This is a genomic window from Pseudomonas sp. MBLB4123, assembly GCF_051904775.1.
GTDB classification, from domain to species: domain Bacteria; phylum Pseudomonadota; class Gammaproteobacteria; order Pseudomonadales; family Pseudomonadaceae; genus Aquipseudomonas; species Aquipseudomonas benzenivorans_B.
Map to the genome: position 1 here is coordinate 2,272,774 of NZ_CP196711.1, position 222,143 is coordinate 2,494,916.

Here is a 222,143-nt window from a genome sequence, read left to right on the forward strand (position 1 = left end):
CACGCAGATTCAGCGCCTGCAGTGCCACCTGGCACCGGACACCTATCCGGCGCTGCTGGGCAACCGCTGGCCGGGCAACGTGCGCCAGCTGCAGAACGTGATCTTCCGCGCCGCGGCCATCTGCGAGAGCAACATGGTGCAGATCGACGATCTGGACATCGCCGGCACCGCCGTGGCCCCGCAAGCGGTCGAGGGCGAGATCGGCAGCCTGGAGTCGGCGGTCTCGGGCTTCGAGAAGGCCCTGCTCGAGAAGCTCTACGCCAGTCACCCGTCCAGCCGGCAACTGGCCGCCCGCCTGCAGACCTCGCACAGCGCCATCGCCATGCGCCTGCGCAAGTACGGCATACCGGGCAAGGGCTAAACTCGCCCGGCTGCCGCCCCCACGACCGCCCCAGGCGGCCGACGTTTGTGCCGTTTAGAGGGCGAAGCGCTGCAGGTTGGCCATCATCTCCTTGAGCGCCTCGATGTTGTCGGCCGGGTGCGCTGCCCCTTCGAAGTCGCAGATCTGCTGCCAGTGGGCGGCCACATCGTCGGGGCCGAAGCCGCCGCGCGGGTCGAAGCCGACGCCCAGGCTGCGCTCCCAGCGCACCTTGCCGATCCAGCCGCCGCCCACCTCGAACAGCCCGGAGGTGTCCGTGCACGCGGCGCTGCCCAGGTACACCACCAGCGGGCTGACCAGCTCGGGCTTGAGCTGCTCGAACACCTGCGGCGGGATCAGCCCCTCGGTCATGCGCGTGCCGCCGGTAGGGGCGATGGCGTTGACCAGGATATTGCTCTTGCGCCCCTCGATGGCCAGGGTGCGGGTCAGGCCGTACAGGCCGAGCTTGGCCATGCCGTAGTTGGACTGGCCGAAGTTGCCGTAGATGCCCGAGGTCGAGGCGGTGAAGACCACCCGCCCGTAGCCCTGCTCGCGCAGGTGCGGCCAGGCGGCGCGGGTGACCTTGTAGGCACCCTCGACGTGGACCTTGTAGACCAGATCCCAGTCGGCGTCCTCCATCTTGTGGAAGCTCTTGTCGCGCAGGATGCCGGCGTTGTTGACCAGCACGTCGACGCGGCCGAAGGCGTCCAGGGCGTGCTGGACGATCTTCTCGCCGTCCGTCACCGAGTCGTGGTTGGCCACCGCCGTGCCGCCGGCGGCGCGGATCTCCTCGACCACCCGGTCCGCCGCCGAGGCGTTGGCGCCTTCGCCATGGGTGCTGCCGCCCAGGTCGTTGACCACCACGCGGGCGCCATGCTTGGCGAACAGCAGGGCATGGGCACGCCCCAACCCCCCGCCGGCGCCGGTGACTATGACGACCCGGTCGGCGAATCGAACGGCTTCAGGCATGACAGGAACTCCTCGGCAGTTGTGCGATGCCTGGAGTGTCATGCAGGCGCTTGCCGGTCACAACCAAGACGATCGAGGGTGAATGGTGCGCGATAAGGGGCCGGGATAGTCGCACTCCGGCACCCGGGGCGCGCCCCTCCCCAGCGCTCAACCCCGGGCGTCGCTGGCGGCGCGACTCGCCAGCGCCTGACAAAACGCTAGATAGTGCTCCAGCACCAGCTCCGGCGCCTCGCACTGCGGGTAGTGGCCGATGCCCTCGAGCGACACGGTATCGGCCGCCGGGATCAACTGCCGATAGCGCGCCAGCATGTGCGCGCCAGAGATCGGGTCGAACGCCCCGTCGATCAGCCGCAGCGGCACCCCGCCGCGCTGCATCGCCGCCAGCCAGCGCTGCCGCAGCCGCCGGCGCTCGGGCATGTAGCGGATCAGCCGGTGCATCACCCGCGGCCCCTGGTTATGGGCGATCAGTTGCCAGAAGGCGTCCAGCTCGGCGGCATCCGGCTGGGTCTGCGGGCCGAACAGCCTGGCGAAGTTGGTCGCCAGCTGCCGGCGCCCGAACAGCCGGCCGAGCAGCGGCCCCAGGGGGCCGAGCAGCAGCTTCTGCACCAGCACGGGCCGATGGGTCTCGGGAAACAGGCCGCCGTTGAGAAACACGCAGCCGGCCAGGCGGATACGCCCTTCGTGGTGCCGCGCCAGCAGTTCCTGGGCGACGCTGTCGCCGTAGTCGTGGGCCAGCACATGGACGGCGCCGTCGACGCCCAGGTGCTGCAGCAGGGCCTGCTGCAGATCGGCCTGCTCCAGCAGGCTGTAGGCATGGCCGCGCGGCTTGGCCGAATAGCCGAAGCCGAGCATGTCGCAGGCGATCAGCCGGTACTTTTGCGCCAGTGGCCGCCACAGGCGGTGCCAATCCCAGCTGGCTGTGGGAAAGCCGTGGATCAGCAGCAGTGGCTCGGCATCCTGGGCACCCGCCGCCCAGTAACGGATGGCGTGGCCGCGAAAGGCGAAGCTCTGCGCCCGCGCGCCCCAGTCGTCCAGGGCGATGCCCGGTAGCGCAGTCACTCGGCGTAGCCCGGCAGCTGCGCATCCAACTTGCGCAGCAGCGCCGGCCAGGGCAGCGCGCCGCCCATGCCCTGGGGCGACTTCATCACCCCGGCGACCATCGCCTGGGCGCCGTCGAGAATCTGCTGGGGGATGTGGACCAGCTCGGCGCCGCCGCTCTGCGCCATGACCTGGATCTCGCAGGCGCGCTGCAGGGTGAACATCATCAGGAAGGCATCGGCGATGCTGCCGGCGGCGGTGAGCAGGCCGTGGTTGGGCAGGATCATGAAGTGCTTGTCGCCCAGATCGGCCTGCAGCCGGGCCTTCTCCTCGTGGTGCAAGGCCACACCCTCATAGCCGTGATAGGCCAGGCTCGACAGCACGAACAGCGACTGCTGCGACAGCGGCAGCAGGCCCTGCTTCTGCGCCGACACGGCGATGCCGGCGGCGGTGTGAATATGCAGCACGCAGGCGACCTCGTGGCGCACTTCGTGCACCGCGCTGTGGATGGTGTAGCCGGCCGGGTTGATGTCGAAGGGGCTGTCCATCAGCTTGTTGCCGGCCAGGTCGATCTTCACCAGGCTCGAGGCGGTGATCTCGTGGAACATCAGGCCGTAGGGGTTGATCAGGAACTCGTCGGCGCCCGGCACCTTGGCCGAGATGTGGGTGAAGATCAGATCGTCCCAGCCATACAGGGCGATCAGGCGGTAGCAGGCGGCCAGGTCGACGCGGGTCTGCCACTCGGCGGCAGACACCCGCTCCTTGAGGTTCACGGCGGGCAGGGCTTGGGCTGCGGTCATGGCGAGCTCCTCGGCAGTCATTCGGATGGACTGCCCGGGAGTCTAGCGAGGCTTGCGGCGGCGGGGAGTCGCCCTGCCAGCCAGCTTAGTGGCCCTGCGGGTCAAGGCGGCCAGCGCGACTCGGCCGGCCGCGGACTCAGGCGCGCTGCAGCGCGGCGCAGAAGTCGGCCAGCCAGGGCTCGGCGTCGCTCTCCGGGGTGACGCTCTCACTGGCATCCAGGCGCAGCATCTCGCTGACCTCGCGAATGCCTAGCTCGGCATAGAGCTCGCGCACCAGTTCGCCGCCGCCGCAGAAGGTGTCGCCGTAGCTGGCGTCGCCCAGGGCGATCACCCCGCCGGGCAGCCCGCCCCAGGCCGGCAGGTGGTCGCGAATGGTGAAATACAGCGGCTGCAGGTTATCCGGCAGCTCGCCCATGCCGGTGGTGGAGGTCACCACCAGAAAGGCCTGGGGGGCGAACGCCTGGACGTCGGCCAGGCTCGCGCGCGGGTCATGCCAGGCTTCCAGGCCGGCGGCCTGCAACAGGCGCTCGGCGTGCCGGGCGACTTCCTCGGCGGTGCCGTAAACCGACCCGGACAGGATGGCGACTTTCATAGAACAGCTCCATAACAGGCGGAAATCGCCGGGCATTATGCCGCAAGTGGACAGCCCATCCGGATGTTTTAGAATGCAACGATCAGCTTCTGGAATACGCCCCATGATCAACGCCAAACTGCTGCAACTGGTGATCGACGCCTCGGACGACGGCATAGTGGTGGCCGAGCAGGAAGGCGACGACCATATCCTCATCTACGCCAACCCCGCCTTCGAGCGGCTCACCGGCTACTGCAGCGATGAGATTCTCTACCGGGACTGCCGTTTCCTCCAGGGCGACGACCGCGAGCAACCCGGCCTGGCCATCATCCGCCAGGCGGTCAAGGACCGCCGCCCCTGCCGCCAGATCATCCGCAACTACCGCAAGGATGGCAGCCTGTTTTGGAACGAGCTGTCGATCACCCCGCTATTCAACGACGCCGACCAGCTGACCTATTACATCGGCATCCAGAAGGACGTCACCGAGCAGGTCCACGCGCAACAGCGCGTCGAGCAACTGGAGGTGCAACTGGCCGGCCTGCAGGCCGAACTGGCACTGTTGCGGGCACAGCCGTAACAAAAGGCGAATTTCATTGTCAGAGGAGGTCTAGACCCTTTGCGTAGTAAGCCTCCATGCAAAACCAACCTCTGCTGACCAAGGCAGAAAGGGACTTCATCCAGCAACTGCAACTCCAACCGACAACGGCCAAGCGCAAGAACACGCCCAACCTGCAGGTCGACGCCGGCGAGCAGCTCATGGCGTTACTGGCCAACTGCGCCGCCAACCAGCCGCTGACCATCGAGGCGTACTTCGCCAACCAGCGCCTGACCTTCACCGCGCAGTTGAGCGAGAACGACCACCACGAACAACACTTGGAACTCGGCACCCCGCAGATCTTCGACGAGGGTCCGGCCAGCCGAGCCTGGCGCCTGCCCCTGGAACCCGCCGTGGCGCTGCGCCATCGCAACGGCAGAAGCAGCGAGCTGTGGGTCCACGAACTGTCGATGAATGGGCTGCTGATCGACTATCGTGGCAAGCACAAGGCGCCCAGCCACTTCAGCCTGATCCTGCCGCTGGCCGGACACAAGCCGATCGCCATCCAGGGCGTGCTGGTGCGCCGCACGGGCGATGGCTTGCTGGCGTATCGGCTCGAGGCCTTGGACCAACGCGGCAGCGATCGCCTGTTGCAGTTCATCTACAACCAGCATCGCACGCTCTACCCGGATGCCCATCGCAGCTAGTCGAGCACTCGCCCGAGCGAGCACGCCGGCGGCGGTATAGGGCGCGGACGACGCCCCGGCTTCAGGTATCCAGGTGACCGGCGAGGAACTGCTGCAGACGCCGCTGCATCAGGCGCCCCTCGTTGCCCAGGCAGGCGACCGGCGAGCCGCGCAGGTTCTCTTCGGCCAGGTCCGCGCCGTCGCCGGCCAACAGCAACGGACAATCCAGCGCCAAGGCCAGGCGCGACAGCTGACGCGGCAGGTCGCTGCTCGGCGGCTGGTTGCTGAACAGCACCAGCGCCTGCGGCTGCATCTTGTCGCAGACCAGTGTCAGCTCCTCCAGCGGCTGCCCCAGCCCCAGCACGATCACCGCCACCTCCGGGCCGCTCAGCAGCAGGCCGGCCACCAGCAGCTCGAGCTCCCGGCAGTGACCGGGCAACGCCGCCAGCAGCACCCGCTCCCCGGCCAGGCAACGAAGATTCTGCAGGCGCTGCAGGACGCGGCCGCGCAGGAAGGTGTCGAGGAACAACCACTCGCTGGTCTGGCCGTAATCGTCCTGGCGGATCAACAGCTCCTGCCACAGCGGCAGCAGCACGTCCTGGAACACCACCGGCGGCGGATAGCAGGAAAACACCTGGCCATACAGACGATCGAGGCCGGGCTCGTCGAAGGCGGCGACCGCCCGGCGCAACTGCACCTGCCAGTCCGCCCACTCCCCCGAGCCGGCCTGCGGGTAGTCCGGCGCGGCGGCCTTCGACGCGCCGCTCTTGGCGAGTATCTTGCCGACCTTGCTGACCGCCACGCCGCGTTCGATCCATGCCAGGATGCTGCGCACCGACTCGATATCCGCCTGCGAATACAGGCGATGGCCGCTCTCGGTGCGGGTCGGCTGGATCAAGCCGTAGCGCCGTTCCCAGGCGCGCAACGTCACCGGGTTGACCCCGGTCAGGCGCGCGACTTCGCGAATGGGGAACAACTCTTCCTGCTTGAGGCCACTGGACGCGAGGGACGAAGCACCGGCGAGATCGGACATAAGAGCTATCGCGACGAAAGGATTGCCTGCATTGTAACCCAGCTCCCGGCACGCAACCCTGGACAAAATCTATACAGAACCGGGACGCGGGTCAGGATGAGCCCGCTCCATTCGGCACCGGCCCTCGCGGACCGGAGAGCCGGCCGAGCATCGGCCAGGGCAGCAGGCGCATCCCACGGCCCTAAAACCTATACACAAAGAGCATTTCGTACAATATAAGGACAAGTACTCACGACTCAGGGCTCGCCAAAAATGTCACGCCACTCAATGAAATAGCCATTCCTCAGGCCATGACGCCCCACGCAAGCCATCCGCCAGGCTTGTACAGGACCGGTCACTGGTATAACTTCGTTTCAGATCCAGTCGACGCACGCCTCCACCGCCCAGGTGCCCAGGCCCCCGTCACCAGCCCGAGCCGAGCATGAGCCCGAGTCAAGCCCCCATTCTGATCACCGGCGCCAGCCAACGTGTCGGCCTCTACTGCGCCGAGCGCCTGCTCGACGAGGGCCACGCCGTGATCGTCAGCTACCGCAGCGAACGGGAGGGCCTGCAGCGCCTGCGCGCCCGCGGTGCCCTGACGCTAGCGGCGGACTTCGCCGACGAGGCCGGCATCCTCGCCTTCATCGAGCGGCTGAAACAGCACACCGACAGCCTGCGCGCCATCGTGCACAACGCCTCGGCCTGGCTGAGCGCCCCCCCGGGACAGGAAGCCGCGGTATTCCAGAAGATGTTCAGCGTACACATGCTGGCGCCCTACCTGATCAACCTGCACTGCGCCGAACTGCTGCGCCGCTCGACGCCGGCGGACATCGTCCACATCAGCGACGATGTGGCGCGCAAGGGCAGCGCCAAGCGCCCGGCCTACTGCGCCAGCAAGGCCGGGTTGGACAGCCTGACCCTGTCCTTCGCCGCCCAGTTCGCCCCGGCGATCAAGGTCAACGGCATCGCCCCGGCGCTGATCCTGTTCAACCCCGGGGACGACGCCGAGTATCGCGCCAAGACCCTGGCCAAATCCGCCCTGGGCATCGAACCCGGACCGCAGGTGATCTATCAGAGCCTGCGTTACCTGCTGGACAACCCCTACGTGACCGGCACCACCCTCACCGTCAACGGCGGCCGCCACCTCAAGTGAGGCGCGCCGCGAGGACCCTACGATGAAGCGAGAAATGCCCGATCACTACCGCGAGATCCTCATCGGTGTCGGCGAGAACCCCGACCGCGAAGGCCTGCTGGACACGCCCAAGCGCGCGGCCAAGGCCATGCAGTACCTCTGTCACGGCTACCAGACCAGCCTCGAGGAGGTGGTCAACGGCGCCCTGTTCGCCTCCGACAACGACGAGATGGTGATGGTCAAGGACGTCGAGCTGTATTCGCTGTGCGAGCACCATCTGCTGCCGTTCATCGGCAAGGCCCATGTCGCCTACATCCCCACCGGCAAGGTGCTGGGCCTGTCCAAGGTGGCGCGGATCGTCGACATGTTCGCCCGCCGCCTGCAGATCCAGGAGAACCTCACCCGGCAGATCGCCGAGGCGGTGCAGCAGGTCACCAATGCCGCCGGCGTGGCGGTGGTGATCGAAGCCCAGCACATGTGCATGATGATGCGCGGAGTGGAGAAGCAGAACTCGCTGATGAGTACCTCGATGATGCTCGGCGCCTTCCGCGACTCGAGCAACACCCGCCAGGAATTCCTGCAACTGATTGGACGGAGCAAATGACCATGCCGCGACTGGAACCGGGAATGGCGCGCATTCGGGTCAAGGACCTGCGCCTGCGCACCTATATCGGCATCAAGGAGGAGGAGATCAACAACAAGCAGGACGTGCTGATCAACCTGACCATCCTCTACCCGGCGGTGGATGCGGTGCAGGGCAACGACATCGACCACGCGCTGAACTACCGCACCATCACCAAGGCGATCATCCGCCACGTCGAGGACAACCGCTTCGCCCTGCTCGAACGCCTGACCCAGGAGATTCTCGACCTGGTGATGGAACACGCCGCCGTGCGCTATGCCGAGGTGGAGGTCGACAAGCCCCACGCCCTGCGCTTCGCCGAGTCGGTGTCGATCACCCTGGCCGGGCACCGCTGAGGCCCGGCAGACCGCCCGGCCTTGCACGCAAGCGGGCCATTGCCGGGCGGCCGGTGGACTCTTATCATCGGCGGCGTCCCTCTCCAGCCAGTCCCCGAGAGCATTGCCATGACCGAACAAGAACGCCTCGAACTCGAGGCTGCGGCCTTCCGCAGCCTGGTCCAGCACCTGCGCAGCCGCCCAGACGTGCAGAACATCGACCTGATGAACCTGGCCGGCTTCTGCCGCAACTGCCTGTCCAAGTGGTACAAGGCCGCCGCCGACGACCTCGGCCTGCCGCTCAGTCCGGACCAGGCCCGCGAAGAGATCTACGGCATGCCCTATGCCGAGTGGAAGGCCAAGCACCAGAAGGAAGCCAGCGCCGAGCAGCAGGCGGCCTTCGACAAGGGCCAGCAGAAATGAGCGCGCTGAACGACTTCCGCGCCCGCCTGCGCGGCGAACACTTCGCCTTCGCCGAGACCCTGGCCTTCATCGAGGCGCACTACCACTACCAGCCCAGCGCCTTCCGTAACGGCACACTGGAGAACGCCGCGGGGCAGAACGAGGGCTCGTGCAAGACCCTGGGCCTGGCCCTGCTCGAAGGCCTGAGCCTGGAAGAGACCCTGCTGGGCTTCGGCGAGCACTACCGCAGCGTGCTGGCCACCCCGGACGGCAACGACCACGGCAATATCCGCGCGCTGATGGACAGCGGCCTGGCCGGCGTGCGTTTCGAGCGTGAGCCCCTCCGGCGCAAGGACTGAGCCCCCGGACCAGCTCCTACGCGCAGAAAACGCGCAGAAAAAAGCCCCGCCGCATGCGGGGCTTTTTCGTCACGCTCGCCTCACTGGCCGTCGAGGAAGCGCTCGACATCCAGGGCCGCCATGCAGCCGGCGCCGGCCGAGGTGATGGCCTGACGATAGACCTGGTCGGCCACATCGCCGGCGGCGAATACGCCGGGCACATTGGTCGCGGTGGCATTGCCGTCGCGCCCGCCGCCCACCACCAGATAGCCGTCCTTCAGCGCCAGCTGGCCCTCGAACAGCGAGGTATTGGGCGTGTGGCCGATGGCGACGAACAGGCCGTCGACCTTCAGCTCGCTACTGGCGCCGGCGGCGTGCTTCAGGCGCACGCCGGTGACGCCCAGGTTGTCGCCCAGCACCTCGTCGACCTCGGCGTTGAGCCTCAGCTCGATCTTGCCCTCGGCAATCCGCGCCTTGAGCTTGTCCTGCAGGATCTTCTCGGCGCGGAAGGTCTCACGGCGGTGCACCAGGGTCACCTTGCTGGCGATGTTGGCCAGGTACAAAGCCTCCTCCACCGCGGTGTTGCCGCCGCCGACCACCGCCACCTCGCGGTTGCGGTAGAAGAAGCCGTCGCAGGTGGCGCAGGCCGACACGCCCTTGCCCATGAAGGCTTCCTCGCTCGGCAGGCCCAGATAGCGGGCGCTGGCGCCGGTGGCGATGATCAGCGCGTCGCAGCTGTAGCTGGCGTTGTCGCCGACCAGGGTGAAGGGCTTGCCGGCCAGGTCCACCGCGTTGATATGGTCGTAGACGATCTCGGTCTCGAAGCGCTCGGCGTGCTCCTGCATGCGCTGCATCAGCGCCGGGCCGGTGAGGCCATGCACGTCCCCCGGCCAGTTGTCGACCTCGGTGGTGGTGGTCAGCTGGCCGCCGGCCTGCAGGCCGGTGATCAGCAGCGGCTTGAGGTTGGCGCGCGCGGCATAGACGGCGGCGCTGTAACCGGCCGGACCGGAGCCGAGGATGATCACCCGGGCGTGACGTGCTGCAGACATGGCGGACTCCTCCCGGCCAAGGGCCGGTGCGAATAAAAAAGGGCTAGCCGAGCACTTGGGGAAGGCTGGATAGAGGCGCTAGCCCGACAAAGGGGAACTGCCGCGCAGGCTACCCAAGCCAAGCAGACCTGGGAAATGCACTTTGCCAATGCCCCGGATAGAGAGCGGCAATAAAGACCGGGCCCCGGCTTTCCCCTGCCCGGCAAAGCCGGTAAGGTCGGCGCGACTTTCACCTGGCGGAGAATCCCATGCCTGCTCCCGTGCTATCCGGCCCGCAGTACCTCGGCGAAGGCCTGAAACTGGTGCTCAGCCCCGGCCTGCGACTGTTCGTGCTGTTGCCTCTGACGATCAACCTGCTGCTGTTCGCCGCCCTGGTCGGCTTCGCCGTGCAGCAGTTCGGCGGCTGGGTCGACACCTTCATGCCGAACCTGCCGGACTGGTTGAGCTTCCTCGAATACCTGCTCTGGCCGCTGTTCGTGGTGCTGGTGCTGCTGATGGTGTTCTTCAGCTTCACCATGCTGGCCAATGTGATCGCCGCGCCTTTCAACGGCTTCCTCGCCGAGAAGGTCGAGGTGGTGGTGCGCGGCCAGGACAACTTCCCGCCCTTCAGCTGGGCCGAACTGCTGGCCATGGTGCCGCGCACCCTCGGCCGCGAGGCGCGCAAGCTGGCCTACTTCCTGCCACGGGCCATCGGCCTGCTGATCCTCACCTTCATCCCGGTGGTCAACCTGGTGGCCGCTCCGTTGTGGCTGCTGTTCGGCGTGTGGATGATGGCCATCCAATATATCGACTACCCGGCGGACAACAACAAGATGAGCTGGCAGGACATGCTCGCCTGGCTGCGCGAGAAGCGCTGGCAGAGCCTGGGCTTCGGCGGCATCACCTACGCCGCACTGTTGGTGCCGGGGCTGAACATCCTGATGATGCCGGCGGCGGTGGCCGGCGCCACGCTGTTCTGGGTGCGCGAGCGCGGCGAAGGCGCTGTCACACCGGTGCAACGCTAACGTCATAGTCACTACATGACGGCGGCCGACACTGCCGTCATGAGCACACTCCCCCTGTAGATCGCCCTGATCAGCGAAACCTTCCCGCCGGAAATCAACGGTGTGGCCAACACCCTCGGCCGCCTGACCGAGGGCCTGCGCGCCCGCGGCCATCGTCTGCAGCTGGTGCGCCCGCGCCAGGCCAGCGACCAGGACCGGAAGAGCGACGCGCAGCTGCTGCTGACCCGTGGCTGGCCGCTGCCAGGCTACCCGGGCTTGCAGTGGGGCCAGTCGGCCCTGCGCAAGCTGCTGCACCACTGGCGGCAACGCCGGCCGGACGTGCTCTATATCGCCACCGAAGGCCCGCTGGGCCTGTCCGCCTTGCGCGCCGCCAGGCGCCTGCGGATTCCGGTGGTCAGCGGCTTTCACACCAATTTCCAGCAGTACAGCGGCCACTACGGCGTCGGCCTGCTGACCCGCGCCCTGACCGCCTATCTGCGCTGGTTCCACAACCGTACGCGCCTGACCCTGGTGCCCAGCCCCTGCCAGCAACTCGAATTGCAGCGACGCGGCTTCCAGCGTCTGGAGCTGCTGGCCCGCGGCGTCGACGGCCGGCTGTTCCACCCGGCCAAGCGCTCGGCCGAGCTGCGGCGCAGCTGGGGCCTGGCCGAGGAGGATATCGCCGTGCTGCACGTCGGCCGCCTGGCCGCGGAGAAGAACCTAGGGTTGCTGGTGCAGAGCTTTCGCGCCTTGCAGGCGGCCCAACCGCAGCGGCGCCTGAAACTGATTCTGGTGGGCGACGGCCCGCAGCGTGTCGGCCTCCAGCAGCAGCTGCCGGACGCCCGGTTCTGCGGCCTGCAGCGCGGCGAGGCGCTGGCCGCCCACTACGCCTCGGGCGACCTGTTCCTGTTTCCCAGTCTCTCGGAAACCTTCGGCAACGTGGTGCTCGAAGCCCTGGCCTCCGGCCTCGGCGTGGTGGCCTTCGACCAGGCCGCAGCCGCCCAGCATATCCGTCACGGGCATAACGGCGCGCTGGCCAACGCGGCAGACGAGCAGGGGTTTATCGACGCGACGCAGTGGTTGCTGGATGAACCGGAGAGCCTGCGCCGGGTACGCCTGAACGCCCGCCAGCATGCGGCGCGTCAGGGCTGGGAGGCGATAGTCGCCCGGTTCGAACGGTACCTGCACGGCGTCGCGACCCAGGCCACGCACGGCAGGGCGAACACGTCCCCGGTCCCCCATGCCGCTTCGAATAAAAAAAGCCCCGATATGTCGGGGCTTGAGGAGCCCTGCGCCGTGGTCCGGCGCAGTCGCTGAACCCGTCTTACACCAGGCTCATCAACGCCTGGCGGCTGAACGGCAGGATGTCCGCCTCGCGGCCGTCGCGCACCTTCACCGCCCAGTCCGGGTCGACCAGCAGCGCGCGGCCGACGGCCACCAGGTCGAACTCCTGCTGGTGCAGGCGCTCGAGCAGGCCCTCGAGTTTGGCCGGCTGGGCCACCTTGTCGGTGTTGACCATGAACTGCAGGAACTCGCCATCCAGGCCGACGCTGCCCACCGTGATGGTCGGCTTGCCGGTCAGCTGGCGGGTCCAGCCGGCCAGGTTGAGCGCGGAACCCTCGAATTCCGGCTCCCAGAAACGCCGGGTCGAACAGTGGAAGATGTCCACCCCGGCCGCGGAAAGCGGCTCGAGGAAGGCCGCCAGGGCCTCGGGGGTCTGTACCAGGCGCGCGCCGTAGTCCTGCTGCTTCCACTGCGAGAAGCGGAAGATGATCGGGAAGTCCGGACCGACCGCGGCGCGCACCGCCTGGATCAGCTCGATGGCGAAGCGCGAGCGCCCGGCCAGGTCGCCGCCGTACTCGTCGCTGCGCTGGTTGCTGCCCTCCCAGAAGAACTGGTCGATCAGGTAGCCGTGGGCACCGTGGATCTCCACCCCGTCCATGCCGATGCGCTGGGCATCCCGGGCGGCCTGGGCGAAGGCGGCGATCACCTCCCGGATGTCGGCCTTGCTCATGCCATGGACGATGAGCTTGCCGTCCTTGAGCTTCTCGCTCGGGCCATAGCCCGGCACCTCGGCGTCCGGCTCGGTGCCGAGCTTGCGCACGTTGCCCACATGCCACAGCTGCGGGACTATCTTGCCGCCCTCGGCGTGCACCGCCTCGACCACCTGCCGCCAGCCGGCCAGGGCGTCCTCGCCGTAGAAGCGCGGCACGTTGGGGTAGCCGTTGGCGGCCTTGTGGCCGACCGTGGTGCCCTCGGTGACGATCAGGCCGACCCCGGCGGCGGCGCGGCGCCGGTAGTACTCGACGACCTTGGCGTTGGGCACCCCGCCCGGCGAGAAGGAGCGGGTCATCGGCGCCATCACCACGCGGGTCGGCAGCTCCAGGGCGCCGAGGCTGAAGGGTTGGAACAGGGCTTGTACCGGGGCGTTCATGGTTGCTCCTCTGGGCCGGCCAGGCGACCGGTCGTCTCGTTCGAAGGGGTAAGGGATCAGGCCGCGAGCAGTCGCTCGAGGCGCCGCAGGAAGTCGTCCAGCACGCGGGTATTGCTGGCCACCTTGAGGCGGGTCAACGCGCCCTGCCAGGCATGGCCGATGAAGCCGGCGAGATTGCCGCAGTCCTCGTCCGCCGCCAGCTCGCCGGCGGCCTGGGCCTGCTCCAGACAGGCCTGCAGGATATCCGCCGAGCGCTGCAGGATGGCGTCGACTTCGGCACCGATGGCCGGCGACAGCTCGGCCATCTCGAAACTCAGGCTGCCGATGAAGCAGTGGTACTCGAGGCGCTCCTGGCGGGCGAAATGCGCCACCAGTTCGGCGTAATAATCGAGGATGCGCTGGCGCGGGCTCAGCGCCGGATTCGCCAGGGCCTCGGCGTAGCGCGCAAGGCGCGGCGCGTAGACCTGCTGCAGGGCCTGCAGGGCGAAGTCCTCCTTGCTGGCGAAGTAGTGGTAGAAGCTGCCCTTGGGCACACCGGCGGCCTGGACGATCTCCTGCACGCCGGCGCCGTGATAGCCGCGCCGGGTCATCACCTCGGCGCCCTTGGCGAGGATCAGGTCACGCTTGTCGAGTCGGATGCTACTGGTCATGGCGGCGAGCATATGACCGGTCGTCTCGCCCGCCCAGCACTATTGATGGCCGTGATTAACGACGAAAAGCGCCAAGCCTGTGCAGGCCGGATAGCTGAGGATCAGTCGAGAAGCCGCGCCCGTGGGCACGAGAAAAAGCGGGGGAGCGGCTGATAGCCGAAATTGCAGAGCGGCGCTCGCGTCGGCGCGGCGCAGGTGCCGACGCGAGCGGCGCCAGTCAGCTCAGGGCGTTTTCGATGGCCTGGACCAGGGCCGGGTCGTCCGGGGCGGTACGCGGCGAGAAACGCGCCAACACCCGACCATCCTGGCCCACCAAAAACTTCTCGAAGTTCCAGGTGATGTCGCCGGGAAACTCCGCGCCCTCGCCCGCCAGCAGGCGATACAGCGGATGACGCTCGGGGCCGTTGACCTCCAGCTTGCTGCCCAGGGGAAAACTCACCCCGTAGTTCAGGCTGCAGAACTCACGAATGGCCGTCTCGCTCTCCGGCTCCTGGCCGGCGAACTGATTGCACGGAAGCCCCAGCACACTGAAACCGCGCGAGCGGTACTGCTGATAGAGCTTCTCCAGACCGGCGTACTGCGGGGTCAGGCCACACTTGGAGGCGACGTTGACCACCAACACCACCTGCCCCTTGAAAGGAGCCAGCGGCAACTCCTCGCCATCCAGTGCACGCAGATTGAGGTCGTGAAAGGCACTCATGACTAACTCCTTGAAACTGCAGCGGAAAAGGTACCTGGGACAGAAAAGGCGCCGTTGTCGGGCGCCTTTTCGTTGTACTCAGCGTAGCAGGCGCCGGGGCAGTCGGGACAACCGAAAGTCGTCTCGCCTCGGCACCGGGCGCGGCCAGAATCAGTGGTGGTGACCACCCTCGCCATGGATGTGACCGTGGGCCAGTTCCTCTTCGCTGGCGTCACGCACCGCCACCACCTTGACCTGGAAGTTCAGGCGCTGGCCGGCCAGCGGGTGGTTGCCGTCGACGATCACGTCGTCGCCGTCCAGTTCGCGGATGGTGACGATCTGCATGCTGCCGTCCGGGCCGGAGGCGTGGAACTGCATGCCGACTTCCAGCTCGTCGACGCCCTCGAACATCGAGCGGTTGAGGGTCGCGACCAGCTCGGCGCTGTACTCGCCGTAGGCATCTTCCGGCTCGACGGCCACCTTCAGCTCGTCACCGGCCTGCTTGCCGAGCAGGGCCTTTTCCAGGCCGACGATGATATTGCCGGCGCCATGGAGGTAGACCAGCGGCGCGCCGCCAGCGGAACTATCGATCACCTCACCGGCATCGTTGGTCAGGGTATAGTCGATGGAGACGGCCTTGTTGGCGGCGATCAGCATGGGGCGAGACCTTTTGCATAAGAAGAATGAACGCACGAGTGTAACCAAGGGCTCGCGCGAAAGCGACCCGAGGCCGGCCCTTTGCCAGACGGGCGGCGCCGTGCGCCTGCTGGATCTGCGCCAGGACGAGGAGGGTCATTGGGTGGCCGTGTTGTCCTGCGGTCACACCCAGCACCTGCGCCATCAGCCACCGTGGCAAAATCGCGCCTGGGTGCTCGATCCCGTCCTGCGCGACGCCCGGCGCGGCCAGCGGTTCATCTGCGGCTGGTGCCGCAACGCCAGTGCGGACGAAAGCGGCGAAGCGCACTAGCCCCGGCACGCTCCGTCCCGAGCGGGTCGAGCAGACCGACACAAGACTCAACAGTGGTTAACGGCGCCGACGAGCGCCTCCTGCCAGGAACCCTTCATGCATTGCTTCTTCATCGCGCCGACCGGCTTCGGCGTCGGCCTCACCTCCACCAGCCTCGGCCTGGTCGGTGCCCTGGAACGCGCCGGCCTCAGGGTCGGCTTCTTCAAGCCCGTCGCCCAGCCGCACCCGGGCGACACCGGCCCGGAACGCTCCAGCGCGCTGATCGCCCGCACCCACGGCCTGCACTCGCCCGAGCCCCTGGCGCTGAGCCGGGTGGAGCAGATGCTCGGCGACGGCCGGCTGGACGAGCTATTGGAGGACATGCTCGAGCGCTATCGGCAGGCCGCGGCGGGCAAGGACGTGGTCATAGTCGAAGCCATGGTGCCGACCCGCCACACCAGCTACGCGGCGCGGGTCAACTTCCACCTGGCCAAGAGCCTGGATGCCGAGGTGATCCTGGTTTCGGCGCCCGAGCAGGAGAGCCTGGGCGAGCTGTGCGACCGCCTGGAGATCCAGGCGCAGCAGTTCGGCGGCACCCAGGACCCCAAGGTGCTCGGCGTGATCCTCAACAAGGTGCGTAGCGAAGACGGGAGCGCGGCCTACGCCCAGCGCCTGCGGGAATGCTCGGCGCTGCTGCGCGGCGAGCACTTCCGCCTGCTCGGCTGCATTCCCTGGCAGGACGAACTGAACGCCCCGCGCAGCCGCGACATCGCCGAACTGCTCGGCGCGCGGATGCTCAACGCCGGCGACTACGAGCAGCGCCGGGTGCTACAGATCGTGCTCTGCGCCCGCGCCGTGGCCAACACGGTGCAGCTGCTCAAACCCGGCACCTTGGTGGTCACCCCGGGCGACCGCGACGACATCATCCTCGCCGCCAGCCTGGCCGCGATGAACGGTGTGCCGCTGGCCGGGCTGCTGCTGTGCAGCGACTTCAACCCCGACCCGCGGATCATGCAGCTGTGCCGCGGCGCACTGGCCAGCGGCCTGCCGGTGATGACCGTGAGCAGCGGCTCCTACGACACCGCCACTCACCTGAACCGGCTGAACAAGGAAATTCCCCTGGACGACCGCGAACGCGCCGAGAAGGTCGCCGAATTCGTCGCCGCTCACGTCGACCACGACTGGCTGCGCAGCCGTTGCGGCGACTCGCAGGCATTGCACCTGTCGCCCGCGGCGTTCCGCTACCAGCTGCTGCAACGGGCCATGGCGGCGAACCGGCGCATCGTCCTGCCGGAAGGCAGCGAACCGCGCATCGTACAGGCCGCCGCCCTGTGCCAGGCCCGCGGCATCGCCCGCTGCGTGCTGCTGGCCAAGCCCGAGGAGGTCCAGGCCGTTGCCCAGGCCCAGGGAGTCGAGCTGCCGCCGGGACTGGAGATTCTCGACCCGGACCTGATCCGCGCCCGCTACGTCGCGCCCATGGTCGAGCTGCGCCAGGGCAAGGGCCTCAACGCGCCGATGGCCACCGCGCAACTGGAAGACAACGTGGTGCTCGGCACCATGATGCTGGCCCTGGACGAGGTCGACGGCCTGGTCTCCGGCGCCGTGCACACCACGGCCAACACCATTCGCCCGGCCTTGCAGCTGATCAAGACCGCACCGGGCTACCAACTGGTGTCCTCGGTGGTCTTCCTGCTGCTGCCGGACCAGGTGCTGGTGTATGGCGATTGCGCGGTCAACCCACAGCCGACTGCCGAGCAACTGGCGGAGATCGCCCTGCAGAGCGCCGACTCGGCCAAGGCCCTGGGCATCGAGCCGCGGGTGGCAATGCTCAGCGGCGCCAGTGACGCCACGGACACCCCCGACGACCTCGACAAGGTCCGCGAAGCGGCCCGCCTGGCACGGCTCCAGCGGCCCGATCTGGCCCTCGACGGCCCCCTGCCCTACGCTCCCCAGTGGCCGCAGGAGCCGCACAGCCCACCGGTCGAGCGGGCCACCGTCCTGGTGTTTCCCGACCTGGACAGCGGCAACAGCGCCTACAAGGCGCTCCAGCGCAGCGCCGACTGCGTCAGCTTCGGACCGATGCTGCAGGGCCTGCGCAAGCCGGTGAACGACCTGGCGCGCGGCGCCCTGGTCGACGACATCCTCTACACCATCGCCCTGACCGCAGTGCAAGCGGCCAGCTTGCCCAACTGACCCCCTGGCCCGGCGGCAAGCCGGGCCTCGAGACACGCCATCGAGCCCTGCGCTGCAAGCAGCGCTCACGGCACCGCCGCCCTGGCAGACGACCCAGGCGCCGAGGCGCGTCATCCCAGGGCCCGGCCGTCGCGCAGCCGATGAAATCCCTCCGCCCGCCCCTGCACCTTTCACAAAACTTGACTACGCTGATAAACGTCTCGCGGCAGCGCGGCAGATTGCCATCAGTGCCGAGCAGTCTGGCGGCCGGCCCCTTCGCCTCGTCGTGGAAACGCCGGAGCTTGGGCCAAGAGCTGCAACAGTGTCCGGGAAACGCCTCTATCGACATAGCCGCATCAGCGGTGCTGATCAGATCAAGGACGATTAGATGCCTGCCGATGCCATCACGCACAGCACCACTCCGGGCCGGGACCATCCCCTTGTTCTGACCTGGCCGGCCCTGGCGACCGCCATGCTGGGCAGCGCCCTGTTCCTGGCCACTGCCGGCTTCAACACGACCTCAATGCTCGCCACCCTCGTCCTGCTCGCCTGCGGCGCCGGTGCCTGCGCCTGGATGGTCCGTTGTCACCGTAGCCAGCTCGAGCAGGCGTTGAGCCAGGCGCTTGACGACCGTCAGTCGTCACGCCAGGCCGCCAAAGCCGATGCGCTAGCCCGTGGCCTGGAAGCCGTCTGCCTGGAGGCGATGCCGATCTGGACCAAGCAGGTGGAAAGCTCCCGCAGCCAAACCGAGCAGGCCATAGTCGCCCTGAGCAACCGCTTCTCCGGCATCTACAGCAAGCTGGAGGACACCATACAGGCGTCGCAGCAGACGGCCGGCGACCTGGCGGGCGACGGTCAAGGTTCGGCATTGGCCACGCTGGCGCAGAGCGAGCGAGACCTCACTCGGGTGATCGACTCGCTCAAGGCCACCCAGCAGAGCCGCGACGAAATGCTCGCCCAGGTTCGCGGCCTGACCGACTACACCGGCGAACTGCAGACCATGGCCGCACAGGTCGCCACCATTGCCGCACAAACCAACCTGTTGGCACTCAATGCCGCGATCGAGGCGGCTCGCGCCGGCGAAGCCGGCCGCGGCTTCGCCGTGGTGGCCGATGCCGTACGCACCCTGTCGACGCTCTCCAGCCAGACCGGAGAGAAAATGTCGGCCACCGTGGACATCGTCAACAACGCCATCAATCACCTGGTCGAGGTGGCCACCAGCACGGCAGAGCACGACAGTCATTCCGTGGCGAGTTCCGAGGCCGGTATTCGCCAGGTACTCGATAGCTTCCACGGCATTACCCAACGCTTGTCGAATTCGACCGAACTGCTCCAGAGCGAAAGCGCCGGCATTCGCGACGAGATCAGCGAAGTCCTGGTGGCCCTGCAGTTCCAGGACCGGGTCAGCCAGATCCTGAGCCATGTGCGCGACAACATGGATGCTCTGCACCGACAGCTGCAGCAATGCCAGCGCGACCCGGAGTTGCGCGAGCAGATCGATGCCCAGGCCTGGCTGGCAGACATGGAGTTGACCTATGCCACCGACGAACAGCGGCAAATCCATCATGGCCAAAGCGCCAGCTCGGCCAAGGAACAGGAAATCACCTTCTTCTAGGAGTGCCCCATGGCTAAAACCGTAATGGTCGTCGACGACTCCAGCAGTGTTCGCCAGGTGGTCAGCATCGCCCTGAAGGGCGCCGGCTACGAAGTGATCGAAGCCAGTGACGGCAAGGATGCACTGGCCAAGCTGACCGGGCAGAAGATTCACCTAATGATCAGCGACGTGAACATGCCCAACATGGATGGCATCACCCTGGTCAAGGAGGTGAAGAAGATGGCCAACTACCGGTTCACCCCGATCATCATGCTCACGACCGAATCCCAGGAGGCGAAGAAGCTGGAGGGCCAGGCGGCCGGGGCCAAGGCCTGGGTGGTCAAACCCTTCCAGCCGGCGCAGATGCTGGCCGCCGTTTCCAAACTGGTTCTGCCTTGAGCCGCCGAGCCGGGAGCCCCCATGAGCATCCATGTGCAAAGCGACAGCGGCCTTTGCCTGCTGCACATCGAAGGTGAGATGAGCATCTACACCGCAGCTGAGCTCGGGGCGCAGCTGTTGCCACACCTGCAGCACCAAGCGCAGCTGGAAATCGACCTGTCCCAGGTCAGCGAACTGGACAGCGCCGGCCTGCAGTTGCTGATCCTGGCCAAGCGCGAAGCGGCCCACAACGGCGCCTCCTTGCGGCTGACCGGCCACAGCCGCGCGGTCCTGGAGGTCTTCGACCTCTGCAATCTCGCCGCGTTCTTTGGCGACCCCCTGGTGATTTCCGACTCGACCCACTAGCTGTCCTCACCTAGAAAGAGGAGTCCGGTGTGAGCATAGATCTCGAGCAGGCCCTGCAGACTTTCATCCAGGAAGCCCGCGAGCTGCTGCAGGACATGGAGCAATCGCTGCTGCGCCTGGAAAGCGCCCCGGGCGACCGCGACATCCTCGGGGCGATATTCCGCGCCGCGCACACCATCAAGGGCTCCGCCGGCTTGTTCGGCCTGGATGCGATCGTCGGCTTCACCCATCTAGTCGAAGACCTGCTGGACCAGGTGCGTGACGGCACCCTTGCCATCAGCGACGAGCTGGTCGAACTGCTGCTCGAGTGCGGCGACCATATGCAGACGCTGATCGAAGTCGTCGCCGAGCGGGGGGAACAGCCGGACGCCTCGACGCTGAGCCGCGAGAACCTCCTGCGCCAACGCCTGCACGCCTATCAGGGTGCCCTGCCGGCTACAGCCGACGCGGCCATTGCCTCCTACGATTCGGATCGGCTGACCCAGGTTTGTGGCGACGACAACGCGGCCTCCGACCTCTGGCACATCTCCCTGCGCTTTGGCCAGGAAGTGCTGCGCAATGGCATGGACCCCCTGTCGTTCCTGCGCTATCTCAACAGCCAGGGCGATATCGTCCACATCACCACCCTGGCCGACGGCATGCCCCGGGCCGATGCAATGGACGCCGAGGCCTGCTACCTCGGTTTCGAGATCGACTATCGGTCTTCTGCCGATAAAGCGACCATCGCCGAGGCCTTCGACTTCGTTCGCGACGACTGCCTGATCCACATACTGCCGCCGCACAGCAAGATCGCCGAATACATCGAACTCATCCACAACCTGCCCGAAGACGCCACGCGCCTAGGCGAACTGCTAGTCGGCAGCGGCGCCCTCACGCCCCAAGAGCTGGAAAACGGCTTGCGCCAGCAGCGCGCCAACAGCGCACCAAGCGGCCCCGCCTCCCCCCTCGGGGAAATCCTCGTCGAGCAACGCGCGGTGGAGCCGGCCCTGGTCCAGGCCGCACTGCACAAGCAAGGCCAGATTCAGGAACACAGGAGCAAGGAAAACCGCTATATCCGCGTCCAGGCCGACAAACTGGACCAACTGATCAACCTGGTCGGCGAACTGGTGATCGCCGGCGCCGGCGCCAGCCTGATCGCCCGCAGCTGCCAGAACGATGCCCTGCAAGAATCGACCGCGATCGTCTCCGGGTTGGTTGAAGAGATCCGCGACAGCGCCCTGAACCTGCGCATGATCCCCATAGGCGACACCTTCAATCGCTTTCAACGGGTCGTACGCGACGTCACTCACGAACTGAACAAGGACATCGAACTGCTGATCACCGGCGGCGATACCGAGCTCGACAAGACGGTCGTGGAGAAGATCGGCGATCCGCTGATGCACCTGCTGCGCAACGCCATGGATCATGGCATCGAATCGCCCCAGGAACGCCAGGCCGCCGGCAAGCCGGCGAAAGGACGGCTGAGCCTGAATGCCTACCATGACTCCGGCAGCATCGTCATCGAAATCAGCGACGATGGCCGTGGCCTCGACCGCCAGCGCATCCAGCAGAAAGCCGTGGAGCGGGGCCTGCTCGCCGCGACGGCGAGCCCCTCGGAGCAGGAGGTCTACAACCTGATCTTCGAGCCGGGCTTCTCCACCGCGACGACGGTCACCAACCTGTCCGGACGCGGGGTCGGCATGGACGTGGTCAAGCGCAATATCACCGCGCTCCGAGGCAACCTGGACCTCGACAGCCAACCCGGCCAAGGCATGACCGTGCGCATCCGCCTGCCCCTCACCCTGGCGATCATCGATGGCTTCCTGGTTGGCGTCGGCCAGGCCAGCTATGTGGTGCCGCTGGAACGGGTGCAGGAATGCGTCGAGCTGTCCGGTGAGGACCGCCGCACGACCCGCGAACGCGGCTACCTCGACCTGCGCGGCGAAGTGCTGCCGCTGGTGTTCCTGCGCGACTACTTCAACACGGGCGGTCGGCCAGAGCGCCGCGAGAACGTCGTGGTGGTGCATTGCGGCGAGCACAAGGCCGGCGTGGTCGTGGACGAACTGCAGGGCGAATTCCAGACCGTGATCAAGCCGCTGGGCAAGCTGTTCAGCGCCCTGCGCGGCATCAGCGGCTCGACCATTCTGGGAAACGGCGCGGTGGCCCTGATTCTCGATGTACCGGTATTGGTTCAGCAGATTGCCCAGCAGGAAAGCCGACGTTCATCGGCACGGGCCTCTTTGCCTGTGCCGGCTCGCTGATGTGTTTCATACCCTTCCAGGAGTCACACCATGTTGAAGAATCTAAGCATCAAGCTGCGGTTGTTGGCGCTCCTCGGCGTGATGGGCGTGTTGCTGGTCACTGTGGGGGTGATCGGGCTGTATGGCATGCACAGCAGCAATGCCGGGCTGCTGACCGTGTACAACGATAGGGTCGTGCCCCTGCAACAGCTCAAGAGCATCGCCGACGACTATGCCGTCGCCGTGGTCGATGCGGTCAACAAAAGCAATGCCGGCATCATGACCGCCGAGCAGGCCTTGGACAGCGTCAATGCCGCCAGCGAACAGATCGACACCCTGTGGCAAGCCTACATGGCCACGGCCCTGACCGAGGAGGAGGCGCAGCTGGCCGCCGAAGCACAGCAGCTCTTCACGCTGGCCAATCAGGACGTGGCGAGCCTCACCCGCTTTCTCGAGGCGAACGCGGGGGACATGAAGGGCCGCCTGGACCAGTTCGACGGCGGGCTCTACCGCTCCATCGACCCGATCAGCAACAAGATCACCGAACTGATCACCCTCCAACTGGAAATCGCCAAGGCGGAATACGACAAGGCCCAGAGCACCTACGAAAACATCCGCCTCCTGACAACAGTCGCGACCCTGCTGGCGCTGGCACTGGCCGCGCTGTTCGGCACCCTGCTGGTGCGCAAGATCACCCGCTCGCTCAACCAGGCGCAGGATGTGGCCCATCAACTGTCCGCCGGCAACCTGGCCGTGCGCATAGAGATCGACTCGGATGACGAGGTTGGCCGCCTGCTGGCGGCCATGCAGAGCATGGTCGGCAAACTGGCGCAGATCATCGGCGAAGTGCGCGGCGCCGCCGACAACCTGGCCAGCGCCTCGGAGGAGGTCAGCGCCACGGCCCAGGCCATGAGTCAGGCCACCAGCGAGCAGGCCGCCAGCGTCGAAGAAACCAGCGCCTCGATCGAACAGATGAGCGCCAGCATCAACCAGAACACCGACAACGCCAAGGTCACCGACGGCATGGCCAGCAAGGCCGCCAAGGAAGCCAGCGATGGCGGCGAGTCCGTGCAGCAGACCGTCAGTGCCATGAAGCAGATCGCCCAGCGCATCGGAATCATCGACGATATCGCCTATCAGACCAACCTGCTGGCACTCAACGCCGCCATCGAGGCCGCACGTGCCGGCGAGCATGGCAAGGGCTTCGCCGTGGTGGCGGCCGAGGTGCGCAAGCTGGCCGAACGTAGCCAGGTCGCCGCCCAGGAGATCGGCGAACTGTCCTCCAGCAGCGTGGAGCTGGCCGAGAAAGCCGGCAAGCTGCTGGACGCCATGCTGCCCTCGATCAACAAGACCTCCGACCTGGTGCAGGAAATCAGCGCCGCGTCCGAAGAACAGGCCTCCGGGGTCGCCCAGATCAATACGGCGATGATTCAGCTGAACCAGGTCACCCAGCAGAACGCCTCCAGCAGCGAGGAGCTGGCCGCCACCGCCGAGGAGATGAGCAGCCAGGCCGAGCAGCTGCAGCAGGCCATGAGCTTCTTTACCGTAGAAACGCCAGGCGCGAGCCTGCAGAAAGAAGCCGCGCCCCGCCGAGCCGTGGCCTCAGGCAAGCAGCCGGCTCACCGGCCTGCATACCCATCCTCGGCGAACAGCCAGCCGATGGCGAGCAGTCCGGCAGAAGCCGAATTCACCCGGTTCTAAGTGGAGGTCGATATGGGCGCACTGGTTACGACGGATCGACCCGAAGCCATCCTTCAAGAGGATGAGGCGCAATACCTGACCTTCTCGCTCGGCGGCGAGATGTTCGCCATGGGCATTCTCGGGATCAAGGAAATCCTCGAGTACGGCAACATCACCACGGTACCGCTGATGCCCCCCTTCGTTCGCGGCGTGATCAACCTGCGCGGCGCAGTGGTGCCCGTGGTGGACCTGTCGGCGCGTTTCGGCCGGCCCCATTCCGAAGTCACTCGCCGCAGCTGCATCGTCATTATCGAGGCGCACGCGGAGGGCGAAACCCAGGATGTGGGCTTGATGGTCGATACCGTTTCGGCCGTGCTGGAAATCCCTCGCCGGGAGATCGAGCCTGCCCCCAGCTTCGGCGCCAAGATCCGCGCGGACTTCATCAGCGGCATGGCCAAGATGAATGACAGGTTCGTCATCATCCTCAACGCCGACCGGGTGCTGTCGCTCGAGGAGATGGCCATGCTGGCCGAGGGCAGTACCCCGGAACTCTCCCCAGCAGCTGACGACCCGGAAAACTGAGCGAGACCAGGCCGTTGCCGGGGGAGCCGGGCGAAGCGCAGTTGCGTCTTGCCCGGGAGAGGGTTTCGCTGCTGCGCCGCTCGCCTACGGGCAAGGATGTCTTATCGTGAACGCTACAGCGCTGAAGGATGGCGAATTCCAGCAGTTCCAGGCCTGGCTCTATCGCGTTGCCGGCATCAGCCTGAGCCCGGCCAAAAAGGCGCTGGTGGCCGGACGCCTGGCCAAACGCCTGAAGCACCATCGACTATGCAGTTACGGCGATTATTTCCAGCTGATCATGGGCCATGAGGCCCCTGCAGAGCTGCAGATCGCCCTGGATCTGCTCACGACCAACGAAACCTATTTCTTCCGCGAGCCCAGGCACTTCGACTTCCTGCGCGAGCAGATTCTGCCCACGGCGGCCACAGGCAGGACCTTCCGCCTCTGGAGCGCCGCCAGCTCTTCCGGCGAAGAGCCCTACAGCCTGGCCATGACCCTGGCCGATGGCCTGGGTGCAACCCCCTGGGAAATCATCGGCTCGGACATCAGCAGCCAGGTGCTGGCGAGGGCCCGCACGGGTCACTACCCGATCGAGCGTGCCAGCAACATCCCGCAACCGCTGCTGGTCAGGCATTGCCTCAAGGGCACGGGCCGTCAGGAGGGCACATTCCTGATCGAGCGCAGCCTGCGCGAGCGGGTGCATTTCATGTCGATCAATCTCAACGAAACCCTGCCCAATGTCGGCGAGTTCGACGTGATCTTTCTGCGCAACGTGATGATCTATTTCGATCAGGACACCAAGCGCAGGGTGGTGGCGCGCATGCTGCCGCACCTCAAACCGGGTGGTTTTTTCGTCGTCAGCCATTCGGAAAGCCTGAACGGCATCAGCGATGCCTTAACCCTGATCACCCCCTCGATATACCGAAAACCATGAAGCAGCCGGTCAAGATCGTCGAAGTTTCTCTTCAGCCCGGTGATTTCCACTTTGGCGATGCAGACACGCGCATTCGTACCCTGCTGGGTTCCTGCGTGGCCATTACCATGTGGCACCCTACCCGCCGGATCGGCGGCATGTGCCACTACATGCTGCCGGGCAGCCTGCCCCCTAGCGACCGACTCGACGGCAGGTATGCGGACGAGGCCATGGACCTTTTCTGCCGGGCCGCCCAACGCCACCACACTCGACTCCAGGACTACCAGATCAAGCTGTTCGGCGGCGGCAACATGTTCCCTGAGTTGAGCGAAAAGCCCTCTGTCGCCGAGCGCAATGTCGCCGCGGCCTACCAGCTGATGGCGCGCTACAACCTGCACCTATGCGCCCAGGACCTGGGCCGTAACGGCTACCGCACGGTCATCTTCGACATTGCCAGCGGCCATGTCTGGGTCCGATATCAATGCTTGACGGGGTAAGGACACCAATGAAGAAAATCAAGGTCCTGCTGGTCGATGATTCCGCCGTGGTACGCCAGGTCGTACTGGCATTGCTCGAACGTGAGCCTGACATCCATGTCCTGGGTGCCGCCTCCGACCCCATCTTTGCCCTGAACAAGATGGCTCGGGAGTGGCCGGACGTTCTGGTACTGGACGTCGAGATGCCACGCATGGATGGCATCACCTTCCTGAGAAAGATCATGGCCGAGCGGCCGACACCCGTGGTGATCTGCTCCTCGCTCACGGAAAAAGGGGCGGAAACCACGCTTCAGGCGCTTGCCGCCGGCGCAGTGGAAATCATCACCAAGCCCAAGGTCGGCCTCAAAAGCTTTCTGCAAGAATCCTCTGCCGAGCTGGTGGCTGCGGTCAGGGCTGCCGCTCAAGCCGATGTCCGGCAAGTGCTCAGGCCGGCTACGGCGCTCCCGCCTGTGGCCGTCAAGCTCAATGCCGATGCCATCCTGCCCGCGCTCAACGGCCATGCCATGGCGCAAACCACCGAGCGCATCGTCGCGATAGGTACCTCCACGGGGGGGACCCAGGCCCTTGAAACCGTACTGACCGCTCTACCACGGGTCTCCCCCGGCATCGTGATAGTGCAGCACATGCCGGAGAAGTTCACCGCATCCTTCGCCGAGCGCCTGAACAGGCTGTCGCAGATAGAGGTACGCGAGGCCAAACACAATGACCGCGTGACTCCTGGCCTGGCCCTCATCGCCCCGGGTGGCAAACACATGCTGCTCAAGCGCAGCGGCGCGTTTTACCACGTGGAGGTGATAGAGGGCCCCCAGGTCAACCGCCACCGGCCGTCCGTGGACGTGCTCTTTCGTTCGGTGGCCAAGTTCGCCGGCAAGAATGCAACCGGCATCATCATGACCGGCATGGGCGATGACGGCGCCCGCGGCCTCAAGGAGCTGCATGAGTCAGGCGCACGGACCTACGCCCAGGATGAGGCCAGCTGTGTGGTCTTCGGCATGCCTAAAGAAGCCATCAAGCTGGGCGGCGTGGATCAGGTGATCGCCCTGGGCGAAATACCCGGGGTGGTTATGAGCGTGAGCTAGAGCAGAAGATCACTATGAGCGCAGTCAAGCTGCCCCAACAGGTGCTGATCGTCGACGACAGCGAACTGCAGCGCCGGTTCATCGCCGAGCAGTGCCGCACCCTGGGCATCGCCGACATTGTTGAGGCGGTAGACGGCTTCGATGCGATTGCCCAGTTGCGCAGCAATCCGAGGATCGAGGCGGTTATCCTCGATCTGGAAATGCCGGGCATGGACGGCGTGCAAGTTCTCCATGAGATGGCGAAGCTGGGCCTGGCGCCGCCGGTAGTGCTGGCCACCGCCCGGGAAAGCGAGCTGCTCAACGTGGTAGAGAGCATGGGCAAGACCTTGGGCCTGCGCCTGCTCGGTGGCCTGCAGAAGCCGATTGTCCAAGAGCAATTGCTCTCCTGTCTGGGTCGAGTTGTCGCCACGCCAAGCGGTCCCGGCCCCGTCGAGCGCGGGATACCCGAGCTGAAGCTGACGGAACAAGACGTGTTGCGGGCGCTGCAAGAGAAGGCCTTCGTGGCGCACTTCCAGCCGAAGGTACGGCTCATCGATGGCGGCCTGCAGGGGGTGGAAGCCCTGGTACGCTGGCAGCACCCCGAACATGGCGTGCTGGCACCTGGACACTTCATCGGTTTTATCGAAGCCAGCCAATACATATCCGCCCTGACCCTGCACATGCTCGACACCTCCCTGCGGCATTGCCGGCGCTGGCATGCGGCGGGCCTTCCGTTGGGTTTTTCGCTCAACCTCTCGGCGCTTTCCCTGGCCGACACCAGGCTAGCCGACGCGATAGTCGATCGAGTCAGGGTCAGCGGAATAGCCCCAGGGTTTGTCACCCTGGAAATCACCGAAAGCGCACTCATGACCGATCTCGGCATCACCCTGGGCACGCTGGCGCGCCTGCGCCTGAAAGGCTTCGGCCTGTCGATAGATGACTACGGCACCGGCTTTTCCTGCATGCTGCAGTTGTCACGCATGCCTTGTACCGAACTGAAGGTGGATCGCGCCTTCGTCAATGGCGCCAGCCAGACTCGGCACCTGCGCATCCTGCTGGAAAGCACATTGGACATTGCCCGCAAACTCAACCTGAACGTGGTGGCCGAGGGCGTGGAGAGCCTCGAAGACTGGCAGTTGCTGCGCGAGCTGGGCTGCGCCGAGGCACAAGGCTACTTCGTGGCCAAGCCCATGCTCGGCGATACGCTGCCGGCATGGTGGGAGGCAAACAAGGCACGCCTGCAAAGACTGGCCTACGGGGAGCCACCATTTCAGGAGATGGCGGCCCCGTCCGATACTGGCGCCTGCTAGGTGTCGTGCCGGTACTTGCCCCTGCACTTGATTGCGTGTCGGACTCGACTGTTCGTCAGGCGCGGCAAGCCCCCTCGCCCGAGCTTCGACCAGCCAGTCACACTCAGCACTTGCCGTCCGATCCCCAGAGGCTAACCTTGACGCCGACCGACCCGCAGTGGCAAGCCGCGGGCACACGACGACCCGGGGCCTGCGCCCCCTTGGCCGAGGCACACGCCACCATGCTGCACTTCCTGCCCGCCGCCCTGCGCGGACTGCTCGGCGCCAGCCTGCTGGCGCTCAATACCCTGTTCTGGTGCTGGCCGCTGTTCGCCGTGACCCTGTTGAAGGTCTGCCTGCCGTTCGCCGGCGCGCAACGCCTGTGCAACGCCTCGATGAACTTCATCCACGAGGCCTGGATCAGCTGCAACAAGACCTGGATGAAGCTACTGGGCCAGACGCGCTGGCAGGTGGAGGGCCTGCAGAGCCTGGATTACCGTCACTCCTATCTGGTCACCAGCAATCACCAGAGCTGGGTCGATATCCTGGTCCTGCAGTACCTGCTCAACCGACGCATCCGCCCGCTGAAGTTCTTTCTCAAACAGGAACTGATCTGGGTGCCGGTGATCGGTCTGTGCTGGTGGGCCCTGGGCTTCCCCTTTATGAAGCGTTACTCCAAGGCCTATCTGGCCAAGCACCCGGAGAAGAAGGGCAAGGACCTGCAGACCACCCGCCGCACCTGCGCCAAGTTCCGTGACAACCCGGTCGGCATCTTCAACTTCCTCGAGGGCACCCGCTTCACCCCGGCCAAGCACGCCGCCCAGGACTCACCCTTCCGCTATCTGCTCAGACCCAAAGCCGGCGGCATTGCCTTCGTGCTGGACGCCATGGGCGAGCAGTTGCACGCGATCGTCAACGTCACCATCCACTACCCCCAGGGCAGTCCGAGCTTCTGGGCGCTGCTCAGCGGCGAGGTTGGAGAGATAGTGGTCAACTTCCGTCAGCTACCGATCGACCCGGCCTTCATCGGCCGCAACTACGACCAGGACGACGGCTACCGCCTGGCGTTCCAGCAGTGGGTCAACCAGCTGTGGCAAGCCAAGGATGCCGAACTGGCCGAGTTGCACCGCCGCTCCCCCGCCCGCTGACCCGCACGGCCGCAGCGCCTAGCTGTCCTTGGGCCCGGCGCTGCGCGGCAGGGCGTTCCAATCCAGCTGCGCCGGGAAGGCCTGCGCATCGTCCGCCGCCAGCCCCGGCGCGACCAAAAAGCCCTGCATGATCGGGCACTGGTGCTCGACCAGCCACTCGCGCTGGGCCGCCGTCTCCACGCCCTCGGCGATCACCTCCAGGCCCAGGTTGCGACCCAGGTCGATGATGGTGCTGACCACCGCCGCATCCCGTGGCGAATCGAGCATATTGGCGATGAACAGGCGGTCGATCTTCAGGGTGTCCAGCTCGAAGTGCCGCAGATAGGCCAGGGAGGAGTAGCCGGTGCCGAAATCGTCGATGGCGATCTTCACCCCCAGCAGGCGCAATTGGCGCAGCTGCTCCTGGGTGTTTTCCAGGTTCTGCATCAGCGCACTCTCGGTCACCTCGACTTCCAGCTGCGCCGGATTCAGCTGGTGGTCGTCCAACACCCGCCCCAGGTCTTCCACCAGCTGCGGCATGCTGAACTGCACCGGACTGACGTTGATACTGAGCACCAGTTCGTCTGCAGGCGGCCGCCGCATGCCGCAGAACTGCCGCGCCCCCTGGCGGAATATCCAGTCGCCCAGGCGGTTGATCAGCCGGGTCTCCTCGAGCAGGGGGATAAACACGCTGGGGGCCACGGTTCCGGCAACCCGATGCTGCCAGCGTAACAGGGCCTCGAAGCCGCGCAGCCGGCCGCTGTCCAGGTAGACCTGGGGCTGGTAGACCAGGACGAAGTCGTCCTGGTCGATGGCCGTGCGCAGGCTTTCCTCGAGCATCAGCCGCGAACGCGCGCGGCCGTTCATTTCCGGCAGGAAGAAGCGGTACTGCTGGCGCCCGGCTCGCTTGGCCTCGTACATCGCCATGTCTGCCGCGCGCAGCAGGCTCTCCACGCTCTGCCCGCACTCGGGAAAACAGGCGATGCCGACACTGGCGCCGATCGTGAAGTCGACGCCGTTGAGGCTGTGACGCACCGACACCTGCTCGATCAGCTTCTCCGCCACGCGCGCCGCGTCTTCCGTGTGACCGAGGCCGTCTATCACTGCCGTGAACTCGTCGCCGCCGACCCGGGCCAGGGTGTCGTAGGGGCGCAGGCTGCTCTTCAACTGCTCGCCGACTCGGCGCAGCAACTGATCGCCGACGCCGTGGCCGAGGGAGTCGTTGATCCGCTTGAAGCCGTCCAGGTCGAGGTAGAGCAGGGCCAGGCGCTGGCCGCTGCGTCCCGAGCGCGAGAGCGCCGCCTCCAGGGCCTTGTGGAAGCCCCGCCGGTTGAGCAGGCCGGTCAAAGGATCGGTCACCGCCAGGGACTCCAGCTGAGTGTGCAAACTGCGCACTACCGACATGTCCAGGGCGAGTACCACCATGGCCCGCTGCAACTTGGGCAGCGGCGAGCACGACAGCGTCACCGGTACGCTGTCGCCATCCCCGGTACGCAGGCTCGCCTCATGCACGCGATAGGTCTTGCCCTGCTGCCAGTTCCGGTAGAACTTCGACGAGTGCCACTCACACTCGACCTCCGGACTGCGCAGATGGGACAGCAGCGCGCTGCCCTGCAGCTCCGCCACCGAACAACGCAGCATCTGCGCCATGGCCGGGTTGGCGAAGCGCACCAGGCCGTCCTCGCCGACCACCATGATGCCTTCGGCGGCGTTATCCAGTACCGAGGCGTTGAAGGCCCGAGCGCTGTCCAGCTGCTGGGTCAGCTGTTGCAGTTCGCTGCGGTTGCGCTCATGGTCGAGCAACGAGTGGATCTTGTGGCGCAACACCTTGGGATCGAAGGGCTTGAGCATGAAGTCCACCGCCCCGGTGGCATAGCCCTGGAGCACGGCATCCTCGGTCTGGGCGATGGCCGAGATGAAGATGATCGGAATGAAGCGGGTGCGCGGGTTGCCGCGCATCAGCCGCGCCACCTCGAATCCATCCATGTGCGGCATCTGCACGTCCAGCAGGACCAGCCCGACCTCCTCGTTCAGCAGGCAGTGCAGGGCGGCCTCACCGGAGCTGACGCAGCGCAGCTGCCAGTCACCGTCCTCCAGCAACGCCTGCATGACTTCGAGATTTTCCGACCGGTCGTCCACCACCAGAAGCGTCTGCGTCCGCTCCACTTGTCGCTTCTTCTGCAGCGTTGCCATGCCTGCCTCCTGTATCGATGACGCCATGCTCTGGCCTGACCCGTCGATCAGGCCCGATCGACGGGCAGCGCCCGCGCCTCGTCCAACTCTCGCGGCGGCTCGCTCAACCAGCGTCTCAGCATGTCGAGCAACTCATCCTGGCTGACCGGCTTGGCCAGGTAGTCGTCGGCGCCGGCCGCCAGGCACTTCTCCTGATCACCCTTCATCGCATGGGCGGTCAGAGCGATGATCGGCACGCGGCAGGCGTGCTCCTGCTTGAGCACCCGAGTCGCGCTGTAACCGTCCATGCGCGGCATGGCCATGTCCATCAAGATCAGGTCACAGCCCAGCTGCAGGTAGCTCTCGATGGCTTCCAGTCCGTCCCCGGCCACGCTTACCTCGAGGCCGGCCTCGTCGAGCAAGGCGCTGAGCGCATAGACGTTGCGCACATCGTCGTCCACCAGCAATACGCGGCGGCCGACCAGCCCCCCCGTCATCCGCCGGTCTGGCACCGCCAGCGGTTGCTCCACGGCCCCCACACTGCCGAGAAAGCCCTGGACCGCCAGGCTCAAGGCCTGCAGGTCCTCGCCCTGCTTGCGCACCACCACCGCGCTGTAGCGCCGCAACCGCTGCAGGCTCAGTTGGGTGATGTCCACTCCGGTATTGATCACCACCCGTGCGCCATTCAAGGGGGTGTGCCGGTCGAGGGTCTCGAGCAGATCGAAACCGTCCCGGTCGGGCAGGTCGAGGTCGATCACCAACGCCGCGAAGTTGCGCTCGGCATAGGCGTCGAGCGCCTCGGCGGCGTTGACGCAGCTGACCACCTCGAAGCCCAGCTGTTGCAGGTGCTCGCGGTAGTGCTCACGCTCGACCTCGACATCCTCAACCAGCAACAGCGCCGGCGCGGGGATCTGGCCGTCGCGCCGCAGCTCGACGAAGACCCGTTCGAGATCGGCTCGGTTGATCGGCTTGACCAGGTAGCGCGGGCCATCCTCGCTCCAGTCGGCCGGCTGCGGCACGCAGGAGATGATGTGCACCGGCGTCTCACGATGCTCGGCCTGCCCGCGCAGCTGGCGATACAGCTGCCAGCCGCTGATATCCGGCAGCAGGATGTCCAGGATCACCGCGCTGAAGCGCTCGTATTGCAACAGCTCGAGCGCCTGCTGACCCGTGCGGCAGTGCACGCTGGCAAAACCATGGGCATAGGCTTCCTCGGCCAGTACCGAGGCGAAGCTGGCATTGTCCTCGACTATCAGCACAGCGGGGCCCACACCTTGTCGCTGCGGCCGGTCCTCGGGGCCGGCTGCCGCCGACTCGGGCAGTTGCCGCAACGGCAGATTCAGGGTGAAGCAAGCGCCCTGCCCCAGCTCGCTCTTCACTCCCACCTCGCCGCCGAGGGCCAATGCCAACTGACGGGTGATGGCCAGCCCCAGGCCGGTGCCGCCGAAACGGCGACTGGTGGAGCCGTCGATCTGCTGGAACGCCTGGAAGATCAGTTCGTGCTGGTCGGCGGCGATGCCGATGCCACTGTCGCACACGCAGAAGCTCAGGCGCTGCCCAGCCCCCTCCTCGCACTCCGGCTCGAGGGTCACGCTCAGGCGCACCTCGCCCCGCTCGGTGAACTTCACGGCGTTGGACAGCAGGTTGCGCAATATCTGCTGCAAGCGGGCACGGTCGCTACGGATCAGCCTGGGCACCTCCGGCTGCACCTGCGTCTGCAGCTGCAACCCCTTGAGCTCGGCCATCGGGCGAATGCTCGCATCCATCTCCACCAGCATCTCGTGGACATCCAACGGCTCCAGCTTGAGCTGAATACGACCGGATTCGACCTTGGCCAGGTCGAGCACACTGTTGATCAACTGCAGCAGGTCGCTGCCGGCCCGGTGCACGATATCGGCGTGCTGGGTCTGCTTCTTCGTGAGATTACCGGTGCCGTTCTGGCGCAATTGATCGCTGAGGATCAGGATGCTGTTGAGCGGGGTACGCAGCTCATGGGACATGTTGGCGAGGAACTCGGACTTGTAGCGGTTGGCCAGCACCAGCTGCTCGGCCTGTTCGTGCAGGCGCCGCTCCGCCGCCTTGCGCTCGCTGATGTCGATGATCACCGCCTGCACCAGGATGTTCTCGCCGCTGCGCAGGGGCGACAAGCCAACCTCCAGGGGAATCAGCCGACCGTCGCGGTGCTGGCCGAACAGCTCGCGGTTGCTGCCCATGCGTCGGGGCTCCGGGTGCTTCTGGTAGGCGCGGCGGGACGGTACGTGGCCTTCGCGCTTGTCCTCGGGCAGCAGCATCTCCACCGACTGGCCAAGCAATTCCTGACGTGGGTAGCCGAACAGCAGCTCGGCCTGCTGGTTGACCATGGCTATCTGCCCGTCGCCGTCGATCAGGACGATGGCGTTGGGCGAGGCCTCCACCACCAGGCGAAAACGCTCCTCGCGCTCGCGCAGCTGTTCGGTCGCCCGCTGGCTGGCGTGCAACTGACGCTCGCGCTGATACAGGCAGCCGCCCGTCAGCAGGGCCAGCAGGGTCGCCGCAGTCAGCCCCATCCCAAGGCTGAAGGTCATGCTCCGCCGCGCCAGCGACTCCTCGTAGGCGGCCGAACTGCTGACCGTCAGGGCCCAGGTTCGGCCATACAGGGGCAACTCCGTGGTCTGGGTGAAGAGCGCCGGCCTGTCCCCCGCCGCCGCGGCCTCGCCCAGCAACGTACTGCCCGCCTGCCGATCCACGACGTGGATATCGAACAAACGCGCCTGTGGACCGAGAATACCTGCCATCAGGTCATGACTGCGGAAGGCGCCATAGACGTAACCGAACAGGGCCTCGCGCCGCTGCTGCGCACTGCCCAGCGGCATGCCGGGACGGAACACCGGCAGGTACAGCAGCATTCCGGACTGCACGTTCAACTCGGTTTCCTGCTTCAGGATCACCGGTGCGCTGAGGGCCGCATCGGCACTGTGCAACGCCAGTTCGATCGCCTCACGGCGCAGAGGCTCGCTGAACATGTCGTAGCCCTGGGCGCGCCGGTTACGCCAATCGAACGGACTGATGTAGTCGATCAGCACGTACTCCTCGCGCTGGCCGGCCGGAAAGGCCCGGTAGCCCTCGCGACCGGCGGCCTCGATCGCACCGAGGAAGTCCTCGAGCTGCCCCCGGCGCAGATAGCGCGCCCAGCCCAGCGCCTGGATGCCGGGATAGCGGTCCTGCAGATACAGCTGCCCGACCGCCCGCTCCCACTCGGCCAGGGACACCTCGTCGCTGCCGATGATCAGCCCGGACATGCCGCGCAGCACCATCTCGTAGGCGCGCATGCGGTGAACGACGCGCTGACCGACGTCCTGCGCCTCGAGCTCGAAGCGCTGCCGCGCCTCCTCCCGACTCGTCGCCTCGAGGGCTTGCCATTGCCAGACGATCAGGCCGCCCAAACCGAGCAACAGGGTCAGGGTGACCCCTATCGCCAGCCCGGGCCTGGGGGAAAAGGAACGCGACCTGCCGTCCATGACTTCTCCTGAATCCGTTCACTACCTGCCACGCCCGACCACAGAGGATGAGCGCGCTACAGAACTCAAGGAAGCAGTCTAGTCAGGAATCCGGCAGAGGGCCCTGCCCTGACCAGCAACGGGCCCCAGAAAAAAGCCCCGCACGTGCGGGGCTTTTCGTCTACACCCGGTTTTAGAGCGGGCGCAGATTGATTTCGACGCGGCGATTCTGTGCCCGCCCCGACTCGTTGGCATTGCTGGCGATCGGCTGGTTGGGCCCGGCACCGTAGGCGGAAATCCGCGCCGGCGCCACGCCGTTGCCCGACAGGTAAGCCGCGACGCTCTGCGCACGGCGATTCGACAGGTTCTGGTTCAGCGCCAGCGAGCCGGTGCTATCGGTGTGCCCGACGATGTCGATGCCGTTCTTGTCGAACTCCTTGAACACCAGCACCAGGGAATTGAGCGTCGGGTAGAAGCCGCTGGAAATATCCGCCGAATTGCTGGCGAAGGTGATGTTGCCCGGCATGATCAGCTTCAGGTCATCGCCATTGCGCTGCACCTGTACACCCGTGCCCTGTAGGGTCTGGCGCAGCTTGGCCTCCTGGGTGTCGACATAGTAGCCGTAACCGCCGCCTGCGGCGCCGCCCACAGCGGCACCGATCAAGGCGCCCTTGGCGCGGTCCTTCTTGCTCGAGGTGGCCGCCCCGATCACCGCTCCGGTGACCGCGCCGATACCGCCATAGACCCCTGCCTTGCCGGCCTCGCGTTCGCCGGTATAGGGGTTGGTCGTACAGCCGGCCAGCAGGGCCAGGCCGGCGGCCAAAGCGGTCAGGTTACGCCAGTTCTTCATAGATACGTCCTTATCTGGGTTGTTCAGCAGGTTGGCTATCGCGCAGGGGTGTTCGAGGCGCCAGGCGCCTCGAAGTTCCGTTCCAGCTTAGCAGGCGGTGTTGACGGGCAGGGCGACACGCAGCAAGGAGGGTACGCGTCGCACCAGATACTACTGCGCGCCGGGCAATGGCCGCAGGTTCACCTCGACCCGGCGATTCTGGGCCCGCCCATCGGCCGAGGCATTGCTCGCCAGAGGCTGGTCGGGCCCCATGCCGCGGGTGCTCAGACGCGTCTGATCGACCCCCTGGGCGATCAGGTAGTTGGCCACGCTCTGCGCACGGCGCTGCGACAACCCCATGTTGTAGGCATGGGAGCCGACACTGTCGGTATGACCGACGATCTCGATGCTGTTCTGCGGATATTGGCGGAAGGAGGTGGCCAGGTTGTTCAGCGGCGCATGGAAACTGCCGGCGATCTCCGCCGAATCGGTGGCGAAGGTGATGTTGCCGGGCATGATCAGCTGGATCACATCGCCCTGGCGCGCCACCTGCACGCCTGTACCCTCCATGCTGCGCCGCAGTTCCGCCTCCTGCTTGTCGGCGTAGTAGCCGTAACCGGCTCCCGCCGCCCCGCCCACGGCGGCGCCGATCAGCGCCCCCTTGCCGCGGTTGTCGTGGCTGATCGCCGCGCCGGCCACCGCACCCGCCAGGGCGCCGAGGCCGCCGTAGGTCGCAGTCTTGTTGCTGCTGGGCTGGCCGTCATAGGGGTTCTGCGAGGCACAACCGAGCAGCAGGCCGGCACAGCAGCAGGTCAGGATCAGACGCGAACTAGGCATGGCGAACCCTCCAGGGCATTGGCTAGTGTTCAGTCTAGCCAGCGGGTCGCCCATCGCCCTCAGGCGCGGACAAACGGATTCTCGCGCATTTCATCGCCCAGCCGGGTATCGGCACCATGCCCCGTAACCACGGTGGCGTCCTCGTCGAGCCGGTACAGGCGCTGCTTGATCGAGCGTTCGATGGTCGCGTAGTCGCCGCCCCACAGGTCGGTCCGGCCGATGCCACGCTTGAACAGCGTGTCGCCGGCAATCAGCAGCTTGTCCTGGGGGAACCAGAAACTCATGGAACCGGGCGTGTGCCCGGGCGTGTGCAGCGCCACACCACAGCCGCAGGGCAATGCCTCGTCGTCGGCCAGCCACTGGTCCGGAGCCGGCACCGGCGTGTAGGGCACCCCGAACATGCGGCACTGCATCTCCAGGTTGTCCCAGAGGAACCGATCTTCCTTGTGCAGATGCAGCGTGGCACCGGTCTTCTCCTTCATCTGCCCGGAGGCAAGGAAGTGGTCCAGGTGGGCGTGGGTGTGAATGATGCTGACCACCTTGAGCCCATGGCCCTCGAGGCGCGCCATGATCAGCTCGGGGTCGCCGCCCGGATCGACCACTATCGCCTGCTTGGTGACGGGGTCGCCAATGATCGTGCAGTTGCACTGCAGAGGCCCGACAGGGAAGGTTTCGCGGATCAGGGCGGGGGACGCGGCAGAACTCATCGGTGACTCCTCGATACGGTGAACGCCGGCTAGCTTACCCATCCACTCGGTGAATGCACGACGAAAATAGCCGCCTCCAAAACTACCGCGCCGGCGAAAACGAGCCGGGCGCATCCCCGGACGAAGCGGTCGGGCCTGAGCCTGCCGGCAGCGGGCGGCTCAAGTCAGCAGGCCGAGGCTCTTGGCCCGCGCCACCGCTTGGGTACGGCGCTCGACGCCAAGCTTGCCGTTGATATGGCGGGCATGGGTTTTCACCGTATGCAGGGAGATGAACAGACACTCGCTGATCTGCTGGTTCGAATAGCCTTGGGCAATCAGCTTCAACACCGCCAGTTCACGGCTGCTCAAACTGCCCACCATCATGTCCGGCCCAACACTCGCCACAGCCGGCGCCTTGGGCAGTTCGGCCAACAGCGCCTCGCGCTGGGAGCCCTCGGGTTGCGCCAGCAATTGCTCCCGAGCCCAATCCGGGTGTGCCTTCAACAGATCCTGGAAGGGTGACAGAGCGCCTCCAAGGGCCGCTTGCAGGGCGTCACTCAGCTGTTGCCGGGCCTCACGTTCCTGGCCACTGGCGCGCAGCAACAGAACCAGCTGCACCCGGGCGATCACCGCCAGCAACTCCCCCCCCATCGCCTGTGCCCGTTGCACCAGGGCACGCAGACGCCTCTCGGCCTTACTCCGCTCACCTTGCTGCCGTTCCAGCACCGCCTGGTGGAGTTCGATGTACAGCGGCAGTTGCGGGTGGAACTCCGGCGCCGCGGCGGCCTGCTCCCCGTTGTAAGCCTCGGCCAGGCGCACCAGCCAGGCATCCGCCACTTCGAACTGGCCTTGGCGCAGCCACAACTCGCACTTGGCCAGGGTGATCATCGCCAGGTAGTAGATAGGCGGCACATCCCAGACATGCATGAGCCGCTCGGCCTCGGCGAGTCGAGCGAACGCTTCGGCCAGAGCGCCTTCACGTCCCTCCAGGCCGGCCAGCACGCACTGGCCGATGAGCAGGCTGACGTCACGGCAGGCACGCGCCTCGGCGATCCCCGTTGTTAACCGTTGACGCGCCAACTGCGGCTGCAGACGCAGGCTCAGCAGATAACCCTCATACAGGGTCAGGCGTGCGCGCAACGCATACAAACGCTGTTGCGGCAGCCCGCGCAAGCGCTCCAGGCCTTGGCGCACCTCGTCGAGGGCCCGCTGCACTTCGCCCCGGGCCTGCAGCACGCGCGCGCGGTCATAGTGCGCCAGCGCTTCGAACAGGGGGTTGCCCACCCGCTGCGCCAGCTCCAAAGCCTCGCGATTGAGGCCCCGGGCACGCCACAGATCGCCCTGGACGATGGCCAGATTAGCCAGGGTCGACAGGCACATCAGCCGCTGGCCATAGCGCTCCATCGGCAACCCCGCCAGTGCTTCGGTACAGTGGCGTTGCGCGCTCAGGCTTTCGCCACGGCCGCGGGCGATCACCCCGCAGAGGGCTTGCCACTGGGCCAGCAGGCTCTGCTGCTGGGCTGCCGAAGGTGCGGGAAGGAAGCGGCTCATCTGCCCTACCAACTCCTCGGCCGCATCCAGCTGACAGGCCAGGGCCAGGGCCCAGCTGTACAGGACGATCAGGCGTGGCGTGCTGGCCAGCAGGCTGTCCGGCAAGTCCATCTTCCAACGCAACAACGTGGCCACGTTTTGTTCGGCCAGCAGTTGCTCCTCGGACAGGTTCTGCACCAGGTTGGCGGCCACATCCGGCTGACCGGCCCGCAGCGCCTGCTCGATCGCCTCGTCCAACAGCCCTTGGCCGCTGAACCAGCGGCAGGCACGCAGGTGCGCACTGGTCGGGGCGGGACGCAAGGCGGCCGCTGGTCGAGCGCGGAGCAGGTCGGAAAACAGATGGTGATAACGAAACCAGCGGCCTTGCTCATCCAGCGGCACCAGAAACACCTGATGCGCCTGCAGATGCTCGAGAATGGCGGCGCTGTCATGGGCCTCGCGCACGGCATCGCACAGCTCGGCACAGAAGCGCTCCTGGCAGGCGGTGTCGTAGAGAAAGGCCTGCACTTCCGGCGGCTGCCGCTCGATCACCTCCTCCAGTAGATACTCGCGGATCAGCCCTTCGGCGCCGTGAGGCCTGGTCATCTCGCCGTCGACAACCGCCTCGGCGGCGGCGAGCAACCACAGGCGCAGCCCGGCCACCCAACCTTCGCTGTGCTGCAGCAAATCGGCCAGCGCCTCCTCGCTCAAGGTGGCACCGTGCCTAGACAACAGCTCGCCGGTCTCCTCCTCTGTCAGGCGCAGATCCTGTTCCTGCAACTCGAGCAATTGCCTCGACAGGCGCAGACGGGCCAGGTGCCAATCCGGACGCTGGCGGCTGGTCACCAGCAAGAGCAGGCCAGCCGGCAAGTGGTTGAGGAAAAACTGCAGGCAGCGATCGAGCACCGCCCCCTGGGCCAGATGGTAATCGTCCAGCACCAGCAACACCGGACTGTCCGATTTCAAGCGTAGCGTCAGCTCGTCGAGCAGACCATCCAGCCATTCCTCGAAGGCGAAGGGCTGATGCCTCTGGCGCAGTCGCAACAACCCCAGCGCATCATCCCCCAGCCCCGGGAAAAACTGTTGCAGCCCAGCCAACAGTCGCTCGAGAAAGCGCCCGGGATCGCTGTCGCGGCGGCTCAGGCCGAACCAGAGGCTCTGCCACTGCGGCGGCAGCCGTTCGCAAAACTCGATGGCCAGTGAGCTCTTGCCGAAGCCCGCCGGCGCGCTGACCAGTATCAGGCGGCCGGACAGACCGCTCGCCAATCGCTCGCACAGGCGCGGGCGCAGGACATGGCCCGGCGGCAGCGGAGGACGGAAGAAATGTCCATCGGTGCTCTGCGGACTCGGACTGACGAATCGATGGGAACTGGACAGCTCGGTCATTACCCGGTTCTTGGCGCAGTAGGTCTGTGGTTTGACCAGCAGCCTAGCCCCTCGGGCCACGCATTTGAAGTGTGTCCCGGCCGCCTTAACAATTCTTTGCAATAGCTGCGTCGGGTCTCACCCGGCACGTCCGCACTTGCCACCCCCTCGTCGAATGGCCAGCCCCGCCTATATCCCAAATAAAAATGCCCGTATCCAAGGATACGGGCATCCAATGCTTCGGCACCTCGAGCCAGCCGGACATCGTCCTGCTGGCTCGAGACCGGCACTACGCGGTCAGGCTGCTGTGCTTAACGCACGCCGGCCTGACGCAAGGCCGCCGGGGTGTAGTCGCTTTCCTTGGAGCCGATATCGAACTGATAGGACTGCTTCTCCTCGTTCTTCATGCCCAGCGCCAGGTAGCGCCCGGACTGCAGGTCATACAGGGCCTCCAGGGTGTACCACGGCACTTTCTTGTCGTAGTAGTACTGGGCATGCGCCTCGGCCACGCGCCACAGGGTACCGCGACCGTCGTAGTGGTCGATGGCAGCGGCCTGCCAGGTGTCCTCGTCGATGAAGAAGTCGCGCTTGGCATAGATATGCCGCTCGCCCGACTTCAGGGTCGCGGTCACATGCCAGACGCGGTGCAGCTCGTAACGGCTCAGTTCCTGGTTGATATGCCCGGGCTTGATGATCTGCTCGTACTTGAGCTTCGGCGAGTCCAGGCCATAGGTGTTGTAGGCGATGTAGACTTCCTTCTTGCCGTTGAGCGTCCAGTCGTAACGATCCGGCGCGCCGTTGTACAGGTCGAAGTTGTCCGAGGTGCGCAGGCCGTCGGCTGCGGTGCCCGGACCGTCGTAAGACACCTGCGGCGCCCGGCGCACGCGGCGCTGGCCGGCGTTGTACAGCCACGCCAGACGCGGCTCCTTGACTTGGTTCAGGGTCTCGTGCACCAACAGCACGTTGCCCGCCAGACGCGACGGTGCGGTCACCCGCTGCTTGAAGTAGAACAGGATGTTGTCCGCCTTGCTGCTGCCGGCATCCTTCAGGGCATCGCGGAAGGTGAACTCGTCCTCGAAATACACCAGGCTGTAGGAACCATTGGCCTGCGGGGTCGCCTGGGTCACCAGGCGCTTGGCGCTGCCACCGCGATAGCGGGTGATGTGGTTCCAGATCACTTCCAGACCGTTCTTGGGGATCGGGAAGGGGTTGGCCGTGGCGAAGTTCTCCAGACCGTTGCCGCCTTCTACCAACTTGGTATTGACCGCGTTGGCCTTGGCCGCGGCCAGGACTGCGTCCGGCAGGGTGGCGCTGCGATGGGTCGGATACACCGGCATCTTGTAGCTGTCGGGGTAGCGCTTGAACATCGCCAGCTGACCGGGGGTCAGCTTGTCTTTGTACTGATCCACGTTCTGCGCGGTGATGGTGAACAGCGGCTGCTCGTTGGCGAAGGGATTCGACAGGAAACCGCGATCATCGACGGTGCCGGCATTGCTCGGCAGACCGCCGGTCCAGGCCGGGATCGAACCATCGGCATTGCCCGCCATCTCTGCGCCGATCGGCGTCAGGCTGGCGCCCAGCTGGGCGGCTTCTTCCGGCGAGACGGCCGCCATCACGCTGCTGGCGAGCAGCGACAGGGTCAGGGCGCCGGTTTGCAACAGACCTTTTGTTGTTTTCATGTACATAGTCTTCCTCAAATTTCCTGACCGTTAGAAGTTCATACCGAAGCTGAGCGCGACGAAGTCACGGTCGATCGACGTGTTGTACTTGCCGCCGAAGAAGTCGGTATAGGACAGGCCCGCGGTGTAGGTGTTCTGGTATTCGGCGTCCAGGCCCAGGCTCACGGCCTTGTTGCCTTCGTTGAACACACCATTGGCGCCATAGCCGTCGACGTCATGGGACCAGGAGATGCTGGGTTTCAGGTTGATGCCGGCAATGGCGTCGTTGTAGTCCCAGATCGCCCGAGCACGGTAGCCCCAAGAAGTGGAGGTCACGAAGCCATCATCTTCGCAGTACTTGGATACGTTCTCAGCAGTCGTGCTGCCCAGGGTGCCAGCATTCGTGCTTTCACAAGTACCACCTGGCAACGGACCGGGGCCGAACACCGGGTCACGGCCGTAGCGGGCTTGAGAGGTGCTCTCCAGCCCACCGACATGGCTCACGCCGATCTCCCCGACCAAAGTGAGACGCGAGGCACCCATGACCTGATCGAAGAAATGGGTAAAGGTCGTTTGTATCTGGGTAATTTCCTTACGGCGGTAGCCGTTCAGGTCGGCCCCCGGAGTACCCTGCAATACCGAAAGGTTCGGGTTCAGCGGGGTCAGACCAGCGAACAGGATATCGGTGGTGTTCAACTGAACCGGCGCATTCGGCCGATAGCTAAGCTCGCCACTCCAAGCGGTTCCAGTGGGGAGGGTAGTGGAGAAACTCAAACCGTAGAGCCGGATGTCTTCAGGATACTCAATGAAATACTGCGATTGCCCGGCGACCAGCAGTGGTGCCAACGAACCTACAAGAGGAGCCAGATCGAAGGTACTCTGTGGGGCAGCCGTGGCGCTGAAAACCGGAGCACGGCTGTGGTAGTTCATGAAATATGCGCCGAACTCGGTATCTAGCTCTTCGGCGAAGTAGCGGAAAGCCACACCATACTGACCATCATCATCTGCATCGCGATCTGGACCTCGACGAATCAGAACTCCCTCCTCGTTGATATTCACACCGAACAGCGATTCGGCAAGTTCGGGGATGCCCGCTGGCAAGCTTGAACGCTTACGCAGTACGCGAAGGTTGTCGTCGCAACCATCGGCTATCACATCCGGCTGGGCGAAAAAAGTACCGCAGTTGTCGGCTACCGTCTGATCCCATTCCAGTTGATAAAACGCCTCCATCGACAGGCTGTCGGTCAGGCTCTGAGAGATGTAGAACATGTTTACCGGAATCAAGCCTTCCTTGATCTCTGCACCAGGGCGACGGAATGCGGCGGCATCCACCGGGTTGATCGAGTTGATCGAGTTCTGGATGAAGGTGCTTTCACCCCAGCTGACCACCTGCTTACCCAGGCGTACCGAACCAGGCTGATCGGCGATGTCATAGTTGTGATAAACGAAGGCATCGAGGATCTGTGCACCAGATGCCTGGGCAGCCTCTTTACGATTGCTGTCGTCGATGTCCTTGAACAGACGATGCTCGTCCTTCAGCTCGAAGTCATACCAATACTTGCCGCGAATGAAAGCACCAGTATCGCCGTACTTCAGCTCCAGATCGTGGATACCCTTGAAGATCTTCGAAAAGGTCTCACCTTTTTTAAAGTTCAGATGAGAGTCGTCCGAGGTCTGCGAAAGGCCATCGCCACCGTTGTTTGAACCGATCAGGTCCTTATCTGCACCACGCACCGACCAGCTGGCGCCCACGGACAACGACGAATCGAACTGACCTTCGATCTCGCCGATGTTGAAGGTAACGCCGAATGCCGGTGCGGCGAGGGTGGATGCGAGGCTGACGGCCAGCGGCAGCTTTGCCAGGCGCCAGAACGGTTGGGTCTTTGTCATCGACGCTACTCCATGTGTTTTTTGTTATGGATGATGCGGACTATAGCCAGCGGGTCGTACTGCTTGATCCCTCGAAAGTGTGATTTGCAGCCCCAGGCACTCTGGCTCGCCGCTTGTGACCGAATAGTCAGCTTTGCGAAGAGCCAAGAATGGACTGAAAACAGCAATTAGCAAGCCAAACGCTTGTTTGACTGTGTAGTCACTTTTCCGAAGTAGCAATAGCGGGACCTAGAGGGTGGAAAGAAATTCGCTTCCGGCCGCCTGCCACCGGGCGATATCCAGGCGAATGCGTTTCTTATCCAGCTTGCCGACGCTGGTCTTGGGAATTTCGGTAACAAGGGCGATCTGCGTGGGTATTGCCCACTTGTTGATGTGCCCTTGCTCGACATAGGGCTTGAGGTGTTCCTTCAGACCCTTGGCATCCAGCGCCTGCCCCTCGGCCAGCACCAGCAGGGCAAAGGGCCGCTCGCCCCATTGCGGATCGGGAACGCCCACTACCGCCACCTCACGAACGGCCGAATGGCGGCTGATCAGGTCTTCCAGCTCCAGCGAGGAGAGCCACTCTCCGCCGGTCTTGATCACATCCTTGATACGGTCGCGAATGTCGACGAATCCCATGCCATCGAGCGTGGCGACATCGCCGGTATGCAGCCAGCCATGCTCCCACAACTCCTCGCCCTTTTCCGCCTCGCGGAAGTAACCCTGGGTCAGCCAGGGCGAACGCAGCACCAACTCGCCCTGGGCTTCGCCATCGGCCGGCAGCAACCTGCCATCCGCACTCATGATGGCCGCATCGACCAGCGGCACCGGCACCCCGGCCTTGATCCGGTAGGTGATACGCTCATCCTCGCTACCGGCCAGCAACTCCTCATTGATGTAGGCACAGGAAACCAGCGGACAGGTTTCCGACATGCCATAGGCCGCGGTCAGCTGGATGCCACGGGCCTTGGCGGCGTCATACAGGGTACGGTTCAGCGCACTGCCGCCGATGATCATCTTCAATCCCCCGAAATCGTGCCCTTGAGCGCTTGGGGTGTTGAGCAGCATCTGCAGGATGGTCGGCACGCAGTGGGAAAAGCTGACCTGCTCGTCCTTGATCAGGCGGCACAGCATCTCCGGCTCGTAGCGCCCCGGATAGACCTGTTTTACCCCCAGCATGGTGGCCACGTAGGGCACGCCCCAGGCGTGCACGTGGAACATCGGAGTGATCGGCATATAGACGTCAGCGGTCCCCATCAGGCGAATGCTGTCCAGGCTACCCAGAATGGTGGCCATGGACAGGGTGTGCAGCACCAGTTGCCGATGCGTGAAGTACACACCCTTGGGGTTGCCGGTGGTACCGGTGGTGTAGAAGGTAGTAGCCACCGAGTTCTCGTCGAAATCGGCGAACTCGTAGCTCGGGCCGGCCGCCGCCAGCAACTGCTCGTACTCCCCCACCAGTCCTGGCAAGTCGGCGGTTTTCTCCTCCGCGTCGGTCAGCAGCAGGGTCTTCTCGACCGTGGTCAGCTGGCTGGCGATGCCATTGTAGAGCGGCACGAACTCGCTGTTGACCAGTACGAAGCGGTCCTCGGCATGATTCATGGTGTAGAGGATCTGTTCCGGCGAGAGGCGGATGTTGATGGTGTGCAACACCGCACCGAGCATGGGGATGGCGAACATGCATTCCAGATAACGATGGCTGTCCCAGTCCATCACCGCGACGGTATCGCCGGCCTTCACCCCGGCGTCGCTCAGCACGTTGGCCAGGCGCGCGACCCGCTCGTTGAAGGTCGCGTAGCTGTAGCGCACGCTGTCGCGGTAGACGATCTCCCGGGTCTTCTCGTAGCGCCCCCCGGACAGCAGCAGACGCTTGATCAGCAGGGGATATTGATAGGCGTTGGTCGCGGGCGAAATGATGCGGGTTTGCAACATGGGAAGGCACCTTAGTCTGCGGTCGTATCGGTTTCGGATGAATATGACTCTAGGGCGACAGCCTGACGTACAAATCAGTCAAAAGAATGAATTTGCGCATGACCACAATAGCCTCGATGGCCGCACGACGAGGACCTGCCGTGTGAGCGCGGCTCCGAGTTCCATGCAGGCTGGGCCTAAGCACGCACAACTCATCGTCGCTGTCTGCCCCGCGTAGGGAGGCTTGCCCGGACGGGGCGCGACGCATCCTGCCCCTGATCGTTTTCCCGCATAGCGGCCGTGACAAACATGACATGGCTGCAGTGCTCGTGGGGAGGACGAAGCCGCGGAGAAGGCGATCGAGTGACTGTGAAGGGTGCGGACCGTCCAAGAAGCAACGAGCGCCCAACTACCCATTCGCCGAAGCCGGCGACAGGCCAACGGATTACAAAAAGCTACAAAACTCCTATCGCACTCCAATAAGTTTCCTTTGATATTGACCAAAGCCAACCCAAGTGCCCGTCACACTTAACGCGCACTCATGCACAAACACAACAGCCAGGATGGCCTGCCATGAAACGGATTATTCAAGCCTACGACGCGACTACGCCCCCGCTCTCGCCTCCCGATTATTCTCGATCGGTCATCGCCAACTTCCCAGGCAGTTGATAACCCCGGCCGTCGCCTCACTTGATAAGCATCACAGATGCCAAGCCAACCGTTTTACGGTCATGTGGCGCCTGAGTCTTATCGCCAATGGAGTTGTATTAACAGAAGGAATCTGTTCTATGCAGCAACAATCTGCCCTCAATGACTGTGGCGCCCTGCCTCACCTGATCGCCGACCCACTGCAGCGCGAGCGCACCTACAGTTTTTTCGACGCCATCCTCCAGGCCCGCTGCGAGTCGCCGCACATCAGAGTTCGCCAATTGGTCACACCGGCCGAACTGGAAGTACTTTCCCAGGCACGTCTGCGGCTCTATGCCCAGCGCAAGAAGTACTATGAACTGCTGTTTGGCAGTACCCGTGCAGTGGACGAGATCGACAGCCGCTCATATGTTTTCGCCTGCTACTACGACGATCAGATCATCGGCACCCAACGTGTCACGCCATTCCCCCATGAGGCCGGCCGTTATATCGACGCCGCAGCCCTAAACGATTTCCTCGGTACCGATTACGCTCAGGACCATGTCGAGTTCTCCAGGCTGATTGTCGACAAGACCGCTCCGGTCAAGCGGGTAGTCGATGCCCTTGCCTGCACCGCTGGCTCGTTGGTTGCCCTGAACACGCCCTGCCGCAACTACATCACCTATGTGAAGCCGCGCCTGCAGGAGCGCTTCAGTCAATTCAGCTTCGACCGCGAAGCCCTGCTGTTTCAAATCGAGGAACGTGGCGACCACCGCTACGCCCTGTTCAAGGGCAACCTGCTGAGTGCCGTCATCGACTTCTTCAAGCTCGACTGCCACCCCCAGGACCTCACCGACATGGACAGTCTCATTGCCCTCATTGAAGGCTCTCCTTTTGCGACCACCGCCTTCTCCTGACCCTACAGCAGGTTTAACCATGCACGAACACAATAAACAGACCGTCATCGAGTTCTATCAGCGTGTTTTCGCCGAACGCGACCTGTCCGCCGCCGACGAGTTGATCTGCGAGGATTACAAACAGCACAACAATGTATTTATTCCTCCGACCCGTGACGGCTTCAAGGGGTATTTCCAACAGTACTTCAAGATGTTCCCCAAGTCGGGCACCCAGATCGAGAAAGTCTGCGCCGAGGGCGATCATGTATTCCTCTACGCCACGCACTGGGCCGCCAACAAGCTATTCAAGGTCAACTACAAGGTCATCGACATCTACCGAGTCGAGAATGGCGTTCTACTCGAACACTGGGACACCATCGAGGGCATCGGTTTGTTTTCCCGGTTTATGTACATGATCAAACCCTTGCTCAGACTCTAAGGAGGCCCGGCTCAAATAACCAACTGCGACTTACAGCCCCCAGGGGCATCGATATCTAATCAGGGAGATGACATGAGCGACTTCATAGACGAACTCAAGGATGTATGTGACGCGGAATGGGCCAAAATTAAGGCCGGACGTTTTTTCCGCCTGGTGCAAGACTCCGAACTGCAACGCGAACTCTATATTCGCGCCATGGTCGAGGTGTTTCACTACACCAAGAACAACGCCATCAACCAGGCCGCCGCCACCTTCGGAGAAGACCACAAGCGGGTCGGCCTGCTGCGCTTCGCCATGAAGCATGCCCTGGAAGAGCTGGGGCACGAGAACATGGTAGTCAACGACCTCGCCTCAATCGGCGTAGACCCCAGTGTTTTCGAGCGCAAACCGCTGCCCGCCACCGAAGCCCTCAACGGATACCTGTTCAGCCTGGCCATCCGCGGCGGGGTCATTCCTCGGCTGGGCTACAGCTTCTGGGCCGAGGACTCCTATGAACACCTCGCTCCGCTGCTGGACGTGTGCAAGAACCAGCTGGGCCTCAGCGACAAGCAACTGACGTTCTTCATTGCCCACTCGGTCATCGATGCCAAACATGCCGAAGACGTCAACAACGCCATCATCCGCTGGGTCGAGAGCGACGAGGACAAGGAAGCGGTGAAGCAGGTGGCGCGCACCACCCTATTCCTCACCGGACAGATTCTCGAATCGGTCGCCAACGAGTTCTAGACCGAGCGCCACGGCGCGGCCCCTGGGAAAGGGCTGCGCCGGGTACCTCCACATACCGCCATGACTCCCCCATAGAAGTCGATACAAGGGACCTGCCATGCACACGACAAGCAGCGACATGATCACCTGGGGCAAGATGGCCAGAAAGGCCCCCCGCATCCTGCAGAGTCTGCCCCGGGCCATCAGGGGCCTGAGGCTCTCCAAGGTGTCCTCGCCGACCCAGGCCTGCGGCCTGGGCTGGAGCGTCGAGCAGGCCACCCAACGCAACCCAGACGGCACCGCTCTGCTCTACGAGAACAGCCGCTTCAGCTATCTGGAGATGAACCAACGGGCCAATCGCATCGCCCACTATCTGGCCCTGCAGGGCATCGGCAAAGGCGACGTGATCGGCATCTTCCTCGAGAACCGCCCGGAGCTGCTGTTCACCGTGCTGGGAGCGGCCAAGCTCGGCGCCATATGCGCCATGCTCAACACCTCGCAGACCCGCGACGTGCTGGCCCACAGCCTCAAGCTGGTCAACCCAGCCGCGGTTGTGGTCGGCGAGGAGCTGCTGGGAGCCTATGCCGAGGTGCGCGAGCAGATCGCTCTGCCGCCCGACCGGACCTTCTTCGTCGCCGAACACGGTGCCCAGACACCTGCTCCCGACGGCTACCTGAGCCTGCTGGAGGAGTCCCGCAACCAGCCCGTCCACAACCCGGCCAGCACCCAGCAGGTATTCGCCGACGACCCCTGCTTCTACATCTACACCTCGGGCACCACCGGCCTGCCCAAGGCCGGCATCTTCAAGCACGGGCGCTGGATGAAGACCCATGCCGGCTTCGGCATCATCGCCTTGGATATGCGCCCCCAGGACGTTCTCTACTGCACCCTGCCGCTCTACCACGGCACTGGCCTGTGCGTCTGCTGGGGCTCGGCCGTCGCCGGCGCCGGCGCCCTGGCCATCCGGCGCAAGTTCAGCGCCAGTGCGTTCTGGGCGGATGTGCGCAAGTTCCGCGCCACCACCATCGGCTATGTCGGCGAACTCTGTCGCTACCTGCTGGATCAGCCGCCACGCCCGGACGACGCGGACAACCCGGTGGTGAAGATGGTCGGCAACGGCCTGCGCCCAGGCGTCGGCACCCCATTCAAGGCGCGCTTCGGCATCGACCATGTCTGCGAATTCTATGCTGCCAGCGAAGGCAACATCGGCTTCAGCAACGTGCTCAACTTCGACAACACCATAGGGTTTTCCCTGATGTCCTGGGCCCTGGTCGAATACGATCAGGAGAAAGGCGAGCCGGTGCGCGACAGCCGCGGCTTCCTCAAACGGGTAGCCAAGGGCGGCCAGGGCCTGCTACTGGCGAAGGTCGACGACAAGGCCCCGCTGGACGGCTACACCGACCCGGAGAAGACGCGCCAGGTCATTCTGCAGGACGTGTTCGAGAAGGGCGATCGCTACTTCAACACCGGCGACATGCTGCGCGACATCGGCTGGGGCCATGCCCAGTTCGTCGACCGCCTGGGCGACACCTTCCGCTGGAAGGGCGAGAACGTGTCGACCACCGAAGTGGAGAACCTGCTGCTCCAGCACCCGCGGATCGCCGAGGCAGTGGTCTACGGTGTCGAGGTCCCCAACACCAACGGGCGCGCCGGCATGGCCGCGCTGACCCTGGCCGATGCCGATCGCCCCCTGGACCTGGACGACCTGCTGCGCTTCGCCCAGGGCAAGCTGCCGCACTATGCCGTACCGCTGTTCATTCGCCTGCGACCGGACATGGAAACCACCGGGACCTTCAAGTACCAGAAGAAGGCCCTCAAACAACAGGCCTTCGACCCCGGGCAAAGCAACGGCGAGCCGATCTATGCCTGGCTACCCGGCACCAGCGGCTACCGCCTGGTGGACGCGGAGCTATTCCAGGCCATAGGTGCAGGCCAGCACCGCTACTGAGAGGAGCACCCCGAACTGGCGTTCAGCGCATCTCGCTGAACGCCAGCTTCACCCCCAGCCCCACCAGCACCGCGCCGGTCAGGCGGTCGAACCAATGGCCGAGCCGGGCGAACCCGGCGCGCACCCGCGCCTGGCTGAACAGCAGCGACACCAGGCAGAACCACAGCGCCGTGGCCGCCGCCAGGTAGAGGCCATAGCCGGCCTGCACGATCAGCGGGGTATGCGGGTCGATCACCACGGTGAACAGGGACAGGAAGAACAGCGTGGCCTTGGGGTTCAAGCCATTGGTGACGAAGCCGGTGACGAAGGCCGCGCGAGCCGTCCGTCCGCTCGCTCCCGCCCCTGGCTCGGTGCTGGCCGGAGCGGCGGCCTTGGCCCGGAGCGCGCGAATGCCGATGTACAGCAGGTAAGCCGCCGCCGCCCACTTCAGCGCGTTGAACAGCACGATCGACTGCGACACGATCAAACCGATGCCGAGCAACGAATAGGCCACGTGTACGAAGATGCCGCTGCCCACGCCCAGCGCGGTGAAGATGCCGGCGCGCCGTCCATAGGCCACGCTTTCGCGCACGACAATGGCGAAGTCGGGGCCGGGACTGGCCACGGCCAGCAGATGGATCAGCGCCACAGTGAGAAATTCGGTCCAGTACATGCCACCTCCGCGACGTCCGTTGTGTCTGTTAGGCTCGCCACATTACCCCTCGTCAGGACCGTAAGGAAAGGTACAGCGATGAGCAACGACAACCGCGCGGTATTTCTCGACCACCGCTCACTGGACCTCGGCGACCTCGACCTGTCCCCTCTCGAGCAGTGCTTCACCACCCTGCAGCTGCATGAACAAAGCACGCCGGAACAGGTCATCGAGCGCCTGCAGGGCAGCCAGGTGGCCATCAGCAACAAGGTACCGCTCGATGCCGCCACCTTCGCCGCCTGCCCCGACCTGAAGCTGGTGCTGATCGCCGCCACCGGCACCAACAACGTCGATCTGGCCGCGGCGCGCACCCGGGGCGTCACCGTGAGCAACTGCCAGGGCTATGGCACGCCCTCGGTGGCCCAGCACACCCTGATGCTGTTGCTGGCCCTGGCCACGCGCCTGCCGGATTACCAGCAGGACATCCGCGCCGGCCGCTGGCAGCAGGCGCAGCAGTTCTGCCTGCTGGACCACCCCATAGTCGAGCTGGAGGGCAAGAGCCTCGGCCTGCTCGGCCATGGCGAACTGGGCGGCGCGGTGGCCCGCCTGGCCGAGGCCTTCGGCATGCGGGTACTGCTCGGCCAGCTGCCGGGGCGTCCGCCCCGCCAGGACCGCCTGCCCCTGGACGAGCTACTGCCCCAGGTCGACGCCCTGAGTCTGCATTGCCCGCTGAACGCGGCGACGACCAATCTGATCGGCGAGTACGAACTGAGCCTGATGAAACCGGGCGCCTTCCTGATCAACACCGCCCGCGGCGGCCTGGTCGACGAACAGGCCCTGGCCGACGCCCTGCGCCGCGGCCACCTGGGCGGCGCCGCCACCGACGTGCTGACCCAGGAGCCACCACGGGACGGCAATCCCCTGCTGGCCGCCGACATCCCGCGCCTGATCGTCACGCCCCACAGCGCCTGGGGCAGCCGCGAGGCACGCCAGCGCATCGTCATGCAGATGATGGAGAACGCCCGGGCCTTCTTCGCCGGTGCGCCGCGCCGGGTAGTCGGCTAAGCTTCGCGGCTTTTGCGAGGAGAGCATATGGACCCGCGAAGCGAAGTGCTGCTGCGCCAGGCCGAACTCTTTGCCGGCCAGACCCTGCTGGCCGGCCTGCCGGCCGACGACCTGCTCGGCCACCTGCCCGAAGCCCGCGGCTGGAGCTGGCACGCCGGCGAGCAGGGCGCCCTGGAGAGTCGCTTCGCCGGACGCAGCCAGTTCGGCGTCAGCCCGCCGGAGCAGGCGTGGGAAGCCGCGGTGCTGTTCCTGCCGAAATCCCGCGAACTGACCGGCTACCTGCTGACCGCCCTGGCCGCCCGGCTACCCGGCCGGTTGCTGTTCCTGGTCGGCGAGAAACGCGCCGGCATCGAGCGCGCGGCCAAGCAGCTGGCGGCCTTCGGCACGCCGCGCAAGCTCGACAGCGCCCGCCACTGTCAACTGTGGCAGGTGCAGGTGAAGCAGGTGCCTGCCACCCCCGACCTGCAGGCCCTGGCCCGACACTACAGCCTGCAGCTGGAGGACGGCCCGCTGCAGGTGGTCAGCCTGCCCGGGGTATTCAGCCACGGCCGCCTGGACCTTGGCAGCGCCCTGCTGCTGCAGCACCTGGAACAGCTGCCGAGCGGCGATCTGCTGGACTTCGGCTGCGGCGCCGGCGTGCTCGGCGCGGCCCTGAAACGGCGCTACCCCGAGAGCCGGGTGACGCTGCTGGATGTCGACGCCTTCGCCGTGGCCAGCAGCCGCCTGACCCTGGCGGCGAACGGCCTGGAGGCCGAGGTCATCAGCGGCGACGGCATCGCGGCCGCGCCCAGGGCGCTGAGCGCCATTCTCAGCAACCCGCCCTTCCACCAGGGCGTACACACCCACTACCAGGCGACCGAACAGCTGTTGCGCCAGGCGGCCCAACACCTGCAGCCGCACGGCCAGTTGCGTCTGGTGGCCAACAGCTTCCTCAAATACCCACCGCTGATCGAACAGCACCTGGGCCCCTGCCAGACCCTGGCCGAGGCCGACGGCTTTCGCGTCTATCGCGCCAGCCCGCGCTGAGCCGGCAGATCGGCCTTGCCCGAAACCGGTCGACTGGGCACAATGCGCCCGTCCTAGGGGAGTAGTCTCCCGCGAGCGCCGCAGCAATGCCCGCTCGCCCGGCGCGCGTCAACATACTTGGTCAACCGGCCATGGCGCGCGCGACCCGAGGTCCGCCCAGCGGATCGGCGGCTTGCCCACAGCAGTACGCGGCAAGCGCCAGGGTTTGACAAGACCTATGACACGCACACCTCACCCGGGGCGGGAAGGTCGTACGTGTCATAGCCGAGTCGACCCGCCCCTCTGGAACTTCGATGCTGGAATCCCTGTTCGTCCCGACCCTGATCGTCGCCCTGGCCGAAATCGGCGACAAGACGCAGCTGCTCGCCTTGCTGCTGGCTGCACGCTTTCGCCGCCCCTGGCCGATCATCGCCGGCATCCTCGCCGCCACCCTGGCCAACCATTTCGCCGCCGGAGCCCTCGGCACCTGGGTCGCCGGCCTGCTCGCCCCCGCCCAGATCGGCTGGCTGCTTGCCGCCAGCTTCGCCGCGGTGGCGCTGTGGACGCTGATCCCCGATCGCCTGGACGAGGACGAGGGCACCCGGTTCAGGCAGCATGGCGCCTTCCTCACCACCCTGGTCGCCTTCTTCCTCGCCGAGATGGGCGACAAGACCCAGGTCGCCACCGTGATGCTGGCCGCGCAATACCCGCACTTCGTTCTGGTGGTGATCGGCACCACTCTGGGCATGCTGCTCGCCAACGTGCCGGTGGTACTGGCCGGCAACTTCGCCGCCGAGCGCCTGCCGCTGGTCCTGATCCGTCGCCTGGCGGCCTGCGCCTTCGCCACGCTGGCGCTCTACAGCGGTTACCAGGCGCTCAAGCTCGGCGGCGCGGCCTGATGCTGGCCCACGGCCCTGGGCAGCAGTTGGTGCCAATACCCCAGCCGAACGACTGCTGATATCCTGCGCAAGATCTTGCTCAGTCTCGTTGGCCGTCATGGAGGGCGTCATGTCATTGGAAGAGCGTAAAAAACTGGTTCGTCGGCATATCGACCTGTCCTGGAACAAGGGCCACCTGGCCCTGGTCGAGCAGCTGCACAGCCAGGACTTCCTGTACAAGAGTTCCTTCGCCGGGCGACCGCTGAACAGCCCGTCTTTCGCCCAGCTGGTGCGGGAAATCCGCCGCGCCATGCCGGACCTGGAGGTGGTGGTCGAGGAATGCGTCGCCGAGGGCAACAAGGTGGTCACCTGGAGCACCCTGATCGGCACCATCGAACAGCCGGCCCTGGGCTACCCACCCAGCGACAAGGTGCTGAGCATCTCGGCCATGGCCTTCTGGACCTTGACGCCCGCCAACGAGGTCCAGGAGATCTGCACCATGTTCGACATGGAAAGCTTCCGCGCCCAGCTCGGCCTGGATGCCCGCCCCTACGCGGAGAAGGCCCTGCCCTGAGGCCAGCCTCACCCCTCGATATAACCGTTCTCGCGAAACCACTGGATGGCCCGGCCCAGGGTGTCATCCAGGGTTTGCTCGGCAACGAATCCCAGTTCCTCGCGCGCCTTACTGCCGTCGAGGTATTGCCCCCCCGCCATCACCGCCAGCGCCGTGTCGTCCAGCAAAGGCGCCTGCCCGGTCAGCCGATAGCGTAACCGGCCCAGTGCCGCCACACCCCGGGCCAGCGCCAGGGGCATCGGCCGCGGCGCCGGCACGCCCACCAGCGCAGCGATGCGGGCGGTGAGTTCGGCCAGCTGGATATTCTGCCCGGTGAGCAGATAGCGTTCGCCAACCCGGCCCCGCTCCAGGGCCAGCAACAGCCCGCGCCCGGCCTCCGCCGCATCGATCAGGTTGCGCCGGCCCGGCACGAAGTAGCGCATCGCGCCGTTGGCGATCGCGGTGATCAGCCGCCCGGTGCTCGGGCCGGCATCGAAGGCGCCCAGGGCCATGCCCGGAATCGCGATCACCACCGGTAAACCACAGCGGGCCTGCTCGCGGGCCTGCTCGTCCAGGGCCCATTTGCACAGCAGATAAGGATTGCGCCAGCGTGGCATGCCCTCGTAGAACAGCCCCTCGTGCCCTGCCACCCCCTGCGGATGCCGTGGCAGCGCGATAGCCGCACCGACATAGAGGATGCGCGGCACCTCGGCGGCCAGGCAGGCGGCGTAGAAATGATTGCTCTGGTCCAGGGCACAGGCCACCTCATCCTGCCAGCGCCGAGGCTGGCTCGGGTAGTGGCCGGCGCAGAACAGCACGCCGTCGACGCCGTCCAGCGCCCGGCACAACTCGGCATGGTCGAACAACTCGGCGGCCCGGCACTCGCCCCCCAGATAGGCGAGGCGCTCGATACGCGAAGACGGGCGGTGAATCAGCCGCAACTGATGGCCCGCCGCCTTGATGGCGCGGGCGGCATGATGGCCCAGCAGGCCGGTGGCACCGAGCACGGCAAGCTTCACGGCCGCTCCTTGTGCAGGGAAACGAAAACGCCCAGCGCCGGAGACCGGGCACTGGGCGAATGGGCTGCCCGCCGCGATCAGCGCGCGGCTTTGGCCTGTTCGTAGAGCGGCATGACCTTGGGAATGGCCGCCTGCAGCGCGGCGATCCGGCTGCTCGAAGAGGGGTGCGTGCTCATGAACTCCGGCGGCGCGCCATTGCTGGCCTGGGCCATCTTCTGCCACAGGCTGATGGCGGCATTGGGGTTGTAGCCGGCCCGGGCGGCCAACTCCAGACCGATCAGGTCGGCCTCGTTCTCGTTGCCGCGGCTGTTGGGCAGCGTCATGCCGTATTCCACCGCCGCGTCGGCGATGGCCATGGTGCCCTCGCCCAGGCCGAGCAAGGCGCCCGCCCCCTGCTTGGCGAGCCCCAGGCCGTAGGCCTTGGACATGGCCTCGCGGCTGTGCTCGCGCAGGGCATGGGCCATCTCATGGCCCATGATCGCGGCGACCTCGTCGTCGGTGAGATTCAGTCGCTCCATCAGGCCACTGTAGAAGAAGATCTTGCCGCCGGGCCCGCAGTTGGCATTGAGCTCGTCGCTCTTGATCAGGTTGACCTCCCACTGCCACTGCGCGGCATCGGGACGGAAGATCGGCGCCTTGGCGATCAGGCGGTCGGTGATCGCCTGCAGGCGCTTGGCGTTGGCGCTGCTTCTATCCAACTTGCCCTTGCTCGCCGCCTCCCCCAGGGTCTGCTGGTAGGACTGGGCGTACATCTGGTTGACCTCCTGGCTCGAGAGCATGCTGAACATGTACTGCTTGCGCTCGACCCCCACCGCGCCGCCACTGGTGGTGTTCACGGCCTGGCATCCTGCCAGCAGCAGGGCCGCGGTCAACGCGGTGAATGACGACAACTGCTTCATGCTGAATCTCCATCGGAATAAGCCCCGTATGCTAGGCCGCCGACCTGTCGCGGGCAACAGTCGACGCAATGGCCAGCACCTCCGCTGCCGGGTTCCGGCGCGACTACAGCGGAGTCAGGCACTCGGGGCCATCGAGCCTGGGATCGTTGACCAGGTTGGCCAGCACCCGCTCGCGCAAGGGCTGCTGTGCCGCGCTCAGCAGGGCCAGCAGCTCCGCCTGGGGCGTGTCCTCGGCCAGCCAGGCCGCCTGCCCCGCCTCGTCGAGAATCAATGGCCGCCGCTGGTTCGCCGCCGCCTGGGTCACCAGTGCGGTGCTGAGGTAGACATGGCCCTCGACCGGATAGGCCTCCCACAGCGCGGCGAAATACAGCAGCGAACCCTCGCCGGTCATCCAGTACGGGTGCTTGCGCACACTGCCGCGCCACTCATAGAAGCCGTTGGCCGGCAACAGACCGCGGCGCTGGCGAAAGGCCTGGCGAAACATCGGCTGCTCGGCCAGGGTCTCGGCACGCGCCTGGGCCGGGGTCTTCGACAGGTCGGTCAGCCAGGGCGGGGTCAACCCCCAGCGGGCACGGCTCAGTTGGCGCTCGCCGGCGACCTGGCGCAGCAGCAGCACCTGGGCATTGGGGGCGATATTCCAGTGGGGCAGCTGGTCGGCGGGAAAGCCGGGCAGCGCCGCGAACGTTGGCGACCAGCGGAACAGGGCATAACGTCCACTCATGGGGCAACTCGATGTCAGGCGGGCAGCCCCATGCCGATCAACAGATGAGGACGCCCTGTGTGTTCTCCGGCTCATCGCCGGGCAGCGGTTGCGCGGCATTGTACGCGGCGATCAGCTGCTGCGCGCGCTCGGCCTGAGGGTCCTCGACCATCAGGCCGAGCAGGCCGCAGGTCGGCAACTCGCCGACGGCGCCGAGCAGGTCGCGGCCGGTGAGATGGGCCTCGATACCCTCGCTGGCCAGCATGCCCAGCAGCAGCTCGCCCTCCATCAGGTCCAGCGGCTCGTAGACGCGTTGCATCAGTCGTTTTCCCCACGGACATCCAGGATCCAGTCTACGCCATCGCTGCGCAGATCGAAGAGGATCGGCCGGCAGCACACCGGGCAGTCCTCGATGTATTGCTGATCGCCGGCGGACAGGTCGAGCAACGCCTCGACCGTCTCGCCGCAGTAGGGGCATCGATACGCCTGGGTTTCCAGCATCGCGGTCTCCGTGTGACTTGCGCGTATAATCGCCGGTCTATTGCTGGCCCCGAACACCGGGCACTCCCCCACAACAGGCCTGTTAACCGCAGCCGAACTACGACAAGAGAGCATGATGGGCGAATTCGATGCCATCCGACCCTACGCCGACGCCGAAGTCCCTGCCGTACTGGCACGCCTGCTGGCCGACGATGCGTTCCTCGACATCCTCACCCGGTTCCGCTTTCCGCGCCTGGCCGACTCCCTGGGCTGGCTGCTCAAACCCCTTATAGCCTATCGGCTGCGCCGTGAGTTCCGCCCGGTCGCCTCGGTGCGGGCGCTGCAGGACAAGATCGAACACTACGTCGACCGCACCATCGAGCGCGCCACCGACGGCGTCACCTACTCCGGCGTCGAGCGGCTCAAGCCGGGCAGCGCCTACCTGTTCCTGGCCAACCACCGCGACATCGTCATGGACCCGGCCTTCGTCAACTATGCGGTGTATCACGCCGGCCTGCCGACGCCGCGCATCGCCATCGGCGACAACCTGCTGCAGAAGCCCTTCGTCAGCGACCTGATGCGCCTGAACAAGAGCTTCATCGTGCACCGCTCGCTCAGCGGCCGCCGCGAGAAACTCGCCGCCTACCAGCTGCTGTCGGCCTACATCAATCACTCGATCCGCCAGGACGGCGAGTCGGTCTGGATCGCCCAGGCCGAAGGGCGCGCCAAGGACGGCGACGACCGCACCGATTCGGCGATCCTCAAGATGTTCCACATGAGCCGCAAGGACGAGGCCTTCGCCGAGGTCATCGCCTCGCTCAAGCTGACCCCGGTGTCGATCAGCTACGAATACGACCCCTGCGACCAGGCCAAGGCCCGCGAACTGTTCGTGCGCGCCAGCACCGGCCGCTACGACAAGGCCCCCGGCGAGGACGACCAGAGCATCGCCCTGGGTATCACCGGTTACAAGGGGCGCGTGCACGTGCACTTCGGCGAGCCGCTGAGCCGCGGCCCGGAGGACAGCAAGCAGCTGGCCGCCGAGATGGACAAGCAGATACTCGGCGGCTATCGCCTGTTCCCGGTGCATTACCTGGCCTATGCCATGTGGAGCGAGCGCGATCCCGAGCTGCAGGTACCCGACGCCGCCCAGCTGTTCCCGGCCGAGGAGCTGGCCGCCGCCCAGGCGCAGTGGCAGCAGCGGCTGGCCGCCTGCCCGGCCGAGCAGCAGCCCTACCTGGTGCTGCAGTACGCCAATCCGGTACGCAACCAGTACCGGGTCAAAGCCGGCTTGCCGCTCTAGGTGCAGCCAGCAATGCAAAAAGGCAGCCCGCAGGCTGCCTTTTTTCTGACTCCACCGCGCCGCTCACAACCTGGTGCTGATTCCGGAAAGCGCCAGCGCCAGCCCCAGGCAGCTATAGCCGAAGCGGTAGAAGAAGCGGTTCATCCGTAGCGTCGCCTCGCTCAGCAGGCTGGCCTGGGCGCCGCCTTCGAGCTCGTTCTCGGCCGCCAGACGGGCCAGGCCGCGCTGCTCACGCAGGCGCGTGGCCAGCAGCAGCCAGGCCCCCGCCACGGCGAAGAACAGCGCCAGGGAGTTGGCCAACTGGGCCGGGTGGGCGAGAAACAGCGACCAGAGCGCCTGCAGGGACATCGACAACCTCCACATCACGACGGTGCACGGTCGGGCCAGGCGCACCACAATAGGGACGATCTCGGCTCGCACGGGCAACCGGCGAGGTGCGAGCCGGACAAAAATACGCCGGGCAGTTTACCGGAGCCCCGTGGTTATAAGTTTTGCTCCCGACGAACGCGGCCGCTATCCCGAAATCGTCTGAATACGCCCCATAATCGTCACAATGCTGGCCTAGGGTTTGAATTCTATTCAGTTACGCCACCGTGATCGCCGTACGGCAGCGTATTCAATCCGTCACGGAGACCCTGCCATGCTCAATCCACAACCCCTAGACCGCGACTACCTGATCGACTCGCCGGACGAGGTGCAAGACCTGATCGACGGCCTGTCCTTCAACGTGCACGACCACCAATGGCTGATCTATTGCGCCCTCGGCGGCCACGAGCACTACGACCTGCCGGACATCGACCGGCGCACCGGCCTGAGCCTGCCGGAGCTGTACGCCGAAGCGGCCTGAAACCGCGCAACGCCCAAGAAAAAGGCTATGTCCCAACGATGTGTTGCAAGAACTAATCTGAAAGGCAGGCATCCGCTCGGGAGGTTTGCCCATCATGGATACTCAAGCCTTTCACCACTGGCTGGCTCAACTGGGCCAGCTCAGCCCCCAGCAGAAATCCGCGCTTCATCAAGCCCTGCAGAGCCCGCCCACAACAGCGGTGCTTGATGACCTGCCGGCGCTGCAGAGTTGCCCGCATTGCCAGGCCGCTGCGAGATACCTCGCGCCCTGGGGATGGTCGCGTGGTCTGCGTCGCTATCGCTGCCGTAGCTGCCGACGGACGTGTACCGCGTTGTCGGCAACCGGCCTTGCCCGCCTGCACTACCCCGAGCGCTGGAAAGACTATGCCCAGGCACTGATTAATGGGCTGAGCGTGCGCAAGGCTGCCAAGGCGTGCGGCATCAGTAAGAACACCGCGCTTCTCTGGAGGCACCGCTTCCTGGCGGCAGCCGCCGAGCATCACGCCACCCATGAGAGCGGGATTGTCGAAGTGGACGAGACGTTCTTTCTGGAGTCATTCAAAGGTCAGTGACGCTTACCGCGGCCGCCGCGTAAACGGGGCGGTTCAGCGTGACCCGCGGCACGGGGAAAGACCAAATCCCGGTGATGGTGGTGCGCGACCGGGAGGGGCACACCGCTGACTTCACACTGGCCAAGCTCGATGCTGTGCATGTACGCAAAGCGCTGGCGCCACTGATCGATCAGGAGTCCGTGCTGTGCACTGACGGAGCGGCGGTCTATGCCAGTTTCGCCCGGGTGCAGGGCATCACCCATCAGGTCGTGCATGCTCGCCCCGGCCAGCGCGTACGCCAGGGCGCCTTCCATATCCAGAACGTCAATGCCTACCACAGTCGACTGAAGAACTGGATGACCCGCTTTCATGGCGTGGCCACCCGCTACCTCCCGAACTATCTGGGCTGGCGCCGTATGCTGGAGCGCTATCAGCACGGCATTCGGCCGGTTCACTGCATCCAGGAGGCGGTAGGACGAACCATGCAACACGCTATTGGCTATGTCCCAACGATGTGTTGCAAGAACTAATCTGAAAGGCAGGCATCCGCTCGGGAGGTCTGCCCATCATGGACACTCAAGCCTTTCACCACTGGCTGGCTCAACTGGGCCAGCTCAGCCCCCAGCAGAAATCCACGCTTCATCAAGCCCTGCAGAGCCCGCCCACAACAGCGGTGCTTGATGACCTGCCGGCGCTGCAGAGCTGCCCGCATTGCCAGGCCGCTGCGAGATACCTCGCGCCCTGGGGGTGGTCGCGTGGTCTGCGTCGCTATCGCTGCCGTAGCTGCCGACGGACGTGTACCGCGTTGTCGGCAACCGGCCTTGCCCGCCTGCACTACCCCGAGCGCTGGAAAGACTATGCCCAGGCACTGATTAATGGGCTGAGCGTGCGCAAGGCTGCCAAGGCGTGCGGCATCAGTAAGAACACCGCGTTTCTCTGGAGGCACCGCTTCCTGGCGGCAGCCGCCGAGCATCACGCCACCCATGAGAGCGGGATTGTCGAAGTGGACGAGACGTTCTCTCTGGAGTCATTCAAAGGTCAGCGACGCTTACCGCGGCCGCCGCGTAAACGGGGCGGGGTCAGCGTGACCCGCGGCACGGGGAAAGATCAAATCCCGGTGATGGTGGTGCGCGACCGGGAGGGCCATACCGCCGACTTCAAGTTGGCCAAGCTCGATGCCCATCATGTCCGCGAGGCGCTGATGCCGCTGATCGACCAGGAGTCCGTGCTGTGCACTGACGGAGCGGCGGTCTATGCCAGTTTCGCCCGGGTGCAGGGCATCACCCATCAGGTCGTGCATGCTCGCCCCGGCCAGCGCGTACGCCAGGGCGCCTTCCATCTCCAGAACGTCAATGCCTACCACAGTCGACTGAAGAACTGGATGACCCGCTTTCATGGCGTGGCCACCCGCTACCTCCCGAACTATCTGGGCTGGCGCCGTATGCTGGAGCGCTATCAGCACGGCATTCGGCCGGTTCACTGCATCCAGGAGGCGGTAGGACGAACCATGCAACACGCTATTGGGACATAGCCTTTTTATTTACGGCTGCCTGCTCACTGGAGCAACAGCTGGCCGATGGTCGGGTCCTTGAAGGCGCGGGTCAGCGCGTCGCTCAGCACGTCGCTGACCAGCTTGGTGTTGGTTTCCTGGTTCGGCGCCATGCCGAAACGCTGGTTCAGCGAGGCACCGTAGCGGCCGCTGTAGCGGCGCGAGCTGTTCTGCACATCGGCGCGGAAGGTAGCGGTGATGTCGGACTCGGTGACGTACAGCCCCTCTTTCGGCGACTGGTACTTGAGCTCGGCCAGGGTCAGGGTCAGTTGCGGCGCGTTGTAGGCGTTCGGCGTCGGGGTGAAGCCGAGCAGGCGCACCGCGGCCTCGGCCTGGGCCTGCAGCTTGGGCAGGATGTCCTGGCCGCGGACGCTGATGGCGCTGGTTTCCGGATACAGGCCGCCGCGAGTGCCGAGTACCGGCGACGGGCGTCCGTCCACCACGCGCACCACCACCGGCTGGCCCTGGCCGACGGCGGCCAGGGGGCTGTTGATCTTCGGTTGCGGGCTGAGTTGTTGCGGGCTGTGGGCACAACCGACCAGGGTCAGGCTGGCGACGGCCATCAGTCCAAACAGCAGGCGATGCAGCATGCTCATCTCTCCATAGCGGGGTGCGAAGTGGCCGGCAGTATAACCAGCGGCTCGATGCGCTAACAGCGTCGCTTTTATGACCGGGCATCCCCCTCGACGGTTCCTGTCACCGGCCTGTCATGGCGCTCTGGCATAAGACTTTAGTCGTCATCGCCCGAGGCCCGCCCCATGTTTTCCATTCGTTCGCTGTTCGCTCCTCGCCGGCCGCTGCGGACCTTCGTCCTGCTGGATGAACGGGGGCTGTGCCGCGCCTTCCGCCAATCGCTCCAGGCCCCGCGGGGCGCGGGATGGACCGAAGTCAAGGAACAGCGCCTGAGCTGGCTGAATCAGCCACTCCCGGCCAGCGCACGCCTACTGCCAGTCGCCGCGCATCCGTCTCTCGGCAAGGCGTTGGCAGCCTGACCGGCGGAAGAAGAAAAGTCACACAGGACGATCAATTTTCCTGCTTTCGCCTTATAATCGCGCCCCGATTATAAGGACGCCTCCTGATCGGGCCTCGCCGTCCCGCTGATGCACTAGCCATCGGCATCGCCCCAGAGAGTCGCCCACTTCGCGCTGCCCTTAGGGTTGCCGCCTTTCGCCCAGCTGAAACATGCCGCGTCGTACTGCCACGGCAGCTTCGCGCTGATGGAAAGGCCGGCCCTGGCAGACGCGTATCTTTGAGGTTCACCGCTCCAAAAGAGCGTGAAAAAACGGTTTCAACAACTTCACAAGAGTGTGGCGAGTAATGAACGATCTTGCGGCTGGCATACGCGCTGGCATCACCTCCACATCCCTGGGACTGCTCTGCGACCTCTAACCGCGTGTTCGCACGCGCAGGTCTCTTGCCGTCAACTGGGTGCTGATTTTTGGGAGAAGTGGTAATGGCGCACAACGATTACGAAACACTGGATGTGGTGCTGGTCGGGGCCGGCATCATGAGCGCGACCCTGGCCGTGCTGCTGAAGGAGCTCGATCCGGGCATCAAACTGGAAATCATCGAGCTGATGGAGTCCGGGGCGATCGAAAGCTCCAACCCCTGGAACAACGCCGGCACCGGTCATGCCGGGCTGTGCGAGCTGAACTACACGCCGGAATCGGCGGACGGCTCGATCGACATCAAGAAGTCGGTGACCATCAACACCCAGTTCGAGGAATCCAAGCAGTTCTGGGCCTACCTGATCGAGAAGGGCAGCTTCGGCGCGCCCAAGTCCTTCATCACCTCGGTGCCGCATCTGAGCTTCGTCCGCGGCCATGAGGGCATCGCCTACCTGAAGAAGCGCTTCCAGGCGCTGACCCAGCACCATGCCTTCGCCGAGATGGAGTACAGCGAAGACCGCGCCACCCTGGCCAAGTGGATGCCGCTGATGATGCCGGGCCGCGATCCCAACGAACCGATCGCGGCCACCCGGGTGTTGGGCGGCACCGACGTCAACTTCGGCGCGGTGACCAAGCACCTGCTCGACCACCTGGCCAAGCAGCCGGACGCCAGGGTCAAGTGCAGCCAGAAGGTCACCGGCCTGCAGCGCAACCCGCAGGGCTGGCGCGTCAGCATCAAGAACCAGGCCGATGGCAGCCATCGCGAGATCCAGGCCAAGTTCGTCTTCCTCGGTGCCGGTGGCGCCGCCCTGCCGCTGCTGCAACTGTCCGGCATCCCGGAGGGCAAGGGCTACGGCGGCTTCCCGGTCAGCGGCCAGTGGCTGCGCTGCGACAACCCGGAGGTGGTCAAGCAGCACCAGGCCAAGGTCTACAGCCAGGCGGCCGTCGGTTCGCCACCCATGTCGGTGCCGCACCTCGACACCCGCGTGGTGGACGGCAAGACCTCGCTGCTGTTCGGGCCCTATGCGGGCTTCTCCACCAAGTTCCTGCGTCACGGCTCCTACCTCGACCTGCCGCTGTCGGTGCGTCCGGGCAATATCGGGCCGATGCTGGCGGTGGCCCGCGACAACTTCGACCTGACCCGCTACCTGATCAAGGAAGTGTTGCAGTCCGAGGAGCAGCGCCTGGAAACCCTGCGCGGCTTCTACCCCGAGGCCAAGGCCGAGGACTGGCGCCTGGAGGTGGCCGGCCAGCGCGTGCAGATCATCAAGAAGGACCCCAAGCGCGGCGGCATCCTGCAGTTCGGCACCGAGCTGGTGGCCGCCGAGGACGGCTCCATCGCCGCCCTGCTCGGCGCCTCGCCGGGCGCCTCGGTGACCGTGTCGATCATGCTCGAGCTGATCCGGCGCTGCTTCCCCGAGCAGTCCAAGTCCCAGCAGTGGGTCGACAAGCTGAACGAGATCTTCCCCGCCATGGGCAAGGTATTGGCCAGCGATGCCGAGCGCTACCGCGAAGTGCAGGCCCGTTCGGATGAGCTGCTGCAACTGACCGAGAAGGAAGCGGCGCTGGCCTGAGCCTGCGCCCTCGAATGAAAAAACCGCCCTCCTGGGCGGTTTTTTCATGGTCCCGGATCAAGCCCTCAGACACCGCTAGGCGGAGGCGGCCAGACGAAAGCTGAAGTAGCGACGCAGCGCATCGACCATCTCCACGTACTCGGCCGGCGGCGCCACCAGGGCGAAACCCGAGTCGAAATAACCGGGCGTGACATCCTCCCGGCACCACTGGCAGGTGGCGGAGAAATCGACGAAACGTGGCCCCTCGACCCCGGGGATCTTCAAGCGCAGCTCGAAACGCGCCCCGACCAGCATCGGCAACTGGCTGATCAGCATCAACCCGTCCAACGACACGTTGCCGATATAGCCCATCGGCTTGTCGGTGACACGGTTGAACACCTTCAGGTAGCTGGGCAGCTGGTGGCGTTCGATGTGGCGCTGGGCATGCATAGTGGCGCATCGCATTGGATGGCCCTTGAGTAGGACCGCACTACTGCCGTTAAACCCGCTTCAGGCACAGCGATCGGTCAGGCTCTGGCGGAGCCGACGGCGAACGGCGTCGAGTTCCTCATCACTGTAGTACGTCCGCTCGCCGCTCGCCTCTTCCCGGTAGTAGCGCCGCCCCTCCGGGAGCTGCGCCAGGCGATGGCGCAGTTCGCTGCATTCCTGGTCACGCTTGGCTCGGCGCTGGGCCGAGGTTGCGTCGGCCTCGGCCTGCTCCTGGCGGCGGGCATCGTAGAAGCGCTCGGTCCGCTCCAGCCGCTCGCGCGTAGCCGCATCGCGCTCGATCACCTGCGGTCTGACCTCGACCGGCTCGGCCCCCGCAGCGGCCGGGCGCTGGCCGAAGTGTACCTGTCCCTGGTCATCGACCCAGCGATAGATCTCCGCCGCCGCCAACCCCGGCAGCAGCAGCAGGCAAAGCCATGCGCGCATGTTTTCCTCCCTGAACGGTTTTTCGGCGCGGGCCGCGGCCGGCTAGAGCCCGGCAGGCGAGACCTTCGCCGCCTCCGCCTGGCCATAATGACCGAGCTGACGCAAGGTTTCCAGGCGGGCCTTGGCACGGAAGCCATACTCGCTGCCGGGGTAATGAGCGATGATGAACTGGTAGGTCTGCGCCGCATCGACGAACAGGCTCTGCCGCTCCAGACACTGCCCGCGCAGCAGGGAGATCTCCGGCTGCAGGTAGCTGCGCGAGCGACTCTTGCGCTCGGCCTGGGACAGCTCGAGGATGGCCTCGTCGCAGTCGCCCCGTTCGTAGGCCCGGTAGGCACTGTTCAGGTGGTGGTCGAGTGACCAACGGGTACAGCCGGCGGCGCTCAGCGCCAGAGTCAGGATCAACAGGGTTCGCATGGGACTCTCCTCGTGTTGCCCAGTGTATCGACCGGTCGCGGCTAATCTGCAGGTCCAGGCGCCCGCACGCTGCACAGGCACCGGCGTGCGGACAGCTATGCTGATAGACATAGGTACCGATGGGCTGCCGAAGCCGTCTCCACCCTGCGAGGTTCAGAACCATGCGTCTGCGCCAGCTACTGGTCGTCATCGATCCCCAGGAAACCCGCCAGCCGGCCCTGGAGCGCGCCGTTTGGCTGGCACGCAGGAGCCAGGCGCAGCTGTACCTGCTGCTGGTCGAGTACAGCGCCGCCCTGGATGCCAGCCGCTTCTTCGACAGCGCCCTGCAGACCAGGGCCCGCGCCGCCCTGCTCGAGCAGCGCGGCACCTGGCTGGAGGAGCTGGTCGCGCCGCTGCGCGCCGAGGGCCTGGAGCTGCACCTGGACGTGCGCTGGGGCAAGCCCCCCCATGGGCTGGTCCTGGAGAAAGTGGCCGAGATGAGCCCGGACCTGGTGCTCAAGTCCATCGCCCACCGCGATAACCTGCTGCAGCGCCTGCTGCACAGCAACAGCGGCTGGCAGCTGGTACGCCACTGCCCCGTGCCGTTGTGGCTGGTGCAACACGGCCAATGGCAGGGGCGCACGCTGTGCGCCGCCCTCGACCCGCTGCACAGCGCCGACAAGCCGGCGGCCCTCGACCACCAGCTGATCAGCGCGGCCATGGACCTCGGCGAGCAGTTCGGTCTGCAGCCCCACTACCTGCACTGCCACGCCCCCCTGCCGCGCAGCCTGGTATTCGACGCCGAGCTGGTGACCAATTACGAGGACTACGTGACGCGCAGCACCGCACAACATCGCGAGGCCTTCGAGCAGCTGCTCGGCCACTACCCCATCGCCCTGCCCGACACCCACCTGGTCGAGGGTTTCGCCGAGGAAGTCCTGCCGAACTTCGTCGGCGAGCGGCAGATCGACCTGCTGCTGATGGGCGCCATCGCCCGCGGCCACCTGGACACGGCACTGATCGGCCATACCGCCGAGCGCATCCTGGACAACGTGACCTGCGACCTGCTGATCCTGAAAGCCGAGGCGCAAGGTAGTGCAGAGGAACGATGACTACAGGGGGGCGCCGTAGTAGCCTCCCGGCCAGCTTCAATTCAGGAGTCTGCGCATGACCTTTCGTCGTACCAAAATCGTCGCCACCCTCGGCCCGTCCAGCAACTCGCCCGAAGTCCTCGAAAAACTCATCCTCGCCGGCCTGGATGTGGCCCGCCTGAACTTCTCCCATGGCACGCCGGACGAGCACAAGGCCCGCGCCCAGCTGGTGCGCGAGCTGGCCGCCAAGCACGGTCGCCACGTCGCCCTGCTCGGCGACCTGCAGGGCCCGAAGATCCGCATCGCCAAGTTCGCCGGCAAACGCATCGAGCTCAAGGTCGGCGACCGTTTCACCTTCTCCACCAGCCACCCGCTGACCGAGGGCACCCAGGAAATCGTCGGCATCGACTATCCGGACCTGGTCAAGGACTGCGGCGTGGGCGACGAACTGCTGCTCGACGACGGCCGCGTGGTCATGCGCGTGGCAAGCGCCACCGCCGACGCATTGCACTGCGAGGTGCTGATCGGCGGCCCGCTGTCCGATCACAAGGGCATCAACCGTCGCGGCGGCGGCCTGACCGCCCCGGCCCTGACCGACAAGGACAAGGCCGACATCAAGCTGGCCGCGGAGATGGAGCTGGACTACCTGGCGGTGTCCTTCCCGCGCGACGCCGCGGACATGGAATATGCCCGCCAACTGCGCGACGAGGCCGGCGGCAGCGCCTGGCTGGTGGCGAAGATCGAGCGTGCCGAGGCGGTGGCCGACGACGAGACCCTCGACGGCCTGATCCGCGCCAGCGATGCGGTGATGGTCGCCCGCGGCGATCTCGGGGTGGAGATCGGCGACGCCGAACTGGTCGGCATCCAGAAGAAGATCATCCTGCACGCCCGCCGCCACAACAAGGCGGTGATCACCGCCACGCAGATGATGGAGTCGATGATCCACAACCCCATGCCGACCCGGGCCGAGGTCTCCGACGTGGCCAACGCCGTGCTCGACTACACCGACGCGGTGATGCTCTCGGCGGAAAGCGCCGCCGGCGCCTACCCGCTGGAGGCGGTGCAGGCCATGGCGCGCATCTGCGCCGGCGCGGAGAAGCACCCGACCAGCCAGCAGTCCAGCCACCGCATCGGCAAGACCTTCAACCGCTGCGACGAGAGCATCGCCCTGGCGGCCATGTACACCGCCAACCACTTCCCCGGGGTCAAGGCGATCATCGCCCTGACCGAAAGCGGTTACACGCCGCTGATCATGTCGCGCATCCGTTCCGGTGTGCCGATCTTCGCCTTCTCCCCGCACCGCGCCACCCAGGCCCGGGCGGCACTGTTCCGCGGCGTCTACACCGTGCCCTTCGACCCGGCCGCGCTGCCCCCGGAGCAGGTCAGCCAGGCGGCGGTCGACGAGCTGCTGAGGCGCGGCGTGGTCGAGCCCGGCGACTGGGTGATACTGACCAAGGGCGACAGCTACCACACCATCGGCGGCACCAACGGCATGAAGATGCTGCATGTCGGCGAGAAGCTGGTGTAGCGCCCGCCGATACCGGAGAAAGGCCGCTCGATGAGCGGCCTTTCTCGTCTGCTGCCAGGCCTCAGGCGAACCGGCTGAAATCCGCCGGGCGCCGCTGCATGAAGGCGCTCAGCGCCTCGATGGCCTCTGGCGAGCGCAGGCGCTGGCCGAACAGGGCACCTTCCTCCTCGATCACCCGGCGCAGTTCCTCGCGTCCCGGTGCACGCATCAGACGCTTGCCGTCCAGCACCGCCGTGGGCGCCAGGCGCTGGAAACCCAGGGCCATCTCGCGGGCCTTGGCCAGGGTCGCCGCACCGTCGTCCAGCACCTGGTTGGCGATGCCCCAGGCCACCGCCTGCTCGCCGCCGAAGGCCTCGCCCAGCAGCAACAGCTCGGCGGCCCGGGCATGGCCCAGCAGGCGCGGCAGGATCAGGCTGGAACCGAATTCGGGACAGAGCCCCAGACTGACGAAGGGCATCTTCAACCGGGCGTCGCGGCTGACATAGACCAGATCGCAATGCAGCAGCAGGGTGGTGCCGATGCCCACCGCCGGACCGCTGACCGCGGCCACTACCGGCTTGGCGAAGTCGAACAGCGTCCGCATGAAACGAAACACCTCGCTGTCCGGCCCGGTCGGCGGCGCCTGGATGAAATCGGCCACGTCGTTGCCGCCGGTGAAGCACTCCGTGCCTCCGGTAAGCAGCACGGCGCGGACGTCACTGTCCCGCTCGGCCTGGCTCAGCGCCTCGGCCAGGTCGGCGTACATGGCCCGGGTCAGGGCATTCTTCTTGTCCGGACGGTTGAGGCGCAGGGTCAGCAGCCCCTGCTCGCGCTCGACCAGCACATGCTCACTCATCGATATTCCTCGGGCAGCGCCGCCGGCGCCTTCACGCATGCGGCAGGAACAGGTCGGCGAATACCTGGTTGCGCGGGATACCGGCCAGATACAGACGCCGCGCAAAGGTTTCGACGCTGTGGGGGTGGCCGCAGAGTAAGGCGAGGGTTTTACGCGAGACAAGGCGCAGTTCGGCCAAAGCCGCGGGCAACTGCGCCGCGCTGATGAGCTCGACCCGCAGCTGCGGGTGGCCGGCAGCCAGGGCGGCGAGGCTGTCGGCGAGGTAGTGCTCGGCGGCGGCATGGGCCAGGTGAATGACCCGGACGGGACCCTGATGTTCCTGCCGTAGCGCCTCGCGCAGGATGCCGTAGAGCGGCGCCAGGCCGGTGCCGGCCCCCAGCAGCCAGAGTGGCCGGGCCTGCCAGTCCGGATCGTAGTGCAGCGCACCGCCCCGCAGCTCGCCCAGGCGCAGGCTGTCGCCGGGACGCATGGCCCGCGCCGCGTCGCTGAAGGCCCCGCTCTGCCGGCAGTCCAGGTGGAACTCCAGCCAGGGGTCTTCGCCGGGCAGGCTGGCCAGCGAATAGGGGCGGGCCACCCCGGCCTCGGTCCACAGCACCAGATGCTGGCCGGCGCGGTAGCGCAGCGCGTCTTGCGGGATCAGGCGCAGGCGCAGCACGCTGGGGCTGAGCCAGTCGCAGCTGTGGATACGCGCGGGGCGACCATCGCGCAGGGGGTCGAACACCTCGACCTGCAGGTCGTCGACGATGCGACACTGACAGGCCAGGCGCCAGCCCTGCTCCCGGCGGGCGTCATCGAGGGCGCCGGGCTTGGCATCCAGCGGCTCGCCTTGCAGACAACGCACCAGGCAGGCATGACAGCTCCCCGCCCGGCAGCTGTAGGGCACGGCGACCCCGCCGGCGAGCAAGGCATCCAGCAGATTACAAGAGGGGGCGACGGTGAGGCGGTGCGCGCCGACCCGCAGCTCAGGCATCGGCTTCCTCCCAGGCCGCCATACAGCGGTTGCGCCCGCTGCGCTTGGCCTGGTAGAGCGCCTGGTCGGCGCGGTGCAGGGCTTCATCCAGATCGTCGTGCATGGTCAACAGGGTCATTCCGACAGACAGACTCAGGTCGCTCACCTTAACACCCAAGGGCTCGGCCCGGCTGAAGGCCTCGCGCAGCCGCTCGCAGCAGGCGGCGAATTGCTCGCAGTCGGTGTCGGGCAACAGCAACACGAATTCCTCGCCGCCATAGCGGGCCAGCACATCGCCGTCGCGCAGACAGGCCCGGGCGACGGCGGCGAAGGTCTGCAACACCCGGTCGCCGGCAGCATGGCCGTGAACATCGTTGATGCGCTTGAAATGATCCAGGTCGATCAGGGCCAGGCCGTGCTGGCGTCCAGCCCTCAGGTCATCCAGCGCACGGCTGGCCAGGCGCAGGAAGTGTCGACGATTGAACAGGCCGGTCAGCTCGTCCGTCGCCGCCAGATCCTCCAGCTGGCGCATCATGCCGCGCAGGGTGTCCTGATGCGCCTGCAGGGCGAAGCGCCGCTGGCGCATGCGCCGACGCAGGGTCTGCACGTAACTGGCGAACAGGCTCAGCCAGATCAGGACGGCGGCCAACACACAGACCTGCAAGGTCGCCGCGGCCGGGTCGTCCAGGCGCAGGGTGGAGGCCTCGTAGAGGCTCAAACCGGCGAAACCGAAGAAGGCCAGCAGCGCGCAACGGACGAAGACCCTGGGCTGCAGCTCGAACACGCCGAACAGCATGATCAGCGGGTAGATCACCAGCAGACTGCCGCGCCCCTCGTCGAACGAGGACAGCAACAGCGTCAGCCAGCCGAGGGCCACCACCATCTGCGGTTCGGTCAGGCTGGGGTCGCGAAAGCGCAGGTTCTGGCCGGCGCGAAACACCGCGAAGAAGCCCAGCTGGCTCAGTGTCACCAGCAGGGTGAACAGCAGTGCGGTGGGCCAGGATGCCTGCAACAGGCCGTTGCACATGGCGACCGCACACACCAGGCCGGTCAAGGCGTAGGTCGCTGCCGCCATGCCAAAGCGCTTGAGCAGCAAGCCTTTTAGCCTACGCTGAGTGACCCGCTGGCTACTCGAGCTCATGGGTTGATGGGCTCCGTCCCATACTGGCATCTGGCCGCCACTCTACCCCCGTCCGCCACAAATGCCTAGCGCCGGCGACCGCCTTCGACCCTGGTCGGGTGTCCCCTGCGGGCGCTGCGCGCTATACTGCCGCGCCTTTTTTAAGCGCGGCTATTCACCTTGAAAGCCTGCGCCGGATCCTGGTCCGGCGCCCCGCAGTGCCTGCCCTACAGAGGAGCGCCCAGCATGACCGTGATCAAGCAAGACGACCTGATCCAGAGCGTCGCCGATGCCCTGCAGTTCATCTCCTACTACCATCCCGTGGACTTCATCCAGGCCATGCACGAGGCCTACCTCAAGGAGGAGTCGCCGGCCGCCAAGGACTCCATGGCGCAGATCCTGATCAACTCGCGCATGTGCGCCACCGGCCACCGGCCGATCTGCCAGGACACCGGCATCGTCACCGTGTTCGTCAAGGTCGGCATGGGCGTGCGCTGGGACGGCGCCAGCATGAGCGTCGACGACATGATCAACGAGGGCGTGCGCCGCGCCTACAACCTGCCGGAGAACGTGCTGCGCGCCTCGATCCTGGCCGACCCGGCAGGTAGCCGCAAGAACACCAAGGACAACACCCCGGCGGTGATCCACTACTCCCTCGTCCCGGGCGACAAGGTGGAAGTGGACGTCGCGGCCAAGGGCGGCGGCTCCGAGAACAAGTCGAAGATGGCCATGCTCAACCCGTCCGACTCCATCGTCGACTGGGTGCTGAAGACCGTGCCGACCATGGGCGCCGGCTGGTGTCCGCCGGGCATGCTCGGCATCGGCATCGGCGGCACCGCCGAGAAGGCCGCGGTGATGGCCAAGGAAGTGCTGATGGAGCACATCGACATCCACGAGCTGCAGGCCCGCGGCCCGCAGAACCGCATCGAGGAACTGCGCCTGGAGCTGTTCGAGAAGGTCAACCAGCTGGGCATCGGTGCCCAGGGCCTGGGCGGCCTGACCACGGTGCTCGACGTGAAGATCATGGACTACCCAACCCACGCCGCCTCCTTGCCGGTGTGCATGATCCCCAACTGCGCCGCCACCCGCCACGCCCACTTCGTGCTGGACGGCTCGGGACCTGCCGAACTGGAGGCGCCGGACCTGGATGCCTACCCGGAAATCGTCTGGGAAGCCGGCCCGAGCGCGCGCCGCGTCAACCTCGACGAAATCACTCCGGAAGAGGTGCAGAGCTGGAAACCGGGCGAAACCATCCTGCTCAACGGCAAGATGCTCACCGGCCGCGACGCCGCGCACAAGCGCATGGTCGAGATGCTCAACAAGGGTGAGCATCTTCCTGTCGACTTGAAAGGCCGCTTTATCTACTACGTCGGCCCGGTCGACCCGGTCGGCGACGAGGTGGTCGGCCCGGCCGGCCCGACCACCGCCACCCGCATGGACAAGTTCACCCGGCAGATCCTCGAGCAGACCGGCCTGCTGGGCATGATCGGCAAGTCCGAGCGCGGCCCGATCGCCATCGAGGCGATCAAGGACAACAAGGCGGTGTACCTGATGGCCGTCGGCGGCGCCGCCTACCTGGTGGCCCAGGCAATCAAGAAGTCCAAGGTGCTGGCCTTCGCCGAGTTGGGCATGGAAGCGATCTACGAGTTCGAAGTGAAGGACATGCCGGTCACCGTGGCGGTCGACACCAACGGCGAGTCGGTGCACATCACCGGCCCGGCGATCTGGAACCAGAAGATCGCCGAGAGCCTGGCGCTGGAAGTGAAGTAAGCGGCAACCCTGCCCAGAAGACGAGCCCGGCCCCGCGCCGGGCTCGTCGTTTCTGGCTGCTCTATCCCGCTATCCGACAGGCGCCCACCTACTCCTGTGCATACTCCTGCTCCACCACTTCGAGGAAGGCGTCCACCACCCGCGGGTCGAACTGCTTGCCGCTGCGTGCGCGCAGGTAGTCCAGCGAATCGGCCAGGGACCAGGGTTCCTTGTAGGGCCGCCGATGCATCAGGGCGTCGAATACGTCGACCACCGCGACGATGCGTGCCGAGAGGGGGATCTCCTCGCCGCGCAGGCCCTGGGGATAACCGTTGCCATCGAAGTGCTCGTGGTGGCCACCGGCGATCTCCGCGCCGATCGACAGGTAACTCTGACCCTCAACCATGCGTGCCGAGCGCTGCAGGATGGCCGCACCGATGCTGGCATGGCGGCGCATCACCTCGCGCTGCTCAGCGTCATGCACACCGGGCTTGAACAGCACCAGATCGGGGGTGGCGACCTTGCCGACGTCGTGCAGGATGCTGGCCATGCCGATCAGCTCGAGAAAGCGCGGCGTCAGCTGCTCGGGGTAGTCGCCACGCTCGGCCATCCGCTGCGCCGTGCGCGCGGTCCAGCGCTCGACACGCAGCACGTGCTCGCCGGTATCACTGTCGCGGTATTCGGCCAGATCGGCCAGGGCCACCACCGTGGCCTCCTGCGCGCGGGTCATCTGCAGGTGATGGTGGAGGTTGTCGAAGGCCGAGGCGATGCGGCTGCAGAACACCTCCAGCAGGTCCTTGTCCACCTCGGTCAGCGGCCAGGGCGGGGTGAAATACAGCAGGAATTCGTGGCGGGTCTGGGTCGGGATGTAGAGCACCTCGTTGGGATAGGCGTAGAGGCTCTGCTGCCGTTCGACCGCCTGCAGCATCAGCGCATAGGCCGGGTGCGCCGAGTCGAGTTCGTCATGCCGGGCCGCCTCGGCGAAGCTGCCGGTGGCGCCGAGGACCTGTAGGGCCACCGAACCGCTGCCGGCACCACGGCGTACGCAGAGGATGCCGTGAGTGCCGACGTCGAGGATGGCGCCGATCTGCGCCAGCACGCCGGAGGCGAATTCGCGCAGCGAGTGCATCTGGTAGAGGTTGGCCGAGCCCTCGAGGATCTTGCTCAGGCCCTGGCGGCTGCGCTCGATGGCCACCAGGCTCTCGTAGGCGCGCAGGGAAGAGATGACCGTGGTGTAGAGCTTCTGCAGGGTCAGCTCGGTCTTGGCCTTGTAGTCGTTGATGTCGTAGGCGACTATCACCTCCTGCTCCGGCGCCTGCCCCGGCTGACCGGTGCGCAGCACGATGCGCACCAGGGGGTTGCCCAGTTCCTCGCGGACCCGATGCACCAGACGCAAGCCGGCATCCTCGGTCTCCATCACCACATCGAGCAGGGTCAGGGCGATATCCGGCTGGTCGCGCAACAGGGCGAAACCCTCCTCCCCGGAATAGGCACTGAGCAACTCCAGCCTGCGTCCCTTGTACTCGACGTCGCGCAGCGCCAGTTGGGTGACCCGGTGCACATCCGGTTCATCGTCGACGATCAGCAGCCGCCACGGCATTTCACAGTGCAATACCGGCGGCTCGGCGCTGTCGTCGATCAGCCAGTCGTCCTCTTCGTGGGCCTGTTCTTTGCTCACATTGCCTCCTCGGGCGGCTGCGGGACGATGCGCGGAATGCGCAGGGTGAAGCAGGTGCCCTGCCCCGCCGTGCTCGCCACCTGGATCTGGCCGCCCAGGCGCCGGGTCACAAGGTTATAGACCACATGCAGGCCCAAACCGCTGCCACCGACGCCACGTTTCGTCGTGAAAAAAGGCTCGAAGATGTGCGGCAGATGCTCGGCGGCGATGCCCTGCCCATCGTCCTCGAAGCGCACCACCACCCAGTCGCCTTCATCCTGGGCGCCGAGCCGGATCTGCCCTGCCGCCCCATCCGGGAAGGCGTGGGTCACCGCGTTGACCAGCAGATTGGTCACCACCTGGGCCAGGGCCCCCGGGTAGCCGTCCAGCTGGATGTCCGCCGGACAGTCGATGCGCACCTGGATCGGCAGGCGCTTGTAGGTCGGCCGCAGGCTCTCGACCACCTCGCCCAGGTAGCGGGCGAGGTTGAATTCACGGCGCGCCTCGCTGGTCTGGTCCACCGCCACCTGCTTGAAGCTGTGCACCAGGTGCGCCGCCCGGTTGGCGTTGGCCAGGATCAGTTCGACGCTCTCTTCGGCGGCCTGTAGGTAGCCCTCGACCTCCGACTTCTTCAGGCGCCCGGCCTGCAGCTGGCCGGCGAAGCGCCGGGTCTGTTCGGCCAGCACGCTGGCCCCGGTCAGGGTAATGCCCAGGGGCGTGTTGATTTCGTGGGCCACACCCGCCACCAGCCCGCCGAGGGCCGCCAGCTTTTCCGCCTGGATCAGGGTCGCCTGGGTGCGCTGCAGTTCCTCGTAGGCGCCGCGGATGTCGCTCTCGGCCTGGCGCCGGGCCTCCAGGTCCTCGGCCAGGCGCCGGGCGATGCGCTTGAAGCCGCCGAGCACCTCGCCGAACTCGTCGAGGCTGGTGCCCGGCAGCACCAGCGATTCCGGCGGGCCACGGTGCTCGGCCGCCTGGTGCAGGGCGTCGCGCAACGCCGCCAGGGGCTTGAGCACCTGCAGGCGCAGGCTCAGCGACAGCGCCGTCACCAGCAGCACGTCGAGGGCGAGGATCTCCAGGAAGCGTCGCCACACCTGCTCGTTCAGCGTGCCCTGCATCGCCTGGCGCGACAGCAGCACCCGTACCCGGCCGAGCACCTGCTGCTCGTTCCGCCCGCGGTTGCGCAGGGGAAACTCCAGGTGATCGTAGCGCGCGCTTTGCCGCCGCGTCGGCTCCTGCATCCCGGCCGACGCCAGCAGCTCGCCATGCTCGCTGTACACCACGATGCCCAGCACCGGCGGCTTGACCTCGGCGGCCAGGTTCTCCTGCAGGGTCGCGGTGTCGAAGTTCCACAGCGGATTGACCAGATTGGTCTGCAGGCGCTGCTGCACGCTGTCGCGGTCGCGCTGGTACTGCTCGAGCAACTGATTGCGCATGCTCCAGTACGCCAGCGCCCCGGAACAACTGAGCAGCGCCGTGACCAGAACCACGAACAGGGCATTGAGGCGGAAGCCTATACTGTTTCTCATCACCTACCCCGGCCGAGCGCCGGCGAGATCGACTCGCACCGGGATTGGGGGCGCGAGATGGACGAGGCGCAAGCCTTACCTACCACGATAGTCCACCGGAGCCGCACCCGGTCCGGGCATCAGCGTAGTGAGGATCAATCGCTGGCTGTCGGCAAGGCCGCCGCGAACAACCCGGGCCGAGTCCAGGCCTCAAACGGCATACGCGAATGAAGCCGATGATCGAACGCCTGAAGTGCCATATGACCGGCCTTCTGGTCCTGGCCCTGCTGACCCTGGCTCCGGCGCTGGCGGCCCAGGCCGACACCCGCGTCACCCTGCTGATCGACGAGGCCTACCCGCCCTTCACCTACCGCACGGCCGAGGGCCAGGCCGCCGGCATCTATGTCGATGTCCTACGGGCGGCCGAACCGCTGCTGCGCGGCTACCGCCTCGAACTGCAGCCCACGCCCTGGCTGCGCGCCATGGTCGAGATCGAGGCCGGGCGGGCACTGGCGGTGGTCCCGCCCTACTACCGCCCGCAGCAACGGCCGTGGATCAAGCCCTACTCGGTGCCCATCCTGCAGGAGCAGGTGGTGGTGTTCTGCCACCGCGAGGTGTTCGCCGACGGCCCGCCGCCCGGCTGGCCGCAGGACTATCAGGGCCTGCGCTTCGGCAATAACCCCGGCTACCTGTCGGCGAACCAGCCCTTCTGGCGCGCGGTACGCCGCGGCCTGATCCGGATCGAGGACGCCCCCGGCAACCGCGCCAACCTGCAGAAACTGCTGCACCGCCGCATCGACTGTTACTTCAACGAGCGCCTGTCGATCCTCGCCGAACTGGCGCAGATGCGCCGCGATGGTCTGTACGACACGGCAAACGCCGAGGCGATAGTCGAAGGCCCGATCATCTCGGTGGAAAACAGCTACGTCGGCTTCAGCGACCGCACCGGCCCGCGCTTCCCCTTCAAGGAAGACTTCGCCCGCCAGTTGGACGAGGCGCTGCAACACCTGCACAGCTCCGGCGAAATCGAGCGCATCGTTCAGCGCCACACGCAATGATGCCCCGGCTGCCACCCTAGGCCTTTGCAGGGCGCCTGCGGCTACAGTACACTGCGCCACCACTGTATAAATAAACAGCTTATAGCAACCCTGTCAGCATGAAGGCGTAGAGGTGATGAATGGCCGTCGAAGTGGTGTACCGCAGCAGTCGAGATCTGGAGCGTTTGTTTATGGATAAGGCCGAAGCCGATCGTCACGACAAGATGCTGGAATTGGCCGAACTGCTCACCGAGGTGCTGCAGAAAGCCGTGCCCTCGCTCAACGAGCAACAGGGCGAGGAACTGGGCATCTACATGGCGAAGAACCGCGAGATCTTCGCCAAGGCCTTCAAGAACCAGCCCGATGCCCTGAGCGAGCTGGGCAAGGACGAGGCCGAGCAGTAGCCGCCACTCTCTAATAGACGGCCAGCAGGCCGGGCAAGGCATCGACGATCAGGCCGACGCCGGCCAGCGCCATCAGCGCGAAGACCAGCCAGCGTACGCCCCGCAGGGACAGGCGCGGCGGATAGCGGCGCAGCAGCCAGCTGAGCAGCAATACCAGCGGCAAGGCCTGGGCGCTCAGCCACAGGGTGGCGGCATGCAACTGCCCCTGCGCCAGGACCAGCCCCAGGCGCGCCGCCGCATTGGCGGCGAACAGCGTGATCAGGGTGTTGCGGATCACCTCGTAGGCCAGCGGCTGGCGATAGAGGTGATAGACGATCGGCGGCCCGCCGCTGGAGAACAGGCCGTTGAGCAGCCCGCACAGGCCGCCGGCCAGCCAGAACGAGGGCTGCCCCGACAGCTTCGCCCGGGGTCTGCTCTGCACCACCAGCATCAGGCTGGCGACGACGATCAGCACGCCGAGCAAGAGGCGCAGCCAGACGATCTGCTGGTCGCCCAGGGCGCCCAGGCCCCAGATACCCAGGCTGACCCCGAGCAGGCTGCTGAGCAACACCGGCATCAGCACGCCGCGATCCAGTTGCGGCTTGCCCCCGCCCAGGGTGCCCATGGCATTGCCCAGGGTCAGGATGCTGATCACCACCGCCACCTCGCCGAGCGGCAGCACCTGCAGGTGGGCGACCAGGCCGAGCAGGATCAGGCCGAAGGCGAAGCCGGTGAGGCCCTGCGCCAGGGTCGCCAGGGCGACGCAGCCGAGGAACAACAGATGCACCTGCACACTCATCCCGCCTCCCTGGCCGGCCACCTCGGCCGGCCCGCCTATGGGCCCGCGCCAGCCACAGCCGGCACATGGGCACGCAGCTGGACATGCCGGCCGGTGGCCGGCCTCATCCCAGCCAGTTCACCGCGCCGAGGATCAGCAGCGCGAGGAACAGCGTCTCGCTGACCAGCAGGGTCGCCGGGCGCCAGCCGACCTCCAGCAGCGATTTGAGCGAGGTCTTCATGCCCAGGGCGGCGATGGCGGTGATCAGGCACCAGCGCGACACGTCGCCGGCGAATTCCTGCACCTGCGCCGAGGCCAGGCCGCTGCTGTTGAGGGCCACGAAGAGCACGAAGAAGATGATGAACAGCGGCAGCGGCAAGGCCGGGCGCGGGCCCTCGCTGCGCTTGCGCAGCAGCAGCGACAGGCTGAAGACGATGGGCACCAGCATGGCCACGCGCAGCAGCTTGATCACCGTGGCGCTGTCGCCGGTCTCGTCCGACATGCTGTAGCCGGCGCCGACCACCTGGGCCACGTCGTGGATGGTGGCGCCGAGGAACACCCCGGCCTGCTGGGCGTCCAGGCCCAGCCACTGGGCGATCGGCGGGTAGGCGATCATGGCGATGGTGCTCAGCGCGGTGACGCTGATCACGGTGAAGATGGTGTTGCGCTCGCTGTCCTTGTTCGGCGGCAGCACCGCGGAGATGGCCAGGGCCGCCGAGGCGCCGCAGATGCCCACGCTGCCGCCGCTGAGAATGCCGAAATCGCGCGACTGGCCGAGCAGGCGGGCGAGGAGGATGCCGAAGCTGATGGTCAGGAACACCGCGCCTATCACCACCGCCATCAGCGTGCTGCCCAGGGAGAGGATCTGCTCCAGGGTGATGCGCATGCCGAGCAGGGCCACGCCGATGCGCAGTATGGTGCTGGAGGTGAAGCGGATGCCGGCGACCGCGCGGCCTTCCTCGGAGAGGAAGCCCAGGGCCATGCCCAGCAGCAGCGCCATCAGCATCACCGGCGCGCCGTAGTGCTCGGAGAGGAAGGCGGCGCTGGCGGCGACCACCGCCGAGGCGATCACCCCCGGCAACAGCAGGGCCAGGCGCTGCCTGCGGCCCATCAGCCAGGAGCTCGGCGCCGGTTCGTGCGGGTTCTGGCAGTGGCTGGGCGGGATCGTGTGGTGTTGTTTTATTGTCATGTCGGCACCTACACCCTTAGAGGCTAAGACTCGGAATCTCGATGCTAGAGAAAGCCTCCGCCCCCCATTAGGGCCACGCCGCGGGCGTCGTAGGGGCCAGCCGCCGGGGCCGCGCTTGGCCCAGCCGAATGGCCGCAGCTGGCGCTACCTGGGGCCCCGCACGGCCCCTAGAGTGGTGCGCGCACGCCCCGCGACCGGCCCCCGCGAGGGGAAACGGCCGGCCCCGCTCCACCATCCGAAGAGGCCCCCATGACCCTGGATAACCTGCAGCTCGTCCAGCTCGGCGAGCGCCTGCGCCAGGCCTGGCAGCAGCCGCACCCGGGGTTCGCCTCGGGCCAGGATGCGCGCAGCAGCGACAACGGCCTGCTGCTGCAGTGCTACGGCAACCTGGCCCGGGCCGCCGGCGCCGCCTGGCAGAACGCCGGGCGCACGCTGATCGACAAGACCTACCTGCGCATGCTCAAGGACTGTGCCGATCTGGATTTCCTCGGCCTGAGCGCCGACGAGCTGGCCGCGCGCCTGGACGGCTTCATCCGCCGCGAACTGGCGCCGCGCTGGGCGCAGCTGGACGAGTGGCGCGGCGGCGAGGGCCTGGAGCCGGCCCTGGCGCTGCTGGAGACCGGCAACCGGGCCCTGTTCGACGACGCCGACGGACACCCGGCAACCAGCTGGCTGCTGTTCTACCTCTGCCCGCAGCTGCCCCTGCTGCCGGTGCCTGCCGGCACCGCGCCGCGCCCCTGGCTGCTGCGTGCGCTGGAGCTACAGTCCCAGTTGCCGGTGCTGCCGCGGCCACGGCTGTTCGCCGGCGATGCCCGCGAACAGGCCCTGATCCGGCAGCTGGTCGAAGGCAGCGACTGGTGGCGCCGGCGGGTGCTGGCGGCCTGGCTGGCCGCCGGCACGGCCTGAAGCCGGCCGCGCCGGCTCAGGCGAACGCCTGCTGCAGGCGCTCGCGCTCCGCGGCGCTGTACTGCACGGCGCCCACCGGAATGCGGTCGCCGAGGGCGCTGCGCACCTGCTCGACCTCCGCGGCGCTGAAGGCGCCGCACAGCTCGATCAGCTGCACGTGGCGGGTCAGCAGCTCCTGGGCCACCAGCACCGCCTGCTCGACGTCCGCCACGCCGCACAGGGTGGCGGCGAAGGACTCGGATTCCAGGCAGCCGTTGTGGGTGAGAAAGTCCATGCCGGGCGCCTTGAAGATGAAGGCATAACGTTGCAGGGCCATGCTGCTGTTCCTCGTTAGTGGGCCAGGGCGCGAGGCTGCGCCTGCTGGCGGTGGTCGATGAAGATGGAAGCCAGGGCACAGGAGGCCAGACGCGCCTCCAGCGGGTCGGCGCGCGAAGTCAGCACGATCGGCACCCGCGCGCCCAGCACCAGGCCGGCGGCGGTGGCGCTCATGAAGTACACCATCTGCTTGAACAGCATGTTGCCGGCCTCCAGGTTCGGCACCAGCAGGATATCGGCATTGCCCGCCACCTGCCCGCCTATGCCCTTGATCCGCGCCGCCTCCAGGGATACCGCGTTGTCGAAGGCCAGCGGCCCCTCGACGCAGGCGCCGCGCAAAGCGCCGATGGCCGCCAGCTTGACCAGCTCCGCGGCGTCCTGGCTGGAGGGCATGCTGCGGGTCACCTCCTCGGTGCCGGAGAGCACCGCCATGCGCGGCATCTGGTAGCCCAGGGCGTGCATCAGCTCGATGGCATTCTGGGCGATGTGGATCTTGTCGACTATGCTCGGCTGCACGTTGATCACCGCGTCGGTGATCGACAGCGCCTTGTCGCTGCCCGGCAGGGTCATGTGGAACACGTGGCTGAGGCGGCTGGCGGTGCGCAGCCCGGCCTCGCGCTTGAGTACCGCGCGCAGCAGGGCGTCGGTGTGCAGGTGGCCCTTCATCAGCGCCGCCGCCTCCCCCGCGCCGGCCAGGGCGCAGGCCAGCTCGGCGCTCTGGCCTTCGTCGGCGGCGGCCAGGATGCGCAGGTCGTGCAGGTCCCAGTCGATGGCCTCGGCCAGGGCGCGGATCTGCGCCGGGTCGCCGACCAGCACCGGCTCGATCAGGCCCTGGTCGCTGGCCTGCCTGGCGCTCTCCAGGCTCAACTGGTTGACCGGGTTGACCACCGCCGTGACCACCCGCGGCAGGGCCTTGGCCCGCTCGAGGAGAAACGCCGGACATTCCCGTGGAATAGTGCTCAACATGATTGCTTTCCCGATTGATCGCGGTCGAAGCCGCAGCGGCGCCCTAAGGCGCCGCTGCGGTGTTACCTAGGGACTCGTGCCCTTCATCGCGAAGCGCGTTGCCGCGGCGACTCAGACGTAGTCCTTGTACTTCTCCAGGAAACGCACCGGCTTGGACAGCGCATCGCGGCGGAACGGATCGCCCAGCTCGCGGGTGCACATGATCTCGATCACCGTGGTCTTGCCGGCCTTCTGCGCCTCGCAGGCGGCCTTGAGCGCAGGGCCGACGTCCTCCAGGCGGTCGACGGTGACGCCTTCGGCGCCCATGGAGCGGGCGATACCGGCGAAGCTCTGGTTCTCCAGGTCGCCGGCGACGAAGCGGCGGTTGTAGAAGTCCACCTGGTTCTTCTTCTCCGCACCCCACTGGCGGTTGTGGAAGACGATGGAGGTGACCGGGATGTTCTCGCGCACGCAGGTCATGATCTCCATCATCGACATGCCCCAGGCGCCGTCACCGGCGTAGGAGATGGCGGTGCGGTGCGGCGCGGCGACCTTGGCGCCGATGATGGTCGGCAGCGCGTAACCGCAGTTGCCGAAGCTCATGGCGGCGAAGAAGGAGCGCGGCTGCTCGAAGCGCAGGTAGCTGTTGGACACCGAGTTGATGTTGCCGATGTCGGTGGAGACCATGGCGTCGGCCGGCATGGCCTTCTCCAGCTCGCGCAGCACCTGGCGCGGGTGCAGGTAGCTGCCCTCCTCGCCGGCCTGCTCCTTGATCATGTCCAAGGAGTACTCGTCCTTCTCGTGGATCCAGGCGTTCAACTCGGCTTCCCAGTTGGCCTTCTCCAGGGCGATTTCCTCGGCCCGCGCGCCCTTGTTCTCCAGGCAGCGCACCGCCAGGTTCTCCAGACGGCCGAGCAGGTCGGCGGCGGCGGCCTTGGCGTCGCCGCAGATGCCCACGGTGATCTTCTTCACCAGGCCGAGCATCTTCGGATCGCAGTCGATCTGGATCACCTTGGCCTGCTTCGGCCAGTAGTCCAGGCCGTGCTGCGGCAGGGTGCCGAACGGGCCCAGGCGGGTGCCCAGGGCGACCACCACGTCGGCCCGCGACAGCAGCTTCATCGCCGCCTTGGAGCCCTGGTAGCCGAGCGGGCCGCACCACAGCGGGTGGCTGGCCGGGAAGGAGTCGTTGTGCAGGTAGCTGTTGACCACCGGCGCGCCGAGGTACTCGGCCAGGGCCTGGCACTCGGCCACCGCGTCGCCCATGACCACGCCGCCGCCGGAGATGATCACCGGGTTCTGCGCCTCGGCCAGCAGCGCCGCCGCCTCGGCCAGGCTCTGCGCGCCGCCGGCGCTGCGCTCGATGCGGATCGGCGCGGGGATCTCGACGTTGATGTCGCCGTAGAAGAAGTCACGCGGGATGTTCAGCTGGGTCGGGCCGTTCTCCAGCATGGCGCGGTCGAAGCAGCGGGCGGTCAGCTCGGCCATGCGCGCCGGGTTGGCGACGTGGCCCTGGTACTTGGTGATGGTCTCGAAGAACGGCAGCTGCTGGGCTTCCTGGAAGCCGCCCAGGCCCTGGCTCATGGAGCCGGTTTCCGGGGTGATCACCACCACCGGGCTGTGCGCCCAGTAAGCGGCGGCCACGGCGGTGACGAAGTTGGTGATGCCCGGGCCGTTCTGCGCGATGCACACGCCGTGGCGGCCGCTGACCCGCGAGTAGCCGTCGGCCATGTGCCCGGCGCCCTGCTCGTGGACCACGGGGATGAAGCGGATGCCGGCCGGGGCGAAGATATCCATCGCATCCATGAAGGCCGAGCCCATGATGCCGAAGATGTCGGTCACGCCGTTGGCGACCAGGGTTTCTACCAGGGCTTCGCTGGGAGTCATGCGTGGCATGTCGGTATTCCTCTCATTGCTTAAGGGACGGCGACGGAGCCGCCGTTTTATCGGGGCTCAGCCGCGCAGCGGCATGGGCGCACAGGGATAGCCGAGGGCCTCGGCGACCTCCGGACAGGTGACCTGCCCGGCATGGATATTCAGGCCATTGGCCAGGTGCGGATCGCGGCGCAGCGCCTCCTCCCAGCCCAGGTCGGCCAGGGCCACTATGTGCGGCAGGGTGGCGTTGTTCAGCGCCAGGGTGGAGGTGCGCGCCACCGCGCCGGGCATGTTGGCCACGCAGTAGTGCACCACGCCGTCGACCAGGTAGGTCGGGTCCTGGTGGGTGGTGGCGCGGGAAGTCTCGAAGCAGCCGCCCTGGTCGATGGCCACGTCGACCACCGCCGAGCCCGGCTTCATGGCCCGCACCATCTCGGCGCTGACCAGCTTGGGCGCGGCGGCGCCGGGGATCAGCACGCCGCCGATCACCAGGTCGGCCGACAGCACCTGCTCCTCCAGCTCGGCGCGGTTGGACAGCACCGTCTGCAGCTGGGTGCCGAACTCGCCGACCAGGCGGCGCAGCACCTCGATGCTGCGGTCCAGCACCACCACCTGGGCGCCCAGGCCCAGGGCCATGCGCGCGGCATTGGAACCGACCACGCCGCCGCCGAGGATCACCACCTTGGCCGGCTCCACCCCCGGCACGCCGCCGAGCAGCACGCCGCGGCCGCCGCGGGACTTCTCCAGGCAGGCGGCGCCGGCCTGGATCGACATGCGCCCGGCCACTTCCGACATCGGCGCCAGCAGCGGCAGGCCGCCGCGGCTGGAGGTGACGGTCTCGTAGGCGATGCAGGTGGCGCCGCTCTCCAGCAGGTCGACGGTCTGCTCGCGGTCCGGCGCCAGGTGCAGGTAGGTGAACAGCAGTTGATCGCGGCGCAGCTGCTTGCGCTCGCTGGCCTGGGGCTCCTTGACCTTGACGATCATCTCGGCCCGGGCGAACACCTCCTCGGCGCTGTCGGCGATGCAGGCGCCGGCGGCGCGGTAGGCGTCGTCGCTGAAGCCGATGCTGGCGCCGGCCTGGCTCTGCACCAGCACGGCATGGCCGCGGCTGGTCAGCTCCTGGACGCTGGCCGGCACCATGCCGACGCGGTACTCGTGGTTCTTGATCTCTTGCGGAACTCCGATAAGCATGCCGATCTCTCCCGTTGTTGTTGTGTGGAGTCAGTGAGGCAAGTCGTGCGAGCCGCCGCGCGGCGCCTAGGGCGGGGGCGGCGGGCTTGGGGCTAGAGTAGGAGGCGGGCGAAGGAGCCAGATAGAACCAGTTGCGGGGCAGCTGTTGCGCCAGGACGGCGCGAATTGGCGGGCGGCGCGGGGACGTTCGGTGCCGCCCGGCAGGGCCGTGATCCCCGGGCCGGGCCGGGCAGCGAGCGCCCCGCGGTGCCGATAATCAATGCGAGCACGGCCGAGAGGTCGCCATAACCCGGACGATGACAGCGCGCAATCCTCGACAGCACAGACGAATATCCACGCAATAAAACACCAACAAACCAATCACAAAGACAACTAATTCCAATTTTTCAGCAACACTTGCCATCTTTAACCTCTATGGATAGGGTTAACGCCATGAAGGCTACCCATACCCTCTTCCTCCTGCGGCAACACGCCAACCTCTGCCTGGTCAGCCAGCGACTGCGTGGCTAGCACCCCTTCGCCTGTTTCCGCCGATTCTGCCTGGCCCCTCCGTGGCCGCCGCCAACAAGGACTTCCCCATGAGCATGCTCAAAGACCCCTCCGGCAAGTACCGTGCTTTCGCCCCGATCGACCTGCCCGACCGCACCTGGCCGTCGAAGACCATCACCGAAGTGCCGGTCTGGTGCAGTTCGGATCTGCGCGACGGCAACCAGTCGCTGATCGAGCCGATGGACGCGGCCAAGAAGCTGCGCTTCTTCAAGACCCTGGTACAGGTCGGCATCAAGCAGATCGAGGTGGGCTTCCCCTCCGCCTCGCAGACCGATTTCGACTTCGTCCGCGAGCTGATCGAGGGCGGCCACATCCCCGAGGACACCACCATCCAGGTGCTGACCCAGGCCCGCGAAGACCTGATCAGCCGCACCTTCGAGTCGCTCAAGGGCGCGAAGCAGGCCATCGTCCATGTCTACAACGCCACCGCGCCCTCCTTCCGCCGCATCGTCTTCAACCAGGACAAGGCCGGGGTGGTGGCCATCGCGGTCAATGCCGCGCGCATCATCAAGGACCTGGCCGCCCGACAACCGCAGACCCGCTGGACCTTCCAGTACTCGCCGGAGATCTTCACCTCCACCGAGCTGGAGTTCGCCGTGGAGGTCTGCGATGCCGTGCTCGACGTGTGGCAACCGACGCCGGAGAACAAGGCCATCCTCAACCTGCCGGCCACAGTCGAAGTGTCCACGCCGAACATCTACGCCGACCAGATCGAGTGGTTCTGCCGCCACGTCAGCCGCCGCGACAGCGTGCTGATCAGCCTGCACACCCACAACGACCGCGGCACTGGGGTGGCGGCCAGCGAGCTGGGTCTGCTGGCCGGCGCCGATCGCGTCGAGGGCTGCCTGTTCGGCAACGGCGAGCGCACCGGCAACGTCGACCTGGTCAACCTGGCGCTGAACCTCTACACCCAGGGCATCCACCCGGGCCTGGACTTCTCCGACATCGACGCGGTGCGCAAGGTGGTCGAGGAGTGCAACCAGCTCCCGGTGCACCCGCGCCACCCCTATGTCGGCGACCTGGTGCACACCGCCTTCTCCGGCTCGCACCAGGACGCCATCCGCAAGGGCTTCGCCCTGCAGGACCCGGACGGCGTCTGGGAAGTGCCCTACCTGCCAATCGACCCGGCCGACATCGGCCGCAGCTACGAGGCGGTGATCCGGGTCAACAGCCAGTCCGGCAAGGGCGGCATCACCTACCTGCTGGAGCAGGAATACGGCATCAGCCTGCCGCGGCGCATGCAGATCGAGTTCAGCCAGGTGGTGCAGAAGGAGACCGACCGCCTGGGCCTGGAGATGAGCGCCGCGCAGATCTACCAGCTGTTCGACCGCGAATACCTGCAGGCCAACGCCCCCTATGCCCTCAAGGGCCATCGCCTGCAGGAAGAGAACGGCACCAGCGCGGTGGACGTGGAGGTCCTCGCAGGCGGCGACAGCCAGCACTGGCGCGGCATCGGCAAGGGCCCGCTGGAGGCCCTGGTGGCCGGCCTGCCGGTGGCCGTGGAGATCATGGACTACTGCGAGCACGCCATAGGCGCCGGCACCAATGCCAAGGCCGCGGCCTATATCGAGCTGCGCGTGGACGGCGGCCGCGCGCTGCACGGCGTAGGCATCGACGAGAACCTGACCACCGCCAGCTTCCGCGCCCTGTTCAGCGCCCTGAACCGCGCCCTGAAGCAGGTCGAGGCCCAGGCCGCCTGAGGCGCGACTCGGCCAGAGAGAACAACGCCGGGCACAGCCCGGCGTTGTCGTTTCTGCAGGATGGGGCGTGCGCAGCGATTCTCATCGCCCCCCCTGGGTATCGTTGCGTTCGATCCAGACTACGGCTTCAGTTCGAAGGCATCGGCATCCAGGTAGGCGGGAAAGCGCTCCCGGTACGCGGCCAGGTCGGTGCCGGACAGCGTGACACGGAACACCCCGCCGGCCGTCCCGGCCTCGAGCAAGGCTTCGCCCTGGAAATCCAGCACCTGGCTATCGCCGCTGTAGGGGTGGCCCTTGCCGTCCGTGCCGATGCGGTTGACCGCCGCCACGTAGCACAGGTTCTCGATCGCCCGCGCCGGCAACAGCCGGTTCCAGTGGTGACGGCGTGCGGCCGGCCAGTTGGCGGTGTACAGCAGCAGGTCGGTGTCGTGCGGGTCGCGACTCCACACCGGGAAGCGCAGGTCGTAGCAGATCAGCGGGCGGATGCGCCAGCCCTTGAGCTCCAGCAGCAGCTGCTCCTCGCCGGCGGCGTAGTGCTTGTGCTCGCCGGCCATGCGGAACAGGTGGCGCTTGTCGTAGTGCGCCAGGCTGCCGTCCGGGCGCGCCCAGAGCAGGCGGTTGCGGTAGCTGCCATCGGCCGCCCGGATGATCAGGCTGCCGGTCACCACCGCCTGCAGGCGCACGGCCTGGGCCAGCAGCCACTGGCTGCTCGGCCCACCCTCCGGCTCGGCCAGGCCGGCCGAGTCCATGGAGAAACCGGTCGTGAACATCTCCGGCAGCACCACCAGGTCGGCGCCCCGGGCCTGCTCCAGCAGGGATGCGAAGTGCATGTGGTTGGCCGCCGTGTCGTGCCAGACCAGCTCGGTCTGCACCAGCGCCAGCTGCAGGTCGGGTAACGCCGTCAGATCGCGCATAGCTTCTCCGCGGCCTGGCGCAGGGTGTCCTCGCGCTTGGCGAAACAGAAGCGCACCAGGCGCAGGTCCTTGGGCGGCTGCTGGTAGAACACCGACACGGGGATGGTCGCCACGCCGTGCTCGCGGGTCAGCCACTCGGCCATGGCCACGTCGTCCAGGTCGTCGCGGATCGCCGAATAATCGGCCAGCTGGAAGTAGGTGCCGGGTGCGCGCTGGAAGCTGAAGCGCGAGTCGGCGAGCAGGTCGCAGAACAGGTCGCGCTTGGCCTGGTAGAAGGCCGGCAGCTCCTCGACATGCTCGGGGTGCTCGGCCATGTAGTCGGCCAGGGCCCACTGCAACGGCGTGACGCCGCAGAAGCTGACGTACTGGTGCACCTTGCGCAGCTCGGCGGTGAGCGCCGGCGGCGCCACCACGTAGCCGGTCTTCCAGCCGGTGACGTGGTAGGTCTTGCCGAACGAGCTGACCACGAAGGCCCGCGCGTACAGTTCCTCGTGGGCCAGCACGCTGGCGTGCCGCGCGCCGTCGAACACCAGGTGCTCGTAGACCTCGTCGCTGATCAGGTAGATGTCGCGGTCGCGAATCAACGCCGCCAGCCGGTCCAGATCGGCGCGGGAGATCAGCCCGCCGCTGGGGTTGTGCGGGCTGTTGAGGACGATCAGCCGGGTCCTGGGGCTCAGGGCGTCGGCCAAGCGCTGCCAGTCGATGGCGAAATCCGGCAGGGCCAGGGGCACGTGCACGCAGCGGCCGCCGGCCAGCTCCACCGAGGGCTCGTAGCTGTCGTAGCAGGGGTCGAAGACGATCGCCTCGTCGCCCGGGCGGATCAGCGTCTGGATGGCGCAGAAGATGCCCTGGGTGGCACCCGGAGCGATGGTCACCTCACCGTCCATGTCGACCGTGCGGCCGTAGCTGCGGGCGATCTTCGCCGCCACCTGCTGGCGCAGCGCCGGCAACCCGGCCAGCGGCGCGTACTGGTTGTGGCCGGCGGCGATGTGCCGGGCGACCGCGTCGCGCAGCGCCTGCGGCCCGTCGAAATCGGGGAAGCCCTGGGACAGGTTGAGCGCGCCGGTCTCGGCGGCGAGCTGGGACATGCGGGTGAAGATGGTGGTGCCGACATTCGGCAGCTTGCTGGTGATCATGACGTCTTCCTGCGGCTCAGCGCGCCTGGCGGGCGCTGTCGAGGGCGCAGGATAGCCGATCGTCCGGGCACGAAAAAGGCGCCCGCGGGCGCCTTCCGTGTGTGGCGGACGACCGGGATCAGCGCTTCTTGTCCTTGCGCTTCTTCTCGGCCTTCTTGTGGTGGCTCATCAGGCGGCGCTTCTTGTTCACCTGGCGGTCGGTGAGGGTGTTCTTCTTGTCCTCGTAGGGGTTCTCGCCGCCCTTGTATTCGATGCGGATCGGCGTGCCGACCAGCTTGAGCACGCGCCGGTAGGTGTTCTCCAGGTAACGCGAGTAGGCGCGCGGCACCGACTCGACCTGGTTGCCGTGGATCACGATCAGCGGCGGGTTGGCGCCGCCGAGGTGGGCGTAGCGCAGCTTGATGCGCCGGCCGTTGACCAGCGGCGGCTGGTGCTCGCGCACGGCATCCTCGAGGATCTGCGTCAGGCGACTGGTGGGCCAGCGGGTGATCGCCGACTGGAACGAGGCCTGCACCGACTTGTACAGGTGGCCGACGCCGGTGCCGTGCAGCGCCGAGATGAAGTGGATGTCGGCGAAATCGACGAAGAACAGCCGGCGCTGCAGCTCGGTCTTCACGTAGTCGCGCTCGCTCGGCTCCATGCCGTCCCACTTGTTCAGGGCGATGACCAGGGCGCGGCCGCTCTCCAGGACGAAGCCGAGCAGATTGAGGTCGTGATCGACCACCCCTTCGCGGGCGTCCATGACGAACACCACCACGTTGGAATCCTGAATGGCCTGCAGGGTCTTGACCACCGAGAACTTCTCCACCGCCTCGAAGATCTTGCCGCGGCGACGCACGCCGGCGGTGTCGATCAGGGTGTACTTCTCATCGTCGCGCTCGAAGGGGATGTAGATGCTGTCGCGGGTCGTCCCCGCCTGGTCGTAGACGATCACCCGGTCCTCGCCGAGCATGCGGTTGACCAGGGTCGACTTGCCGACGTTGGGCCGGCCGATGATCGCCAGCTTGATGCCGTCCTTCTCGCTGGGCCCGGGGATGCGCTTGGCTTCCTCGCCCTCGGCCACCTCTTCGGCCTCCTCGCCCTCCTCCGGCTCGCCGGCGTCCTTGGGAAAGCCGCCCAGCACCGCCTCGAGCATCTGGGTGATGCCGCGGCCGTGAGCACCGGCGATGGCCAGGGCCTCGCCCATGCCCAGGGGGCTGAACTCGGCGCGGGCCAGGTCGGGGTCGAGGTTGTCGACCTTGTTGATCACCAGGAAGCTGTGCTTGTTACGCTTGCGCAGGTGCTCGCCGATCATCTGGTCGGAGGCCGACAGCCCGGCCCGGGCATCGACCAGGAACAGCACGGCATCGGCCTCTTCGATGGCCTGCAGCGACTGCTCGGCCATCTTCGCATCGATGCCCTCCTCGTCGCCGGAGATACCCCCGGTGTCGATGACGATATAGGTCCGCCCCTGCCACTTGGCCTCGCCGTACTGGCGGTCGCGGGTCAAGCCGGAGAGGTCGCCGACTATCGCGTCGCGGGTCTTGGTCAGGCGGTTGAAGAGGGTCGACTTGCCGACGTTCGGGCGGCCCACCAGGGCAATTACGGGAACCATAAGGCTCTCCACTACGTTATTTCAGAAAATACAAAGGCCGCTGCCAGGGCAGCGGCCGAATTCACAGCTGGGGCCGGGCCGCCGCACGGCCTCGCCGTGCAGTCTAGCCTGGCCCTCTAGCGCCGGGTCACTTGATGGTCAAGGCCACCAGCTTGCCGCCGTTGCCAAAGGCGTACAGCCACTCGCCGACCACCAGCGGACGGGCGCGCAGGCCGTCGCTGTCGATGCGCTCGCGGCCGACGAAGCGGCCGTCCACCTGGCTGATCAGGTGCAGGTAACCCTCCAGGTCGCCGAAGGCCACATAGCTGGAGAACACCTCCGGCGCCGACAGCTGACGACGCGCCAGGGCGTCGTTGCTCCACAGCGCCGAGGCGCTGCGCTCATCGATGCCTTCCACCGTGCCGCTGGCCAGACTGACGTAGACGTTGCCGTAGCCCTGGGCCACTCCCACCGAGCTGGAGGCCTCGCGCTGCCAGAGGATGCGCCCGCTCTCCAGTTCCAGCGCCGCGACACGGCCCTGGTAGCTGACCGCATAGAGGGTACCGCCGGACAGCAGCAGGCCGCCGTCGATGTCCACCACGCGGTCCAGCTCGGAACGGCCCTGGGGCACCGCCACGCGCTGCTCCCAGACCGGCAGGCCGCGCTGGGCGTCCAGGGCGATGACCTTGCCGCTGGACAGGCCGGCGATGGCCAGGCGATTGGTCAGCACCGGACTGCCGGTGCCGCGCAGGGTCAGTACCGCCGGGGTGTTCTCGAAGATCCAGCGCTGGCTGCCGGTGTCGGCATCCAGGGCGATCAGGCGGTCGTCCTGGGTCTGCACCAGCACCACGTCGCCGTTGGTCGCCGGTGCCGCCAGCACTTCGCTGGTCACCCGCGCACGCCACTTTTCCTCGCCGGAGGCGGTGTCCAGGGCGATGATCTCGCCCTTCAGGGTGCCCAGCAGGACCAGGCCGTAACCGGCACCGACCGCACCGGACACCGGCGCCTCGAGCTCCTGCTTCCAGCGCACATCGCCGCTCTTGCGGTCCAGCGCCATGACCAGGCCCTCGACATCGGCGGCATAGATGGTCTCGCCATCGACCGCCGGGACCAGCATGTTGAAGGTCTCGCCCTGGCCCTCGCCGATCGAGCGGCTCCACTCCTTCTGCAGCTGCACCTCTTCTTCGAAGTCGGTCAGCTCGGCAGGCGGCAGTTCCTTCTTACTGTTGCTGCTGCAGCCCACGGCCAGTACGGCCAGGGCCAACAGCGCGGCATTCTTCCAACGCTTCACGTCACGCATCCCCTTTTGCCAGGTCGTCGAGCTTCATTTGCAGGCCACCCACCGCGGCGTCTTCGGCCAGTGCGGCCTTGGCCTTGAGGTAGGCGGCGTGGGCCTCATCATCGCGGCCCAGGGTCGCCAGCAGGTCGCCCTTGAGCTCTTCGCGGCTGGCCAGATAGGCCTGATCGGCATCGCCCTCGAGCAACTGCAGCGCGGCCTCGGCCTTGTCCTGAGCCGCCAGAACGCGGGCCAGACGCTGACGCGCCAGCTCTTCCAGGGTCGCGTCCGCCGGCTGATCGACTATCGCCTGCAATTCGCTCGCCGCATCCTCCAGCTTGCCGGACTCGACCGCCACCTTGGCGATGAACAGGCTGCCGTACTGGGCGTAATGGCTGCCGCCGAACTCGTCCTTGAGCTGCTTGCCCAACTCGGCGACCTTGGCCGCATCCGGCTCGCCGCTCGGGTCGAGGGCGGTCTCCAGCAGCTGCTGATAGAGCACCGAGGCACTCTGTGCCTGGCTGCTCTGGTACTTCTGCCAGCCCTGCCAGCCGAACACCGCCACCAGCGCCAACAGCGCGCCGGTGAGCAACGGCATGCCGTTGCGCTGCCACCACTCCTTGATCATCGCCAGCTGTTCTTCTTCGGTACGCGACTCCACCCCAATACTCCTATTTCGCTAAATCGGCGTGTGCTGTTAAGCCTGCTCGAGGCAGGGCGCCAGACGCTCGGCCAGATCGGCCCAGGCGATGCTCTGTTGCTCGCCCTGGTCCCGCAGCGGCTTGCAACCTACCACTTGCCGGGCCAGTTCGTCTTCTCCCAGGACCAGCGCGTAGAGCGCGCCGCTCTTGTCCGCCTTCTTCAACTGGCTCTTGAAGCTGCCGGCGCCGGCATTGACCTGCAGGCGCAGCCCCGGCAGCTGGTCGCGCAGGCGCTCGGCCAGGGCCAGGGCCGCCAGCTCCGCCGGCTCGCCGAAGGCGCAGAGGTAGACGTGCGGCGCGGGACTCAGCTCCGCCGGCAGCAACTGCAGGGTCTCCAGCAGCAGCACCAGGCGCTCCACGCCCATGGCGAAGCCGACCCCCGGCGTCGGCTTACCGCCGAACTGGCTCACCAGCCCATCGTAGCGGCCACCGGCGCAGACGGTGCCCTGGGCACCGAGCTTGTCGGTGACCCACTCGAAGACAGTGCGGCCGTAGTAGTCCAGACCGCGCACCAGCCTGGGATTGATCTCGTAACGGATCCCGACGGCATCCAGGCGTGCCTTGAGGCCGTCGAAGTGGGCGCGGGACTCTTCATCGAGATAGTCGTGCAGGGTCGGCGCATCGGCCAGCAGGGCCTGGGTCTGCGCGTTCTTGCTGTCGAGGATGCGCAACGGGTTGCTGGTCAGCCGGCGCTGGCTGTCCTCATCGAGCAGCTCGTAGCGCTCCTTGAGATAGGCCACTAGGGCCTCGCGATAGGCCGCGCGGGCCTCGCTTGAGCCTAGGCTGTTGAGCTGCAGGGACACTGCATCAGCCAGGCCGAGGGCCTGCCACAGACGCCAGGTGAGGGCGATCAGCTCGGCGTCGATGTCCGGCCCCGGCAGGTTGAACACCTCCACGCCGATCTGGTGGAACTGACGGTAGCGCCCTTTCTGCGGCTTCTCATAGCGGAACATGGGGCCGGCGTACCAGAGCTTCTGCACCTGACCGCCGCCGGCTAGGCCGTGCTCGAGCACCGCTCGCACGGTGCCGGCGGTACCTTCCGGACGCAGGGTCAGGGACTCTCCGTTGCGGTCGAGGAAGGTGTACATTTCCTTGTCAACCACATCGGTGCCTTCGCCGATACCACGGGCGAACAGCTCAGTGAACTCCAGCACGGGTACCCGGATTTCCTTGTAGCCGTATCCTTTGAGCAGGTGCGCGAAGGTGTTCTCCAAGTAGCGCCAAGCCGGAGTCTGCTCGGGCAGGATGTCGTTCATGCCACGGATGGCTTGCAGGGACTTGCTCAATTCGATTCCTTAACAGTTCGGGGTCGCAGTCAGCCGCGCACGATCAGGGCGGCGTCGGCGGCGAGCTTCTCGGCCGCTTTCTGGCGGATCAGGCGCTCCAGGTCGTCCACCAGGTTGTCGTTGTTCAGTTTCTGCGCCGGCTTGCCGTCGATGTACACCAGGTTGTTCGGCGAGCCGCCGGTGAGGCCGACATGGGCCTCCTTGGCCTCGCCCGGGCCATTGACCACGCAGCCGATCACCGCCACGTCCAGCGGCACCAGCAGGTCCTCGACCCGCGCCTCCAGCTCGTTCATGGTCTTGACCACATCGAAGTTCTGCCGCGAGCAGCTCGGGCAGGCGATGAAGTTGATGCCGCGCGAACGCAGGCGCAGCGACTTGAGGATGTCGAAGCCGACCTTGATCTCCTCGACCGGATCGGCCGCCAGGGAGATGCGGATGGTATCGCCGATGCCCTCGGCCAGCAGCATGCCCAGGCCCACCGCCGACTTCACCGTGCCGGAGCGCAGGCCGCCGGCCTCGGTGATGCCCAGGTGCAGCGGCTGCTCGATCTGCTTGGCCAGCAGCCTGTAGGCCTCCACCGCCATGAACACGTCGGAGGCCTTCACGCTGACCTTGAAGTCGGGAAAGTTCAGCCGGTCAAGGTGCTCGACATGGCGCAGTGCCGACTCGACCAGCGCGGCCGGCGTCGGCTCGCCGTATTTCTTCTGCAGGTCCTTCTCCAGGGAGCCGGCGTTGACCCCGATGCGGATCGGGATGCCCTTGTCCCGCGCGGCCTCGACCACCGCCCGCACCCGGTCCTCGCGACCGATGTTGCCCGGGTTGATGCGCAGGCAGTCGACGCCCAGCTCGGCCACGCGCAGGGCGATCTGGTAGTCGAAGTGAATGTCGGCCACCAGCGGCAGATTGACCTGCTGCTTGATCTTGCCGAAGGCCTCGGCGGCGTCCATGTCCGGCACCGAGACGCGCACGATATCGGCGCCGGCCTCTTCCAGGCGACGGATCTGCGCCACGGTGGCGGCCACGTCATTGGTGTCGGTGTTGGTCATGCTCTGCACCGAGATGGGCGCATCGCCGCCCACCGGTACCGAACCTACCCAGATTTTCCGCGATTGGCGGCGCTTGATCGGCGATTCGCAATGCATCTTATTGCCCACCCAGTTTCACGCGAGCGGTCTCGCCGGTGACGAAGGGCGCGACATCCACCGGCTTGCCGTTGTAACTCACCTGCGCGCCGCGGGCAAAACCCAGGCGCAATTCCAGGGGGGCCTTGCCGGTCAGCGCCAGGCTATCGCCGCCCCGCTTCAGCGCGCTGATCAGAATCTTGCCGTTGGCGTCGGTCACCTGGGTCCAGCAATCGGCGGTGAACGTCACCTGCACCCTGCCCTCGCCAGCGGCCAGCATCGGGGGCTGGGGGGCCTCTTCGGCTACCGCGCCAGTTGCTTCGGCCTGCTCCACGGTGGCGGCCTCGGCCACAGGCTCTGCCGGCATCGCGGGCTGGAGCGCCACAGGGCTGGCGGACTCCAGGGCAGCTGGGGCCTCGGTCGGCTCAGGGGGCGACTGAGTGTCTGCGGGCTCGTCCTGCTCGGGCGACGCCTCGGCGAGGCTCAGCTGGGCCGACTCCTGGGCCGCCTCCACCGCCTGATCCTCCGGCTCGTCGAGCACGTGCAGCTGGGTGGTGCCATCGACGCCTTCGACTTCGACGTGCTCGAGGCTGGTCACGGCCGACTCCTCGAGCGGCCGCTGGGCCTGCTCCTGCCACCAGTAGAAGCCCACGCCGACCAAGGCCACCAGCAAGGCCAGGCTGGCGAAACGCAGGGCCTGCTGCGAATAGCTCAGCGGCTGCTCGATGCGGCCGAGACTGTGCACGCTGCTGCCGGCGGCGTTGCTGCCGGTGAATTGATCGAACTCCAGCACCAGGCGCGCCTGGTCCATGCCCAGCAGCTTGCCATAGGCACGGATATAGCCCCTGGCGAAGGTATGGCCCGGCAGCTGGTCGAAGGCACCGGCCTCGATCTGCCCCAGGCGCTGGGGCGTCAGGTTGAGCTGGGTCGCCACTTCGGCGATGGTCCAGCCCTTGCTTTCGCGGGTTACACGCAAGGACTCGCCGGGGTTGACCTGCTGGGCCACTGCTTCTTCGGAATGCGCCGCTTTCATCATTGCTCCGACAGGTATTGCTGATATTCCGGGGTACCGGGATAAAGACGCTTCAACTGCAAGCCGAGGCTGGCCGCGGTGTCGCGGTCCTCGAAGATCTTCGCCAGGCGCGCACCGAGCAGCAGGCTGCGGGCATTCTGCTCGGTCAATGCGCTGTAGCTGTCGTAGTAACGGCGGGCCGGCACGTACTGGCGGTCATCGAAGTGCATCTGGGCCATCTCCAGCAACGCCCGCGGTTGGCGGCTGTTGAGGCGCAGCGAACGCTCGAAATAGGTCTTGGCCTGTTCGCGCTGGCCGAGCATCTGGGCGGTCATCCCGAGGTTCTCGAATACCCGCGAGCGCTCCGGGTAGAGGTTGTCCCGGGCCGCCTGCTGGTAGCGCTCGAACGCCTCCTGATAGCGCTTCTGCTCGTACAGGAAACTGCCGTAGTTGTTCAGCAGGCGGGCATCGTCGCCGCGCTGCGCCAGCGCCTTGCGGTAGTGTTCGTCGGCCAGCTTGGGCTCCATCTCGATCTGGAACACCAGAGCCAGGGCCGCATGGGCATCGGCATCGGAAGGGTCGAGCTCCAGGGCCTTCTTCAACGGCACCTTGGCCCGCTCGCTGGCACCGTTCTGCAGATAGCCAAGCCCCAGTTGCACATAGGCCTCGCGGGCCTCGTCGCGCCCCTTGTCGGTTCTCATCGGATCGGTGTCGCCGGTCGAAACGCATCCGGCCAACAGGCTGGCGATGAACAAGAACAGCGCTGGGCGCAAGGTCATGGGTTTCCTCTCTTCAGGTTCGATTGGCGGCGGAACGCGGCGTTTCGGCCTCGCTGCTCAATTCACGCACGGCGATATAGCGGGCGCTGCGGCGGGTGCGATCCATGACCTGGCCGACCAGCTGGCCGCAGGCGGCATCGATGTCCTCGCCACGGGTCGTGCGCACGGTGACGTTGTGCCCGGCCTTGTGCAGCAGGTCCTGGAAGCGGCGGATGGCGTTGTTGCTCGGCCGCTCGTAGCCGGAGTGAGGGAAGGGATTAAACGGGATCAGGTTGATCTTGCAAGGCACTTCCTTGAGAAGTGCGATCATTTCCTCAGCATGCTCCGGTTTATCGTTGACATCCTTGAGCAGGGTGTACTCGATGGTCAGCACGCGCTTCTCGCCGAGACGCGAGACATAGCGCTTGCAGGCCGCCAGCAGCATGTCCAGGGGGTACTTCTTGTTGATCGGCACCAGCTGGTTGCGCAGCTCGTCGTTGGGCGCGTGCAGCGACAGCGCCAGCGACACGTCGATGACCTCGCCCAGCTTGTCGATCATCGGCACCACGCCCGAGGTGGACAGGGTCACCTTGCGCTTGGAGATGCCATAACCGAGGTCGTCCATCATGATCTTCATGGCGGCGACCACGTTGTCGAAATTCAGCAGCGGCTCGCCCATGCCCATCATCACCACGTTGGTGATGGCGCGATCGATCTTCGCCGGCACGGTGCCGAATGACTTGTTGGCGATCCACACCTGGCCGATCACCTCGGCGGCGGAGAGGTCGCTGTTGAAACCTTGCTTGCCGGTGGAGCAGAAACTGCAGTCCAGGGCACAACCGGCCTGGGACGAGACGCACAGGGTGCCACGCCCGCCTTGGGGGATGTACACCGTCTCGACGCAACTGCCGGACGCCACCCGCACCACCCACTTGCGGGTGCCGTCGGTGGAAATGTCTTCGCTGACCACTTCCGGGCCGCGAATCTCGGCACAGGCCTTGAGCTTCTCGCGCAAGGCCTTGCCGACATTGCTCATGGCGTCGAAGTCGTCGACGCCAAAGTGGTGAATCCATTTCATCACCTGGCCGGCACGGAAGCGCTTTTCCCCGATGCTCTCGAAGAACTGTTCCATTTCTGGCTGGGTCAGACCCAGCAGGTTGATCTTGCCGGTAGCTTCAGTCATGGCTTCACCCTCGCGTGGTTCGCCTTAGCGAATGCGCGCGCACACCTCGGTGGAGGCGAAGAAGTAGGCGATTTCGCGAGCAGCGGACGCCTCGGAGTCGGAGCCGTGCACGGCGTTCTCGTCGATGGACACGGCGAAGTCGGCGCGGATGGTGCCGGCAGCGGCTTCCTTCGGGTTGGTGGCGCCCATCAGCTCGCGGTTCTTGGCGATGGCGTCTTCACCTTCCAGGACCTGGACGATGACCGGACCGGAGGTCATGAAGGCGACCAGGTCCTTGAAGAAACCGCGCTCGCTGTGTTCGGCGTAGAAGCCGGCGGCCTCGCGCTCGGACAGCTGGACCATCTTCGAGGCGACGACGCGCAGGCCGGCCTTTTCGAAGCGAGTGGTGATCTCGCCGATCACGTTCTTGGCGACGGCGTCGGGCTTGATGATGGAGAAGGTACGTTGAACAGCCATGGAAAACTCCAGAAACAGGGATTAAAGCGAAAAATTAAACCCGCGAATTATACGCGGGTTCCGGTTAAATGCGTAGGGTGGCGCCATGCCGGCGCCCGGCTCAGTCGAGCTCTTCGATCCAGGCCGCCTGAATCGCCTCGAGCACCTTCTCGCCGCCGCGCTGGGGGTCGTCGGCGAACTCCGGCAAGTCCAGCACCCAGCGATGGAGATCGACGAAGTTGACGTAGCGCGGATCGACTTCCGGCTTGCTCTCGGCGAGCTGGATGGCGATCTCCAGCACATCGGTCCATTTCAGACTCATGAACTGCTCCTTCACTCGGGGGAATCAGTGGCCTTCGGAGACCTGGTTGATGGTGTACTTGGGAATCTCCACCACCAGGTCCTGATCCGCCACCACCGCCTGACAGGACAGGCGCGAGTTCGGCTCCAGCCCCCAGGCCTTGTCGAGCATGTCGTCCTCCAGCTCGTCGGAAGGCTCCAAAGAGCCGAAGCCCTCGCGGATCACCACGTGACAGGTGGTACAGGCGCAGGACTTCTCGCAGGCATGCTCGATGTCGATGCCGTGAGCCAGCGCCGCATTGAGCACGGTTTCACCCGCCTCCACCTCGATAACCGCGCCCTCGGGACAGTGCTCGGCGTGGGGCAGAAAAATCACCTGCGGCATGCTTATTCCTCGATTTCGTTAAGACTACGGCCGGCCAGGGCGGCCTTGACCGTGGCATCCAGACGCCGCGCCGCGAAGGCATCGGTCAGCTGGGTCAGACGCTTGGTCTGCTGTTCGATGGCCAGGCCATCGGAACCGCCCATCAGTTCGCGCAACTCATCCATCTGCGACTCGATCGCCAGGCGCTCGTCGCCGCTGAGCAGGCGCTCGCCATCGGCCTGCAGGGCGGCCTCGACGGCCTCGAGCAGACGCTGGGCGTCGACCTGCTGCTCGCGCAGCACGCGAGCCGCCTTGTCGTCGCCGGCATGCTGGAAGGAATCCTGCAGCATACGGGCGATCTCGCCATCGGTCAGGCCGTAGGACGGCTTGACCTGAATGCTCGCCTCCACCCCCGAGGCCAGCTCGCGGGCCGCCACGTTGAGCAGGCCGTCGGCATCGACCTGGAAGGTCACGCGAATCTTCGCCGCACCGGCCACCATGGGCGGAATGCCGCGCAGCTCGAAACGTGCCAGGGAGCGGCAGTCGCTGATCAGCTCGCGCTCGCCCTGCAGCACGTGAATCATCATGGCCGTCTGGCCATCCTTGTAGGTGGTGAAGTCCTGGGCCCGCGCCACCGGAATGGTGGTATTGCGCGGAATCAGCTTCTCCATCAGCCCACCCATGGTTTCCAGGCCGAGGGACAGCGGGATCACATCCAGCAACAGCAGCTCTTCGCCCTCGCCGCGCTGGTTGCCGGCCAGGGTATCGGCCTGGATGGCCGCACCGATGGCGACCACCTGATCCGGATCGATATCGGTCAAGGGCTCGCGACCGAACAGCTCGCTGACCGCCTGACGCACCCGCGGCACCCGGGTCGAGCCGCCGACCATGACCACCGCCTCGACCTGCTCCAGCTCGATCTCGGCATCGCGCACGGCGCGGCGGCAGGCCTTGAGGCTGCGCGCCACCATCGGCTCGATCAGCGCGTCGAAACACTCGCGGGTCAGCACGCCACGCCAGTCGCCATGGCTCACCTCCACCGAGGCATGGCCGCTGAGCGCCTCCTTCGCCGCGCAGGCCTCGCTCAGCAGGCTGCGCTGGGCGCCGGGGTCCAGGTCGGCGGACAGGCCGGCCTGTTCGACCATCCAGCCGGCGATGGCATGGTCGAAGTCGTCACCGCCCAGGGCGCTGTCGCCGCCGGTGGCCAACACCTCGAACACGCCACGGGTCAGGCGCAGGATGGAGATATCGAAGGTGCCGCCGCCCAGGTCGTAGATCGCCACCACGCCTTCGGCCTGCTGATCCAGGCCATAGGCCACGGCCGCCGCGGTGGGCTCGTTGAGCAGGCGCAGCACATTCAGCCCGGCCAGGCGCGCGGCATCCTTGGTGGCCTGACGCTGCGCCTCGTCGAAGTAGGCCGGCACGGTGATCACCGCACCGACGAGCTCGCCGCCCAGGGTGCTCTCGGCGCGCTCGCGCAGCACCTTGAGGATGTCGGCCGAGACCTCGACCGGGCTCTTCGGCCCCTGCACCGTCTCGATGAAGGGCATATGCGACTGGCCGCCGACGAAGCGGTAGGGCAGCTGCTCGCCCAGCTGCTTGACGTCTTCCAGGCCGCGGCCCATCAGGCGCTTGACCGACTGCACGGTATTCAGCGGGTCGCCGGGGGCGGCGGCCTTGGCAGCCTCGCCCACCTCGATCCGGTCGGGGTGATAGCGCACCACCGAGGGCAGGATCACCCGCCCCTCGGCATCCGGCAGCGGCTCGGACAGGCCGCTGCGCAGGGCGGCGACCAGCGAATTGGTGGTACCCAGATCTATCCCCACAGCCAAGCGACGCTGGTGTGGCTGGGGGCTCTGTCCGGGCTCAGCGATCTGCAGTAAGGCCATGATTAATAAGTGCTTATCTGGATTTCAGGTACGCAGGCTGACTGCGAGCGTTAATCGTCGAGGCGCTCTTCCAGCTGGCGCACCTCGTGGGCGAGCTTGTCGAGGAATTGCATCCGCCGCATCAAGCGCTCGGCCTCCTCGCGCCGCGCCGGGTCGTCCCAGCAGCTGGCGAAGCTCTCGTTCAGCTCATCCTGAGCCACTTTCAGGCGACGCTTGAAGGCGTCCACGCCGGCCAGGTCGGCGCTGTCCTGCAGCTCCTCCAGCTCTTCGCGCCAGTGCATCTGCTGCATCAGGAAACCCGGATCCTGCACCGTGACCTCCAGCGGCAACTCGGGGCCACTCAGGGCCAGCAGGTAACGCGCACGCTGCGGCGCATGCCGCAGGGTCTGGTAGGCCTCGTTGAGGCCGGCCGAGCGCTCCAGGGCAATGCGCTGCTCACGCTCGGAGGCGTCGGCGAAGCGATCCGGATGAACGCTACGGGCCAACTCGCGATAACGCGCGGCCAAGTCGTCGATATCCAGGCGGAAGCTCGGCTGCAGGTCGAACAGGGCGAAATGACAAGGACTTCCCACAAGCGCCTCAGATGTTGAAGCTCTCGCCGCAGCCGCATTCGCCGCGCACGTTGGGATTGTTGAACTTGAAGCCTTCGTTCAACCCTTCCTTGACGAAGTCCAGCTCGGTGCCGTCGAGGTACACCAGGCTCTTCGGATCGATGATCACCTTGACCCCGTGACTCTCGAACACCTGGTCCTCGCTGGCCGGCTCATCGACGAACTCCAGCACATAAGCCAGGCCGGAACAGCCGGTGGTGCGCACGCCCAGGCGAATGCCTTCGCCCTTGCCGCGCCCCTCGAGGGAGCGACGCACGTGCTGCGCGGCAGCTTCGGTCATGCTGATAGCCATCGACAGTCCTCCTTAGAGCAAGCCTTTCTTCTGCTTGTAGTCGCGCACGGCCGCCTTGATGGCGTCCTCGGCGAGCACCGAGCAGTGGATCTTCACCGGCGGCAGCGCCAGTTCCTCGGCCAGCTGGGTGTTCTTGATGGTCTCGGCCTCGTCCAGGGTCTTGCCCTTCATCCACTCGGTGGCGAGGGAGCTGGAGGCGATGGCCGAACCGCAGCCGTAGGTCTTGAACTTGGCGTCTTCGATCACGCCCTGCTCGTTGACCTTGATCTGCAGGCGCATCACGTCGCCGCAGGCCGGCGCGCCGACCATGCCGGTGCCGACGCTGGGGTCTTCGGCGTCCATCTTGCCGACGTTGCGCGGGTTTTCGTAATGGTCGATGACCTTGTCACTGTATGCCATGCTGCTATTCCTCTCTCATCAGGTGCCGCTCTTCGGCAGCTCGCTTGTTAGTGTGCTGCCCACTCGATCTTCGACAGATCGACACCGTCCTTGTACATGTCCCACAGCGGCGACAACTCGCGCAGCTTGGTGACCGCCTCGCGAACCTTCTGCGCGGCGTAGTCGACTTCTTCCTCGGTGGTGAAGCGGCCGAAGGTGAAACGGATGGAGCTGTGCGCCAGCTCGTCGTTACGCCCCAGGGCGCGCAGCACGTAGGAGGGCTCCAGGGAGGCCGAGGTGCAGGCCGAACCGGAGGAGACCGCCAGGTCCTTGAGCGCCATGATCAGCGACTCGCCCTCGACGTAGTTGAAGCTCAGGTTGAGGTTGTGTGGCACGCGGGCCGTGAGGCTGCCGTTGACGTACAGCTCTTCCAGGCCGTCGACCTGGGCGAAGAAGCGGTCGCGCAGGGCCAGCACGCGCTGGTTCTCCTGGGCCATCTCCTCCTTGGCGATGCGGAAGGCCTCGCCCATGCCGACGCACTGGTGGGTGGCCAGGGTCCCGGAACGCATGCCGCGCTCGTGGCCGCCGCCATGGGTCTGGGCCTCCAGGCGCACGCGCGGCTTGCGCCGCACGTACAGGGCACCGACACCCTTGGGGCCGTAGGTCTTGTGTGCCGAGAAGGACATCAGGTCGACCTTGAGCTTCTCCAGGTCGATTGCCACCTTGCCGGTGGACTGGGCGGCGTCGACGTGGAACAGCACGCCGCGGGAGCGGGTCAACTCGCCGATGGCGGCGATGTCGTTGATCGTGCCGATCTCGTTGTTCACATGCATGATCGACACCAGGGTGGTGTCATCGCGCAGCGCCGCCTCGACCATGGCCGGGGTGATCAGGCCGTCTTCGCCCGGCTCGAGGTAGGTGACCTCGAAACCCTCGCGCTCCAGCTGGCGCATGGTGTCGAGGACCGCCTTGTGCTCGATCTTCGAGGTGACCAGGTGCTTGCCCTTGCTGCTGTAGAAGTTGGCCACGCCCTTGATCGCCAGGTTGTCGGACTCGGTGGCGCCGGAGGTCCAGACGATCTCGCGCGGATCGGCCCCCACCAGCTCGGCGACCTGACGGCGGGCATTCTCCACCGCCTCCTCGGCCTTCCAGCCGAACACGTGGGAACGCGACGCCGGGTTACCGAAGTTGCCATCGACCAGCAGGCACTCACTCATCTTCTGGGCGACACGCGGGTCGACCGGCGTGGTGGCGGAATAATCGAGGTAAATCGGCAATTTCATTGACTCTCTCCTATCAGGTCACAGGCCTCGCAGCCCGGCGCCCTTGCATTCAATCGACGGTGGACGCTTCAATCTTGTCCAGATGCGGCATCAAGCCACTGCTGCAGCGACGCTGGTCCTGACGCTGAGCGACTTCCTGCACCTCGCGGCGCGTCACCAGGTCGGCGAGGCTGATGCCACTGAGGAATTCGTGAATTTGCTGACTGAGGTCGCACCACAGGTGATGGGTCAGACAGGTGTCGCCGCTGTGGCAATCGCCCTGCCCCTGGCAGCGAGTGGCATCGACCGACTCGTTGACCGCGTCGATCACCTCGGCCACCTGGATGCCACGCATGTCACGCGACAACTGATAACCGCCGCCCGGGCCACGCACGCTGGACACCAGGTTGCCGCGTCGCAACTTGGCGAACAGCTGCTCCAGATAGGACAGGGAAATGCCCTGACGCTCGGAAATATCGGCGAGAGACACCGGACCCTGCTGCGCGTGAAGCGCCAGGTCGAGCATCGCCGTGACGGCGTAGCGGCCTTTGGTGGTCAGTCGCATGGAGGGTTACCACGGGATCACTATTCGCCGCGAGTATGCAATTCCCGAGTATTTAAGTCAACTATAAGACCTATGGATTCACTCGGGATTAGGCGACACGAAGGGCGCGCAGCATAGCAGAATGCCGCGCACCACGCATCAGGCGGCCGGCTTGCCGTCCTGATCCTTGCAGACGTCGGCGAAATCCTCGTCGCGCAGCGCCGGCAACTCCTTCGCGCAATAGTCGCTGCCCAAGGCGGTGAGCGCACCGCACATGCCTTCCAGGCGGCCGTCGACGGCCTGCAGATGATCGAGCAGCTGACCGATGGCGCGCGCCACCGGGTCGGGCATGTCCTGGCCGACACCATAGGCATCGAAGCCGAGCTTCTCCGCCATGGCCTGGCGCTTGGCTTCCTGCTCGCCATCGACCTTGACGATGATCCGCCCGGGAATCCCCACGGCCGTAGCGCCGGCCGGCACCGCCTTGGTGACCACGGCGTTGGAGCCGATCTTCGCCCCCGCACCGACCGTAAAGGGCCCGAGCACCTTGGCCCCCGCACCGACCACCACGCCATCCTCCAGGGTCGGGTGACGCTTACCCGCGTTCCAGCTGGTACCCCCCAGGGTCACCCCCTGGTAGAGGGTGACATCGTTACCGATCTCGGCCGTCTCGCCGATGACGATGCCCATGCCGTGATCGATGAAGAAGCGCCGACCTATCTTGGCCCCCGGATGAATCTCGATGCCGGTCAACCAGCGACCGAAGTTCGACACCATGCGCGCCAGCCACTTCCAGCCGCCAAGCCACAAGGCATGCGCCACGCGATGCAGCCACACCGCATGCAGGCCCGGGTAGCAGGTCACCACCTCGAGCGCATTGCGCGCCGCCGGATCGCGATGGAATACGCTCTGGATATCTTCCCGCATGCGCTCAAACATCAGATTTCCCCTGCCTATGGTGCTCACCACGCGCGGCCTTGACCGTCTCGGTCAGAATGCCGCGCAAGATATTCATTTCCAGCTTGCTGATGCCGCTGCGCCCGTACAACCGACGCAGGCGACTCATCAGATGCCGCGGCTTGGCCGGATCGAGAAAACCGATTTCCACCAAGGACAGCTCCAGGTGCGCATAGAAGGACTCCAGCTCGTCCGCCGTCACCGGCTGCATGTCGAGCATGGCCGTGGTTTCCACCTTGGCGACCTTGGTCGGCCGGTCCTGCGCCACTAACCAGGCCATGCGCACCTCGTAGGCCAGCACCTGCACCGCCGCCGCCAGATTCAGCGAGCTGAACTGCGGATCGGAGGGAATGTGCACATGAAACTGGCAACGCTGCAGCTCCTCGTTGGTCAGGCCGGCGTATTCGCGCCCGAACACCAGGGCCACCTCGCCGCCCTGCGCCGCCTGCTCGCAGCTTGCCACCCCGCACTCGCGCGGGTCCAGCAGCGGCCAGGGAATGCGTCGATCCCGCGCACTGGTGCCGAGCACCAGGCTGCACCCGACCAATGCCTCTTCGAGGGTGCCGACCACCTGCGCCGCATCGAGGATATCCGTAGCGCCGGAGGCCCGCGCCACCGCGTCGCCACTGGGAAAGTCAACCGGGTCGACCAGCACCAGGCGCGACAACCCCATGTTCTTCATGGCGCGCGCAGCCCCGCCGATGTTGCCCGGATGACTGGTATTGACCAAAACCACGCGAATGTTCTGCAGCAACTCGAGGGCTCACATTGCAAATACAAGGGGAGGAAATCTTACAGAACCCCCCCCATTAATGCCATGCGCGGCGCAGGCGGCACTTCAACCAACGGGCTTTTCTGCTAGAATGGCCGGCTTTCTTTAACGACCCAGGTGAACATCCATGCAGCCCATGCTGAATATCGCGCTGCGCGCAGCCCGTAGCGCCGGTGAAATGATCTTCCGCTCGATCGAACGCTTGGACGTCATCTCGGTCGACGAGAAGGATGCCAAAGATTACGTGACGGAGATCGATCGCTCCGCCGAACAACTGATCATCCAGGCCCTGCGCAAGGCCTACCCGAACCACGGCTTCCGCGGCGAGGAAGGCGCAGCGATCGAAGGGACAGGCGAAGGCGCCGACTACCAGTGGATCATCGACCCGCTGGACGGCACCACCAACTTCATCCGCGGCGTCCCGCACTTCGCCGTCAGCGTGGCCTGCAAGTACCGCGGTCGCCTCGAGCACGCGGTGATCATCGACCCGGTACGCCAGGAAGAATTCACCGCCAGCCGCGGCCGCGGCGCCGCCCTCAACGGCCGCCGCCTGCGCGTCAGCACACGTAAGAGCCTGGAAGGCGCCCTGCTCGGCACCGGCTTCCCGTTCCGCGACAGCCAGCTCGACAACCTGGAAAACTACCTGGGCATGTTCCGCAGCCTGGTCGGCCAGACCGCAGGCGTACGCCGCGCCGGCGCCGCCAGCCTGGACCTGGCCTACGTCGCCGCCGGGCGCTTCGACGCCTTCTGGGAGTTCGGCCTGTCCGAGTGGGACATGGCCGCCGGCGCCCTGCTGATCCAGGAGGCGGGCGGCCTGGTCAGCGACTTCAGCGGCGGCCACGAATTCCTCGAGAAGGGCCAGATAGTCGCCGGCAACACCAAGTGCTTCAAGGCCGTGCTGACCGCAATCCAGCCGCACCTTTCGGCGAGTCTGAAGCGCTAAGCCGCGTCAGCGAACATAAAAAACCGGCCTAGCGCCGGTTTTTTTATCGCCCACGAAAAAGCGCCCCGCGGGGCGCTTCCTAGTATTCGGCACAGCGCGTGTCACTGCACAGACTGCGCCAGCACCAGCCGACCATCATCGCCGACCGGAATCTGCCGGCCCGGATCATGATCCATGCGCACCCGACCGACCTTGCCGTCGAGCTGGTACTTCACGTCGTAGCCGACCAGCTCCTCGCTGGTATCGGTCACCGTATTACAACGCCGCTCGGTGGTGGTGTAGGTGTCGCCGGCCTGCATGTTCTCCTGCACCTTGTTGCCGGCATAACCGCCGCCGACTGCACCGGCGACCGTGGCAATCTTCTTGCCGGTACCGCCGCCCACCTGATTGCCGAGCAAGCCCCCGACCACCGCGCCGATGGCCGTGCCGGCGATGCGGTGCTGGTCCTGCACAGGCTTCTGCCGGGTCACCGTCACGTCCTGGCACACCTCGCGCGGCGTCTTGATGGTTTCCTTGACCGGTTGCACGGCAAGCACCTCCGCGTACTCCGGCGCACTGACCAGCTTGTAGGTCGCCACCGCGCCACCGGCGGTGACACCCACGGCACCCAATACCGCCCCCACGAGCATCGACTTGTTCATGGCTTTCTCCTGAATCCCAGTCCATCCGGCGTATCCCGCCTCATTCGCAGGGTTGGACCCGAGGGTCTCGCGGCAAGTTCCACGACGACCGCATCCAACCACCGCGAGCGCGACGGAGTTCTCGAACTCAGGGGCGCTCGTCGACCTCTTCGGTCACCACCGGCGGGATCAGGTCCTCGACCGTCAGGTCGAGCCATACCAGCACCACGTTGGCGATATAGACCGACGAGTAGGTACCGGCGAACACCCCGATGAACAGCGCGATGGCGAAGCCGAACAGGTTGTCGCCGGCGAACAGCAGCAGAGCGCCGATTGCCAGCAGCGTGGAAATCGAGGTCGCCAGGGTGCGCAGCAGCGTCTGGGTGGTGGAGATGTTGATGTTGTCGATCAGGCTGGTCTTGCGCAGCACGCGGAAGTTCTCGCGCACCCGGTCGAACACCACGATGGTGTCGTTCAACGAGTAACCGATGATCGCCAGCAAGGCCGCCAACACCGTCAGGTCGAAGGTGATCTGGAAGAACGACAGGAAGCCCAGGGTGACGATGACGTCATGCACCAGGGAGACGATGGCGCCCAGGGAGAACTTCCACTGAAAGCGGAAGGCCAGGTACAGCATGATCCCGCCCAGCGCCAGGAGCATGCCGAGCCCCCCCTGATCGCGCAGCTCCTCGCCCACCTGCGGCCCGACGAACTCGACCTTCTTCACCTCCAGCGTATCGCCGGACTGGCGTAGGGCCGTGGCGACCTTGTTGCCCAGGTCGGGATCGTCGCCCTGCATGCGCACCACCACATCGGTGGTCGCACCGAAGCTCTGCACCACGGCATCGACGAAGCCGGCCGCGGCCAGCTGCTGACGCACCTTGCCGAGGTCGGCCGGCTGCTCGTAGCCCAGCTCGATCTGGGTGCCGCCGGTGAAATCCAGCCCCAGGTTCAGGCCCTTGATGAACAGGCTGCCCAACGACAGGAGCGTCAGGACCACCGTGAGGGCGAACGCGATATTGCGCACGCCCATGAAGTTGATCGTACGATTCATCTCAGCCCCTTAGATCCACAGCTTCTTGAAGTCACGCCCACCGACACTCAGGTTGACCATGGCGCGGGTCACCAGAATCGCCGTGAACATCGAGGTGAGAATCCCCAGCGACAGGGTCACGGCAAAGCCCTTGACCGGACCGGTGCCCATGGCGAAGAGAATGCCGCCGACCAGCAGAGTGGTCAGGTTGGCGTCGACGATGGCCGTGAAGGCACGATCGAAGCCTTCGTGGACGGCGCGCTGAATCGACATGCCATTGGCGATTTCCTCGCGGATGCGCGAGAAAATCAGCACGTTGGCATCCACCGCCATGCCCATGGTCAGCACGATACCGGCGATGCCCGGCAGGGTCAGGGTGGCGCTGAGCAGCGACATCAACGCCAGCAGCAGGACCATGTTCAGCCCCAGCGCCAGGGTCGCCAGCACGCCGAAGTAGCGGTAGATGGCGATGATGAACAGCGAGACGAACAGCATGCCCCAGAGCGAGGCCTCGACACCCTTGGCGATGTTGTCGGCACCCAGGCTCGGGCCGATGGTGCGCTCCTCGGCGAAGTACATCGGCGCCGCCAGGCCGCCGGCGCGCAGCAGCAGGGCCAGTTCGGAGGACTCGCCCTGGCCGTCCAGGCCGGTGATGCGGAACTGGCTGCCGAGCGGCGACTGGATGGTCGCCAGGCTGATGATCTTCTTCTCCTCGACGAAGCCCGGGATCGCCACCTCCTGCTCGACGCCGTCGACCGTCTGCCGCGCGTAGCGGGTCACCGGCTTCTGCTCGATGAAGATCACCGCCATGCTGCGACCCACGTTGTTACGCGTGGCGCGGTTCATCAGGTCGCCGCCATGGCCGTCCAGACGGATGTTCACCTGCGGACGACCGTTCTCGTCGAAGCTGGCCTGAGCGTCGGTGACCTGGTCGCCGGTGATGATCAGCTCGCGTTCGAGCTGCACCGGTGGCCGCCCCTCCTCGCGAAACTCGAAGGTTTCGGTGGCGGCCCGCGGCGCATCCAGCTCGGCCTGCAGGCGGAACTCGAGGTTGGCGGTCTTGCCGAGAATGCGCTTGGCCTCGGCGGTGTCCTGCACGCCCGGCAGCTCCACCACGATACGGTTGGCGCCCTGACGCTGGACCAGCGGCTCGGCCACACCGAGCTCGTTGACCCGGTTACGCACCGTGGTCAGGTTCTGCTTGATCGAATATTCACGAATTTCCGCGAGCTTGGCCGGGGTCAGGCTCAGACGCAGCACCTGCATCTCGCTGCGCTCGACGGCAACCAGCTCGAAGTCGTTGAACTCCTTGCGGATCAGGCGCTCGGCCTGCTCCAGGGTCGCTTCGTCGGCGAAGCCCAGCTGAATCGCGCCCCCTGCCTCGGGCAGACTGCGATAGCGCACCCGCTCCTTGCGCAGCAGGCTCTTGACCTCGCCCTCGTAGACCTTGCGCCGGGCATCCAGGGCCTTGTCCATGTCCACCTCCAGCAGGAAGTGCACACCACCGGACAGGTCCAGGCCCAGCTTCATCGGGCCGGCGCCCAGGTTGCGCAGCCAGTCCGGCGTGGTCTGCGCCAGGTTCAGGGCCACCACGAAGTCGCCGCCCAGAGCCCTGCGCACCACATCCTTGGCCGGCAGCTGATCTTCCTGACTGACCAGACGCAGCAGACCGCCGCGCCCCTGCACGGCCAGGCTCATCGCCTTGACCTCGATGCCAGCCTCGCTCAGGGCACGAGCGGCGCGCTCCAGATCGGCCTGCTCGACGCGCATCGCCGTGCTGTTGCCACTGATCTGGATGGCCGGATCGTCCGGGTAGAGGTTGGGTGCCGAATAGACGAAGCCGATCGCCAGCACAGCCACGATCAGCAGGTACTTCCACAGAGGAAACTTATTGAGCATGACGCCGCCCGTTATGACGCGGGGCGCATTTAGCGCCCCGTCGAATGGTGATGATGTGGAGCTCAGATGGCTTTCAGCGTGCCCTTGGGCAGGGTGGCGGCGATGGCCACCTTCTGGATCTTCAGCTCCACCGTGTCGGACGCCTCGATGACCACGAAGTCGTCGCTGACCTTGGTGACCTTGCCGGCGATGCCGCCGCTGGTCACCACTTCGTCACCCTTCTGCAGGTTGCCGATCAGGTTCTTGTGTTCCTTGGCACGCTTGGCCTGGGGACGCCAGATCATCAGATAGAAGATGACCAGGAAACCGACCAGGAACACCCACTCGAAACCGGTGCCGGCAGGACCGGCGGCCGGGGCAGCCGCATCGGCATAAGCAGCGGGGATCAAAAAGCTCATGTAACACTCCTGTTGGAAAGGTCTTTGAGAACAGCGATAGATCAGGCGAGGGGCGGCGTTGGCAGACCGCGTCGCGCATAGAAGGCATCGACGAAGGCGGCCAATGTACCCTGTTGAATTGCCTCGCGCAAACCAGCCATGAGGCGCTGATAGTGCCGCAAGTTGTGTACTGTATTGAGCATGCTTCCCAGCATTTCGCCGCACTTATCCAGATGATGCAGATAGGCCCGGGAGAAATGCTGGCAGGTGTAGCAGTCGCACGCGGGGTCCAGCGGCGAGTCGTCGTGCTTGTGCACCGCATTGCGGATCTTCAACACCCCGGTCTCGACGAACAGGTGGCCGTTGCGCGCATTGCGGGTCGGCATCACGCAGTCGAACATGTCCACGCCGCGGCGCACGCCCTCGACCAGGTCCGCAGGCGTCCCGACGCCCATCAGGTAGCGCGGCTTGTCCGCCGGCAACTGCGCCGGCAGGTAGTCCAGCACCCGGATCATCTCCTCCTTGGGCTCACCGACCGACAGCCCGCCGATGGCCAGGCCGTCGAAGCCGATCTCGCTCAGTCCCTCCAGCGAACGCAGGCGCAGCTCTTCATGCATGCCGCCCTGGACGATGCCGAACAGCGCCGCACTGCTGTCGCCATGGGCCTCCTTGGAGCGCTTGGCCCAGCGCAGCGACAGCTCCATGGAGCGTTTGGCCACGTCGAACTCGGCCGGATAGGGCGTGCACTCGTCGAAGATCATCACGATGTCCGAGCCGAGGTCGCGCTGCACCTGCATCGACTCCTCCGGCCCCATGAACACCTTGGAGCCATCGACCGGCGAGGCGAAGTACACCCCCTCCTCCTTGATCTTGCGCATGGCGCCCAGGCTGAACACCTGGAAACCACCGGAGTCGGTGAGGATCGGCCCCTGCCACTGCATGAAGTCGTGCAGGTCGCCGTGACGCTTGATCACCTCGGTGCCCGGGCGCAGCCACAGGTGGAAGGTATTGCCGAGGATGATTTGCGCGCCTATGGCCTCGATGTCCCGCGGCAACATGCCCTTGACCGTGCCATAGGTGCCCACCGGCATGAACGCCGGCGTCTCGACCACGCCCCGGGGAAAGGTCAAACGCCCCCGGCGCGCCTTGCCATCGGTCGCCAACAACTCGAAAGACATGCGACAGGTGCGCGTCATACAGTTTCCTCGGGCCCGCGCGGCGCGGGATTGCGGGTGACGAACATGGCGTCACCGTAACTAAAGAAGCGATAACCCTCGGCGACCGCACTCTTGTAAGCCGCCATGGTTTCCGGATAGCCGGCGAAGGCCGACACCAGCATCAGCAGGGTCGACTCCGGCAAATGGAAGTTGGTGACCAGGGCGTCGACCACGTGCAACGGCCGCCCCGGATAGATGAAGATGTCGGTGTCGCCGCTGAATGCCCTGAGCACACCATCGCGCGCCGCGCTCTCCAGCGAGCGCACACTGGTGGTGCCGACCGCGATCACCCGCCCGCCACGGGCGCGACAGGCGGCCACGGCATCGACCACCGCCTGGCCGACCTCCAGCCACTCGCTGTGCATGTGGTGATCCTCGATGCGCTCGACCCGCACCGGCTGAAAGGTCCCGGCGCCCACATGCAGGGTGACGAAGGCGGTCTCGACGCCCTTCTCGGCGATCGCCGCGAGCATCGCCTGATCGAAGTGCAGGCCGGCAGTCGGCGCCGCCACCGCACCGGCACGCGCGGCATACACGGTCTGATAGCGCTCGCGATCCGCGCTATCGTCCGGGCGATCGATATAGGGCGGCAACGGCATGTGACCGATGCGCTCGAGCAGCGGCAGCACCTCTTCGGTGAACTGCAGCTCGAACAGCGCCTCATGGCGCGCCAGCATCTGCGCCTCGCCGCCACCGTCGAGCAGGATGGTCGAGCCCGGCTTGGGCGACTTGCTCGCACGCACATGGGCCAGCACCCGGTGGCTGTCCAATACCCGCTCGACCAGCACCTCCAACTTGCCGCCGCTGGCCTTCTGACCGAACAGGCGCGCCGGAATCACCCGGGTGTCGTTGAACACCATCAGGTCGCCGGGGCGCAGGTAACCCAGCAGATCGCCGAACTGGCGGTGGGCGAGCTGCCCGCTCGGCCCATCCAGCACCAGCAGGCGACTGGCCCGGCGCTCGGCCAGGGGGTAGCGGGCAATCAGGGAATCGGGTAGCTCGAAGTGGAAGTCGGCAACGCGCATGGCGGGAGGGAGTCGTATTTCAGGGCGGCAAAGCTTACCGGAAATCCCCCAAGCTGACCACGCAAGTGGATTGACCGGGCGCAACCGCCTCCCTATACTGCGCCGCCATTGTGCCCCGGTGGCGGAACCGGTAGACGCGGCGGATTCAAAATCCGTTTTCGAAAGAAGTGGGAGTTCGAGTCTCCCCCGGGGCACCATAGATCCTTCAGTCGCTTTATCCAGCACAAAGCGACGCCTGGCAGTCATAGCGAACTGCGCCCTCAGCACCTACAAAATGCTTCTTGCACAGCTATCCTCGATAGTCAGCAAACAACCTCGATCCGCCGCGATTCTCGCGCTGCGCCGGGGTTGGCATTTGTCCAAAAGTTAGCGTAGAGTGATTGAACTGTGTTTGCATGGGTCGCCGTGAATCGTGACCTGATGCAGTAGATCCTCCAGATCCGCTACATCCCGCTCGACTTCTATTACTCTTTGCAACCAGTCTCAGTCCTCTATCATTTAGGGGCTGTCATCAACTCTAGTTTCAAGGAAATAAGACATGTCGAATCGTCAGAACGGTACCGTCAAGTGGTTTAACGACGAGAAAGGTTTTGGTTTTATCACTCCCGAGAGCGGTCCGGATCTGTTCGTGCACTTCCGCGCGATCGAAGGCAACGGCTTCAAGAGCCTGAAAGAAGGCCAGAAGGTCAGCTTCGTCGCCGTGCAAGGTCAAAAAGGCATGCAGGCCGACCAGGTTCAGATCCTGGGCTAATCGCCGCCGCTTTGAAGAACCCCTGATGCTGCATCAGGGGTTTTTTTATGCCTGAACGTAAGTAAAACCGTACCTTTAAGACAATACCGCACCATTGCCCGACGAGTCCGCCATGCCCAAACACCTGCTGCGCCCGCAGGGTGACTTCCCCGCCGCCGGCCTGCCCCGCCGCCTCGCGGCCCTGCTCTACGACTTCCTGCTGTGCATCGCCCTGCTGATAGTCGTGACCTTCGCCTACAAGCTCGCGCTCATGGGCTTCTACGGCGAGGCGCAGCTCAAGCGGCTCTCCGACGCCGGCGCCCTGGATGGCGACCCGCTGCTGTCGACCCTGCTGCTGCTCAGCCTGTTCGGCTTCTTCGCCAAGTTCTGGACCCACAACGGCCAGACCCTGGGCATGCAGGTCTGGGGCATCCGCATCCAGAATGCCGACGGCAGCGCCATCGACCTGTGGCAGGCGCTGCTGCGTTTTCTGGTCGCCATCGTTTCATGGCTGTGCCTCGGCCTGGGCTTCCTGTGGGTCCTCTGGGATAAGGAAAGGCGCAGCTGGCACGACATCTATTCCGCCAGCCGCACCGTGCAGCTGCCGAAGAACATCCACAAGAAGTAGCCCCACAGAAAAAAGCCGGCGCAAAGCCGGCTTTTTCGACGGCGTCCGGCTAGCCGGCGCGCCGCAGCAAGCCCAGCCCCGCCAGGGCGCAGACGCCCGCAGGCGCCAGCACGGCCAGCAGCGGCGAGAAGCCGAACACCAGACTCGACGGCCCCAGCAGATCCTGGGCGATGCTGAAGACGAAGCCCACCAGCACCCCGGTGAACACCCGCTGCCCCAGGGTCACCGAACGCAGCGGACCGAAGATGAAGGAAATCGCCATCAGCACCAGGGCCGCGGTCACCACCGGCTGCAACACCTTGGTCCAGAACGCCAGCCAGTACTGACCATTGTTCAGACCCTGCTCGGCCAGGTACTGGATGTAGCGCCACAGGCCGGTCACCGACAGCGCCTCGGGCTCCAGCACCACGGTGCCGAGCAGCTGCGGATTGAGCTCGACCTCCCAGCGCTCGCTCGGCGCCTCGACTACTTCCGTACTGCGCTCGCGGAAGTGCGTGGTGGCGACGTCGTCCAGCTGCCAGTGATCGCCCTGATACTGCGCGCGCCGGGCGAAGCTGGAGGACAGCAGGTGGCGCTGCTCGTCGAAGCGGTAACGGGTCACGCCGTACAGCACGCCGTTGGGCTGCACCGCATTGATATGCACGAACTCCTGGCCCTGGCGGTGCCACAGGCCGCGCTTGGCGCTCTGCGCCTCGCCGCCGCCCTGGGCCATGGCGCGATTGGCCTGGGCCAGGTTCTCGCTCCAGGGCGCCAGGTACTCGCCGATCAGGATGCCGACCAGCATCAGCACCAGCATCGGCTTCATCACCGCCCAGACAATGCGCCCGATCGACACGCCGGCGGCGCGCATCACGGTCAGCTCGCTGCTGCTGGCCAGGCTGCCCAGGCCGATCAGGCAGCCGATCAAGGCCGCCATCGGCAGCATCTCGTACACCCGCCGCGGCACGGTCAGGAAGACATACCAGGCCGCCTCGCCCAGACCGTAGCTGCCCTCCACATCGCCCAGCTCGTCGATGAAGGCGAACAGCAAGGCCAGGCCGACTATGATCCCCAGCACCGCCAGGATCGCGAACAACACCTGGATGCCGATGTACCTGTCCAGCTTAGCCACGGGCCACCTCCAACACGGCACGACGGCTCGCCCACTTCAGACGCAGCGGCTCCCAATAGAGCAACAGCAGACCTATCAACACGAATACCCCATGCACCCACCACAGCCCCAGTTCCAGGGGAATCTTGCCCTTGTCCAAAGCCCCGCGCGCGGCGATCAGCAGCGCCAGGTAGGCCATGTACAGCAGCACCGCCGGCAACAGCTTGAGGAATCGCCCCTGCCGCGGATTGACCCGGGACAGCGGCACCGCCAGCAGGGTGACCACGAACACCAGCAGCGGAATGGACAGGCGCCACTGCAACTCGGACTGCAGGCGCGCATTGTCGCTGCCGAACAGCTCCCGGGTCGGCACGGCCTCGCGCTCACTGACCTCGCCGCTGACCGAGGGTTTGGGCAGCAGCACGCCATAGGTGTCGTACTGGATCGCCCGATAGTCGGCCTGACCGGGATTGCCGTCGTAGCGATAGCCGTTCTCCAGAATCAGGTAGCGACTGCCGTCGGCCTGCAGTTCCTGGCGCCCGCTCTCCGCCACCAGCACGGTGATGCCGCGCTCCTTGCCGCCATCGCGGGAGAAGCGCTTCTCGGAGATGAAGATACCGCCCAGCTGACCGCGATCCTCGGACAGCTCCTGGGTGTAGGTCACCCGCGAACCGTCCTTCATGGCCTGAAAGCGCCCCGGCACCAGGGTATCGAACTCGGTCAGGGCCTCCTGCTCGTTGAGGATGCGCATCTGCCCGGCCACGCCCTGGGGCGCCAGCCCCAGGCTCAGCCAGGCCACCAGCAGCGCTACCAGCAGCGCCGGCGCCAGGCTGTAGACCAGCAGGCGCTGCTGACTCATGCCGGTGGCCGACAGCACGGTCATCTCGCTGTCCAGGTAGAGCCGTCCGTAGGCCAGCAGGATGCCGAGGAACAGCCCCAGCGGCAGGATCAGCTGGAGGAAACCCGGCAGGCGAAAGCCCATGATCAGGAACAGCACCCCCGGGTCCAGCAGGCCTTGCGCCGCCTGCGCCAGGTACTTGATAAAACGGCCACTCATGATGATCACCAGCAGCACGGCACTTACCGCACTCAGGGTGACCAAGACCTCACGGGATAGATAACGGAAGACGATCAAACCAGACACTCCAGGGTTGTCAGGCTCAGGCGGCTACGCTCAAACTAGCCGCACTGCATGCCGGCTCGCCCACGGACGAACCACCGAAAAAATAGCCGGCATTATCCTGCAATACCGACTTCTTGTCTTGGGGACACTTACGCCATGGAATTTCTCGCCAAAAGCGCTCGCCCGGAAACCCTGAAAACCGCCACCCTGGTTATCGCCGTCGGCGAGGGACGCAAGCTCGGTGAAACGGCGACCGCTGTCGACAACGCCTGCTCCGGTGCGATCAGCGCCCTGCTCAAGCGCGGCGACCTGGCCGGCAAACTCGGCCAGACCCTGCTGGCACACAACCTGGCCGGCCTCAAGGCCGAGCGCGTGCTGCTGGTCGGCAGCGGCAAGGACGCCGAGCTGTCCGACCGCCAACTGCGCAAATTGATCGGCGCCGCCCACGCCGTGCTCAAGGGCCTCGGCGGCGGCGACGCGGTGCTAGCGCTGCAGGACCTGGGCGTCAAGGGCCGCGACGCCTACGGCAAGACCCGTTTAATCGTAGAGACCCTGGCCGACGGCGACTACCAGTTCGATCGTTTCAAGAGCCAGAAGGCCGAACCCCGCGCCCTGAAGAAGCTGACCCTGAGCTGCGACAAGGCCGACCTGGCGGATGTCGAGCGTGCCGCCCGGCATGCCCAGGCCATCGCCGCCGGCATGGCCTTCACCAAGGACCTGGGCAACCTGCCACCGAACCTGTGCCACCCCAGCTACCTGGCCGAGGAGGCCAAGGGCCTGGCCAAGGCGTACAAGAACCTCAAGGTCGAGGTTCTCGACGAGAAGAAGCTCAAGGAGCTCGGCGCCGGGGCCTTCCTCGCCGTGGCCCAGGGCAGCGAGCAACCGCCGCGGATGATCGTGCTCAACTACCAGGGCGGCAAGAAGACCGACAAACCCTTCGCCCTGGTCGGCAAGGGTATCACCTTCGACACCGGCGGCATCAGCATCAAGCCGGCGGCCGGCATGGACGAGATGAAGTACGACATGTGCGGCGCCGCCAGCGTGTTCGGCACCCTCAAGGCCGTGCTCGAGCTGCAGCTGCCGATCAACCTGGTGTGCCTGCTGGCCTGCGCCGAGAACATGCCCAGCGGTCGCGCCACCCGCCCCGGCGACATCGTCACCAGCATGAGCGGACAGACCGTGGAGATCCTCAACACCGACGCCGAAGGCCGCCTGGTGCTGTGCGACACCCTGACCTACGCCGAACGCTTCAAGCCCCAGGCGGTGATCGACATCGCCACCCTCACCGGCGCCTGCATCGTCGCCCTGGGCAGCAACGCCTCGGGCCTGATGGGCAACGACGACGAGCTGATCCAGCAACTGCTGGCCGCCGGCCAGAACGCCGACGACCGCGCCTGGCAGCTGCCGCTGTTCGATGAGTACCAGGAGCAGCTGGACAGCCCCTTCGCCGACATCGCCAACATCGGCGGCCCCAAGGCCGGCACCATCACCGCCGGCTGCTTCCTCTCGCGCTTCGCCAAGAAGTACCACTGGGCCCACCTGGACATCGCCGGCACCGCCTGGATCAGCGGCGGCAAGGAAAAAGGCGCCACCGGTCGCCCGGTGCCGCTGCTGACCCAGTACCTGCTCGATCGTAGCCAGGCGTAACCTGTGCCGGGGTGCCCCCTCACCCCGGCCACTCCAGCACCTCGTCGAAGTCGCCATGCCCCGAATAGAGTTCTACGTCCTCTCCTCCGCCACCCCGGGCGAGCGCCTGCGCGCCGCCTGCCAGCTGGCGATGAAGGCCTGGCGCGCCGGCCTGCCGGTGTTCCTGCGCGCCACCGACTCGGCGCAGTGCGCCGAGTTGGACGAGCTGCTGTGGCGCTTCAAGGCGGAGACCTTCGTCCCCCACGACCTGCACCAGGACGACCCGCACGCCCCGGTGGTGATCGGCCTGGACGAGCAACCGGCCGCCGAGCAGGGCGTGCTGATCAACCTGAGCCCGAGCCTGTCGCCCTTCATCGAGCGTTTCAGCCGGATCATCGAGATCGTCAACCAGGAGCCGGACCTGTTGACCGCCTGCCGGGAGAATTTCCGCAGCTACCGCCAGCGCGGCTATGATCCGCAACGAGTCGAGCTCTAAGCGCCGCACGCCATGGACAAACCCAAACCACCGCAGAAACCCACGCAACTGCTGAACGACCTGGAGTCGATCCGCGAACTGCTGGACGAGCAGGACCTCGAGCCGCCATTGCTGGTCGACGCCCTCGACCCCGACGCCATTCCCGTGCTCTCCGATATCGTCAGCGCACCGCCCACCCCCGCACCGGCGCCCGCCCCCAGCTACCGTCCCGCGGTTGCCGAGCCGGCCCCCACAGCCGGACTGCGCAACATCCTGGAGCAAGCAGTACAGCGTGACAGCGGCGCCGAGCTGAAGAAGCTCGACAACGAACTGCGTGCCGCCGCCCAGCTGATCCTGCAGGATGTCATCGACGACTTCGTGCCGCAGATCGAGGCCGAACTGAAACGCCGCCTGGAGGCGCGCCTGACCCGCCTGCTGCCGCCGCGCCGCAACTAGGGCGCAACCAGCCACCCCACCAGTCAGCTTCCCGGCGCCCGACCTTACGCCTGGCGCGGCTTCCCCGTTATACTTGTCGGCTTTTCCGATCAGCCGTCATAAGGGTCCCGCCGCGCATGGACAAGACCTACCAGCCGCACGCCATTGAAACCGCCCTGTACCGGAACTGGGAGGCGAACAACTACTTCGCCCCCCAGGGCTCGGGCGAGCCCTACACCATCATGATCCCGCCGCCGAACGTCACCGGCAGCCTGCACATGGGCCATGGTTTCAACAACTCGATCATGGACGCGCTGATCCGTTTCCGTCGCATGCAGGGGCGCAACACCCTGTGGCAACCGGGCACCGACCACGCCGGCATCGCCACCCAGATGGTGGTCGAGCGCCAGCTGGCCGCCGACGGCATCAGCCGCCACGACCTGGGCCGGGAGAAGTTCCTGGAGAAGGTCTGGGAGTGGAAGGAACAGTCCGGCGGCACCATCACCCGGCAGATCCGCCGCCTGGGCAGCTCGGTGGACTGGTCGCGCGAGCGCTTCACCATGGACGAGGGCCTGTCGGAGGCGGTCAAGGAAGCCTTCGTGCGCCTGCACGAGGACGGCCTGATCTACCGCGGCAAGCGCCTGGTCAACTGGGACACCAAGTTCCACACCGCCATCTCCGACCTGGAGGTGGAGAACCACGACGAGAAGGGCTCGCTGTGGAATTTGCGCTATCCCCTGGCCGACGGCCACAGCACCGCCGACGGCAAGAACTACCTGATCGTCGCCACCACTCGCCCGGAGACCATGCTGGGTGACGCCGCGGTGGCCGTGCACCCCGAGGACAAGCGCTACAAGGCGCTGATCGGCACCTACGTCGAGCTGCCCCTGGTCGGCCGGCGCATCCCCATCATCGCCGACGACTACTGCGACCCCGAGTTCGGCACCGGCTGCGTGAAGATCACCCCGGCCCACGACTTCAACGACTACGAAGTGGGCAAGCGCCACAACCTGCCGCTGATCAACATCTTCGACAAGAACGCCGCGGTGCTGGCCAGCGCCCAGGTGTTCAACCTGGACGGCAGCGTCAACGCCGAGCTCGACACCGCCCTGCCGGCGGACTACGCCGGCCTCGACCGCTTCGAGGCGCGCCAGCGCATCGTCGCCGCCTTCGAGGCCGCGGGCCTGTTGGAGAAGATCGACGAGCACGCGCTGAAGGTGCCCAAGGGCGACCGTTCCGGCACCGTGATCGAGCCCTGGCTCACCGACCAGTGGTACGTCTCCACCAAGCCCCTGGCCGAGCCGGCGATCAAGGCCGTGGAAGACGGCTCGATCCAGTTCGTGCCCAAGCAGTACGAGAACATGTACTTCAGCTGGATGCGCGACATCCAGGACTGGTGCATCAGCCGCCAGCTGTGGTGGGGCCACCGCATTCCGGCCTGGTACGACGAGGCCGGCAACGTCTTTGTGGGCCGCGACGAGGCCGAGGTGCGGGCCAAGCACAACCTGGGCGAGCGACCGCTGCGCCAGGACGAGGACGTGCTCGACACCTGGTTCAGCTCCGGCCTGTGGACCTTCTCCACCCTCGGCTGGCCGCAGCAGACCGAGGCGCTGAAGACCTTCCACCCCACCGATGTGCTGGTCACCGGCTTCGACATCATCTTCTTCTGGGTCGCGCGCATGATCATGCTGACCCTGCACCTGGTGAAGAACGCCGACGGCAGCGCCCAGGTGCCGTTCAAGACCGTCTACGTCCATGGCCTGGTGCGCGACAGCCAGGGCCACAAGATGTCCAAGTCCAAGGGCAACGTCCTCGACCCGCTGGACATAGTCGACGGCATCGACCTGGAGGCCCTGGTGGCCAAGCGCACCAGCGGCATGATGCAGCCCAAGCTGGCGGAGAAGATCGCCAAGCAGACCCGCGCCGAGTTCCCCGAGGGCATCGCCGCCTACGGCACCGACGCCCTGCGCTTCACCAACCTGGCGCTGGCCTCCACCGGCCGCGACATCAAGTTCGACATGGGCCGGGTCGAGGGCTACCGCAACTTCTGCAACAAGATCTGGAACGCCGCCAACTTCGTCATCGAGAACACCGACGGCCAGGACACCGGGGTGAACGACGAGCCGGTGGAACTGTCCTCCGTGGACCGCTGGATCATCTCCGCCCTGCAGCGCACCGAGGCCGAGGTCACCCGCCACCTGGACGCCTTCCGCTTCGACATGGCCGCCCAGGCCCTGTACGAGTTCATCTGGGACGAGTACTGCGCCTGGTACCTGGAGCTGGTCAAGCCGGTGCTGTGGGACGAGCAGGCGCCGATCGAGCGCCAGCGCGGCACCCGCCGCACCCTGATCCGCGTGCTGGAAGTGGCGCTGCGCCTGGCCCACCCCTTCATGCCCTTCATCACCGAGGAAATCTGGCAGCGCATCAAGGCCCAGGCCGGCGCCAGCGGCGCCACCCTGATGCTGCAACCCTGGCCGGTGGCCAACGAGAGCCGTATCGACGCCGCCGCCGAAGGCGACATCGAGTGGGTCAAGGCGCTGATGCTGGGCCTGCGCCAGATCCGCGGCGAGATGAAGATCTCCATGGCCAAGCGCATCGACGTGGTGCTGAACAACGCCAGCGAGCTGGACCAGCGTCGCCTGGCCGACAACCTGCCGCTGCTCAACAAGCTGGCCAAGCTGGAGTCGGTGCGGGTGCTGGCGGCCGGCGAGGAAGCGCCGATGTCCGCCACCGCCCTGGTCGGCGAGATGGAAGTGCTGGTGCCGATGGCCGGGCTGATCGACAAGGCCGCCGAACTGGCGCGCCTGGACAAGGAGATCGCCCGCCTGGACGGCGAGGTCAAGCGGGTCGGCGGCAAGCTGAGCAATGCCGGCTTCGTCGCCAAGGCCCCGGCCGAGGTGCTGGACAAGGAGCGCGCCAAGCTGGCCGAGGCCGAGCAGGCCCTGGCCAAGCTGGCCGAACAGCGCGCCCGCATCGCCAGCCTCTAACAGGCCGTTGAGAAACGTAGGCGAGGCAGGCAAGACAAGGCAAAAGCGGCCGAAAAGCGGAGTTTACGTGCTGTAAATGAGCATTTTGAGGCCGTTTTTAACGCAGTATTGCCAACGTAGGTAGTTTTTCAACGGCCTGCTAACCCTTCCGCAAGCCCCCCCACGGGGCCCGCTGCCAGCACCGGCACGGGCCCCGTGCTTTTACCGGTACCCGTCATGACCACCCCACGCTCCCCCTCCCTGCTCGATGCCCTGCTGCCGATTGGCGTGCTGGTGGTATTGCTGAGCCTGTCCGTCTACCTCTATGGCGACGCCTCCTCCAGCGGGCCGAACCAGATCGCCCTGATGTGCGCCGCCTTCGTCGCCGGCCTGGTCGGCCTGAAGAACGGTCTGCGCTGGGCGCAGATCGAGGACGGCATCCTCGCCGGCATCCAGATGGCGATGAAGGCCAACCTGATCCTCCTGGCGGTCGGCGCCCTGATCGGCACCTGGATTCTCGCCGGCACCGTGCCGACCATGATCTGGCTCGGCCTCAAGCTGATCTCGGCCGAGTATTTCTACGCCACCAGTTGCCTGATCTGCGCCTTCACCGCCCTGTCGATCGGCAGCTCCTGGACGGTGGCCGGGACCCTCGGCATCGGCCTGATGGGGGTCGCCGCCGGCCTCGGCCTGGACCCGGCGATCACCGCCGGGGCGATCATCTCCGGCGCCTATTTCGGCGACAAGCTGTCGCCCCTGTCGGACACCACCAACCTGGCACCGGCCGCGGCCGGCGCGGAGCTGTTCGCCCACATCCGCCTGATGGCGCGCACCTCGGTGCCGGCCCTGTTGCTGGCCCTGGCGCTGTTCTTCGGCCTCGGCCAGCAGGCCGGCGGCGAGCAGGACACCGCGCGCATCGCCGCGGTGCTGCCGGCGCTGGAAGGCCAGTTCGAACTGGGCTGGCACCTGCTGCTGCCGGTGGCCCTGCTGCTGTTCCTGGCGGTGCGCCAATGGGCGGCCTTCCCCTCGGTGTTTCTCGGCGCCCTGGTCGGCGCGCTGTTCGCGCTGCTGTTCCAGCCGGAGGTGATGAGCCGCCTGGCCGACCCTGCCGCCGGCGCCCTGGCGCCGCTGAAGACGGTGTGGAGTGCACTGTTCGCCGGCTACCAGTCCAGCAGCGGCAACGAGGCCCTGGACGGCCTGCTGTCCAAGGGCGGCATGGCCAGCATGCTCACCACCATCTGGCTGATCATCTGCGCCATGTGCTTCGGCGGCGTGCTGGAGCGCCTCGGCCTGCTGCAGCGCCTGCTGCACAGCACCCTGCACCTGGCCAGGAGCACCAGCAGCCTGATCGCCTGTACCATCACCACCACCATCGGCACCAACGTCATCACCGCCGACCAGTACATCGCCCTGGTCCTGCCCGGGCGCATGTACCGGGCGGAGTACGAGAAGCGCGGCCTGGCCCCCGTGACCCTGTCGCGGGCCCTGGAAGACGGCGGTACCCTGACCTCGGTGCTGATCCCCTGGAACACCTGCGGCGCCTATATGGCGGCGACGCTCGGGGTGGCGACCCTCAGCTACCTGCCCTTCTGCTTCTTCAACCTGATCATGCCGCTGCTGGCCCTGAGCCTGGCCTTCATCGCGCCGCCGCAACCACTCTCCGGCGAGGCGCAGCCAGCCGGCGCCTGATCGCCCGCGCAGCCCCCGGAAAACCCGCACGCCACGGGGGCTGCATGCGGACTCGCAAGTCAGAATTCGTCTAGAAAGAGCGAGCGAAAGCAGCTTTAGCCCGTAATTACCCTCCCAATTCCCGGCCAAATCAGGCATCTTCTCCGGCGCATCAAGAGCCTCTGGCACTTTTCCGCCCGGAAAAAGCACTCCCAATAAGAAAAGCCCTGAACTGGAATTCTGATCATGTATGCGTTAATGGCGTTGATTTTCGTCCTCGGTTACCTCTGTATCGCCCTCGAACACCCGCTGAAGATCGACAAGGCCGCCTCGGCCATCCTCACCGCGGTGCTCTGCTGGACGCTTCTGGTGCTCGGCGCCGATGCCATCCTGCCGCTGATCGGCCACGGCACCTCGGGGGCGGCGGACAACGGCCAGCACGTGGTCGAGGAACTGCGCCACCATCTCGGCGAAATCTCCGAGATCCTGTTCTTCCTCATGGGCGCCATGACCATAGTCGAGCTGATCGACGCCCACGAGGGCTTCAAGGTCATCACCGACCGCATCCGCACCAACAAGCGTGTGACCCTGCTGTGGATGGTGGCGCTGATCACCTTCTTCCTCTCCGCCGCCCTGGACAACCTGACCACCACCATCGTCATGGTCTCGCTGCTGCGCAAGCTGGTGGCCGAGCAGAAGGAGCGCTGGTTCTACGCCGGCATCGTGGTGATCGCCGCCAACGCCGGCGGCGCCTGGTCGCCGATCGGCGACGTCACCACCACCATGCTGTGGATCGGCAACCAGATCACCGCCAGCGGCATCGTGGTCAAGCTGATCGTGCCGAGCCTGGTGTGCCTTCTGGTGCCGCTGCTGATCCTCACCTTCACCATGAAGGGCGAGATCCACCGCCCACAGCTGACGGTACTGGAGGAAGAACGCCGCGACCCGACCACCCCGTTCGAACGCAACCTGGTGTTCATCCTCGGCATCGCCGCCCTGGTGTTCGTGCCGATCTTCAAGACCGTCACCCACCTGCCGCCCTACATGGGCATCCTCCTCGGCCTGGGCGTGCTCTGGGTGGTCACCGAGGTGATCCACCGCGGCAAGAACGACGAGGACAAGCACCCGCTCTCGGTGGTCGGCGTGTTGCGCCGCATCGACACCACCAGCGTGCTGTTCTTCCTCGGCATCCTGCTGGCGGTCTCCAGCCTGGCCAGCGCCGGCCACCTGACCCAGGTCGCGCTGCTGCTGCGCGAGGGCTTCGGCGACATCTACGCGATCAACATCGCCATCGGCCTGCTCTCGGCGGTGGTGGACAACGTGCCACTGGTGGCCGGCGCCATGAAGATGTACCCACTGATCAGCCCCGCGGAACTGGCCGTCGCCACCACCGAAGCCGAGTGGCTGAGCAACTTCCAGGTCGATGGCACCTTCTGGGAAATGCTCGCCTACTGCGCCGGCACCGGCGGCAGCTGCCTGATCATCGGCTCCGCCGCCGGCGTGGCGGCCATGGGCATGGAAAAGATCAACTTCGTCTGGTACCTGAAGAAGATCAGCTGGCTGGCCTTCATCGGCTACATGGCCGGCGCAGCCACCTATATCGGCATCGTCAGCCTGGGCTGAGGCCGGTTTGCGCTGCGCCGCAGGGCGTAGCGCCCCCCCTGACAGCAGGAGCACGACGGGATGGACGTGAGCAAGACCAAGACCAGCTTCTACCGCCGCCTCTATGTGGCCTGGCTGATCGACAGCGGCGCCGCCCGCAGCGTGCCGGCGCTGATGGCCGCCACCGGCATGCCGCGGCGCACCGCCCAGGACACCCTGGCCGCCCTGGCCGACCTGGACATCGACTGCGCCTTCGTCCAGCAGCCGGGCGAACGCAACAACGCCGGGCACTACGAAATCCGCGGCTGGGGCGCCATCGACCCGGGCTGGATCGCCCGCCACCAGTCGCGGATCAAGGCCATACTGGGCTACCCCTGAAGCGGAGGCCTCGATGCGCAGCTCCCACCGTCTGCTGCTGGTGATCCTGTTCCTGCTGGCGCTGTTCCTGCTGTTCGAACTGCTCGGCATCCGTGCCCAGTTCAGCCTGGAGTGGCTGCAGGACCTGATCCTGATGCACCCGGTCGCCGGCCTGCTGCTGTTCGTCCTGCTGTTCGCCCTGGGCAATCTGATCCAGATTCCCGGCTGGCTGTTCCTCGCCGCCGCGGTGCTGGCCCTGGGCCGCCTGTACGGCGGCCTGGCCACCTACCTGGCCGCCTGCCTCTCCTGCATCTTCACCTTCTTCACCATCCGCTACCTGGGCGGCAACGCCCTGCGCGAACTGGACAGTCGCCTGGCCAGACGCCTGCTGGCCGGCCTCGACCGTCACCCGCTGGCCAGCATCGTCACCCTGCGCATGCTGTTCCAGACCGTGCCGGCACTGAACTACAGCCTCGCCCTGTCCGGCGTGCGCTTTCGCCACTACCTGCTCGGCACCCTGCTCGGCCTGCCACTGCCCATCGCCCTGTATTGCCTGTTCTTCGATTACCTGGCGATGTGGCTGAATATCGCTAACGGCTAGGCGCATGGCCGTGGCGATGCGCAACGCAGTCGAAGCCGGCAGGCCCAGCCTGTCGTAGTTGTGAACGCGTCCCTGCCACGAGTGGAAATCACCGCCCCCATAAACACCTCGCAGCCCATGGCCGCGACGACGCAAAAGTTCTTCCCGGCCTGCGGCAATCGCAAGCCACTCTTGGAGTGAATGTTGTCGGCATGGCGGTTGCCGATGGGCTGGAGAACGACGACCGTCTTCAATGATGCGGACGGTGAGCGACGACCTGTAGGCCGTTAGGTCCCCTCGGGAGGGGCCGATCATGCCCAGCTTGCCGGCACACCGAGATTGCCCGGAGTTCGGGTCGATCACCGCCGGCACATCGCCCTGCTCATGCTTGGGGTGCCAGTAGAGCCTCCAGTCATCGGACTTGCCGTTTTGCAGTTCATGCTCGATCGCGCCAAGTCACGTCAGCCAGGCGGCCAGCGCAAAAAAAGACGGGCCCGAAGGCCCGTTCCGTTCAATTCTTCAGCAGTTCTGACCCGTTGCTCACACCTTGTGATAGAGCTGCGCGCCCTGCGCCTTGAACTCCTCGGCCTTGGCCTGCATGCCCTGCTCGACCTCTAGGTCGACCGCGGCGATGCGTTGCTCCTCAGCATAGACCCGCACCTCCTGGGTGATCTTCATCGAGCAGAACTTCGGCCCGCACATGGAGCAGAAGTGCGCCACCTTGGCCGAGTCCTTCGGCAGCGTCTCGTCGTGGTAGCTGCGCGCCGTGTCCGGGTCCAGGCCCAGGTTGAACTGGTCCTCCCAGCGGAACTCGAAACGCGCCTTGCTCAAGGCATTATCGCGAATCTGCGCCCCCGGGTGGCCTTTGGCAAGGTCGGCGGCGTGGGCGGCGATCTTGTAGGTGATGATGCCGGTCTTGACGTCGTCCTTGTTCGGCAGCCCCAGGTGCTCCTTGGGGGTAACGTAGCAGAGCATGGCGCAGCCGAACCAACCGATCATCGCCGCGCCGATGCCCGAGGTGATGTGGTCGTAGCCCGGGGCGATGTCGGTGGTCAGCGGGCCGAGGGTGTAGAACGGCGCCTCGTCGCAGCATTCCAGCTGCTTGTCCATGTTCTCCTTGATCAGCTGCATCGGCACGTGGCCGGGGCCCTCGATCATCACCTGCACGTCGTGCTTCCAGGCGATCTTGGTCAGCTCGCCGAGGGTTTCCAGTTCGCCGAACTGGGCCTCGTCGTTGGCATCGGCAATCGACCCGGGACGCAGGCCGTCGCCCAGCGAGAAGCTGACGTCGTAGGCCTTCATGATCTCGCAGATTTCCTCGAAGTGGGTGTAGAGGAAATTCTCCTTGTGGTGCGCCAGGCACCACTTGGCCATGATCGAGCCGCCGCGCGAGACGATGCCGGTGACGCGCTTGGCGGTCAGCGGCACGTAGCGCAGCAACACGCCGGCGTGGATGGTGAAGTAGTCCACGCCCTGCTCGGCCTGCTCGATCAGGGTGTCGCGGAACAGCTCCCAGGTCAGGTCCTCGGCCACGCCGCCGACCTTCTCCAGGGCCTGGTAGATCGGCACCGTGCCGATCGGCACCGGCGAGTTGCGGATGATCCACTCGCGGGTCTCGTGGATGTGCTTGCCGGTGGACAGGTCCATGACGGTGTCCGAACCCCAGCGGATGCCCCAGGTCAGCTTGGCCACTTCCTCCTCGATGGAGGAGCCCAGCGCCGAGTTGCCGATGTTGCCGTTGATCTTCACCAGGAAGTTGCGGCCGATGATCATCGGCTCCAGCTCCACGTGGTTGATGTTGGCCGGGATGATGGCTCGGCCGCGGGCGATCTCCTCGCGGACGAACTCCGGGGTGATCTCCTTGGGGATGTTGGCGCCGAAGCTGTGGCCGGCGTGCTGCTGGTCGAGCAGGCCGGCGGCGCGGGCTTCCTGCAGCTTCATGTTCTCGCGGATGGCGACGTATTCCATCTCCGGAGTGATGATGCCCTGGCGCGCATAGTGCATCTGGCTGACGTTCTGGCCGGCCTTGGCGCGGCGCGGGTTGCGCACGTGGGCGAAGCGCATGGCGGTCAGCTCGGGGTTGCTCAGGCGCTCCTGACCGAAGCTGGAGCTCAGCCCGGCGAGCAGCTCGGTGTCGCCGCGGTCCTCGATCCAGGCGCTGCGCACGTCGGCCAGGCCCTGGCGCACGTCGATGCTGACGTTCGGGTCGGTGTAGGGGCCGGAGGTGTCGTAGACCAGCACCGGCGCGTTGACCTCGCCACCGAAATCGGTGGGGGTCACGTCCAGGCTGATCTCGCGCATCGGCACGCGGATGTCCGGGCGCGAACCCTGTACGTAGACCTTGCGCGAGCGGGGGAAGGGCTGGATCGACTGCTGGTCGACCTGGGCCGATTCGCTCAAGACCGGGCTGAGACTCTTATGGCCAAGCGACACGGAACTCTGACTCATGGAGGACTCCTGAAAGAAAAAATTGAAGGACGTTGCGTAAGTGAAAGGGAAAAACCTTAGCCGCGGGCGCTGCCGCGCCCCAGAGCCAGTGGCGCCAGACTCACTGATCCAGTGCCGGCAGCTGCCGGCGCCTGGCCCCATTGCGCGGCCGCCCCTGGTCCTTGGCGGCCGCCCCCGGCTGGCTAAACTGCGCGCACCTCTCGCTCGACGAGAGTGGCCTCCTCGCCTCGGTCCCGCCTGCCGCCTCGCGCCAGCGCCCAACGACCGAGGCCTGAACAACAATAACAATCCCGCCAGACCGCCCCGCGACCGCCCCAAGGTCGCCGCGGCCGTCTGCCGTCTATGCGCCACAGGAGCCCGACAACCCAACAGAACCACAGACGAGAGACCCGCATGACCGAATTCGCCACCCTCAAGGAAATGGGCATCAGCTCCTTCGAACTCATCTCCCGCTTCAGCCTGCGCCGCGAGCACGACCGCGACGTGCTCAAGGTCTACTACCTGCGCCCCGCCACCTCGCTGCGACCGCACAGCCAGAAGTTCACCTTCGCCCGTCCGCGCCAGGCCATTCCCGGGCAGAGCCGCCACAGTCAGGCCTGGCAGCAGCTGAGCGACTGCAGCCCGATGCTGCAGAAGGCCCTGGACGAGCTCAAGCAGCTGACCGGCAGCAGCGAGCACGCGCTGTCCCCCAAGCAGGAGCTGCTGCAGGATCTGCGGCACCTGGAGAAGGTGGTCGAAGCCAAGCTCGCCGAGATCCGCGAGAAGATCGAGCGCCTCGCCTGAGGCGCCCTCAGGCGCCGGCCGCGGCGGCCTGCTGCTGCATCAGGCTGGCCATCTTGCGGCCGAACAGCTGCGCCAGGGCCTCGGAATCGCCGCCGGCCTCGTCCAGGGCCTCGACCACCGCCTGCAGGGTCGGCCGGGTCTTGGCCAGCAGCTCGCCGACATACAGCTCCGGCGTGATCCGGGTGTGCGCCTCGTAGCGGCGGAACAGTGCCGCCAGCTCCGGGTCCAGCTTGATCGTCAGCCCATCTGTTGCCATCTCGTCGACCTCCGGGGGAATGAACATCTGGCCCCATCCTTAGCCGCCAGCGGCCAGGACCATAGAGCCAGTTTTTCCCCGGGCATGGCGCCAGGGCCGCACTGGCCGCATCGCGCACCGGCAACTGGTCCCTCTCCCGCCGGGGCCGCCTGCCTAGAATCGCGGTTCATCTCCCGGCCCAGAGGCGACCTCCCATGACCGACCTGAACCTCGAACCCGCCAGCCGCCTGGTGCCAGCCCGCGAATTGTTCGGCATCGACTCGAGCCTGCGCGTGCCGGTCTTTCTCAACCGCAGCGAGCAGGTGCCGGAGATCGACCCGGCCTACCGCTTCAACCCGGAAGTGACCCTGGCCATCCTCGCCGGTTTCACCCGCAATCGCCGGGTGCTGCTCCAGGGCCTGCACGGCAGCGGCAAGTCGACCCATATCGAGCAGGTCGCCGCGCGGCTCAACTGGCCCTGCGTGCGGGTCAACCTGGACGGTCATATCAGCCGCCTGGACCTGATCGGCAAGGACGGCATCGTCCTGCGCGACGGCAAGCAGGTCACCGAGTTCCAGGAGGGCATCCTGCCCTGGGCGCTGCGCCGGCCCACGGCGCTGATCTTCGACGAGTACGACGCCGGCCGCCCGGACGTGATGTTCGTGATCCAGCGCATCCTCGAGCAAGGTGGCAAGCTCAACCTGCTCGACCAGAACCAGCTGATCCATCCGCACCCCTATTTCCGCCTGTTCGCCACCGCCAACACCGTCGGCCTGGGCAACCTCAACGGGCTGTACCACGGCACCCAGGTGCTCAACCAGGCGCAGCTGGACCGCTGGAACCTGGTCGCCACCCTCAACTACCTGAGCCCGGCCGAGGAAGTCGCCATAGTCGCCGGGCGGGTGCCGCAGCTGGTCGCCCGCCATGGCGAGGCCCTGCTGGAGGCGATGGTGGCGGTGGCCGGGCTGACCCGCCAGGGCTTCGCCGCCGGCGACCTGTCGACCCTGATGTCGCCGCGCTGCGTGATTTCCTGGGCGGAAAACCTGGAGATCTTCGCCGACCCGGCCCAGGCCTTCCGCCTGTCGTTCCTCAACAAGTGCGACGAGGCCGAGCGGCCGCTGGTCGCCGAGTACTACCAGCGCTGCTTCGATCACGAACTGGAGGAGTCGGCGCTGCCCCGGCTCGCCCTGGCCTGACCCCACACAGGACCCCGCCATGACCCCGCCGCCACGCCGCGAGAAGCGCCAGCAACAGCTCGAAGAACTCTGCGCGGCGAGCCTGCGGGCGTTGTCCGGCGAGACGCGCCTGCGCTACCGCGGCGGGCGCCTGGAGGTCCGCGGGCGGGCCGTGCCGGTGCGCGCCCCGCACCTGCATCCGGACCCCGAGCGCGACGAGTTCCCGGCCTGGCGCGGGGTGGCCGACAGCCTGGCGCTGCGCCTGCGCCACAGCGATCCGCAGCTGCTGCGCCAGAGCCTGCCGGAGCAGCCGATCGCCCGCCTGGTGTTCGAGCTGCTCGAGCAGCTGCGCGTGGAATCGCTGGTGGCCGACTGTCACCCCGGGGTGCGGCGCAACCTGCTGCGCCGCTTCGAGCAGTGGAGCCAGCAGTTCCTCGACTCCGGGCAGACCGAGGGCCACGTCGGCCTGCTGCTCTTCACCCTGGCGCAGATGAGCTGGATGCTGCTGTGTGGCGGGCGCGCCGGCGAGCAGCTGGAGATGCTCATCGAGGCGCCGCGGCTGAGCCTGCTCGGTCACTTCGGCGCGGCCTTCGGCCTGCTGCGCCGCCATCGCGCCGACCAGGCGGCGTTCGCCGAGCAGGCCCGGCTGATCGCCACCAAGGTGCTGGAGCTGCTCGAGCAGCTGGACGCCGAGCTGCTCGGCAACGACGAGCGCAAGGTCTCGGAGATTGCCGAGAAGACCCACCTGGCCTTCGCCCTGCTGCTGGACGTCGAGCAGGACGGCGAGGGCGACGGCAGCGCCAGCGGCGCCGGCGCCGGCGATCCGCGCGGCGGCACCGAGGCCTTCGCCTACCGGGTGTTCTGCCGCGACTACGACCGCGAGCGCGACGCCGCCAGCCTGGTGCGCCCCGAGCTGCTGCGCGAACTGCGCCAGCGCCTGGACCGCCGCCTGGCCGGCCAGGGCCTCAACCTGCCGCGTCTGAGCAAAGGCCTGGGCGCCCTGCTGGCCGCGCCACGCCGCGACGGCTGGGCCTTCGCCCAGCGCGACGGCCAGCTCGACGGCGGCCGCCTCAGCCGCCTGATCATCAGCCCCGAGCAGCGCGACATATTCCGCCACGAGCGCGAGCGGCCGCACTGCGATTGCCTGGTCAGCCTGCTGATCGACAACTCCGGCTCCATGCGCAACCACATCGAACCCGTCGCCCTGCTCGCCGACGCGCTCGCCCGTGCCCTGGAGCTGGCCGGCGCGCGCAGCGAGATCCTCGGCTTCACCACCGGCCAGTGGAACGGCGGCCGCCCCCTCAAGCGCTGGCGCGGCCTCGGCCAGCCGGCCGATCCGGGGCGCCTGAACGAGCTCAGCCACCTGGTCTACAAGGATGCCGAGACCTCCTGGCGGCGCGCCCGGCCGAACATCGCCGCGCTGCTCAAGTCCGACCTGTTCCGCGAGGGCATAGACGGCGAGGCGCTGCTCTGGGCGCGCCAGCGCCTGCTGCAACGCGAGGCGCGGCGGCGCATCCTGATCGTGATCTCCGACGGCTGTCCGATGGACAGCGCCACCCACCAGGCCAACGCCCAGGACATCCTCGACCTGCACCTCAAGCAGGTGACGCAGCAGATCGAGCAGGAGGGGCGCATCGAGCTGTACGCCCTGGGCGTCGGCCTGGACCTGAGCGCCTACTACCGCCACAGCCTGGAGCTGGACCTGTCGCGCAGCCTGGACAACGCGGTGTTCGACGAGGTGCTGCAGCTGCTGGCGCGGCGCCGCTGAGCGCGCCCCGCCGCTGCAGCCGGTCGCCGGCCGTCCCGCCGAGCGCGACGCGAACTGGCGTGCCAGAGCGCTTGCGTCGGGTTTGCGCCACTCGTCACACTGGCTCCAGAAACGCCGTGAATGTGGCCCTAAACAGCTCGCGACCCGGGGGGGACTATTGGTCCGTCGAAGGGAAGCGACCGGGATGTTTCAGCAACAGGCGCGTCGCCCTGGGCACAGCCGAACCGACGCTCCCCTGAGACACTCCCCTGGAGGGCTCCGCCCGAGCCGCTACGCAGCCAGCGGCTCGCCGCTACGGCCCCATCCTGCACTTTCGTAGCCAAAAACAACTACAACGGAGTACGCAGTTATGACACCCAGCAAGCACTTCACCCGCACCCTTGGCCTGGCCCTGTGCCTCACGGCCGGCGCCCTGAGCAGCACCCTGGCCCAGGCCAAGACCTTCCGCATGGCCATCGGCGACAACGTCGGCGGCACCCAGTACGAGCTGGGCGTCAAGTTCGCCGAGGAGTTCAAGGCCCGCACCGGCGGCAAGCACGAAGCCAAGCTGTTCCCCAACAGCCAGCTGGGCAGCGAAGAGGACACCGTCAGCAACGCCGCCATGGGCACCCTGGACTTCTCCATCCTGGCCATCAACAACGTCACCCCCTTCTCGCCCTCGGTCGGGGTGCTGACCCTGCCCTACATGATCCAGAGCCTGGACGATGCGGTGACCCTGACCCAGAGCGAGATCGGCCAGAGCCTGACCGACAACACCGTGCGCGACGCCGGGGTGCGCATCGTCGGCTGGGCCTACTCGGGCTTTCGCGTGCTGACCAACTCCAAGCGCCCGGTGACCACCCTGGCCGACCTGAAGGGCCTGCAGATCCGCGTGCCGAAGAACGAGATCATGATCGACACCTACCGCGCCTGGGGCATCAACCCCACGCCCATGGCCTGGGCCGAGACCTTCACCGGGCTGCAGCTGAAGGTGGTCGACGGCCAGGACAACCCCTACATCACCGTGTCGGCGATGAAGTTCGACGAGGTGCAGAAGTACATCACCAACATCCGCTACCTGTTCTCCATCGAGCCGCTGATCATCAGCGAGTCGGTGTTCCAGGAGCAGAGCGCCGATGTGCAGCAGGCCATTCTCGAGGCCGGCAAGGCCGCCACCGAGCACAGCGCCCGCTTCCTGGTGGCCGAGGAGGACAAGATCAAGAAGGAGCTGACCGCCAAGGGCATGGTCATCGCCGACCCGGCCAACGGCGAGAAGGAGTGGATCGACCGCGCCGTGGCCCAGGTCTGGCCGAAGTACTACGAGCAGCTGGGCAAGGACAACCTGAACAAGGCCCTCAAGGCCATGGGTCGCGACCCGATCTAGTTCCCCGCACACGGGCCTAGGGGCCCACTGTGCGAGCGCCGGGAGGCCGAGCCCCCGGCGCTGTCCACCCTGCGCCGCCAGCCCGCCATCCGGCCACGCCTGGCGCCTCGTACCCTGCGATGAAACGCTGCGTCCCGGCCTGGGTGCAGCGCTTCGGGAGGCCCACCATGAAACCGGCCAGTACCCTGTTCAAGATCATCGACAACCTGGAGAACTACATCTGCCGCACCCTGCTGGCACTGTTCGTGGTCATCCTGTTTGCCCAGATTCTCAGCCGCAACCTGTTCAACCATTCGATCTCCTGGACCGAGGAGCTGGTCACCTACATGTTCGTCTGGTTCGCCTTCTTCGGCGCCAGCTACGCCGCCAAGCTGGCCGCCCACAACCGCGTCACCTTCCAGTTCAAGTTCATGCCGCGCAAGCTGGCCACCGGCCTGGAGGCCCTCGCCGACCTGATCTGGGTCGCCTTCAACGGCTACTTCGTCTACCTCAGCATCCTCTTCTTCACCAAGGCCAACCTGTTCTGGAAGTCCCAGACCCTGGGCATCCCGATGAAATACCTGTACCTGGTCCTGCCCATCGCCTTCAGCCTGATGGCCCTGCGCGTGCTCCAGGTCAACTACTACAAGCTGGTCAAGGGCATCGACATCCGCGACCCGGAAACCGAGGAGCTGGACAAGATCATCCACGACTCCGCGCACAACGACGACAGCCAATTCCGGGAGCGTGTCCATGGTTGATACCAATATCGTCTACATCCTGTTCGGCTCCTTCATCCTGCTGCTGCTGATCGGCACGCCGATCAGCATCTCCCTGGCGGTCTCGGCGCTGGCCTCCTTCCTCTACCTGGGCGAGAACCCGATCAAGTTCGTGCAGATCGCCTTCACCTCGGTGGGTTCCTTCCCGCTGATGGCCCTGCCGGCCTTCATTCTCGCCGGCGCGCTGATGGAGGCGGCGGGCATCTCGAAACGCCTGGTGACCCTGGCGGAAAGCTTCGCCGGCCCCATCACCGGCGGCATCTCCGCCTCCGCCGTGATGGCCTGCCTGTTCTTCGGCGCCATCTCCGGCTCGGGCCCGGCGACCACCGCCGCGGTGGGCATGCTGATGATCCCGGCCATGGTCAAGCGCGGCTACGCCAAGGGCTATGCCTCGGCGGTCACCGCCTCCTCCGGCGGCCTGGGCATCATCATTCCGCCGTCCATCCCCATGGTGATCTTCGGCATCTCGGCCATGGGCCTGCTGCCCTCGCCCGAGGCGGTGGAGAAGTTCGGCGCCTTCGGCTCGGTGTCCATTCCCAAGCTGTTCATCGCCGGGGTGGTGCCCGGGCTGATGCTGGCCGGCGGCCTGCTGGTGATGAACTACTTCCGCTGCAAGAACCTGGGTTACACCGGCAGCGGCGAGGGCTGGTCCTGGAGCAAGATCCGCAAGGCCCTGCGCGACGGCATCTGGTCCATCCTGGCGCCCTTCGTGATCCTCGGCGGCATCTACACCGGCCTGTTCACCCCCACCGAATCGGCCATAGTGGCGATCTTCTACACCCTGTTCGTCGGCCTGTTCATCCACAAGGAGCTGCACCTGCCGGAGCTGTTCAAGTCCCTGGAGACCACCACCTGGATCACCGGGCGGGTGCTGGTGATACTGTTCACCGCCACGGTGTTCGGCCGTCTGCTGGTGGAGAACCAGATTCCGGCGATAGTCGCCGACGGCATGCTCAGCCTGACCGACAACATCTACCTGATCTGGATCCTGATCATCGGCTTCCTGCTGTTCGTCGGCATGTTCATGGAGACCCTGGCGGCCATCATGATCCTCACCCCGGTGATACTGCCGGTGGCCTACAGCCTGGGCATCGACCCGGTGCACTTCGGCATCGTGCTGATCTGCTGCCTGAGCATCGGTTTCATGACCCCGCCGATGGGCGAGAACCTGTTCATCGCCTCGGGCATCTCCGGCACGGCGATCGAGGACATCTCGCACAAGGCCCTGCCCTTCGTGGCGGTGCTGACCATCGCCACCCTGATCATCGCCTACGTGCCGGCGATCAGCCTGACCCTGCCCGCCCTGTTGGGCTACTGACGACCTTCACTGGCCTTCGGTCGGGATCGCCAGCGCACTGCACGCCGGCGATCCCGTTTTGCCTTGCCCCGACCCAGCCCGCGCTGCCATTCAGCCGTCCGGCTGTTCCAGCGCCTGCACCAGGGCCTTGAGGAAGCGCGCCGCCTCGCCGCCGGTGACCGCGCGGTGGTCGAAGGTCAGCGACAGCGGCAGGATCGGGTGCACCACCACCTTGCCGTCCACCACCACCGGCTCGTCGCGGATGCCGCCGGCGCCGATGATCGCCACCTGCGGCGGCACCACGATGGGGTTGGCGTAGCGGCCGAACAGGGTGCCGAAGTTGGACAGGGTCAGGGTCGCGCCCATCATCTCCTGGGGCGGAATGGAGCGCGCCTTGACGTCGGCGCGCAGGCGCTCGGCCCCCTCCTTCAGGTCCTCGGCGCTGCGTGCGCCGACGTTGCGCAGCACCGGCACGAACAGGCCCTCGGGACTGTCCACGGCGATGCCCAGGTCGAGCTGCGCGTGCTGCTTGATCGACAGGTTCTTGCCGTCGAACCAGCTGTTGAGCACCGGCTCGGCCCGGCAGGCCACGGCGATGGCCTGGGCCAGGCGCACTAACGGGTCGCGGGCCTGGGTCCAGCGGTGCAGGTCGGCGTCGCCGACTATGACCACCGGCACCACCTCGGCATGGGAGCGGGCCATGTTGATCGCCATGCTGCGCCGCACGCCGCGCAGCTTCTCGCCGCCGAACTTGTCGCGGGCGCTCTGGGTCGCGGCCTCGACATCGGCGCGGGTGATCAGGCCGTCGCTGCCGCTGCCCTGCAGCGTGCTCAGGTCGACCCCCAGCTGGCGGGCCAGCTGGCGCACCGCCGGGGTGGCGCGCGGCGCCAGGTGCTCGCGGGTCGAGGGCGCGGCGCCGACGAAGAAGCTGTCGGCCTGGGCCTCGCCGCCGCCCTCCAGGCGGCCGACCACGGTGCCGGAATCGGCCTCGCCCTCGTAGGCCAGCAGCGGCTCGCCGACATGGAGGATGTCGCCCTCGGCGCCGAAGGTCTTGTGCACCACGCCGTCGTAGGGCGCGGGGATGTCGACTATGGCCTTGGCGGTCTCCACCGACACCAGCAACTGGTCGGTCTTCACCGCGTCGCCGGCCTTGACGTGCCACTCGACGATCTCGGCTTCCTGCAGGCCTTCGCCCAGGTCGGGCAGCTTGAAATACTTCATGGTTCGCTCCTGAGTCTGTGTCTGGGCACGCCCAGGGTTCAGGCGTAGTTCAGTACCGTGTCGCAGGCCGCGAGAATGTCCTCGACGCCCGGGATATAGAGTTGCTCCAGGCGGTACAGCGGCGGCGGGATGTCCGGCGCGGTGACCCGCTGGATAGGTGCCTGCAGGTCGAGCAGGGCTCGCTCGTAGAGGCTGGCGGCGATCTCCGCGCCCACCGCGCAGCTCTTCGGTGCCTCGTGGACGATCACGCAGCGCCCGGTCTTGCGCACCGAGGCCTCCAGGGTGTCGAGGTCCAGCGGCTTGACGCAGGCCACGTCGATCACCTCGGCGGCGATGCCCTGCTCGGCCAGCTGCGCGGCGGCCTGCAGGGTCTCGTGCACGCTGGCGCCCCAGCTGACCAGGGTCAGGTCGCTGCCCTCGCGCAGGGTGAAGCAGCTGTCCAGGGGCAGACGCTTGCCATCGTCCGCCAGCACCTGGGGATTCATCCGGTACAGCCGCGTGGGCTCGAGGAACAGCACCGGGTCGGGATCGTCGATGGCCGCCAACAGCAGCCCGTAGGCCCGCGCCGGCGACGAAGGCATGACCACGCGCAGGCCCGGCACCTGGGCGAACATCGCCTCGGTGCTCTCGCTGTGGTGTTCCGGCGCGCGGATGCCGGCGCCCATGGGCGTGCGCAGCACCATGGGGCAGCTCAGGCGGCCGCGGGTGCGGTTGCGCAGGCGGCTGGCGTGGGACACCAGGTGATCCAGGGCCGGGTAGATGAAACCCATGAACTGGATCTCCATCACCGGCTTCAGGCCCTGGGCGGCCATGCCGACGGCCAGGCCGGCGATCATGGTCTCGGCCAGCGGCGTGTCGATCACCCGCTTGAAGCCGAAGGCCTCGCGCAGGCCGGCCGTGGCGCGGAACACCCCGCCATTGACGCCGATGTCCTCGCCGAGCACCACCACGTTGTCGTCCTCGGCCATGGCCCGATGCAGGGCCAGGTTGACCGCCTCCAGCAGGCTCAGCTTCTGCTCACTCATGGCGGCTCTCCTCGCGGCGCGCGGCGCGCTCGTGGAACATCTCGCGCTGCTCGGCCAGGGCTGCCGGCCACTGCCCGTAGACATGGTCGAACACCGAGTCGAGGGGCTGATTGCCGGCCGCCTCGAAGGCCTCGACGGCCCGCTGCACCTGGGCCTGACACTCGCCAACCAGGGTCTGCTCACGCTTCTCGTCCCACACCCCCTGGGCGGCGAGGAAGGCCTGCAGACGCTTGATCGGCTCCTCGCGCCAGGCCTGCTTGACCTCATCGGCCGAGCGATAGCGGGTCGCATCGTCGGCGGTGGTGTGGTCGCCGAGGCGATAGCTGAGGCATTCCAGCAGCACCGGCCCCTTGCCCTGGCGCGCCCGCTCCAGGGCCAGCTGCAGACGATCGTAGAGGGCGAGGATGTCGTTGCCGTCCACCTGCTCGCCATGAAAGCCCGCGCCTATGGCCTTCTGCGCCAGGGTCGGGGCGCCGCACTGGATGCGCCGCGGCACGGAGATGGCCCACTGGTTGTTGTTGACCACGAAGACCACCGGCAGCTGCCAGGCACCGGCGACGTTCAGCGCCTCGAGGAAATCGCCCTTGCTGGTGGCGCCGTCGCCGCAGGTGGTGACGGCGACCCGGTGCTCGCCGCGGATCTTCATCGCCGTGGCCACGCCGCAGGCATGCAGGGCCTGGGTGGCGATGGGCACGCAGAGCGGGAAGTCCTGCCCCACCGCCGGATCGACATAGGCACTGCCGCGCTCGTCGCCGCCCCAGTACAGCAGGATCTCCTCCATGCGCACCCCGCGCATCACCTGGGCCGCGGTGTCGCGGTAGTAGGGCACCAGCACGTCGTCGGCGCGCATCAGGGCGCCGATGGCCACGCCTATGGCCTCCTGGCCGACGGTCGGCGCATAGGTGCCGATGCGCCCGGTGCGCTGCAGGGCCACGGCCTTCTGATCGAACAGGCGGGTCAGCACCATCTGCCGGTACAGGCGGATCAGCAGGTCGAAGTCGTCGGCCCAGTCCGGCAGCGCAGCGAGCAGCCGGCCCTCGGGGTCGAGGTAACGGGTATAGGGCAGTTTCAAGCGGTCAGGCATGGAAGCTCTCCTCGGCACCGGGTAGGTGACTGGGCGATACCCGGCGCGTGTGGCCCCGGGTTGGGCGCGGATGCCCTCCGGTGAGGGGGTATCCGCCAGGGACGGGGACAGGCACGGGCGCGCCCCTCAACTGCCGTACAGCAGGCGCTCGGCCAGGCTGTCGGCGACCCGTGCCGGCGAACGCCGGTCGGCCTGGGCATGGGCGTATATCTCGGCCAGGCGCTGGCTGATCTTGCTCAGGTGCGCGGTGATGGTGGTCAGGCTCTCGCCGCGATGCCGCAGGGCGACGTAGATCAGCCCGCCGGCATTGATCACATAGTCCGGCGCATAGAGGATGCCGCGGGCCTGCAGGCTGTCGCCGACGTCGGCGTCGGCCAGCTGGGTATTGGCCGCCCCCGCCACTGCCGCGCAGCGCAACCCGGGCACCGTCTCGGCATTGAGGATGCCCCCCAGGCCGCAGGGCGCGAGGATGTCGCAGGGCGTGGCGAGCAGGGCATCGCGGCTCACCGGATGGGCGCCGAGCTGCTCCACCGCCAGCTGCACCCGACCGCCGTCCAGGTCGCTGACCCACAGCTCGGCGCCGACCGCGTGCAGCTGCTCGGCCAGGGCGTAGCCGACATGGCCGAGCCCCTGGATCGCCACGCGCAGACCGGTCAGGTCGTCGCTGCCCAGGCGTGCCAGGGCCGTGGCGCGAATCCCGGCGAACACGCCCATGGCGGTGTGCGGCGAGGGGTCGCCCTCGCGGGTGGTGCTGGTGACGTGGCGGGTATGCTGGGCGATGCAGTCCATGTCGGCACTGGAGGTGCCACTGTCGACCGCGGTGATGTAGCGCCCGCCGAGGCTCTCGATCATGCGACCGAAGGCCTCGAACAGCGCGCCACGGTTCGCCACGTGGGCGGGACGGACGATCACCGCCTTGCCGCCGCCCTGTTCGAGGCCGGCCAGGGCGGCCTTGTAGCTCATGCTCTGGGCCAGGCCGATGGCATCGCGGATCGCGCTCTGCTCGTCGGGGTAGGCCAGGTAACGGCAGCCGCCGAGGGCCGGACCGAAACGGGTGTTGTGGATGGCGATCACCGCCTTGAGCCCGGTCGCCGGGTCCTGGGCGAAATGCAACGCCTCCAGCCGCGAGTCTTCCATCATGGCGAACATGCTGTGGCTCCTTGGCTGCGGGGCCGACGCGGCGCTGAAGCGGCCTGTCGGCGCCACCGACTCTCATCGTTAACGCCAGTATAGGCGTGCTCCCCGACGCTGCCGGACACAGCCGACATAAGCCCGTCGCCCCGGGCTGGACGCCACGGCAGCGGCCGGCTACAAAGCAGTCATCAGCGGAGGAGACCATGGACCCGCGCCTATCCTGCCTTGCCTGCCTCGACCGCGAACCGCCGGCCCTGTTCGAGGCGGCGCTGTGGATAGCCGCCGAACACGACCCGACCCTGTCTCCCGAGGCCGCATTGCGCGCCTTGCATGCCCTGCAACAACAGGTCGACGCCGGTCTGCCCAGCCTGCCGCCACGGGAACTGGCGCAACCCTTGCTGCGGCGCCTGAGCGAACTGGACTTTCACGAGGACGAGGACAACCCGCCCGCACCCCGGGCCGCCCTGCTGCATCAGGTATTGCAGCGCCGCCGCGGCCAGCCCCTGTCGCTGGCACTGATCGCCCTGGAGCTGACGCGGCGCCTGGGCATCCCCCTGCAGGGGGTGAACTTCCCCGGCCACTTCCTGCTGCGCGTGCCGGGGGCCGATCACCTGCTCGACCCCTGCGGCGGCCGCCGCCTGTATACCCGCGACTGCCGCGAACTGCTGCTGCGCCAGTTCGGCCCCCACATCGACCTGAACGCCGGCCACCTGCTGACCTGCGATGCCCGCACGATGCTCCAGCGTCTGTCGCGCAACCTGCGCCAATTGCACCTGCAGGCCCAGAACGCCCTGGCCGCGCTGAAAGATGCCGAACGGGTGCTGCAGCTGGGTCCCCCGACCCTCGCCGACCACCTGGCCCGTGCCGACCTCTATCACCAGCTGGATTGCCCCCAGGCCGAGCGCTTCGACCTGCAGCGTGCCCTGCTGCTGTGTGACGATGCGGCGCAGCGTCTGCAGCTCGGCGAGCGCCTGCGTCGGCTGCACGCCAGCCCGGCGCTGCACTAGGCCGGCGAGCGCCTACAGCAGCCCCAGGGCCTTGGCCCGCGCCACCGCCTGGGTGCGCCGGGTCACGCCGAGCTTGTCGTTGATGCGCCGGGCGTGGGTCTTGACCGTGTGCTGGGAGATATACAGCTGCTCGGCGCAGGCCTGTGCCTCGTCCAGGCGGCCGACCAGCAACAGCCCCAGGCGGATAAGCGCCCGAAAGTGGTATTCGCCCTGTCAACCGAAAGGCTGAATCCCCCTCTGGCGCGGCGCTTTCCCGTCCCCCACGGGCGGGCTCGATGCACCACTATCGAACGGCTGAATGCCCCTAGCCCCCGGGGCGCCTGGCCGCCAGCCAGCGGCCGGAAGCCTGGCCATCGCACACGTATCGATTTCGATACATCGTAATGAAAACGACACGAAAGCGACGCCGACCTGTCACGGCGCGACATTCAGGGGCTTTTCCCTCGCGATCCGGGTCGCTGCGCAGACGATCGTATCGAAATCGATACGCGGCCCGACCCGCCAAACTCACAAAATTCATGTAAGCATTTGATTTTATTATAAAAAAACAACATGGCATCGGCCTTGCTAACTACTCACGCAAGAGCGCTCGCTGCCCGGCACGAGCACCTTGATCATCGCCCAAACAAGAACCGGGCGAGTCTGACTACTTGAGGAGTCCACATGAGCGAGTTGCGTTTTACTGTCGATCACGAATGGCTGCGTCAGGAAGCCGATGGCCTGGTTACCGTTGGCATCACCGCTTATGCCCAGGAAGCCCTGGGTGACGTGGTATTCGTGCAGCTGCCGGACGCACAGTCCTATAGCGCAGGCGCCGAAGTGGCCGTGCTGGAGTCGGTCAAGGCCGCCAGCAACATCACCATGCCTCTGGAAGGCGAGATCGTCGAAGTGAACGCCGAGCTGGAAGGCAGCCCGGAGCTGGTCAACGAAGACCCGCTGGGCAAGGGCTGGTTCTTCCGCTTCCGTCCGGCCAATGCCGGCGCGGTCGCCGAGCTGCTGGATCAGGCCGCCTACGACCGCCTGCTCAAAGCCAACGACGACGCCTGAGGTGGCCGGCATGACTGACGCAATCGACCTAAGTACCGCCAACGAATTTATCGCCCGCCACATCGGCCCCCGTGACGCCGATGTCGCCAGCATGCTCGAGCTGCTCGGCTACGCCTCGCTGGAGGCACTGATCGACAGCGTGATTCCCGAGAGCATCAAGGGCAGCAGCGTCCTGGAAATGACCGCCGGCCTCAGCGAGGCCGACGCCCTGGCCAAGATCAAGGCCATCGCCGCGAAAAACCAGCAGTTCACCAGCTACATCGGCCAGGGTTATCACGGCACCCACACGCCGGCGCCGATCCTGCGCAACCTGCTGGAGAACCCGGCCTGGTACACCGCCTACACCCCCTACCAGCCGGAAATCTCCCAGGGCCGCCTGGAGGCCCTGCTGAACTTCCAGACCCTGATCATCGACCTCACCGGTCTGCCGATCGCCAACGCCTCCCTGCTGGACGAGGCCACCGCCGCTGCCGAAGCCATGACCTTCTGCAAGCGTCTGTCGAAGAACAAGGCCAGCAACGCCTTCTTCGCCTCCCAGCATTGCCACCCGCAGACCCTCGACGTGCTGCGCACCCGTGCCGAGCCCCTGGGCATCGAGGTGGTGGTCGGCGACGAGCGCAGCATCGACGACGCCGGCGCCTACTTCGGCGCCCTGCTGCAGTACCCGGCGAGCAACGGCGACATCTTCGACTACCGCGAGCTGGTCGAGCGCTTCCATGCCGTCGGCGCCCTGGTCGCCGCGGCCGCCGACCTGCTGGCCCTGACCCTGCTCACCCCGCCCGGCGAATTCGGCGCCGACGTGGCCATCGGCAGCGCCCAGCGCTTCGGTGTGCCGCTGGGCTTCGGCGGCCCGCACGCCGCCTACTTCGCCACCCGCGAGGCGTTCAAGCGCGACATGCCCGGCCGCCTGGTCGGCGTCTCGGTGGACCGTTTCGGCAAGCCGGCCCTGCGCCTGGCCATGCAGACCCGCGAGCAGCACATCCGCCGCGAGAAGGCCACCAGCAACATCTGCACCGCCCAGGTGCTGCTGGCCAACATCGCCAGCATGTATGCGGTGTACCACGGTCCCCAGGGCCTGACCCGCATCGCCAAGCGCGTGCACCAGCTGACCGCCATCCTCGCCCAGGGCCTGAGCCAGCTCGGCTACGGCGTCGAGCAGGCAAACTTCTTCGACACCCTGAGCATCGCCAGCGGCACCAAGACCGCCGTCCTGCACGCCAAGGCCCGCGCCGCCGGGATCAACCTGCGTGAGATCGACGCCGAGCGCCTGGGCCTGTCCCTCGACGAGACCACCACCCCGGCCGCCGTATCGGCCCTGTGGGCGGTGTTCGCCGACGGCCAGAGCCTGCCGGACTTCGACGCCCTGGCCGCCAGCGTCGCCGCGCGCCTGCCGCAAGGCCTGCTGCGCCAGTCGGCGATCCTGGCGCACCCGGTGTTCAACCGCTACCACAGCGAAACCGAGCTGATGCGCTACCTGCGCAAGCTGGCCGACAAGGACCTGGCCCTGGACCGCAGCATGATCCCGCTGGGCTCCTGCACCATGAAGCTCAACGCCACCAGCGAGATGATCCCGGTGACCTGGGCCGAGTTCGGCAACCTGCACCCCTTCGCCCCGAGCGAGCAGAGCCAGGGCTACCGCCAGCTCACCGACGAGCTGGAGGCCATGCTCTGCGCCGCCACCGGCTACGACGGCGTCTCCCTGCAGCCGAACGCCGGCTCCCAGGGCGAATACGCCGGCCTGCTGGCCATTCGCGCCTACCACCGCAGCCGCGGCGAGGAGCAGCGCGACATCTGCCTGATCCCGCAGTCCGCCCACGGCACCAACCCGGCGACCGCCAGCATGGCCGGCATGCGCGTGGTGGTGACCGCGTGCGACAGCCTGGGCAACGTCGACATCGAAGACCTGCGGGCCAAGGCCGTCGAGCACAAGGAGCGCCTGGCCGCGCTGATGATCACCTACCCGTCCACCCACGGCGTATTCGAGGAAGGCATCCGCGAGATCTGCCAGATCGTCCACGACAACGGCGGCCAGGTGTACATCGACGGCGCCAACATGAACGCCATGGTCGGCCTCTGCGCCCCGGGCCAGTTCGGCGGCGACGTGTCGCACCTGAACCTGCACAAGACCTTCTGCATCCCCCACGGCGGCGGCGGCCCGGGCGTCGGCCCGATCGGCGTCAAGGCCCACCTGATCCCCTTCCTGCCCGGCCACGACAAGATGGCGCGCAAGGAAGGGGCGGTCAGCGCCGCGCCGTACGGCAGCGCCAGCATCCTGCCGATCACCTGGATGTACATCAGCATGATGGGCGGCGAAGGTCTCAAGCGCGCCTCGCAACTGGCGATCCTCAACGCCAACTACATCGCCCGCCGCCTGGAGGAGCACTACCCGGTGCTCTACACCGGCAGCAACAGCCTGGTGGCGCACGAGTGCATCCTGGATCTGCGCCCGCTCAAGGAGACCAGCGGCATCAGCGTCGACGACGTGGCCAAGCGTCTGATCGACTTCGGCTTCCACGCCCCGACCATGTCCTTCCCGGTGGCCGGCACCCTGATGATCGAGCCGACCGAGAGCGAATCCAAGGAAGAACTGGATCGCTTCTGCGACGCCATGATCGCCATCCGCGAGGAAATCCGCGCGGTGGAGCGTGGCGCAGTGCCGGCCGACAGCAGCCCGCTGAAGAACGCGCCGCACACCGCGGCCGAACTGGCCGGCGAGTGGAACCACGGCTACAGCCGCGAGCAGGCGGTGTACCCGCTGGCCTCGCTGGTCGAAGCCAAGTACTGGCCACCGGTGGGCCGGGTCGACAACGTGTTCGGCGACCGCAACCTGGTCTGCGCCTGCCCGTCCATCGAAGCCTATCAGGAGGCCTGAGAGTAGTGCGGCCGAGCGGATGCCCCGGCATCCCGGCGGCCGCACCTGACCGCCCGCTGTGACGGCGGTCAGCCCCCCTGCGGGGGGTGCGGCGCGCCGCTTGTGTCGGCAAACCCAGGGTGCTCGCCGCGCCTCCCCGCAACGGTCGCTGCCTACCGGCGGCAACCCTGCACACCAGCGATTCCCATTGCGGCACAACCGCACGAAAGCCCCTATCCGACGCGGGTAAACCCGCGCTTACAACAAGAAAGAGGTGCTCTACATGGAATTCATCAACACCCTTACCAATCAAATCAACGGCCTGGTCTGGGGCCCGCCCATGCTGGTGGCGATCCTCGGCACCGGGCTGTTCCTCATGCTGCGCCTGAAATTCATGCCCCTGAGCAAGATCGGCGCAGGCTTTGCCCTGATGTGGCAGGGCCGCAAGAAAGGCGACGAGGCCAGTGGCGAGATCAGCCCCTTCCAGGCGCTGATGACCTGCCTGGCCGCCACGGTCGGTACCGGCAACATCGCCGGCGTGGCCACCGCGATCTTCCTCGGCGGCCCCGGCGCGCTGTTCTGGATGTGGTGCACCGCCCTGGTCGGCATGGCCACCAAGTACTGCGAAGTGGTGCTGGCGGTGCATTACCGCGAGACCGACGCGCGCAAGGAGCACGTCGGCGGGCCGATGTACGCGATCAAGAACGGTCTGGGCAAGAAGTGGCTGTGGCTCGGCAGCGCCTTCGCCATCTTCGGCGGCCTGGCCGGCTTCGGCATCGGCAACATGGTCCAGGTCAACTCCATGGCCCACGCCCTGACCGACACCTTCGGCATTCCGGCCTGGGTCACCGGCCTGGTCGCCATGGCCTTCGTCGGCCTGGTGATCCTCGGCGGCATCAAGCGCATCGGCAAGGTCGCCGCGACCCTGGTGCCGGCCATGTGCGTGACCTACGTCGCCGCCGCCATCGTGGTGCTGATCGTCAATGCCGACGCCATCCCCGGTGCCTTCTCGCTGATCTTCACCCATGCCTTCACCCCGGTGGCCGCCACCGGTGGCTTCGCCGGCGCGGCGGTGATGGCGGCCATCCGCTTCGGCGTGGCCCGCGGCATCTTCTCCAACGAGGCGGGCCTGGGCACCGCCGGCATCGCCCAGGCGGCCGGCACCACCACCAGCGCGGTGCGCTCGGGGATGATCGGCATGCTCGGGACCTTCATCGACACCATCATCATCTGCACCCTGACCGGCCTGGCGATCATCGCCTCGGGCGTCTGGACCAGCGGTGCCAGCGGCGCCGGCCTGTCGGCGGCGGCCTTCGAGTCGGCCATGCCCGGCTTCGGCGGCGCCATCCTCAGCATCGCCCTGGTGGTCTTCGCCTTCACCACCATCCTCGGCTGGAGCTACTTCGGCGAGAAATGCTGGGAATACCTGGTCGGCACCCGGTCGATCATGCCGTTCCGCATCCTCTGGGTCCTGGCCGTACCCTTCGGCGCCATCGCCCAGCTGGACTTCGCCTGGCTGGTCGCCGACACCCTCAACGGCCTGATGGCGCTGCCCAACCTGCTGTCGCTGCTGCTGCTCAGCCCCGTGGTGGTCAAGCTGACCAAGGAATACTTCGCCCGCGACGGCCGTGTGGCCGGCGGCGCCCCCGTACAACGCTAACCCCCCAGGCGCGACCGCGAGGCGGTCGCGCCCTTAGTACAGGACTGATCCGATGTTCTATAAAAGCCTGACCCTGGACCACTACGATCCGGCCCTGGCCCACGCCATCGCCGCCGAAGAGCGCCGCCAGGAAGACCATATCGAGCTGATCGCCTCGGAAAACTACACCAGCCCCGCGGTGATGCAGGCCCAGGGCAGCGGCCTGACCAACAAGTACGCCGAAGGCTACCCGGGCAAGCGCTACTACGGCGGTTGCGAGCACGTCGACCTGGTCGAGCAGCTGGCCATCGACCGCGCCAAGCAGCTGTTCGGCGCCGACTACGCCAACGTCCAACCGCACTCCGGCTCCTCGGCCAACAGCGCCGTGTACCTGGCCCTGCTCAACGCCGGCGACACCCTGCTGGGCATGAGCCTGGCCCACGGCGGCCACCTGACCCACGGCGCCAAGGTCAGCTCCTCCGGCAAGCTGTACAACGCCGTGCAGTACGGCATCGACGCCGACGGCCTGATCGACTACGACGAGGTCGAGCGCCTGGCCCTCGCGCACCAGCCGAAGATGATCGTCGCCGGCTTCAGCGCCTACTCCAAGACCCTGGACTTCCCGCGCTTCCGCGCCATCGCCGACAAGGTCGGTGCGCTGCTGTTCGTCGACATGGCCCACGTCGCCGGCCTGGTCGCCGCCGGCCTCTACCCGAACCCGCTGCCGTTCGCCGACGTGGTCACCACCACCACCCACAAGACCCTGCGCGGCCCGCGCGGCGGCCTGATCCTGGCCAAGGCCAACCCGGAGATCGAGAAGAAGCTCAACGCCGCGGTGTTCCCCGGCGCCCAGGGCGGCCCGCTGATGCACGTGATCGCCGCCAAGGCGGTGTGCTTCAAGGAGGCCCTGGAGCCGGGCTTCAAGGACTACCAGCAGCAGGTGATCAGGAACGCCCAGGCCATGGCCGACGTCTTCGTCGGCCGCGGCTTCGAAGTGGTCTCCGGCGGCACCGACAACCACCTGTTCCTGCTCAGCCTGATCAAGCAGGGCCTGACCGGCAAGGCCGCCGACGCGGCGCTCGGCGCCGCGCACATCACGGTGAACAAGAACGCCGTACCGAACGACCCGCAGTCGCCCTTCGTCACCTCCGGCCTGCGCATCGGCACCCCGGCGGTCACCACCCGCGGCTTCAAGGAAGGCGAGTGCCGTGAACTGGCCGGCTGGATCTGCGACATCCTCGCCGACCTGGACAACCCCAGCGTCATCGAACGGGTCCGTGGTCAGGTCGCGGGGCTGTGCGCCAGCTTCCCGGTCTACGCTGAATAGATAACTAGGTTGCTTAGCCCGACGCGCGCCTGACGGCGCGCGCCATGGGCAGCGCAAGAAGCCGGAGTCCACCATGTCACTCAGCGTTTTCGATCTGTTCAAAATCGGCATCGGCCCCTCCAGCTCGCACACCGTCGGGCCGATGCGGGCCGCCGTGCGCTTCGTCGAGGGCCTGCGCCGCGACGAGCTGCTGGCCAACACCGAGTCGGTCAAGGTCGAGCTGTACGGCTCGCTCGGCGCCACCGGCAAGGGCCACGGCAGCGACAAGGCCGTGCTGCTCGGCCTCGAGGGCGACCAGCCCGATACCATCGACACCAGCACCATCGACGCCCGCCTGGCGGCCATGCGCAAGGCCGGCGAGCTCAAGCTGCTCGGCGAGAAGCCCATCCGCTTCGTCGAGAAAGAACACCTGGCGATGATTCGCAAACCCCTGCCCTATCACCCCAACGGCATGATCTTCCGCGCCTTCGACGCCGCCGGCCTGCAGATCCGCTCGCGCGAGTACTACTCGGTGGGTGGCGGCTTCGTGGTCGACGAGGAGGCCGCCGGTGCCGACCGCATCGTCGAGGACCGCACGCCCCTGACCTACCCCTTCACCACCGCCAAGCAGCTGCTGGAGCAGTGCGCCGCGCACAACCTGTCGATCAGCCAGGTGATGCTGGCCAACGAGTCCGCCTGGCGCACGGAAGCGGAAACCCGCGCCGGCCTGCTGAAGATCTGGCAGGTGATGCAGGACTGCGTCGAGGCCGGCTGCCAGAACGAGGGCATCATGCCCGGCGGGCTCAAGGTCAAGCGTCGCGCCGCCGCGCTGCACCGCCAGCTGTGCAAGCACCCGGAAGCGGCCCTGCGCGATTCGCTGAGCGTGCTCGACTGGGTCAACCTCTACGCCCTGGCGGTCAACGAGGAGAACGCCAGCGGCGGCCGCGTGGTGACCGCGCCGACCAACGGCGCGGCCGGCATAGTCCCGGCGGTGCTGCACTACTACATGCGCTTCATCCCCGGTGCCAACGAGGACGGCGTGGTGCGCTTCCTGCTCACCGCCGCGGCGATCGGCATCCTGTACAAGGAGAACGCCTCGATCTCCGGCGCCGAGGTCGGCTGCCAGGGCGAGGTCGGCGTGGCCTGTTCGATGGCCGCCGGCGCCCTGTGCGAAGTGCTCGGCGGCAGCGTGGCCCAGGTGGAGAACGCCGCCGAGATCGGCATGGAACACAACCTCGGCCTGACCTGCGACCCGATCGGCGGCCTGGTCCAGGTGCCCTGCATCGAGCGCAACGCCATGGGCTCGGTCAAGGCGATCAACGCCGCCCGCATGGCCCTGCGCGGCGACGGCCAGCACTACGTGTCGCTGGACAAGGTGATCCGCACCATGCGCCAGACCGGCGCCGACATGAAGAGCAAGTACAAGGAAACCGCCCGCGGCGGCCTGGCGGTCAACATCATCGAATGCTGACGAGCGGCGGGCGCCGCGCGCGCCTGCCCTACCCGACCCACCCATAGACCACAACAAGGTGCGCCCGGCGCACCCTACTGGAGACTCCGCATGACCAGCGAAAACCTGGCGAAAACCCCGCTGCACGCCCTGCACCTGGAACTCGGCGCCCGCATGGTGCCCTTCGCCGGCTACGACATGCCGGTGCAGTACCCCCTCGGCGTGATGAAGGAACACCTGCACTGCCGCGATGCGGCCGGCCTGTTCGACGTCTCCCACATGGGCCAGATCGTCCTGCGCGGCGCCGATGCCGCCCAGGCCCTGGAAACCCTGGTGCCGGTGGACATCATCGACCTGCCGGTGGGCATGCAGCGCTATGCCATGTTCACCGATGAAAATGGTGGCATCCTCGACGACCTGATGGTCGCCCGGCTTGCCGACGACTGCCTGTTCCTGGTGGTCAACGCCGCCTGCAAGGACCAGGACCTGGCCCACCTGCGCCGCCAGATCGGCGAGCGCTGCGAGATCGAAAGCCTGTTCGAGTCGCGCGCCCTGCTGGCCCTGCAGGGGCCGAAGGCCGCGGAAGTACTGGCACGCCTGGCGCCTGAAGTGGCGCAGATGACCTTTATGCAGTTCGCCAGCGTGCGCCTGCTCGGCGTCGACTGCTTCGTCAGCCGCTCCGGCTACACCGGCGAAGACGGCTACGAGATCTCCATGCCCAACGAACACGCCGAGACCCTGGCGCGCAGCCTGCTGGCCGAGCCGGAGGTCGCGGCCATCGGCCTCGGCGCGCGCGACTCGCTGCGCCTGGAAGCCGGCCTGTGCCTGTACGGCCACGACATGAGCACCAGCACCACGCCGATCGAGGCCAGCCTGCTGTGGGCCATGTCCAAGCCCCGCCGCGCCGACGGCGCGCGGGCCGGCGGCTTCCCCGGCGCCGAGCGGATCTTCGCCCAGCAGCAGAGCGGCGTGGCCAGCAAGCGCGTCGGCCTGCTGCCCCAGGAGCGGGTGCCGGTGCGTGAAGGCGCGGAAATCGTCGACGCCGAGGGCAATGTGATCGGCGCCGTCACCAGCGGCGGCTTCGGCCCGACCCTCGGTGCACCGGTGGCCATGGGCTACGTGCAGAGCAGCCACGTGGCGGTGGACAGCGAAGTCTGGGCGATGGTGCGCGGCAAGCGCGTGGCCATGAAAGTGTCCAAGACGCCGTTCGTGCCGCAGCGCTACTACCGCGGCTGAGCCGACCCGGGGCGGCGCCTGGCCTGCCCCTCCACCTGAACCCTTGCCGGTGCGATGCACCGGCTCTCAGTGGAAACCGAACATGAGCACTGTTGTGGACAGCGCCGGCAAGCCGGCCAAGGTCGAGGCGGGCGTCAAGCTGCGCGGCGCCGAGAAGGTGGCGCGCATTCCGGTGAAGATCATTCCCACCGAGCAACTGCCGCGCAAGCCCGACTGGATACGGGTGGGGATCGCCGCATCGCCCGAGGTGGCGCGGATCAAGCAGCTGCTGCGCAAGCACAAGCTGCACAGCGTCTGCGAAGAGGCCAGCTGCCCGAACCTGGGCGAGTGCTTCTCCGGCGGCACCGCCACCTTCATGATCATGGGCGACATCTGCACCCGCCGTTGCCCCTTCTGCGACGTCGGCCACGGTCGGCCCAAGCCGTTGGATGCGGACGAGCCGAAGAACCTGGCGGTGGCCATCGCCGACCTGCGCCTGAAGTACGTGGTGATCACCTCGGTGGACCGCGACGACCTGCGCGACGGCGGCGCCCAGCACTTCGCCGACTGCCTGCGGGAGATCCGCGCGCTGAGCCCGGCCATCCAGCTGGAGACCCTGGTGCCGGACTACCGCGGGCGCATGGACGTGGCCCTGGCGATCACCGCGACCGAGCCGCCGGATGTGTTCAACCACAACCTGGAAACCGTGCCGCGCCTGTACAAGGCGGCGCGCCCCGGCTCGGACTTCGAGTGGTCGCTGGACCTGCTGCAGCAATTCAAGCAACGGGTGCCGCAGGTGCCGACCAAGTCCGGGCTGATGCTCGGCCTGGGCGAGACCGACGAGGAGGTGATCGAGGTGATGCAGCGCATGCGCGAGCACGACATCGACATGCTGACCCTCGGCCAGTACCTGCAGCCCTCGCGCAGTCATCTGCCGGTGCAGCGCTTCGTCCACCCGGACAGCTTCGCCTGGTTCGCCGAACAGGGCGCCCGGATGGGCTTCACGAACGTCGCCGCCGGTCCCCTGGTGCGTTCCTCCTACCACGCCGACCAGCAGGCCCACGGCGAGAAGATCGCCTGAACGGCTCGGCAGTCGATAAGAAGGCGACCCTCGGGTCGCCTTTTTTCTGCCGCTCAGCGCAGCTGGTCGACCATCCCCGCCACCACACCGAGCACCTTCTCGGCCAGCTGCTTGGAGCGCGCGCCGTTCCAGCCGGTCTGCGGCACGGGCCGGTCGTCGTGGTCCTTGAACGGCATCTCCAGGGTGAAGGACAGGCAATCGAACTCCTGGCCCACGGCGTTGCAGGCCAGGGTCAGGTTGGCCTGGCCCGGCGCATCGAGCGGGTAGCCGCGGGCGGTCTGGTATTCGGCGCCACTGGCCAGCAGGCGGCGCCTGAACTCCGCCTCCAGGGCCGCCAGGCGCGGGCTGTAACCGGGGTTGCCCGCGCAACCGACGGTGAACACCTGGGGGATTTCCTCGTCGCCGTGAATGTCGAGGAACAGGTCGACGCCGACCCGGCGCATCTGCTGCTGGACGAAGTACACCTCGGGCGTCTCCCTGGCATCGGCCGACTGCCAGGCGCGGTTGAGGTCCTGGCCGGCGGCGTTGGTGCGCAGATGGCCGCGGCAGGCGCCGTCGGGGTTCATGTTCGGCACCAGGTAGAGATCGGCCTGCTGCAGCAGGGCATCCAGCTCGGCGTCATCGCGCTGCAGGCGCTCGATCAGCCCCTCCATAAACCATTCGGCCATGTGCTCGCCGGGGTGCTGCTGGGCGATGATCCAGAGCTTGCGCGGCGCCTGTCGGTTGCGGCTGACCCGCAATAGCTGAATGGCGCGGCCCTCGACGCTCTGGCCGCAGGCGAAGAGCTCCGTGCCGGCCCGCTCCAGGGCCTGGGCGATCAGCCCGTCGTGCCGAGCCCGGCTGTAGGGCTCGAAGTAGGCGAACCAGACCTGCGCCTCGCGCGGCTCCAGCTCGAACTGCAGCGCGCCGTCCTCGAAGCGGCTGGGCACACGGAACCAGTCGCGCTGGTCGTAGGAGGCGACGGCGTGGTAACCGCTCCAGGCCTGGTTATAGGCCGACTCGCCGGCGTTGCTCAGGCTGAAACCATAGCGCTGGCCGGGTAGCAGGCCCTCGACCTTGAAGTGAAACCATTGGAAGTGGTGGCTGTTGAGGTCCGGACGTATGGCCAACAGCACTCGCTGCGGGTTGCCGGCATCGAGCACCTCGATGTTGCCGCTGTCGAAGTCGGAGCTGATCTGCATGGCCACCTCAGGCACGAACTGTTGACCGAAGGTCGCGAGGATCGCAGTTCCAGCCCGACGTGGAAATGCCCGAGGCGACAAATAACCCCGTATGGGCGGGCAGAGACCGCCACGCCCCGTCGGCACCGGCCACGGGGCTGCTCGCCACTATTGCCTCAGGCGGCGACCTCTTCGGCCCGGCCCGGCCATGCGTACCCGACCGTCATCGGTATCGGTTCTCAGCAGCTAGCCCAGGGGCCCACGCGGTCTCATGCCAGGCTCTGCTGCGCCTGAAGTTGGCGACCACTATGGATCGTTGATCGTTCATGTCGTTTCCTGACTGCGCCAGTACGGGCTGCCGACTGGGCCATTTCGGCCCGGCCGGCCATCTTCCCGATGGGGTGCGCTACGCCCTACTCGTCGAGCAGGCGCGGGCGCAGTTGCTCCAACTGCACATGGCCCATGAAGCCGCCGTTGCCGTTGGCCGGCTCGCCCTGCTCCAGCGCCGTGGCGAAACGCACCGCCGGGTCGGCCGCCAGCCGAGCCAGGTAATGCGCCAGGTGTGGATAGTCCTGCTGCAGGTCGAACAGCTGGTGATACTCGGCCCAACGCGCGACACCGGCCAGGTAGGCATCGGCCAGGCTGCGCTCATCGCCGAGCAACCAGGGACGATCGCTCAGCAACTGGTTCAGGTAGGCGCAGGCATCGGCGACTTTCTCCTGCCCCAGGGCCCGCAGCACGGCGCGCGCCTCGTCGTTCAACTCGTCCTTCTCGTAGGCGATCCAGAGCGGGTTGAAGGCCGAGAAAAAGTCGGTCACCAGATAGGCGAGCATCTGGTTGAGACGATCGAACTCCGCTGTGCCCTGGCGCGGCCCCAACGGCGAGTGCGGCGCGCGGGCCGCCAGGTGCAGGAGGATGGCCAGGCTCTCGCTCAGCGCCTCGCCGTTTTCCAGCAGCAGCGCCGGTGTCTGGTACAGCGGGTTGATCCGGCCGAACAGGCGGTCCCAGGGTTGTTCGAGCATCTCGATGCGGCACAGCTGGTAAGGCTCGCCCAACCATTCCAGGGCAACGATCGAACCGAACGAACAACCTTGGGGTACGCCATAGAAGAGTACGGGTTGCATGACTTGGCTCCTTCACGTGATATTCGAGGGGTGCCGGAACCTCTGTGGCCCCGGCAGGAGCACAGGCTAAGGGCTAAATAGGCTATATTCCGCCCTAATAAATTCGGCACGCGCAAATAATTTCATGGGCAACCCCACCACCCGTGTCCTGGCCCTGCTGGAACTGTTGCAGAGCCAGGGGCAGATCAGCGGTCGCGAGCTGGCGCAACGCCTGGACGTCGACGGCCGCACCCTGCGCCGCTACATCAGCAGCCTGGAGGAACTGGGCATCCCGCTGAGCAGCGAGCGTGGCCGGCACGGCGGCTACCGCCTGGTCGCCGGCTTCAAGCTGCCGCCGATGATGTTCACCCCCGAGGAAGCCCAGGCTATCGCCCTCGGCCTGCTGGCCGCCGGTAATCTGGGCCTGGTGGAAACCGCGCCGGCGGTGGCCAGCGCCCAGGCCAAGCTGCACCGGGTGATGCCGGCGAACCTGCAGCAACGGGTGCGCGCCCTGAGCGAAAGCACCACCCTGGAGCTGCCACGCAGCCGGGCGACCAGCGACAGCCGCCTGCTGCCGGCCCTGGCCGACGCGACCCAGGCCAGGCAGCGGGTGTTGCTGAGTTACCGCTCGCAACAGGGTACGGTCAGCCAGCGCGAAGTCGATCCCTATGGCCTGGTCTACCGTTGGGGCCTGTGGTACATGAGCGGCCTGTGCCACCTGCGCCAGGGCCTGCGCTCGTTCCGCCTGGACCGGATTCAGGCACTCCAGGCGCTGGCGCAACACTTCGTGCGGCCGGTCGACTTCGACGCCGCCGGCCATCTGAACGCCAGCATCGCCAACCTGCCGCGCGCCTTTCCGGTCGAGGTGCAGCTGTACACCGACCTGCACAGCGCCACGCTCGAACTGGGCGGCAGCGTCGGCATGCTGGTGCCGAACCCGGACGGCGTGCACCTGAGCAGCCGCACCGACAGCCTGAGCTGGTTCGCCCGTCAGCTGGCGGACCTGTCCTTCGACTTCGAGATCCAGCAACCGCCGGCGCTACGCGCGGCCCTGCGCGAACAAGCCCAGCGCCTGCTGCGGCTGACGCTCTAGCTGTGATCTCTCAGTAGGTTGTTCATCCGGGGCATTCCCGGAATTCTGGAAGTGCGACCAACCAAGCCTTCCAGGAGCCCCGGATGAACCTGCATAAACATGCCCGTCTTACCCCTCGCGGTCGAGCCCTTTTGGTTCAGCGCATTCAGCGCGGCCTGCGGGTCGAGGAAGCGGCCCAGGCCGCCGGTGTGAGCGTGCGAACCGCCTACAAATGGCTGCAGCGCTTTCGCGAGGAAGGCGAGGCCGGCTTGAAGGATCGCTCGTCACGTCCGCAGCACTGTCCCCATGCAACGCCCGATGCGCTAGTGGAGCGAGTGATCGAGCAGCGTCGTGCCCGTCATACCTATCAGCAGATAGCGATCCAATTGGGCTTGGCTGTCAGCACTGTGGCTCGCCGTCTGCAACGGCTCGGCTTGAATCGGCTGGCCGAACTGGAACCGGCGCCACCTGTGGTGCGCTACCAATACCCGACGCCTGGTGATCTGCTGCACCTGGATATCAAGAAGCTGGGACGCTTCAGAAAGCCAGGCCACCGGGTCACCGGTGACCGCCAGCAAAACTCCAGCGGTGCGGGCTGGGAGTTCGTCCATGTGGCCATCGACGATGCCAGTAGTATCGCTTTCAGTAGTTTGCATCCTGATGAGCGTGGCCGCAGTGCGTGTCAGGCTTTAATTCAAGCGCTGCGTTACTACCGTAGCCTGGGCATTCACTTCACCCGCATCATGACCGACAACGGCAGCTGTTATGGCTCACGCAAGTTCCGGCGCCTGGTCAGACGATTGGGGCTGCGCCACCTGCGCACCAAACCTTATACGCCACGCACCAACGGCAAGGCCGAGCGCTTCATCCAGACCAGCCTGCGCGAGTGGGCCTATGCCCGTAGCTACGAAAGTTCAGCACAGCGAGCACAGCACCTGATGCCCTGGCTGCATCACTACAATTGGCACCGCCCACATGCCAGCCTCGGGTACAACCCGCCCATCAGCCGCGCGCCACTTCCACTGAACAACGTACTGGGTTTACACATCTAGCAGGCCGTTGAAAACGTAGGCTAGGCAGGCAAGACAAGGCAAAAACAGCCGAAAAAACGGAGTTTACGTGCTGTAAATGAGCATTGTGAGACGCCGCGTCCCGGGCCGTTTTTAACGCAGCATTGCCAACGTAGGTAGTCTTTCAACGGCCTGCTAACCGGTTCACGGCACGCCCGCCACCTCCGCCTCGGCCTTGAGCTGCGCCAGGCCCTGCTCGAAGTCGCCGCCGACCATCTTGTCCATGTCCATCACCAAGTGCATGGCCTTGCTCATGAAGTTATTGCGTCCGTTCATGCGCCAGGTCACGCGGGTGCTCTCGCCCTCGGGAACGAAGCTGAACAGCACGTCGTTGGTGGCCTGGAAGGGCTTGAGGAACACCAGCTGGATGCGGATCGACTCGCTCGGCCGACTTTCGACTATGGTCGTGCTGCCTTCGCCGACCTCCTTGTTGCCGGCCCAGCGGTAGACCGCGCCGACGCCGGCACTCGGCCCCTCGTAGGACTTCTGCATGGCCGGATCACGCTTGGCCCAGGGCGACCAACGCTCCCAGTTGTGGAAGTCGTTGACCTGGGCGAAAACCACCTCCGGTGGCGCCGCCACGCTGACCGAGCGCTCGACGCTAAAGCCATCCGGCTGCCGGGCCACCAGCGTCAGCAACAGGGCGAGGAGCAAAGCGAGGGTAATAAGGGCGTAGCCGAGCATGCTGGTTGTTCTCCTGCTCATGAAGGTTCCTCAGCGGCCGCGAGCGCGGCCTGCGGATGTTAATGACGCCCCGCGGCCGGGGCGCGGATAGCGCTCAAGGTTTGAGATCGAACAGCGCCTTGCCGCTCTCCATGTCGAACGGCGCGGAAAAGTGCTCGTGCACGATCAGCCAGCGGCCGTCGCGCTTCTGGTAGCCCTGGCTCACGCGCATCCAGGACGCCTGCTCCTGGCCCTTGTCGTCGCTGCCGCCGCAGTGGCACAGGTAGAAACCCAGGGCCAGGTCGTCACCGACCAGAAGGGTCGGCTCGAAGACCTCGAAGACGCCCGGCCCCGCACACATCTCCATGCAGGCCTGCCAGTGCGCGCCGTAGACCTCGCGCCCCTTGAACTGCAGCTGGAGGATGGCGTCGTAGGCGACGACGTCCGTTGCATAGTGACCGACGATGCGGGCGACGTCCTTGGCCTGTACGGCCTGCACCCAGCTGTCCAGCAGAGACTGGACCTGGCTGCGCGGGTCTTGTAGACGGTTTGCGGTGCTCATGGTGGTGCTCCTCTGTAATGGTCGTCGAATGGCGCGCGTAGCGGGCGCCGGGTCAGCCGGCCGGTGCTACATCCAGTTGACGCACCGGCCGCACCTCGACCGAGCCGACCCGGGCGGCGGGAATATTCCCGGCGATCTGGATGGCCTCGTTGAGGTCGCGGGCCTCGATCAGGTAGAAGCCGGCGAGCTGCTCCTTGGTCTCGGCGAAGGGGCCGTCGGTGATCGCCAGCTGGCCGCCGCGCATGCGCACCGTGGTGGCCGTGTGCACCGGCTGCAGGGCCTCGGCGGCGAGCATGCGGCCGCTCTGCTGCACCGTCTCGGCGTAGGCGAAACATTCCTCGTCGCGCGGGCTGTCGGGCGAGTCGTGCAGCGCGCGCTCGTCGCTGTAGACCAGGCACAGGTATTTCATGGCGTTCTCCCTCTCGGTTGTTTTCGCGGTGGCTATCGATAGTCGTCTGCCGGCGCACGGATTCGACATCGGCAGTAAAATAATTTCCGGCCCAAACTTGAGGGCCTTTTTCAGGCGCCCGGCGCACCGGCGGCGCAAGGCCCGCGGAGTTGCCGGACAATCAAAGACCTTCGCCCTGTTCGCAACATGAAAGTCGCACCGTCGCGTTAGAGACGCCCTCCGAATATGTGACCCACTAGTCACACCCCACACTTCGCGCGACTTCTTCACGCCCTTCCTAATATTCACTCGCACGACCATGAAGAAAATCCGTGACAGCGTGCATGCCCTGTTCTTAACTAGGGTTCAATCGACGCTAGACTTTTAACGGGTGTTCGCCATAATTACTGCCGCGCGGGCCTAACCGGCCGTAAAAAGAAGCGACTTAAACAGATAAGTGTTTGTTTTAATTAGAATTAAAATAATAAATTACAAACAGAAACATCTACCGACAACCAAACAGCGGCTCAGGCCGCAACGAACGCGGTGACCGTAGCAGCGAGGCAGGCAGCCTTGCGTTGTCACCTTAAAAGTTCCAGACCATGGGTAACCACGTGACGAAAGACGAACTGCGCGCCGAACTCGAGCGCCAGGCGCAGCGTTACAAGGATGTATACGGCGGGGAAGTCACCACCTACGCCGCTCAACCGGACCCCGAGCGCAAACCCTGGCGTAAGAAGGCCAATCTTCTCGATCAAGCATTCGAGAAAGAACTGGAAAAGATCGAAAAAGAGTTGCACGACAAAGCCGACAAGCCTGACGACTGACGGCGCCGCCTTACTCTTAGCCGATGAATCGGTAGCAAACCGCGCCTCCCGGTCCTCGCCCCGGGAAGCGCGGTCATTCGCTCAGCGGCGCTTGCCGCCCAGCAACGAACCCATCAGCCCCCGCACCAGCTGCCGACCTATCTGGTTGGCGACCTGGCGCACTGCGCTCTTCATGGCCTGGCTGGCCAGGCCGCCGAGCAGATCGCCCGCCCTACTGCCGATGCCGGCGGCCGGCGCCCCGGCGGTAGAGGCTCCGGCCTTGGCCTGCGCGGCCTCGGCACTGGCGGCTGCGGCGCGCGCACTGAGCAGTTCGTAGGCGGATTCGCGGTCGACGGCCTGGTCATAACGGCCGGCCAGGGACGAGTGGCGCACCAGGGCCGCGCGCTCGGCCTCGCTCAGCGGCCCGATCCGCGACTGCGGCGGCGCAATGGCCACCCGCCGGACCATGGCCGGGGTGCCCTTGTCCTCCAGGGTGCCGACCAGGGCCTCGCCGATGCCCAGTTCGGTCAGCAGGCTCAGGGTGTCGAACGCCGGGTTGGGCCGGAAACCATCGGCTACCGCGCGCAGGGCCTTCTGTTCCCGGGCGGTGAAGGCGCGCAGGCCATGCTGGATGCGCAGGCCGAGCTGGGCCAGCACGTCGTCCGGCAGGTCGCCGGGCGACTGGGTGACGAAGTACACCCCGACGCCTTTCGAGCGGATCAGCCGCACCACCTGCTCCAGACGCTCCTGCAAGGCCTTGGGGGTATCGGCGAAGAGCAGGTGCGCCTCGTCGAAGAACAGCGCCAACACCGGCTGGTCGGCATCGCCGCGCTCGGGCAGCTGTTCGAACAGCTCGGCCAGCAGCCACAGCAGGAAGGTCGCATAGACCTTGGGCGCCTCATGCACCAGGCGGCTGGCATCGAGCAGGTGAATGCGCCCACGACCGTCGCGGTCCGGATGCAGCAGGTCTTCCAGCTGCAGGGCCGGCTCGCCGAACAGCGCCTCGCCCCCTTGCTGCTCCAGGCTCGCCAGGCGCCGCAGCAGGGCCTGCGCCGAGGCTTGGGTGAACAGCGCGCCGTCATCGCCGAGCACCTGCGGGTGCGCCTTGAGGTGCGCGAGCAGCGCCTTCAGGTCCTTCAGGTCGAGCAGCAGCAGGCCCTCGCGATCGGCCACCTTGAAGGCGGCATAAAGCGCCGCCTGCTGGCTGTCGCTGAGCTCGAGCAAGGCCCCGAGCAGCAGCGGCCCCATCTCGCTGAGGGTGGTGCGCAACGGATGGCCGCTGCGGCCATGCACGTCCCACAGCGTCAGCGGGTAGGCCTGCGGCCGGTGGGCCAGCCACGGCATGCTGGCGATGCGCTCGGCCACCTTGCCCTGGGGCGCTCCGGCCGCGCCCAGGCCACAGAGATCGCCCTTCACATCGGCGGCGAACACCGCCACGCCGGCATCGCTGAAACCCTCGATCAGGCGCTGCAGGGTGACCGTCTTGCCGGTGCCGGTGGCCCCCGCCACCAGGCCGTGCCGATTGGCCAGGCGCAGGGGCTGGCCTACGGGCTGACCGCCCTGGTCGGCGCCGAAAACGAACTGGTCTGATACAGACATCTTGCTGTCTCCTGGACTAAAGATTTGCCCGAGCGATACCGACATAATCGGCACGTCCAGTGCCCCCGGCACTCGACTCCCGCCTCTGCGTGCCCCGCCAGCCAGCCAAGACTGGTAGCCGACCATAACGGACAGCATAAGCCATGACCAACCATCTGAAGTTCAGCCACAAGATCCTGCTCGCCGCCTCGTTGGTGGTGATCGCCGCCTTCTCGTTATTCACCCTGTACAACGATTACCTGCAGCGCCAGGCCATCCGCGCCAATCTGGAGAACTACCTCCACGAGATGGGTGAGGTGACCGCCGGGACCATCCAGAACTGGCTGTCCGGACGCATCCTGCTGGTCGAGAACGCCGCCCAGTCGATCGCCCGCGACGCCTCCTCCGACAATGTCGCCGGCCTGCTGGAGCAGCGCGCGCTGGCCTCGACCTTCGCCTTCACCTACCTGGGCGGCGAAGACGGCGCCTTCACCATGCGCCCCGACGAGCAGATGCCCGACGGCTACGACCCCCGCACGCGCCCCTGGTACAAGGACGCCGTAGCCGCCGGCGGCACCACCCTCACCGAGCCCTATGTGGACGCCGCCACCGGCGGGCTGATCATCACCATCGCCACCCCGGCCAAGCCGGCGGGCGTGGTCGGCGGCGACCTGAGCCTGGCCACCCTGGTCGACATCATCAATTCGCTGGACTTCGACGGCATGGGCTACGCCTTCCTGGTCAGCGCCGACGGCAAGATCCTCGTCCATCCGGACAAGGGCCTGGTGATGAAGAACCTCAAGGACGTGTTCCCGCAGAACACCCCGCGCATCGGCCGCGACTTCGGCGAAGTCGAGGTGGACGGCCAGACCCGCATCCTCACCTTCGCCCCGATCGAGGGCCTGCCCTCGGTCACCTGGTACCTCGGCCTGTCCATCGACAAGGCCAAGGCCTACGCGCTGCTCAGCGAGTTCCGCGCCTCCGCCCTGGTCGCCACCCTGACCGCGGTGGTGCTCATCATCCTGTTGCTGAGCATGCTGATCCGCGTGCTGATGCAGCCGCTGCACCTGATGGGCAAGGCCATGCAGGACATCGCCCAGGGCGAGGGCGACCTGACCAAGCGCCTGGCGATCCAGTCCAACGACGAGTTCGGCGAACTGGCCAAGGCCTTCAACCGCTTCGTCGAGCGCATTCATGCCTCGATCCGTGAGGTCTCCTCCGCCACGCTGCAGGTCAACGAGGTGGCCCAGCTGGTACTGGGCGCCTCCAACTCCTCGCTGCACAACAGCGACGAGCAGGCCAGCCGCACCAACAGCGTGGCCGCGGCGATCAACCAGCTCGGCGCCGCCGCCCAGGAAATCGCCCGTAACGCCGCCGACGCCTCGACCCAGGCGTCCGAAGCCCGCGGCCAGGCCGAAGACGGCCGGCAGGTGGTGGAGCAGACCATCCGTGCGATGAACGATCTGTCCGGCAAGATCAGCGGCGCCTGCAGCCATATCGAGACGCTGAACAGCAAGACGGTGAACATCGGCCAGATTCTCGAGGTGATCAAGAGCATCTCCCAACAGACCAACCTGCTGGCGCTCAACGCCGCCATCGAAGCGGCGCGGGCCGGCGAGGCGGGCCGCGGTTTTGCCGTGGTCGCCGACGAGGTACGCAACCTGGCGCACCGCACCCAGGAGTCGGCCCAGGAAATCGAACAGATGATCGAGGAGCTGCAGGTCGGCTCCCGCGAGTCGGTCACCACCATGACCGAGAGCCAGCGCTACAGCGAGGAAAGCGTGGAAATCGCCAACCAGGCCGGCGAACGCCTGAGCAGCGTGACCCAGCGCATCGGCGAGATCGACGGCATGAACCAGTCGGTGGCCACCGCCACCGAGGAACAGACCTCGGTGATCGAGTCGCTGAACATGGACATCATCGAGATCAACACCCTCAACCAGGAAGGCGTGGAAAACCTCCAGGCCACCCTGCGCGCCTGCGGCGACCTGGAGCAGCAGGCCACCCGCCTCAAGCAGCTGGTGGGCAGCTTCCGCATCTAGATTTCTGCGGCGTGGCAAGCGACGGGGCGCTCAATGAGCGCCCCGTTTCAGTCCGCCTGCGACCTCTTCGCGCGGGCCTGCCCGTCCTGCAGCTGTTGCCACAACGCGGCAGCATCCGAGAAGTCGCAGCCGCTGGCATCCTCCAGGGCCCCGGGGTCATAGCGCCGTACACAACCCTCGCCGAGCGTAGGTGGCGGCCTGGAAGTAGCGCGCTCGAGCGGGTCCTTCATCCTGTCATCCTCTGTAGTCGACGCCCAACTCGCCGTACGTGGTTCCCAACTACGGCTGACGCCGACCAGGCACGCACTCGGCCAACGGTTTCAGCTGGCGGCCTTGCCCTGCTCGTGCTGGGCGAACTCCTTCACCGCACGCAGCACGTCGCTGCGGCTGATCTGGCCGACCAGACGTCCATTCTCGATCACCGGTATACGCCCGAGACGACCACGCAGGAAGCGTTGGGAAACCTCGATGATGTCGACTTCCGGCGAGATGGTCTCCACGTCGGTGACCATATAACCGCTGACGGTACCGCCGATGGCCTCGTAGTAGGCACCGGAGAGGATGCCACGCAGGCAATCGCCCTCCGACAGCAAGCCGATCAGATGCCCCTGGGAGTCGACCACCGGAGCGCCGGAAATGCGGTGCTCCAGGAGTCGGTTGATAGCGGTGAACAGATCGGTATCGGACCGAAAGGTCACCAGATGGCGGGTCATGTAGTCCCGCACCTTGATTGACTTGAGCATAAGCGAACTCCTGTGCCGTCTACCTAGCGGCACACGCAGCAAGCTCAGTCGAACACCACCGTCTTGTTGTCGTGCACCAGCACCCGGTCTTCCAAGTGATAGCGTAGTCCACGGGACAGCACCATCTTCTCCACATCCTTACCCAGGCGCACCATTTCCTCGACGCTGTCGCGGTGGCTCACCCGCACCACATCCTGCTCGATGATCGGCCCGGCATCCAGCTCCTCGGTGACGTAGTGAGAAGTCGCACCGATCAGCTTCACGCCCCGCAGCGACGCCTGATGATAGGGCCTGGCGCCGACGAAGGACGGCAGGAAGCTGTGATGGATATTGATCACCCGCTGGGAGAACTCGGCGCACAGTTGCGGCGGCAGAATTTGCATGTAGCGGGCCAGGACTATGACATCGGCCTCATGCGCCTTGACCAGCCGCTCCACTTCGGCAAATGCCGGCTGCTTGTCCTGCGCGTCGACCGGCACATGACAGAAGGGAATACCGTGCCACTCGACCATGCCGCGCAAATCATCGTGATTGGAAATGACGCAGGGAATATCGCAATCGAGTTCATCGCTGTGCCAGCGATGCAGCAGATCCGCCAGGCAATGGGACCCGCGGCTGGCCATCAACACCACACGTTTCTTCTGTGCCGAATCGGTAATACGCCACTCCATGGAAAACTCCCGGGCGATCGGCGCAAAGGCCTGGCGCAAGCCTTCTATATCGAATGGCAGAGAGTCGGCGCGAATCTCATGACGCATAAAGAACCAACCGCTCTGGGCGTCCGAGTGGTGACTCGCCTCGGTAATCCAGCCGTTATAGGTCGCCAGAAAGTTACTGACCTTGGACACGATACCGACACGGTCCGGGCAGGCGATGACCAGGCGAAAAGTACGCATGGAAAGACTCCAGAGTTTCGCAAAGTCGGCCTCTCTAGCCACAGTGCGGAAAAACTGCAGTAGCCCTGCAGTTGTGTCCGATACCCTGGAGTGGATAAAGCCGATTCTCCCCTGTCGAAGTCGCAGCTCAACTGCCGTACCGAGACGCCGTTCTCGAATACCGACGCCTGACCGGGCGATACATCAAACCTGGCTTACCAGCCACGCGCGGCCAGTAGCCGGGCCAATGTGCAACTAAAGATGTACATTGGCGGCCAGCCTTAACAAAGCGGTTTACTTGTGAAAAGTGCCTGACTATTATTACTGACACTTAGCCATCTCCCCTTACGACTCAAGGTAATTTCATGTCGCTGATCAACGAATACCGCGCTACCGAAGAAGCCATCAAAGAACTGCAGGAACGCCTGAAGAATCTGTCGCAAGACGACAAACTGAAGAAAGAGCTGGAGTTCGAAGGCAAGCTGCGCGCACTGATGGGCGAATACCAGAAGTCCCTGCGCGACATCATCGCCCTGCTCGACCCGGAAGCCAAAGTCAGCAAGCCCGCTCGCGCCGCCAAACCGGCCGGCACCAAGCGCGCGCGCAAGGTGAAGCAGTACAAGAACCCCAATACCGGCGAAGTGATCGAAACCAAAGGCGGCAACCACAAGACCCTGAAAGAGTGGAAAGCCAAGTGGGGCGCCGACGTCGTAGAAAGCTGGGCCACCCTGCTGGGCTAAGTCCCACGCCTTTCGGTTGCTCAGTGCATAAAAAACGCCAGCCTTGCTGGCGTTTTTTATGCCGCCCCTATTGCCCTGATGCAACGACCGATGCGCCGGGAAAAACCAATAGACCTCGCCTCGTACTCGAGAACACACCCGCTTGTGCGGATGCCCCGGCAAAAGCCTCCCCACGTCCGGCCATGGCCCTACAAGTTACAAGGTTACCGGATGGTCTTTTCGAAATGGCCTCTCTTAGCCCCTTTCAGAAAGACGGTGAAAAACCGCCTAATGCCAGTTAGAACGAGGCCGTCGACACACCTCATCTGCCCGGTTAAAAAGGCTGAAAAAAGTCGCCGAACTGCCGCAGTGCCCACTCAATTAACCCTGGCTCACCGATAAACTCGAGATACACGAGTGCGCCAGACGAATAAACGGCTCACGGCCATACGCCGGGTCCTGCAACTGTGCCGCCAGAAGCCAGTTAAAGACCATAACGCGCCCGCAACCGCTGCGCGTAGTCCCGCCATTCGTTCAATACCGCCTGCTGTGCCAGTGGCGCCGAAGCGAATACTTCGGCCAGCGCGGCCTCGAAACTTGCCAGGGTATTCGGGGCGCCACACTCGATCCGGTTTAAGCGTTGCCGACAGAATTCGTGCCAGCGCTGTTGTTCGGCGGCACTCAGACTGGGGAAGAAATTTCTCGCGCGATAACGAAACAACAATTCCGGCAGCCGCGCATCGTCGAATGGCCAGCTTTGCTTGGCCAAGAGTTGTGGCTCGGCGTTACGCACTTGCTCGCACAAACGCCGATCGCGATCGCCGATAAAACCGTCATACAACTGCTGTTCCGGGTCCTCGCTGGCGGCGAAATCTTCCTCGCCATAGACCTGGGTAAGTTTGTCCTGCCATTGCATTTGCATCTCCGCCAGCAATTTCGCCCGGGCCTGGCAGGTCGCCATATCCAGCTGCAGGCGCTGGATATCCTCGCTACGCAATACCTTCAGCGGCGCCACCACTGGACACCGGTTGATATGCAGCAGCTTCAAGGGCACCGGCAACTCGCCTTCGGCCAGCTGCTCGCGGCGGGTATAGAGGCGCTGGCGCAAGGTTTCCCCGTCTTCGGCGAGCAAGGGCGCGGGATCGGCCTGCAGGTCGCAGACGATCAGGGCATTGCGGTTGCGCGGATGCCAGGCCAGCGGCAGCACCAGGGCCAGATAATGCCGCGCGCCGGCGAAGCGGCCGGAGACATGCACCAGCGGCTGCAGCAGGCGAACCTGATCGAGCACTCGCTGCTTGCTGCGCAGCCGATAGAGGTAGTCGTACAGCTTCGGCTGCTTGTCGCGCAGCAGGCGCGCCAGGGCGATGGTCGCGCGCACGTCGGACAGGGCGTCGTGGGCCTGGCCGTGGTCGATGCCATTGGCCTGGGTCAGGCGCTCCAGCTTGAGGCTGACGCGTCCCTCCTCCTGCGGCCAGACGATGCCTTCCGGGCGCAGGGCGTAGGCGGTGCGCACCAGGTCGATCAGGTCCCAGCGGCTGTTGCCGCCCTGCCACTCGCGGGCATAGGGGTCGAAGAAGTTGCGGTAGAGGCTGTAGCGGGTGACCTCGTCGTCGAAACGCAGGCTGTTGTAGCCGACGCCGCAGGTGCCGGGCTGGGCCAGTTCGGCGTGCACCCGGGTCATGAACTCGGCCTCGCTCAGCCCCCGCTCCGCCAGGCGGCCGGGGGTGATGCCGGTGACCAGACAGGCGGCCGGGTGCGGCAGGATGTCGTCGCTGGGCTGACAGTAGATATTCAGCGGCTCGCCGATTTCCCTGAGGTTTTCGTCGGTGCGAATGCCGGCGACCTGCAGGGGACGGTCGCGTCGCGGGTCGATGCCGGTGGTTTCGTAGTCGTACCAGAAGATGGAGGTCACGGGGCGGTCCTGAGTCGATGGCCGCGGCAGTCTAGCATCCGCGCGCCCCGGGCTTATCGCTGCAGAACCTTGCGCCAGCGCACGTCCAGGCCGGACGGCGCCTTGTCGGCTGCGGCCTGGCGCGGCTACAGTGAGGCTCTCGATCAACCCTCGCGCACAAGGATGTCCCATGACCGACGCCACCACCAACCCCTACGCCGCGCCGACCAGCGACCTCCAGGACGCCCGCAACGACGGTCAGGTGCCCAGCATCGAACAGGCCCTGAGTCGCGGCTACGACTTTCGCATCGGCGATCTGCTCGGCGAGTCCTGGCAGCTGGTCAAGGGCACCAAGGGCATCATCGTCGGCGGTTTCCTGGTGTTCTATGTGGTGATGCTAGTCGCCTCCCTGGTCCTGGGCGGCGTATTCGGCATCCTCGGCGTGGCCAGCGAGGGCTCGGCCGGCGCCATCATCGGCGAACTGCTGGTCGGCATGCTGGCTTCGGCCCTGGCCTACCCCTTCATGGCCGGCATCAACATGGTCGGTATCCGCCGCGCCGCCGGCCAGCCGATCAGTTTCAACGAGATCTTCAGCCACTTCGGCCGCACCCTGCCGCTGGTGATCACCGCGGTGATCATGACGCTGCTGGTGTATGCCGGCATGCTCCTGCTGGTTCTCCCCGGCCTCTACCTCGGCGTGGCCTATATGCTGGCGATTCCGCTGGTGGTGGAGCGCGGCCTGTCGCCCTGGCAGGCCCTGGAAGCCTCGCGCAAGGCCATCACCCAGCACTGGTTCAAGGTCTTCGGTCTGTTCCTGGTGCTCGGCCTGATCACCCTGATCAGCATGATTCCCCTGGGCATCGGCCTGGTCTGGAGCATCCCGCTGTTCGTCATCGCCATGGGCGTGCTCTATCGCACCATCTTCGGCGTGCTGCCGCCGGCCCAGTAAGCGGATACCCTGCCTGCACCGGGCCCGTCGCCGGGCCCGGTTGCTTCCCCGCCCGCCGCTGGCTAGCATCGGGCTTTCTTCGACGCAGTCTGCCGATGTCGCCCTCTCCAACCTCGCCGCCTTGCGCCCACAGCCCACCGCTGGATACCCGCCATCGGGTGGAAACCCCGGAAGGCATCGATCTGATCCTGCGCCCCGCCGGTCTGGTGCCCCGGGCCCTGGCCTTCGCCATCGACCTGGCGATCCGCGGCCTGCTGCTGGCCGCGCTGTTTATCGTCCTCGGTCTGCTCGGCCAGTTCGGCATGGGCCTGGCGACCATCGCGCTGTTCCTGGTGACCTGGTGGTACATGGTGCTGTTCGAGGTACTCAACCAGGGCCGCTCGCCGGGCAAGCAGCTGCTCGGCCTGCGCGTGGTCCACGATGACGGCACGCCGGTCGGCTGGGCCGCTTCGCTGACCCGCAACCTGCTGCGCTTCGTCGATATCCTGCCGTTCGCCTATACCCTGGGCATCCTCAGCTGCCTCAACCACCCGGCCTTCAAGCGCCTCGGCGATCTCGCCGCCGGCACCCTGGTGGTCTACCGCGACACGCCGGCGACGCCCCCCAGCTTGCCCGAGGCCGACCCCGTGCCGTCGCCTTTCGCCCTCAGCCTGGGCGAGCAGCGCGCCTTGCTCGGCTTCGCCGAGCGCACACAGAACCTGTCCAGCGCCCGCCGCGGCGAGCTGGCGGCGATTCTCGCCGAGCCGCTGCAGGTCCCGGCGGAGCAGGCGGAGCAGGCGGAACAACGGCTCCACGGCATCGCCCGCGGCCTGCTGGGGCCGACATGAAGCAGAGCCTGTTCGAGAGCCGTCATCAGGCCGACTGGCAGGCCTTCGCCGCCCAGCTCGAGGCACTCGAGCGCGGCAAGGCCGACGCGGCCCAGTGCACGGGCTTCGCCGCCGCCTACCGGCGCCTGTGCCAGCAGCTGGCGCTGGCCCAGGCGCGGGGCTACAGCAACCACCTGGTCGAACAGCTGCAGCAACTGGCGCTACGCGGCCATCAGCAGTTCTATCGCCACCGCAGTCCGCTCGGCGCGCAGCTGCTCGGGTTCCTCCTCGGCGGCTTCCCGCGCCTGGTGCGGGCCGAATGGCGCTGCGTGCTGGCCGCCAGCCTGCTGTTCTTCGGCAGCCTGCTGGGCATGGGCCTGCTGGTCTACCTGTTCCCCGAGCTGGTCTACAGCCTCATGGACCCCGAGCAGGTCAGCAGCATGGAGCAGATGTACGACCCAGACGCCCGCCGCCTCGGCCGTTTCAGCGAGCGCGACTCGGGCGACGACTGGCTGATGTTCGGCTTCTACATCATGAACAACATAGGGATCGCCTTTCAGACCTTCGCCAGCGGCCTGCTGCTGGGCCTGGGCAGCCTGTTCTTCCTGCTGTTCAACGGCCTGATGATCGGCGCGGTGGCCGGCCACCTGACCCAGATCGGCTACGGCCAGACCTTCTGGTCCTTCGTCATCGGCCACGGCGCCTTCGAACTGACCGCCATCGCCCTGGCCGGCGCCGCCGGCCTCAAGCTCGGCTGGGCGCTGCTGGCCCCGGGACGCCTGCCGCGCGGCGAAGCCCTGCGCCTGGCCGCCGCCCGCAGCGTGCGCCTGGTCGGCGGGGTGATCCTGCTGCTGTTGCTGGCGGCCTTCGTCGAGGCCTACTGGTCGTCGATGACCCTGGCCAGCGCCAACGTCAAGTACGGCGTCGGCGCCGGGCTCTGGCTGCTGGTGCTGGCCTACCTGACGCTGGCCGGACGGGATCGGCATGCGCCTGACTGACGCCAGCGTGGCGATCCGCCCGCGCAGCGCCTGGGAGGCGCTGGACCTCGGCACCCTGCTGGCGCGCCGGCACGCCGGACTGTTGATGGCCAGCTGGGCGCTGGTCAGCCTGCCGGTGTTCGCCCTGCTCTGCCTGCTGCTGTGGGACCATCCCGGCTGGGCGATCCTGGCCTTCTGGTGGCTCAAGCCGGCCTTCGAGCGCCTGCCGCTGCATATCCTCGGCCGCGCCCTGTTCGGCGACACGCCGACCCTCGGCCAGTCGCTCAGGGCCCTGCCCGGCCTGCTCGGGCCGCAGCTGCTGGCCAGCCTGACCTGGCGCCGCCTGAGCCCCACACGCAGCTTCGACCTGCCGGTGCTGCAGCTCGAAGGCCTGTCCGGCCAGGCGCGCAGCGAGCGCCTGGTGGTGTTGGGCCAGCGCGACACGGCGACGGCGACCTGGCTGACCCTGGTCGGCGTGCACCTGGAACTGGCCCTGTGGCTGGGACTGATCAGCCTGTTCTATCTGCTGCTGCCGCAACAGCTGGAGCTGGACTGGAGCTGGCAGAGCCTGATCCAGGCCGGCAGCGGCGACTGGCTGTGGCTGGAGCACCTGTCCAACCTGCTCTACGCCCTGGTGCTGATCCTCTGGGAGCCGGTCTATGTCGCCTGCGGCTTCAGCCTCTACCTGAACCGGCGCACGGCCCTGGAGGCCTGGGACATCGAACTGGTATTCCGTCAGCTGCGCCAACGCCTGGGCAAACTGGCCTACGCGCTGCTGCTGGGCCTGAGCCTGACCCTACTGCAGGCGCCGAGCCCGGCGCTGGCCGCCGACAGCAGCTGTCCGCTGCCCCAGGAAGACCCCCACGGCCCCGAGGCACCGCGCCTGCTCAAGCAGCCCCTGACCAGCCAGGCCGCGCAACAGAGCATCGCCCAGCTCCTCGACGCGCCGCCCTTCGAGCACCGGGAAACCGTCACCCGCTGGCGCTTCGCTGACCCGGACGCGGCCGAGCAGCCGAGCGAACTGGACGTCGAGGCGCTGGTGAAGAAGTTCCTCAAGCTCCTGGAGTTCTGGAAGCATCTCGACACTGTCGCGCTGTTCTTCGAGGTGCTGCTCTGGGCCGGTCTGTCCGCGCTGCTGGCCGTGCTGCTCTGGCGCTACCGGGACTGGCTCGCCGCCTTCGCCGGTCGCGGCCTGCCCCAGCGCCGTCCCGTCCAGGCGCCACCGCAGCAGTTGTTCGGCCTGGAAGTCGCCCCACAGAGCCTGCCGGCGGACGTCGCCGGCGAAGCCGAACGACTCTGGGCCCAGCAGCCCCGCGCGGCCCTCGGTCTGCTCTACCGCGGCCTGCTCAGCCACCTGTTGCATGACTATCGACTGCCGCTCAAAGGCGCTCACACCGAAACCGAGGTGCTGCGCCTGGTCCAGGGCCTGCAACGGGACGAGCTGAACGATTTCAGCCAGACCTTGACCCGTCACTGGCAGAACCTCGCCTACGGCCACCGCCTGCCGCCCGAGCCCCTCAAGGCCGAGCTGTGCGACGGCTGGCGCGGCCTGTTCGCCAGCGGGGGGCAGGCATGAGCCGGCGCCGTCGGTTCCTCCTCGGCGCGGCCCTGACCCTGGCCGCCGGCCTGCTCGGCGTTTACCTGCTGGGGCGCCTGGAACCCTATCAGGAGACCCTTGAGCACGGCCCGGCCCCCGAGGCCAGAGCCAACCCCTACCTGGCCGCCGAGCACTTCCTGCGCCGCCGGGGCCTGCCGGTGCAGCGTGCCGACGACCTGCAGCCGCTGGCCGAACTGCCCAGCGCCGGCCAGACCCTGCTGCTGCTCGGCGACCGCCAGCACATGAGCCCGGCCCAGGCCGAACGCCTGCTGGACTGGGCCGCCCAGGGCGGGCACCTGCTGTTCGTCGCCGAGCGTCTGTGGGACGAGGACGAGCAGGCCAGCGGCGACCTGTTGCTCGACCGCCTGGGCATCCAGCAGTACCAGAGCGACCAGCTCGACGACGCCGACAGCGAAGCCGAGGCAGAGGATGCGCAGCTCGAGAGCCTGGAGGAGCCCAATCGCTACCCGGAGCTGACCCAGCTGTACCTGGAGAACGAGGAGGCGCCGGCCTATATCGACTTCGATACCGACTTCCACCTGTACGACGCGCAGAACCGCGCCCATGCCTGGGCCAACAGCGATGCGGCCACCCACATGCTGCAGCTCTACCACGGCGACGGCCTGATCACCGTACTGAGCGACGCCTGGATCTGGCGCAACGACCGGATCGCCGACTACGACAACGCCTGGCTGCTCTGGTACCTGGCCCAGGACAGCGCCGTGACCCTGCTCTACCGCGCCGACCGCGACGGCCTGATGACCCTGCTGCTGCGCCACTTCCCCCAGGCCCTGGTCGCCCTCGGCCTGCTGCTCGCCCTCGGCCTGTGGCATGTCGGCCTGCGCCAGGGCCCGCTGCAGCAGCCGTCCAGCCCGAACCGCCGGCAGTTGCGCGAACACCTGCGCGGCTGCGCCGACTTCCTCCTGCGGCGCAGCGGCCAGCACAGCCTGCTGCAGGGCCTGCAGCAGGACATCCAGCGCCGCGCACGGCAGCGGCACCCCGGATTCGAACGCCTCGGCGTGGCCGAACAGTGGCAGGTGCTCAGCCGCCTGACCCGCCAGCCGCCCAAGGCCATCAGCCAAGCCATGCGGCCGCTGCCCAAGCAGCGCCTGGCCGCCGCCGACTTCACCCGCCAGGTCGCCCACCTGCAAGCCCTCAGGAATGCCCTATGAGCGAAAACAGCCCCGAACAACCGAGCAGCCCGGTCGCCACGGCCACTCCGGTTCCTGCGCCCGCCCCTTCTGCCGCGCCGGCCAACCCGGCGCAGCAGCGCCAGCGCGCCAGCCAGCTGGCCCAGGCCCTGCGCCTGGAGCTGCAGAAGGCGCTGATCGGCCAGACCGAGGTGATCGACGACGTGCTCACCGCCCTGTTCGCCGGCGGCCACGTACTGGTCGAGGGCGTGCCGGGCCTGGGCAAGACCCTGCTGGTGCGCGCCCTGGCCCGTTGCTTCGGCGGCGAGTTCGCGCGCATCCAGTTCACCCCGGACCTGATGCCCAGCGACGTCACCGGCCACGCCGTGTACGACCTGGCCAGCGAACAGTTCAAGCTGCGCAAGGGCCCGGTGTTCACCCACCTGCTGCTGGCCGACGAGATCAACCGCGCCCCGGCCAAGACCCAGGCGGCGCTGCTGGAGGTCATGCAGGAACGCCAGGTCACCCTGGAGGGCCGCGCCCTGGCGGTGCCGCTGCCGTTCATGGTGCTGGCCACCCAGAACCCCATCGAGCAGGAAGGCACCTACCCGCTGCCCGAGGCCGAGCTGGATCGCTTCATGCTCAAGCTGCGCATGGACTACCCGGAACAGGACGAGGAGCTGCGCATGGTGCGCCAGGTCGCCCGCTCGACCAAGGCCGACATGCTCGAGGTCACCGCGCTGCGCACCCTGCTGCAGGCCAAGGACGTGCTGGCCATCCAGAAGATCGCCAGCGACCTGCCGATCGACGACCAGGTGCTCGACTACGCCGTGCGCCTGGCGCGCGCCACCCGTAGCTGGCCCGGCCTGGCCATCGGCGCCGGGCCACGGGCCTCGATCGCCTTGGTGCGCGGCGGTCGCGCCCGCGCCCTGCTGCGCGGTGGCGACTTCGTCCTGCCCGACGACATCAAGGGCTGCGCCCTGGCGGTGCTGCGCCATCGCGTGCGCCTGGCGCCGGAACTGGATATCGAAGGCCTGTCGGTGGACCAGGTGCTGCGCCAGCTGCTCGACCAGGTGGCGGCACCGCGCCTATGAGCGACTCGACCCTGGGTGAGCCATGAAGCCGTCGCGCCTGCTGCTGGGCTCGATCGCCGTGCTGCTCGGCCTGGCCCTGCTGCTCGGCACCCTGCACGCCCTGGCGATCGCGCTGCCGTCTAGCCTGTCCGCGCTCTGGTGGGGCCTGCTGCTGGCCCTGCTCGGCGCGGCACTGGTCGACGCCCTGAGCCTGCGCCGCCTGCCCTCGCCACGGCTGGAGCGCCAACTGCCCGGCAACCTGCCGCTGGGGCGCTGGCACGAGGTGCAGCTGTGCCTGCACCACGACTACCCCCGCCCGCTGCAGCTGCAGCTGTTCGACCATGTGCCGGACGGCATGGCCTGCGAGCAGCTGCCGCAGGCGGTGGCGCTGCGCCCGGGCCAGCTGACCCGCTGCGCCTACCGGGTGCGCCCGCTGCAACGTGGCCACTTCCACTTCCCGCGCTGCGAGATCGGCCTGCCCAGCCCCTTGGGGCTGTGGCAGGCCCGACGCTACCTGGAGCTGCCCGGGGAAACCCGGGTCTACCCGGACTTCGCCCGCCTCTACGGCGCCCAGCTGATGGCGGTGGACGACTGGCTCAGCCAGCTCGGCGTGCGCCAGCGCCCACGCCGCGGCCTGGGCCTGGAGTTCCACCAGCTGCGCGAATTCCGCGACGGCGACAGCCTGCGCCAGATCGACTGGAAGGCCACCGCACGCAAGGGTGCGCCGATCGCCCGCGAATACCAGGACGAGCGCGACCAGCAGATCGTCTTCCTGCTCGACTGCGGCCGGCGCATGCGCAGCCAGGATGGCGAGCTGGCGCACTTCGACCACGCCCTCAACGCCTGCCTGCTGCTCAGCTACGTGGCCCTGCGCCAGGGCGATGCGGTGGGCCTGGCGACCTTCGCCGGCGAGCACGAGCGCTTCCTCGCCCCGGTCAAGGGCGCCGCCCAGCTCAATGTGCTGCTCAATGCCGTGTACGACCTGCAGACCACCGGCCAGCCGGTCGACTTCGCCGCAGCCGCCAACACCCTGCTCGGCCGTCAGCGGCGCCGCGCCCTGGTGGTGCTGGTGAGCAACCTGCGCGACGAGGACGACGAAGAGCTGCTCGCCGCGGTCAGGCGCCTGAGTCGCCAGCACCGGGTGTTGGTCGCCAGCCTGCGCGAGGAGGTGCTCGACAGCCTGCGCCAGGCGCCGGTGCAGGACTTCGAGGGGGCACTGGCCTACTGCGGTACGGTGGACTACCTCAACGCCCGCGCCGGCCTGCACGAGCGCCTGGCCGCCCACAACGTACCGGTGCTGGACGCCCGTCCCGGCGAGTTGGGGCCGCAGCTGGTCAGCCGCTACCTGGCCTGGAAGAAAGCCGGGGCGCTGTAGCGCGAGCAGAAAAAAGCCCGCGACCAGGCGGGCTCTTCAGGCGATCGCGCGATCAGCGGCGGGCGGACTTGAGCGCTGCGATATAGGGCTCGGCCTGGCGCTGGTCCTGGATCAGGGCGACGAAGTCGTTACCCTGCGCGTCCTTGGCGTCGAGGTCGTAACCGGCCTCGACGAAGAAGCCGAGGAAGCGTTCGAAGTCGTCGATGCGCAGGCCGCGATAGGCCTTGATCAGCTTGTGCAGCGACGGCGGCGTGGCATCGGCCGGCTCCACCTCGAGGAACAACTTGATCGACTCGTCGCCGATCTCTTCGCCAATCACCTGCTTCTTGTCTTTGCGCATCGTACACTCCAGCTCACCAGGCCACACGGGGCCGGCAGTGTACCCCCGCCATGCCCCAGCGCTCAACGCAGGCGCGTAACCGACAAGGCCTCGTATACAATATCTTCACCATTCGCCCGACAGAGGGGCCACCCTTGCCACTGCCCAGCTTCAACGCCCCCAACCTCGGGGTTACCCCGACCGCCTCGGAAGTGATCACCAAGCACCTGCGCGAGGCGATCATCGGCGGCCACTTCGCCGAGGACGAGCCGATCCGCCAGGACGACGTCGCCCGCCTGTTCAACGTCAGCAAGATCCCCGTGCGCGAGGCGCTCAAGCGCCTGGAGGCCGAAGGGCTGGTGGTCTTCCAGCGCAACAAGGGCGCGGTGGTGACCAAGATTTCCGAACCGGAGCTGGCGCAGATCTTCGAGGTGCGGGTGCTGCTGGAGGTGCAGGCGATCCGCCTGGCCGTGCCGAACATGACCGAAGAGACCTTCGCTCGCGCCGAAGGCATCTGCCAGGAGTTCATCGGCGAGACCGACATCGGCCGCTGGGCCGAACTCAACTGGGCCCTGCACGCCTGCCTGTACGAACCGGCGCAGCGGCCCTTCCTGGTCAACCTGATCCGTTCCATCCACGACAAGGTCGAGCGCTACCTGCGCATGCAGATGAGCCTGTCCGCAGGCAAGGACCGCGCCGACCACGAGCACCGCGAGATCCTCGCCGCCTGCCGCGCCGGCGATGCCGACAAGGCCGCCGAACTGATCGAGCAGCACATCATCGGCGTCTGCCGCACCCTCTACGAGCACCTGCCGAACCGGCCGACGCCGAGCTGAGTGCACAGGGCCTGATGCCCGCCTTGCGGGCCTTGGCCTGGATCACTCGGGGCAGCGCCCCGTAGCGGCAAAGCAGGCATCAGTATGGCGCCGCTCTTAGTCCGGGACAGGCCATGCTCCGCTCCGGGCGCCGGTAGAGCACCAGGCGATAGCACAGCAGGCAGATCACCCAGTCGAACAGCAGGGTCCACAGGTTGTGGGACAGGAAGTGCGCCCCCTGCAGCATCCGCCCAATGGAGAAGGTGCTGCCCAGGACGATGGCCAGCACCAGGGCCGCTCGGGCCAGACGCGGGTTTCTGTCGCGCAGGGCGAAGAAGAACGCCAGCAGGGAAAAGCCCGCCGAGGCATGCCCACCCGGCCAGCAACGGCCGGGTTCGGCGCTGGGCGCGCGTTCGCCGAGCAGCGGCGTGAAGCGCTCCTGACCGCCGAATTCGCTCAGGCTCCAGGGGCAGTGCACGCCGGTCAGGGTCTTGAGCGGCGTGACGATGCTGGTGGAAAGCCCCAGGGCGAGCACCAGGTAGCCCAGCTGGCGCCGCCGGCCGCGCAAGGGCGTGGGCAAGAGGCTGAGCACGAAGCCCAGGATGGCCAGCAGGCCGAGCAGGATCACCGCCTGCTTGGCGCGGTCATGCAGGATGTCCTCCAGCCAGAAGCTGTGCTGGCCGATGAAGCCCTGACCCGGCACGTAGAACAGATGCGCCAGGGCGAAATCCACTGGCGCCGGGTCGATCAGCAGCAGAAGGGCCATGAACGCAATGGGGACGCCCAGGGCCAGTGAGAAGTTGAACGGTCGAGAATCCATGAGTGGGCTCCGCGACGGCGCTGTGATCGACAGCGCCGCGATGGTTAGAAAGGGCTAACGCTGGCCGATGCGGGTTGGCCGGGCCGGTTGTGGCCGCCAGGCGATCAGCTGCTTGGCGAACGCGTGGCTGGCGCCCTGGTAATAGGCGATGTTGCGGCTCAGCAGGGGGTCCTGGCTGTCGGCCTGGCTTTCATGGCTTAGGCCCAGCGCGTCGTCGTGGCGGCGCATGCCTTGGCGGGGGCTGAGGATGGCCAGGTCGCGGCCGTCGAACAGGCCCAGATGCTGATAGTTGCCGATCAGGGCGCGGCCCGGACGGTGCTCGTCGGCCAGGACGTTGCGGCCGAAGAAGGTCGAGACGTAGTCCATGTTGAGCAGCCCCAGCAGGGTCGGCGCCAGGTCGATCTGGCTGCTCAGGGTCGACACCTCCCGCGGCGTCACCAGGCCCGGCGCCAGGATAAACAGCGGGATGTGGTAGTTGGCCACCGGCAGGTCTTCCTTGCCGGCGCTGCCGGCGGTGTGGTCGGCCACGAAGACGAACAGCGTCTGGTCGAACCAGGGCTTTTTCCGCGCCTGGGCGAGGAACTGGCCGATGGCGTAGTCGGTGTACTTCACCGCGCCCTCGCGGCCCTCGCCCGAGGGAATGTCGATGCGGCCGTCGGGATAGGTGTAGGGCCTGTGGTTGGAGGTGGTCATCAGCTGCAGGAAGAACGGCTTGCCGGCCGCATGGTCCTGATCGGCGACCTTCAGCGCCTGGGCGTAGAGGTCTTCATCGGCCATGCCCCAGGCGTTCTGGAACTGCATCTCCTCCTCGGCCACGCTGCTCTGGTCGACGATGCGGTAGCCGTTGCCGCCGAAGAAGGCATTCATGTTGTCGAAGTAGCCACGCCCGCCGTAGAGGAAGACGCTGTCGTAGCCCTTGGCCTTGAATTGCTGGCCCAGGCTCGCATAGCCGGTTTCGCGGCCGATGCGCTTGACGATGGAGCGTCCCGGGGTCGGCGGAATCGACAGGGTGATGGCCTCCAGGCCGCGGTCGGTGCGCGTGCCGGTGGCATAGAAGTTGTTGAAGAACAGACTGGTGCGGCGCAGTTCGTCCAGGTTGGGGGTGAGGTCGCGCGGATCGCCGAAGCTGCCCAGATACTTGGCGCTGAGGCTCTCGATGGTGACCAGTACCAGGTTGCGCCGCAGTTCCTGCCCGGGATTGTCGATGGCCCGGCGAATGTCCAGCGGGTCCTGGCCGAGGAAGCGGGCGTTGGCCTCGCTCAGCTCGGCGCGCAGCAGTTCGGCGGCGCGCCTGTCCGGCAGGGTCGCGTAGAAGCGCCGGTAGTCCAGCTCGTTATTGCGGAAGGCGGCGAAGAACTGGAACGGCCCGTTGCTGGCCAGCTCGCGCTGATAGACATTGCCGCCCAGGCCCAGCGGAAAATCCTGGCCGATGGTGCTGCTGTCGACACAGGCGACCAGTACCAGCCCCGCGAGCAGCAGCAGACCCGAGGACTTGGGCAGCAACGGCGCATCCAGGGCGGCGGCCAGCGGACGTCTCAGCAGCGCCGTGGCGCCAATCGCCAGCACCGCCAGCAAGGCCAGCAACGGGTAGATAGGGTAGGACTCGAGGATGTTGTTGATCACCTCCTCCGAGTAGACCAGGTAGTCCACGGCGATGAAGTTGAAGCGCACGCCGAACTCGTCCCAGAACAGCCACTCCGCCACGGCGGTGAACAGCATGGCGAACAGGCTGACGCTGGTCAGGCCATAGAGGAACAACCTGTGGCCCCGGCTGCGCCAGAGGCGCTTCGGGACCAGCAGCAGGTACAGGGCCAGCGGCACCGCCGCGTACAGCAGGAAGCCGAGGTCGTAGACCAGGCCGATGCCGTACAGGCGCAGCAGGTCGAGCGGGCCGGCATCGGCATCGGCCAGATGGCTCAGCAGCAGGACGCTGCGGGTGAGGCAGAACAGCAGCAGCCAACTCAGCAGGAGCAGGCTCAGAAATCTCGGTTGGGCGTAGCGGAGCTGTGGCATCGTATGATCCTGTCGGGATGAACGGGCCGCAGTCTGTCGGCGCCTGCGTGAGGCGTTCGTCAACGGGATGTGAAAAAAGCGTCAATTCAAGTGAAGAGAAACAGCCGATGCGAATTCTGGTCATCGAAGACAACCGCGACATCCTGGCCAATGTCCTGGACTACCTGCAGCTCAAGGGCTTCGGTGTGGACTGCGCCCAGGACGGCCTCACCGGCCTGCACCTGGCGACCAGCCAGCACTTCGATCTGATCGTGCTGGACATCATGTTGCCCGGCATCGATGGCTACCAGCTGTGCCGCCGCCTGCGGGAAGAGGCGCGCAGCGAGATTCCGATTCTCATGCTGACCGCCCGGGACGCCCTGGACGATCGCCTGCTGGGCCTGCGCTCCGGCGCCGACGACTACCTGGTCAAGCCCTTCGCCCTGTCCGAGCTGGTCGCCCGGATCGAGGCCATCCTGCGCCGGGTCCAGGGCAACCGCCGGCGCCTGCTGCAGGTCGCCGACCTGGTCTATGACCTCGACACCCTGCACATCAGCCGGGCCGGCAGGCCGCTCAAGCTCAACCCCCTGGGGATGAAGCTGCTGGCGATCCTGATGCAGAAAAGCCCGGCGGTGGTGCGCCGCGAGGTGCTCGAGGAAGCCCTGTGGGGCGAGGACTGTCCGGACAGCGACAGCCTGCGCAGCCATGTCCACCAGTTGCGCCTGGTACTCGACAAGCCATTCCCGCGCGCCCTGCTGCATACCCAGCATGGCGTGGGCTACCGCCTCGCGGAGGACGACGATGCGCGCTAAGCAACCCCTGATGCGCCGCATCGTCGTCGCCTTCGTGCTGATGACCACCCTGGTCAGCGGTCTGTTCGCCCTGAGCATCGTGGCCATCGTGCACCTGCTCGAAGAGCACCTGGTCTCGGAGGAGATGCACCGCGAGCTGCAGGAGGTGCTGCGCGAAGACCTGAGAAACAACCAGGCGCCGCGCCTGGATTCCAGCACGCGCTTCTATGCCTCCAGCAGCGCCGCGTATGCGATTCCCGAGGAGTACGCCGGGTTGGCCGAGGGCTTCGCCGAGGTCGTCGACGGCGACCAGGCCTTCTATGTCTACACCCAGCTGATCAATGGCGAGCGCTACCTGCTGGTGCAGGAACAGCACGAATTCGAGGCCCGCGAGAAGGCCCTGTTCAGCGTCGTGCTGGCCGGCTTTCTGCTGTCGGTGGTGAGTGCCTGGGGGCTGGGTTGGCTCATGGCCAGGAAGGTCATGACCCCGGTCAGCCGGCTGGCCCAGCAGGTGCGTCATCGCGACCAGCTGCATCCGCTGGCCCCGCCCCTGGCCCCCGAGTACGCCGACGATGAAGTCGGTCAGCTGGCCGCGGCCTTCGACAGCACCCTGGGTCAGCTGCGTCACTCCCTGGAGCGCGAGCGACTGTTCACCAGCGATGTCAGTCACGAGCTGCGTACCCCGCTGATGGTGATCGCCAGCTCCTGCGAGTTGCTCGAGCAGGCGCCGCTCGAGCCGCGCCAGCGTGAGCAGCTGGCGCGCATCGGGCGGGCCAGCGAGGACATGCGCGATCTGGTGCAGACCTTCCTGCAGCTGGCCAGGAGCAAGAGCAACGCCACGGCCTTCGTCGCCAGTTGCAGCCTGCAGCAGGTGGTCGATGAGCAGGTCGAGCATTGGCGACCGCAGATGCGCGACAAGGGCCTGGCCTTCCAGTTGGAGAACGCCGGCCAGGACTCGGGTGTGTATAACCCGACCCTGTTGCGCACGGTGCTGGCCAACCTGCTGCGCAACGCCTGGCACTACACCGATTCCGGGCAGGTGCGGCTGGTGGTCGAGGCCGGCGGTTTCCGGGTGGAGGACAGTGGCTCGGGCATTCCCCGGGAGCAGCACGAACAGATCTTCCAGCCCTTCGTGCGCGGCGAGCAGTCGCGCGGCGAGGGCCTGGGGCTGGGGCTTTCGCTGGTCAAGCGGATCTGTGCGGATCAAGGCTGGAGCATCAGCATTCAAGACCTCGAGCCCAGCGGCAGTTGCTTCAAGGTGGTCTTGCACGGCGGCGTTTGACGTTTTCTTCACGTTCTTTTGACGGGGCCATCATGGCCTCGTCTCTAGTGTGGCGAGCATTCCCCGAGGAGGATGCCACGCCATGTCCCAACCCCGTCCCGTCGAGCTCGAATTCTCGCGCAAGTACGATCACCAGCATTCCATCCAGTATCTGCACAAGCATCGGGACGGCCTGGCCCGTCGCCTGTCCCATTGGCGCGATGTGCAGGTCGCCCGACAGGCGCTGAAGCTCGCCGGCGAGCCCAATCTGCTGCTCGACCTGCCCTGCGGTGCAGGCCGTTTCTGGCCGCTGCTGGCACAGAACCCGAATCGGGTGATTCTGGCGGCCGACAACTCGGCCGACATGCTGGCCACGGCCCGCGCCGCACAGCCCGCCGAGGTGGTCGCGCGGATCAAGACCTTCCAGACCTCGGCCTTCGCCATCGACCTGGGGGCCAACGCGGTCGACTGCATCTTCTGCATTCGCCTGCTCCATCACATCGAGTCCGCCGCGCATCGCCTGGCCATCCTGCGCGAATTCCATCGGGTCAGCCGCGACAGCGTGATCCTTTCGCTGTGGGTGGATGGCAACTACAAGGCCTGGAAGCGTCGCCGCCTCGAGCGGCGTCGGGCTGCGGCGGGTAAAGCCGGGCAGAACCAGAACCGCTTCGTGGTCCGACGCGAGGTGATCGAGGCCCAGTTCAGGCAGGTGGGGTTCGAGATCCTCGGTCACCAAGACTTCCTGCCGGGCTACGCCATGTGGCGTACCTATGTGCTGCGCAAGCGGGAGGCCTGAGGCATGGGCGTATCGACCTGCCCTGCGGCGCCGCTGCCCCTCGGTACCACCTTCGAGCGCTGGTGGCGGAGTTCGGGCGCCTGGGTAGAACCGGCGAACCAGCGGCGTGGCGGCGAAAGCGGCGTGCAGCTGTTGCAGCCCCGCGACCCCGGACGGCCATTGCTCTATTGCAAGCGACAGAGCGGGCATACCTATCGCAGTCTGCTGCACCCTCTCGGCCGGCCGACCGTGCTGCGCGAGCTGCGGGCCTACCGTGCGTTTGCGCGCCTGGGCGTGCGCGTGCCGCGCCTGGTGTATGGCGCCGCCCGCCAGCATGAGGGGCGGTGGCAGGCGCTGCTGGTGACCGAGGCCTTGCCGGGCTTCGTCAGCCTGGAGCAGTGGTACGCCGCGCCGGCCCGGGGCCAGGACAACCCGCCGACCACGGCGATGCTGGAACAGCTGGCCGCCATGCTCGCGCGCCTGCACCTGGCCGGATGGCAGCACGGCTGCTGCTACCCCAAGCACCTGTTCGTCAAGGTCACGCCCCAGGCGGACAGCGCGCCGCAGATCGAGACGGCCATGCTCGACCTGGAGAAGAGCCGCCGCCGCTGGCGCAACCGGGACGCCTCTCGCCACGACTGGCGTCAGCTGTGGCGCCATCGCGGCCAAATACCCGAGGCCGACCTGGTCTATCTGCAGCAGGTCTATGCTCGGGCCCTGGCCACCCCGTCGGGGGCCTTGCAGCCATGAGCGTCAGCGGACAGACAGAATGTCCCCAGGATGCTCAAGCACTCAAAGGGCAGAAGGGGCTGACGCGCATAGGGCGAGCCTTGGGCTATTCCCTGGCCGGTTTGCGCGCGGCCTTGCGCGGTGAGGCGGCCTTCCGGCAACTGGTGTTGCTCAACGCGCTGCTGATTCCCGTGGCCTCGGTCCTGGATGTCAGTGGCAGCGAGCGCGCGCTGTTGATCCTGGTGCTGCTGCTCGCGTTGATCGTCGAACTGATCAACTCGGCCATCGAGGCGGCGATAGACCGTATTTCCCTGGAGCTGCACCCGCTGTCCAAACAGGCCAAGGACATGGGCAGCGCCGCGCAGTTGGTGGCCCTGCTAGCCATCGCCGCAGTCTGGGTCAGCGTTCTGCTCTAGCTGCGCCCGCGTGGCTCGAAGACGGCTCGAAGGTGTCTGCAAACTGGCGCTGGCCAAGTCAGATGCCCGCTTCGCGGGTCGGCAGTCGTGTCTGGCCAACGTTAACATTCGGCCAAGAACGGTCCTGGCGCGCCCACAAGCCCCAAGGGCGACTCACCGGGAGGAGCCCCCCAAAGTACGGAGTTCGCCCCACGCGGCTGAGCGCCACTTCCGGGCAGTAGTGATTTCGGGGGGGATTGCCGGCCGCTCTACTCGTCCTGCCAATGCACCTGACTGGCACGCCGGGCGGCAGACTCAAAGGTGTCGTGATAGCAGTAGCTGTTGCGGAGGGGCTCGTTGATCTTCCAGGTTGCGCTGGCGCCCTGCTCGATCGTCAGGAAATCGCCTGGCTGCAGGTCAACCGCCTCGCCGTCCGAGAAGGTCAATTCGGCTCTTCCCTGATGCACATAGAGCGAAACCCTGCGCGCGTAAGCGTATTGGAACTCGGGATCGGCACAGTCCCATACAGCCCAGTTGGCGATCTTGCGCTTGGTGTCTTCGCTGGCCTTGCGGCGCGTGAAGAACCGGGAATCGACGATACGTTCGTTCAAACGGGTCATAACGCTCTCCTTCAAATGGCACGGTGATACGCAACGAACTCTGGAGTCAGAGGCGTTCTGCCGAGGATCAGGTCGGCGGCCTTCTCGGCGATCATGTACACGCAGGCATTGATATTGGCGCTGGGCACGGCGGGGATCACCGAGGCATCGACGATGCGCAACCCTTCGATGCCGCGCAGCTTCAGGTTCAGGTCGACCACGGCGCGATCATCGCCGCTCGCCCCCATGCGTGCCGTGCCGCAGGGGTGGTAGGCCGAGGAGGCATCCTTGCGGATGAACGCATCCAGCTCCGCATCCGTTCGCACATTCACGCCGGGCAGATCCTCCCGTCGGTGGAAGTCCTTGAAGGCAGGCTGCGACAGCAGTTCGCGGCCCATCTTCAGGCCCTGGCGCATCTCGTACCAATCCCGCTCGGTGGCGAGGTAGTTGGGGTCGATCAGCGGCGCATCCAGCGGATTGCTTGAGGCCAGACAAACCCTGCCTCGGCTTTCCGGACGCATCGGGCCTGCCCCCAGGCGGTAGCCGTTTTTCGACGGGTTCGGAATCCAGTTTTCGCCGAAGAACACCGGGAAGAAGTGGAACTGGATATTCGGGTGCGTGACATCCGCATCGGTGCGCAGGAACGCCCCGACATTGCATTGGTTGATCGAGGCCACGCCGCCCTTCCAGCCGAACCACTGCAGCCCGGCCCAGAGCATCAGATGGGGCTTGAGGTATCGATTCAGGGACACCGGTTGGTCCGTCTCCACCTGGATATGCGCCTCCAGGTGATCCTGCAGGTTCTCGCCCAGCATGGGCACATTGTGCACGACCTCGATGCCGTGCTCGCGCAGATGCCTTTCGGGGCCGATCCCCGAGAGCATCAGAATCTGCGGCGTGCCGAACACCCCGGCCGCCATCACCACCTCGCGCGCGGCTTGCACCCTGTGGATGCGCCGGCCCTTGGCCAGTTCCACGCCCGTTGCGCGGCCGTTCTGGACGATGACCCGCAAGACCTTGACGCCGGTGACCACATGCAGATTGGCGCGCTTGGCCTGGGCATGCAGGTAGGAACGCGCGGAGCTGCTGCGCACGCCTTTTTCCACCGACATCTCGAAGCGGCTGACGCCTTCCTGGGCGTAGCCATTCACATCCTCAGTCAGGGCATGGCCGGCCTGCTGGCCCGCCTCGAGAAAGGCGGCGTTCAACGGGTTGAGGTCCCGCTGGGTCTTCACCCCCACCGGGCCCGAATGGCTGCGGTAGTCGTCCGCCGGACCGTCGCGTCGCTCGAGCTTCTTGAAATACGGCAGGCAATCGGCAAAGGACCAACCGCTGCAGCCTTCGATCTCGGCCCAGTCGTCATAGTCGCGCGGATTGCCGCGCAAGAAGGTCATGCCGTTGATCGAGGACGATCCGCCCAGCACCTTGCCGCGTGGCTGGTCGATCGCACGATTGTTCAGCTGGCGCTGCGGCGTGGTCTTGAACCAATAGTTGTACTTGCTCGTCGGCTTGAATGCCGAACGCAAGCCGGCCGGCATCTGGATGATCCAACTGCGGTCATCGCCGCCATGCTCCAGCAGCAGCACCGAATACTGGCCGCTTTCGCTCAGCCGATGGGCCAGCACGCAGCCGGCGGTGCCGGCGCCAACGATGATGTAGTCGTAACGGCTGTTCACAGATAGTCCTCCTCGAACGGGCAGTCGCTCAGCGGCACGGGACCATCCTTGGTGATCAGCACGGGCTGTTCGAGCTTCACCCCTTCATCGCCACCGACCGCGCCGATGTAGCTCTCGACGCACACGCACATGCCCTCCTGAAAGGTGCCGGCGTACTGCCAGGTCTCGTGGTCCTCGGGGTAGTAGATCACCGGGAACTCCACGCCGAAGCCGATGCCGTGGACCATCTCGGCATAGCGGTTGGGCACATAGATGTCGGGCATCTTCCAGGACAGTTCGGCGAATTCAGCGAAGCTCATGCCCGGGCGCAGCAGCGCCATGTTGTGCTGCAACTGCTCATGGGCGTGGGCATACAGGCGCCGCTGCTCCGCCGTGGGCCGCTTGTCGCCGATCACGAAGGCGCGGGTCTGGTCGACGAAGACGCCGTCCGGGCCGATCAGGTCGCTGTCGAAGACCAGCATCTCGCCCGCCTCGATCACCTTGCTCGAGGTCTCGGTGAACCAGGGGTTGGTGTGATGCCCCGAGCTCAGCAAGCGCGTCTCCTGCGCTTCGCCGCCATGCTCCAGGTTGTACTGGTTCATCAGCGACATCAGGTAGTTCTCGGTCACCCCGGGCACGGCGTGCTGACGCATGAAGGCGATGGCATCGGTGCAGACCTGCATCGAGTTCCTGATGATCGCCACCTCATCGGCCGACTTGATCGAACGGGCGATCTCCATTGGCGCCTTGGCGTCCATCATCCGGATACCCTGCTTCTGCAGGGCCAGCAGCGGCAGCAGATCGGCCCGGTCGATGCCCAGGGTGGCACCGCGCCCGCAGGTGGTGTGCAGCAGGTCGATGATCTCTTCGGCCCACTTGCCGGCGTGCTCTTCGGCGCGGTTGCCGGAACCGAAGTAGTCCCAGGACTTCGCCGGACGGGCCTCGTCGATGGTTTCCAGGTCATCGGACAGGTGCAGTGCGCCGCCGTAGTCGAACAGCACCACGGGACCTGCCGCCGGGACGAAGACGTAGCGCGCCAGGTGGTGCGAGGTCCAGACCTGCATGTTGCGACAACCGGTCGCGTAACGCAGGTTCAGCGGATCGAAGAGCACCGCCGCGTCCATCTTGAAGTGGGCCAACAGTTCGCGCGTGCGCTCGAGCCGATAGGCACGCACGCGTTTCTGGTCGAGGGTGGCGGGCAGATCCAGCATGACTCACTCCGAAGGAAGGCTGTTGGGCGAGTATGGAAGGCTGCTATGGTTAATAAAAACTAAATAAATTTACCTTGTAGGTAATGGAAATTTAATCATGTTGCCGGCGCTAGACCTCGAACTCATTCGGACGTTCCAGACCGTTCTGCAGGAAGGTGGCTTCAAACCCGCGGCCGAAAGACTCAATAAGACCCCCGCCGCTGTCAGCATGCAGATCAAGCGGCTCGAAGAGTTGCTGGGCCAGCGGCTTCTGGAACGCAGCAATCAGGGGATTGCCCTGACCGCCGCCGGGGACATCCTTAAGGAAAAGGGCGAAAAGCTGCTGAGCCTGAACTACGAACTGCTCAGCGATCTGCGCCAGGGCGAGTTGTTCGGCAAATTGAGTTTCGGCACCCCCACCGACTATGCACCGACTCTGCTGCAGAAACTGCTGCCCATCTTCAGCCGTGAGTTCCCCAAGGTCACCCCCACCATCATTCTCGAGCCCAGTCGCTCGCTGCGGGCACGCATCCAGTCCGGGGCACTGGATATGGCCATCGTGGCGCAAGAGCCCGGAACCGATGAGGGGGCTCATCTTTGGTCGGAAGAAATCGCCTGGTTTGGTCGCGCAAGAACCCAGGACGGCAAAGCCAAGGTGGGGGTGCTGACGACCAACTGCACCTTGCGTGATCGCGCGCTCGAAGACCTGAAGACAGTGCCCCGTGACCACAAGCTGGTGCTCGAGGCCGCGACAGTCGCCTCCCTGCGAGATGGCGTCGAAGAAGGGTTTTGCCAGGCCTTTTTGCCGGTATCCATGGCCGGCAGACTCGCGCGCTCCAAGGAGATCAGACCGTCCCATTCGCTGATGCTGAATTTCGTCCTGATTGCCGGCGTCGGTGCCGACGACAGCAAGACTCGGAGTGTCGCGTCCAAGTTCAGGCGCGCGCTCCTGGGTTAGTCCCAGAGTTCGCCTGGATCAGCAGACCACTACACTGGTCTTTCAGCTAAATGACCCTGTGAGACAAGGCTATGTTGGATTTGCCATATACGTCGGTGATTGAAGGGAATGCAGTCAGATGGGGACGCCGTGGCAATGGTGCCCCCTTGGTCGCTATCCATGGCACACCGTTCTCATCCCAAGTCTGGCGCAGAATCATTCCCCATCTGGCCGATCGGAGGACGGTTTATTACTTCGATCTGGTGGGGTACGGGCAGTCCGAAATGCGGGCGGGCCAGGATGTTTCCCTGGCAGTCCAGAACAAGGTGCTCGCCGCCCTCTTCGAGGAGTGGGGCATCAGCCGGCCTGACGTTCTGGCCCACGATTTTGGCGGAGCCACGGCCCTGCGTGGCTACTACCTGAACGGACTTCGCTATTCCTCTCTCACGATCTTCGACGCCGTGGCCTTAGCCCCATGGGGCTCGCCATTCGTCCAACATGTTCGCCAGCATGAGGCCGCATTTGCCGGCATGCCGGACTACATGCACCAGGCTTTGCTGAGGGCGTATCTGCAAACCGCCGCGTGTAATCCACTTTCCGAAGAGGCGATGCAGCTGTACAGCAATCCATGGGTGGGAGCAGTCGGCCAGGCGGCCTTCTATCGACAGATTGCGCAGATGGATGAAAGGTTTACCGATGAGGTTCAGGGCCTCTATGGCGCCATGGATTGTCCTGTCAGCGTCCTGTGGGGGCAGGAGGATGCCTGGATCCCGGCCGAGAAGGGCAAAGCGCTCGCCGAGTCGATCTCCGATCAGCCGTGTGCCCTGGTTGAAAACTCCGGGCACCTCATGCAGGAGGATCGCCCGGAGGCGATCGTAGCAGCGGTACTCAAACAGATCCGCGCGGGCTGAAGCGGAGCTCCGCTCTTGGCTGAATGCAGCTTTCCGCAGCCGGCGAAAAGCGCCCAGAAGCTGACAATGCCGCTATCGGCTCTTAGCTACCAACATCGCAATTGTTGGTAGCTGGAGCTCAGTTGGTGGCTTGGCATGAGGCGCTTCCACACGTCGAGTTTCTGCGGGGACGAGTGCATTCGACTCCAAACGACACGCTGGACCCGCGGGTATCGACACGTAGGCGGATTACCCCTGTTCGCCGCAAGGCTCGAGGGCGGGTTGTGGCGACGTGCAACGCTGAGCGCCAGGTTCGATGCCTTGGCGGCAACTGCAGGTCAGGTGCAGCCAGGGGCGACGCTAGCTGTATTTCGCCAACGTCGACTCGATCAGCTGAACGACCTCTTGGCACTTCTGCAGATCCAGTGCATCAGGGTGCGGCGCGGCGAAGCACCCGGCGTCATTGTCGAAGTAACGGCCAGAGGCTGCCGCGAACTCATCCGAGAGTGCCGCCCGGACCAGTATGTCCGCGCCTGTGCGCAGGTTCTTGCCGGCCATGCCGAAGCCTTCCTTGACCATCTTGGTGGCCAGCAGGGAGCCGGGATTCACCGCCACCAGCAACGGCCCCCTGCCCTTGAGCGCATGCGCCAGGCCATGGGTCCACATGGTCAGGGCCAGCTTGCTCTGGGCATAGCTTTCGAACGGGTCGGCAATCGGCGTTCGCCCAGCCAGCGCATCCAGGTCAACGGGCGCCTGCGCGGCAGACGACAGGTTGACCACCCGGGCGTCCGGCCCCAGCACGGGCAGCAGTCGCTGGGTCAACAGGTAGGGGGCGAGGGTGTTGACCGCGAAGCGCACATCGAAACCCTCGGCTGTGCGGCTTTGCTCGGAGCGGAAGATGCCCGCGTTGTTGATCAGCACGTCGAGCCTGTCGTGCTGCTCGGTGATGGCCTGGGCGAGCGCCACGACTTGGCACGGGTCGGACAGGTCGGCCAGGTATGTCTCCGCGTGGCCGCCGCCCGACAGCGCCTGCCGGGCCGTCTCCAGCTTTGCCGGATTGCGCCCATGCAGCAGCACCCGGTGCCCCTGGGCACACAGGAGCTTGGCCGTTTCCAGGCCGATGCCATCGGTGGCGCCGGTAATCAGAATGGTCTTTGCCATGGCTCACCTCCTCAAGCAGTAAAGTCCGGCAACAGCCCGTCGGCGATGCGCTGCAGCGTGGTCTCGATATCGGCCTGGTTGAAGCGCAGGTTCAGCGCCACATGGTTGATGCCGATGGCCTCGAGCGATTTCAGGTAGGCCCGCAGGTAGTGGATGCCCGCGCGAAAGCCGAGGTGGATCGCCTGGGGCGGTGCATCATCTTGCTCGAGCAGGTCGATATAGAGCGACTGCATGGCGGGCTTGATCCCGTGGCCGGCGGCAATTGTCCGTGCTCGCCAATCGCCGATGAGCTGCTGCTGAACCGCCACGGGCCGCGGGTAGGTAATCCAGCCGTCGCCATGGCTGGCCAGCCAGTCCGGGCTCTGCTGGCTGGCGCCGGTGATCAACAACGGCACTTTTTCTGCGACGGGCTTGGGCAGCATGTCCATGCCCGCGCCAGGGCTGCCATAGCGGTTGTCGAGCGCAGGCGCGTGCTGCCAGATCCGCTGGATGTAGTCGAGGCTGTCGCGAAAGCGCACACCACGATCCTCGTAGTTCCGCTTGAGGGCGGGGTATTCGTCCGGCCGGTCGCCCGAGGCGACGCCCAGCAGCAGGCGCCCGCCCGACAGGGCGTCGGCGCTGGCAGCGGCCTTGGCCACATGGGCCGGGTGACGCAAGGGCAGCACGACACTGGCGACGCCCAGCGCGATGCGTTCGGTCTGCCCGGCCAGCAGGCCCAGGTAGACAAAGGGATCGTAGAGCTGGCCGGCATCGCCGAATGACGGCACGTTGAACGGCACATCGCGCAGCCAGACCGCGGCGAACCCCAGCTGCTCGGCCAGCCTGACCCGCTCGAGGTGAGCGCGCATCGAGGGGACAGGACTGTCCGCATAGCGCTCGATGGGCACCACGAGGCCGAGGCTCAGCCTGTTCAGGTGAAAGACTGCCTCGTACCCCCGGTTGATGGGGGCGAACCCCCGATGTTCGGACATCATTACTACCCCTCTTGCCATGAGTGCGGCGGGCTCCAACCCTGGGTCCGCCCCACCGTGCGTGGTCAGAACTCGACCACTACCTTGCCGATCGCCTGGCCACTGCCCAGACGCGCATGGGCCTGGCCGATGTCTTCGAGGGCAAACCGCGTGTCGTCCAGCAGCGGCTTGAGCGCCCCGGCGTCGGCGATCTCGGCGAGCTTGGTGAGAATGGCGCCATGCTCTTCACGCCTGTGGTTGTGCAGCATGGGGATCAGCATGAATACCACGTGCACCGACAGGCCCTTGAAGTGCGCGGGCGTCAGGTCCAGTTCGAGCATGGATACGGTGGTCACCACCTGAGCATTCAGCGCCGCGGCCTCGAAGGAGTTGCTCATGTTGGCGCCGCCAACGCTGTCGAAGACGACCTCGAACCCCTTCCCGTCGGTGTGCTTCGCCACATAGTCGGCGACCGACTCGTTCCTGTAGTTGATCGGCGTGGCGCCATAGTCCTGGATCACGCTGGCCTGCTGCTCACCCGAGCAGGTGGCGTACACCTCCGCGCCCAGGTGCTTGGCCAGTTGCACGGCCACGTGGCCGACACCGCCCGCACCCCCATGTACCAGCACGCGCTGTCCGGCGTGGGTGCCGGCACGCTGCAGGCCTTCGTAGGCGGTGATGCCCACCAGTGGCAAGGCGGCCGCCTCACGCATCGACAGCGACTTGGGCTTATGCGCCAGCAAACGGGCGTCGGCCAGCATGTACTCGGCCAGCGTGCCTTGCAGGTCGGCCAGGCCACCGGCACAGCCGTACACCTCGTCGCCCGGCGCAAAGCCGCTGACGCCTTCACCGACGGCCTCGACTGTGCCGGCGAAGTCCATCCCCAGCACGGCGGGCAGGGCCGGCGACAGCGGCAGGTCCTGGCCCATCTGGCGGATCATGGTGTCGACGGTGTTCACGCTGGTGGCGGCGATGCGCACCAGCACATGGCCTGCCTTGACCACCGGCTTCGGCAGATCGGCGGCCTGGAAGGCGGCGTTTTCGCCGTACTGCTCGAGGATCATCGCTTTCATGGGGACATCTCCTGGCTATATCGGGGGCGGTCGAGGCACCGAGAGCCATGCAGGCTGGGTGCAGACCACTGGTGTGATGCTTCAGGCTGACTCATCCAGCCCATGATTCGAGCACCCTGAACTGACGGCTTGCCGTGAGCGCTGTGTGCTTGATGGGGCCAGCATATTTGACAGACCGCCTGCTGATAATCGACCATCAAAAGCAATCACTTTTTAGATTTTGTTGAATATCGACCATGAACATCGAGCATCTCAAGCTCTTCGTCAGGCTGGCGGTCACCCACAACATCAGCCAGGCCGGCCAGGAATTGGGCCTGTCGCCGGCGGTGGCCAGCGCCCATATCAGCAAGCTGGAGGACGGGCTTGGCGTGCGCTTGCTGCATCGCACCACACGCAAGGTGTCGCTCACTCAGGAGGGCGAAGCCTTTCTGCCCTACGCCGAAGAAGTGCTGGCCAGCGTGGAAATGGCGCGCGGCTCGGTGGGCGCGGGCAGTACGGCGCCCAGGGGGACGTTGCGGGTCACGGCACCCGCTTCGTTCGGCCGCATGCATCTGCTGCCTTCGCTGAAGACGTTTCTCGCCCGTTATCCGCATCTGTCGCTGGACCTGCGGCTGTCCGACTCGATCGTCGACCTGGTCGAGGGCGGCTTCGATATTGCGATCCGCAATGCCGAGCTCAAGGACTCGAGCCTGGTGGCCCGCAGGCTGGCACCCGACCGGCGCATCCTCTGCGCCGCGCCGGAGTACCTAGAACAGTACGGGGAACCCCTCTCGCCCCAGGACCTGCTCGATCACCAATGCATCAATCTGCTGGGGCTGGAGACCTGGGTCTTCGCCACGGCGAATGGCCCGCTCAGCATCAAAACCCATGGCCAGCTGCGGACCGACAACGGTGAGGCCATGCGCGACGCCTGTGTCAGCGGCCTGGGCATCGCCATCAGCTCGACCTGGAGCGTCTACCAGCACCTGGCGCGTGGCGAGCTGGTTCAGGTGCTACCGAACAGCCCGCTGCTTGCGCAAACCGCGATCTGGGCGATGTACCCCAGTTCACGCCTGCTAGCCCCCAAGGTGCGGGCCTTTATCGACTTCTACGCCGAATATTTTGGAGAGGAACCTTACTGGGACCAGGCGCTGCCGGCTGCGTAATCACACCAGTCTGCCCAGCCTGTTGCATGGGAGCTGAGTACTGACTGCAGTCGGCCTGACCAGAAGACGGCAGCGATGCGCGGGGCAGAATGTAGTGGGTCGCGCCCACCACAGCCCCCAAAAAGCACCGACGAAATTAATCTGCTGTTGCTTCCCCTGGCCGACCTGGGCAAGACGCCCGGCCCGGCGCTCAGTCATCCCGGGTCAGCACTTCCAGCAGTTCGATCTCGAAGATCAGGTTGGAGTTGGCCGGGATGTGTTCGCCGATCTTGCGCTCTCCGTAGGCCAGGTGAGCCGGTACCAGGAGCTTGCGCTTGCCGCCGACGCGCATGCCCATCAGGCCCTGGTCCCAGCCCTTGATCACCCGCCCGGTGCCGATCACGCACTGGAAGGGCTTGCCGCGCTCGTAGGAGGAGTCGAACGGGGTGCCGTCCTCGAGAAAGCCACGGTACTGGGTGGTGATCAGGGCGCCCTTGACCACGGCCTTGCCCTCGCCCACTTGAATGTCTAGCACCTGCAATTCGCTGCTCATCGCCCACTCTCGTTCAGGGGCCGGCCCGCGGCCGGCTAACCGGGCGGTTTTTCGCAGGAAACCGCCCGCCTGGCAAGAGATCTGGGCGGAAACACCGGGCGCAGGGCCCCCGGCAAACGGCGGAGCGGCCTATTCACAGGCGCGTCCTCGACAGGCCGTCGGCCCTGGGCTCGCCGGCCAGTGTCCGCTGCAACACCAGCATCCGGCTCTCGGCGCGCTGCAACGCCACCACGGCCTCGTCCTGCCAGGGCTGGCGCAGCGCGCGCAGGTCGGACTCCCGGCTGGCCCTGAGACACCACTGGTACCGGTCGTGCCAGGCGCCCAGGGCCGACTGCACGGCCTTCAGGGCAGCCTTGGCCCCGGTCGAGATGAGCGCATGGTGTGGGTAGGCCTCGGCGGCGTATCGGTTGCGTTTGACCAGCAGGCGGAGGCGATGGGGATCATGCTGCAGACTGGCCAGGGCGTCCTGCAGGCGCCGTCGCTGCTTGTCCAGGCGCCTGTCGAGCAGCCTGTCCAACCGGCGCAACTCGCCGTCGCGCTCAGCCCGGCGAAAGTCCGCCGGCCAGGCATCCAGGCCGGCGAACAGCCGCTCCAGCTCCGGGCTGCCCAGGATCTCGTCATACTGCCCCGCCAACCTGGCCTCACGGCGTCCGGCCGCTGCATGCAGGCCGCGCCGGCGTAGCTCGACAGCCAGCACCTCCAGGTCCCGCGCCGCCGAGGTCAGGGTGCCGACGGCGGCAGCGGCGGTCTCCAGCACGCTCACCCCGTCCCGGTCGCGCAGCGGCTTGAGCAGGCTGCGCAGACGCCGCAGACCGATGCGCAGGTCGTGCAGGGCTTCGCCGTCGGTGCCGGCTTCCAGGCGGGCACGGGCGTGGTAGAGGCTCACCTCGATACGCAGAACATGGGCAACCACGGCGTCGACCAGGGACATCGCAACCTCGTTCCTCGGCTGTCATTCAGCGCAAGCATAGCCATATAAGCACGCCCGAGTATCGGCAGCGGCGCTGCCATAAAACGGCAACAAGGCGGCTCTAGAGTGCCGACACGCTTTCCCAAGGACGAAGCACGTGAGCCGAGCAACCCGACACATCTGCAAGACACTGGACCTGGTGGCCGCCAACAACGAGGCCGCCACCATAGTGGTGATGCGCGCCGCCGAGCGCCTCGGCGACGAGCTGCTCAAGCAGCAGCTATTCAACGTGATCCAGCGCATGAACCAGGACGCCGCCCAGCTGCAGCTGATCCGGGACGAGATTGCCGGCCAGGGCCTACGCCGCGCCTAGAACCCCACGCTGTGCCGATTTCGTCATCACCTCGCACGATTCCCATCAAGCCGGCGCCGCCCTGAAGCGCCAGGCTTAACGGTACCTTTACTGCACAGGTGCCGGCGTCATGAAACGCATCCACGTCATCGACTCACACACCGGCGGCGAGCCTACCCGCCTGGTGCTCGACGGTTTCCCCGACCTGGGCCAGGGCAGCATGGGCGAGCGCCGCCAGCGTCTGGCCGAACAGCATGACCACTGGCGGGCGGCCAGCGTGCTGGAGCCGCGCGGCAACGACGTGCTGGTCGGCGCACTGCTGTGCGAGCCTGTAGACCCCAGCTCCAGCGCCGGGGTGATCTTCTTCAACAACAGCGGTTATCTCGGCATGTGCGGCCACGGCACCATCGGCCTGGTGGCCTCCCTGGCCCACCTGGGGTGCATCCAGCCGGGCCTGCATCGCATCGAGACCCCGGTCGGCACCGTCGAGGCGACCCTGCACGAGGACCGTTCGGTGAGCGTGCGCAACGTGCCCGCCTACCGCTACCGCCAGGCGGTGCCCCTGGAAGTGCCGGGGCACGGCAAGGTCACCGGCGATATCGCCTGGGGCGGCAACTGGTTCTTCCTGATCGCCGAGCACGGCCAGCGCGTGGCCGGCGACAACCTGGAGGCGCTGACCGCCTACTCGGTGGCCGTGCAGCAGGCCCTGGAGGATCAGGGTCTGCGCGGCGAGGACGGCGGGCCGATCGACCATATCGAGCTGTTCGCCGCCGACGACACCGCCGACAGCCGCAACTTCGTGCTCTGCCCGGGCAAGGCCTACGACCGCTCGCCCTGCGGCACCGGCACCAGCGCCAAGCTGGCCTGCCTGGCCGCCGACGGCAAGCTGGCGCCCGGCGCCCTGTGGCGCCAGGCCAGCGTGATCGGCAGCCAGTTCGAGGCCAGCTATGAGCGACAGGACGACGGCCACATCGTCCCGACCATTCGCGGCCGCGCCCATCTCAGCGCCGAGGCCACCCTGCTGCTGGAGGACGACGACCCCTTCGCCTGGGGTATCCGCGGATGAATGCCGAGGCCATCGTCATCGGCGCCGGCATAGTCGGCAGCGCCTGCGCCCATGAACTCGCCCGTCGTGGCCTGGACGTGCTGGTGCTCGACAGCCGGCGCGGCGGCGCCACGGCGGCGGGCATGGGCCACCTGGTGGCGATGGACGACAACCCGGCGGAGCTGGCCCTGAGCCGCTACTCCCTCGAGCTGTGGCGCCAGTGGGCGCCGCATCTGCCGGCCGACTGCGCCTACCACGGCTGCGGCACCCTGTGGCTGGCGGCCAGCCGCGAGGAGCTGGACGCCGCCGAACACAAGGGCCAGGCCCTGCGCGAGGCGGGCATCGCCTGCCAGCTGCTCGACGCCGACGCCCTGCGCGAGGCCGAGCCGATGCTGCGCCAGGATCTGACGGGCGCACTAAAGGTCGCAGGCGACGCCATCCTCTACGCGCCGAATGCCGCGCGCTGGCTGCTCGAACAGGGCGGCGGGCGCATCCGTCAGCAGTGCGCCCAGGTCAGCGAAATCGACGGCAGGCGCGTGCGCCTGGCCGGCGGCCAGTGGCTCACCGCCGAGGCGGTGGTGCTGGCGGGCGGCATCCACGCCGGCGAGCTGTGCCCGCAGCTGCCGATCCGGGCGAAGAAGGGCCACCTGCTGATCACCGACCGCTACCCCGGGCGCATCCGGCATCAGCTGGTGGAACTCGGCTATGCCGCCAGCGCCCATGCCAGCAGCGGCAGCTCGGTGGCCTTCAATGCCCAGCCGCGGCCGACCGGGCAGATCCTGCTCGGCTCCTCGCGGCAGTTCGACAGCCTCGACCCCGCCGTCGAGGGCCCGGTGCTGGCGCGCATGCTGGCGCGCGCCCTCGACTACCTGCCGGGGCTGGCGAGCATGAACGCCATCCGCAGCTGGACCGGCTTTCGCGCCGCCAGCCCGGACGGCCTGCCGCTGCTCGGCCCGCATCCGCAGCAAGCCGGGCTTTGGCTGGCCGTCGGCCACGAGGGCCTGGGCGTCACCACCGCGCCGGGCAGCGCCCGGCTGCTCGCCGCCCAGCTGTGCGGCGAGCGCCCGGCCATCGACCCCGCGCCCTACCGGCCCGAACGTTTCGCTCAGCACCCCACCGCCCTGGAGCCAACCCCATGATCGAACTCAGCCTGGATGGCCAAGCCCTGCAAGTAGCCGCCGGCTGCACGGTGGCGGCGGCCCTCTGCCTCGGTGGCGACGGCAGCAGCCGCACCTCGGTCGGCGGCCGGCGCCGCGCGCCGCTGTGCGGCATGGGCGTGTGCCAGGAGTGCCGGGTGAGCATCGACGGCCGGCGCCGCCTGGCCTGCCAGACCCTGTGCCAGCCCGGCATGCGGGTGGAGACCCGGCCATGATCCGCGACTTCGACCTGCTGATCGTCGGCGCCGGCCCCGCCGGCATGGCCGCGGCCCTGGCCGCCGCACCCAGTGGCGCGCGCATCGGCGTTATCGACGACAACCCGGCGCCGGGCGGGCAGATCTGGCGCGACGGCGTGCAGGCCCGGCTGCCGGCCAGCGCCAGGCGCCATCGCGAGGCGCTGGCGGCGGCGGGCAACATCCGGCTGTTCGCGTCCACCCGGGTGCTGGCCATCGCCGGCCCACGCCGGCTGCTGCTGGAGGACCACAGCAGCGCCTGGCAGGCGCGCTACGCCAGGCTGGTCCTCTGCACCGGCGCCCGCGAGCTGCTGCTGCCCTTCCCCGGCTGGACCCTGCCCGGGGTCACCGGCGCCGGCGGCCTGCAGGCGCTGATCAAGGGCGGCGTGCCGGTGGCCGGCGAACGCCTGGTGGTCGCCGGCAGCGGCCCGCTGCTGCTGGCCAGCGCCGCCACCGCCAAGCAGGCCGGCGCCCGGCTGCTGCGCATCGCCGAACAGGCGCCCCTCAGCGCCCTGGCGGCCTTCGCCGCGCAACTGCCGCGCTGGCCCGGCAAGCTGCTGCAGGCCGCCCGGCTGTTCGACCACCACTACCGCAGCGGCAGTTACGTGCTCGCCGCCCTCGGCCGCGAGCGCCTGGAGGGCGTGCGCCTGTGGCAGAACGGCAAGGTAGTGGAGATGGCCTGCGAACGTCTGGCCTGCGGCTTCGGCCTGGTCCCCAACACCCAGCTCGGCCAGGCCCTGGGCTGCGACCTGAGCGACCGGGCCATCGCCGTGGATGCCTGGCAGGCCTGCAGCCTGGACGGCCACTACGCCGCCGGCGAGTGCACCGGCTTCGGCGGCAGCGAGCTGGCCCTGGTCGAGGGCGCCATCGCCGGCCACGCCGCGGTCGGCGAGCTGGACCGGGCCCGTGCCCTGTGGTCGCAACGGCGCCGTTGGCAGGCCTTCGCCGCCCAGCTGGGCCGGCGCTTCGCCCTCGACCCGCGACTCAAGCGCCTGGCCGACGCCGACACCCTGCTGTGCCGCTGCGAGGACGTACCCTATGGCGAAGTTGCCGGGCGCAGCGGCTGGGTCGAGGCCAAGCTGCACAGCCGTTGCGGCATGGGCGCCTGCCAGGGACGCATCTGCGGCGGCGCCAGCCAGTTCCTGTTCGACTGGCCGGCGCCGGCACCGCGCACGCCGCTGTCGCCGGCGCGCATCGACAGCCTGGTGCAGCTGGCCGAGCCCTCGGCAACGGACGCTGCGCTTCCCTGATACCGCCGGCGCATCTTAGAGTAGGACCGCCCTCGCCCAGGCGAGCGCCCCACTCAGCCTGCCTGGACCCTCTGCCCCGATGCTGCCCCCGCCCCCCGAACACCTGCTGCCCCCGCCCTGCGACCTCGACGAGCTGCTCGGCAGCCTGCAACTGATCCTGCCGCTGCTCGACGCCATGCCCGGCGTGGTGTTCTTCATCAAGGACACCGAGGCACGCTACGTGCTGGTCAACCAGACCCTGGTGCAGCGCTGCGCCCTCAAGGAGCGTGACGCGCTGCTCGGCATGACCGCCGAACAGGTGTTTCCCTCGCGCTTCGGCCCGCGCTATACCGAGCAGGATCGCCGCGTGCTGCAGGGCGGCGCGCCACTGCGCGACCAGCTGGAGCTGCACCTCTACCCCGGTCGCGAGCCCGGCTGGTGCCTGACCCACAAGCTGGCCCTGCGCGACCGTGACGGCGCGATCATCGGCATGGCCGGCATTTCCTACGATCTGCAGGCGCCCCAGGCCAGCCACCCGGCCTACCAGAAGCTGGCGGCGGTGGACGCCCATATCCGCCTGCACCATGCCCAGCCCATCGCGGTGAAGGACCTCTGCGCCATCGCCGGCCTGTCGGTGGCCCAGCTGGAACGCCTGTGCAAACGCATCTTCGGCCTCAATCCGCGGCAGATGATTCACCGCGCGCGCCTGGGCTCCGCCTCCCAGCTGCTGACCGGCGCGCTGCCGATCACCGAGATCGCCCTGCGCTGCGGCTACACCGACCACAGCGCCTTCAGCCGCCAGTTCAAGGCCCTCACCGGGCTGTCCCCCAGCCAGTACCGCGAGCGCCAGCGCAACCTTTAACACGCCACTGCCCGCATTGCGGGTCCGCCTCGCCGAGTGGCTGTTACCCCTAGGTGTCACCTAAGGGTGCAGGGCGAGCCGCCCTGCTTCCTTCTGTGACATCTCCGCCCCCTTCTGCACCGCCTCGGCCATCCCCAGCGGCTCCAGCGCTGGCTTGCGCGACCTCCTCGTTGCCCCCGGCGACACCCATGAATGGCGGGCTGCAGCCCGACGAGCAGCACTCGACGACACGCCCAGGAAGCTGAGACCGGTTCTTGGCACAGCGAGTGCATATTTAATATCGTATACGAAATCATCAATACGAAAGACGCGATATCCAGACAACGCTCCCCCAACCGAAACGAGGCCCCTATGAAAACTCCAACAATTGCCGTAGCCCTCACCGCCGTCCTGAGCACCTGCGTCACCGGCCTGGCCCAGGCCGACAAACTCGACGACATCATCGAATCCGGCAAGCTGCGTTGCGCCGTGACCCTGGACTTCCCGCCCATGGGCTTCCGCGACGAAGGCAACAACCCGGCCGGCTTCGACGTGGACTACTGCGCCGACCTGGCCAAGGTCCTGGGCGTGACCCCGGAGGTGGTGGAAACGCCCTTCCCCGATCGCATCCCGGCGCTGATCTCCGGCCGCGCCGACGTCATAGTCGCGTCCACCTCCGACACTCTGGAACGGGCCAAGACGGTCGGCATGACCGTGCCCTACTTCGCCTTCCAGATGGTGGTGCTGACCCGCGAGGACAGCGGCATCGGCAGCTACCAGGACCTCAAGGGCCGCCCGGTCGGCAACACCAGCGGCACCTACGAGGCCATCGCCCTGGAGAAGGACGTGAAGGGCTGGGGCGGCGGCAGCTTCCGCGCCTACCAGAGCCTCAACGACACCATCCTCGCCGTGGCCCAGGGGCATATCGACGCCACGGTGGTGACCAATACCGTCGCCGCCTCGACCCTCAAGTCCGGCAAGTACAAGGGCCTGAAGATCGCCGGCGACGCGCCCTACACCATCGACTACGTGTCCCTGGCGGCCAAGCGCAGCGAGTACGGCCTGCTCAACTACATGAACCTGTTCGTCAATCAGCAGGTGCGCACCGGCCGCTACCAGGAGCTGTGGAACAAGTGGGTCGGCGAACAGATCGCCCCGGTCAACCTGGCCGTACCGGGCGTGTACTACTGAGCCACGCGCCGCACGCGCTGAACCCACACCTACCAATCGACGTGCGACCCGCGGGTCGCACGGGAGCTACAGATGCCTGATCTGTCGATACGAGCGCGCAGCCTGGTTGCCGGCGCCGCGCAAGGCGAATTGCTGTATGCCGACGTCGGCCTGAGTTTCTGGGGCGGGGTCGACCCCTTCAGCGGCGAGGTGATCGACCGCCATCACCCCCTGAGTGGCCAGGTCATCGCCGGGCGCGTGCTGGCGCTGCCCAGCGGCCGCGGCTCCTGCACCGGCAGCAGCGTGCTGCTGGAACTGACTCTCAACGGTCATGCGCCCGCCGCCCTGGTGGTGGCGCGCCCCGAGGAAATTCTCAGCCTGGGCGTGCTGGTCGCCCGGAGCCTGTTCGAGCGCGGCCTGCCGGTGGTCTGCGTCGGCGAGGAGGCCTTCGCCAGCCTGCGCGGCCACCGCTTCGTGCGCATCGAAGGTAACCAGCTCAACACTTATGACTCGCCTCCCGAGGACGGCTGGCGCCCGGCGCCACTGGACGCCGTCCAGCAGCCGGGCAGCCGCAGCCCCGTGAACCTGAGCGACCAGGACCGCGCCCTGCTCGACGGCAGGCACGGCAAGGCCGCCCAGGTGGCCATGCAGATCGTCCTGCGCATGGCCGAACTGCAAGGCGCCCGCGAGCTGATCGATATCGCCCAGGCGCATATCGACGGCTGCATCTACACCGGCCCGGCCAGCCTGCGCTTCGCCCGCCAGCTGCTGGACTGGGGGGCCGCGGTGCGGGTGCCGACCACCCTCAACGCCATCTCTGTGGACCAGCGCCGCTGGCGCGCCCAGGGCATCGACCCGGCCTTCGGCGAGCCGGCCAGCGCCCTGGGCGACGTCTACATGGCAATGGGCGCGCAGCTCAGCTTCACCTGCGCCCCCTACCTGCTGGACAGCGCGCCCAAGGCCGGCGAGCAGCTGGTCTGGGCCGAGTCCAACGCGGTGGTGTACGCCAACAGCGTGCTGGGCGCGCGCACCCAGAAGTACCCCGACTACCTGGACATCTGCATCGCCCTGACCGGCCGCGCGCCGCTGAGCGGTTGCCACCTGGAGGAAGGCCGTCTGGCCAGCCTGCTGGTCGAGGTGAGGCTGCCGGAGCAGCTGGACGATGCCTTCTATCCGCTGCTGGGCTATCACCTCGGCACCCTGGCCGGCAGCCAGATCCCCGTGGTCTGCGGCCTGGAACAGGCCGCCCCGAGCCTGGACGACCTCAAGGCGTTCGGCGCCGCCTTCGCCACCACCTCGGCCGCGCCGATGTTCCACATCGCCGGGGTGACCCCGGAGGCCGCGAGCGCCGAACAGGCCCTGGGCGGTATGCCGCCGCAGCGGGTCCTGCGCCTCGGCCGCAAGGACCTGCTCGCCAGCTGGCGCGAGCTGAACAGCGCCGAAAGCCCCGAGCTGGGCCTGGTGTCCCTGGGCAATCCGCACTTCTCCTTGAGCGAATGCGCCAGGCTGGCCGCCCTCTGCGCGGGCCGCCGCAAGCACCCGGACGTGGCCCTGATGATCACCCTCGGCCGCCAGGTGCATGACCAGGCCTGCGCGGCCGGCCATGTCGCCACGCTGGAGGCCTTCGGCGCGCAGTTCGTCACCGACACCTGCTGGTGCATGCTCGGCGAGCCGCTGCTGCCGGTGGCGGCCACGACCCTGATGACCAACTCCGCCAAGTACGCCCACTACGCCCCGGGCCTGGTCGGCCGCAAGGTGCATTTCGCCGGCCTGGCGGCCTGCGTCGAGGCCGTCTGTACGGGCCAGGCCAACGGCGCACTGCCGGCCTGGCTGAACCCGGTCACCCCCAGCCAAGGAGCCGCTTGAGCCATGTTCGACTACAGCTTTCACTGGCGCTCGGCCTTCAAGGCGCTGCCCGACATGCTCGGCGGCGCCTGGGTCACCTTCGAGACCGCCGCCCTGTCGATGATCTTCGGCGTGTTGATCGCCCTGTGCCTGTGCCTGATGCGGCAGATGAAGAACCCGCTGACCCGCGGCTTCGCCGAGGCCTGGGTGTCGGTGGCGCGCAACACGCCGTCGCTGTTCCAGATCTACCTGCTGTATTTCGGCCTCGGCTCCTTCGGCCTGCATATCAGCTCCTGGGCCGCGCTGCTGGCCGGGATCACCTTCAACAACGCCGGCTACCTGGCGGAGAACTTCCGCGGCGGCCTCAAGGCCGTGCCGGAGACGCAGATGCGCGCGGCCCGTTCGCTGGGCATGAGCGCGTTCAAGGCCTACCGCCTGATCGTCGTGCCGCAGCTGCTGCGCATCGTCTTCTACCCGCTGACCAACCAGATGGTCTGGGCGGTGCTGATGACCTCCCTGGGGGTCATCGTCGGCCTGAACAACGACCTCACCGGGGTCACCCAGGACTACAACGTGAAGACCTTCCGCACCTTCGAATACTTCGCCCTGGCGGCCGTTCTCTACTACCTGATCGCCAAAGCCATAGTCCTGGCCGCTCGCCTGCTCGGCTGGCGCCTGTTCCGCTACTGAGAGAGCCATGGCCATGTTCGCTACCAGCCTCACCTCGACCGACCTGCTGTTCCTGTTGCAGGGCGCCTGGACCACCATCCTGCTGACCCTCGGCGCGATGCTGCTGGGCACCCTAGGCGGCGTGCTCTGCGGCCTGCTGCGGGCCACCCTGCCGCGCGCCAGCCTGCCGCTGGCCTGGCTGCTGGATGTGTTTCGCAGCGTGCCACTGCTGATCCAGTTCGTCCTGTTCAATTCACTCAAGAGCATCGCCGGCCTGGACTGGAGCGCCTTTTCCGTCGCCTGCGGGGTGCTCGGCGTGTATGCCGCGGCCTATTGCACGGAGATCGTGCGCAGCGGCGTACTGGCGGTGTCGCCCAACGTACGCCGCGCCGCCCGCTCGCTCGGCATGAGCTACTGGCAGGACCTGCGCCATATCGTGCTGCCCATGGCCACCCGGGTGGCCTTTCCCGGCTGGCTGAACCTGAGCCTGTCGGTGATGAAGGACACCGCCCTGGTCATGTGGATCGGCATCATCGAGTTGCTGCGCGCCTCCCAGACCATCGTCACGCGCATACAGGAGCCGCTGCTGGTGCTGTGCATCGCCGGGCTCATCTACTACTTCATCAGCCTGGTGGTGGCTCGCCTGGGCAACCAACTGGAGAAAAGGTGGCAGGAAAATGATTGAGATCGACAACGTACACAAATCCTTCGGCGACCTGGACGTGATCAAGGGCGTCAGCCTGACCGTGGACAAGGGCGAGGTGGTGTCCATCATCGGCGGCTCGGGTTCGGGCAAGTCGACCCTGCTGATGTGCATCAACGGCCTGGAGTCGATCAAGCAGGGCAGCATCCGCGTCGACGGCACCGAGGTCCACGCCAAGGCCACCGACCTCAACAAGCTGCGGCAGAAGATCGGCATCGTGTTCCAGCAGTGGAACGCCTTCCCCCACCTGACCGTGCTGGAGAACGTCATGCTGGCGCCACGCAAGGTGCTCGGCCAGAGCCAGCAGGAGGCCGAGGCCATGGCGGTCAGGCAGCTCACCCACGTCGGTCTGGGCGACAAGCTCAGGGTGTTCCCCGGCAAGCTCTCCGGCGGCCAGCAGCAGCGCATGGCCATCGCCCGCGCCCTGGCCATGTCGCCGGACTACATGCTGTTCGACGAGGCCACCTCGGCGCTCGACCCACAGCTGGTCGGCGAGGTGCTGGACACCATGCGCCTGCTCGCCGAGGAAGGCATGACCATGGTCCTGGTGACCCACGAGATCAGCTTCGCCCGTGAGGTGTCCGACCGCGTGGCGTTCTTCCGCAACGGCCTGGTGCACGAGATCGGCACGCCCGAGCAGGTGCTGGGCAATCCGCAGCGCGCGGAAACCGCCGACTTCCTCAAGTCCGTGCTCTAGGAGGCCAGGATGCGTTCATCGAAGATCATCCATGTGGTCAGCTGCCACGCCGAGGGCGAGGTGGGTGACGTGATAGTCGGCGGCGTCGCGCCACCACCCGGCGACACGCTCTGGGCGCAGTCGCGCTGGATCGCCGAGGACCAGCGGCTGCGCAACTTCGTGCTCAACGAGCCGCGCGGCGGGGTGTTCCGTCACGTCAACCTGCTGCTGCCGGCCAAGGACCCGCGGGCGCAGATGGCCTGGATCATCATGGAACCGGCCGACACCCCGCCGATGTCCGGCTCCAACTCGCTGTGCGTGGCCACCGTGCTGCTGGAGAGCGGCATCCTGCCGATGACGGAGCCCGAGACCCGCCTGGTGCTGGAGGCCCCCGGCGGCCTGATCGAGGCGGTGGCCCAGTGCCGCGACGGCAAGGTCGAGCGGGTCGAGGTGAAGAACCTGCCGTCCTTCGCCGACCGGCTGGACGCCTGGATCGAGGTGGAGGGCATCGGCTCGCTGCAGGTGGACACCGCCTACGGCGGCGACAGCTTCGTCATCGCCGACGCCCGGGCCCTGGGCTTTTCCCTGGGCGCCGATGAGGCCGCCGACCTGGCCGCCATGGGCCTGAAGATCACCCGCGCGGCCAACGAGCAGCTGGGCTTCGTCCATCCGCTGAACCGCGACTGGGAGCATATCTCCTTCTGCCAGCTGGCCGGCCCGCTGCAACGGCAGCAGGGCGTGCTGAGCGCCGCCAACGCCGTGGTGATCCGCCCGGGCAAGGTCGACCGCTCGCCCACCGGCACCGGCTGCTCGGCGCGCATGGCGGTGCTGCACGCCAGGGGCCAGCTGGCGGTGGGCGAACGCTTTATCGGCCGCTCGATCATCGGCTCCGAATTCCACTGCCGCATCGACAGCCTCACCGAGGTGGCTGGGCGCCCGGCGATCATCCCCTGCCTGTCCGGCCGGGCCTGGATCACCGGCACCCACCAGCACCTGCTCGACCCCAGCGACCCCTGGCCGACCGGTTACCGCCTCTCGGATACCTGGCCGGTCGAGCCGAAGCGCTAAACCCTACTTTTTGAAGAGTTGAAAACCGCCGCCTCGCCGGCGCCATGAACCGAACCTAGGCCCAACCAATGGCAACAAGGGTTTATAACGGCCTTTTATTTTCGTATACGAAATACTTTTAATCTGCCCAGGAGGCGACAGCATGAACAGCACCATCTTCACCGGCACCATCCCCGCCCTGATGACCCCCTGCACCGCCGAGCGCAAGCCGGACTTCGACGCCTTGGTGCGCAAGGGCCGCGAAATGATCGAAGCCGGCATGAGCGCGGTGGTCTACTGCGGCTCCATGGGCGACTGGCCGTTGCTCACCGAGGCCGAACGCCAGGAAGGGGTGGCGCGCCTGGTCGCCGCCGGCATCCCGACTATCGTCGGCACCGGCGCGGTGAACAGTCGCGAAGCAGTATCCCACGCCGCCCACGCCGCCAAAGTCGGCGCCCATGGCCTGATGGTCATCCCCCGCGTGTTGTCCCGTGGCGCTTCGCCGGCCGCCCAGGAAGCGCATTTCTCCGCCATTCTCGAAGCGGCGCCGCAGCTGCCGGCGGTGATCTACAACAGCCCGTACTACGGCTTCGCCACCCGCGCCGAACTGTTTTTCAAACTGCGCCGCCAGTACCCCAATCTGATCGGTTTCAAGGAATTCGGCGGCGCCGCCGACATGCGCTACGCCGCCGAGCACATCACCTCGCAGGATGACGAAGTGATTCTCATGGCCGGTGTCGATACCCAGGTCATGCATGGCTTCGTCAATTGCGGTGCGACCGGCACCATCACCGGTATCGGCAACGTCTTGCCGCGCGAAGTGCTGCAGCTGGTCGAACTGAGCAAGCAGGCCGCCAAGGGCGACGCTATTGCCCGCCGCCGCGCCCTGGAGCTGTCCGAGGCGCTGAACGTGCTGTCGTCTTTCGACGAAGGCACCGACCTGGTTCTCTACTACAAACACCTGATGGTGCTGGGCGGCGACCAGGAATACGCCCTGCACTTCAACGCAACCGATGCGCTCAGCACCGCCCAACGTCACTACGCCGAGACCCAGTACCAGCTGTTCCGCCAGTGGTACGCCAACTGGTCGGCCGAACAGAACCTCGCCTGATCGCCGTGCTTCGGCCGGGTGCTTCCAGCGAATCCGGCCGATCCGCCAAGCAATAGCCGAACTCAACCCAACATTCCGTACCTGTTTATAGGCCCCAACAGGAGCTAACAATGCCCGCTACCATCGGCCACAACTTCATCGCCGGCGGCCGCAGCGCCGCCGGTGAGGTCATCCTGCAGAGCCTCGACGCCACGACCGGCGAGGCGCTGCCCTACAGCTTCCACCAGGCCACGCCGGCCGAGGTGGACGCCGCCGCCCGGGCCGCGGCCGCCGCCTATCCGCTATTTCGCAGCCTGGCGGCCGAGCGCCGCGCCGAGTTCCTCGAGGCCATCGCCGCCGAGATCGACGCCCTGGACCAGGACTTCGTCGAGCTGGTGTGCCGCGAGACCGCCCTGCCGGCGGGCCGCATCCAGGGCGAACGCGGCCGCACCAGCAACCAGCTGCGCCTGTTCGCCCGGGTGCTGCGGCGGGGCGATTTCCATGGCGCGCGCATCGACCGCGCGCTGCCCGAGCGCCAGCCGCTGCCGCGCCCGGACCTGCGCCAGTACCGCATCGGCCTCGGTCCGGTGGTGGTGTTCGGCGCCAGCAACTTCCCCCTGGCCTTCTCCACCGCCGGCGGCGACACCGCCGCGGCGTTGGCCGCCGGCTGCCCGGTGGTGTTCAAGGCCCACAGCGGGCATATGGCCACGGCAGAACTAGTCGCCCAGGCGGTCATCCAGGCGGCGGAGAAGACCGGCATGCCGACCGGGGTGTTCAACATGGTCTACGGCAACGGCGTGGGCGCCGACCTGGTCCGGCACCCGGCCATCCAGGCCGTCGGCTTCACCGGCTCGCTCAAGGGCGGCCGGGCGCTGTGCGACCTGGCGGCGGCGCGGCCGCAGCCGATCCCGGTGTTCGCCGAGATGAGTTCGATCAATCCGGTGCTGCTGCTGCCCGAAGCCCTGAAGCAGCGCGGCGCGCAGATCGCCGGCGAGCTGAGCGCCTCGGTGGTGCTGGGTTGCGGCCAGTTCTGCACCAATCCCGGCCTGCTGATCGGCATCCGTTCGGCCGAATTCGGCGCCTTCGTGCAGGGCCTGGCCGCCCGGATGGCCGAGCAACCGGCCCAGACCATGCTCAACGCCGGCACCCTGCGTAGCTACGAGCAAGGCGTGGCGGCGCTGCAGGGTCATCCGGGCGTGCGCCACCTGGCAGGTCGCGCGCAGGCCGGCCGGCAGGCGTGGCCACAGCTGCTGCAGGCCGACGCCCGCCTGCTGCGCGAGGGCGACCCGCTGTTACAGGAGGAAGTCTTCGGCCCCACGACCATCGTCGTCGAGGTGGCCGACATGGCCGAGCTGACCCAGGCCCTGCATGGCCTGCACGGGCAGCTGACCGCCACCCTGATCGCCGATCCGGCGGACCTGGACCACTGTGCACCACTGCTGGCGCTGCTGGAGCAGAAGGCCGGGCGCCTGCTGCTCAACGGCTACCCGACCGGGGTCGAGGTGGGCGACGCCATGGTCCATGGCGGCCCCTACCCGGCCACCTCCGATGCCCGCGGCACCTCGGTCGGCAGCGCGGCGATCGAGCGCTTCCTGCGCCCGGTCTGCTACCAGAACTGCCCGGACGCGCTGCTGCCGGCCGCCCTGCAGAACGCCAATCCCCTGGGCATCGCCCGCCTGGTGGACGGTGAGACCACGCGGCAAGCCCTGCCCTGAAAGCTGTCGGCCAGGTCCCAGGGTTGCCGTCTTGCCCCGGCTCATCGAGCCGGGGCTTTTCTATCCGCTCAGCCCGTCATCCGGCGACAAGCAATGCCTTGAGGTCGTCGTAGAGCGCCCGGGGAATCTGCACACCCTGTTCGGCGCTGCGTGCCCGCGCCTGGTAGCGGCGCTGCGACGGCAGCCGCGCGCCCTGGCCCTGGATGCTCTCGAACAGGGTTTCGGCCCGCGCCAGGTGCTGTTCGGCCGCATCGCCGAGGAAGCGCCGCGGGTCCAGGGCGATGATCAGCTCGCCGTGATAGGGCGAGCTGTCGCCGCCAGCGTCAAAGGCCTTGGACTCGGCGCTGGTCAGGTCGCCGATCAAGGGCCCGGCGATCAGTTCGACCATCGCCGCCAGGGCCGAGCCCTTGTGCCCGCCGAAGGTCTGCATGGCGCCGCGCAGCACCGCCGCCGCATCGGTGCTGGGCCGGCCCTGTTCATCGACGCCCCAGCCCTCGGGGATCGGCTTGCCGGCGCGGCGGTGCAGTTCGATGTCGCCGCGGGCGATGACGCTGGTGGCGAAGTCGAAGATGAACGGGTCGTGCCCGGCCCGGGGCCAGCCGAAGGCGATCGGGTTGGTGCCGAACACCGGTTGGCTGCCGCCGGCCGGCGCCACCCAGGCATGGCTCGGGGTGCAGGCCAGGGCCACCAGACCGGCCGCGGTCAGGGCCTCGATCTCCACCCACAGGGCGGAGAAATGCACGCAGTGGTTGATCGCCAGGGCGGCGATGCCGCAGTCGCGGGTCTTGGCCAGCAGCGCCGGCAGGCCGGCCTGGAAGGCCAGCTGGGAGAAACCGCCGCGGGCATCGACGCGGACGATCGCCGGCGCCTGGTCGAACACCTCGGGCACGGCGTCGGCGACCACCTTGCCGGCCTTGAGCGAGCGCACGCAGCCGAGCAGCCGGTACAGGCCGTGGGAGGCGCAGCCGTCGCGCTCGCCAGCCAGCACCGTGGCGCTGACCGCCTGCACGTGGGGCTCGCTGAAGCCATTGCGGCGCAGGATGTCCTGCGCCAGTTCGCGCGCTTGTTCCAGGGTCAATCGAATCAGGGTGCGGCTCCTCTGCTAACCAACGGCTAGCGTGGCGCCTCGAAGCGGGAGCGGCTTGAGCCGTTTAGCCTGCGCAACCGACGAATTCGGCACAGCCGCACTCAGGCGAACTGTCCGCGCATCCAGGCCAGGTACGCGGCCGCAGCGGCCTCGCCCTCCTGCGGCGCCCAGGGCGCGCGCTCGCCCTCGCCGACCGGCCGGTAGGGCCCGGCCTTGCACTCGAACAGGATGCTGTCGGCCTGCAGCACCACCAGGGCGTGAAACACCCCGGGCGGCAGGTCGACGCCGACGCAGTCGCCGCCGGCCTCCAGCACGCGCTTGCCCTGCAGCGCGCCGGCCTCGTCGAAAATCAGCAGCCCCAGGCGGCCCTTGAGCACCAGCAGGGCCTCGGCCTTGTCCGCCGAGAGGTGGCGGTGCGGCGGGATATAGGTGTCCGGCTGCAGGCCCACGGCCATGCGGTGGCAGGACTCCTCCATCGCATGGAAGTTGTGGTGCTGGCGCTGGCGCGGGTTGGCCGCCGCCTGCGCGGCCAGTTCGCTGAACAGGCGCTGGTCGAGCAGACGCGGCGCGCTCATGGCGTTACAGCCCCTTGACCGCGTAGATGCCGGCGGCGTTGCGCCAGTAGCCCTTGTAGTCCATGCCGTAGCCGAAGATGTAGCGGTCGATGCACGGCAGGCCGACGTAATCGGCCTTGAGGTCCGGGCGCGCCTTGCGGTCGTGTTCCTTGTCGATCAGCACCGCGGTGTGCACCGCCGCCGCGCCGGCGTGGCGGCAGAAGTCGATGATGGCGCCGAGGGTGTGGCCCTCGTCGAGGATGTCGTCGATGATCAGCACGTCGCGGTCGATGAAGGAGATTTCCGGCTTGGCCTTCCAGAACAGCTCGCCGCCGCTGGTTTCGTTGCGGTAGCGGCTGGCGTGCAGGTAGGACAGCTCCAGGGGGAAGTCGAGCTTGGGCAGCAGCTTGCCGGAGAAGATCAGGCCGCCGTTCATCACGCAGAACACCACCGGGTTGCGCTCGGCCAGCTGGTCGTTGATCGCCGCGGCGACCCGGTCGATGGCCGCCTCGACTTCGGCTTCGGTGTACAAACAGTCGGCTTCCGCCATGACTTGGCGAATGTGCGCGAGATCGGCGGGCATGGTGCGTCCTCTTGAGTGAGTGGCCCTGCGCGCGGCAGGGAAGCTGATCGGGTCGTCAAAATAAAAGTCGGCAAAGGTACGCATCCGGCCGCCGCGGGGCAAGCCCCGGCGGACAAACGCGGCCACCCGGCGCTTATCTCGGCGAAACGGGGGATATTAACCGCTATCCCCCCGGCAATACTCGGCACGGCGCGCCCCACTTGCCCGGCGCAATGCTTTAATCTAGCGCCATTTTCGCCCGTCCCGCCGGAGAGCTCCGCATGTCCATCCTCGAGATCCGCCACCCGCTGATCCGTCACAAGCTCGGCCTGATGCGCCGCGCCGATATCAGCACGAAGAACTTCCGCGAACTGGCCCAGGAAGTCGGCGCCCTGCTGACCTACGAGGCGACCAAGGACCTGCCCCTGGAAAACTACGAGATCCAGGGCTGGGCCGGCACCGTGCAGGTGGAGAAGATCGCCGGCAAGAAGATCACCGTGGTGCCGATCCTGCGCGCCGGCATCGGCATGCTCGACGGCGTGCTCAGCCTGATTCCCGGGGCCAAGGTCAGCGCCGTCGGCGTGGCGCGCAACGAACAGACCCTGCAGGCACACACCTATCTGGAGAAGCTGGCGCCGGAGATCGACGAGCGCCTGGCGCTGATCATCGACCCGATGCTCGCCACCGGCGGCTCCATGGTCGCCACCATCGACCTGCTGAAGAAGGCCGGCTGCAAGGAAATCCGCGCCATGGTGCTGGTCGCCGCCCCCGAAGGCATCAAGGCGGTGGGCGATGCCCACCCGGACGTGACTATCTTCACCGCCTCGATCGACGAACGCCTCAACGAACACGGCTACATCATTCCCGGCCTGGGCGATGCCGGCGACAAGATCTTCGGCACCAAGCAGAAGGACGCCTGAGCATGCAGGAGCACATGCAGGACCCCACCTGGCGCCAGGCCCTGGCCGGCTCGCAGATGCTCTTCGTCGCCTTCGGCGCCCTGGTGCTGATGCCGCTGATCACCGGCATGGACCCCAACGTCGCACTGTTCACCGCGGGCCTGGGCACCCTGATCTTCCAGCTGGTGACCAAGAACCAGGTGCCGGTGTTCCTCGCCTCCAGCTTCGCCTTCATCGCCCCCATCCTGGCGGCGAAAAGCGACTTCGGCCTGCCGGCGACCCTCGGCGGCCTGGTGGCCGCCGGCGGCATGTACATGCTGCTGGCCGGCGCGGTGCGCCTGAAGGGCACCGGCTTCATCGACCGCCTGCTGCCGCCGGTGGTGATAGGTCCGGTGATCATGGCCATCGGCCTGGGCCTGGCCCCGGTTGCCGCCAACATGGCCATGGGCAAGGCCGGCGACGCCAGCGTGCAGCTGGTGCCCTACGACACGGCGCTGATGATCTCGTTGCCGGCGCTGCTCACCACCCTGATCGTCGCGGTGGTCGGCCGCGGCCTGTTCCGCCTGATCCCGATCCTCTGCGGCGTCGCCGTCGGCTATGCCCTGGCAGTGCTGCTGGGCGTGGTGGAGTTCAGCGGCGTGGCCGCTGCGCCCTGGCTGGCGGTGCCCAACTTCGTCGCCCCGGAGCTGCACTGGGGAGCGATCCTGTTCATCCTGCCGGTGGCCATCGCCCCGGCCATCGAGCACATCGGCGACGTGCTGGCGATCGGCACGGTGACCGGCAAGAACTACCTGAAGAAGCCCGGCCTGCACCGCACCCTGCTGGGCGACGGCCTGGCCACCTCGGCCGCCGGCCTGCTCGGCGGCCCGCCCAACACCACCTACTCGGAAGTCACCGGGGCGGTGATGCTGACCAAGAACTTCAACCCCAGGGTGATGGTCTGGGCGGCGCTGATCGCCATGGCCCTGGCCTTCATCGGCAAGTTCGGCGCGGCGCTGCAGAGCATCCCGGTACCGGTGATGGGCGGCATCCTCTGCCTGCTGTTCGGCTCCATCGCGGTGGTCGGCCTGAATACCCTGATCCGCCACCAGGTCGACCTGTCCGAGGCACGCAACCTGGTGATAGTGGCGGTGACCCTGGTGTTCGGCATCGGCGGCATGGTCATCGGCGCCGGCGACGTCAGCCTCAAGGGCATCTCCCTGTGCGGCATCATCGCCATCCTGCTCAACCTGCTGCTGCCCGGCGGCAAGGGCTGGCGCAGCAAGGCGCTGAGCGAAGAGCAGGGCTAAGCGGCCCAGACGAAGAAGCCCCGCCGATGCGGGGCTTCTTCGTTGCGCACGCTGCCTACAGCCAGCTCACTGTTTCCCGTAGGGCGCGCCGCGCGCACCAATAACCCCAGAAGACGATCGCCGCCAGGCTCTAGAGCATCATCGGGGCGCGCTCGCACAGCCGCGCGAGGGCGGCCACCCAGCTCGGGTGAGCGTTGAGGCAGGGCACCAGCTCCAGGCTCTCGCCGCCGGCCGCCTGGAACTGCTCGCGGCCGCGGTCGCCGATCTCCTCCAGGGTCTCGATGCAGTCGGCGACGAAGGCCGGGCACATCACCAGCAGCTTCTTCACCCCCTGCCCGGCCAACTCGTCCAGGCGGGTCTCGGTGTAGGGCTCGATCCACTTGGCCTTGCCCAGGCGCGACTGGAAGGCCACCGACCACTGCTCGGGCTTGAGGCCCAGGCGCGCAGCGAAGGCCTCGGCGCTGCGCAGGCACTGGGCGCGGTAGCAGCCGGCGAGCACCTCCGGCGAGGCCATGCGGCAGCAGTCGGCGCCCTTTAGGCAGTGGCCGCTGGGGTCGAGCTTGTGCAGGTGACGCTCCGGCAGGCCGTGGAAGCTCAGCAGCAGGTGGTCGAAGCCCTGCTGCAGATGGGGCCTGGCGCTGTCGACCAGGGCGTCGAGGTACTCCGGCTGGTCGTAGAACGGCGGCAGGATCGACAGCTGCAGCTTCAGGCCCTGCTCACGCAACACCCGCTTGACCTCCTCGACCACGGTGGTCACGGTGCTGTCGGCGAACTGCGGATAGAGCGGCGCCAGGGTCACCCGGCGGATGCCCTGGGCGGCCAGACGAGTCAGCACCGACTCGATCGACGGCTCGCCGTAGCGCATCGCCAGCTCGACCGGGCCGCGGGGCCAGTGCTCGCCCATCGCCTGCTGCAGGCGCCGGCTCAGCACGATCAGCGGCGAGCCCTCGTCCCACCAGATCGAGGCATAGGCATGGGCCGACTGCGCCGGACGCCTGAGCAGGATCAGCGACACCAGCAGGCGGCGCAGCGGCCAGGGCAGGTCGACCACATAGGGGTCCATGAGGAATTGATTGAGGTAACGACGCACATCGGCCATGTCGGTCGAGGCCGGAGAACCCAGGTTGACCAGCAACAAGGCGTGATCGGTCATAAACAGTCCTATTCAATGGTGGTCGGCCAGAATGTCCTCGAGGGCCGCATCCAGATCGGTGAAACGAAACGCGAATCCCGCCTCGCCCAGGCGCACCGGCAGCGCCCGCTGGCCGCCCAGCAGCAGGCCGGACAGCTCGCCCAGGGTGACGCGCAGGACGAAGGCCGGCGCCGGCAGGATGGCCGGACGGTGCAGGGCGCGGCCCAGGGCGCTGGCGAACTCGGCGTTACGCACCGGCTGCGGGGCGCAGGCATTATAGGGACCACTGGCCTGTTGCTGGAGCATAAGAAAATCGATCAGGGCGACTTGGTCGGCCAGGTGGATCCAGGGCATCCACTGTCGGCCGTCGCCCAGGGGGCCGCCGAGGCCCAGCTTGAACGGCAGCAACAGGCGCTTGAGCATGCCACCGTCCCGCGCCAGCACCAGGCCGGTACGCACCAGCACCACGCGGAGCCCCAGGGCCTCGGCGCGCTGCGCGGTTTCCTCCCAGGCACCGCACAGCTGGGCGGCGAAATCATCGGTAACCTGCGGCGTATCCTCATGCAGCTCGCGCTCGCCGCCGTCGCCGTACCAGCCCACCGCGGAGCCGGACAGCAGCACCCGGGGCTTCTGCTCGCGCCGCCCCAGCCAGGCCAGCAACTGCTCGGTGAGACCGATCCGGCTGGCCCACAATAGGGTCTTGCGCTTGCGCGTCCAGGGCCGATCGGCGATCGGCGCGCCCGCCAGGTTGATCACCGCATCCAGCGGCTCCTCGCCCAGCTCCTCGAGACGGCCGATGCCGCGCACCTCGGCGCCACACAGGCTCGACACCCGCTGCGGGCTGCGGCTCCACACCGTCAGCCGATGGCCCTGGGTCAGCCAGTAACGGCACAGGGCGCGCCCCATCAGGCCAGTACCGCCTGTCAGCAATATGTGCATGGCATCTTCCTCGCATGGCGTAACACCGGGTTATCGCCCTAGTCTGATTTATAGCGCTGGCACGTGCCTTTTATCCCGAGGCAGGTTGTCCTAAATAATAGAGAGACGAGAAAAGAACTGCGCATAGTTTATACATAACTACAATATCGTATAGCTTTTGTCTAAAGCGCAGCCTGCCGCTCTAGCACACGAGGTAGACCATGACAGCAATCGCCCCCATCGCCATCATCGGCACCGGAATTGCCGGATTGTCGGCCGCCCAGACCCTGCACGCCGCAGGCTACGAGCTGCAGCTGTTCGACAAGAGCCGCGGCAGCGGCGGGCGCATGTCCAGCAAGCGCAGCGACGCCGGCGCCCTCGACCTGGGCGCGCAGTACTTCACCGCCCGCGACCGCCGCTTCGTCGAGGCGGTGCAGCACTGGCAGGCCCGCGGCTGGGTCGCCGAATGGCAGCCGAGCCTCTACCACTACCGCGACGGCCAGTTGAGCGCCTCACCAGACGAGCAGCTGCGCTGGGTCGGCATCCCGCGCATGAGCGCCATCACCCGCGCCCTGCTCGGGGCACTGCCGGTGCACTTCTCCTGCCGCATCACCGAGGTGTTTCGCGGCGAGCAGCACTGGCACCTGCAGGACGCCGACGGCGGCAGCCACGGCCCCTTCAGCCATGTCGTGATCGCCACCCCGGCGCCCCAGGCCAGCGCCCTGCTGGCCAGCGCGCCGAAGCTCGCCGCCGCCGCCGCCGGCGTGCCGATGGAGCCGACCTGGGCCGCCGCCCTGGCCTTCGACAGCCCCCTGCAGACCAAGGTGGAGGGCTGTTTCGTGCACGACAGCCCGCTCGACTGGCTGGCCCGCAACCGCAGCAAGCCCGGTCGCGAAACCACCCTGGACACCTGGGTGCTGCATGCCAGCAGCAGCTGGAGCAAGCAGCACCTCGACCTGCCCAAGGAGGAGGTGGTCGAACAGCTGCTTGGCGCCTTCGCCGAGATGATCGGCTGCACCCTGCCCGCTCCGACCTTCAGCCTCGCCCACCGCTGGCTCTATGCCCGCCCGGGCGCCGCCCACCAATGGGGCGCCCTGGCCGATGCCGACCTGGGCCTCTACGCCTGCGGCGACTGGTGCCTGTCCGGCCGGGTCGAAGGCGCCTGGCTGAGCGGCCAGGAAGCGGCGCACAAGCTGATCGGCCATCTGCAATGAACCCCGGCCGCGCGACACTGCGCGGCCGCCTCCGGACCACGCCCCCGCCAGCGCATCAACCCGCGCACACCGCTGCCATCCAAGTGGACGGCGCGACAGCCGCACAATCGCGAGAAGCCCTTCCCGGTCATCGAGCTCGTGCGCGACGAACAGGATGAGGTCGTAGCCGTCGAACTGCCGCCTACACAGTCAGCGCCAGCCCCTAATACCTATACGTAAATTGTACAAAATACTTGTACAAGAAACCTCGCGCGCCTATGCTGAACGAAAGCTGTACAGAAAAATATATCTGTACAGGTATTCGCAGGAGGTTGCCCATGCCCACCATCCAAGCCCCCCAGCACAAACCCAAGCTCGGCATCAGCGCCTGCCTGCTGGGCGCCGAAGTGCGCTTCAACGGCGGGCACAAGGAATCGCGCCTGTGCAGCCAGGTGCTCGGCGAGCACTTCGACTTCGTCCCCCTGTGCCCTGAGGTCGCCATCGGCCTCGGCACACCGCGCGAACCCATCCGCCTGGTCGGCAATCCCCAGGCCCCGCGGGCAGTGGGTTCGGTCAACGCCGAACTGGACGTCACCGAACGCCTGGCCGCCTACGGCGCGCGCATCGCCGAGCAGCTGGACGGCATCAGCGGCTACATCCTGATGCAGAAATCGCCCTCGTGCGGCATGCAGCGGGTCAAGGTCTATCAGGACGGCGGCCGCCCCAGCGAACCCACCGGTCGCGGCATCTTCGCCGCGGCGCTGATGGCCCGACACCCCGACCTGCCGGTGGAGGAGGATGGCCGGCTCAACGACCCGGTGCTGCGCGAGAACTTCCTCACCCGGGTGTTCGCCTATGCCGAGTGGCAGCGCCTGCTGCGCGAGGGCCTGACGCGCCGGGCGCTGATTGCCTTCCACTCGCGCTACAAGTACCTGCTGATGGCCACCGCGCCGCTGCAGTACCGGGCCCTAGGCCGCCTGCTCGGCGACCTCGCCCGGCATGATCTGGCGGAGCTGGCGCCGCGCTATTTCCGCGAGCTGATGACCGCCTTGAAGCAATGCGCCACCCGCGGCACCCACAGCAACGTGCTGCAACACCTGAGCGGCTACCTCAAGCGCGGCCTGAGCCCGGACGAGCGCCAGGAGCTGCACGCGCTGATCGGTCAATACCGCGGCGGCATCGTGCCGCTGGTGGTGCCCCTGACCCTGCTCAAGCACCACCTGCGTCGTCATCCGGATGCCTACCTGGCGCAGCAGGCCTACCTGCAGCCCCATCCGGAAAACCTCGGCCTGCGCAACGCGCTATGAACGGCGCAGGCACCGAGCGGGATACCCTGGGCGAGGGCCTGCTGCCGATCCGCGAGGTGGCGCGGCTGACCGGCGTCAACGCCGTCACCCTGCGCGCCTGGGAGCGCCGCTATGGCCTGATCCTGCCGCAGCGCACGGCCAAGGGCCATCGCCTCTACTCCGCGGCGCACATCGCGCGGGTCCAGGCGATCCTCGGTTGGCTCGAGCGCGGCGTCTCGGTCGGCCAGGTCAAGGGCCTGCTGCAAGCGCAACGCAGCGCGCCGGAGGAAAACCTGTCGCAGTGGGATCAGAAGCGCGCTCAGCTGCTGACGGCTATCGGCGACCTGGCCGAGCGCCGGCTGGACGACTGCTTCAACGGCGAGATGGCCCTGTATCCGCCGCAGACCCTGTGCCAGCAACTGCTGCTGCCGCTGCTGGAGACCCTGGAGTCGCGCTGGCACGGCCAGGCCGGCGCGGAACTGGAGCGGGTGTTCTTCCTCTCCTGGCTGCGCAGCAAGCTGGGCGCCCGGCTGTACCACAACAACCGGTTGCACGGCGGCGCGCCGGTGCTGCTGATCAACCTGAGCGACCGTCCGATGGAGCCCGGCCTGTGGCTCAGCGCCTGGCTGGCCAGCGGCGCCGGGCATGCGGTGGAAGTGTTCGACTGGCCGGTGCCGGCCGCCGAACTGGGCCTGGCCGTCGAGCGCATCCGCCCCTGCGCCCTGCTGCTGTATGCCAGCCAGGCCCTCGACGGCCAGCAGTTGCCGCGCCTGCTCGGCGCCGGCCGCTGCCCCACGGTGCTGGCCGGGCCGGTGGTACGCATTCATCGCCAGGCCCTGGCCGAACTGACCGCCGCGCGCACCGACCTGCGCCTGGCGCAAGACCCACTGGAGGCGCTGCAAGCGCTGCACCAGCTCAACCTTCAGGACAATTCACAGGTGACCCCATGCGGCAACTGATCTGGCTGCGCAGCGACCTGCGCGTACGCGACAACAGTGCCCTGGCCGCCGCCATGGCGGCCGGGCCGACCGTGGCGCTCTACCTGCTCAGCCCCGGCCAGTGGCGCCAGCACGACGACGCAACCTGCAAGGTCGACTTCTGGCTGCGCAACCTGACCGAGCTGTCCACCGCCCTGGGCAGGCTCAACGTGCCCCTGCTGATCCGCCAGGCCGACAGCTGGGACGCCGCGCCCGACGTGATAGGCGCTCTGTGCCGCGAGTTGCGGGTCGCCGCCGTGCGGGTCAACGAGGAGTACGGGATCAACGAGCAGCGCCGCGACCAGGCCGTGGCCCGGCGCCTCGACGAACAGGGCGTGGCCTTCCACGGTTACCTCGATCAGCTGTTGTTCCAGCCGGGCAGCCTGCTGACCCAGTCCGGTGGCTACTTCAAGGTCTACAGCCAGTTCCGCAAGCTCTGCTACCAGCGCCTGCACACCGCCCTGCCGCCCCTGCTTCCGACCCCGGCGGCGCAGGCGCCCCTGGCGCTCGCGAGCGATACCGTGCCCGCCGCTGCCGCGGGTTTCAGCCCGGCGGACGAGACGCTGCGCCAGCTCTGGCCGGCCGGCGAGGCCAGCGCCCATGAGCGCCTGGCACGCTTCGCCGACGAGCAGATCGACTACTACCAGGACGCCCGCGACATCCCCGCCCAGCCCGGCACCAGCCAGCTGTCGGCCTACCTCGCCGCCGGCGTGCTGTCGCCGCGCCAGTGCCTGCATGCCGCCCTGCAGGTCAATCGGGGCGAGTTCGATGGCGGCAACAACGGCGTCGTCACCTGGATCAACGAGCTGCTCTGGCGCGAGTTCTACAAGCACATCCTGGTCGGCTACCCGCGCGTCTCGCGGCACCGCGCCTTCCGTCCGGAGACCGAGGCGCTGCCGTGGCGCGACGCCCCGGACGAGCTCGCCGCCTGGCAGCAGGGCCGCACCGGCTTCCCGCTGATCGACGCGGCCATGCGCCAGCTGCACGCCACCGGCTGGATGCACAACCGCCTGCGCATGGTCGTGGCCATGTTCCTGACCAAGAACCTGCTGATCGACTGGCGCGCCGGCGAGCGCTATTTCATGCGCCAGCTGATCGACGGCGACCTGGCGGCCAACAACGGCGGCTGGCAATGGAGCGCCTCCACCGGTACCGACGCGGTGCCCTACTTCCGCCTGTTCAACCCGGTCAGCCAGTCGCGGCGCTTCGATCCCCAGGGCCGCTTCATCCGCCACTGGCTGCCGGAGCTGGCCGGGCTCGACGACAAGACCATTCATGAGCCGAGCAGGGTGCGCGGCGGGCTGTTCGACGCGCTCGACTATCTACGGCCGATCGTCGACCTGGGCCACAGTCGCGAACGGGCCCTGGCGGCCTTCAAGAACCTGCCGCCGCTGCACCAGGAGGCCAGCTGATGAGCGACTTCCTGCGCCGCTTCGCCAAGGACTTCGCCGCCCTGAACAAGGACAACCTCGAGCGCCTGGGCCGGCTGTACAGCGACGACGCGCTGTTCTGCGACCCGCTGCACGAGGTGCGCGGGCTGGACAACCTGCGCCGCTACTTCGCCCGGCTGTACGCCAACGTCAGCGACCTGCGCTTCGACTTCCATGGCTTCGACCAGGTCCGCGAGGGCGAGGGCTACCTGCGCTGGACCCTGAGCTATCGCCATCCACGCCTGGCCGGTGGCCAGCCGATCCGGGTGGAGGGCTGCTCGCACCTGCTGTGGCAGGACAAGGTGCAGCAGCACCGCGACTATTTCGACGCCGGCGCCCTGCTCTACGAGCACGCGCCCCTGATCGGCCGGCCGGTGCGCTGGCTGAAGCGGAGTCTGGCATGAGCGGCACGCCGCGGCGCATCTGGCTCACCGGCGCCAGCAGCGGCATCGGCGCGGCGCTCGCCGAGCGGCTGCTCGCGGAGGGCCATCGCCTGGCCCTCAGCGCGCGCCGCCCGGGTCCGCTGCGCGCCCTGGCCGACCGTTATCCACAACAGGTGCTGCTGGCCCCCGGCGATCTCGGTGACGCCGCGCAGGTACGCGACATCGGCCAGCGCATCGCGTCGCGCTGGGGCGCCCTGGATACCCTGCTGCTCAATGCCGGCACCTGCGAATACGTCGATGCCCGGGCCTTCGAGGCGGCGATGATCGAGCGGGTGATGCGGGTCAACCTGTTCGCCGCCAGCTACTGCATCGAGACCGCCCTGCCGCTGCTGCGCCGCGGCTGGCAGCCACACCTGGTCGGTGTCGGCAGCTCGGTGACCTACCTGGCCCTGCCCCGCGCCGAAGCCTACGGCGCCTCCAAGGCCGGCCTGCGCTACCTGCTGGAGGCACTGCGCATCGACCTGGCCGACGAAGGCATCGACGTCACCCTGGTCAGCCCCGGCTTCGTCGACACGCCCCTGACCCGGCAGAACGACTTCCCCATGCCGATGCGCTGGCCGGTGCAGCGAGCCGCCGAGCATATCGCCAGCCGCCTGGACAAGCGGCCACTGGAGATCGCCTTCCCGCGGCCGTTCATCGCCGCACTGCGGCTGCTCGCCCACCTGCCGGGACGCCTGCAACTGGCCATCGGCCGACGCATGGCGCGCCGCGCAACAGCGTCGAAGGAACGCCCATGAAGATCGCCATCATCGGCAGCGGCATCGCCGGCCTGACCAGCGCCTACCTGCTCAACCGGCGTCACGCCATCAGCCTGTTCGAGGCCGGCGACTGGGTCGGCGGCCATACCCACACCGTCGATGTGCGGGTAGACGGTCGCGACTACGCCATCGACACCGGCTTCATCGTGTTCAACGACTGGACCTATCCCAACTTCATCCGCCTGCTCGACCGCCTCGGCGTCGCCTCCAGAGACACCGAGATGAGCTTCTCGGTGCGCGACCCGCACAGCGCCGTGGAATACAACGGCAACAACCTCAACAGCCTGTTCGCCCAGCGCCGCAACCTGGTCTCGCCGCCGTTCTGGGGCATGCTGCGCGACATCCTGCGCTTCAACCGCGAAGCCCTCGCCGACCTGGGTTCCGGGCGCCTGGACGCGCATGTCACCCTCGGTCACTACCTGCAGCAGGGTGGCTACGGCAGCCGTTTCATCGAGCACTACATCGTGCCGATGGGCGCGGCGATCTGGTCGATGTCCCTGGCCGAGATGCTCCACTTCCCCCTGCAGTTCTTCGTGCGCTTCTTCAAGAACCACGGCCTGCTGTCGGTCAGCGACCGCCCGCAGTGGCGGGTGATCGAAGGCGGCTCGCGCAGCTATGTGGCGCCGCTCAGCGCGCCCTTCGCCGAACGCATCCGCCTGAACTGCCCGGTGCAGCGCATCGAGCGCGACGAGGCGGGCGTGACGCTGCACAGCGCCGCCGGCACGGAACGCTTCGACAAGGTGGTGCTGGCCTGTCACAGCGACCAGGCCCTGGCCCTGCTGGCCCAGCCGAGCCAGGCCGAGCGGGACATCCTCGGCGTCCTGCCCTATGCCGACAACGATGTGGTGCTGCACACCGACACCCGCCTGCTGCCCCGGCGCCGCCTGGCCTGGGCCAGCTGGAACTATCGCCTCGGCGGGCCGAGCGAGCAGGCGGCGGCGGTGACCTACAACATGAACATCCTCCAGGGCATCCACAGCGACACCACCTTCTGCGTCAGCCTCAACCAGACCGCGGCGATCGACCCGGACAAGATCCTCGGCCGCTACCGCTACGCCCATCCGCAGTACAGCCTGGCCGGCATGGCCGCCCAGGCGCGCTGGCAGGAGTTGCTCGGCGCCCAGCACAGCTACTACTGCGGCGCCTACTGGGCCAACGGCTTCCACGAGGACGGGGTGGTCAGCGCCCTGCGCGTGGCCCGCGCCTTCGGCGAGGCGCTCTGATGCACAGTGCCCTGTACAGCGGCTGGGTGCAGCACCGGCGCTTTGCGCCGCGCAGCCATAGCTTCCGCTACCGCATGGGCCTGCTGTACCTGGACCTGGCCGAGCAGCAGCAGGTGCTGGCGCTGTCGCCCCTGGCCGGCGGCGGTCGCTGGGCGCCCTTCGCCTTCCGCGAAAGCGACTACCTGCCCGAACTCACCGGCCAAGGCATGCGCCTGGTCGACGCGGTGCGCCAGCGGGTCGCCGAGGCTCTGGGTCAGGCGCCCCAGGGTGCGATCCGCCTGCTGACCCAGCCGCGCAGCTGGGGCCTGGCGTTCAACCCGGCGAGTTTCTTCTACTGCTTCGAGGCGGACGGGCGCCTGGCGGCGGTCCTCTGCGAGGTCAGCAACACGCCCTGGCGCGAGCGTTACCACTACGTGCTGCCGGCCAGCGGCGCGGGCCGCCAGCACGTCGCCGTGGCCAAGGCCTTCCACGTCTCGCCCTTCCTGCCCCGCGAACTGCAATACCGCATGAGCTTCGCCGCGCCCGGTCGGCGCCTGGGCCTGCACATGGCCGACTGGCAGGGCGAGAACAAGCTGTTCGACGCCAGCCTCAGCCTGCACCGCGAGCCCCTCGACCGCGCCAGCCTGCATCGCTACCTGCTGCGTTTCCCCTGGATGACCGGCAAGACCCTC

The 222,143-nt window shown here is 66.7% G+C and carries 214 protein-coding genes, 1 tRNA gene and 5 pseudogenes (2 of these 220 only partly in view); 118 read left to right on the forward strand and 102 right to left on the reverse strand.

Annotated features, from left to right (window positions below):
• On the forward strand, nt 1-361 hold the 3' portion of the coding sequence (locus ACSX1C_RS10440) for a sigma-54-dependent transcriptional regulator (protein ID WP_439886078.1). The gene continues 1,178 nt to the left of window position 1, outside the view; only the last 361 of its 1,539 coding nucleotides appear in the window; the start codon falls outside the window, past its left edge; its stop codon occupies nt 359-361.
• A 54-nt stretch (nt 362-415) separates the two neighbouring features.
• Here the strand turns inward: ACSX1C_RS10440 and ACSX1C_RS10445 are convergent, their stop codons facing one another.
• The 4 genes from ACSX1C_RS10445 to ACSX1C_RS10460 form a co-directional block, all read right to left on the reverse strand.
• On the reverse strand, nt 416-1,327 hold the full coding sequence (locus tag ACSX1C_RS10445) for an SDR family oxidoreductase (RefSeq protein ID WP_439886079.1): 912 nt from the start codon (nt 1,325-1,327) through the stop codon (nt 416-418).
• 147 nt (nt 1,328-1,474) lie between these two features.
• Nucleotides 1,475-2,386 carry an alpha/beta fold hydrolase gene (locus tag ACSX1C_RS10450; protein WP_439886080.1) on the reverse strand — a complete coding sequence of 304 codons (912 nt, stop codon included), beginning with the start codon at nt 2,384-2,386 and terminating at the stop codon, nt 1,475-1,477.
• Complete coding sequence (locus ACSX1C_RS10455) at nt 2,383-3,165, reverse strand: class II aldolase/adducin family protein (RefSeq protein ID WP_439886081.1); 783 nt, start codon at nt 3,163-3,165, stop codon at nt 2,383-2,385. Before ACSX1C_RS10455 ends, ACSX1C_RS10450 begins: the two co-directional genes overlap by 4 nt.
• 136 nt (nt 3,166-3,301) lie before the next feature.
• Entirely contained in the window at nt 3,302-3,757 is a 456-nt protein-coding gene (locus ACSX1C_RS10460; RefSeq protein WP_439886082.1) for a flavodoxin, read from the reverse strand.
• A 103-nt stretch (nt 3,758-3,860) separates the two neighbouring features.
• Between ACSX1C_RS10460 and ACSX1C_RS10465 the strand changes: the two genes are divergently transcribed.
• Both ACSX1C_RS10465 and ACSX1C_RS10470 read left to right on the forward strand, forming a co-directional pair.
• Complete coding sequence (locus tag ACSX1C_RS10465; RefSeq protein WP_439886083.1) at nt 3,861-4,313, forward strand: PAS domain-containing protein; 453 nt, start codon at nt 3,861-3,863, stop codon at nt 4,311-4,313.
• A gap of 56 nt (nt 4,314-4,369) precedes the next feature.
• On the forward strand, nt 4,370-4,978 hold the full coding sequence (locus tag ACSX1C_RS10470; protein WP_439886084.1) for a hypothetical protein: 609 nt from the start codon (nt 4,370-4,372) through the stop codon (nt 4,976-4,978).
• A 61-nt stretch (nt 4,979-5,039) separates the two neighbouring features.
• On the opposite strand, the gene ACSX1C_RS10475 is transcribed toward ACSX1C_RS10470, so the two are convergent.
• Nucleotides 5,040-5,990, reverse strand: a complete 951-nt coding sequence (locus ACSX1C_RS10475; protein WP_439886085.1) for a MerR family transcriptional regulator — start codon at nt 5,988-5,990, stop codon at nt 5,040-5,042.
• Nucleotides 5,991-6,411: 421 nt separating this feature from the next.
• On the opposite strand from ACSX1C_RS10475, the gene folM reads away from it, so the two are divergent.
• The 5 genes from folM to ACSX1C_RS10500 all read left to right on the forward strand — a co-directional run bounded on the left by folM (nt 6,412) and on the right by ACSX1C_RS10500 (nt 8,819).
• Nucleotides 6,412-7,122 carry a dihydromonapterin reductase gene (gene folM, locus ACSX1C_RS10480; protein ID WP_439886086.1) on the forward strand — a complete coding sequence of 237 codons (711 nt, stop codon included), beginning with the start codon at nt 6,412-6,414 and terminating at the stop codon, nt 7,120-7,122.
• Nucleotides 7,123-7,156: 34 nt separating this feature from the next.
• A complete protein-coding gene (folE, locus tag ACSX1C_RS10485; RefSeq protein ID WP_439889400.1) occupies nt 7,157-7,705 on the forward strand; it encodes a GTP cyclohydrolase I FolE in 549 nt (182 codons plus the stop codon).
• 2 nt (nt 7,706-7,707) lie between these two features.
• A complete protein-coding gene (gene folX, locus ACSX1C_RS10490; RefSeq protein ID WP_439886087.1) occupies nt 7,708-8,079 on the forward strand; it encodes a dihydroneopterin triphosphate 2'-epimerase in 372 nt (123 codons plus the stop codon).
• Nucleotides 8,080-8,187: 108 nt separating this feature from the next.
• The gene (locus ACSX1C_RS10495) at nt 8,188-8,481 is read left to right on the forward strand and encodes a DUF1244 domain-containing protein (RefSeq protein WP_439886088.1); all 294 of its coding nucleotides are present in this window, start codon (nt 8,188-8,190) and stop codon (nt 8,479-8,481) included.
• On the forward strand, nt 8,478-8,819 hold the full coding sequence (locus ACSX1C_RS10500) for a HopJ type III effector protein (RefSeq protein WP_439886089.1): 342 nt from the start codon (nt 8,478-8,480) through the stop codon (nt 8,817-8,819). Before ACSX1C_RS10495 ends, ACSX1C_RS10500 begins: the two co-directional genes overlap by 4 nt.
• Nucleotides 8,820-8,899: 80 nt before the next feature.
• Here ACSX1C_RS10500 and trxB read toward each other — a convergent pair whose 3' ends face one another.
• Nucleotides 8,900-9,847 (reverse strand): thioredoxin-disulfide reductase, encoded by a 948-nt coding sequence (gene trxB / locus ACSX1C_RS10505; protein WP_439886090.1) that lies wholly within the window; start codon nt 9,845-9,847, stop codon nt 8,900-8,902.
• A gap of 248 nt (nt 9,848-10,095) precedes the next feature.
• Here trxB and cysZ point away from each other — a divergent pair, with 248 nt between their 5' ends.
• Entirely contained in the window at nt 10,096-10,851 is a 756-nt protein-coding gene (cysZ, locus tag ACSX1C_RS10510) for a sulfate transporter CysZ (RefSeq protein ID WP_439886091.1), read from the forward strand.
• Between the two features lie 102 nt (nt 10,852-10,953).
• Complete coding sequence (locus ACSX1C_RS10515) at nt 10,954-12,147, forward strand: glycosyltransferase family 4 protein (RefSeq protein ID WP_439886092.1); 1,194 nt, start codon at nt 10,954-10,956, stop codon at nt 12,145-12,147.
• Nucleotides 12,148-12,154: 7 nt separating this feature from the next.
• Here ACSX1C_RS10515 and ACSX1C_RS10520 read toward each other — a convergent pair whose 3' ends face one another.
• From ACSX1C_RS10520 to ACSX1C_RS10535, 4 genes are all read right to left on the reverse strand, one after another.
• Nucleotides 12,155-13,264: an NADH:flavin oxidoreductase gene (locus tag ACSX1C_RS10520; RefSeq protein ID WP_439886093.1), complete on the reverse strand. Its 1,110-nt coding sequence runs from the start codon at nt 13,262-13,264 to the stop codon at nt 12,155-12,157.
• Nucleotides 13,265-13,320: 56 nt separating this feature from the next.
• Nucleotides 13,321-13,914, reverse strand: coding sequence for a TetR/AcrR family transcriptional regulator (locus ACSX1C_RS10525; RefSeq protein WP_439886094.1), 594 nt, complete (start codon nt 13,912-13,914; stop codon nt 13,321-13,323).
• A 217-nt stretch (nt 13,915-14,131) separates the two neighbouring features.
• A complete protein-coding gene (locus tag ACSX1C_RS10530; RefSeq protein WP_318645279.1) occupies nt 14,132-14,614 on the reverse strand; it encodes a glutathione peroxidase in 483 nt (160 codons plus the stop codon).
• A gap of 150 nt (nt 14,615-14,764) precedes the next feature.
• Complete coding sequence (locus ACSX1C_RS10535; protein ID WP_318645278.1) at nt 14,765-15,250, reverse strand: FKBP-type peptidyl-prolyl cis-trans isomerase; 486 nt, start codon at nt 15,248-15,250, stop codon at nt 14,765-14,767.
• On the opposite strand from ACSX1C_RS10535, the gene ACSX1C_RS10540 reads away from it, so the two are divergent.
• From ACSX1C_RS10540 to ACSX1C_RS10605, 14 genes and pseudogenes are all read left to right on the forward strand, one after another.
• Nucleotides 15,219-15,560 carry a DUF3565 domain-containing protein gene (locus ACSX1C_RS10540; RefSeq protein WP_439886095.1) on the forward strand — a complete coding sequence of 114 codons (342 nt, stop codon included), beginning with the start codon at nt 15,219-15,221 and terminating at the stop codon, nt 15,558-15,560. The two genes, ACSX1C_RS10535 and ACSX1C_RS10540, sit on opposite strands and share 32 nt — an antisense overlap.
• Nucleotides 15,561-15,656: 96 nt before the next feature.
• Nucleotides 15,657-17,732: a phosphate acetyltransferase gene (gene pta / locus ACSX1C_RS10545; protein WP_439886096.1), complete on the forward strand. Its 2,076-nt coding sequence runs from the start codon at nt 15,657-15,659 to the stop codon at nt 17,730-17,732.
• 928 nt (nt 17,733-18,660) lie between these two features.
• Nucleotides 18,661-19,326, forward strand: a complete 666-nt coding sequence (locus ACSX1C_RS10550; protein ID WP_439889401.1) for a methyl-accepting chemotaxis protein — start codon at nt 18,661-18,663, stop codon at nt 19,324-19,326.
• Between the two features lie 9 nt (nt 19,327-19,335).
• The gene (locus ACSX1C_RS10555; RefSeq protein ID WP_439886097.1) at nt 19,336-19,704 is read left to right on the forward strand and encodes a response regulator; all 369 of its coding nucleotides are present in this window, start codon (nt 19,336-19,338) and stop codon (nt 19,702-19,704) included.
• A 21-nt stretch (nt 19,705-19,725) separates the two neighbouring features.
• The gene (locus ACSX1C_RS10560) at nt 19,726-20,049 is read left to right on the forward strand and encodes an STAS domain-containing protein (protein ID WP_439886098.1); all 324 of its coding nucleotides are present in this window, start codon (nt 19,726-19,728) and stop codon (nt 20,047-20,049) included.
• A gap of 29 nt (nt 20,050-20,078) precedes the next feature.
• Nucleotides 20,079-22,289, forward strand: a complete 2,211-nt coding sequence (locus ACSX1C_RS10565; protein WP_439886099.1) for a chemotaxis protein CheA — start codon at nt 20,079-20,081, stop codon at nt 22,287-22,289.
• A gap of 30 nt (nt 22,290-22,319) precedes the next feature.
• A pseudogene (locus tag ACSX1C_RS10570) lies at nt 22,320-22,862 on the forward strand (Tar ligand binding domain-containing protein); the annotation flags it as partial.
• A gap of 90 nt (nt 22,863-22,952) precedes the next feature.
• Nucleotides 22,953-23,969 (forward strand): annotated as a pseudogene (locus ACSX1C_RS10575) (methyl-accepting chemotaxis protein); the annotation flags it as partial.
• A 12-nt stretch (nt 23,970-23,981) separates the two neighbouring features.
• Nucleotides 23,982-24,530, forward strand: coding sequence for a chemotaxis protein CheW (locus ACSX1C_RS10580; RefSeq protein WP_439886100.1), 549 nt, complete (start codon nt 23,982-23,984; stop codon nt 24,528-24,530).
• A 106-nt stretch (nt 24,531-24,636) separates the two neighbouring features.
• The gene (locus ACSX1C_RS10585; RefSeq protein WP_439886101.1) at nt 24,637-25,443 is read left to right on the forward strand and encodes a CheR family methyltransferase; all 807 of its coding nucleotides are present in this window, start codon (nt 24,637-24,639) and stop codon (nt 25,441-25,443) included.
• Nucleotides 25,440-25,919: a chemoreceptor glutamine deamidase CheD gene (cheD, locus tag ACSX1C_RS10590; RefSeq protein ID WP_439886102.1), complete on the forward strand. Its 480-nt coding sequence runs from the start codon at nt 25,440-25,442 to the stop codon at nt 25,917-25,919. Before ACSX1C_RS10585 ends, cheD begins: the two co-directional genes overlap by 4 nt.
• The gene (locus tag ACSX1C_RS10595; protein WP_439886103.1) at nt 25,904-26,998 is read left to right on the forward strand and encodes a protein-glutamate methylesterase/protein-glutamine glutaminase; all 1,095 of its coding nucleotides are present in this window, start codon (nt 25,904-25,906) and stop codon (nt 26,996-26,998) included. Before cheD ends, ACSX1C_RS10595 begins: the two co-directional genes overlap by 16 nt.
• A gap of 41 nt (nt 26,999-27,039) precedes the next feature.
• Nucleotides 27,040-28,287 carry an EAL domain-containing response regulator gene (locus tag ACSX1C_RS10600; protein ID WP_439886104.1) on the forward strand — a complete coding sequence of 416 codons (1,248 nt, stop codon included), beginning with the start codon at nt 27,040-27,042 and terminating at the stop codon, nt 28,285-28,287.
• Nucleotides 28,288-28,508: 221 nt separating this feature from the next.
• Nucleotides 28,509-29,414: an acyltransferase gene (locus ACSX1C_RS10605; protein WP_439886105.1), complete on the forward strand. Its 906-nt coding sequence runs from the start codon at nt 28,509-28,511 to the stop codon at nt 29,412-29,414.
• Nucleotides 29,415-29,432: 18 nt separating this feature from the next.
• Here ACSX1C_RS10605 and ACSX1C_RS10610 read toward each other — a convergent pair whose 3' ends face one another.
• The 9 genes from ACSX1C_RS10610 to ACSX1C_RS10650 form a co-directional block, all read right to left on the reverse strand.
• Nucleotides 29,433-31,586: a putative bifunctional diguanylate cyclase/phosphodiesterase gene (locus tag ACSX1C_RS10610; protein ID WP_439886106.1), complete on the reverse strand. Its 2,154-nt coding sequence runs from the start codon at nt 31,584-31,586 to the stop codon at nt 29,433-29,435.
• Nucleotides 31,587-31,633: 47 nt separating this feature from the next.
• The gene (locus tag ACSX1C_RS10615; RefSeq protein WP_439886107.1) at nt 31,634-35,062 is read right to left on the reverse strand and encodes a response regulator; all 3,429 of its coding nucleotides are present in this window, start codon (nt 35,060-35,062) and stop codon (nt 31,634-31,636) included.
• 172 nt (nt 35,063-35,234) lie between these two features.
• Nucleotides 35,235-35,891, reverse strand: a complete 657-nt coding sequence (locus tag ACSX1C_RS10620) for an OmpA family protein (RefSeq protein ID WP_439886108.1) — start codon at nt 35,889-35,891, stop codon at nt 35,235-35,237.
• A gap of 150 nt (nt 35,892-36,041) precedes the next feature.
• The gene (locus ACSX1C_RS10625; protein ID WP_439886109.1) at nt 36,042-36,707 is read right to left on the reverse strand and encodes an OmpA family protein; all 666 of its coding nucleotides are present in this window, start codon (nt 36,705-36,707) and stop codon (nt 36,042-36,044) included.
• Nucleotides 36,708-36,766: 59 nt separating this feature from the next.
• Nucleotides 36,767-37,414: an MBL fold metallo-hydrolase gene (locus ACSX1C_RS10630; RefSeq protein WP_318645270.1), complete on the reverse strand. Its 648-nt coding sequence runs from the start codon at nt 37,412-37,414 to the stop codon at nt 36,767-36,769.
• Nucleotides 37,415-37,573: 159 nt separating this feature from the next.
• Entirely contained in the window at nt 37,574-40,309 is a 2,736-nt protein-coding gene (locus tag ACSX1C_RS10635) for a LuxR C-terminal-related transcriptional regulator (RefSeq protein ID WP_439886110.1), read from the reverse strand.
• Between the two features lie 290 nt (nt 40,310-40,599).
• A complete protein-coding gene (locus ACSX1C_RS10640; protein ID WP_318645268.1) occupies nt 40,600-41,967 on the reverse strand; it encodes a DUF1329 domain-containing protein in 1,368 nt (455 codons plus the stop codon).
• A gap of 30 nt (nt 41,968-41,997) precedes the next feature.
• Nucleotides 41,998-43,836 (reverse strand): DUF1302 domain-containing protein, encoded by a 1,839-nt coding sequence (locus ACSX1C_RS10645; RefSeq protein WP_439886111.1) that lies wholly within the window; start codon nt 43,834-43,836, stop codon nt 41,998-42,000.
• 228 nt (nt 43,837-44,064) lie between these two features.
• Nucleotides 44,065-45,747, reverse strand: coding sequence for a fatty acid--CoA ligase (locus tag ACSX1C_RS10650; RefSeq protein WP_439886112.1), 1,683 nt, complete (start codon nt 45,745-45,747; stop codon nt 44,065-44,067).
• Nucleotides 45,748-46,514: 767 nt separating this feature from the next.
• On the opposite strand from ACSX1C_RS10650, the gene ACSX1C_RS10655 reads away from it, so the two are divergent.
• From ACSX1C_RS10655 to ACSX1C_RS10670, 4 genes are all read left to right on the forward strand, one after another.
• Nucleotides 46,515-47,270, forward strand: coding sequence for a hypothetical protein (locus ACSX1C_RS10655; RefSeq protein ID WP_439886113.1), 756 nt, complete (start codon nt 46,515-46,517; stop codon nt 47,268-47,270).
• Nucleotides 47,271-47,289: 19 nt separating this feature from the next.
• Entirely contained in the window at nt 47,290-47,688 is a 399-nt protein-coding gene (locus ACSX1C_RS10660; RefSeq protein ID WP_318645264.1) for a nuclear transport factor 2 family protein, read from the forward strand.
• A 72-nt stretch (nt 47,689-47,760) separates the two neighbouring features.
• Nucleotides 47,761-48,414 (forward strand): iron-containing redox enzyme family protein, encoded by a 654-nt coding sequence (locus tag ACSX1C_RS10665; protein WP_439886114.1) that lies wholly within the window; start codon nt 47,761-47,763, stop codon nt 48,412-48,414.
• A gap of 97 nt (nt 48,415-48,511) precedes the next feature.
• Complete coding sequence (locus tag ACSX1C_RS10670) at nt 48,512-50,341, forward strand: long-chain-acyl-CoA synthetase (RefSeq protein WP_439886115.1); 1,830 nt, start codon at nt 48,512-48,514, stop codon at nt 50,339-50,341.
• A gap of 22 nt (nt 50,342-50,363) precedes the next feature.
• Here the strand turns inward: ACSX1C_RS10670 and ACSX1C_RS10675 are convergent, their stop codons facing one another.
• Nucleotides 50,364-50,993: a LysE family transporter gene (locus tag ACSX1C_RS10675; protein WP_439886116.1), complete on the reverse strand. Its 630-nt coding sequence runs from the start codon at nt 50,991-50,993 to the stop codon at nt 50,364-50,366.
• 78 nt (nt 50,994-51,071) lie between these two features.
• On the opposite strand from ACSX1C_RS10675, the gene ACSX1C_RS10680 reads away from it, so the two are divergent.
• The 4 genes from ACSX1C_RS10680 to ACSX1C_RS10695 all read left to right on the forward strand — a co-directional run bounded on the left by ACSX1C_RS10680 (nt 51,072) and on the right by ACSX1C_RS10695 (nt 54,494).
• A complete protein-coding gene (locus ACSX1C_RS10680) occupies nt 51,072-52,037 on the forward strand; it encodes a 2-hydroxyacid dehydrogenase (protein ID WP_439886117.1) in 966 nt (321 codons plus the stop codon).
• 27 nt (nt 52,038-52,064) lie between these two features.
• Nucleotides 52,065-53,063, forward strand: a complete 999-nt coding sequence (locus tag ACSX1C_RS10685; RefSeq protein WP_439886118.1) for a methyltransferase — start codon at nt 52,065-52,067, stop codon at nt 53,061-53,063.
• Nucleotides 53,064-53,359: 296 nt separating this feature from the next.
• Entirely contained in the window at nt 53,360-53,941 is a 582-nt protein-coding gene (locus ACSX1C_RS10690) for a TMEM165/GDT1 family protein (protein WP_439889402.1), read from the forward strand.
• A 109-nt stretch (nt 53,942-54,050) separates the two neighbouring features.
• Nucleotides 54,051-54,494: a ketosteroid isomerase-related protein gene (locus ACSX1C_RS10695; RefSeq protein ID WP_318645258.1), complete on the forward strand. Its 444-nt coding sequence runs from the start codon at nt 54,051-54,053 to the stop codon at nt 54,492-54,494.
• Between the two features lie 8 nt (nt 54,495-54,502).
• Here ACSX1C_RS10695 and ACSX1C_RS10700 read toward each other — a convergent pair whose 3' ends face one another.
• From ACSX1C_RS10700 to ACSX1C_RS10720, 5 genes are all read right to left on the reverse strand, one after another.
• Entirely contained in the window at nt 54,503-55,492 is a 990-nt protein-coding gene (locus ACSX1C_RS10700) for an NAD-dependent epimerase/dehydratase family protein (protein WP_439886119.1), read from the reverse strand.
• A 77-nt stretch (nt 55,493-55,569) separates the two neighbouring features.
• Nucleotides 55,570-56,391 (reverse strand): M48 family metallopeptidase, encoded by an 822-nt coding sequence (locus ACSX1C_RS10705; RefSeq protein ID WP_439886120.1) that lies wholly within the window; start codon nt 56,389-56,391, stop codon nt 55,570-55,572.
• Nucleotides 56,392-56,494: 103 nt separating this feature from the next.
• A complete protein-coding gene (locus tag ACSX1C_RS10710; protein WP_439886121.1) occupies nt 56,495-57,112 on the reverse strand; it encodes an SOS response-associated peptidase in 618 nt (205 codons plus the stop codon).
• 37 nt (nt 57,113-57,149) lie between these two features.
• A complete protein-coding gene (locus tag ACSX1C_RS10715; protein WP_439886122.1) occupies nt 57,150-57,410 on the reverse strand; it encodes a putative signal transducing protein in 261 nt (86 codons plus the stop codon).
• Nucleotides 57,410-57,592: a CPXCG motif-containing cysteine-rich protein gene (locus ACSX1C_RS10720; protein WP_318645253.1), complete on the reverse strand. Its 183-nt coding sequence runs from the start codon at nt 57,590-57,592 to the stop codon at nt 57,410-57,412. The genes ACSX1C_RS10715 and ACSX1C_RS10720 overlap by 1 nt, the downstream gene beginning before the upstream one ends.
• Nucleotides 57,593-57,704: 112 nt before the next feature.
• Here ACSX1C_RS10720 and ACSX1C_RS10725 point away from each other — a divergent pair, with 112 nt between their 5' ends.
• On the forward strand, nt 57,705-58,871 hold the full coding sequence (locus ACSX1C_RS10725; RefSeq protein ID WP_439886123.1) for a 1-acyl-sn-glycerol-3-phosphate acyltransferase: 1,167 nt from the start codon (nt 57,705-57,707) through the stop codon (nt 58,869-58,871).
• A gap of 63 nt (nt 58,872-58,934) precedes the next feature.
• Here ACSX1C_RS10725 and ACSX1C_RS10730 read toward each other — a convergent pair whose 3' ends face one another.
• A complete protein-coding gene (locus ACSX1C_RS10730) occupies nt 58,935-59,219 on the reverse strand; it encodes a hypothetical protein (protein ID WP_439886124.1) in 285 nt (94 codons plus the stop codon).
• Nucleotides 59,220-59,511: 292 nt separating this feature from the next.
• Here ACSX1C_RS10730 and ACSX1C_RS10735 point away from each other — a divergent pair, with 292 nt between their 5' ends.
• The 3 genes and pseudogenes from ACSX1C_RS10735 (at nt 59,512) to ACSX1C_RS10745 (ending at nt 61,799) form a co-directional block, all read left to right on the forward strand.
• Nucleotides 59,512-59,718: a hypothetical protein gene (locus tag ACSX1C_RS10735; protein ID WP_439886125.1), complete on the forward strand. Its 207-nt coding sequence runs from the start codon at nt 59,512-59,514 to the stop codon at nt 59,716-59,718.
• A gap of 94 nt (nt 59,719-59,812) precedes the next feature.
• A pseudogene (locus tag ACSX1C_RS10740) lies at nt 59,813-60,798 on the forward strand (IS1595 family transposase).
• A 38-nt stretch (nt 60,799-60,836) separates the two neighbouring features.
• Nucleotides 60,837-61,799, forward strand: a complete 963-nt coding sequence (locus ACSX1C_RS10745; protein WP_439886126.1) for an IS1595 family transposase — start codon at nt 60,837-60,839, stop codon at nt 61,797-61,799.
• Between the two features lie 23 nt (nt 61,800-61,822).
• On the opposite strand, the gene ACSX1C_RS10750 is transcribed toward ACSX1C_RS10745, so the two are convergent.
• Nucleotides 61,823-62,407 carry a YajG family lipoprotein gene (locus ACSX1C_RS10750; protein ID WP_439886127.1) on the reverse strand — a complete coding sequence of 195 codons (585 nt, stop codon included), beginning with the start codon at nt 62,405-62,407 and terminating at the stop codon, nt 61,823-61,825.
• Nucleotides 62,408-62,575: 168 nt separating this feature from the next.
• Here ACSX1C_RS10750 and ACSX1C_RS10755 point away from each other — a divergent pair, with 168 nt between their 5' ends.
• Complete coding sequence (locus ACSX1C_RS10755) at nt 62,576-62,809, forward strand: hypothetical protein (RefSeq protein WP_439886128.1); 234 nt, start codon at nt 62,576-62,578, stop codon at nt 62,807-62,809.
• Nucleotides 62,810-63,270: 461 nt separating this feature from the next.
• Nucleotides 63,271-64,779: a malate dehydrogenase (quinone) gene (mqo, locus tag ACSX1C_RS10760; protein WP_439886129.1), complete on the forward strand. Its 1,509-nt coding sequence runs from the start codon at nt 63,271-63,273 to the stop codon at nt 64,777-64,779.
• Nucleotides 64,780-64,854: 75 nt separating this feature from the next.
• Here mqo and ACSX1C_RS10765 read toward each other — a convergent pair whose 3' ends face one another.
• From ACSX1C_RS10765 to ACSX1C_RS10775, 3 genes are read right to left on the reverse strand one after another with little or no spacing between them, the layout of a single operon-like run.
• Nucleotides 64,855-65,208, reverse strand: a complete 354-nt coding sequence (locus tag ACSX1C_RS10765; RefSeq protein WP_318646301.1) for a PilZ domain-containing protein — start codon at nt 65,206-65,208, stop codon at nt 64,855-64,857.
• Nucleotides 65,209-65,268: 60 nt separating this feature from the next.
• Entirely contained in the window at nt 65,269-65,691 is a 423-nt protein-coding gene (locus tag ACSX1C_RS10770; protein ID WP_439886130.1) for a DUF4124 domain-containing protein, read from the reverse strand.
• 42 nt (nt 65,692-65,733) lie between these two features.
• On the reverse strand, nt 65,734-66,108 hold the full coding sequence (locus tag ACSX1C_RS10775) for a tetratricopeptide repeat protein (protein WP_439886131.1): 375 nt from the start codon (nt 66,106-66,108) through the stop codon (nt 65,734-65,736).
• Nucleotides 66,109-66,269: 161 nt separating this feature from the next.
• Between ACSX1C_RS10775 and ACSX1C_RS10780 the strand changes: the two genes are divergently transcribed.
• The gene (locus ACSX1C_RS10780; RefSeq protein ID WP_439886132.1) at nt 66,270-67,199 is read left to right on the forward strand and encodes a universal stress protein; all 930 of its coding nucleotides are present in this window, start codon (nt 66,270-66,272) and stop codon (nt 67,197-67,199) included.
• A gap of 55 nt (nt 67,200-67,254) precedes the next feature.
• Nucleotides 67,255-68,706, forward strand: coding sequence for a pyruvate kinase (gene pyk, locus ACSX1C_RS10785; protein WP_439886133.1), 1,452 nt, complete (start codon nt 67,255-67,257; stop codon nt 68,704-68,706).
• A 61-nt stretch (nt 68,707-68,767) separates the two neighbouring features.
• On the opposite strand, the gene ACSX1C_RS10790 is transcribed toward pyk, so the two are convergent.
• The 3 genes from ACSX1C_RS10790 to ACSX1C_RS10800 are packed head-to-tail and all read right to left on the reverse strand — an operon-like array spanning nt 68,768 to nt 71,631.
• On the reverse strand, nt 68,768-69,541 hold the full coding sequence (locus ACSX1C_RS10790; RefSeq protein ID WP_439886134.1) for an enoyl-CoA hydratase: 774 nt from the start codon (nt 69,539-69,541) through the stop codon (nt 68,768-68,770).
• Nucleotides 69,542-69,572: 31 nt separating this feature from the next.
• Nucleotides 69,573-70,511, reverse strand: a complete 939-nt coding sequence (locus ACSX1C_RS10795) for an iron-sulfur-binding ferredoxin reductase (RefSeq protein WP_439886135.1) — start codon at nt 70,509-70,511, stop codon at nt 69,573-69,575.
• Nucleotides 70,504-71,631 carry a diguanylate cyclase domain-containing protein gene (locus tag ACSX1C_RS10800; protein WP_439886136.1) on the reverse strand — a complete coding sequence of 376 codons (1,128 nt, stop codon included), beginning with the start codon at nt 71,629-71,631 and terminating at the stop codon, nt 70,504-70,506. Before ACSX1C_RS10800 ends, ACSX1C_RS10795 begins: the two co-directional genes overlap by 8 nt.
• Nucleotides 71,632-71,856: 225 nt before the next feature.
• On the opposite strand from ACSX1C_RS10800, the gene ACSX1C_RS10805 reads away from it, so the two are divergent.
• Nucleotides 71,857-73,380 carry a fumarate hydratase gene (locus ACSX1C_RS10805; RefSeq protein ID WP_439886137.1) on the forward strand — a complete coding sequence of 508 codons (1,524 nt, stop codon included), beginning with the start codon at nt 71,857-71,859 and terminating at the stop codon, nt 73,378-73,380.
• An 88-nt stretch (nt 73,381-73,468) separates the two neighbouring features.
• On the opposite strand, the gene ACSX1C_RS10810 is transcribed toward ACSX1C_RS10805, so the two are convergent.
• Entirely contained in the window at nt 73,469-75,037 is a 1,569-nt protein-coding gene (locus ACSX1C_RS10810; RefSeq protein WP_439886138.1) for a DUF3369 domain-containing protein, read from the reverse strand.
• Nucleotides 75,034-76,542, reverse strand: coding sequence for a sensor histidine kinase (locus ACSX1C_RS10815; protein WP_439886139.1), 1,509 nt, complete (start codon nt 76,540-76,542; stop codon nt 75,034-75,036). The genes ACSX1C_RS10810 and ACSX1C_RS10815 overlap by 4 nt, the downstream gene beginning before the upstream one ends.
• A 239-nt stretch (nt 76,543-76,781) precedes the next feature.
• On the opposite strand from ACSX1C_RS10815, the gene ACSX1C_RS10820 reads away from it, so the two are divergent.
• Nucleotides 76,782-77,579, forward strand: coding sequence for a substrate-binding periplasmic protein (locus ACSX1C_RS10820; protein ID WP_439886140.1), 798 nt, complete (start codon nt 76,782-76,784; stop codon nt 77,577-77,579).
• A gap of 119 nt (nt 77,580-77,698) precedes the next feature.
• The gene (locus tag ACSX1C_RS10825) at nt 77,699-77,962 is read left to right on the forward strand and encodes a YebG family protein (RefSeq protein WP_439886141.1); all 264 of its coding nucleotides are present in this window, start codon (nt 77,699-77,701) and stop codon (nt 77,960-77,962) included.
• A gap of 10 nt (nt 77,963-77,972) precedes the next feature.
• On the opposite strand, the gene ACSX1C_RS10830 is transcribed toward ACSX1C_RS10825, so the two are convergent.
• Nucleotides 77,973-78,740, reverse strand: coding sequence for a TSUP family transporter (locus ACSX1C_RS10830; RefSeq protein ID WP_439886142.1), 768 nt, complete (start codon nt 78,738-78,740; stop codon nt 77,973-77,975).
• Nucleotides 78,741-78,843: 103 nt separating this feature from the next.
• On the reverse strand, nt 78,844-79,830 hold the full coding sequence (locus ACSX1C_RS10835; RefSeq protein WP_439889403.1) for a YeiH family protein: 987 nt from the start codon (nt 79,828-79,830) through the stop codon (nt 78,844-78,846).
• Nucleotides 79,831-80,157: 327 nt separating this feature from the next.
• Here ACSX1C_RS10835 and ACSX1C_RS10840 point away from each other — a divergent pair, with 327 nt between their 5' ends.
• Nucleotides 80,158-80,814, forward strand: coding sequence for a hypothetical protein (locus ACSX1C_RS10840; RefSeq protein ID WP_439886143.1), 657 nt, complete (start codon nt 80,158-80,160; stop codon nt 80,812-80,814).
• Nucleotides 80,815-80,830: 16 nt separating this feature from the next.
• Here the strand turns inward: ACSX1C_RS10840 and ACSX1C_RS10845 are convergent, their stop codons facing one another.
• The 4 genes from ACSX1C_RS10845 to ald all read right to left on the reverse strand — a co-directional run bounded on the left by ACSX1C_RS10845 (nt 80,831) and on the right by ald (nt 85,137).
• Nucleotides 80,831-81,130 carry a DUF6506 family protein gene (locus ACSX1C_RS10845; protein WP_439886144.1) on the reverse strand — a complete coding sequence of 100 codons (300 nt, stop codon included), beginning with the start codon at nt 81,128-81,130 and terminating at the stop codon, nt 80,831-80,833.
• Between the two features lie 14 nt (nt 81,131-81,144).
• Nucleotides 81,145-82,095 (reverse strand): bifunctional enoyl-CoA hydratase/phosphate acetyltransferase, encoded by a 951-nt coding sequence (locus ACSX1C_RS10850; protein ID WP_439886145.1) that lies wholly within the window; start codon nt 82,093-82,095, stop codon nt 81,145-81,147.
• Between the two features lie 111 nt (nt 82,096-82,206).
• Nucleotides 82,207-83,967, reverse strand: coding sequence for a sulfoacetaldehyde acetyltransferase (gene xsc, locus ACSX1C_RS10855; protein ID WP_439886146.1), 1,761 nt, complete (start codon nt 83,965-83,967; stop codon nt 82,207-82,209).
• Between the two features lie 57 nt (nt 83,968-84,024).
• The gene (ald, locus tag ACSX1C_RS10860) at nt 84,025-85,137 is read right to left on the reverse strand and encodes an alanine dehydrogenase (protein ID WP_439886147.1); all 1,113 of its coding nucleotides are present in this window, start codon (nt 85,135-85,137) and stop codon (nt 84,025-84,027) included.
• A 578-nt stretch (nt 85,138-85,715) separates the two neighbouring features.
• On the opposite strand from ald, the gene leuA reads away from it, so the two are divergent.
• Nucleotides 85,716-87,386 (forward strand): 2-isopropylmalate synthase, encoded by a 1,671-nt coding sequence (gene leuA, locus ACSX1C_RS10865; protein ID WP_439886148.1) that lies wholly within the window; start codon nt 85,716-85,718, stop codon nt 87,384-87,386.
• A gap of 119 nt (nt 87,387-87,505) precedes the next feature.
• On the opposite strand, the gene ACSX1C_RS10870 is transcribed toward leuA, so the two are convergent.
• The 21 genes from ACSX1C_RS10870 to trmJ form a co-directional block, all read right to left on the reverse strand.
• Entirely contained in the window at nt 87,506-88,300 is a 795-nt protein-coding gene (locus ACSX1C_RS10870; RefSeq protein WP_439886149.1) for an amidohydrolase, read from the reverse strand.
• Nucleotides 88,288-89,436, reverse strand: a complete 1,149-nt coding sequence (locus ACSX1C_RS10875) for a pyridoxal phosphate-dependent aminotransferase (RefSeq protein WP_439886150.1) — start codon at nt 89,434-89,436, stop codon at nt 88,288-88,290. Before ACSX1C_RS10875 ends, ACSX1C_RS10870 begins: the two co-directional genes overlap by 13 nt.
• 118 nt (nt 89,437-89,554) lie before the next feature.
• Nucleotides 89,555-91,030 (reverse strand): ribosome biogenesis GTPase Der, encoded by a 1,476-nt coding sequence (gene der / locus ACSX1C_RS10880; protein WP_318645225.1) that lies wholly within the window; start codon nt 91,028-91,030, stop codon nt 89,555-89,557.
• Nucleotides 91,031-91,157: 127 nt separating this feature from the next.
• Nucleotides 91,158-92,309: an outer membrane protein assembly factor BamB gene (bamB, locus tag ACSX1C_RS10885; protein WP_439886151.1), complete on the reverse strand. Its 1,152-nt coding sequence runs from the start codon at nt 92,307-92,309 to the stop codon at nt 91,158-91,160.
• Entirely contained in the window at nt 92,302-92,913 is a 612-nt protein-coding gene (locus ACSX1C_RS10890) for a tetratricopeptide repeat protein (RefSeq protein WP_439889404.1), read from the reverse strand. The genes bamB and ACSX1C_RS10890 overlap by 8 nt, the downstream gene beginning before the upstream one ends.
• Nucleotides 92,914-92,982: 69 nt before the next feature.
• Nucleotides 92,983-94,272 (reverse strand): histidine--tRNA ligase, encoded by a 1,290-nt coding sequence (gene hisS / locus ACSX1C_RS10895; RefSeq protein ID WP_439886152.1) that lies wholly within the window; start codon nt 94,270-94,272, stop codon nt 92,983-92,985.
• Between the two features lie 29 nt (nt 94,273-94,301).
• Entirely contained in the window at nt 94,302-95,414 is a 1,113-nt protein-coding gene (gene ispG, locus ACSX1C_RS10900; protein WP_439886153.1) for a flavodoxin-dependent (E)-4-hydroxy-3-methylbut-2-enyl-diphosphate synthase, read from the reverse strand.
• A 1-nt stretch (nt 95,415) separates the two neighbouring features.
• On the reverse strand, nt 95,416-96,426 hold the full coding sequence (locus ACSX1C_RS10905) for a RodZ domain-containing protein (protein ID WP_439886154.1): 1,011 nt from the start codon (nt 96,424-96,426) through the stop codon (nt 95,416-95,418).
• Complete coding sequence (pilW, locus tag ACSX1C_RS10910; protein WP_439886155.1) at nt 96,426-97,184, reverse strand: type IV pilus biogenesis/stability protein PilW; 759 nt, start codon at nt 97,182-97,184, stop codon at nt 96,426-96,428. The genes ACSX1C_RS10905 and pilW overlap by 1 nt, the downstream gene beginning before the upstream one ends.
• Nucleotides 97,185-97,197: 13 nt before the next feature.
• Entirely contained in the window at nt 97,198-98,346 is a 1,149-nt protein-coding gene (rlmN, locus tag ACSX1C_RS10915) for a 23S rRNA (adenine(2503)-C(2))-methyltransferase RlmN (RefSeq protein ID WP_439886156.1), read from the reverse strand.
• 24 nt (nt 98,347-98,370) lie between these two features.
• Nucleotides 98,371-98,802: a nucleoside-diphosphate kinase gene (gene ndk, locus ACSX1C_RS10920; protein ID WP_208708651.1), complete on the reverse strand. Its 432-nt coding sequence runs from the start codon at nt 98,800-98,802 to the stop codon at nt 98,371-98,373.
• A gap of 100 nt (nt 98,803-98,902) precedes the next feature.
• Nucleotides 98,903-99,103, reverse strand: coding sequence for a Fe-S cluster assembly protein IscX (gene iscX / locus ACSX1C_RS10925; RefSeq protein ID WP_318645218.1), 201 nt, complete (start codon nt 99,101-99,103; stop codon nt 98,903-98,905).
• Between the two features lie 24 nt (nt 99,104-99,127).
• Nucleotides 99,128-99,466 carry an ISC system 2Fe-2S type ferredoxin gene (fdx, locus tag ACSX1C_RS10930; protein ID WP_318645217.1) on the reverse strand — a complete coding sequence of 113 codons (339 nt, stop codon included), beginning with the start codon at nt 99,464-99,466 and terminating at the stop codon, nt 99,128-99,130.
• Nucleotides 99,467-99,468: 2 nt separating this feature from the next.
• A complete protein-coding gene (gene hscA / locus ACSX1C_RS10935) occupies nt 99,469-101,334 on the reverse strand; it encodes a Fe-S protein assembly chaperone HscA (protein WP_439886157.1) in 1,866 nt (621 codons plus the stop codon).
• Between the two features lie 50 nt (nt 101,335-101,384).
• Nucleotides 101,385-101,906, reverse strand: coding sequence for a co-chaperone HscB (hscB, locus tag ACSX1C_RS10940; RefSeq protein WP_439886158.1), 522 nt, complete (start codon nt 101,904-101,906; stop codon nt 101,385-101,387).
• 7 nt (nt 101,907-101,913) lie between these two features.
• Nucleotides 101,914-102,237 (reverse strand): iron-sulfur cluster assembly protein IscA, encoded by a 324-nt coding sequence (gene iscA, locus ACSX1C_RS10945; protein WP_208708646.1) that lies wholly within the window; start codon nt 102,235-102,237, stop codon nt 101,914-101,916.
• Nucleotides 102,238-102,249: 12 nt separating this feature from the next.
• Nucleotides 102,250-102,636 carry a Fe-S cluster assembly scaffold IscU gene (gene iscU, locus ACSX1C_RS10950; RefSeq protein WP_439886159.1) on the reverse strand — a complete coding sequence of 129 codons (387 nt, stop codon included), beginning with the start codon at nt 102,634-102,636 and terminating at the stop codon, nt 102,250-102,252.
• A gap of 47 nt (nt 102,637-102,683) precedes the next feature.
• A complete protein-coding gene (locus ACSX1C_RS10955) occupies nt 102,684-103,898 on the reverse strand; it encodes an IscS subfamily cysteine desulfurase (protein WP_318645214.1) in 1,215 nt (404 codons plus the stop codon).
• A gap of 49 nt (nt 103,899-103,947) precedes the next feature.
• Nucleotides 103,948-104,442: a Fe-S cluster assembly transcriptional regulator IscR gene (gene iscR, locus ACSX1C_RS10960; RefSeq protein ID WP_439886160.1), complete on the reverse strand. Its 495-nt coding sequence runs from the start codon at nt 104,440-104,442 to the stop codon at nt 103,948-103,950.
• 138 nt (nt 104,443-104,580) lie between these two features.
• On the reverse strand, nt 104,581-105,360 hold the full coding sequence (gene cysE, locus ACSX1C_RS10965; protein ID WP_439886161.1) for a serine O-acetyltransferase: 780 nt from the start codon (nt 105,358-105,360) through the stop codon (nt 104,581-104,583).
• Nucleotides 105,353-106,132 (reverse strand): tRNA (cytosine(32)/uridine(32)-2'-O)-methyltransferase TrmJ, encoded by a 780-nt coding sequence (trmJ, locus tag ACSX1C_RS10970; protein WP_439886162.1) that lies wholly within the window; start codon nt 106,130-106,132, stop codon nt 105,353-105,355. Before trmJ ends, cysE begins: the two co-directional genes overlap by 8 nt.
• 145 nt (nt 106,133-106,277) lie before the next feature.
• On the opposite strand from trmJ, the gene suhB reads away from it, so the two are divergent.
• Nucleotides 106,278-107,093, forward strand: a complete 816-nt coding sequence (suhB, locus tag ACSX1C_RS10975; RefSeq protein ID WP_439886163.1) for a type III secretion system regulator SuhB — start codon at nt 106,278-106,280, stop codon at nt 107,091-107,093.
• Between the two features lie 101 nt (nt 107,094-107,194).
• On the opposite strand, the gene ACSX1C_RS10980 is transcribed toward suhB, so the two are convergent.
• The 6 genes from ACSX1C_RS10980 to queA form a co-directional block, all read right to left on the reverse strand.
• Entirely contained in the window at nt 107,195-107,734 is a 540-nt protein-coding gene (locus tag ACSX1C_RS10980) for a glycine zipper 2TM domain-containing protein (RefSeq protein WP_439886164.1), read from the reverse strand.
• Between the two features lie 127 nt (nt 107,735-107,861).
• Nucleotides 107,862-108,767 carry a protein translocase subunit SecF gene (gene secF / locus ACSX1C_RS10985; protein ID WP_439886165.1) on the reverse strand — a complete coding sequence of 302 codons (906 nt, stop codon included), beginning with the start codon at nt 108,765-108,767 and terminating at the stop codon, nt 107,862-107,864.
• Between the two features lie 9 nt (nt 108,768-108,776).
• Entirely contained in the window at nt 108,777-110,645 is a 1,869-nt protein-coding gene (gene secD, locus ACSX1C_RS10990) for a protein translocase subunit SecD (RefSeq protein WP_439886166.1), read from the reverse strand.
• Nucleotides 110,646-110,707: 62 nt separating this feature from the next.
• Nucleotides 110,708-111,043, reverse strand: coding sequence for a preprotein translocase subunit YajC (gene yajC / locus ACSX1C_RS10995; protein WP_208708637.1), 336 nt, complete (start codon nt 111,041-111,043; stop codon nt 110,708-110,710).
• Nucleotides 111,044-111,084: 41 nt separating this feature from the next.
• Complete coding sequence (tgt, locus tag ACSX1C_RS11000; RefSeq protein ID WP_439889405.1) at nt 111,085-112,200, reverse strand: tRNA guanosine(34) transglycosylase Tgt; 1,116 nt, start codon at nt 112,198-112,200, stop codon at nt 111,085-111,087.
• A 14-nt stretch (nt 112,201-112,214) separates the two neighbouring features.
• Nucleotides 112,215-113,264: a tRNA preQ1(34) S-adenosylmethionine ribosyltransferase-isomerase QueA gene (gene queA, locus ACSX1C_RS11005; protein WP_439886167.1), complete on the reverse strand. Its 1,050-nt coding sequence runs from the start codon at nt 113,262-113,264 to the stop codon at nt 112,215-112,217.
• 112 nt (nt 113,265-113,376) lie between these two features.
• Between queA and ACSX1C_RS11010 the strand changes: the two genes are divergently transcribed.
• The 3 genes from ACSX1C_RS11010 (at nt 113,377) to ACSX1C_RS11020 (ending at nt 114,622) form a co-directional block, all read left to right on the forward strand.
• Nucleotides 113,377-113,461 (forward strand) — tRNA-Leu (locus tag ACSX1C_RS11010).
• Nucleotides 113,462-113,802: 341 nt separating this feature from the next.
• A complete protein-coding gene (locus tag ACSX1C_RS11015; protein ID WP_003298189.1) occupies nt 113,803-114,015 on the forward strand; it encodes a cold-shock protein in 213 nt (70 codons plus the stop codon).
• Between the two features lie 112 nt (nt 114,016-114,127).
• Nucleotides 114,128-114,622, forward strand: coding sequence for an RDD family protein (locus ACSX1C_RS11020; RefSeq protein ID WP_439886168.1), 495 nt, complete (start codon nt 114,128-114,130; stop codon nt 114,620-114,622).
• A gap of 49 nt (nt 114,623-114,671) precedes the next feature.
• Here ACSX1C_RS11020 and lptG read toward each other — a convergent pair whose 3' ends face one another.
• A complete protein-coding gene (gene lptG / locus ACSX1C_RS11025) occupies nt 114,672-115,733 on the reverse strand; it encodes an LPS export ABC transporter permease LptG (protein WP_439886169.1) in 1,062 nt (353 codons plus the stop codon).
• Nucleotides 115,726-116,847 carry an LPS export ABC transporter permease LptF gene (gene lptF, locus ACSX1C_RS11030; protein WP_439886170.1) on the reverse strand — a complete coding sequence of 374 codons (1,122 nt, stop codon included), beginning with the start codon at nt 116,845-116,847 and terminating at the stop codon, nt 115,726-115,728. Before lptF ends, lptG begins: the two co-directional genes overlap by 8 nt.
• A gap of 144 nt (nt 116,848-116,991) precedes the next feature.
• On the opposite strand from lptF, the gene ACSX1C_RS11035 reads away from it, so the two are divergent.
• From ACSX1C_RS11035 to ACSX1C_RS11070, 8 genes are all read left to right on the forward strand, one after another.
• Nucleotides 116,992-118,482, forward strand: a complete 1,491-nt coding sequence (locus ACSX1C_RS11035; RefSeq protein WP_439886171.1) for a leucyl aminopeptidase — start codon at nt 116,992-116,994, stop codon at nt 118,480-118,482.
• A 55-nt stretch (nt 118,483-118,537) separates the two neighbouring features.
• Nucleotides 118,538-118,957, forward strand: a complete 420-nt coding sequence (locus ACSX1C_RS11040; protein ID WP_439886172.1) for a DNA polymerase III subunit chi — start codon at nt 118,538-118,540, stop codon at nt 118,955-118,957.
• Nucleotides 118,958-118,969: 12 nt separating this feature from the next.
• Entirely contained in the window at nt 118,970-119,392 is a 423-nt protein-coding gene (locus ACSX1C_RS11045) for a DNA polymerase III subunit chi (RefSeq protein ID WP_439886173.1), read from the forward strand.
• Nucleotides 119,393-119,508: 116 nt separating this feature from the next.
• On the forward strand, nt 119,509-122,358 hold the full coding sequence (locus tag ACSX1C_RS11050) for a valine--tRNA ligase (protein WP_439886174.1): 2,850 nt from the start codon (nt 119,509-119,511) through the stop codon (nt 122,356-122,358).
• A gap of 216 nt (nt 122,359-122,574) precedes the next feature.
• The gene (gene nhaC / locus ACSX1C_RS11055; RefSeq protein ID WP_439886175.1) at nt 122,575-124,026 is read left to right on the forward strand and encodes a Na+/H+ antiporter NhaC; all 1,452 of its coding nucleotides are present in this window, start codon (nt 122,575-122,577) and stop codon (nt 124,024-124,026) included.
• A gap of 225 nt (nt 124,027-124,251) precedes the next feature.
• Complete coding sequence (gene nhaD / locus ACSX1C_RS11060) at nt 124,252-125,628, forward strand: sodium:proton antiporter NhaD (protein WP_439886176.1); 1,377 nt, start codon at nt 124,252-124,254, stop codon at nt 125,626-125,628.
• Nucleotides 125,629-125,688: 60 nt separating this feature from the next.
• A complete protein-coding gene (locus ACSX1C_RS11065) occupies nt 125,689-125,985 on the forward strand; it encodes a winged helix-turn-helix domain-containing protein (protein ID WP_439886177.1) in 297 nt (98 codons plus the stop codon).
• Nucleotides 125,986-125,998: 13 nt separating this feature from the next.
• Nucleotides 125,999-126,565: a VTT domain-containing protein gene (locus ACSX1C_RS11070; RefSeq protein ID WP_439886178.1), complete on the forward strand. Its 567-nt coding sequence runs from the start codon at nt 125,999-126,001 to the stop codon at nt 126,563-126,565.
• Nucleotides 126,566-127,084: 519 nt separating this feature from the next.
• On the opposite strand, the gene thiC is transcribed toward ACSX1C_RS11070, so the two are convergent.
• Nucleotides 127,085-128,992, reverse strand: coding sequence for a phosphomethylpyrimidine synthase ThiC (gene thiC, locus ACSX1C_RS11075; RefSeq protein WP_439886179.1), 1,908 nt, complete (start codon nt 128,990-128,992; stop codon nt 127,085-127,087).
• Nucleotides 128,993-129,385: 393 nt separating this feature from the next.
• On the opposite strand from thiC, the gene ACSX1C_RS11080 reads away from it, so the two are divergent.
• Nucleotides 129,386-129,775 carry a DUF3461 family protein gene (locus ACSX1C_RS11080; RefSeq protein WP_439886180.1) on the forward strand — a complete coding sequence of 130 codons (390 nt, stop codon included), beginning with the start codon at nt 129,386-129,388 and terminating at the stop codon, nt 129,773-129,775.
• A 7-nt stretch (nt 129,776-129,782) separates the two neighbouring features.
• Here ACSX1C_RS11080 and ACSX1C_RS11085 read toward each other — a convergent pair whose 3' ends face one another.
• Nucleotides 129,783-130,058 (reverse strand): hypothetical protein, encoded by a 276-nt coding sequence (locus ACSX1C_RS11085; RefSeq protein ID WP_439886181.1) that lies wholly within the window; start codon nt 130,056-130,058, stop codon nt 129,783-129,785.
• Between the two features lie 167 nt (nt 130,059-130,225).
• On the opposite strand from ACSX1C_RS11085, the gene ACSX1C_RS11090 reads away from it, so the two are divergent.
• The 5 genes from ACSX1C_RS11090 to ACSX1C_RS11110 all read left to right on the forward strand — a co-directional run bounded on the left by ACSX1C_RS11090 (nt 130,226) and on the right by ACSX1C_RS11110 (nt 136,392).
• Entirely contained in the window at nt 130,226-131,206 is a 981-nt protein-coding gene (locus ACSX1C_RS11090) for an AAA family ATPase (RefSeq protein ID WP_439886182.1), read from the forward strand.
• 19 nt (nt 131,207-131,225) lie between these two features.
• The gene (locus ACSX1C_RS11095; RefSeq protein ID WP_439886183.1) at nt 131,226-132,953 is read left to right on the forward strand and encodes a cobaltochelatase CobT-related protein; all 1,728 of its coding nucleotides are present in this window, start codon (nt 131,226-131,228) and stop codon (nt 132,951-132,953) included.
• A gap of 349 nt (nt 132,954-133,302) precedes the next feature.
• Nucleotides 133,303-134,316: a TRAP transporter substrate-binding protein gene (locus tag ACSX1C_RS11100; RefSeq protein WP_439886184.1), complete on the forward strand. Its 1,014-nt coding sequence runs from the start codon at nt 133,303-133,305 to the stop codon at nt 134,314-134,316.
• A 167-nt stretch (nt 134,317-134,483) separates the two neighbouring features.
• Nucleotides 134,484-135,056 carry a TRAP transporter small permease gene (locus ACSX1C_RS11105; RefSeq protein ID WP_439886185.1) on the forward strand — a complete coding sequence of 191 codons (573 nt, stop codon included), beginning with the start codon at nt 134,484-134,486 and terminating at the stop codon, nt 135,054-135,056.
• Complete coding sequence (locus tag ACSX1C_RS11110) at nt 135,049-136,392, forward strand: TRAP transporter large permease (protein ID WP_439886186.1); 1,344 nt, start codon at nt 135,049-135,051, stop codon at nt 136,390-136,392. The genes ACSX1C_RS11105 and ACSX1C_RS11110 overlap by 8 nt, the downstream gene beginning before the upstream one ends.
• Before the next feature lie 90 nt (nt 136,393-136,482).
• On the opposite strand, the gene ACSX1C_RS11115 is transcribed toward ACSX1C_RS11110, so the two are convergent.
• From ACSX1C_RS11115 to ACSX1C_RS11130, 4 genes are all read right to left on the reverse strand, one after another.
• Nucleotides 136,483-137,592 carry a dihydrolipoamide acetyltransferase family protein gene (locus ACSX1C_RS11115; protein ID WP_439886187.1) on the reverse strand — a complete coding sequence of 370 codons (1,110 nt, stop codon included), beginning with the start codon at nt 137,590-137,592 and terminating at the stop codon, nt 136,483-136,485.
• Between the two features lie 38 nt (nt 137,593-137,630).
• Nucleotides 137,631-138,617 (reverse strand): alpha-ketoacid dehydrogenase subunit beta, encoded by a 987-nt coding sequence (locus tag ACSX1C_RS11120; protein WP_439886188.1) that lies wholly within the window; start codon nt 138,615-138,617, stop codon nt 137,631-137,633.
• Nucleotides 138,610-139,701 carry a pyruvate dehydrogenase (acetyl-transferring) E1 component subunit alpha gene (pdhA, locus tag ACSX1C_RS11125; protein WP_439886189.1) on the reverse strand — a complete coding sequence of 364 codons (1,092 nt, stop codon included), beginning with the start codon at nt 139,699-139,701 and terminating at the stop codon, nt 138,610-138,612. The genes ACSX1C_RS11120 and pdhA overlap by 8 nt, the downstream gene beginning before the upstream one ends.
• A 126-nt stretch (nt 139,702-139,827) precedes the next feature.
• Nucleotides 139,828-140,850, reverse strand: coding sequence for a Glu/Leu/Phe/Val dehydrogenase dimerization domain-containing protein (locus ACSX1C_RS11130; protein WP_439886190.1), 1,023 nt, complete (start codon nt 140,848-140,850; stop codon nt 139,828-139,830).
• A 188-nt stretch (nt 140,851-141,038) separates the two neighbouring features.
• On the opposite strand from ACSX1C_RS11130, the gene ACSX1C_RS11135 reads away from it, so the two are divergent.
• Nucleotides 141,039-141,842, forward strand: a complete 804-nt coding sequence (locus ACSX1C_RS11135; RefSeq protein ID WP_439886191.1) for a SirB1 family protein — start codon at nt 141,039-141,041, stop codon at nt 141,840-141,842.
• 12 nt (nt 141,843-141,854) lie between these two features.
• Here ACSX1C_RS11135 and ACSX1C_RS11140 read toward each other — a convergent pair.
• Nucleotides 141,855-141,974: pseudogene (locus tag ACSX1C_RS11140) on the reverse strand (LuxR C-terminal-related transcriptional regulator); the annotation flags it as partial.
• A gap of 531 nt (nt 141,975-142,505) precedes the next feature.
• On the opposite strand from ACSX1C_RS11140, the gene gcvH reads away from it, so the two are divergent.
• The 7 genes from gcvH to lipA all read left to right on the forward strand — a co-directional run bounded on the left by gcvH (nt 142,506) and on the right by lipA (nt 152,431).
• The gene (gene gcvH / locus ACSX1C_RS11145; protein WP_318645177.1) at nt 142,506-142,889 is read left to right on the forward strand and encodes a glycine cleavage system protein GcvH; all 384 of its coding nucleotides are present in this window, start codon (nt 142,506-142,508) and stop codon (nt 142,887-142,889) included.
• A 10-nt stretch (nt 142,890-142,899) separates the two neighbouring features.
• Complete coding sequence (gene gcvP / locus ACSX1C_RS11150; RefSeq protein WP_439886192.1) at nt 142,900-145,761, forward strand: aminomethyl-transferring glycine dehydrogenase; 2,862 nt, start codon at nt 142,900-142,902, stop codon at nt 145,759-145,761.
• 262 nt (nt 145,762-146,023) lie between these two features.
• A complete protein-coding gene (locus ACSX1C_RS11155) occupies nt 146,024-147,400 on the forward strand; it encodes an alanine/glycine:cation symporter family protein (RefSeq protein WP_439886193.1) in 1,377 nt (458 codons plus the stop codon).
• A gap of 52 nt (nt 147,401-147,452) precedes the next feature.
• Nucleotides 147,453-148,706, forward strand: coding sequence for a serine hydroxymethyltransferase (glyA, locus tag ACSX1C_RS11160; RefSeq protein WP_439886194.1), 1,254 nt, complete (start codon nt 147,453-147,455; stop codon nt 148,704-148,706).
• 73 nt (nt 148,707-148,779) lie between these two features.
• A complete protein-coding gene (locus ACSX1C_RS11165) occupies nt 148,780-150,156 on the forward strand; it encodes an L-serine ammonia-lyase (protein ID WP_439886195.1) in 1,377 nt (458 codons plus the stop codon).
• Nucleotides 150,157-150,246: 90 nt separating this feature from the next.
• Nucleotides 150,247-151,371, forward strand: coding sequence for a glycine cleavage system aminomethyltransferase GcvT (gene gcvT, locus ACSX1C_RS11170; RefSeq protein WP_439886196.1), 1,125 nt, complete (start codon nt 150,247-150,249; stop codon nt 151,369-151,371).
• A gap of 82 nt (nt 151,372-151,453) precedes the next feature.
• The gene (gene lipA / locus ACSX1C_RS11175; RefSeq protein WP_439886197.1) at nt 151,454-152,431 is read left to right on the forward strand and encodes a lipoyl synthase; all 978 of its coding nucleotides are present in this window, start codon (nt 151,454-151,456) and stop codon (nt 152,429-152,431) included.
• A gap of 53 nt (nt 152,432-152,484) precedes the next feature.
• Here lipA and ACSX1C_RS11180 read toward each other — a convergent pair whose 3' ends face one another.
• Together ACSX1C_RS11180 and ACSX1C_RS11185 are read right to left on the reverse strand one after the other, a co-directional pair.
• On the reverse strand, nt 152,485-153,612 hold the full coding sequence (locus ACSX1C_RS11180) for a M14 family metallopeptidase (RefSeq protein ID WP_439886198.1): 1,128 nt from the start codon (nt 153,610-153,612) through the stop codon (nt 152,485-152,487).
• A gap of 392 nt (nt 153,613-154,004) precedes the next feature.
• The gene (locus ACSX1C_RS11185) at nt 154,005-154,715 is read right to left on the reverse strand and encodes a glutathione S-transferase family protein (RefSeq protein WP_439886199.1); all 711 of its coding nucleotides are present in this window, start codon (nt 154,713-154,715) and stop codon (nt 154,005-154,007) included.
• A 124-nt stretch (nt 154,716-154,839) separates the two neighbouring features.
• Here ACSX1C_RS11185 and ACSX1C_RS11190 point away from each other — a divergent pair, with 124 nt between their 5' ends.
• Nucleotides 154,840-155,787: a helix-turn-helix transcriptional regulator gene (locus ACSX1C_RS11190; RefSeq protein WP_439886200.1), complete on the forward strand. Its 948-nt coding sequence runs from the start codon at nt 154,840-154,842 to the stop codon at nt 155,785-155,787.
• 83 nt (nt 155,788-155,870) lie between these two features.
• Nucleotides 155,871-156,818 (forward strand): IS481 family transposase, encoded by a 948-nt coding sequence (locus tag ACSX1C_RS11195; RefSeq protein ID WP_439886201.1) that lies wholly within the window; start codon nt 155,871-155,873, stop codon nt 156,816-156,818.
• Between the two features lie 162 nt (nt 156,819-156,980).
• Here ACSX1C_RS11195 and ACSX1C_RS11200 read toward each other — a convergent pair whose 3' ends face one another.
• The 3 genes from ACSX1C_RS11200 to ACSX1C_RS11210 form a co-directional block, all read right to left on the reverse strand.
• The gene (locus ACSX1C_RS11200; protein WP_439886202.1) at nt 156,981-157,541 is read right to left on the reverse strand and encodes an SRPBCC family protein; all 561 of its coding nucleotides are present in this window, start codon (nt 157,539-157,541) and stop codon (nt 156,981-156,983) included.
• Nucleotides 157,542-157,614: 73 nt separating this feature from the next.
• Entirely contained in the window at nt 157,615-158,061 is a 447-nt protein-coding gene (locus ACSX1C_RS11205; protein ID WP_439886203.1) for a YybH family protein, read from the reverse strand.
• Between the two features lie 52 nt (nt 158,062-158,113).
• On the reverse strand, nt 158,114-158,470 hold the full coding sequence (locus ACSX1C_RS11210) for a YciI family protein (protein WP_439886204.1): 357 nt from the start codon (nt 158,468-158,470) through the stop codon (nt 158,114-158,116).
• 593 nt (nt 158,471-159,063) lie between these two features.
• Here ACSX1C_RS11210 and ACSX1C_RS11215 point away from each other — a divergent pair.
• Entirely contained in the window at nt 159,064-159,276 is a 213-nt protein-coding gene (locus tag ACSX1C_RS11215; protein ID WP_318646297.1) for a hypothetical protein, read from the forward strand.
• An 81-nt stretch (nt 159,277-159,357) separates the two neighbouring features.
• Here ACSX1C_RS11215 and ACSX1C_RS11220 read toward each other — a convergent pair whose 3' ends face one another.
• Complete coding sequence (locus ACSX1C_RS11220; RefSeq protein ID WP_439886205.1) at nt 159,358-160,854, reverse strand: helicase HerA-like domain-containing protein; 1,497 nt, start codon at nt 160,852-160,854, stop codon at nt 159,358-159,360.
• A 143-nt stretch (nt 160,855-160,997) separates the two neighbouring features.
• On the opposite strand from ACSX1C_RS11220, the pseudogene ACSX1C_RS11225 reads away from it, so the two are divergent.
• Nucleotides 160,998-162,020: pseudogene (locus tag ACSX1C_RS11225) on the forward strand (HAMP domain-containing protein); the annotation flags it as partial.
• 129 nt (nt 162,021-162,149) lie between these two features.
• Nucleotides 162,150-162,875, forward strand: a complete 726-nt coding sequence (locus ACSX1C_RS11230) for a methyl-accepting chemotaxis protein (RefSeq protein ID WP_369960366.1) — start codon at nt 162,150-162,152, stop codon at nt 162,873-162,875.
• Between the two features lie 320 nt (nt 162,876-163,195).
• Here the strand turns inward: ACSX1C_RS11230 and ACSX1C_RS11235 are convergent, their stop codons facing one another.
• Together ACSX1C_RS11235 and purU are read right to left on the reverse strand one after the other, a co-directional pair.
• The gene (locus tag ACSX1C_RS11235) at nt 163,196-163,618 is read right to left on the reverse strand and encodes a CBS domain-containing protein (protein WP_318645163.1); all 423 of its coding nucleotides are present in this window, start codon (nt 163,616-163,618) and stop codon (nt 163,196-163,198) included.
• A gap of 44 nt (nt 163,619-163,662) precedes the next feature.
• The gene (gene purU, locus ACSX1C_RS11240) at nt 163,663-164,514 is read right to left on the reverse strand and encodes a formyltetrahydrofolate deformylase (RefSeq protein ID WP_439886206.1); all 852 of its coding nucleotides are present in this window, start codon (nt 164,512-164,514) and stop codon (nt 163,663-163,665) included.
• Nucleotides 164,515-164,858: 344 nt separating this feature from the next.
• Here purU and mvaT point away from each other — a divergent pair, with 344 nt between their 5' ends.
• Nucleotides 164,859-165,233: a histone-like nucleoid-structuring protein MvaT gene (gene mvaT / locus ACSX1C_RS11245; RefSeq protein WP_318645161.1), complete on the forward strand. Its 375-nt coding sequence runs from the start codon at nt 164,859-164,861 to the stop codon at nt 165,231-165,233.
• A 463-nt stretch (nt 165,234-165,696) separates the two neighbouring features.
• Here the strand turns inward: mvaT and sbcB are convergent, their stop codons facing one another.
• Complete coding sequence (gene sbcB / locus ACSX1C_RS11250; RefSeq protein WP_439886207.1) at nt 165,697-167,124, reverse strand: exodeoxyribonuclease I; 1,428 nt, start codon at nt 167,122-167,124, stop codon at nt 165,697-165,699.
• Between the two features lie 169 nt (nt 167,125-167,293).
• Between sbcB and ACSX1C_RS11255 the strand changes: the two genes are divergently transcribed.
• The 7 genes from ACSX1C_RS11255 to ACSX1C_RS11285 all read left to right on the forward strand — a co-directional run bounded on the left by ACSX1C_RS11255 (nt 167,294) and on the right by ACSX1C_RS11285 (nt 175,010).
• Nucleotides 167,294-168,052, forward strand: a complete 759-nt coding sequence (locus ACSX1C_RS11255; RefSeq protein ID WP_439886208.1) for a hypothetical protein — start codon at nt 167,294-167,296, stop codon at nt 168,050-168,052.
• A gap of 95 nt (nt 168,053-168,147) precedes the next feature.
• A complete protein-coding gene (locus tag ACSX1C_RS11260; protein ID WP_439886209.1) occupies nt 168,148-168,879 on the forward strand; it encodes an RDD family protein in 732 nt (243 codons plus the stop codon).
• On the forward strand, nt 168,876-169,856 hold the full coding sequence (locus ACSX1C_RS11265) for a stage II sporulation protein M (RefSeq protein ID WP_439886210.1): 981 nt from the start codon (nt 168,876-168,878) through the stop codon (nt 169,854-169,856). The genes ACSX1C_RS11260 and ACSX1C_RS11265 overlap by 4 nt, the downstream gene beginning before the upstream one ends.
• The gene (locus ACSX1C_RS11270) at nt 169,843-171,411 is read left to right on the forward strand and encodes a DUF4129 domain-containing protein (protein ID WP_439886211.1); all 1,569 of its coding nucleotides are present in this window, start codon (nt 169,843-169,845) and stop codon (nt 171,409-171,411) included. The genes ACSX1C_RS11265 and ACSX1C_RS11270 overlap by 14 nt, the downstream gene beginning before the upstream one ends.
• Nucleotides 171,408-172,604, forward strand: coding sequence for a DUF4350 domain-containing protein (locus ACSX1C_RS11275; RefSeq protein WP_439886212.1), 1,197 nt, complete (start codon nt 171,408-171,410; stop codon nt 172,602-172,604). Before ACSX1C_RS11270 ends, ACSX1C_RS11275 begins: the two co-directional genes overlap by 4 nt.
• Nucleotides 172,601-173,656: an AAA family ATPase gene (locus tag ACSX1C_RS11280; protein ID WP_439886213.1), complete on the forward strand. Its 1,056-nt coding sequence runs from the start codon at nt 172,601-172,603 to the stop codon at nt 173,654-173,656. The genes ACSX1C_RS11275 and ACSX1C_RS11280 overlap by 4 nt, the downstream gene beginning before the upstream one ends.
• Nucleotides 173,657-173,678: 22 nt before the next feature.
• Nucleotides 173,679-175,010, forward strand: coding sequence for a DUF58 domain-containing protein (locus ACSX1C_RS11285; protein ID WP_439886214.1), 1,332 nt, complete (start codon nt 173,679-173,681; stop codon nt 175,008-175,010).
• A gap of 52 nt (nt 175,011-175,062) precedes the next feature.
• Here the strand turns inward: ACSX1C_RS11285 and ACSX1C_RS11290 are convergent, their stop codons facing one another.
• On the reverse strand, nt 175,063-175,350 hold the full coding sequence (locus ACSX1C_RS11290; protein ID WP_439886215.1) for a PA4642 family protein: 288 nt from the start codon (nt 175,348-175,350) through the stop codon (nt 175,063-175,065).
• Between the two features lie 140 nt (nt 175,351-175,490).
• Between ACSX1C_RS11290 and ACSX1C_RS11295 the strand changes: the two genes are divergently transcribed.
• Nucleotides 175,491-176,165 carry a GntR family transcriptional regulator gene (locus ACSX1C_RS11295; protein ID WP_404824381.1) on the forward strand — a complete coding sequence of 225 codons (675 nt, stop codon included), beginning with the start codon at nt 175,491-175,493 and terminating at the stop codon, nt 176,163-176,165.
• Nucleotides 176,166-176,244: 79 nt separating this feature from the next.
• Here ACSX1C_RS11295 and ACSX1C_RS11300 read toward each other — a convergent pair whose 3' ends face one another.
• Together ACSX1C_RS11300 and ACSX1C_RS11305 are read right to left on the reverse strand one after the other, a co-directional pair.
• Nucleotides 176,245-176,964 (reverse strand): phosphatase PAP2 family protein, encoded by a 720-nt coding sequence (locus ACSX1C_RS11300; protein ID WP_439886216.1) that lies wholly within the window; start codon nt 176,962-176,964, stop codon nt 176,245-176,247.
• Between the two features lie 54 nt (nt 176,965-177,018).
• Nucleotides 177,019-178,977, reverse strand: coding sequence for an LTA synthase family protein (locus ACSX1C_RS11305; RefSeq protein WP_439886217.1), 1,959 nt, complete (start codon nt 178,975-178,977; stop codon nt 177,019-177,021).
• Between the two features lie 107 nt (nt 178,978-179,084).
• On the opposite strand from ACSX1C_RS11305, the gene ACSX1C_RS11310 reads away from it, so the two are divergent.
• From ACSX1C_RS11310 to ACSX1C_RS11330, 5 genes are all read left to right on the forward strand, one after another.
• Nucleotides 179,085-179,768 (forward strand): response regulator transcription factor, encoded by a 684-nt coding sequence (locus ACSX1C_RS11310; protein WP_439886218.1) that lies wholly within the window; start codon nt 179,085-179,087, stop codon nt 179,766-179,768.
• The gene (locus ACSX1C_RS11315) at nt 179,758-181,029 is read left to right on the forward strand and encodes a sensor histidine kinase (RefSeq protein ID WP_439886219.1); all 1,272 of its coding nucleotides are present in this window, start codon (nt 179,758-179,760) and stop codon (nt 181,027-181,029) included. The genes ACSX1C_RS11310 and ACSX1C_RS11315 overlap by 11 nt, the downstream gene beginning before the upstream one ends.
• An 82-nt stretch (nt 181,030-181,111) precedes the next feature.
• Nucleotides 181,112-181,804, forward strand: a complete 693-nt coding sequence (locus ACSX1C_RS11320; protein ID WP_439886220.1) for a class I SAM-dependent methyltransferase — start codon at nt 181,112-181,114, stop codon at nt 181,802-181,804.
• Nucleotides 181,805-181,807: 3 nt separating this feature from the next.
• Nucleotides 181,808-182,533, forward strand: a complete 726-nt coding sequence (locus tag ACSX1C_RS11325; RefSeq protein ID WP_439886221.1) for a lipopolysaccharide kinase InaA family protein — start codon at nt 181,808-181,810, stop codon at nt 182,531-182,533.
• On the forward strand, nt 182,530-182,928 hold the full coding sequence (locus ACSX1C_RS11330) for a diacylglycerol kinase (RefSeq protein ID WP_439886222.1): 399 nt from the start codon (nt 182,530-182,532) through the stop codon (nt 182,926-182,928). Before ACSX1C_RS11325 ends, ACSX1C_RS11330 begins: the two co-directional genes overlap by 4 nt.
• 248 nt (nt 182,929-183,176) lie before the next feature.
• On the opposite strand, the gene ACSX1C_RS11335 is transcribed toward ACSX1C_RS11330, so the two are convergent.
• From ACSX1C_RS11335 to ACSX1C_RS11345, 3 genes are read right to left on the reverse strand one after another with little or no spacing between them, the layout of a single operon-like run.
• A complete protein-coding gene (locus ACSX1C_RS11335) occupies nt 183,177-183,527 on the reverse strand; it encodes a cupin domain-containing protein (RefSeq protein WP_439886223.1) in 351 nt (116 codons plus the stop codon).
• Nucleotides 183,528-183,538: 11 nt separating this feature from the next.
• Entirely contained in the window at nt 183,539-185,182 is a 1,644-nt protein-coding gene (locus tag ACSX1C_RS11340; RefSeq protein ID WP_439886224.1) for a choline dehydrogenase, read from the reverse strand.
• Nucleotides 185,179-186,372, reverse strand: a complete 1,194-nt coding sequence (locus ACSX1C_RS11345) for a M24 family metallopeptidase (RefSeq protein WP_439886225.1) — start codon at nt 186,370-186,372, stop codon at nt 185,179-185,181. The genes ACSX1C_RS11340 and ACSX1C_RS11345 overlap by 4 nt, the downstream gene beginning before the upstream one ends.
• Nucleotides 186,373-186,469: 97 nt before the next feature.
• Here ACSX1C_RS11345 and ACSX1C_RS11350 point away from each other — a divergent pair, with 97 nt between their 5' ends.
• A complete protein-coding gene (locus tag ACSX1C_RS11350) occupies nt 186,470-187,309 on the forward strand; it encodes a LysR family transcriptional regulator (protein ID WP_439886226.1) in 840 nt (279 codons plus the stop codon).
• A gap of 71 nt (nt 187,310-187,380) precedes the next feature.
• On the forward strand, nt 187,381-188,199 hold the full coding sequence (locus tag ACSX1C_RS11355) for an alpha/beta fold hydrolase (RefSeq protein WP_439886227.1): 819 nt from the start codon (nt 187,381-187,383) through the stop codon (nt 188,197-188,199).
• Nucleotides 188,200-188,538: 339 nt separating this feature from the next.
• On the opposite strand, the gene ACSX1C_RS11360 is transcribed toward ACSX1C_RS11355, so the two are convergent.
• The 3 genes from ACSX1C_RS11360 to ACSX1C_RS11370 form a co-directional block, all read right to left on the reverse strand.
• Nucleotides 188,539-189,339, reverse strand: a complete 801-nt coding sequence (locus tag ACSX1C_RS11360) for an SDR family NAD(P)-dependent oxidoreductase (protein WP_439886228.1) — start codon at nt 189,337-189,339, stop codon at nt 188,539-188,541.
• A gap of 11 nt (nt 189,340-189,350) precedes the next feature.
• A complete protein-coding gene (locus tag ACSX1C_RS11365; RefSeq protein WP_439886229.1) occupies nt 189,351-190,313 on the reverse strand; it encodes an LLM class oxidoreductase in 963 nt (320 codons plus the stop codon).
• 62 nt (nt 190,314-190,375) lie between these two features.
• Nucleotides 190,376-191,362: a zinc-dependent alcohol dehydrogenase family protein gene (locus tag ACSX1C_RS11370; RefSeq protein ID WP_439886230.1), complete on the reverse strand. Its 987-nt coding sequence runs from the start codon at nt 191,360-191,362 to the stop codon at nt 190,376-190,378.
• 236 nt (nt 191,363-191,598) lie between these two features.
• Here ACSX1C_RS11370 and ACSX1C_RS11375 point away from each other — a divergent pair, with 236 nt between their 5' ends.
• Nucleotides 191,599-192,507, forward strand: coding sequence for a LysR family transcriptional regulator (locus ACSX1C_RS11375; RefSeq protein ID WP_439886231.1), 909 nt, complete (start codon nt 191,599-191,601; stop codon nt 192,505-192,507).
• 190 nt (nt 192,508-192,697) lie between these two features.
• Here the strand turns inward: ACSX1C_RS11375 and ACSX1C_RS11380 are convergent, their stop codons facing one another.
• On the reverse strand, nt 192,698-193,039 hold the full coding sequence (locus ACSX1C_RS11380; RefSeq protein ID WP_318645141.1) for an FKBP-type peptidyl-prolyl cis-trans isomerase: 342 nt from the start codon (nt 193,037-193,039) through the stop codon (nt 192,698-192,700).
• A 133-nt stretch (nt 193,040-193,172) separates the two neighbouring features.
• The gene (locus ACSX1C_RS11385) at nt 193,173-193,970 is read right to left on the reverse strand and encodes a CHAD domain-containing protein (RefSeq protein ID WP_439886232.1); all 798 of its coding nucleotides are present in this window, start codon (nt 193,968-193,970) and stop codon (nt 193,173-193,175) included.
• A 136-nt stretch (nt 193,971-194,106) separates the two neighbouring features.
• Here ACSX1C_RS11385 and ACSX1C_RS11390 point away from each other — a divergent pair, with 136 nt between their 5' ends.
• The 14 genes from ACSX1C_RS11390 to ACSX1C_RS11455 all read left to right on the forward strand — a co-directional run bounded on the left by ACSX1C_RS11390 (nt 194,107) and on the right by ACSX1C_RS11455 (nt 207,721).
• Entirely contained in the window at nt 194,107-194,322 is a 216-nt protein-coding gene (locus ACSX1C_RS11390; protein ID WP_318645139.1) for a hypothetical protein, read from the forward strand.
• A 109-nt stretch (nt 194,323-194,431) separates the two neighbouring features.
• Nucleotides 194,432-195,367 carry a 4-hydroxyproline epimerase gene (locus ACSX1C_RS11395; RefSeq protein WP_439886233.1) on the forward strand — a complete coding sequence of 312 codons (936 nt, stop codon included), beginning with the start codon at nt 194,432-194,434 and terminating at the stop codon, nt 195,365-195,367.
• Nucleotides 195,364-196,485: an NAD(P)/FAD-dependent oxidoreductase gene (locus ACSX1C_RS11400; RefSeq protein ID WP_439886234.1), complete on the forward strand. Its 1,122-nt coding sequence runs from the start codon at nt 195,364-195,366 to the stop codon at nt 196,483-196,485. The genes ACSX1C_RS11395 and ACSX1C_RS11400 overlap by 4 nt, the downstream gene beginning before the upstream one ends.
• Nucleotides 196,482-196,718, forward strand: coding sequence for a (2Fe-2S)-binding protein (locus ACSX1C_RS11405; RefSeq protein WP_439886235.1), 237 nt, complete (start codon nt 196,482-196,484; stop codon nt 196,716-196,718). The genes ACSX1C_RS11400 and ACSX1C_RS11405 overlap by 4 nt, the downstream gene beginning before the upstream one ends.
• Entirely contained in the window at nt 196,715-197,986 is a 1,272-nt protein-coding gene (locus ACSX1C_RS11410) for an FAD-dependent oxidoreductase (RefSeq protein WP_439886236.1), read from the forward strand. The genes ACSX1C_RS11405 and ACSX1C_RS11410 overlap by 4 nt, the downstream gene beginning before the upstream one ends.
• A 79-nt stretch (nt 197,987-198,065) precedes the next feature.
• Nucleotides 198,066-198,827, forward strand: coding sequence for a helix-turn-helix domain-containing protein (locus ACSX1C_RS11415; RefSeq protein WP_439886237.1), 762 nt, complete (start codon nt 198,066-198,068; stop codon nt 198,825-198,827).
• 351 nt (nt 198,828-199,178) lie between these two features.
• Complete coding sequence (locus ACSX1C_RS11420; RefSeq protein ID WP_369959904.1) at nt 199,179-199,997, forward strand: ABC transporter substrate-binding protein; 819 nt, start codon at nt 199,179-199,181, stop codon at nt 199,995-199,997.
• A 72-nt stretch (nt 199,998-200,069) separates the two neighbouring features.
• Nucleotides 200,070-201,842, forward strand: a complete 1,773-nt coding sequence (gene lhpI, locus ACSX1C_RS11425; RefSeq protein WP_439886238.1) for a cis-3-hydroxy-L-proline dehydratase — start codon at nt 200,070-200,072, stop codon at nt 201,840-201,842.
• 3 nt (nt 201,843-201,845) lie between these two features.
• Nucleotides 201,846-202,511, forward strand: coding sequence for an amino acid ABC transporter permease (locus ACSX1C_RS11430; protein WP_439886239.1), 666 nt, complete (start codon nt 201,846-201,848; stop codon nt 202,509-202,511).
• A gap of 13 nt (nt 202,512-202,524) precedes the next feature.
• Nucleotides 202,525-203,175 carry an amino acid ABC transporter permease gene (locus ACSX1C_RS11435; protein WP_318646296.1) on the forward strand — a complete coding sequence of 217 codons (651 nt, stop codon included), beginning with the start codon at nt 202,525-202,527 and terminating at the stop codon, nt 203,173-203,175.
• On the forward strand, nt 203,168-203,890 hold the full coding sequence (locus ACSX1C_RS11440; protein WP_439886240.1) for an amino acid ABC transporter ATP-binding protein: 723 nt from the start codon (nt 203,168-203,170) through the stop codon (nt 203,888-203,890). Before ACSX1C_RS11435 ends, ACSX1C_RS11440 begins: the two co-directional genes overlap by 8 nt.
• A gap of 9 nt (nt 203,891-203,899) precedes the next feature.
• Complete coding sequence (locus ACSX1C_RS11445) at nt 203,900-204,937, forward strand: trans-3-hydroxy-L-proline dehydratase (RefSeq protein ID WP_439886241.1); 1,038 nt, start codon at nt 203,900-203,902, stop codon at nt 204,935-204,937.
• A gap of 142 nt (nt 204,938-205,079) precedes the next feature.
• Entirely contained in the window at nt 205,080-206,027 is a 948-nt protein-coding gene (locus ACSX1C_RS11450; protein ID WP_439886242.1) for a dihydrodipicolinate synthase family protein, read from the forward strand.
• 110 nt (nt 206,028-206,137) lie between these two features.
• Entirely contained in the window at nt 206,138-207,721 is a 1,584-nt protein-coding gene (locus ACSX1C_RS11455) for an aldehyde dehydrogenase (NADP(+)) (RefSeq protein ID WP_439886243.1), read from the forward strand.
• A gap of 76 nt (nt 207,722-207,797) precedes the next feature.
• Here the strand turns inward: ACSX1C_RS11455 and ACSX1C_RS11460 are convergent, their stop codons facing one another.
• From ACSX1C_RS11460 to ACSX1C_RS11470, 3 genes are all read right to left on the reverse strand, one after another.
• Nucleotides 207,798-208,808 carry an Ldh family oxidoreductase gene (locus ACSX1C_RS11460; RefSeq protein WP_439889406.1) on the reverse strand — a complete coding sequence of 337 codons (1,011 nt, stop codon included), beginning with the start codon at nt 208,806-208,808 and terminating at the stop codon, nt 207,798-207,800.
• Nucleotides 208,809-208,909: 101 nt separating this feature from the next.
• Nucleotides 208,910-209,383 (reverse strand): WbuC family cupin fold metalloprotein, encoded by a 474-nt coding sequence (locus ACSX1C_RS11465; RefSeq protein WP_439886244.1) that lies wholly within the window; start codon nt 209,381-209,383, stop codon nt 208,910-208,912.
• A gap of 4 nt (nt 209,384-209,387) precedes the next feature.
• A complete protein-coding gene (locus tag ACSX1C_RS11470) occupies nt 209,388-209,945 on the reverse strand; it encodes a hypoxanthine-guanine phosphoribosyltransferase (protein ID WP_318645124.1) in 558 nt (185 codons plus the stop codon).
• Between the two features lie 260 nt (nt 209,946-210,205).
• On the opposite strand from ACSX1C_RS11470, the gene upp reads away from it, so the two are divergent.
• Both upp and ACSX1C_RS11480 read left to right on the forward strand, forming a co-directional pair.
• Nucleotides 210,206-210,844 (forward strand): uracil phosphoribosyltransferase, encoded by a 639-nt coding sequence (gene upp / locus ACSX1C_RS11475; RefSeq protein WP_318645123.1) that lies wholly within the window; start codon nt 210,206-210,208, stop codon nt 210,842-210,844.
• A gap of 2 nt (nt 210,845-210,846) precedes the next feature.
• Entirely contained in the window at nt 210,847-212,112 is a 1,266-nt protein-coding gene (locus tag ACSX1C_RS11480) for a uracil-xanthine permease family protein (protein WP_439886245.1), read from the forward strand.
• Between the two features lie 130 nt (nt 212,113-212,242).
• Here the strand turns inward: ACSX1C_RS11480 and hemH are convergent, their stop codons facing one another.
• Both hemH and ACSX1C_RS11490 read right to left on the reverse strand, forming a co-directional pair.
• On the reverse strand, nt 212,243-213,265 hold the full coding sequence (hemH, locus tag ACSX1C_RS11485; RefSeq protein WP_439886246.1) for a ferrochelatase: 1,023 nt from the start codon (nt 213,263-213,265) through the stop codon (nt 212,243-212,245).
• Nucleotides 213,266-213,277: 12 nt separating this feature from the next.
• Complete coding sequence (locus ACSX1C_RS11490; protein ID WP_439886247.1) at nt 213,278-214,183, reverse strand: TIGR01777 family oxidoreductase; 906 nt, start codon at nt 214,181-214,183, stop codon at nt 213,278-213,280.
• A 200-nt stretch (nt 214,184-214,383) separates the two neighbouring features.
• Between ACSX1C_RS11490 and ACSX1C_RS11495 the strand changes: the two genes are divergently transcribed.
• From ACSX1C_RS11495 to ACSX1C_RS11535, 9 genes are all read left to right on the forward strand, one after another.
• Entirely contained in the window at nt 214,384-215,376 is a 993-nt protein-coding gene (locus ACSX1C_RS11495; RefSeq protein WP_318645118.1) for an NAD(P)/FAD-dependent oxidoreductase, read from the forward strand.
• A gap of 72 nt (nt 215,377-215,448) precedes the next feature.
• Nucleotides 215,449-215,595, forward strand: a complete 147-nt coding sequence (locus ACSX1C_RS11500) for a TIGR02450 family Trp-rich protein (RefSeq protein WP_439889407.1) — start codon at nt 215,449-215,451, stop codon at nt 215,593-215,595.
• A gap of 98 nt (nt 215,596-215,693) precedes the next feature.
• Entirely contained in the window at nt 215,694-216,662 is a 969-nt protein-coding gene (locus ACSX1C_RS11505) for a YbgA family protein (RefSeq protein WP_318645117.1), read from the forward strand.
• Complete coding sequence (locus tag ACSX1C_RS11510) at nt 216,659-217,600, forward strand: MerR family transcriptional regulator (RefSeq protein WP_439886248.1); 942 nt, start codon at nt 216,659-216,661, stop codon at nt 217,598-217,600. The genes ACSX1C_RS11505 and ACSX1C_RS11510 overlap by 4 nt, the downstream gene beginning before the upstream one ends.
• Nucleotides 217,588-219,030: a deoxyribodipyrimidine photo-lyase gene (gene phrB / locus ACSX1C_RS11515; RefSeq protein WP_439886249.1), complete on the forward strand. Its 1,443-nt coding sequence runs from the start codon at nt 217,588-217,590 to the stop codon at nt 219,028-219,030. Before ACSX1C_RS11510 ends, phrB begins: the two co-directional genes overlap by 13 nt.
• A complete protein-coding gene (locus tag ACSX1C_RS11520) occupies nt 219,030-219,452 on the forward strand; it encodes a nuclear transport factor 2 family protein (RefSeq protein WP_439886250.1) in 423 nt (140 codons plus the stop codon). The genes phrB and ACSX1C_RS11520 overlap by 1 nt, the downstream gene beginning before the upstream one ends.
• Nucleotides 219,449-220,228, forward strand: coding sequence for an SDR family NAD(P)-dependent oxidoreductase (locus ACSX1C_RS11525; RefSeq protein WP_439886251.1), 780 nt, complete (start codon nt 219,449-219,451; stop codon nt 220,226-220,228). Before ACSX1C_RS11520 ends, ACSX1C_RS11525 begins: the two co-directional genes overlap by 4 nt.
• Nucleotides 220,225-221,472, forward strand: coding sequence for an NAD(P)/FAD-dependent oxidoreductase (locus tag ACSX1C_RS11530; protein WP_439886252.1), 1,248 nt, complete (start codon nt 220,225-220,227; stop codon nt 221,470-221,472). The genes ACSX1C_RS11525 and ACSX1C_RS11530 overlap by 4 nt, the downstream gene beginning before the upstream one ends.
• Nucleotides 221,472-222,143, forward strand: partial view of a DUF1365 domain-containing protein gene (locus tag ACSX1C_RS11535; protein WP_439886253.1) — the 5' portion only. 129 nt of this gene lie beyond the right edge of the window; the window shows 672 of its 801 coding nt (coding positions 1-672); it begins with the start codon at nt 221,472-221,474; its stop codon lies beyond the right edge, outside the window. The genes ACSX1C_RS11530 and ACSX1C_RS11535 overlap by 1 nt, the downstream gene beginning before the upstream one ends.

Excerpts from the sequence above, each read along its gene's own strand:
- ACSX1C_RS10445 (WP_439886079.1), bottom strand. The coding sequence starts at position 1,327 with ATGCCTGAAGCCGTTCGATTCGCCGACCGGGTCGTCATAGTCACCGGC.
- ACSX1C_RS10455 (WP_439886081.1), bottom strand. The coding sequence starts at position 3,165 with ATGACCGCAGCCCAAGCCCTGCCCGCCGTGAACCTCAAGGAGCGGGTG.
- ACSX1C_RS10460 (WP_439886082.1), bottom strand. The coding sequence starts at position 3,757 with ATGAAAGTCGCCATCCTGTCCGGGTCGGTTTACGGCACCGCCGAGGAA.
- ACSX1C_RS10465 (WP_439886083.1), top strand. The coding sequence starts at position 3,861 with ATGATCAACGCCAAACTGCTGCAACTGGTGATCGACGCCTCGGACGAC.
- ACSX1C_RS10470 (WP_439886084.1), top strand. The coding sequence starts at position 4,370 with ATGCAAAACCAACCTCTGCTGACCAAGGCAGAAAGGGACTTCATCCAG.
- ACSX1C_RS10475 (WP_439886085.1), bottom strand. The coding sequence starts at position 5,990 with ATGTCCGATCTCGCCGGTGCTTCGTCCCTCGCGTCCAGTGGCCTCAAG.
- folM (WP_439886086.1), top strand. The coding sequence starts at position 6,412 with ATGAGCCCGAGTCAAGCCCCCATTCTGATCACCGGCGCCAGCCAACGT.
- folE (WP_439889400.1), top strand. The coding sequence starts at position 7,157 with ATGCCCGATCACTACCGCGAGATCCTCATCGGTGTCGGCGAGAACCCC.
- folX (WP_439886087.1), top strand. The coding sequence starts at position 7,708 with ATGCCGCGACTGGAACCGGGAATGGCGCGCATTCGGGTCAAGGACCTG.
- ACSX1C_RS10495 (WP_439886088.1), top strand. The coding sequence starts at position 8,188 with ATGACCGAACAAGAACGCCTCGAACTCGAGGCTGCGGCCTTCCGCAGC.
- ACSX1C_RS10500 (WP_439886089.1), top strand. The coding sequence starts at position 8,478 with ATGAGCGCGCTGAACGACTTCCGCGCCCGCCTGCGCGGCGAACACTTC.
- trxB (WP_439886090.1), bottom strand. The coding sequence starts at position 9,847 with ATGTCTGCAGCACGTCACGCCCGGGTGATCATCCTCGGCTCCGGTCCG.
- cysZ (WP_439886091.1), top strand. The coding sequence starts at position 10,096 with ATGCCTGCTCCCGTGCTATCCGGCCCGCAGTACCTCGGCGAAGGCCTG.
- ACSX1C_RS10520 (WP_439886093.1), bottom strand. The coding sequence starts at position 13,264 with ATGAACGCCCCGGTACAAGCCCTGTTCCAACCCTTCAGCCTCGGCGCC.
- ACSX1C_RS10525 (WP_439886094.1), bottom strand. The coding sequence starts at position 13,914 with ATGACCAGTAGCATCCGACTCGACAAGCGTGACCTGATCCTCGCCAAG.
- ACSX1C_RS10530 (WP_318645279.1), bottom strand. The coding sequence starts at position 14,614 with ATGAGTGCCTTTCACGACCTCAATCTGCGTGCACTGGATGGCGAGGAG.
- ACSX1C_RS10540 (WP_439886095.1), top strand. The coding sequence starts at position 15,219 with ATGGAGACGGCCTTGTTGGCGGCGATCAGCATGGGGCGAGACCTTTTG.
- ACSX1C_RS10535 (WP_318645278.1), bottom strand. The coding sequence starts at position 15,250 with ATGCTGATCGCCGCCAACAAGGCCGTCTCCATCGACTATACCCTGACC.
- pta (WP_439886096.1), top strand. The coding sequence starts at position 15,657 with ATGCATTGCTTCTTCATCGCGCCGACCGGCTTCGGCGTCGGCCTCACC.
- ACSX1C_RS10550 (WP_439889401.1), top strand. The coding sequence starts at position 18,661 with ATGCTCGCCCAGGTTCGCGGCCTGACCGACTACACCGGCGAACTGCAG.
- ACSX1C_RS10555 (WP_439886097.1), top strand. The coding sequence starts at position 19,336 with ATGGCTAAAACCGTAATGGTCGTCGACGACTCCAGCAGTGTTCGCCAG.
- ACSX1C_RS10560 (WP_439886098.1), top strand. The coding sequence starts at position 19,726 with ATGAGCATCCATGTGCAAAGCGACAGCGGCCTTTGCCTGCTGCACATC.
- ACSX1C_RS10580 (WP_439886100.1), top strand. The coding sequence starts at position 23,982 with ATGGGCGCACTGGTTACGACGGATCGACCCGAAGCCATCCTTCAAGAG.
- cheD (WP_439886102.1), top strand. The coding sequence starts at position 25,440 with ATGAAGCAGCCGGTCAAGATCGTCGAAGTTTCTCTTCAGCCCGGTGAT.
- ACSX1C_RS10595 (WP_439886103.1), top strand. The coding sequence starts at position 25,904 with ATGCTTGACGGGGTAAGGACACCAATGAAGAAAATCAAGGTCCTGCTG.
- ACSX1C_RS10605 (WP_439886105.1), top strand. The coding sequence starts at position 28,509 with ATGCTGCACTTCCTGCCCGCCGCCCTGCGCGGACTGCTCGGCGCCAGC.
- ACSX1C_RS10610 (WP_439886106.1), bottom strand. The coding sequence starts at position 31,586 with ATGGCAACGCTGCAGAAGAAGCGACAAGTGGAGCGGACGCAGACGCTT.
- ACSX1C_RS10615 (WP_439886107.1), bottom strand. The coding sequence starts at position 35,062 with ATGGACGGCAGGTCGCGTTCCTTTTCCCCCAGGCCCGGGCTGGCGATA.
- ACSX1C_RS10620 (WP_439886108.1), bottom strand. The coding sequence starts at position 35,891 with ATGAAGAACTGGCGTAACCTGACCGCTTTGGCCGCCGGCCTGGCCCTG.
- ACSX1C_RS10625 (WP_439886109.1), bottom strand. The coding sequence starts at position 36,707 with ATGCCTAGTTCGCGTCTGATCCTGACCTGCTGCTGTGCCGGCCTGCTG.
- ACSX1C_RS10630 (WP_318645270.1), bottom strand. The coding sequence starts at position 37,414 with ATGAGTTCTGCCGCGTCCCCCGCCCTGATCCGCGAAACCTTCCCTGTC.
- ACSX1C_RS10635 (WP_439886110.1), bottom strand. The coding sequence starts at position 40,309 with ATGACCGAGCTGTCCAGTTCCCATCGATTCGTCAGTCCGAGTCCGCAG.
- ACSX1C_RS10640 (WP_318645268.1), bottom strand. The coding sequence starts at position 41,967 with ATGAAAACAACAAAAGGTCTGTTGCAAACCGGCGCCCTGACCCTGTCG.
- ACSX1C_RS10645 (WP_439886111.1), bottom strand. The coding sequence starts at position 43,836 with ATGACAAAGACCCAACCGTTCTGGCGCCTGGCAAAGCTGCCGCTGGCC.
- ACSX1C_RS10650 (WP_439886112.1), bottom strand. The coding sequence starts at position 45,747 with ATGTTGCAAACCCGCATCATTTCGCCCGCGACCAACGCCTATCAATAT.
- ACSX1C_RS10655 (WP_439886113.1), top strand. The coding sequence starts at position 46,515 with ATGCAGCAACAATCTGCCCTCAATGACTGTGGCGCCCTGCCTCACCTG.
- ACSX1C_RS10660 (WP_318645264.1), top strand. The coding sequence starts at position 47,290 with ATGCACGAACACAATAAACAGACCGTCATCGAGTTCTATCAGCGTGTT.
- ACSX1C_RS10665 (WP_439886114.1), top strand. The coding sequence starts at position 47,761 with ATGAGCGACTTCATAGACGAACTCAAGGATGTATGTGACGCGGAATGG.
- ACSX1C_RS10670 (WP_439886115.1), top strand. The coding sequence starts at position 48,512 with ATGCACACGACAAGCAGCGACATGATCACCTGGGGCAAGATGGCCAGA.
- ACSX1C_RS10675 (WP_439886116.1), bottom strand. The coding sequence starts at position 50,993 with ATGTACTGGACCGAATTTCTCACTGTGGCGCTGATCCATCTGCTGGCC.
- ACSX1C_RS10680 (WP_439886117.1), top strand. The coding sequence starts at position 51,072 with ATGAGCAACGACAACCGCGCGGTATTTCTCGACCACCGCTCACTGGAC.
- ACSX1C_RS10685 (WP_439886118.1), top strand. The coding sequence starts at position 52,065 with ATGGACCCGCGAAGCGAAGTGCTGCTGCGCCAGGCCGAACTCTTTGCC.
- ACSX1C_RS10695 (WP_318645258.1), top strand. The coding sequence starts at position 54,051 with ATGTCATTGGAAGAGCGTAAAAAACTGGTTCGTCGGCATATCGACCTG.
- ACSX1C_RS10705 (WP_439886120.1), bottom strand. The coding sequence starts at position 56,391 with ATGAAGCAGTTGTCGTCATTCACCGCGTTGACCGCGGCCCTGCTGCTG.
- ACSX1C_RS10710 (WP_439886121.1), bottom strand. The coding sequence starts at position 57,112 with ATGAGTGGACGTTATGCCCTGTTCCGCTGGTCGCCAACGTTCGCGGCG.
- ACSX1C_RS10715 (WP_439886122.1), bottom strand. The coding sequence starts at position 57,410 with ATGCAACGCGTCTACGAGCCGCTGGACCTGATGGAGGGCGAGCTGCTG.
- ACSX1C_RS10720 (WP_318645253.1), bottom strand. The coding sequence starts at position 57,592 with ATGCTGGAAACCCAGGCGTATCGATGCCCCTACTGCGGCGAGACGGTC.
- ACSX1C_RS10725 (WP_439886123.1), top strand. The coding sequence starts at position 57,705 with ATGATGGGCGAATTCGATGCCATCCGACCCTACGCCGACGCCGAAGTC.
- ACSX1C_RS10730 (WP_439886124.1), bottom strand. The coding sequence starts at position 59,219 with ATGTCCCTGCAGGCGCTCTGGTCGCTGTTTCTCGCCCACCCGGCCCAG.
- ACSX1C_RS10735 (WP_439886125.1), top strand. The coding sequence starts at position 59,512 with ATGCTCAATCCACAACCCCTAGACCGCGACTACCTGATCGACTCGCCG.
- ACSX1C_RS10745 (WP_439886126.1), top strand. The coding sequence starts at position 60,837 with ATGGACACTCAAGCCTTTCACCACTGGCTGGCTCAACTGGGCCAGCTC.
- ACSX1C_RS10750 (WP_439886127.1), bottom strand. The coding sequence starts at position 62,407 with ATGCTGCATCGCCTGCTGTTTGGACTGATGGCCGTCGCCAGCCTGACC.
- ACSX1C_RS10755 (WP_439886128.1), top strand. The coding sequence starts at position 62,576 with ATGTTTTCCATTCGTTCGCTGTTCGCTCCTCGCCGGCCGCTGCGGACC.
- mqo (WP_439886129.1), top strand. The coding sequence starts at position 63,271 with ATGGCGCACAACGATTACGAAACACTGGATGTGGTGCTGGTCGGGGCC.
- ACSX1C_RS10765 (WP_318646301.1), bottom strand. The coding sequence starts at position 65,208 with ATGCATGCCCAGCGCCACATCGAACGCCACCAGCTGCCCAGCTACCTG.
- ACSX1C_RS10770 (WP_439886130.1), bottom strand. The coding sequence starts at position 65,691 with ATGCGCGCATGGCTTTGCCTGCTGCTGCTGCCGGGGTTGGCGGCGGCG.
- ACSX1C_RS10775 (WP_439886131.1), bottom strand. The coding sequence starts at position 66,108 with ATGCGAACCCTGTTGATCCTGACTCTGGCGCTGAGCGCCGCCGGCTGT.
- ACSX1C_RS10780 (WP_439886132.1), top strand. The coding sequence starts at position 66,270 with ATGCGTCTGCGCCAGCTACTGGTCGTCATCGATCCCCAGGAAACCCGC.
- pyk (WP_439886133.1), top strand. The coding sequence starts at position 67,255 with ATGACCTTTCGTCGTACCAAAATCGTCGCCACCCTCGGCCCGTCCAGC.
- ACSX1C_RS10790 (WP_439886134.1), bottom strand. The coding sequence starts at position 69,541 with ATGAGTGAGCATGTGCTGGTCGAGCGCGAGCAGGGGCTGCTGACCCTG.
- ACSX1C_RS10795 (WP_439886135.1), bottom strand. The coding sequence starts at position 70,511 with ATGCCTGAGCTGCGGGTCGGCGCGCACCGCCTCACCGTCGCCCCCTCT.
- ACSX1C_RS10800 (WP_439886136.1), bottom strand. The coding sequence starts at position 71,631 with ATGAGCTCGAGTAGCCAGCGGGTCACTCAGCGTAGGCTAAAAGGCTTG.
- ACSX1C_RS10805 (WP_439886137.1), top strand. The coding sequence starts at position 71,857 with ATGACCGTGATCAAGCAAGACGACCTGATCCAGAGCGTCGCCGATGCC.
- ACSX1C_RS10815 (WP_439886139.1), bottom strand. The coding sequence starts at position 76,542 with ATGAGAAACAGTATAGGCTTCCGCCTCAATGCCCTGTTCGTGGTTCTG.
- ACSX1C_RS10820 (WP_439886140.1), top strand. The coding sequence starts at position 76,782 with ATGACCGGCCTTCTGGTCCTGGCCCTGCTGACCCTGGCTCCGGCGCTG.
- ACSX1C_RS10825 (WP_439886141.1), top strand. The coding sequence starts at position 77,699 with ATGGCCGTCGAAGTGGTGTACCGCAGCAGTCGAGATCTGGAGCGTTTG.
- ACSX1C_RS10830 (WP_439886142.1), bottom strand. The coding sequence starts at position 78,740 with ATGAGTGTGCAGGTGCATCTGTTGTTCCTCGGCTGCGTCGCCCTGGCG.
- ACSX1C_RS10835 (WP_439889403.1), bottom strand. The coding sequence starts at position 79,830 with ATGGGCCGCAGGCAGCGCCTGGCCCTGCTGTTGCCGGGGGTGATCGCC.
- ACSX1C_RS10840 (WP_439886143.1), top strand. The coding sequence starts at position 80,158 with ATGACCCTGGATAACCTGCAGCTCGTCCAGCTCGGCGAGCGCCTGCGC.
- ACSX1C_RS10845 (WP_439886144.1), bottom strand. The coding sequence starts at position 81,130 with ATGGCCCTGCAACGTTATGCCTTCATCTTCAAGGCGCCCGGCATGGAC.
- ACSX1C_RS10850 (WP_439886145.1), bottom strand. The coding sequence starts at position 82,095 with ATGTTGAGCACTATTCCACGGGAATGTCCGGCGTTTCTCCTCGAGCGG.
- xsc (WP_439886146.1), bottom strand. The coding sequence starts at position 83,967 with ATGCCACGCATGACTCCCAGCGAAGCCCTGGTAGAAACCCTGGTCGCC.
- ald (WP_439886147.1), bottom strand. The coding sequence starts at position 85,137 with ATGCTTATCGGAGTTCCGCAAGAGATCAAGAACCACGAGTACCGCGTC.
- leuA (WP_439886148.1), top strand. The coding sequence starts at position 85,716 with ATGAGCATGCTCAAAGACCCCTCCGGCAAGTACCGTGCTTTCGCCCCG.
- ACSX1C_RS10870 (WP_439886149.1), bottom strand. The coding sequence starts at position 88,300 with ATGCGCGATCTGACGGCGTTACCCGACCTGCAGCTGGCGCTGGTGCAG.
- ACSX1C_RS10875 (WP_439886150.1), bottom strand. The coding sequence starts at position 89,436 with ATGATCACCAGCAAGCTGCCGAATGTCGGCACCACCATCTTCACCCGC.
- der (WP_318645225.1), bottom strand. The coding sequence starts at position 91,030 with ATGGTTCCCGTAATTGCCCTGGTGGGCCGCCCGAACGTCGGCAAGTCG.
- bamB (WP_439886151.1), bottom strand. The coding sequence starts at position 92,309 with ATGCGTGACGTGAAGCGTTGGAAGAATGCCGCGCTGTTGGCCCTGGCC.
- ACSX1C_RS10890 (WP_439889404.1), bottom strand. The coding sequence starts at position 92,913 with ATGATCAAGGAGTGGTGGCAGCGCAACGGCATGCCGTTGCTCACCGGC.
- ispG (WP_439886153.1), bottom strand. The coding sequence starts at position 95,414 with ATGCATTGCGAATCGCCGATCAAGCGCCGCCAATCGCGGAAAATCTGG.
- ACSX1C_RS10905 (WP_439886154.1), bottom strand. The coding sequence starts at position 96,426 with ATGAAAGCGGCGCATTCCGAAGAAGCAGTGGCCCAGCAGGTCAACCCC.
- pilW (WP_439886155.1), bottom strand. The coding sequence starts at position 97,184 with ATGACCTTGCGCCCAGCGCTGTTCTTGTTCATCGCCAGCCTGTTGGCC.
- rlmN (WP_439886156.1), bottom strand. The coding sequence starts at position 98,346 with ATGACTGAAGCTACCGGCAAGATCAACCTGCTGGGTCTGACCCAGCCA.
- ndk (WP_208708651.1), bottom strand. The coding sequence starts at position 98,802 with ATGGCTGTTCAACGTACCTTCTCCATCATCAAGCCCGACGCCGTCGCC.
- iscX (WP_318645218.1), bottom strand. The coding sequence starts at position 99,103 with ATGAGTCTGAAATGGACCGATGTGCTGGAGATCGCCATCCAGCTCGCC.
- fdx (WP_318645217.1), bottom strand. The coding sequence starts at position 99,466 with ATGCCGCAGGTGATTTTTCTGCCCCACGCCGAGCACTGTCCCGAGGGC.
- hscA (WP_439886157.1), bottom strand. The coding sequence starts at position 101,334 with ATGGCCTTACTGCAGATCGCTGAGCCCGGACAGAGCCCCCAGCCACAC.
- iscA (WP_208708646.1), bottom strand. The coding sequence starts at position 102,237 with ATGGCTATCAGCATGACCGAAGCTGCCGCGCAGCACGTGCGTCGCTCC.
- iscU (WP_439886159.1), bottom strand. The coding sequence starts at position 102,636 with ATGGCATACAGTGACAAGGTCATCGACCATTACGAAAACCCGCGCAAC.
- ACSX1C_RS10955 (WP_318645214.1), bottom strand. The coding sequence starts at position 103,898 with ATGAAATTGCCGATTTACCTCGATTATTCCGCCACCACGCCGGTCGAC.
- iscR (WP_439886160.1), bottom strand. The coding sequence starts at position 104,442 with ATGCGACTGACCACCAAAGGCCGCTACGCCGTCACGGCGATGCTCGAC.
- cysE (WP_439886161.1), bottom strand. The coding sequence starts at position 105,360 with ATGTTTGAGCGCATGCGGGAAGATATCCAGAGCGTATTCCATCGCGAT.
- suhB (WP_439886163.1), top strand. The coding sequence starts at position 106,278 with ATGCAGCCCATGCTGAATATCGCGCTGCGCGCAGCCCGTAGCGCCGGT.
- ACSX1C_RS10980 (WP_439886164.1), bottom strand. The coding sequence starts at position 107,734 with ATGAACAAGTCGATGCTCGTGGGGGCGGTATTGGGTGCCGTGGGTGTC.
- secF (WP_439886165.1), bottom strand. The coding sequence starts at position 108,767 with ATGAATCGTACGATCAACTTCATGGGCGTGCGCAATATCGCGTTCGCC.
- secD (WP_439886166.1), bottom strand. The coding sequence starts at position 110,645 with ATGCTCAATAAGTTTCCTCTGTGGAAGTACCTGCTGATCGTGGCTGTG.
- yajC (WP_208708637.1), bottom strand. The coding sequence starts at position 111,043 with ATGAGCTTTTTGATCCCCGCTGCTTATGCCGATGCGGCTGCCCCGGCC.
- tgt (WP_439889405.1), bottom strand. The coding sequence starts at position 112,200 with ATGTCTTTCGAGTTGTTGGCGACCGATGGCAAGGCGCGCCGGGGGCGT.
- queA (WP_439886167.1), bottom strand. The coding sequence starts at position 113,264 with ATGCGCGTTGCCGACTTCCACTTCGAGCTACCCGATTCCCTGATTGCC.
- ACSX1C_RS11015 (WP_003298189.1), top strand. The coding sequence starts at position 113,803 with ATGTCGAATCGTCAGAACGGTACCGTCAAGTGGTTTAACGACGAGAAA.
- ACSX1C_RS11020 (WP_439886168.1), top strand. The coding sequence starts at position 114,128 with ATGCCCAAACACCTGCTGCGCCCGCAGGGTGACTTCCCCGCCGCCGGC.
- ACSX1C_RS11035 (WP_439886171.1), top strand. The coding sequence starts at position 116,992 with ATGGAATTTCTCGCCAAAAGCGCTCGCCCGGAAACCCTGAAAACCGCC.
- ACSX1C_RS11040 (WP_439886172.1), top strand. The coding sequence starts at position 118,538 with ATGCCCCGAATAGAGTTCTACGTCCTCTCCTCCGCCACCCCGGGCGAG.
- ACSX1C_RS11045 (WP_439886173.1), top strand. The coding sequence starts at position 118,970 with ATGGACAAACCCAAACCACCGCAGAAACCCACGCAACTGCTGAACGAC.
- ACSX1C_RS11050 (WP_439886174.1), top strand. The coding sequence starts at position 119,509 with ATGGACAAGACCTACCAGCCGCACGCCATTGAAACCGCCCTGTACCGG.
- nhaC (WP_439886175.1), top strand. The coding sequence starts at position 122,575 with ATGACCACCCCACGCTCCCCCTCCCTGCTCGATGCCCTGCTGCCGATT.
- nhaD (WP_439886176.1), top strand. The coding sequence starts at position 124,252 with ATGTATGCGTTAATGGCGTTGATTTTCGTCCTCGGTTACCTCTGTATC.
- ACSX1C_RS11065 (WP_439886177.1), top strand. The coding sequence starts at position 125,689 with ATGGACGTGAGCAAGACCAAGACCAGCTTCTACCGCCGCCTCTATGTG.
- ACSX1C_RS11070 (WP_439886178.1), top strand. The coding sequence starts at position 125,999 with ATGCGCAGCTCCCACCGTCTGCTGCTGGTGATCCTGTTCCTGCTGGCG.
- thiC (WP_439886179.1), bottom strand. The coding sequence starts at position 128,992 with ATGAGTCAGAGTTCCGTGTCGCTTGGCCATAAGAGTCTCAGCCCGGTC.
- ACSX1C_RS11080 (WP_439886180.1), top strand. The coding sequence starts at position 129,386 with ATGACCGAATTCGCCACCCTCAAGGAAATGGGCATCAGCTCCTTCGAA.
- ACSX1C_RS11085 (WP_439886181.1), bottom strand. The coding sequence starts at position 130,058 with ATGTTCATTCCCCCGGAGGTCGACGAGATGGCAACAGATGGGCTGACG.
- ACSX1C_RS11090 (WP_439886182.1), top strand. The coding sequence starts at position 130,226 with ATGACCGACCTGAACCTCGAACCCGCCAGCCGCCTGGTGCCAGCCCGC.
- ACSX1C_RS11095 (WP_439886183.1), top strand. The coding sequence starts at position 131,226 with ATGACCCCGCCGCCACGCCGCGAGAAGCGCCAGCAACAGCTCGAAGAA.
- ACSX1C_RS11100 (WP_439886184.1), top strand. The coding sequence starts at position 133,303 with ATGACACCCAGCAAGCACTTCACCCGCACCCTTGGCCTGGCCCTGTGC.
- ACSX1C_RS11105 (WP_439886185.1), top strand. The coding sequence starts at position 134,484 with ATGAAACCGGCCAGTACCCTGTTCAAGATCATCGACAACCTGGAGAAC.
- ACSX1C_RS11110 (WP_439886186.1), top strand. The coding sequence starts at position 135,049 with ATGGTTGATACCAATATCGTCTACATCCTGTTCGGCTCCTTCATCCTG.
- ACSX1C_RS11115 (WP_439886187.1), bottom strand. The coding sequence starts at position 137,592 with ATGAAGTATTTCAAGCTGCCCGACCTGGGCGAAGGCCTGCAGGAAGCC.
- ACSX1C_RS11120 (WP_439886188.1), bottom strand. The coding sequence starts at position 138,617 with ATGAGTGAGCAGAAGCTGAGCCTGCTGGAGGCGGTCAACCTGGCCCTG.
- pdhA (WP_439886189.1), bottom strand. The coding sequence starts at position 139,701 with ATGCCTGACCGCTTGAAACTGCCCTATACCCGTTACCTCGACCCCGAG.
- ACSX1C_RS11130 (WP_439886190.1), bottom strand. The coding sequence starts at position 140,850 with ATGTTCGCCATGATGGAAGACTCGCGGCTGGAGGCGTTGCATTTCGCC.
- ACSX1C_RS11135 (WP_439886191.1), top strand. The coding sequence starts at position 141,039 with ATGGACCCGCGCCTATCCTGCCTTGCCTGCCTCGACCGCGAACCGCCG.
- gcvH (WP_318645177.1), top strand. The coding sequence starts at position 142,506 with ATGAGCGAGTTGCGTTTTACTGTCGATCACGAATGGCTGCGTCAGGAA.
- gcvP (WP_439886192.1), top strand. The coding sequence starts at position 142,900 with ATGACTGACGCAATCGACCTAAGTACCGCCAACGAATTTATCGCCCGC.
- ACSX1C_RS11155 (WP_439886193.1), top strand. The coding sequence starts at position 146,024 with ATGGAATTCATCAACACCCTTACCAATCAAATCAACGGCCTGGTCTGG.
- glyA (WP_439886194.1), top strand. The coding sequence starts at position 147,453 with ATGTTCTATAAAAGCCTGACCCTGGACCACTACGATCCGGCCCTGGCC.
- ACSX1C_RS11165 (WP_439886195.1), top strand. The coding sequence starts at position 148,780 with ATGTCACTCAGCGTTTTCGATCTGTTCAAAATCGGCATCGGCCCCTCC.
- gcvT (WP_439886196.1), top strand. The coding sequence starts at position 150,247 with ATGACCAGCGAAAACCTGGCGAAAACCCCGCTGCACGCCCTGCACCTG.
- lipA (WP_439886197.1), top strand. The coding sequence starts at position 151,454 with ATGAGCACTGTTGTGGACAGCGCCGGCAAGCCGGCCAAGGTCGAGGCG.
- ACSX1C_RS11180 (WP_439886198.1), bottom strand. The coding sequence starts at position 153,612 with ATGCAGATCAGCTCCGACTTCGACAGCGGCAACATCGAGGTGCTCGAT.
- ACSX1C_RS11185 (WP_439886199.1), bottom strand. The coding sequence starts at position 154,715 with ATGCAACCCGTACTCTTCTATGGCGTACCCCAAGGTTGTTCGTTCGGT.
- ACSX1C_RS11190 (WP_439886200.1), top strand. The coding sequence starts at position 154,840 with ATGGGCAACCCCACCACCCGTGTCCTGGCCCTGCTGGAACTGTTGCAG.
- ACSX1C_RS11195 (WP_439886201.1), top strand. The coding sequence starts at position 155,871 with ATGAACCTGCATAAACATGCCCGTCTTACCCCTCGCGGTCGAGCCCTT.
- ACSX1C_RS11200 (WP_439886202.1), bottom strand. The coding sequence starts at position 157,541 with ATGAGCAGGAGAACAACCAGCATGCTCGGCTACGCCCTTATTACCCTC.
- ACSX1C_RS11205 (WP_439886203.1), bottom strand. The coding sequence starts at position 158,061 with ATGAGCACCGCAAACCGTCTACAAGACCCGCGCAGCCAGGTCCAGTCT.
- ACSX1C_RS11210 (WP_439886204.1), bottom strand. The coding sequence starts at position 158,470 with ATGAAATACCTGTGCCTGGTCTACAGCGACGAGCGCGCGCTGCACGAC.
- ACSX1C_RS11220 (WP_439886205.1), bottom strand. The coding sequence starts at position 160,854 with ATGTCTGTATCAGACCAGTTCGTTTTCGGCGCCGACCAGGGCGGTCAG.
- ACSX1C_RS11235 (WP_318645163.1), bottom strand. The coding sequence starts at position 163,618 with ATGCTCAAGTCAATCAAGGTGCGGGACTACATGACCCGCCATCTGGTG.
- purU (WP_439886206.1), bottom strand. The coding sequence starts at position 164,514 with ATGCGTACTTTTCGCCTGGTCATCGCCTGCCCGGACCGTGTCGGTATC.
- mvaT (WP_318645161.1), top strand. The coding sequence starts at position 164,859 with ATGTCGCTGATCAACGAATACCGCGCTACCGAAGAAGCCATCAAAGAA.
- ACSX1C_RS11255 (WP_439886208.1), top strand. The coding sequence starts at position 167,294 with ATGACCGACGCCACCACCAACCCCTACGCCGCGCCGACCAGCGACCTC.
- ACSX1C_RS11260 (WP_439886209.1), top strand. The coding sequence starts at position 168,148 with ATGTCGCCCTCTCCAACCTCGCCGCCTTGCGCCCACAGCCCACCGCTG.
- ACSX1C_RS11265 (WP_439886210.1), top strand. The coding sequence starts at position 168,876 with ATGAAGCAGAGCCTGTTCGAGAGCCGTCATCAGGCCGACTGGCAGGCC.
- ACSX1C_RS11270 (WP_439886211.1), top strand. The coding sequence starts at position 169,843 with ATGCGCCTGACTGACGCCAGCGTGGCGATCCGCCCGCGCAGCGCCTGG.
- ACSX1C_RS11275 (WP_439886212.1), top strand. The coding sequence starts at position 171,408 with ATGAGCCGGCGCCGTCGGTTCCTCCTCGGCGCGGCCCTGACCCTGGCC.
- ACSX1C_RS11280 (WP_439886213.1), top strand. The coding sequence starts at position 172,601 with ATGAGCGAAAACAGCCCCGAACAACCGAGCAGCCCGGTCGCCACGGCC.
- ACSX1C_RS11285 (WP_439886214.1), top strand. The coding sequence starts at position 173,679 with ATGAAGCCGTCGCGCCTGCTGCTGGGCTCGATCGCCGTGCTGCTCGGC.
- ACSX1C_RS11290 (WP_439886215.1), bottom strand. The coding sequence starts at position 175,350 with ATGCGCAAAGACAAGAAGCAGGTGATTGGCGAAGAGATCGGCGACGAG.
- ACSX1C_RS11300 (WP_439886216.1), bottom strand. The coding sequence starts at position 176,964 with ATGGATTCTCGACCGTTCAACTTCTCACTGGCCCTGGGCGTCCCCATT.
- ACSX1C_RS11305 (WP_439886217.1), bottom strand. The coding sequence starts at position 178,977 with ATGCCACAGCTCCGCTACGCCCAACCGAGATTTCTGAGCCTGCTCCTG.
- ACSX1C_RS11310 (WP_439886218.1), top strand. The coding sequence starts at position 179,085 with ATGCGAATTCTGGTCATCGAAGACAACCGCGACATCCTGGCCAATGTC.
- ACSX1C_RS11315 (WP_439886219.1), top strand. The coding sequence starts at position 179,758 with ATGCGCGCTAAGCAACCCCTGATGCGCCGCATCGTCGTCGCCTTCGTG.
- ACSX1C_RS11320 (WP_439886220.1), top strand. The coding sequence starts at position 181,112 with ATGTCCCAACCCCGTCCCGTCGAGCTCGAATTCTCGCGCAAGTACGAT.
- ACSX1C_RS11325 (WP_439886221.1), top strand. The coding sequence starts at position 181,808 with ATGGGCGTATCGACCTGCCCTGCGGCGCCGCTGCCCCTCGGTACCACC.
- ACSX1C_RS11330 (WP_439886222.1), top strand. The coding sequence starts at position 182,530 with ATGAGCGTCAGCGGACAGACAGAATGTCCCCAGGATGCTCAAGCACTC.
- ACSX1C_RS11335 (WP_439886223.1), bottom strand. The coding sequence starts at position 183,527 with ATGACCCGTTTGAACGAACGTATCGTCGATTCCCGGTTCTTCACGCGC.
- ACSX1C_RS11345 (WP_439886225.1), bottom strand. The coding sequence starts at position 186,372 with ATGCTGGATCTGCCCGCCACCCTCGACCAGAAACGCGTGCGTGCCTAT.
- ACSX1C_RS11350 (WP_439886226.1), top strand. The coding sequence starts at position 186,470 with ATGTTGCCGGCGCTAGACCTCGAACTCATTCGGACGTTCCAGACCGTT.
- ACSX1C_RS11355 (WP_439886227.1), top strand. The coding sequence starts at position 187,381 with ATGTTGGATTTGCCATATACGTCGGTGATTGAAGGGAATGCAGTCAGA.
- ACSX1C_RS11360 (WP_439886228.1), bottom strand. The coding sequence starts at position 189,339 with ATGGCAAAGACCATTCTGATTACCGGCGCCACCGATGGCATCGGCCTG.
- ACSX1C_RS11365 (WP_439886229.1), bottom strand. The coding sequence starts at position 190,313 with ATGATGTCCGAACATCGGGGGTTCGCCCCCATCAACCGGGGGTACGAG.
- ACSX1C_RS11370 (WP_439886230.1), bottom strand. The coding sequence starts at position 191,362 with ATGAAAGCGATGATCCTCGAGCAGTACGGCGAAAACGCCGCCTTCCAG.
- ACSX1C_RS11375 (WP_439886231.1), top strand. The coding sequence starts at position 191,599 with ATGAACATCGAGCATCTCAAGCTCTTCGTCAGGCTGGCGGTCACCCAC.
- ACSX1C_RS11380 (WP_318645141.1), bottom strand. The coding sequence starts at position 193,039 with ATGAGCAGCGAATTGCAGGTGCTAGACATTCAAGTGGGCGAGGGCAAG.
- ACSX1C_RS11385 (WP_439886232.1), bottom strand. The coding sequence starts at position 193,970 with ATGTCCCTGGTCGACGCCGTGGTTGCCCATGTTCTGCGTATCGAGGTG.
- ACSX1C_RS11395 (WP_439886233.1), top strand. The coding sequence starts at position 194,432 with ATGAAACGCATCCACGTCATCGACTCACACACCGGCGGCGAGCCTACC.
- ACSX1C_RS11400 (WP_439886234.1), top strand. The coding sequence starts at position 195,364 with ATGAATGCCGAGGCCATCGTCATCGGCGCCGGCATAGTCGGCAGCGCC.
- ACSX1C_RS11405 (WP_439886235.1), top strand. The coding sequence starts at position 196,482 with ATGATCGAACTCAGCCTGGATGGCCAAGCCCTGCAAGTAGCCGCCGGC.
- ACSX1C_RS11410 (WP_439886236.1), top strand. The coding sequence starts at position 196,715 with ATGATCCGCGACTTCGACCTGCTGATCGTCGGCGCCGGCCCCGCCGGC.
- ACSX1C_RS11415 (WP_439886237.1), top strand. The coding sequence starts at position 198,066 with ATGCTGCCCCCGCCCCCCGAACACCTGCTGCCCCCGCCCTGCGACCTC.
- ACSX1C_RS11420 (WP_369959904.1), top strand. The coding sequence starts at position 199,179 with ATGAAAACTCCAACAATTGCCGTAGCCCTCACCGCCGTCCTGAGCACC.
- lhpI (WP_439886238.1), top strand. The coding sequence starts at position 200,070 with ATGCCTGATCTGTCGATACGAGCGCGCAGCCTGGTTGCCGGCGCCGCG.
- ACSX1C_RS11430 (WP_439886239.1), top strand. The coding sequence starts at position 201,846 with ATGTTCGACTACAGCTTTCACTGGCGCTCGGCCTTCAAGGCGCTGCCC.
- ACSX1C_RS11435 (WP_318646296.1), top strand. The coding sequence starts at position 202,525 with ATGTTCGCTACCAGCCTCACCTCGACCGACCTGCTGTTCCTGTTGCAG.
- ACSX1C_RS11440 (WP_439886240.1), top strand. The coding sequence starts at position 203,168 with ATGATTGAGATCGACAACGTACACAAATCCTTCGGCGACCTGGACGTG.
- ACSX1C_RS11445 (WP_439886241.1), top strand. The coding sequence starts at position 203,900 with ATGCGTTCATCGAAGATCATCCATGTGGTCAGCTGCCACGCCGAGGGC.
- ACSX1C_RS11450 (WP_439886242.1), top strand. The coding sequence starts at position 205,080 with ATGAACAGCACCATCTTCACCGGCACCATCCCCGCCCTGATGACCCCC.
- ACSX1C_RS11455 (WP_439886243.1), top strand. The coding sequence starts at position 206,138 with ATGCCCGCTACCATCGGCCACAACTTCATCGCCGGCGGCCGCAGCGCC.
- ACSX1C_RS11465 (WP_439886244.1), bottom strand. The coding sequence starts at position 209,383 with ATGAGCGCGCCGCGTCTGCTCGACCAGCGCCTGTTCAGCGAACTGGCC.
- ACSX1C_RS11470 (WP_318645124.1), bottom strand. The coding sequence starts at position 209,945 with ATGCCCGCCGATCTCGCGCACATTCGCCAAGTCATGGCGGAAGCCGAC.
- upp (WP_318645123.1), top strand. The coding sequence starts at position 210,206 with ATGTCCATCCTCGAGATCCGCCACCCGCTGATCCGTCACAAGCTCGGC.
- ACSX1C_RS11480 (WP_439886245.1), top strand. The coding sequence starts at position 210,847 with ATGCAGGAGCACATGCAGGACCCCACCTGGCGCCAGGCCCTGGCCGGC.
- hemH (WP_439886246.1), bottom strand. The coding sequence starts at position 213,265 with ATGACCGATCACGCCTTGTTGCTGGTCAACCTGGGTTCTCCGGCCTCG.
- ACSX1C_RS11490 (WP_439886247.1), bottom strand. The coding sequence starts at position 214,183 with ATGCACATATTGCTGACAGGCGGTACTGGCCTGATGGGGCGCGCCCTG.
- ACSX1C_RS11495 (WP_318645118.1), top strand. The coding sequence starts at position 214,384 with ATGACAGCAATCGCCCCCATCGCCATCATCGGCACCGGAATTGCCGGA.
- ACSX1C_RS11505 (WP_318645117.1), top strand. The coding sequence starts at position 215,694 with ATGCCCACCATCCAAGCCCCCCAGCACAAACCCAAGCTCGGCATCAGC.
- ACSX1C_RS11510 (WP_439886248.1), top strand. The coding sequence starts at position 216,659 with ATGAACGGCGCAGGCACCGAGCGGGATACCCTGGGCGAGGGCCTGCTG.
- phrB (WP_439886249.1), top strand. The coding sequence starts at position 217,588 with ATGCGGCAACTGATCTGGCTGCGCAGCGACCTGCGCGTACGCGACAAC.
- ACSX1C_RS11520 (WP_439886250.1), top strand. The coding sequence starts at position 219,030 with ATGAGCGACTTCCTGCGCCGCTTCGCCAAGGACTTCGCCGCCCTGAAC.
- ACSX1C_RS11525 (WP_439886251.1), top strand. The coding sequence starts at position 219,449 with ATGAGCGGCACGCCGCGGCGCATCTGGCTCACCGGCGCCAGCAGCGGC.
- ACSX1C_RS11530 (WP_439886252.1), top strand. The coding sequence starts at position 220,225 with ATGAAGATCGCCATCATCGGCAGCGGCATCGCCGGCCTGACCAGCGCC.